The organism is Bacillus paranthracis (assembly GCF_001883995.1).
Taxonomy (GTDB): domain Bacteria; phylum Bacillota; class Bacilli; order Bacillales; family Bacillaceae_G; genus Bacillus_A; species Bacillus_A paranthracis.
In genome coordinates this window covers 634,387-803,208 of sequence record NZ_MACE01000049.1, presented here as the reverse complement: position 1 = coordinate 803,208, position 168,822 = coordinate 634,387, and the positions used below count along the sequence as shown (strand labels likewise).

Genomic DNA, 168,822 nt, shown 5'->3' with positions numbered 1-168,822 from the left:
ATCTCCAACAGCAGCAAATGCACTGCTTGCAGTTTTTGTTGCGATAACGGAAGCAGTATTTACTTGTGTAAAGGTTTTATTGGATTGAACTGTTCGGGAAACAGGCGGCTCATTTATATCAACAATAAAGTTATATTGAAGCGATGATTTGTTCGGAAGTGGATTCGGGTTTGGCAGCGTTGTAATGTTTACTTGAAAATTGAGTGTAATCGATGCATTTGCATTCAAGTTACCAATATTGATACCGTTTTGCGGATTTGCATTTGGGACGGTTACACCATTTATTTTAAAGCTATTTGGGACAAAGGTAGTACCATTTGGAATGGAATCTGTAAACACAATGTTGTTCGCAGTAGTATTTCCTGTGTTTGTAATAGATGAAGTGAATGTAATCGTATCACCAATTGTAGCGAAAGTTGTACTCGCATTTTTATTTAAAACTAAAGTAGCATCAATAATTGGAGTAACCGTCGTATTCGTAATTGTGCTATCAACAGCAGGTGATTGGTTTGGGTTCACGGTATACTCATAATTTACAAGAGCATTATTTGTTAATGTGCCACTAGGTGGTATCGCTAAAATTTGTGCTTGAAAAGTAATGAATACAGTATCTCCTGGGGGAATATCTGCTAAGTGAATACCAAGTGATGGATCTAAACCCGGCTGCGGAATATTATTGATAGTTACAGAGTTTTGGACAAATGAAGCGCCTGCGCCGAGTCCATCTGTTAAAACTGTAGCACTAGCAGGAATATTTCCTGTATTCGTAACGGCAATCGTATAAGTAACGATATCCCCAATTGCAGCTGTCGGTGTATTTACTGACTTCGTAGCGACGATTGTAGCGTTATTAATTTGAGTTGTTATTACATTACTTAACGCATTAGCGGATGCTGGAGGTAAGTTAGGATCTATGACATATTGGTACGCTGTATTGCTTTGGTTCGGGATTGGATTTGGACTAGGAATGGAATTTACTATTACTTGAAATGAGATTGTTGCACTTGTATTAGGGTTTATTGGATCAATTGCAATCCCACTTGCTGGATTTGTATTAGGGAGTGCATTTCCATTTACTGTTACACTATTAGGGATAAATGATGTTCCGTTTGGAAGTACATCTGTAAAAATTACATTTGATGCAAGTGTGTTCCCGTTATTCGTTAAAGTAGTCGTGTACGTAATCATATCATTTACGTTAGCAAACTGTTTATCTGCCGATTTTACAGCGGCAATTGTAGCATTATTAATAGTCGTCTGTACGGTGTTAGATGCCACCAGCTGCGTTACAATTGGTTTGGATGCGTCGTACATGTATTGGAATGTAGTGCTCGATTGATTCGTAATCGGATTTGGACTAGGAATAGTTGGTACAGAAACTTGGAATGAGACAGTACGTGATGAATTCGCTCCTATTGTACCAATTAAAATGCCATTAGCAGGGTTTGCATTAGCTATAGGAACCCCGTTAATCGTTACAGTGTTAGGAAGGAAGATGGTACCAGCTGGAATGATATCTGTAAACGTTACATTGGAGGCAGGGATATTGCCGTTATTCGTTAAAATCGTTGCATAAGTTATGACATCACCAACATCAGCGAAATTTGTACTTGTTAGTTTCGTAGCGACAATATTAGCAGTATTAATTTGTGTCGTTACTATATTACTAGTAGCATTTCTCACAACAGCAGGTAAATTTGGGTCAGCAATAAAGTTATATTGCAGTGCAGCACTGTTTTGAATTGGATTTTGTGTAGGCAAACTACTTGCGCTTATTTGAAAAACAATCGTTGTAAATCCGCCAGCAGTAATTGTCCCGACTTGAAGACCGGTACTTGGGTCTGCACCTAGCTGTAAAGCACCGCCTATAAAAGTACTATTTGGTACGAGAGTTGTGCCGGAAGGGAGTATATCGGTAACAACTACATTATTCGCTGGAGTATTTCCTGGATTAGCTAGGGCAATGGTATATGTGATTGGTTGCCCAACATCAGCAATAGTTAAATCTACCTGTTTAACAATAACTACATTTGCTACATTAATTTGTGTACTTACAGTATTACTTAAAGATGTTTCTATAGTTGGTGGATCGCCCGGATTTAAAATAAAACTATACTGTGTACTAGATGAATTTATTGTTGGATTTTGTGTTGGTAAAGAGGTGACAGTTACTTGATAAGAGACGGTAAGTGAACCGTTCGCAGGAATGGAAGGTAACGGAATACCGACATTTGGATCTGCGTTATTTTGGAGTACACCATTAATCAGGAAAGTGTTTTGGATAAAGGTAGTGCCGTCTGGATTTGTATCTACGAAAGTAGGACTATCAGCAGAAACACTTCCTGCATTCGTTAAAACGACGGTATAAGTTAATACATCCCCTACAGTAGCGAACCCTTTATCTACTGTTTTAGCTGAAATGACATTTGCATCGTTTACTTGCGTAAATGTAGTAGTTGAAGTAGTGTTCTTACTTACAGGCGAAGCGTTTGGATCAACAATAAAGTTATAAGAAATGGAGGCACTATTCGAAATAGGGTTTGGGTTTGGAATGCTAGTGATTAATACTTGGAATGAAGCTGTAATCGTAGTATTAGCATTGATGCTACCGATATTGATGCTAGCTGGTGTTGCGCCCGACTGATTAACGCCGTTAACGATAACACTGTTCGGTACAAAGGAAGTCCCGTTCGCTATTGAATCGGATAGTAATACATTGTTTGCCGTAACATTTCCGTTGTTTGTAAGAGCGAAGGTATAGGTTAATATATCTCCAACTTCTGCAAACGTTTTATCTACAGATTTAGTAGCTTGAAGGTTTGCTAGTCTAATTGTTGATGTAACAGAATTAGAATTTGCTGTTTTTGAATTTGGTGGCAGACTAGGATTTACAGTGTATAAATAAGAAGCGAAAGCATTGTTAATGATAGGATTTTGGGCGGTAATATTGATGACAGTTACTTGGAAAGAAAGTGTAAAAGTAGCTCCGCCGGGAATTGTGCCAATAGGCAAAGCAACGAGAGAATTTACATTTTGCAAAACACCGTTTAGTGTTACAGTACCTGGAGTCAATATTGTCCCATTTGGAAGTGGATCTGTTAGTTGTACGTTCGTTGCAGCTGTATTTCCACTGTTTGAGATAAGGATTGTATAACTGATTGTATCGCCGATTGTAGCAAATTGTTTATTTGTTGATTTTGTTAATGCTAAATTCGCATTGTTAATTTGAGTGGAAACGAGATTAGAAGAAATGTTTTTTGTAACGGGTGATTGGCTTGGATTGACAGTGTACTGATAAGAAGCGCTTGATCCATTAGATACGACATTTAGCGTGGGTATTGTATTTACAACTACTTGAAATGAAACATTTTTTGTTGTACCAGTTGGGATCGATCCAATGTTCACACCGTTAGCGGGATTTGCTCCCACTTGTGTTGTGCCATCTATTGTTAAACTGTTAAGGACAAAAGTGGTTCCAGTAGGAATGGCATCTGTAAACATAACATTGTTTGCACTTGTATTACCTGTACCTGTAAAGGAAACGGTGTACGTTAGTGTATCACCAATATCGGCAAAATTTTTATCTACCGCTTTTGTCATTGTTACAGTAGCATTATTCACTTGAGTGGAGACAATATTCGTCGTATCAGTCCCGCTTACTGCCGGTTGATTTGGTACAGGAATGTATTGATAAGTTGTAGTCCCGCTATTTAATATGGGGTTTGTTTGGGGGATAGATGGAACGGATACTTGGAATGAAATAGTAGTCGTAGAATTAGCAGCAATAGACCCAATTGATATACCATTTGCGGGATTCGCTCCAGCTTGCGTAATTCCGTTAACAGTTACACTTCCTGGAACGAAAGTAGTCCCGCTAGGAATCGGATCCGTATATATAACGTTCGTTGCAGCAATATTCCCTATATTAGCTAAGGCGATACTGTAAGTTAACGTTTCACCAATATCGGTAAAAAGTTTGTTAACTGATTTTGTGCCATTAATATCTGCGAGGTTAACTTGTGTTCCAGCAGAGTTGCTTGTTGCAAGACCGTTAAAAGTCGTTCCTCCAGCGATTGGTGTATATTGAAATGTAATATTAGCAGTGTTGGAGATAGGATTTTGATTTGGAAAAGAAACGACAGTAGCTTGGAAAGTTACTGTACGAGAAGCGCTGTTATTAATGGTTCCAAGAGATATACCAGCGGCCGGATTTGCATTCGTTTGCGGGACATTATCTACTGTTACAGTTCCAGGTATAAAGGAAGTACCGTTAGGAAGAATGTCTGTAAAAATAACGTTATTGGCGGGGAGAAGCCCTGTATTAGGGATAGTAACTGTATAAGTGAGAACGTCTCCAATTGCTGCAACACTTTTATTCACGCTTTTTGTTGCTTGTATGTTAGGTGAATTTATGTTGATTTGTAAACCGACTGTATTCAACATATATGCGTCTCCGTTAGTTGTTAAACGGATTGCGGCGGACACTTGAGAATTTGTTAAATAAGGAGAAATATCAATGGAAGTAATGTCCCAGCCCTGTCTTCCAGCGGAGATGTTTGTACCTGTAGAAGCACTTTGATTTCGCGTTCCAAATGTCCCGGTTGTATCTAAGTTTCCAGCGGCATTATTAATTTGAGAACCGAAGAAATTATTTACAGCATTGTTAGGTCCAGATAAGGCATTTAATGAACTGAAATTTGGCCCGAATAGAGCCTGATCCCCAATTAAATCAGCATCTCCTTCGGTAGAACTTAAAAACAATCTCCCGCTTACAGGCCCTCCTGAAGGTGTTAAAAATCCTGAAACAGATACATCGGCACTACCAGTTTCTGCAGAAACCCGGTTGCCTGCTACATAAATGGTTAAATTTCTTGCAGGTAATGTTCCATTTTGGTAAGCGACGATAAGCGTCCACCCAGCTGAATTAATTGTTCCGTTAGAAGCATCTATAGGATCTACAAGTCCAGGGACAGAGCCGGTTGTATAAGAGCCAGATCCTCCTGCTTGAATGAGGGATGTTACATCTGCAGAACGTGTATAGAATCCAAATGTGATAGATCCAGAAACGAATGTTTGATTGGAAGCTGTAACAGCCGATGGAGTAATCGAGTATGTTGAAACAGGTGTTGTAAAAGAAACAGGATTGCCTAATACGTTCGTAATGTTTTGATCACGAGATAAATAGTTTCCGCCCCAAACGAGTTCTGCGTAAAGAATCGTACTACCAGCAGGTATATTTAAAAGAGCGGTAGAACTATTTTGTGTATAGTTTAATGTTGTACCAGCAGGAAAAGAAGTTACTTGTAAAGCGGTATTGGTAGTTATAAATGCGCCAATTGCCCCGATTGTACCAGCACGGTTTTGATTACTGATTTTACTTAAACCGAGTGTGTTTCCTGTAATCGCAAGTGCGCCGTTAGTGGTGGTAGAAAATCGATTTGTAATGGGCATGTTGTCACCTCACTTACAATATAGTCTTGGTCAAAATAGGATATGTGTGTGACAAATAAAGGGTAACATGTACAAGTTGAATTGGGAAGATGGCTAGATAAGGGGTGGAGTATGATTGAATTGGAATTTAGCGTGGATCGTCTTAAGGAAGAACAAATAGGCGATATTGTAGCATTATCATCTTATATTGGTTGGGATTATAATAGGGAAGAAGTTGAAACAATTTTTAACTCAGGTATTGTATACGGCGTATGGAATGAGAGAAAGGAACTTATTGCTAGCGCAGCAATAATATTATATGGGGAGGCGTTGGCATCTATCGGAATGGTAATTGTACATCCAGATTATAAGGGAAGAGGAATTGGAAAGATGATTACAAATTCATGCATGAATAGCGTATCAGCTCAAACTCCATTTATGCTTATTGCTACGGATGAAGGAAAACCTTTATATGAAAAATTAGGATTTAGAGCAGTAAGTTATGTTTCTAAATACATATGTAACTCGTACAATGCGAATGATTATTGTGTAAGAAATGAAGATTATGTAATGAACTATGAAGAGGGTGAGTTAGAAAAAATAATAAAAATAGATGAATATGCGTTTGGAACAAATAGAAAAGAGTTTTTAAAGAAAAGAATTATGCAAAGTGAACAGTGCACTGTTGTAAGGGACAAGGAACAAAATGTATTAGGTTACGGTTTAAGCATACAAACACCAGAAAATAAAATAATAGGACCGGTTGTTGCTAAAAATGATGAGATGGCAATGAGAATTGTACATGATTTAGCAAAAGGGCATAATGGTAAATTAAGAATTGATGTACTAGAAGGAAAGAAAGATTTCATGAAAGTATTAGAGATTACTGGTTTTAAAAAGGTGAATACACCACCAATTATGATGAAAAATAGCGGTCAATTATTAAAAAGGAATAATGAGTTATATAGCATTGCAGCACAAATTTTTGGGTGAAAAAGAATCCTTCTGAACGAAGGGTTCTTTTTCGCTAATCACGATATTGATTATGAGTCGGCTGAAAGAGGTCTTCCTCGATATCCCTTACCATAGAAAAATGATCAACATTATAATGACCATGGAGAATTTTATTATGGTGAGAGATAATTTGTTCTGCAGTCAATACGTCAGAATCAGTTGTGGAATGACCGTTTTTAATTAATGTAACATCAAATCCTTGTACAGTTGCTGTTCGAACAGCGGTGTCGATACAATGTTCTGTTTTACATCCACCTATAACGATATGGTTAATTTTTTCTTCTTTTAACAGTTCAAGTAAAGAAGTACCATAGAATGAATTTGTTGCGGCTTTATTAATAAGGATTGCAGATTGAGGTACTTGAATTTGATTATGTACTTCAAAGCCTTCTCCGCTACCAGAAGCAACATCGATATCTCTTACGAAAACAATAAGGGCATTGGCATCTATTGCTTTCTGCACGGCTGTATTGAGTGTAGATAATAATTCGGTTTTACGAAAAACTTCACTTTCTTGTTCATTTCCATCCATTAATTCTTGCTGCGCATCGATAATTAATAGTGCTTGTTTCATCGTGTCTCCCCTTTAATATGAAATAAGTTCCACTGTACATATTCCTCCATATTATAAGGAAATCCTCCATTGCAAGTAGAGTATAGGCTGATTTACAAAGTTGTCAAAGAAATTTCATTCTCATGGCGTATAAAAACATGTATGATAGGAAGTGGAGAATTTTTGAGTAGGTGGGAATAACATGCAAACAGTAGAAGATTATCTTTCATTCTTACATACGAAAGGATTTAAATTATCAGAGGAAGCACAAGGATTTATTATGTTCGGACAAGGATATACGGGTGCATCTGATGGCATTGTAAACGCAGCAATAGAAGCGACAATTAAGCATCAATTGCAGTTTGATGGCAGTTATTTTGTTGCGTTATTAGAACGATTGAAAGAAGAAGAGATTACAGATAAAAAAAGCGCTAAGGCTTTTATGCGGAAGTTACAAGCGTAACTTCACGCAGCCTGCGCTTCTTTTTTTGTTTTAGAAGGTAATTCAACAAAAACCATGCCTAGGAAAATACAGAGGCATCCGATAATAGCGGAAATAGAAAGTTGTTCGTTTGCAACGAGAACGCCTGTTAAGGCAGCGAAAACGGGCTCCATTGCGAAAATAATTGCTACTCTCGTTGGAGACGTATGTTTTTGTGCTGATGTTTGAATGAAAAAAGCAATGGATGTCGCGAACAGAGAAGTTAGAAATAGAGCAAATAAAAAGGAAGAATTCGTCCATAGTGCTACTGAAAATAATTTTTCCCAATCTTCAAACAAAAAGGCGCAAATAGAAGAAAACATACCGACAGCTAATACTTGCGATGTGCTTAACAATAAAGGTGATATTTTTTTAGAGAAGAAGCCGTTAACGAGAATATGAGCAGCGAAAGCAACTGCACAACCGAGAACGAGTATATCTCCAATGTTTAATTGAAAAGAATCACCTGCTGTTAATAAATATAAACCCGCTGTTGCTACAACAATGCCAATTACGATAAAAATAGTAGCTTTTTGTTTTAAAAAGATAAAAGACAAGATTGGTACCATAACGATACTAAGCCCTGTTAAGAAACCAGCTTTTGAAGAAGTTGTATAAAGTAAGCCGAATGTTTGTAATACATAGCCGACGCATAAAAAGAATCCAACGGTTAATCCAGCGAGGCTACTCTGTTTTATATGTTGTTTTGAAGTTTTTTTTGAGAAAATCATTTGAACGAATAATAAAATGATTCCAGCGAATAAAAAACGTATACCATTAAAAGTAAATGGTCCAACGAAAGACATAGCATTTTGAACGACAACAAATGTAGCTCCCCAAATAAAAGACACAAATAATAAAGCAAGAGGAGCGATCCAATCTTTTTTCACACTCATACCCCCGTTAATTTTGTAAGATAGCTTTTCTAGCTAACTCATCAGCAACTTTATTTTGACTACTTGGAATCCACTTAATAAAAAAGAGATCGAAACTTTTTATGTACTGCAGTGCTTCCTCTAATAGTGGTGCAAACATTTTATTTTTTGCGTATTCTTTTTCGACAGCTCGCTCAACAAGTTGCGAATCTGTACGAAAAGAGACAATGTTATAATTATGCTCCGTGCAATATTTTAATGCCGCAAGTAAAGCGTGGTATTCCGCTTCATGATTGGACATTGTCCCAAGGGGCAATGATAATTGTACAGCGGGTTGAATCCCTTTAATAAATACGCCTGCACCAGAAGGACCAGGATTTCCTTTTGATGCACCATCAATATATACTTCAATCAAAATGAGAAACCTCCAAATGATAAGATGATCCCCTACCTATATGTTTCTTTGAAGTAGGGGATAGAGTAACTTAGCCGATTGTAATACTATAACGACATGTAAATGTTTCATTCGCTTGTAAAGATTGAATTCCTTTTTTTTCCTTGAAATCTTTTGCTGGATTTACTTCATCAGCAATTCCGTACCAAGGTTCAATACATAAGAAAGGTGCATTCTCGCCTGGTGTCCATACGCCGACAAATGGGAATCCGTCAAATTCTACTTTTACGAATTTATTATGTTTATGAGAACGGATGGAGATTTCATCTGTATTCATATTTTCAAAAATAAGTGCATCGTTTTTAAATAGGTCGTATGTAAGTGGCAACTCATTCGTACTTTCAGCAATTAGTTGCTTCTTATTTGAAAGGTAAGGTCCTTCTAATACGCTCGTTTCTAAACGCTCTGGACCATTAAAAGATAGATGGTAATCTGTAAATGACTCGCCCTCTAATAACGGGAAATTGAAACCAGGATGTGCTCCGATTGAGAAGAACATCTCTTTTGAAGCAGGGTTATTCACTTCGTATGTTACATGAACGGTTTGTCCGTCTAGTTCATAAGAAACGAGTAATTCGAATTCATATGGGTATTTTTTTAATGTTTCTTCATTACTAGTTACAATGTAGGTGATTTTCGTTTCACTTTGTTCTTCTACAGAGAATGTAAGATCACGAGCAAAGCCGTGTTGTGTTAAAGAATAAGGTTTACCATCTACGTAGTATGTATTATCTACTAATCGGCCGACGATTGGGAATAAAATTGGTGCACGGCGTCCCCAATAAGTAGCATCACCTTGCCATAAGTATTCTGTATTGTCTTCTTTTAAGAGAACGCTTTGTAATTCTGCACCTTTGTCAGAGATGGTAACGATCACTTTTTCATTTTGAATTGTTGCAGTCATGAAATAAAACCTCCTAAATCTTTCATATATTTCATTATACGTTGTCTAAAAGAAAAAGGGTAGTTCATGGTAGGAATCTATTGACGAAAGGGGGGCTAACGCGTAAAATATAATCTTGTTGCTTAAAAAACGAATAACGTGGTTCGAAACCATCCCACGTAAAAAAACTAAGGAGATTTTGTCATGAATATTAGAACTTTAGTCGGTAATGGTATTTTAGCGGCATTATATATTGCTGTTTCTATGCTTATTCAGCCATTTGGCTTTACGAATGTACAGTTTCGTATTTCAGAGATGTTTAATCATCTCGTTGTATTTAATAAGAAAGCAATTTACGGAATTGTATTAGGTGTATTTTTAACGAATCTCTTTTTCTCACCTATGATCGCTTACGATTTAGTATTTGGAGTGGGGCAATCTATTCTTGCATTAGTTGCAACGATTATTTCTATGCGATTTATTAAAGGTGTTTGGGCTCGTATGATTTTTAATACAGTCATTTTTACAATTACAATGTTTATGATTGCAATTGAACTTCATCTTGCATTTGATTTACCATTCATGTTGACTTGGTTAACATGTGCAATCGGTGAATTTGTTGTTATGGCGATTGGTATGCCTGTAATGTACTGGATTAATAAACGAGTACAATTTGAAAGATTTATGTAATAGATGAAAGAGCTATTCCTATAGGGATAGCTCTTTTTGCATGTGATAATATTGAATATAATTCTTTGACTCTTGATAAAATATAATAAAATAAAGTGAGGCTTTCATTAGCTGGATACATATAAGAAGTCTTACATAAGGGGAATCTAGTATGAAATATAAAATTCATTGGTTGTATAAAACAAAACGCGGTTTTCAGACGGAATTAACGACAGATTATATGAACATAGAAGAAGCACTTCAATTTGCGGAGGATTTCGAGAAAACAGGAAGAATGAAAGAATTATTATTTTACGATGAAATGGATGCAGAATGGTCATTAAAGGAAATGAAGAAGCTGAGCAAACAAGTGGAGGAAGAACCCCAAGAAATACTCGTTTATTTTGATGGCGGCTATGATGTACAGACGAAAGAAGCTGGTATAGGCATATGTGTATACTATAAAAAAGGAAATACAAAATACCGAATTCGCCGTAATGCATATATAGAAGGCATATATGATAATAATGAAGCGGAATATGCATCATTACTATATAGCATGAATATACTCGAGGAATTAGGGATTAAGTATGAAGCGGTCACGCTTCGCGGAGATTCTCAAGTTGTACTGCAGCAATTGGCTGGAGAATGGCCTTGTTATGATGAACATTTAAATCATTATTTAGACCAAATTGAGCAAAAAGCAAAGCAAATGAAATTAAAACTTGTATGTGAGCCTATATCAAGAAAACAAAATAAAGAAGCACATCAATTAGCTACGCAAGCATTAGAAGGAACAGTGATTGATAGTCATAAAGAAATAACCGAATAGAGAGGTGCAAAGGTGGATAAAAAGCAACTCATTACAGAGGTAAATGACTTATTAGAAACGTATTGTGAAGGATGTTTTTTGCGAGAACATAATCGAAAGACAAATAGTAAGTATTATGCTCATTCCTTTTGTATAAGACAATGTACAGTTGGAGAAACATTGAAAAAATATGGGGAACAGTTGTCATGAAAAAACATCCAGAGAAAACTCTCTGGATGTTTTTTAGTGCTTCGCTTCATTTAATTGATGCTCACACTCGCTTAATTTCTTTTCCTCATTTATTAAAAATGGCTCGTCTAAATCTGTTGCAACAGATTTCATAATTTCAAGCTGAGAGCGAGCTGCTTCTACAGCAGTAGTAGCATGCTCTAATGTATCTGGATCCATTGAAATTGTCGCTGATCCTACCATTTTTTGTGCTGTTTCTACACGGAATTTCACTTCTTCAAAATCATTTACTTCTGATCCCATTAATAATTCCTCCTTTGTATAGTGCGCATTTCACATAGTTTTTGCTCTGGAAAACGGAAATATACAAAGGAATAACAAAGGAGGTTACCAAGTAAGGTAACCTCCTGTCATATGTTGGATTAAAGTTTTACTACGTTAGCAGCTTGAGGTCCACGGTTTCCTTCAGTGATATCGAAAGATACTTCTTGACCTTCTTCTAAAGCTTTGTAGCCTTCGCCTTGAATAGCAGAGAAATGTACGAATACATCGTCAGCGCCTTCAATTTCGATAAATCCAAAACCTTTTTCGTTGTTAAACCATTTTACTTTTCCTTGCATGTTACAATTCCTCCTAAAAACATTTGCTTTTTTCATTTAGTGAAATTCATTTGAAAAGATAATATAAACTAAAAATGCTATAATCTTGAATATTCTGCTAAATGATTAATTTAAATATACACGAATTGGGAGAATTTAGTCAAGTAAGCGATTTTATTTTTTGTATTTTTAAATAATTTTTTAACCAAATTTTTAAATAGGTATAGGACAGGCCAAGTATGTAATAGTCTTAATTGAATGCTATACATAATGAGGTGAAAGAATGAATGAGTCTTATTTATTAGATAATGAAGGAATGAGAATGAGAAATGACATACCGAATTGGGTTGCAAAGGAATTTCAAAATTTTTCGAGTGTTGTGCTAGAACCAACTTTTCCGTGCTATTTTGGCTTAACAGCTTTAAAAAAGAATGAACTTCGTTATTCATTTCTCTCTCATAATGATTGGAGTCATTTGCCACATACAATGTTATCTTTTTTAGAGCTAATGAAAGAGCGTCCAATTGTAAGAAGAGGCTTTTTTCTTTTTGTAGAACCGGAATGTGAGGAGCAATCACTGGAATATTACCGTGATTACTTTTGGAAAGTACTACAATATTTACATGAAAACGATAAGGAAACATGGCCAAAGCAAATTCCTAAAGACCCAGACCATTACTTATGGGAATTTTCATTTGGCGGGGAACCGATATTCGCATTTGGAAACGCACCAGCCTATAAACAACGAAAAACTAGGCATTTAGGAAATTCTCTCGTTATTGGATTTCAGCCACGTACTATATTTGATGGATTAGAAGGGGATCGTCCTAAAGGAGCATATTCTAGGCAAACGGTCCGTGAGCGAGTTGAAAAGTGGGATCAGCTGCCGAAACATCCTAACATTAGTCATTATGGTGATCCGGATCATCGTGAATGGAAACAATACTTTATAGGAGACGATGTAGAACCGTTAAAAGGAAAATGTCCTTTTCTTCATAAGATAGAAAAGTAAGAGTCATCATCTGGATGGCTCTTTTGCATATTTTGGATAAAAAAGGGTATTTTAGTAGTAAATATTTTGAGGGAAGCTAGTCTATTTTTAATTATTATATCATTACTTAATAGTAAAGGAAGTAGAAAGGATAGAGTGATGTTTGGAGCGATTATACAACAAATTGTATTAGGTATTTCATTAGCTGCGCCAGTAGGTCCGATTAATATTGAAATGTTAAAACGAGGAATTGAACGAGGTTTTTGGCATGCGTGGGTTGTTGGAATTGGTGGAATGACAGCAGATATTTTGTTTATGCTTCTCATCTATTTCGGTTTATCTTCTCTGTTTATGTATACATATGTACAAGCTTTTATGTATTGCACAGGGTTTTTCTTATTATTTTATTTAGGATTTCAAAGTGTAAAACAAGGAATTTCTCAATCGAATATGGAATATAAAAAAGAAGAGGTAGGCGGTCTTAAACAATCGTTTATGGCAGGTTTTTTAATTGCGATATCCAATCCATTAAATCTTGTTTTTTGGTTTGGTATATACGGAAGTACACTTAGCTCATTGCTTACGAAGGTAACGAAACAAGAAGCCTTTTTGTATAGTCTTTGTATTATCGTTGGTATTATTTTATGGAATGTAAATATTGCTTTTTCTGTCCATTTTGGCAGAACTTTATTAAAGCAAAAAGCACTTGGCTATATAACAGCCGGAGCAGGTATTATTTTAGTAGGATATTCTATCCATTTTGCATACAAAGCTTTACAGTTGTTCACATAAGATTGAAGGGGAGATTTTTATGTATCGAACCACTATTGACGGAAAAGAAATCATTATTACGTTAGCACCAAAAATCAGAAAAGAAATTACTGATAGAAATCCACTATATGAAGCGGTATTTCAGAATGCAGCAAGATTACTACAAACAAAGCAACCAACGTTTGCTGTAAATCATGAAATATTTGGGCTTATCATTGGAGAGGTACAAAGAGGAGAAGTAACAGTGTTTGCGGTGGAACATATTATTCCGAAGCAAAATATATTTGGACCGAACAATTTTTTCTCGACAATAGAGCAACAGGCAAATTTGTAAAGCGTATAGAATAAGATATAGAAAAGAAATAGTCGTAACGATATGTTGCGACTGTTTTTTTTGAAAAGGGGGAAGGAAGATGAAGAGGGTGGGGAAAGAGTTCTTTTTACAACATGATATCGTTATTATGTATAGTATTTTATTTGTTTTTATCATTATTTTAAAAATGCAATTTTTCACATGGATCGGTTTGTTAGCTTGTTTGTTTGGTATTATTTTTTATACGCTAAACGAATATATGACACACCGTTTTTTATTTCACTTAAAACCACCTAAAAACGTATTTTTATTAAAAATGCTAAGAAGATTACATTATGACCATCACGTCTATCCAGATGATTTAAAACTGTTATTTTTACCTGTATGGTTTAGTATACCGAGTTTTACTATATATTTACTTATATCATATGCTATAACAAAAAGTGTTACTATTGCACTTTCGTTCGGAATTGGAATGATTATTATGCTTCTCGTTTATGAATGGAAACATTATATTGCACATAAGCCAATTCGTCCTGTTACTAAGTTTGGAAGATGGCTAAAAAAACAGCACATATTACACCATTATAAAAATGAAAAGTTTTGGTTTGGTGTTTCAAATCCAGTATTCGATTTCATATTTGGAACGCTTAAAGATGGAAAAGACGTTGAATTAAGCGAAACAGCTCGTAATTTAGAAAAGGAAAAAAAGAAAAAAGTAGTGCGTTAAGCACTGCTTTTGTTTTAATGAGGAAAAAATAAGTAAGGTGTCACTTTATTTTGAAAAAGTATATTAAAAACTTAGGGGAAAATGCCGAAAAATGTCTATCGAAAAATCTTTGCAGGAATGTATGGATTGTCTAAAATGAAAATAAGTTTCTGAATATTTATAAAATTTAGTCTTTAGGTATACAAGGGGGAATTGCATTTCTAGTAAGAGAGGGGATAAGAGAATGAAAAGAGATGATACGTCAGCACGTAAGTTACAAAATGAGGTGAATTATACAGAGGTTGTTCAGTCAGAAGAATTTCAATTGTTATTAAATAAGAAAAAGAAGTTTATCGTTCCAATGAGTATTTTCTTTTTAAGTTTTTTTATTGCGTTACCTATTTTAACATCGTATTCAAAGGTACTCAATACACCGGCATTTGGTGATGTTACGTGGGCGTGGGTATTTGCTTTTGCACAATTTATTATGACTTGGGCTTTATGTATGATTTATAGCAAAAAGGCGGAATCCTTTGATGAAATCTCGCAAAAAATTCTACAAAATATGCAAAAAGGGAGGGGCTGAACTTGAATACGACGGCATTTGCACTATTTTTAATTATTGTCCTTGGTACGCTCGTCATAACCTATTTTGCATCGAAAAAAACGAAAAATGCGAGTGAGTTTTATACAGCTGGAGGGGGATTAACTGGTTGGCAAAATGGTCTGGCCATTGCGGGAGATTATATGTCTGCTGCGTCTTTTCTTGGTATAGCTGGAGCGATCGCATTAACTGGGTTTGATGGTTTCTTTTATAGTATCGGCTTTTTAGTTGCTTATTTAGTTGTTCTATACCTTGTCGCAGAACCGCTAAGGAATTTAGGGAAGTACACGTTAGCGGATATGATTGCGGCGCGTTTTGACGCGAAAAAAGTTCGCGGAGTTGCAGCGCTTAATACGATGACGATTTCAATTTTTTATATGATTGCACAATTAGTTGGGGCGGGTGCACTTATTAAGTTATTATTAGGGATCGAATATACAACATCCGTTTTAATTGTTGGTACATTAATGACAGTGTACGTTATTTTTGGCGGAATGACCGCGACGAGCTGGGTGCAAATTGTTAAGGCTGTATTACTTATGGCCGGTACATTTATTATTTCTGTTATCGTTTTCGCAAAATTTAATTTTAGTGTGACGGAAATGTTTGCTCAAATGAAAACAGCAACTCCATTAAAAGATTCGTTTTTAAATCCAGGAGTAAAGTATAAAGATGGTCTTGATACACTATCTTTAAATTTAGGACTAGTTCTTGGTACGGCAGGATTACCACACATTCTTGTTCGCTTTTTTACAGTACGTGATGCAAAAACAGCACGTCAATCTGTCGTATACGCTACGTGGTTAATTGGCGCATTTTATATTATGACAATTTTCTTAGGATTTGGGGCAGCGGCGTTTGTAGGGAATGAGGCGATTATGAAAGCAAACCCTGCTGGTAATATGGCAGCACCTTTATTAGCGAAAGCATTGGGCGGAGATTTCTTATTTGCTTTCGTATCAGCAATTGCTTTTGCAACGATTTTAGCTGTAGTGGCAGGCCTTGTATTAACAGCAGCATCCGCATTCGCACATGATTTTTATAATGAAATTATCCGCAAGGGGAAATCAACGGAAAAAGAGCAAGTATCCATGGCTCGTTATGCGTCTATTGGAGTAGCGGTATTGTCTATTATACTAGCGTTATTTGCTCAAACATTGAACGTAGCATTTTTAGTTTCGTTAGCATTTGCAGTTGCAGCGAGTGCAAACTTGCCAGTTATATTATTTACAATATATTGGAAGCGCTTCAATACAACAGGTGCCATCTCTGGTATGATTGCTGGTCTTGTATCAGCTATTGTTCTTGTCGCGTTAAGCCCAAATGTATGGAACCCTGTAGCTGGAAAAGCTATATTTGTTGGGGAAGCGATATTCCCATATACGACACCTGGAATTATTTCGATTCCGCTTGGATTTCTTGCAGCGTATTTAGGAACTGTTTTATCTAGTAAGAAAGAAGATGCAGCGAAATTTGATGAAATTCTCGTAAAATCTAATACTGGGCATGGTATTAGTGACGCGTCTTCGCATTAAAAAAGAGGAGCTTTTCGATAGATAAGAAAAGCTCCTTTTTCTTTTGTCCTTTTCTTGTAAATAATACTGCTTTGTAAGTAGGATTTGTCTTAATTTTGTGGAATGAAAATAAGCAGGGAGAAATTTAAATCATCATGGTACCAGCGCAGCTTTTGTGAAAAATAAGTTGTTATGGAAGGTGGAAGAAATGATGAAAACGAAACAGACTGATGAATTATTAGCAAAAGATGAGCAATATGTTTGGCACGGAATGCGTCCCTTTAGTCCAAATAGTACAATGGTAGGGGCAAAAGCAGAAGGGTGCTGGGTTGAAGATATACAAGGAAAAAGATATTTAGATGGTATGAGTGGTCTTTGGTGTGTGAATAGTGGATATGGCAGAAAAGAGCTTGCAGAGGCGGCCTATAAGCAATTACAAACATTATCATACTTTCCGATGTCACAATCACATGAACCGGCTATAAAGCTTGCAGAAAAATTAAATGAATGGCTTGGAGGAGAGTATGTTATTTTCTTCTCTAATAGTGGTTCGGAAGCGAACGAAACAGCTTTTAAAATAGCAAGACAATACTATGCGCAAAAAGGTGAGCCACATCGTTATAAATTTATGTCACGTTACCGCGGCTATCATGGGAATACAATGGCAACGATGGCAGCGACAGGGCAAGCGCAGCGTAAATATCAATATGAGCCATTTGCTTCAGGATTTTTACATGTAACGCCGCCAGATTGTTATCGTATGCCTGGAATAGAAAGAGAGAACATTTATGATGTAGAATGTGTAAAAGAAGTAGATCGGGTCATGACATGGGAACTAAGTGAAACGATTGCAGCTTTTATTATGGAACCAATTATTACAGGCGGAGGCATTTTAATGCCGCCACAAGACTATATGCAAGCTGTTCATGAAACGTGTCAAAAACACGGTGCCTTGCTCATTAGCGATGAAGTGATTTGCGGTTTTGGGCGTACAGGAAAGGCATTTGGATTTATGAATTATGATGTGAAACCAGATATTATTACAATGGCAAAAGGGATTACAAGTGCATATTTACCATTATCAGCAACAGCTGTGAAAAAAGAAATATATGAAGAATTTAAAGGAAAGGGAGAATATGAATTCTTCCGTCATATTAATACATTTGGTGGAAATCCTGCAGCTTGTGCACTAGCACTTAAAAACTTAGAAATTATGGAGAATGAAAATTTAATTGAGCGCTCTGCACAAATGGGCTCGCTTTTATTAGAGCAATTAAAAGAAGAAATTGGAGAACATCCACTTGTAGGGGATATTAGAGGAAAAGGACTACTAGTTGGAATTGAACTAGTAAATGATAAAGAGACGAAAGAGCCAATTGATAACGACAAAATTGCAAGTGTTGTAAATGCTTGTAAAGAAAAAGGGTTAATTATAGGACGAAACGGTATGACAACAGCAGGATATAATAACGTTTTAACGCTAGCACCACCGCTTATTATTTCAAGTGAAGAAATTGCCTTTGTTGTTGGAACGTTGAAGACAGCGATGGAACGTATTTAATGAATGAAGCGAGCTGTAATATACAGCTCGCTTTTGTTTATGATGTGAAATATGATAAATTTTCAAAGAGAGGGGAATTTATTATGAAGAAATATGATTCTAGTCAACATTATCACATCGGATATTATGAAGACGGATATGATTTAGAAGTGACAGCGTACAAAAGAATACATGAACCAGTTTGGGATGCGTATATTCCACACTATGAGGTAGACGATTTTTATAAGAAAGTGGAGGAAATGAAGCTAGGTGAATATGTAGATGATTATGGCATTATGGTGTATTCATTTCGTAATGGTATTGATGATGATGAAGCACGAATTATTTTTGAAAAATGGTTAAAAACGAACGGGATTGTTTAAAGATAAAACGAAAAAGAAGCTTACTATCTTATAAGATAGTAAGCTTCTTTTTTATTAAACTTATTTACTTGCTTTCATTGCTTTATCTTTTGCACCAAAAGTGTATTTTAACATTGGTGGTGTAATCATTGTAGTTAAAATAACGACAATAACGATAGCTGTAAAGTAATCTTGTGCTAGTAGACCTGAAGAAAGTCCTGTTCCTGCGATGATAAGTGCAACTTCACCACGAGAAACCATTCCAGAACCGATAATTGCAGAAGACTTAGCATCAAATCCAGTCATTCGTGCACCTAAGCCACAACCGATTAGTTTCGTTAATACAGCGATTACTGTTAATGCTAGGATGAACCAAATTTGATCGCCAATACCGTCAAATGTAATATTCATACCGATACTTACGAAGAATACTGGAACGAACATAGCGTAAGCGATTGGCTCTACTTTCTTTTCTACTTCATGTTTGTAGTTCGTTTGAGAAATAGCGATACCAGCTGCGAAAGCACCGATAATACCAGCAATTCCTAATAGTTCGCCGAAATATGCGAATGAGAAACAGATGATAAGAGCCGCGCTCACGATAGACTCAGATACGCGTAGCGGTGATAACCAGCGCATAATCGCAGGAACACCTTTCCATCCGATTAAAATAATAGAAGCGAAGAATACAACTTTCTTCAAGATAATCATTGTTAAGTTAACATCGTCTGTACCTAGGAAACTCATTGCAAATGCTAATAAAATAACGACAAGAATGTCATCAAATACAGCTGCGCCCAGCATAGTTGTACTTTCACGTGTTTTCATCTTTCCTAAATCGCGAAGTGTTTGTACGGAAATACTAACACTTGTCGCACATAGAAGTAATCCTAAAAATACAGCATTTCCTTGTTCCATTCCCATAATAAGACCAGAAACGTAACCACCTACGAATGGAAGAATGATACCTCCAAGTGCAACAGCTAAAGAAGAATTACGATTTGCGTTTAATTCCTCTAAGTCTGTTTCAAGTCCTGCCATAAACATTAAAAGAATAACACCAACATTACTTAATTGTGTTAGAAGTTCTGAGTTTTCAATCCAACCTAATACAGCTGGACCGATAACGATACCGACAATTAATTTACCGAGTACAGAAGGTTGGCCTAATCTAACACTAAGATCACCAGCAAGCTTTGTACTTAATAAAATAAGTGCAATTTGAAAGAAAAATTCGAATTCCATCGGATCCTCTCCTTATCATTTTTATTTTTATCATACGATTTCTCGGAATTTGCCTAATGAAAATATGTAAAACCCATTAAACAAAGGGTCTGATTACAAGTTCTTTTGAACTCGTAATTTGAACCTGTAATTAATATATAATATATTTTGCAAAAAATCAATGAAAAAATGGGAGCTTTTTTAGAGAGAGACGGTGTTATTAGGGATATACATATAAGATTAGCGTGTGGATTTTATATGTATGAAATAGTATGAAGTCCTTTTTTATTACAAATAATAAAGCCTAAATGCTATTTCACGAATTATAAATGTGAAAGGGAGGACTTATCATTTGAAGTCATTAAAAAATAACTTGTCTATCGTTGCTTTAGGTGGAGTAAATGAAATAGGGAAAAATATGTACGCTATTCAATATGAAAATGATATTGTCGTTATTGATTGTGGATCTAAATTTCCAGATGAAAGTTTATTAGGAATTGATTTAATAATTCCAGACATCACATACTTACAAGAAAATAAAGAAAAAATTCGCGGGTTAGTCGTGACGCACGGACATGAAGACCATATTGGCGGAATACCATATTTTTTAAAACAACTAAACGTACCAATTTATGCGACGAAGTTAACGTTAGGTTTAATTGAAATTAAATTAAAAGAGCATAATCTTCAAAATGATACAGAATTAATCGTCATTCACGCAGAATCAGAAATTGATCTCGGTTCTATTAAGACGACATTTTTTAAAACGAATCATAGTATTCCAGATTGTCTCGGTATTGTGTTTCATACTCGAGAAGGTAATGTAGTACATACTGGGGATTTTAAATTTGATTTAACACCAGTAAATAACCAACATCCTGATATTCATAAAATGGCTAAAATAGGTAGTGAAGGTGTACTAGCTTTACTATCGGAAAGTACAAATGCAGAACGACCAGGTTTTACTCCATCAGAGAGATCGGTAGGAGAACGGATAGAGGAAATATTTATGAAAGCAAATAGAAAAGTAATTATTTCTACATTTGCTTCTAATGTGAATCGTGTTCAGCAAATAGTTGAAGCTTGTATAAAAACAAATCGAAAACTGGCTTTGCTCGGCAGAAGTATGGTAAATGTAGTAGAAGTTGCTCTAGAGAAAGGGTATCTAAATATTCCAGATGGTATGCTAATTGAAGCAAATGAGGTAAATCATTTAGATTCAAAGCAGGTCGCAATACTTTGTACAGGAAGTCAAGGAGAACCAATGGCAGCTTTAGCCCGTTTAGCTAGTGGAAACTATAGGCAAGTAGATGTTTTACCAGAAGATACAGTTATTATAGCTGCGACTCCTATTCCAGGAAATGAACGTAATGTTTCGCGAATTATCGATAACTTATTTGCATTAGGGGCAAGAGTGATTTACGGATCAGGCAGTTCTACTGGAGTCCATGTATCTGGCCATGCATATCAAGAAGAATTAAAGTTAATGCTCACATTAATGAAGCCAAAATATTTTATCCCAATTCATGGAGAGTTTAGAATGCTACATCACCATAGTTTGTTAGCAGAATCAATTGGTGTTGAAAAAGAGAATATCTTTATCGTTCGTAATGGAGATGTTGTAGATATAAGTAATGAAGTGGCCGTTCAATCGAGAAAAATACAAGCAGGAAATATATATGTAGATGGATTAGGAATTGGTGATGTTGGAAATGCATTATTACGTGATCGAAAACAACTTTCAGAAGATGGAATGCTCGTTATAGTTATTACTTTTAATAAAGTGGATGGAGAAATAATTTCAGGTCCTGATATTATTTCTCGTGGATTCGTCTATGTTCGTGATTCAGAAGAATTTTTGAAGGAATTAAATAAATTAGCTGTTATTACGATTAATAATGTAAAGAAAGAGAAAGTGAATAGCTGGGGTATTTTGAAAAGAGAAGTAAGAGAAGCTTTAGGGAAGTATATATATACGAGTACGAAAAGAAAACCGATGATTCTTCCTATAATTATAGAGGTGTAATAATGAATAAAAAGAATTCTCTTGTGGGAATTCTTTTTTGTTTTGAAGACAGAATGAACATATAATGAAATAAATAGAAATGGAAGGAAATAAAAGATGTTATTAAATAAACGCTTTACAATTGGAGAAATGGCAAAAATGCATAATATAGCGGAATCTACTTTACGCTATTATGATGAGAAGGGAATTTTTCATCCGTCCACTGTGGACCCGCAAACAAATTATCGTTATTATACAATCGATCAATTTTCACTATTAGATACGATTAAGTTTTTACGCCAATTAAACATTCCATTAAAGGAAATTAAGAAATATATTGATGAAAGAAATCCAGCATATGCACTCAATTTACTGGAAAAACAACAAGAGATGATGTTGAAAAAACAAAGAGAAATTGAGTATGCTTTGGCGAAAATGGAGCATAGAATTCATTTAATTAAGGAAGCAACAAAAGCAAAAGCTGAACAAGTGGTAATAAAAGAGATCCCGCAGCGAAAAATAACAGCTATTGCGGTTGCCCCGGATACGACGGATGATATGTTTGAGTACTACATTCATTCGTTGCAAAAAAATATGAGGCAAATGGATGATAGCTTATTTTCTGGAGATATCGGTGTAACAGTCGCGAAAAAAGGATTCATGCAAAATGAGTTTCAAGCATATAGCAGTGTTTTTATTCTTTTGGATTACATGCCTTTCCAAGTACAGAGTTCAGATGAGATTAAGGAAGGTTTATATGCTTGTTCTTATCATCATGGACCGTATGAAGAAACAGGTGCAACGTATAAGGAATTACTTGCATACATTGATCAAGAAGGATATGAGGTAAGTGGAGATGCGATTGAGATTGGATTAATCGATTGGTCTGTAACAGAAAATCCAGAGGAGCAAGTAACAGAAATTCAAATTCCTGTAGTAAAAAAATAAGATGAAAACCTTTGAATTGATTACAAATTTACATTCATTCATATAATTCAGTTACCTATTTTTCAAATTCTCTATTGACCTTCAAGTTACTTGAAGGTTTAAACTAAGAAAAGAGAGTTGAAAAAAAGGAGCAAAATAGTATGGAAGCAACAGAAAAGTTAAGAGAAAAACCGATAAAAAGTTTATTTATTTCTTATTTAATACCAGCCGTTCTTGGAATGGTATTAATGTCAGTGAATATTGTAATTGACGCGGTCATGATTAGTAGAGGAGTTGGGGCGAACGGTTTAGCAGGAGTAAACGTGGCTATTCCAGCGTTTTCAATTTTCTTCTCTATTTCATTATGGATTGGAATGGGCGGGGCAACGTTATATTCCATTGCATTAGGTGAAAATAAAATTGAAAGAGCAAGGGCTATTTTTACTCAATCCATGACGGTAGCAGTCATTATCGTAGGCGTTTTAGCAGCGATTTGCTTATGGAGAATAGAAGACTTAGCATACTTATTCGGTGCAAACGAAGTGATTTTACCGTATGCATTAGACTATTTACACGTATTATTAACATTTGGAATGATATACGTTTTAGAAAATATTTTAAGTACATTTATACGAAATGATGGAAATCCTAATTTAGCAATGGCAGGTTTAGTTGTAACAGCTGTATTAAATATAGTGTTTGACTATATCTTTATTTTCATCTTTAAATGGGGCGTAACAGGAGCTGCTTCAGCAACTATTCTTTCGGCAGCGATTGGTTTCCTTGTATTATTAACGCACTTCTTGAGAAAAAGTAGTATTTTAAAATGGACGAAATTCCATTTTGAATGGGATACAGTTAAACAAATTATGATAATAGGTTTTCCAAGTTTTACAGCCGAAAGTACAGTAGCGATTGTAACGATTGGTTTTAATATTGCATTCGTTCAATATGCAGGAGAAGTAGGAGTAGCTTCCTATGCGATGGTAAACAGCATTCATGCGATGACATTACTATTATTCTTCGGTGTAGGTGCTGCATTGCAACCAATTGCTAGTTTCCATTACGGTGCAAATTTATCAGAAAGATTACGTGAAGGATTACAGTTTGCTGTGAAAATTGCAGTTGTACTTGGAGGCGTTGCAATAATTGTCGGATTATTCTTTGGGAAATATATTATTGGTCTATTTGATGTCCAATCTCCAGAGTTATTGAAGTTAACATTAACGGGTATTAGCTTGTTCTTTATCCAATACGTATTTTTAGGTTATAACATTGTATATGGAGAGTACTTCCAATCAGTGCGACAAACGACAAAATCAGTACTTATTATAATGAGCCGAGGGTTACTATTTATTATTCCATTATTATGGATTATGCCGAAATTATTTGGGATAAACGGAATTTGGCTCGTTATGCCAGTAGCGGAAGTATTGACAGCGATTATCGTATTTACGATGAATCGTATGAAACATCCTGTTCCATTAAATATGGCGGGAAAGAAAGAAGCGATATAATGAAGAAAATCCCCTTAAGAAATGAAGGGGATTTTCTATTTTTTTAAACTAATAGCAAAAGATCCATCTGTTTCTTGAACAGACGCAAAGGCAACGTTTTTAATGTTTGTAATTCCTTTTTCTTTTAATTCTTTATATAACCACTTTTCGTCCTTATGAATTAACTTTAAGTTATCGTATTGAATTTGTGAATCGACGATAAGGGCAATTGGTAATCCAGCATACTTAACATCTATATTCAAATCTTTCGGAGTTAATGGTACAAGTTCACGCTTTGGTAAAATGCTAATGGCTCCATTCGCTTCTAAAATAGCGTATTCAATTTCATGAACACTCGGGTATCCTGCAACGCGAAGATTAGAAAGTAATTCAGCAATGGGATACCTACTTTTTTGTAAGTTCTCAAAAATAATATCACCATGTTTAATTAAAATAATCGGGTGCCCGAGAATAAAACGATTTAGTTTGTTGAATAGGCTTAATTTTGTAAGGATTAAATGTAAACATGTAATTACAACCATACCGAGAAAAGCTTGCAAAGCACCAGAGACTGGTATGGCTTGAAAAGCTAAATAAGATAAAAAGATAATCGCACCAAAATCATGAGGAGTTAGTTGTGCTAAAGCTGATTTACCGAGCATCTTAAGTGATAGTAAAAATAAAATAAAAAAGAACGATACGTTACATAAAAAGAGAAGCAATAGAGACACTCCTTCGTGCAAAGTTGTACTTACTGTTCCCGAAAGAAATATAAATATTACTTTCTAGAGGATAAATTAGGGTGATTTGGAATTTGTCTGTATACAAACAAATAAATGGATATTATCATGAAAGAAGCAAAGAACATAGGAGTATATAGATATGAGAAAGAAAAAAATAATGAAGTATATGATAGGAATTATAATGGTTTGCGCCGTTTATGTGGGATTTTTACAATATAACATTTATAAGCATGGGCACATGAATGCGACCTATGAAGCTGATTATATCATTGTATTAGGCTCGAAAGTAAACGGAACGAAACCATCGTACTCATTGCAATATCGTATTGATAAAGCAGCTGAGTATTTGAAAGCACATGAGAAAGCAATTGCTATTGTGTCTGGAGGAAAAGGAAAAGGGGAAGATATTTCAGAAGCATTAGCAATGAAAAATGGATTAATGAAACTAAAAATTGCAGAAGATCGCATTATCATGGAAGATAAGTCAACGAGTACAGATGAAAATATTAAATTCTCAAAACCTTTAATTCCGGACAATATGAAAAAAGGAATGATCGTAACAAACGATTTCCACATGTTTAGAGCGAAAAAAATAGCAGCTAAGCAAGGTTTACAATTAGAAGGTCTTCCGGCCGAAACACCGAAGCGAATTGTCATTCCATCGAATATACGTGAATATTTAGCCATTACGCAATATTGGTTTATGAATCGAATATAGTGGAAGTGATTCCGCCTAGCATTCTAGGCGGGATTTTTTGAGGGGAATCTTACAAATATGTCATCTTAATGAAAGGTAAAGCGATAGTTTCTAGAATGGATTCCTGACATAATGAAGATAACAAAAACTATTTAGAGGTGAATCGGATGAAAGGAAATAATATATTATCTTCACTATGTTACTTTAGTATCTTTTTTGCCCCATTTTTATTACCAATTATCGTGTACTTCGTTGCAGAGGATGAAGTGAAATATCACGCGAAAAAAGCATTTTGGTCACATATTTTCCCATATGCAATTTTATTCGGAGGGGTAGCGATATCAGGAATATACGGTTTAGGATTCAATCAATCTGATGGTGCTGGAATTGGGATCATGATCACATATGCAGTATTCATTCTTGTAGGGATTTATTACTTCATTTGGAATATCGTAAAAGGTATTAAAGTGTTGAAAACAGCGTAATAAGATAAGGAATAATTCGGAGTGAGTTTGTCGTTATTTGTCGGTAAGTCGATATTCTTTGTCGAATCGACGATATATTTGAAAAATCGTCGATATAGTGCAGGGAATCGTTGATATATTGAAAAAATCGACGATATAATTTCATTTACCGTATTAATAGATCTTTTAAAAAGAGCAATTCAAAAAGAATTGCTCTTTTTGTGCTTATAAGTTGTGAATATTGGAAAAGATATGTTAATTTTTCATTATGAAGAGAAAAAGGAGTGATTTTCATGAATGAGATGATACATAAAATGGAGCAACACGTTTCAGTTCGTAAATATAAAGAAGAATCTATTCCGAAAGATGTAGTAGAAAGAATGGTGCAAGCTGCGCAGCATGCTGCTTCCTCGCATTTTGTACAGGCTTACTCTGTTATATATGTAACCGATCAAGACTTAAAGGCGAAACTAGCAGAGTTATCCGGAAATCGTCATGTGAAAGATTGCGCAGCATTCTTTGTTTGTTGTGCAGATTTAAAACGACTTGAAATGGCATGTGAAAAACATGGTACCGAGATAAAGCATGAAGGAGTAGAAGACTTTATCGTTGCGACAGTAGATGCTTCACTTTTCGCACAAAACTTGGCGTTAGCAGCAGAATCGTTAGGATACGGTATTTGTTACATTGGTGGTATTCGTAATAACCCAAGAGAAGTGAGTGAATTGCTTCATTTACCAGATAAAGTATATCCTGTATTCGGAATGACAGTCGGTGTACCAGATGAAGATCACGGAGTGAAACCACGTTTACCGATAGCAGCAATCCTTCATGAAAATGGATATGATGAAAAGAAATATGATGAATTATTAAACGAATACGACGAAACGATGAGCGCGTATTATAAAGAAAGATCATCAAATCAAAAAAACGTAACATGGACGGAATCAATGAGTTCATTTATGTCTAAAGAAAAAAGAATGCATATGAAAGAGTTTTTAAGTGAAAAAGGATTTAACAAGAAGTGAGAAAAGAGGCAAACCTGAAGCGAAGGAGAACTTGCAATATTTTAAAAACGTAACAGAGACTTGTGATGAAACGTTAGTATAAGTGAATAATTTAATTGTTAATACCTAAGTTCAGAATGTAGATACTACTTTCTGAACTTAGGTATTTTGTTTGTTATCATATACATAGAAATAAAAATTAATAATTTTTTACAAAAGTGATAGAAAATGAGAATGAAATGCCAATAGTAAGTAAAGGCAGCTGCTAAAGGGGAATTGAGGAAGGAAGATGCTTATGATTTTCAATTCTGAAGAGGATTTAATTATAGCTATGAAAAAACGCGATCAAGATGCTTTGAAAGAAGTGATTGATCAATATGGAAAATTAATTTTGTACATTATTCATAAATCGTTAAGTACCCCTATGGAGAAACAATATGTGGATGATTGTTATAACGATGTATTTACTGTCATTTGGTTTCATATCGATCAATTTGATATAGACAAGGGGAACTTAAAATCTTGGATGATTGGTATTACTAAATTAAAGGCACTGGAATATAAAAAGAAAGTATATAAAGAGAATAAAATCGATAAAGACGTAGAGATAGATACAGGTGTCCATGATAGGTATGACATAGAACAAGAAGAAGAGATTATGGAAATAGTTCAAGATTTAAATAAGAAAGATCGATATATTTTTTTAAAGAGGTATATTGATGGATATTCCATTGATGATATTGCGAAAGAATTAAAAGTAACGGTGGATTACATATACAATCGAATTTCTCGTGGGAAGAAAAAAATTCAAAAACTATGGAAAGGGAGTGTGTAATATGGATAAAAGATTATTATCTATGTTAAATGAGCTCCAATATTCAGAGGAAGAGATTACACGTTTAGAGAAAGAAGCAAATGAGTCTATCAATATAGATAAGTATTATGTGAAAAACGGGGAGTTATTGAAGAAATTAACGATGCAAATGTTGGAAGAATCAGTTCGTAAAGAGTTACAAGAAGGAGAAGAAATTGAATGTGAAATATTAGTGGAAGAGGGGAGTCTTGTGAATTCTAAAGTTATCCCAAGTATAATAACTGCAGGTGCTACTTTTTATTATTACATTGTTTTAACAAATACAAGATTACGAATTAAATCGTTAGATTGTTATTTCAAAAAAATAAATGAGTACAATGTGTTAATAAACTCAATTCAAGCAGTTTCGCGACATAAAAAAATGAAGAATGTATATGGAATTACTATAGATAATAACTATATACAATTAGGAAGTACCGAGCATGAGCAAGAATTGAAAACTGTAATTGAGAAGCTAAAACAACGCGGGGTGAAAGAAGAGAGATATAAAGAGTTTGAAAAAAGTTGGCTGATTTTTTTCAATGTGTTTGTAATAGCGATGGGTGGGCTTCTAGTTTTAAAATATTTAATTTGAAAATAAAAAGCGGCATAATAGCCGCTTTTTATTGTTATCACGTTTAAAAATATTGAAAACTTATCCGCCGTTATGACACATACTAAAGCACCTTCTATAACGAATGCAAACTTTCAATAAGAAGATATATGCCCGTGCAACTTAAAAGGATGTACGTAAATATTTTAAAAATCCGTTGATTAAGCCATTTGAAAATAATTTGACCTATATACAAACCTAGAAATACGATTGGAATAGCGTAAAAACTTGATTCCCAAATTGTCTTGTTTGTGCCAGTAAAGAGTATTTGCGTTAGTAGGCTAATGAAATATATAAATAGATAAAAAGCTAAAGTAGTTGCTCTCAGCTTCTCTTTTTTTGTATCAGTTCCTGTAAAGTACAGTAACAGGGGTGGACCGGGCATACCGATACTTGTCGTTAAAAGACCGGATAATCCGCCAACTATGAAATCTCTAGATTTTGTTGATTGAATCTTAAAGTTACAGATTAGCATCAAAGTTAATAGTAAGAGTAGGATGCTAATTGCTAATTTAAATGTGTTGATGTTAATAGAAGTGAAAATGATAATACCAAAAGGAACACCAACTATACTGCCGAAAATTAATCTTTTCAGTAGAATACAATCAATGTCCATTCTTATTTTCCAAATGAGTGATATAGAAATAATGAATGATAAAATGATATTTATTTGTATAGCTTCTTGTGGTAGAAATAACATGAGTAAGAAAGGTGTTGCCATAATAGAAAAGCCAAAACCGGTACTTGTTTGTAAAATAGAAGCTACTAATATAATACAAATGAACATGAATATAGTATTCAAAAAAGCCCCCCTACATAATCAAATTTCATTAATATTTTAACATAAAGTAAAACTTTAATCAGTGAGGGCTTACTACCTAGCAAATCGCCGCTTGTTATGTTGCGGTTAATATTCCAATGATGATCTTGTAGCCTTAAAATATTTTTCTCGTGAAGGCGTCATTACTCGGATTGCTAATAAACAGGAAAGGAAAAGGATGAGTAACGAGCTACTTATTACAGTCATTTGAACGGAAAGAAATTGTGCGGATGCTCCAATTGCTAAAATGAAAAAGATTTGGATAAAACTTTTTATGGAATCAAATACGCTATCGATACGTCCTATCATATGAACTGGGATGTTATTTTGATAAAATGTAAAAAAGCCAGTACCAGCAAATGATGAAGAAATGCCAAGTAAAATGAAACCGCCTGCCGCGACGATAAATGAATTTGAAAAGGCGAAAATTACATAGCCTATTGCTGTGAAAATTGTCCCTAATCCGATACAATATTGAATTGGTAAACGTTTGGCAAAGAGAGAGACAAGAAATGAACCGGAAACGTAAGCAGCGCCAGTTATACTAACAAGCATACTGTATTCTATATCGGTTAAAAACAGTACTTGTCTTGTAAAAACAACTTCTTGTGAATCAAGTGCCATAGCGACAAGCATAGTCGCTTGAAATAAAACGAATATGAGAATAATGTACGTTTCAGTTCGAGCGAATGAAAAAACTTGTTTCCAATCACTTCGTAATGTTTGTACGAAAGTATTTGCAACTTCTTCGCTTTGCTTTGTTTGTAACGTAATATTAGGTAAGAAATAAATGAGAATAGTAGAAAGTAGAAAGGAAAGTGAGTTGCAGTAAATTACAAAGGATGCTGAGTGCGTGGTGAGAAGTATTCCAGCAAGAGCTGGACCGATAATAAAAGCCCCGCTTGTACAAAAGCTACTCCAAGCGTTGAATTGAGCGCGTTCTTCAGCAGGTATAAGCATTGTTTTATAAGAAAATGAAGCTGGATCGAAAAATGATGTAGCAATGCGAGTCAAAAAGATAAAAATATAAATGGCCCAAATAGAATCAAATAGTGGAACGCAGCCAATGAGAACTGCTCGAATGATATCTGTGATGAGCATAATGGACCGCTTGTTTAATCGATCTACTATGCTACCAGACCAAATTTTTGTAACAACGGTCGCAATTGGACCGACAATCCATAATCCTGCTACAGCAGCAGGGGAGTTTGTGCTATGTAAAACCATTACGTTTAGGGCGACGAGATACATAAAATCACCTAAACGAGAAATTCCTGTTCCCGACAATAATAATAATTTATTTTTCATGAGCAGCTGGACCTTTCTTTCATTGTTTTTTTATCCTGCAGGAAATAGCGTATTCCTCTTCAGAGTTTGATTGACGAGCGGTTTTGTTTTCCCAGCGTAATAAAACTTGTGTAACCTCCCAAGTAAGCTGTTGTAATTCCTCTGGAGTTAAAAATAAATGAGAAACAATATGACTACCTGTATTCGTTCCCTCTGTGCCGCTTTCTTCAATATAGAAATGAGCAGATTTTGCCTTGTAATATTTTTCAATAATCCCTCGTTTTTCCTTCGTGTCTACTAATTCAAGTAACCCTCCATCATATAAAATTTGAACGTGATAATGTACGCTACCAGTAGATTTGTTTAGTTTAGTAGCTACTTGTTTTGCAGTGAGTGCTTCGTCTTTTAAAAGGTGAAGAATTTGAATACGAGTTGCGTTGGAAATGAGCTTCTGCTGTTCAGCTGAAATAGTAAGTCTATCGTCAAACATTATGGCATCCCCTTTCTTATAATCTAAATTTATTGTACATTCTAAAAAATTAGAACGTAAGGAAAATAAATCGTCTTTTTCCTTTATATTTCGACATAAATAAAAATAGCATGTACATAAACATGCTATTAAGTAATAGTAGATTCTTCATTAAGTTTCCCGCGATAATACAAGAACAGCCATATAAAACTAACAAAAATACAACATGTAGCTAGAAAACTACCAATTATTTGAGGAGAAAGGATTTCTAATAGCCATCCTGTAATGAACATAGATAACTGTATGAGTGAACCATAAATTGAGTAATGAAAGGAAAAAACTTTACCAATCATATTTTCGTGCGTGTAAGTTTGAAGTAATGTCGTATCAAGTGGAACGATGATTCCTCCTGCTATGCGCATACAGAGTAATGTAATGATACCGAAAATAAGTTGATCGGATAGAATGAATCCAAGAAAGAAAAAGCCTTGTAGGAAGTAGGCCCAACCAAATGCTTTTTTCATTTTTTCTTTATTGCTGGATATGTAAAGATTAACGAGAAGGCTTCCTATCATAAGCCCAGCCCCTTGAACCGTATATAAAATCCCAATGTTCGTGTGGAAAATTTTTTCGGCATAGATTGTTAGAAGTAGCTGATAAGCACCTCCAATAAGCCCCCATGAAATGCCTACAAGAATTAATATTAAAATGATTTTTGTTTGTAATATGTATGTGTAACCATCTTTTATATCAGTAAAAAATGCTTTTTTCTTCTTACAAGTATCATAAGAGGGAACACTCATATGATAAATAAAATAGGCCGAAATAAAGTATGATAGGCTATTTACTAAAAAAGCGAACTCAATATGTAAAGATTGTGCGATAATCCCGCCTAAAGAAGCTCCCATAATAGACATAAAACCATTCATTGTACTAGAAAGAGAATTAGCAGTTACGAAATGATTTTCGTGTACGATGTTTTTTAAGGTTGCTTGTTTAGCTGGCTCAAATAAGCAAGAAAGTACAGATAAACATATATTAGCAATGAAAATAATTTCAATTTTATAGCTTGCGAGTATGTATGTAAGGACTAGAATTCCCCGTGTAATATCGGTAAAAATCATAATATTCTTTTTAGAAAAACGATCTACCACTCCGCCTATAAAAGGGCTAAGAAGTAGTTGTGGTAAACCTTTACTTATAAAAGTAAGTGCGATCATAAACGGTGATTCCGTTATGCTATAGACGAATGTTAATAAAGCTACTGTATGAAACCAATCTCCAAGCACACTTAATGTTTGCCCATAAAATAGTTTTTTGAAGTTAGTATTTGTTTTAAGAAGCGTGGAATAAGAAACTGACATAAAAGATTAATCCTTATGTAATAATGATGCTTGAACTTGTTTTTTCCACTCACTTAAATACACTTTCTCCCCTGTAGGAAGTCCAACAGGTAACTGTGCAATCAATTCTAAACTATTTCCGTCAGGATCGTTAAAGTATACGGCGGCATGTGCTAATTTTGGAAAAACAATCGGTTCAATTGGCTCCATTCCAAAGTCTTTTCGTGCTGAAATGCCTTTTTGGTTTAGCCAATGTATCGCATGTTCTAAATCATGTAAGCTTACTTGAAAGGCGATGTGTCGTAAAGAGGGATGATAATTTACTTTGTATTCTGTACCTTCCCAAAGACCGAGCCAGCTTTCATTTTCTTTAATCCAAAAGAAAGCAATATCATCTCCTCTTTTATATAATTTTAGTCCAAGTGATTCATAAAAAGATATTGATACTTCTAAGTTACGTACAGGTAAATGTGCTTCGTAAAGGCCTTTAATCATTGTAATCCTCCTAAGTAAAAATGCTTCTTAATTTCATAGTAAACATTTTTTTATGAGTTGAAATCAGAAAAAAGAGGGACATAATTTCATACGAAAGTATGAAAAAACAGCTCAAATATGAGCTGTTTTCTTATAGTTTTTCGTTCATTTGTTAAGGATAGGATATATTAGTATCCGTATCCGCCGCCACCCCAACAGCTACATCCGATGATGATTAGAAGGATGAATAGTACGATAAGCAAAGCAAATCCACCGCCGAAACCAGCGCAACTTCCACCATAACTCATATGTGTTCCTCCTTTTGAGTAAGTTAATCTATATAATTCATGGACTACTATATACAGTATGTTTTTTGTATAGAAAAGGAGCCAGTCTCTTTTGTAATTAGACAAACGCCTGTATGGTCATTCTCATTGTATATAGAGCTACGGATATGGGGATGAATCGTTATATATTTTGCGATTTGTTCATAAAAAAATATATAAATTGTAAAAAAAACCATTTTTATATTTTTTTATGAGAGAATTTGTACTATAATTTTACAAGTAATATTATGGGAAAAGGGAGTTTTAGTGAAGAGATGGAGATGGGACAATTAAAAAATAAAATAGAAAACAAAAAGAAAGAGCTAATTCAACTTGTTGCTAGACATGGATTGGATCATGATAAAGTTTTGTTATTTAGCCGAGATTTAGATATACTTATTAATAAGTTTATGAATGTAAAAGATAAAGTACATAAATAAAGAATTTGTAGTTTTTTATATTAAGATATTCAATAAAAAGGAGAGAGATGTATTTGGAACATTTACAAGAAGAGCTATATAAACAAATAAAAGAAGAAAAAGGTATTGTTACAATTTTTTTAAAGAGTGGTGTTAGAATAGTAGGAGAAGTTGTTGCAATAGACAAATTTACTGTTTTAATGTTAGTTGATGGAAAACAACAACTTATTTACAAGCAGGCTGTATCAACAATAATGAAATAAGACACTCGTACTGAGTGTCTTATTTCATTATTGTTTGCAGGCTTCAACGTCAATGCCGGCAGCTAATAATTTTTTTTCACCATCTTGCTCAATGATTTTTTGTAATTTAGATAGGAAAGAATCAAAGTTTGTATGCTTTGCTACTTGGAATGTCATTTTATGCTCAATTGGTAGCCACGTATCAATATCAGCTTCGTTATGCTGAATTTTTACCTCAAGCTTATCAAGTGCGTTAGCAACTTTTGCTTCGTACGTTTCTTTCGCTTCAAACTCCATCCATAAATCATATAATTCCTCGCCGAGAGAACCTTTTAATGTTCGTTTAATATTTGAAATTGCTTCTTGTTCATTTATTTGTTTTTGTAATTGTAATTCATGACTATTCATTGTATCAAAAGCAGGAATATCACCAGCTTCTGCTTCGACTAGATCGTGAATAATAACCATTTTAAGTAATTTTTCAATATTTACTTTCTGATCTAAATAAGGTTCAACTAAAATGGCCATTAGAGACATGCGCCACGTATGTTCAGCAACACTTTCTTGACGTCCGTTAGAAAGCCAGCTATGTCGCATTTCATATTTTAGTTTTTCTGCTAGTGCAATGACTTGTAAAATGTTATGTTCCATCGTGATCCTCCTCGTATTTCCATACTATAATTCTAATATGGAAATGAAATGTGTCAATTTTATGAGTATATTGCGATAAATAGATGATGGGCGTATAATAAGCATTATATGTGAAAACGCATTATTAAAATAAAAAAATGTTTTATAAAAATGAAAAGGAAAGGGCAGGAATATGGGAGACGAAAATCAAGGATTTGCTAGACCAGAAAGAAAAAAAAGGAAGTTTGATATTTCTAGCCCAGTGGGCATCATAGTAGGTTTTGCTATTGTAATAGCGGCAATTATGCTTGGCGGAGGCGGAATAAAAGCTTTTAAAAACTTTTTAGATGTTTCATCTATTTTAATTGTCATAGGGGGAACAACAGCAACAATTGTTGTGGCATATCGATTTGGAGAAATAAAAAAATATACGAAAAGTATTTTTACTGTTTTACATAGAAGAGAAGAAGATTTAGAACAGTTAACGGATTTGTTTGTTGATTTTTCGAAAAAATCTAAAAAACACGGCCTGCTTTCTTTAGAAGTTGATGGAGAGCAAGTAGACAACCCTTTTATTCAAAAAGGAATTCGATTAATGTTAAGTGGTTACGATGAAGAGGAATTAAAAGAAGTGTTAATGAAAGATGTCGAAACGGAAGTGTATGAGTTAAGAAAAGGAGCAGCATTATTAGATAAAATTGGTGATTTTGCCCCCGCTTGGGGTATGATAGGAACTTTAATTGGTCTTATCATTATGCTTCAAAACTTGCAAGACACATCGCAAATTGGTACCGGGATGGCAGTTGCGATGTTAACGACATTGTATGGATCCGTACTTGCAAATATGATTGCAATCCCACTTGCTGAAAAAGTGTATCGTGGTATTGAAGATTTATATACAGAGAAGAAGTTTGTTATTGAAGCAATTTCAGAATTGTATCGTGGACAAATTCCGTCTAAATTAAAGTTGAAACTGGATACGTATGTATACGAAACAAAGATAAAAAAAGTAAAACGAGCAGCCTAATATTGCAAGGAGTGGTATGGTGATGATGAAACGACCGCAAAAGGGATCGCCTCGTTGGATGACGACTTTTACAGATTTAACGATGTTATTATTAACTTTCTTTGTATTACTAGTTGCTACTTCAAAGCAGGATGCAGTAAAATTGTCAAAGATGCTTGAAAAGTTTAGTGATACGGAGCAAGTAGATGCAAAAGTAATGGAAAATACAATACCAGATATTTCGCATGAAAAAAATGATGAAAAAATGATTTCGAAAAAAAGAATGGATGAATTATATAAGAAGTTAAAAGCATATGTAGATAATAACGGTATTAGTCAAGTGAATGTATATCGAGAGGATACGGGAGTAAGCGTTGTTATAGTAGATAATTTAATATTTGATACGGGTGACGCGAACGTTAAACCAGAAGCGAAAGAGATAATAAGTCAATTAGTTGGGTTTTTCCAATCGGTACCAAATCCCATTGTTGTAGAAGGACATACAGACAGTAGACCTATTCATAACGACAAATTCCCTTCAAACTGGGAATTATCTTCCGCACGAGCAGCAAATATGATTCACCACTTAATCGAAGTGTATAATGTCGATGATAAAAGGCTAGCTGCGGTAGGATATGCAGACACAAAACCAGTTGTACCAAATGATTCACCGCAAAATTGGGAAAAAAACCGTCGCGTTGTCATTTATATAAAAGAATAGTATATTGTTATTTTGATAATAAATAATAAAAATACGAAAATTCTTTTAAAAAAATATTAAATTTTATCATTTTATTTTGTATAATGAGTGAGAATGATAAGGTGAAATATTAAGATATATTTATACATAGAAGGAGAGAATCAAAAAGAATGGCACATAAAATTTTAGTTGTAGACGATGCGATGTTCATGCGAACAATGATTAAAAACTTATTAAAAAGTAATTCTGAATTTGAAGTAATCGGAGAAGCGGAAAATGGAGTAGAGGCAATTCAAAAGTATAAAGAACTTCAGCCTGATATAGTTACATTAGATATTACTATGCCAGAAATGGACGGACTTGAAGCATTAAAAGAAATTATTAAAATTGATTCAAGTGCAAAAGTTGTTATTTGTTCTGCAATGGGACAACAAGGTATGGTATTAGATGCAATTAAAGGTGGGGCAAAAGACTTTATTGTAAAGCCATTCCAAGCAGATCGTGTAATCGAAGCTTTAACAAAAGTAGCAAACAGCTAATATAGAAGGGGTGCCACAAGGAATCTAAACATTGATAGCGGATATGCGTGTGGCCCCCTTTTTTCTCGTTTTAAAACACTAAATTGTTATACATGAATGAAATGTTTGTTAGACAGGTAGGGGATTAAAATGCAAACAGATCTATTAAATATATTTTTTGAGGAATCAGAAGAACATTTACAATCGCTAAATGAAAATGTGCTAACTTTAGAACAAAACCCCACTGATATGGATGTTGTGGGAGAAATATTCCGCTCAGCCCATACGTTTAAAGGTATGTCAGCGAGTATGGAATTTACGGAAATGGCGGATTTAACGCATAAAATGGAAAACGTTTTAGATGAAATTCGTCATGGGAATATAGTTGTAAATGCGGAGATTATTGATGTGATTTTTGAATGCATTGATAATTTAGAGAAGATGGTTGCAGATGTGCAGCAAGGTGGAATGGGCAATATTGATGTAATTGCAACGAAACAGAAATTAGAAGCATTATTGAACGGCAATATAGAAATTCCTAATGAACATATAGAACAAGAAACCATAAATAACGATGATGCAGCTTCACATGAAGTGCATATAACTGTTGAGCAACAAGCTATTTTAAAAGCAGTACGTGCCATTATGTGTATTGAAGCGCTACAAAATTTAGGTAATGTAAAAAAAACAGTTCCTAGTATTGAAGAAATTGAAGCAGACGCTTTCGGGTTTGAGTTCACAGTATTTATGGATACTGATCAAAGTGAAGAAGAATTAAAACAAGTAGTGCTTCATGTTTCTGAAATTGAGAAAGTAGAAGTGAAGCAAGGACATACATCAAAAGAAGTAGCTTCGGAAAAATTGGTTACACAAGAAGTCGTACAAGAAGTTATACAAGCGGCTACGCATGTGGAATCAACTAAAGAAGTATCTAAACAATCTGCTAATGCTACACCAGCTAAAAGTACTGCAAAAACGAAAAATGGTAAAGTGGAAAATCGTTCCATACGTGTTCAATTAGAAAAAATTGAAAGATTAATGAACATGTTTGAAGAAAGTGTAATTGAGCGTGGTCGTATAGATGAATTGGCACAAGCAATTCAAAACAAAGAATTAATTGAGCATTTAAATCGATTAGGCGATATTTCAAAAGATATTCAAAATGTACTTCTAAACATGCGTATGGTGCCGATTGAAACAGTCTTTAATCGTTTTCCGCGTATGGTACGTATGTTAGCGAAAGATTTAGGGAAAAAAATCGATTTACAAATTACAGGTGAAGATACTGAAGTCGATAAAATTGTTATTGATGAAATCGGTGATCCGCTTGTTCATTTAATTCGTAATGCAATTGATCATGGGGTTGAAACTGTTGAACAACGTCGTGATGCAGGGAAAAATGAGACAGGTACGATTAAATTAGAAGCGTTCCATAGTGGAAATCATGTCGTAATTCAAATTACGGATGATGGAAATGGAATTCATAAAGGGAAAGTATTAGAAAAAGCGATTAAAAATGGTGTTGTAACAGAATCTGAGGCAAATAAATTAACAGACCGTGAAATATTTGATTTGATTTTCCAACCAGGATTTAGTACAGCTGAAGTTGTATCAGACCTTTCTGGACGCGGGGTTGGATTAGATGTAGTGAAACATACAATCCATAGTTTAGGTGGACATTTAATTATTGATTCTGAAGAAGGCAAGGGAAGTACATTTAGAATTGAACTTCCATTAACGTTGTCTATTATACAATCTATGCTTGTTCAAACGAATGATAAACGGTATGCTTTACCTCTTGGTAATATTGTTGAAGCAATTCGAATTAAGAGAGAAGACATCCAATCCATACAAGGAAAAGATGTGTTAAATTACCGTAATCAAATTATTGAAGTGAAGCATTTAAGTACGGTATTTGGTGAGAAAACAGCAGATGAGGCGTTTGCGTCATATGATGGTCAAATGGTTCCTGTGTTAATTGTTCGTAATACACATCGCAGCTATGGACTTATTGTAAACACAATTATCGGTCAAAGAGAAATAGTCTTAAAGTCATTAGGTGACTTCTTTGCAGAGAGTTCTAATTATTTCTCTGGTGCGACAATTCTCGGTGATGGACGAGTGGTCCTCATTTTAAACCCAGAAGGTTTATAATAGGAATGAAGGAAAGCTCCCCACTTGTATACAATTGGGGAGCTTTTTGGTTAATCGTTACTAATCTGAAAATGGGAATAAATACATATTAACGTTTTATATAATAAGTTTGTTAAAATAAAATGAGAGTTTATATTATTTGATAGAAAAACAGAAATGAGGAGGCAGAGAAAATGCCTGAGCAACACACAAAAGGGGATACGAGCACAATTGTGCTAGAAAAAGAAAATGAGCATTTAACGCCTCAAGAATGCGATATTCTTGGCGAAATTGCAAATATATCATTTGGTTCAGCTTCGACTGTATTATCAACAATCTTAAATAGGCAAGTAAGCATTACTGCTCCTCGCATCGAATTGGTAGATTTATATGATTCAAGCGACGTCGAAGTTCCACACGTTGTACTAAATATTCATTTTACAAAAGGATTAGATATGGAAAACCTTCTTGTCCTTAAGCAAGATGTTGCATTATCCATTGCTGATTTAATGATGATGGGAACAGGTGAAGTGGAGGACGGAAAAGAACTTGGTGAATTAGAGCTAAGTGCTGTACAAGAAGCGATGAATCAAATGATGGGGTTCGCAGCTACATCTATGTCTGAATTCTTCCAAGATACAGTAGATATGTCTCCGCCGACAATTAAAGTTGTAAAGCTATCAGAAGAAATGGAGAAAATCTCGGAAATCGATGGAAATCAAACGATTGTTAAAGTATCGTTTGATTTAAAAATAGATAATCTTGTAAACTCTAAACTTGTGCAAATTGTTTCAGTTGAACATGCGAAACAAATGATAAATAAATTAATGCAATTATCTGGTGGAGTAGAAGAGCAAGACGAGCCAGCAGAAGTAGTGGAAACTGAGATTGTAGAAGAACAAGTTGAAAAAGAACATTTAACGCAAGAAGAGAAAGATGTCCTTGGTGAAATTGCAAATATTTCAATTGGTTCCGCTTCAACAGTATTGTCAACGCTTTTAAATCAGCCAGTTTCAATTAGTACACCGAATGTAGAAGCGATCAATGTTCGTCATTATGATGGAGTACCAGTCCCGTTTGTTATTTTAAATGTTGATTTTGTTGAAGGACTAAAGAATGAGAATGTATTCGTATTTACGAAAGATGTAGCTTTAACAATGGTAGATTTAATGATGATGGGGACAGGGGAAGTTGATTCTGAGAAAGAACTTAGTGAATTAGAACTGAGCGGTATTAAAGAAATCATGAACCAAATGATGGGGCATGCTGCAACGGCGATGTCAGAAATGTTTCAAGAAAAAATGGACATGACGCCACCAAATGTTAAATTTGTAACTTTAAAAGAAGAAATGGAATATTTGGGAGAGTCAATGGAAGTGGACGAACTCGTTCAAATTACGTTCAACCTTGAAATTGGCGACCTGCTTCAATCAAAAATGTATCAAATTTTACCGATTTCAGAAGCGAAAGAAATGGTAAGAAGACTTCTATATCCAATGGTGGAAGAAGAAGAGATTGTTACGGAAGAAATTGAAGAAGAAAAAGTTGTAGAACCTGTTGTGCAACCTATTGAATTTAAAGAAGTAAAACAGATGGAACCAGTATACATGGACACATCCATCTTACAAAATGTAGAAATGAACGTGAAATTTGTATTTGGAAGCACAGTGAAAACCATTCAAGATATTTTAAGTTTACAAGAGAATGAAGCGGTTGTACTAGATGAAGATATTGACGAACCAATTCGTATTTATGTAAATGATGTATTGGTGGCGTATGGTGAACTTGTAAATGTAGATGGATTTTTCGGAGTAAAAGTGACGAAATCGCTATAAGTCGTTGAAATAGGAGTTTGAGCTAGTAGATGAAAAACGTAAAGTTTTTTCTAATGAGCTGGTTATGCATACATGTGTGCTTGCTCTTCCCGCTACAAAGTAAGGCGGAAGAGCAAAATGTGCCAGAACAAAATATAAATGAAGTGAATGTGCAAGAAGAGAATAAGGAAGTTCAAGAACAGCTAGAACAAGTGGAAATGAAGCAAGATAAAGAGGAACAACAAGAAGTAAAGAATGAACAAGTAACCGAAAAGAAGATAGAGACGGATCAAGGGGTTATTACAGTAAATAAGCCGGAATTAAAAGTTGGCGAAGAAGTGCTGGTTACTATAGAGCCGAAAGAGAAAAATGTTCAAAGTATAAAAGGTATTTTGCGCTTGCCAAAAAACGGCGATCAGTATGAACAAGAAAGAATGCTATCGTTTAAGTATGAAGAGGAAACGAAGCGATGGATTGCTAACTACAAGGTCGAGACTTTTGATTTGCAAGGTGATTGGAACCTTCAGCTCATTCAAAGTTTAAAAGAAAATGAGAAAGAAGAGCTCTTAGAAAATGAAGTGAAAGTCCCTCTGATTCGTATAAATAATGAAGTACCAACACTAGATAAAGAGTTACCGAAGTTACATAAAGTTACGATTGATGAGACGAAGGGAAACGTAATTGAACGGAAACAAGGCGATTCTATACATGTACGAGTGAAGGCAACAGACGTAGAATCAGCCGTGAAAGAAGTTCGTGTTACATTAAAAGGAAAAGAAAATAAAGAGATTACATTTTTGTTAGATTACAATAAGCGCGATATGGAATGGCAAAAAGTATTTGAAATAACGGATGCGTTGCCAAGTGGGACATACGAACTACTTGTAGAGGTAGTAGATGCGGCTGGAAATAAACTGATTGAAGCAAGTGAGTATGTCGTTTCTGTTTTGGAGCAAAAAACAGAAGAGGATAAAAAGATAGAAGAACGAGAAGATAAATTAGAAGATAAGAAAGAAACAGAGAAGCAGGAAGACTCGAAAGTAGAAATCCCGCTTCAGGAAGAAAAACCGCCAGTTGTTCAAATTCCGAAAAAAGAAGAGAAAGTAAACGATCTTATAAATGAACCATTGAAAGAGAAAGAAAAAATTACTTATGTTATAAAGGAGCCTCTCACAGACAACAAGGAAGTAAATAAAGCGACGGCTCAAAAAGATAAAGATAATAAAAATAACAATCAAGTCATTTCGAAAAAGAAAGAGAAAAAAGAAGAGCCAGCAGACAAGAAAGAAGCTGAAAGTGACCAAGGAATACAAGCTTCTAGTGTATTTGCTATCATGTCAGGTTTATTCGTATTGTTTTTAGTGTTAAAGAGTAATAAAGAATGGGGCTAATAATTTCATAGTAGTGGAGGGTGCTTAGATGGAGATTAAACGTACGACAATTGAAAATAAGACGCTACAACCATTAAAACAGCCTGCAGCTATTTCAGAACATGAAATCCAGAAAGAACGAAAGCATAGTAATCTAGTGTTTACTGGTCAGTCTAAAATTATTTCGAAGAATAATGAAATAGGGATTTTACTTGCGAGTTTAGGCGATGGAAAGGTTATGAAGGAAATGCTTTCTAAAGAGATGGATACAGTATTACAACTCTTTAAGAAGTTACATACATTATCTGGAGAAGGAAAGCAAACAGAAAAAATATTTGAACAAGTAATGAAAAGCTTGCAAGGACTTGTGAAGCAGGCGCATATAAAAGAGCTTCCTTTGTTAGATGGGACGTATGATTTTGCTGAAGTACAACTATCATTTGGTAGAAAGGTACATATTCCGTTACTAGATGTAAGTGCACTCCTTTCTAGAGTGGAAAGTGATTCTTCAGAAGGAAATATAAATTTAATGGTAACGGTTATTACTGCTTATATAACGAAATTGTCTAACGAAACCATTTTAATTAGCGTTACAGATCGCACTGCTAAAGAGCGGGATGTAAGCGTATGGAGAGCACTTGCAGAAATGAATATGACACAATTATCACAGGCGTTAAAACAAACGATGCAAGAACATAAATGGTCTATGACGTTTCTTTTTCTCTTTGCATGGATTGTTGCTATTATTTTAATTCGAGTTATATAAAGAGGTCGTCACTTTACGTTGTGACGACCTCTTTTATATTTTTTCGTAGAAGAATGTATCGAAGCGCTGAAGATTATAACGTTCAGGTGTTAAAATTTGTTCAGTACTACCAACAAATAATACGCCGCCTTTTCGTAAAGCGCGACTAAACTTTTCATAAAGTTTTACCCTTGCTTCTTCAGTAAAGTATATCATTACGTTGCGACAAATGATTAAATCGTAATTTGTATCGAACGACTGCATTAATAGGTCATGCTGCTTGAACGTCACGTTTTGCTTAATGTTTTGATGTAATGAATATATATCATTTTCTTTTGTGAAATGACGCTCTTTCAAATCAGTAGGTAATTCTTTTAAAGAACGTTCTGTATATTGACCGCGTTTTGCAGTTTCTAAAATGTAAAAATCAAGATCTGTTGCTTGTATTTCAAAACGATATGGAGCTAGGTGCTTCGATAAAATTAAAGAGAGTGTATATGGTTCTTCACCGGCAGCACAAGCGGCGCTCCATACTTTTAATTTTCCGTTATTTTGTTCGAGTAATTTTGGTAGTGCTTTCGTCTCTAACGTTTGCCAACGTTCTTTATTTCTAAAAAACTCTGAAACGTTAATTGTAATATAGTCAATAAAACTTAAAAATAACTTTTGATCGGTACGTAAATTGCTTAGAAAACTAGTGTAGTTCTCAAAGCCCTTTCTCGAAATAAAAGCATCGATTCTACGACGCATTCTATCTTGTTTATATGAAGCGATATCCATATTGAATTGTTGTTTAAAACTCGCGATAAAATGATCATAATCTTGTTCAATTATCATATTTATAATAGGCACAATAACGATATTGTGCCTCCCCCTTTACATCATACGGATTTTTTGTTCAAAGTTTTTTTTCATCTGTTTTTCATGTAAACCTGGTAAATCATAAATAACAGCATCAATTCCTGCTTCTTTTGCAACGTCAACGGGAATGACAGATGTATGTTTGTCCCCATTATAAAAACAGAGAACTAAATCGGTATCTTCGATTATTTGTTTTACAAAAAACATATAATCTGATCGGTAAATGGAGTCGGAAGGATGATCAAAAGCGACATACTCGGCTCCGTGTTTTTTTAAGTAATCAACGACCTCTTGAAATTCATCTGTTAATGCTTGTAACGGCTGTAGCGTGTAAAGGCATAAATTTTGAGCGAGTCTTTCGTTTTCGATGAAAAAACGAAGAACCTCATTTTCAATAGATTTATAACATAATATGTAAATTTTATGTTTGTGAGCATAGTCAGTTAAAAATTTTTTTATTTCTTCCTGATCTAATGCTGTTAATTGATTTGAACCACAAAGAAAAATATTCATAGATTTGTGCCACCTCATGCTAAATTGTAACATATCTTTTATAAAAAATAACTGCAAAATATTAGTGTTCAGAGTATAATTATAAATAACTGGATTTTACGATTAAGTTTAGGAAGAAATAAAAAAATAAATAGGTGATATATATGCTGCGTTCGATCTCGCATAATCCAATTTTATCGCATATACCGCCTGCTACTCAAATGCCGAAAGAAGCAAATGTCAGGACAGGACTTGCATTTTCGGATAATTTGCATGCAGATCCGAAAAAAGATAAATTGTTAGAACAAATGGAAGCATTTGTCGATAACATTGGAGAAATTAAAGAGAAAATTGAAATGGAATTAACGCTTGATAATGTAATGGAATACAAAAATACAGTAAAATCATTTTTGAATTTTTACGTAGATAATGTATTGCAATATAAAGATGTCATGTCGCGTCATCCACGTTATGGCTATTCACAGAAAATGACGATTGTGAAACAGGCGGAAATGGGATTAAATGAGTTAGAAGATGTTATGAATTTAATTAATACGAAAACGGGACATTTAGAAATGTTAAATCAGATTGGAGAAATCCACGGTTTAATTGTAAATTTAGTCTTGTAAAAGGGAAGGAAACGATATGTACATACAATTATATGAAAAGCTCGTTATTATTCAAAAAGCATATGAAAACATTCAAACGCTTGGAGAACAAATATATGAGAATTTGAAACATAAAAATGTAAATGCAGTTCAAAAATTGCAAGTAGAGCAATTGCAGTACATAGATGGTTTAAAAGGATTATCAAGCTCGTTTGAAGAAATGGTTATTCAGTTTTGTAAAGAAAAGGGAATTGAACCGTTTCGCGTAAGTGCATTATTTTCGCATTTTTCTAACGAAGAAATTGAAAAAATGGAAGAATTACAAAAAAATGTAGCTGAATTAGAAGAGAATGTAAAAATGATTCTTTTGAAAAATCAATATTACTTAAACGTACTATTAAAAACTACAGAAAGTATTGTGGATTCTGTTTCTGAATATAATTTAGAGCGAAACAATAATTCACAAATCTTTATGAACGAACTATTGTAAAGGGGAAGTGAAAGATTATGAGATTATCTGATTATAATACGCCGCTATCGGGTTTGTTAGCGGCACAAATGGGATTACAAACGACGAAACAAAATTTATCTAACATTCATACGCCTGGTTATGTGCGTCAAATGGCGAATTACGGATCGGCTGGAGCAAGTCATGGCTATTCACCGGAACAAAAAATAGGTTATGGCGTACAAACGTTAGGTGTTGACCGTATTACAGATGAAGTGAAGACAAAACAGTTTAACGATCAATTATCTCAACTCTCTTACTATAACTACATGAATTCGACTTTATCACGTGTAGAATCTATGGCTGGAACGACAGGAAAGAATTCATTATCTAGTTTAATGGATGGCTTCTTTAATGCTTTTCGTGAAGTGGCAAAAAATCCAGAACAACCAAACTACTACGATACATTAATTTCTGAAACTGGAAAGTTTACAAGTCAAGTAAATCGTCTTGCGAAAAATTTAGATTCAGTGGAATTGCAGACGACTGAAGATATTGAAGCGCATGTTAATGAATTTAATCGTCTTGCTACTAATTTAGCGGAGGCAAATAAAAAAATTGGAGAAGCAGGTACACAAGTACCGAATCAACTTTTAGATGAACGTGACCGTATCATTACAGAAATGTCTAAGTATGCAAATATAGAAGTATCTTATGAATCTATGAATCCTAATATCGCGAGTGTTAGAATGAATGGTGCTTTAACGGTAAATGGGCAAGATGCATACCCTCTTCAATTAAATAAAGAAAAAGAACCAATGTCAGTTGAGATTTATGGTTCGGAAATTCCCTTAGCTAGTGGAGCAATCCAATCAGCGATCGATACGAAAGCGAAGATTGCTAGTTATAAGAAAAATCTTGAAGAATTAATGAGTTCTGTAAAGAATGAAGTGAACACAGTAATGGGGAAAGAGTTCTTCGTTGGAGATCAAGCGAAAGATATGAAATTAAACCCTGAATTTGCAAAAGATATTTCGAAAATGAAAATATCAGCTGAAACAGCAAATAAACTAGCAGCAATTACAGAAGGAGATTATAAAGAAGGGCTTTCATATAAACAAGCATTAGACCAATTCATAGTTGGTATTGCATCTGATAAAAGTGCAGTAAATGCTTATCAAAAAATTCATGGGGATTTATTAGAGGGGATTCAGCAAGAAAAGATGAGTGTGGAAGGCGTTAATATGGAAGAGGAAATGGTTAATTTAATGGCTTTTCAAAAATACTTCGTCGCAAACTCTAAAGCTATGACGACGATGAATGAAGTGTTTGATAGCCTGTTTTCAATTATTCGATAGGTGATAGTAATTGACTAGAAATATAAAAGGAGGAGATAGAAATGAGAGTATCTACATTTCAAAATGCAAGTTGGGCAAAGAATCAGTTAATGGATTTAAATGTGCAACAGCAGTACCACCGAAATCAAGTAACTTCAGGGAAGAAAAACCTTCTTATGAGTGAAGATCCACTTGCAGCAAGTAAATCATTTGCGATTCAACATTCATTGGCGAATATTGAACAGATGCAGAAAGATATAGCTGATTCGAAAAATGTATTAACACAAACTGAAAATACTTTACAAGGTGTTTTAAAATCTGTAACAAGAGCAGATCAATTAATGGTGCAGGCATTAAGTGAGCAAAATGGTGAAAAAGAATTAAAGGCTATCGGTGCAGAGATAGATCAAATTTTAAAACAGGTCGTATATTTAGCGAATACGAAAGAGCAAGGTCGTTATATTTTTGGTGGTGATAGTGCGGAAAAACCACCATTTACAGAAGATGGTACGTATCAAGGTGGACCAGATGATGTGAACTGGCAACTAAATGACGGTTATGAATTAAAAGCATTTCGTAACGGCGAAGCACTATTATCCCCTGTTATAAAAACGTTAAAACAGATGAGTGAAGCGATGCAAAAGGGTGACCAAAAAGCATTACAGCCGTTATTAGGAGAGAATAAGAAAAATTTAGACGGTATCATTAATCGTACAACTGAAGTTGGTTCGACAATGAATACAATGGAGACGTTTAAAACAATTTTAAGTGAACAAAATTTAGCGCTTCAAGAAAACCGTAAAGAAATTGAGGATGTTGACTTAGCGGTAGCAATTTCTGATTTAGCTTATATAAACGCAACGTATGAAGCGACGCTTAAAGCGGTTAGTACGATGAGTAAAACGAGTATTTTAGACTACATGTAATCTATAAGGAGTGAGAAATTATGGCAGGAACATTAACGGGTATCGGTGGTAGACAACAAATATGGAACCTCGGAAATAATATGATCGATACATCTAACTTTGTAGAATTAGAAATGCAAGCGTTAGAAATGAGAAAGACGCCCTATGCTAATGAAAAGAACCAACTTTCACAAGATAAACTATTATATACAAGTTTAAAATCAGAATTTAGCTCTTTTACGCAAAGTTTTAAAAACTTAGCGGCTTTTAAAGGAAATGAGAAAAAGGTAACAACATCACAAGACGGTTATATTAATGTAAAAGCTGATGGTGGCGCGATCGCTGGAACTTTTAATATGACGATTACACAGCTTGCGCAGCGTCATCAAATAGCTTCTAAAGAAATTGATGTAGATGCAAAGCTTAATAGAGATGAAACATTAAAACTAGGTGGTAAAGAATTAAAAGTAACATCTGATATGACATATAAAGATTTAATTAATAAAATTAATGATGGAGATTACGGCGTATCAGCTTATACACTTGGGAATAAAATTTTCATGACCTCAAAAAAAGAGGGAGAAGATGGAGTAATTAATTTTAAGGACAATACATCAACATTGTTTCAAGATATAGGGTTAGCTAGTAAGGATGGCGTAGCGGTTAATGTAATTAATGAAGCGCAAAATGCTGAATATACGATTAATGGTATTAAAGGTAAAAGTTCTACCAATACAGTTGAAGCTCTTCCAGGTGTGAAAATTGAATTATTGAAAGTAACTGAGCCGAAAGTAGAAGGAACACCAGATGCAGGTACAACAACAGAACCAAAAGCAAAAGGGATAGATCTAAAATTCACAGTAAGTGACTCAAACGTAACAGACGCAGCAAATGTTATTAAAAAAATGGTTGCGGATTATAATAAAGCTGTTTCTACAGTAGATATCTTTGCTGGAAAAGGCGGGGCGTTCCAAGGCCAAGCTATTATGCAAAGTGTGCGTCAAGCTATGAACAATGTTGTAACTTTTTCACAAGATGGTAATTACTTATTCTCATTTGGTATTCAATTAAAACAAGATGGAACGATGGAAGTTAATGATGAAGCATTAACGAAAGCGTTAAAAGAAAAACCGGATGCAGCGAAGCAATTTTTCTTTAGTTCTAACGGTTTAGGAAAAATGATGGAAGAGCCACTTGATAAGTTATTTGGTGATAAAGGTGTAGTCGGAGAGAGAGTAAAAAGCATTGACTCACGTGTAAGTGATTTAGATAAAAAGATTAAAGATATTGAGACGCAAAACTTGCAAAAACAAGATGAAATTGTGAAGAAGTATCAAAAACTAGAGAGTACATTAGCGGCGCTAGATAGCCAATTAAAAACAATTAAAGCAATGACAAAACAAAAAAGTGATGATTAATGAAAGGTAAGGAAGTGATTGTATGCAAGCATGGCAACGTTATATGCAAAATGATATTATGACGAGTAATCCGATTAAAAATACAATTTTTATTTATGAAAGATGTATTGTAGAGTTTCGTAATTTAGAAGAACTGTTACATGCTTTTAAACTACAAGAAGGAGATGCACTTCTTGAAAAGTTAGAACGTATTTTTGAAGAATTGAAGCTTCAATTAAATCCTGAAATTACGAAGGATTTATATGATAGTTTATATGGCTTATATGATTGGATTAGCACTCAAATTCAAACAATGAAAGTAACGCGTGAAGCAAAAGACATTGATGCGATTGTGAAAGTGTTACAAGATTTAATAGACGGTTACCGCGGAGCACTTGAAAATGAACAATGATATTTATCGGACGTTTGTCGGCTGTTTTAATGAAATCGGTGAATTGCAAGTGTCAGATGAAGAGTTTGCTGAGAAGAGTGAAATGTTAAATCGCTGGATGATGACATTGGATGAGGAAACGCGTGCGCAAGTTGCAGCAGAAGTAAGTCCATTCATTATTAAGGCGGCACAGCATATTCGAGATAAGCAAAAGATTTTGGAAGAAATGATTATGACAAATGATGGGCGCATGAAAGCTAATTCATTTTACGGTAAATTTTAGTGATAGAGTATAGAAACGGATTCCCCTTTTAAGAGGGGATCCATTCCTTTATTTAAATAAAGATTTCCGCTGATTGAGGTTTCATTTTATGACTGTAATGAAAAATAGTAGTAATCTAAATAATGTGAAAATGAACTTTAGTTTGTAAATCATAGATTGAAATGTTTCATAGATTATTGCGTGTATACAGTTTTTTTGTATTCTTTTTTATATTTTTGTATTTTTCTAAAGACAACAATGGAAAAATGGAATAAAATATGTAAGGGTACATGATTGTTAATATTTTAATAAACACATATAAGAAAATAAATAATGAAGTGAAACTTCCATCAGTGGATTATTAAGTTAAAAAAGAAAGGGTGTGGAATATGCCAGATTTAGTGAGTGATGTAAGCCATTATATGAATTATTTAGTGACGAAACGAAATACTGTTTCTAGTAATATTGCAAATGCGAATACACCCGGCTATAAAGCGCAGGATGTAACATTTGCTGAGCAAATGAATAAAAGTAGTGCATTATATAAGAACAATGCTGCAGACTTAAAGAGCAATCCAGATTTATATCAAACGAATGAAATGCACTTACCGACAGTAAATACGAAAAATACATATGCAAAGATTCAAACAAAATCAATGCAAACGAATAAAGATGGAAATAGTGTAGATGTAACGACAGAAATGCTCGATTTAATGAAAGCAAATCAGTTATATGGTATTTCAATTAACGCGATTAATACACAATATGCAATTAACCAAGCGGCACGCGGACGTTAAAAGTAGAAGGAGAGACAACGATGTTTCAGGCAATTAATGCAAGTGGCTCAGGACTAACGACAGCGAGAAAGTGGATGGAAGTTACTTCAAATAATATTGTAAATGCAAATACAACGGCGGCTCCGGGGGCAGATTTATATGAGCGTCGTAGTGTAGTGCTAGAATCAAACAATAGTTTTGCAAATATGTTAGATGGGTCTCCTACTAATGGGGTAAAAATAAAAAGTATTGAAGCAGATAAAACTGAAAACTTAGTGTATGACCCAACACATCCGCATGCAAATGAAGAAGGATATGTACGTTATCCAAATATTGATGTGACTGCTGAAATGACGAATGTAATGGTTGCCCAAAAAATGTACGAAGCAAATACAAGTGTATTAAATGCGAATAAAAAAATGCTTGATAAAGATTTAGAAATTGGCCGAGGATAAGGGGGAATATAGTAATATGAAAATCCAACCGATGTTAAATACGCAACCATTTGGTGTGGTTCAGCAAATTGGTGCACCAAAAACTTCTCAAACATCAGTAGTTGAGGGGAAAAAGTTTATCGATTTATTGGAAGATATGAATCAAACACAAAACAATGCGCAAACAGCAGTATATGATTTACTAACTAAAGGGGTAGGAGAAACGCATGACGTTTTAATTCAGCAGAAGAAGGCTGAGTCTCAAATGAAGACGGCTGCTCTCGTACGTGATAATCTTATTGAAAATTATAAGTCACTAATTAATATGCAAATTTAGGAAAGTGGACGGGTGTGTTTAAATGGAAAAGATGAAAAATGTTATCCAATCGTTAAAAACGTGGCATAAGTTAGTAATCGGTGCTGCGCTTTTAGCGATTGTAACAGGAGCACTTTTATACTTCACCTTGCCAGATAAATATGTTGTTGTATATCAAAATTTAAATGATGCAGATAAGCAAGAGATTACAGCAGAATTATCAAAGCTAGGTGTCGATTATCAGTTAGCGGCCGATGGATCGATTCGTGTGCAAAAAAATGATGCTCCATGGGTGCGAAAAGAAATGAATGGGATGGGCTTACCTTTTAATTCTAAAAGCGGTGAGGAAATTTTATTAGAAAGCTCGCTCGGTTCAAGTGAGCAAGATAAAAAAATAAAGCAAATTGTCGGTACGAAAAAGCAATTGGAGCAAGATATTGTAAGAAACTTTGCGACAGTTGAAACGGCGAATGTTCAAATTACATTACCTGAAAAAGAGACAATTTTTGATGAAGAAAAAGCAAAAGGAACAGCTGCGATTACTGTTGGGGTAAAACGTGGACAATTATTAACTGCTGATCAAGTTGCAGGTATACAGCAAATGATTAGTGCAGCAGTTCCTGGGGTGAAAGCAGAAGAAGTAAGTGTGATTGATAGTAAAAAAGGTGTCATCTCAAAAGGGGCAGATGAAGCGCATTCTACTAGTTCCTCTTCTTATGAAAAAGAAGTAGAGATGCAGCATCAAATTGAAGGTAAATTAAAGCAAGATATTGATGCAACGTTAATGACGATGTTTAAACCGAATGAATATAAAGTGAATACGAAAGTATCTGTAAACTATGATGAAGTTACACGTCAGTCAGAAAAGTATGGTGATAAAGGTGTACTTCGTAGTAAACAAGAGCAAGAAGAAAGCTCTACTGCACAAGAAGGTGCAGAGACGAAGCAAGGTGCTGGTATTACAGCGAACGGCGAAGTACCAAACTATGGTACGAACAATAATCAAAATGGTAAAATCGTCTACGATAATAAAAATGGTAACAAAATTGAAAACTATGAAATAGATAAAACAGTTGAAACAATTAAGAAACACCCAGAATTAACGAAAACAAATGTTGTAGTATGGGTAGACAACGATACGTTAGTAAAACGAAAAATAGATATGACTACTTTCAAAGAAGCAATCGGCACAGCTGCTGGGCTTCAAGCTGATCCGAATGGAAACTTTACAAACGGTCAAGTTAACGTTGTAACTGTTCAGTTTGATCAGCCGAAAGAAGAGAAGAAGAAAGAACCAGAAGAAAGCGGTATAAACTGGTGGTTATTCGGTGGAATTCCAGCTGGTTTATTAGCGATTGGTGGTCTAGTATGGTTCTTCTTAGCAAGACGTAAGAGAAAGAAAGAAGAAGAGGAATATGAAGAATACTTAGCAGAAGAGGAAATTGCTGCAAGTAATGAAAGTATTATGGAAATTCCTGAAGAGAAAATAGTACCAGAGCCAAAACTAGAACCAGAAGAACCGAAAGAACCGACGTTAGATGAACAAGTGCAGGATGCTACGAAAGAACATGTAGAAGGAACTGCAAAAGTAATTAAAAAATGGTTAAATGGACAGTAAGGGAGGAACAACGATGTTAGATGAAATCTCCTCCAAAGAAAAAGCTGCCATCCTTATTCGTACATTAGAAGAAGGGGTGGCAGCAAAAGTCATTGAATATATGACGGCTGAGGAAAAAGAAGTATTACTTCGTGAAATCGCGAAGTTTCGTGTATATAAACCGGAAACGTTAGAAAATGTACTAGGGGAGTTCTTGTATGAATTAAATGTAAAAGAATTAAACCTAGTGACTCCAGATAAAGAATATATTCGTCGCATATTTAAAAATATGCCAGAAGACGAACTAGAAAAATTATTAGAAGATCTTTGGTATAACAAAGATAATCCGTTTGAATTCTTAAATTCACTTACAGATTTAGAACCACTTCTTACTGTACTTAATGATGAATCGCCACAAACGATTGCGATTATCGCTTCTTATATTAAACCGCAGCTTGCTTCTCAATTAATTGAGAGATTACCAGATCATAAGCGAGTAGAAACGGTAATGGGGATTGCGAAGCTAGAGCAAGTTGATGGTGAATTAATAAATCAAATTGGGGATTTATTAAAATCAAAATTAAATAATATGGCATTTAATGCAATTAATAAAACAGATGGCTTGAAAACAATAGTAAACATTTTAAATAATGTTTCACGAGGTGTTGAAAAAACAGTCTTTCAAAAGCTGGATGAAATGGATTATGAGTTATCTGAGAAAATTAAAGAAAACATGTTTGTATTTGAAGACTTACTCGGACTTGAAGATCTTGCACTTCGTCGTGTGTTAGAGGAAATTACAGATAACGGTGTTATTGCGAAAGCACTTAAAATTGCAAAAGAAGAAATTAAAGAGAAATTATTTACATGTATGTCTTCAAACCGTAAAGAGATGATTCTAGAAGAATTAGATGGCTTAGGACCGCTTAAGATGACGGATGCTGAAAAGGCACAGCAAACGATTACAGGCACAGTGAAAAAGCTAGAGAAGGAAGGAAGAATTATCGTTCAAAGAGGTGAAGATGATGTCCTTATTTAAAAACAGAATTCCGAAGAATTCTGTTTCTTTTTCTGAAGAAACGTATGAATTACAATTTCCAAAACCGATACCAGTTCAAGTAGAAGAAGAAATACAGGTAGACCATGAAGAGCTTCTTGCACAGCAACAATCATTACATACTGAACTGAATCAACTAAGGCAAGAACAACAAATGTTAGAACGAGAGCGTCAACAGTTATTACATGATCAAGAACAATTTCAAATACATGTACAGCAGCAGATGAAAGAGATAGAATCCGCACGTATACAGTTTCAAAAAGAACAACAAGAAACAGCGTACGAATGGACGGAATTATTATGGGATCAATCTTTTCAACTAGCAGAAAAAATTGTGAATCAAGCAGTAGATGCTAGATTGCTTGATGTGTTGCCTATTTTAACTGGCATCGTGCAAACATTGCCTACTTCGTTTGAAAAACTAGTTATTACCGTACATCCAGAAACATTTGAACGTATTCAAGAAGAGAAGGAAAATACGAAAGAATATTGGTTACTACAATTAGTAGAATGGAAATATGATTTCTCCTTACAGTTCGGTGAATTTGTTCTTGAAGAAGAGAAAGAGTTCTTTGAATTTAAGTTTGCACCTATATTTGCGAAACTTCGCCAGAAATGGGAAGAAGAGAAGTTATTTGAGGAGCAAAACGTATGAATCGACTATTAATGAATGAAAACCAAAAATGGAATACGTTTATTGAAACACCGTTTTATACGAAAGTCGGTAAAGTTCATAGTGTACAAGAACAGTTTTTCGTAGCGAAAGGGCCAAAGGCGAAAATTGGAGATGTTTGTTTCGTTGGAGAACATAATGTTTTATGTGAAGTGATTGCGATTGAAAAAGAGAACAACATGTTACTCCCGTTTGAACAGACAGAAAAAGTATGTTACGGAGATTCAGTTACACTAATTGCAGAAGATGTTGTTATACCTCGTGGCAATCATTTACTCGGAAAAGTGTTAAGTGCAAATGGCGAAGTACTAAATGAGGATGCAGAGAATATTCCACTACAAAAAATAAAACTAGATGCCCCGCCTATTCATGCATTTGAACGTGAAGAAATTACCGATGTATTTGAAACGGGAATCAAATCTATTGATTCCATGCTAACAATTGGCATCGGTCAAAAGATTGGTATTTTTGCAGGTTCTGGTGTTGGTAAATCTACTTTACTCGGAATGATTGCGAAAAACGCAAAAGCTGACATTAATGTTATTAGTTTAGTAGGAGAACGTGGCCGAGAAGTAAAAGACTTTATTCGAAAAGAATTAGGTGAAGAAGGAATGCGAAAAAGCGTCGTTGTTGTAGCGACGTCAGATGAAAGTCACCTAATGCAACTTCGTGCAGCGAAGCTTGCGACATCTATTGCTGAATATTTCCGTGATCAAGGTAATAACGTACTACTTATGATGGACTCTGTTACTCGTTTTGCTGACGCGCGTAGAAGTGTTGATATTGCCGTTAAAGAGTTGCCGATTGGTGGTAAAACACTCTTAATGGAAAGTTATATGAAGAAGTTATTAGAGCGCTCTGGGAAAACACAAAAGGGATCCATAACAGGTATTTATACCGTACTCGTTGATGGGGATGATTTAAACGGACCTGTACCAGATTTAGCACGTGGTATTTTAGATGGACATATTGTATTAAAGCGTGAACTTGCAACGCTCAGTCATTACCCTGCTATTTCAGTGCTAGATTCAGTAAGTAGGATTATGGAAGAAATCGTGTCGCCAAATCACTGGCAACTTGCAAATGAAATGAGAAAAATCTTATCTGTTTATAAAGAAAATGAATTGTATTTTAAATTAGGGACGATTCAAGAAAATGCAGAAAATGCTTATATTTTTGAATGTAAAAACAAAGTAGAAGGTATAAATACGTTTTTAAAACAAGGTCGATCAGATCGTTTCCAATTTGATGATATTGTTGAAGCGATGCACCATATCGTATAAGACCTCTGCTCAAGAGGTCTTATTTTTTTGTTTTTTAATATTTCACAGATTTTTTTGGAAAAAAACTATATAATAGAAAAAGAGAGCGTTATAATAGGAAGGGGCTATTAAAACAGGTGGATAAGCAGCAGTATGACACGATAAAATTGCAAATAAATCAAGAAAAAGAACAGATTTTGAAAGAAGTGTATGAATTAACAGCTGAAAAAAGAAAAATAGAACAAAAAAAAGAATATGATTTATATGTAGTAAAATCGCGTAGTAAAGTCGTACAAACTGGGCAGCGTATAATGGCTGGTATGCTTTCCTCACATACGTTTTCACCTGAAAGAATAGAAGAATGGAATCGAAAAATAAAAAAAACAGAAGGTTTTATTCAAAAAAATGAAAGCCTTTTAGAGCAAGTAAAAGAAAAAGAACGTGTCATTGATGAGATGTATCAAGAAGATTGTAAGAAGCTTGCAAAAGTACGAGAAAAGCAGGAAGAAAAAATGCTTCTTGATTTGAAAATGTGTATGAATGGATGAGGTGAATGTAGTGATACAGTCTGTATTACCGGTGCAACAAAGTTTACCTCCGCAAAAAGAAAAAGGGCTAGAAGTACAATCAAAAAGTGAAGATTCTTCATTCGATCGTACGATGAGAATGGAAAATAAAAAGCAGCCGAAAACGGAGAAAATGAAACGAGAAGAAGCACCAAAAGAAGAAAAAAAAGAATATATTCTTTCTAAACAATCAGTAACGAAAGAAGAGCCAATTGTAAAGAAAGAAGAAAAAAAAGAGACAGAACAGTTGTTGTTAGCTGTATCTGAGCAAATGGTTGCAATTGAGCAATTACGTGTGCAGCCAGAATTGTTATATCAATACATACAAAAAATACAAGAGCTATATAAGGAATATGGAAATATAAAACTTAACGAATTACCTGCAGCTGAATTACAACAATTACAAGAGCTTCTTTCCAATATGAATATCAAAAATGCTATATGTTTAGAAGATACAATGCAAACGGTATTAGATAAAGTGACGATGCCAGAGCAAACGATGCAAGTATTGAAAGTGGTAGAAACAGAAACTTGTAATATTGCAAAGAAACAGGAAGAACCGAAAAACGCGGAATTTCTAAAAAAGGAAAATGATGAGGAGATATTAAAGAGAGCCTTAGATTTAGAAAAAAATTCAGCAAAGGATTCGGCTAAAGGTTCTGAAAAAGTTCAAGCAAAAGAATTAGTTCAAAACGAAGAAACGCTTATAGCGAATGACTCAGAGATACATGGAGCTGAATTATTTCAAAAAATAGTGGGGAGTGAACCAGTAGCAAAACAAAATGGAATGACTGAGAAAGTGACATTACCTGACTTAGGGAAGAAAATGGAAGCGCAAGTAGAAGCACTGCAAAAGTTTGTAGTGAAACAAGAGCGTGTTTTATTCCAGCTCAATCCAGAAAAACTTGGTACATTAACTGTGCTTATGAAAAAACATGGAGATCAAATTGATGTCCATGTAGAAATGGAAAAGCACGATGCGAAAAAACGTGTTGAAATGATTTTTGATGAATTGAGACTAAAGTTAAAAGAAAAAGAAATCAATATTCAAATTAGTTATTCAGATAAAGATGAAAATCGTAAAGAACAGCGAGAACAAGAGCAAAGGCACAAACAAAAATTAGCAAGTAAGAAACACGAGAAACAACATGCAAAAGAATTTGCGGGATTATTGGAGGGATAAAGCGTGCCAACAGTTGGATTGAATACAACGAGTACAAATCATATTCCGTTGCAAGCAGGAGCGCAAACAAAGAACGCGGCTGTTAACGGTGGTGTACAATCGCCAGTTCAAAAAGCGAACGGGGTATCAACGGGTACTCAAAACACACCTGGTATTATGAATAAAGATGATTTTTTAAAGCTGTTTTTAGCCAGTTTTCAACAGCAGGATCCGTTTAATGCGATGGATACAAACCAAATGATGAATCAAACGGCTCAACTGTCCCTTATGGAACAAGTACAGAATATGACAAAAGCTGTTGATAAGCTTCAAACAACGATGTATTCGACAGCCCTTGATGGAGGGATGAAGTTTTTAGGAAAGTATGTTAGAGGTGTTAACGACAAGGGAGAAAAAGTATTTGGTCAAGTGGAAACAGTACGACTTGCTGAAAATAATGATGTCCAACTTATTGTTGGTAACCAAGTTGTCTCAACCCGCTTCGTAGAAAGAGTATCAGATAAACCGATAACTGAAACAAATCCAGAAGATGAGAAAAAAGAAAATACAGAAACGGCTGGAGAAACTGAGGAAGTTAAAGAAAATAAATAAGGAGTGTACATAAGTTATGATTAAAGCGTTATATACAAGTATTACAGGAATGAGTGCAACACAAAATGCATTAAGTGTTACTTCAAATAATATTGCGAATGCGCAAACAGCAGGATATAAGAAGCAAAAAGCTATTTTTGATGATTTACTATATAATAATACAGTTGGTTCACGCGGTGATGGTTCTTATGCGGGTACGAATCCAAAGAGTGTTGGTAATGGTTTGAAATTTAGTGGTACAGCTACAGATTTTAGTGATGGTTCTATTACTTTAACCGGTGAGAAGATGGAAACAGCAATAGAAGGAAATGGTTTGTTTATAGTTGGGGATCGTAATGGAGGAAATATAGAGTATACTAGAAAAGGTTCTTTCGGTGCATCTGCTGACAATTTTATAACGGCTACAGGTGGACAGTATGTATTAGGCTATGGTGTAAAACCAGGTACACAAGAAATAGATTTTTCATCGCAACCAAGTGCAATAAAACTTCCTATTGGTTCGGCCATAGGAGGAAGTGTAACTGATAAGGCAACACTAGCTGGGAATTTATCTAGAAATCAATCAAATCTATCAACAGATTTTACAATTTATGATGATGAAGGAAATTCAATCACATTACGTTTAGATATTAAACAGGTTACAAGAAAAGAGCCTGTTGGAGATGGTAAAGGCGATGGAGATGGCGAAAAGACAGTTGATGTACCTGTTCCAGGAGAATATACATATACATTTTCTATGAGAAATGATTCTCAAAATGAAAAAGAATTTAAGCCTGTTAATGGGGAAGACGGTACACCTTTAACGAAAAATATTAAATTTGATAAAACTGGTAAATTAGAAAAGCTTGACGAAGATGTGCAACGTAATCCTAATACAGGAGAGGTTACACAAGGTGGGACTATAAAGATTCCATTTGCTAATAAAGACCTAGAGTTGAATTTAGGTGGTTTAACAAATTATCCAACAGGAAAAACACTTACAGCAACAAATGTAGCGGGACGCCCAGCAGCAATTGCAAATGATTATTCTATTTCAGACGGTGGTTTCGTTATGATGAGGTATTCAGATGGTAGTATGAAAGTTGTAGGACAATTAGCAGTGGCTACATTCCCGAACACAGGTGGGTTAATGAAATCAGGAAATGGTAATTACATTGCAACACCATCGTCAGGTATTCCAGCAATTGGAGTTGCAGGTGAGAATGGTGCCGGTAACGTACGTGGTGGAGCGAAGGAAAGTTCAAACGTTGACTTATCTGTAGAATTCGTTGACTTAATGTTGTATCAACGTGGATTCCAAGGAAATGCGAAAGTAATTAAAGTGTCAGATGAAGTATTAAATGAAGTAGTAAACTTAATTCGATAATATATAATACAGAAAAATTGTAATGTAGTAGAAAGGGTTTTTTATTCGTATGACAAGACAAGAGCGGATTTTACAATTGCCTTTTTTCGAAAATAAACGTGAACTTGCTGAGCAAGTGTTAAAAATGGAACGAGAAGAGCATGTATATTTACCTGATCAATTTGAAATTAAGCAAGTACCTCCATATTCATTTGGCGAAAAGCAATCAATCATTGGCCGTATTCATGAGTTTTATTTCGTAAGTGTTGGTAGTGAAGGAGAATGGAAGTATCAACTGTTTAAGGACGAGATGAAGTGCCGTGAGTTTTTTATTACATTATCAGGGATAACGGATCAGCAGATTGCATTTTGGTTCAATAACATCGAGTTGTTGAAAAGCTCTTAAAAAGATTTAAAAAGACCTTAAAAGCTCTTTTTAGGGTTGAAGAGAGGACCCAGCATTGTTTTGGAGCGGTTAGTGCCTAATAGGACCTCGACTGGTGTGTAAGGACAGAGGTATGGAGAGTTACTAGGGTAGTATAAGAAGAGGTAAGCGAAGTTTGGTGTGGATAAACAGTCATGATCCAGACGAGCTGCTAGTTGTAAGAATAGAGCTATGGAGGCGTTGGTTGGGGTGAGATAATCATTTCATAGTTGACCAGTGCCTTTTGGATAGTTTGTGACGATAGATTTTTATAAAAGGAGAGGTGAGGAGGATGGCGCAAAATAAGTATCGCGTTACATTCATTTCGCCAAGTGAGGTTGAGCAGCGGACTGTTATGGCGGCGAGTAGTTTGCCGGATTTAATTCGTAAAGTAGAGAGTATTATTGCAGATCCGAACGGTTATTTTGTAAATGATAAAAAAAATAATTGCTATTTTAAAGTGATTAAAGATAATGTTACGTTTATTCAATATGAGTTACTATTTTCGGATAAGGAAATTCATATTGAAAAATTAAAACATATAGCACCAGCTATATTGAAACAATTATTTAAAAAAATAAATGATCCAGAATTATATGCACTTGCGCTACTTGATGTTGATATAGCGACGAAAGAATATGTGCTAGAAGAAATGGATTCGGAGCTAAGAATAAGAGTAGAAACGGAGCTTTCGAAAAAGTGGGAAGCAATGCCGACAGAAATTGTAGGAGCACAAGAAGTGTTATTAGAGGCACTTGCTTCGTTTATACAAGATTAAGCGTCTTTTAAAATAAATCGTTCGACTACCTATATTTTTTATATAGGTAGTTGACTTTTTCTCTTTTATAAAGCTTAATAATTAGATATACGGAATTAATGAAAGGGGAGCGACACCTTTATGTCACAAGCACAAAGTATTTTATTAGAAAGCGGAACAAATGAATTAGAGATTGTTACATATACTGTTGGTGAAAACCTATTTAGTATTAACGTAATGAAAGTACGTGAAATCATTAATCCATTCCCTGTTACAACTGTGCCAGAATCTCATCATGCAGTTGAAGGTGTTGTTCAAGTACGTGGTGAAATTTTACCTGTTATTAACTTAGCGACAGCTCTTAATTTAAAATCGACAAAGCCACTTGATCAAACGAAATTTATTATCTCTGAATTAAACCAAATGAAAGTTATTTTCCGCGTGGATGAAGTGCATCGTATTCAACGTATTTCTTGGGAACAAATTGATGAACCAGCTTCATTATCTATGGGGCTAGAAGAAACGACATCTGGTATTGTAAAGCTAGATGGGCAAATTATTTTGCTATTAGATTATGAAAAAATTGTATGTGAAATTAGTGGTACTGGTTATGACAATAAATCACTTGCAGGGTTAGAACAGAAAACAGATCGAGCTGAAAAAGTGATTTATATTGCAGAAGATTCAGCGATGCTTCGCCAAATATTAGAAGAAACATTATCATCAGCTGGATATACGAAAATGAATTTCTTCAGCAATGGTGCAGAAGCGTTAGCACAAATTGAAAAATTAGCGAAAGAGCAAGGGGAAAAAATGTTTGAACATATTCACTTGCTAATTACTGATATTGAAATGCCGAAAATGGATGGACATCATTTAACGAAAGTAGTTAAGGATAGTGAAATAATGAATCGTTTACCGGTCATTATTTTCTCTTCCTTAATTACAAATGAATTATTCCATAAAGGCGAAGCTGTAGGAGCAAATGCTCAAGTAAGTAAGCCAGATATTCAAGAGTTAATTGGTTTAGTAGATAAGTTAGTGCTGTAAAAGAGATTTAAAAGCTTTTTTTAGCTGGAATAGAAACTCTAGCCATGCTTGGTGGCGGTCAGTGCCTAATAGAGCCCCATGCCATGTTAAGACCAGAGATATGTAGCGGTTTTTTAGGTAAGTGGAAGAAGTGGGACATTGAGAGTGGGGATGGCGGTTAGTGCTTAATAGAGCCACACGCGATGTGAGGTTTCAATTGAAGATTTATAGATTTCTACTTATAACTCTATTCTTTTAGTGGAGAAAAGGGAACTAACCGTGTGTAATATTGGTTAGTTCCTTTTTAGTGTTCTATACTCTGTATAGGTGGAAAGATGGAGCGTTTTTGGAGTATTTGTGATTGTATGTATGAAAAATCTTTATTTGAAGATTTTTTGTTTAAAAATATAAAAATGTATCTTTGGATTATTTTAGTAATTTTTCGTGATAACGCAAATTTTTTCGGTGAAATTACATTCTAAATACCATATAATATAATTAAAAGTGATTAATATGTAATTATGCATATTAATGAAAAATCTTTTTCTATTTCTATACTTTCTATACATTTTTGTATGTTTATTATTTGACAGATAATTTTGAAATGTTATAATATGGATATGTAAAAATTGCTATTTTCTGAGAAGACATGGGAGTCAGATGAGAATTGTGAAAGGATGAGGGGGAGTGACACAGATTATGTATCACCACACAGCAATCAATGTATTAAGTCTTTTACAAAACATGTCAAATAATAAAATGAACGATATGCAACTAGAAGCGGAATTAAAAAAAATAGAAAAACAATTCCAAGTAAAATATGAAGAACTAGTTGATTTATATAATAGAATGGTATTATTTCAAATAGATATAGAAAAACATGGCGGGATGCGAGCGTATGAAAAATCAGCGATTACATGGCTGAAGTCTGAGCTAGAGTTACTGTATGAAGTGTATCAATTTTCCCAACGTCACGGTTTAAACATTATTAATATTTCAAAATACGTTAGTAAAAAAGAACTAAATCTTTTTCCGAAAACAGAAAGTCAATTGCAAAATACGTATTACAAATTAAAAAAATGTGAAATACCGTTTGAAAATATTGAAAAACAAAAACCAGGACGAAAGCGAAAATATACGCCTGTAAAAAAAACAATTGTTGAGATGAAAAAGGAAAACAAGCAAGAGTTAAGAGAAGAAGTTCAAAATACAGAGAGTGAAAAAAGCCTTGTAACAGTTATATCTGGTATTGTTGATAATTTTGAAACGATTAGCCAGTGTAGTGAAAGAAAAGAGCATGAACTACATCAGTTTATGGAAGGAATCTATAAGCTTTCTAGCATGGCTGCAGAGCGTTCAAAAGATGAAAAGAACGCACGTGGTCTCGAAGGCGAATTGCATGTATTACGGGCTGAAAATGAAAAGCTAAAGCGAGAAAAGGAAGAACTTGTTCATGATATAAAAGAAATGACGCATCATTTAATTCATTTCATTACGAGTTCTGATATCGATCAAATTCGCACATTGCCTTTCTTCGTAAAAGAATGTAAACAAGATTTGCATAAATTAGGGTTATATAACGCACAAGACGGTAAAATGAAAATTATGGTTGATCGTAGTGGGCAGGTTATGACTGTAACGCAGTAATAAAATTTGGGTACAAAATAAAAGGGAGATACATAGTTTATATGTATTTCCCTTTTGTTTTGTATGGAATCGTTTCAAAGAAGGAAGATGATTTTTTTAAGATTGTAGTAACTTGGAAACCATTTGCGGAATTTGATTTGCTTGTGAAATCATACTAAGTGCAACTTCAGTTAACAATTTAAACTTTAAAAAATCGCTCATTTCCTGCGCCATATCCGCATCTTCAATTCGAGATGCAGCATCTGTTAGGGCCATACTTTGGCTATTTAAATTTTCAATATTAAACTGTAAACGATTTATCATAGCCCCAAGATCAGCACGATGAAGTGATACATTTTGTAAAGCCTCTTCAATTTTACGAATCGCCGTTCTTGCTTCTTGTTCTGTTGAAATGTTGATGTCATGTTGTGTAGGGGAAGGGGGAATGTGTTTCGTTATATTTACTGTATGACCAATATCATCTAACGTAACAGGACGTTTTTGGCCGTCGAACACGGATAAATCATTAAACTCAGTCGTCTCGCCAATATAGCCAATTTGTTCTGTTAAAGACTGAAACTCCTTATTTAGTGAATCACGGTTTTTATTTGAATTTGTACCATTAGCAGATTGAACAGCTAAATCACGCATACGCTGTAAAATATTCGTCACAGTTTGAAGAGAAGCTTCCACTGTCCGAAGCATCGATATCGCATCTTCATTATTACGAATCGCCACACGCATACCACTCGCTCGTGCATGCATACGAGTCACAATTGCAACATTAGCTGGATTATCAGACGCATGGTTTAACTTCTTACCAGTCGCCAAATGCTCCATCGCAACATTCATACGTTTTTCATTCTCATATAGCGATTGCCTAGCATTTATACTTAAAACATTTGTACCAATACGCATAATAGACACCCCTTATAGATTGATATAGTCAGTATCTTTTAATCTAATAAACAGTTATGGAAGGATAGAGGGGCTTATGCTTATTTACTGTTTGTGTTTGAACATAAGAGGGGATCAAGATAAGCACTAACCGCTTCTATGCACAGCAGATGCTCTCTTCCATCAAAAAAAGGAATTTTTTATAAAAATAAACCTCTCCGCAAGCAGAGAGGTTTATTCATGAAACTAACTCAAATGGCTTATTGTAATAATTTAGAAACCATTTGTGGAGTTTGGTTTGCTTGAGAAAGCATGCTGATACCAGCTTCGTTCAAGATTTTGAACTTAGTCATTTCAGACATTTCTTTCGCCATGTCAGCGTCTTCGATTTGAGAAGCAGCTGAAGCCATAGAAGAAGATTGGCTCTTCAGGTTGTTTACGTTAAAGTCAAGACGGTTTAATGTAGCACCTAAAGTTGCACGGTTAGATGCAATGCTTTCTAATGCAGCATCAATTGACGCAATTGCAGTAGAAGCATCTGATGTTTCTTTTGTATAAGTGCTATCTTTTTTAAATGCAGCTGTATCCGTTGTAAGTGCAGCACCAATTGCTTTTGCATTAACAAGCGTTTGACCACCAGGAGCATCAAAGTTTTCTAAAGCTTTTTCGATACCTTCGACTTCCTTAGAACCTAAGAATCCTTTTACTTTTTCAAATCCTGCTTTAAAGCTTGCTACGTTAGCGATAGCATCAGTTAAGTCTTTAGGAGCAACAGAATTTGTATCAATAGCAGCTAATTTACCAGCAGCAGCTTTTGTATCAGTATGTGCAGTACCAAGCGCAGTAATATCTGCATCTGTCATTTTAAGAGTTTCTGTAGAAGTGCCTTCAATATCTAATTTATTAAGTTTTAGTGCCTCTGTAGAAACGTTAGCTAATTGAATATTCATCTGTTTGTTTGTATCAGCGTTATCCAATGTTTGAATTGCGATAGTTCTATTTGAACCATCTAATAATTTTTTATCGTTGAATTCAGTATTTGTTGAGATATAATCAATTTGTTCTTTTAATGCATTGAATTCTTTATTTAAGGCTGCTTGGTTTTTATCTGTATTCGTACCATTTGCAGATTGGTTTGCAAGGTCACGCATACGAAGTAAGATGTTAGATACTGAGTTCATTGCTGAGTCAGCTGTACGGATTAATGACATACCGTCTTGTGTGTTGTTAGCAGCTACTCCTAAACCGTTTTCACGTGCACGCATACGAGTTGCGATTGCAAGACCTGCTGCATCGTCAGAAGCGTTGTTGATACGTTTACCGCTTGATAAACGGTCCATAGCGTTACTCATTTTAGCTTGGTTTTGGCGCATGTACTCTTGTGTACGCATGCTATTAATGTTTGTATTAATTCTCATGATTAAGAACCCCCATTTTTTTATATTGACTTTTCTGCAAATTGAAAAACGGTAATATGCGAAAAAATCAATTTCGAGATTTATTGTAATCCCTGTCATAGCGGGTGTCAACTAAAAATTCGAATTAATAAATATAAAAAAATAACAGTTTAACAATATATTCATTTTTTTATTACAATATTATTAAAAGGATTATTGCAAACTTTAAAAAAAAACTCTAATATTAGATTATCTTTGTTTACCGAAAAGGTGATATTATGATAGTTGGAAATATAGTAAAAGAAGTGCTTGCATATAAGAAAGGACAAATTCAGCAAAAGCTAAGTAGTCCACAGGCATTCGTTAGTAGTCGTTTTCAAGAGAAGTTGCAGAGTGAACCTGCGAAGGAGACGAAGGGTACTACGCAGCCGGCAAAGGTAGAGGATATGAGTCAGCCGGTACAATCTACAAAAATAGAAACGGTCGTAAATAAACCGGAACAATCTATTCATAAAGTAGAGGAAGCGAGTAAGCCGGAAGAAAAGGCTGAAACGAAGAACGTAGATGAAGTGCAAGTCGCACAAAAAGAGTTTGAACGACGTTTCCCAGAAACGAAAAATGAGGCTGCTGATACGTGGGGATTAACGAAGAAGTATAATATTCAAAAAATACGTTCTTCCAATGAAGGGAAGTATGAGGATATTATAGATCGTGTAAGTCATACATACGGAATTCCGAAAACGTTAATTCAAAAAATGATTGAAGTAGAATCTGATTTTAATCCGAAAACGGTGTCACATGCAGGTGCGAAGGGTCTTATGCAGCTTATGCCAGCGAATGTGAAAGAGATGGGTATAAAAAATCCATTTTCACCAGCTGAAAGTATTGAGGGCGGCGTGAAAGAGTTAAGCGGTTATTTAAAGAAAAATAACGGCGATCTCGTACTAGCGCTTGCATCTTATAATGCAGGTCCTGGTAATGTGAGAAAGTACGGAGGCGTACCACCATTTAAAGAAACGCAAGGATATATTAAAAAAATATTAAATATCGACGTTTCAAAATAAGAAGTTTCATATATAGAGAGAACATGAAATTTTCGTGAACATGATATGGGAGTTGGCTAGATTTGAAATTACAAGATGATATTCCGTTAACAATTTATTTTGAAATCGGAAATACGAAAAAGAAAATTGAAGATTTGCTTCATATTACGAAAGGTACATTGTATCGTCTTGAAAATTCAACGAAAAATACGGTACGTCTTATGCTTGAGAATGAAGAGATTGGAACCGGAAAGATTTTGACGAAAAACGGGAAGATGTACGTTGAAATCGTTGAATTGAAAAGGTAGGGAAGGGGATTGTCATGAGTGGCGAAAAATTAAGCCAAGAGCAAATTGATGCCCTGCTGAAGGCGGTTAATGAAGGCGAGGAAATGCCAGCTTTCGCACAAGAAGCAGGAAAGCAAGAGAAATTTCAAGAGTATGATTTTAATAGACCGGAGAAGTTCGGTGTTGAGCATTTACGTAGCTTGCAAGCAATTGCTTCTACATTTGGTAAACAGACGTCACAGACGTTGTCAGCGCGTATGCGTATTCCGATTGAGCTAGAGCCTTCAACGGTTGAGCAAGTTCCGTTTACGAGTGAGTATGTGGAGAAAATGCCGAAAGATTACTATTTATATTGCGTTATTGATCTTGGCCTTCCAGAGCTTGGGGAAATTGTTATTGAGATTGATTTAGCATTCGTTATTTATATTCATGAATGTTGGCTTGGCGGAGATAGTAAGCGTAACTTTACGATGCGCAGACCACTTACCGCATTTGAGTTTTTAACACTTGATAATATATTTACGCTTCTTTGTAAAAATTTAGAGCAATCATTTGAAAGCGTTGTTGCGATTGAACCGAAATTTGTAACGACAGAGACAGATCCGAATGCATTAAAGATTACGACAGCAAGTGATATTATTTCATTACTAAACGTAAATATGAAAACGGATTTTTGGAATACGACAGTGCGTATCGGAATTCCGTTCTTATCTGTTGAAGAAATTATGGATAAGTTAACATCTGAAAATATTGTCGAACATTCTTCAGATAAACGTAAGAAGTATACGTCTGAAGTGGAAGTGAAAGTAAATCAAGTGTACAAACCTGTTCACGTTGCGATTGGTGAGCAGAAGATGACGATGGGTGAGATTGAACAAATTGAAGAAGGCGATATTATTCCGCTCCGTACGAAAGTTTCAGATGAATTACTTGGTTATGTAGATGGAAAACATAAATTTAATTGTTTTATTGGTAAAGATGGAACGCGTAAGGCGCTCTTATTTAAAAGTTTTGTAGAGTAGGAGGATCCATATGAAGCATGAAGTATCTCCTGTGTCATTAATGGGATTAGAAGATTTTGCAGGAAAGCGAAATGAAGCAAGTAAAGCACATATTGATACTGTTTCAGATATTTCGATTGAACTTGGTGTAAAGCTTGGAAAGGCATCTATTACGCTCGGTGATGTGAAAGAGTTAAAAGTTGGCGATGTTCTGGAAGTAGAGAAAAACTTAGGACATAAAGTAGATGTGTATTTAAGTAATATGAAAGTTGGCATCGGGGAAGCGATCGTAATGGACGAGAAGTTCGGTATTATCATTTCTGAAATTGAAGCTGACAAGAAGCAAGCTGCGCTTATGAAAGCGCAAAGTCAAATGCAAGATAAAGAGTAGAGGAGGAGTCATATGTCGTATATGACGACCTTATTTCAAGTCGTTTTACTGTTTGGTGCGCTCGGCTACGGTGCCTATTATATGACGAAAAAGACGCGCAAACAGCAGTTTTTTAAACAAGGTGAAAATGGCCACATTCAAGTGAAAGACGGTGTGTATTTAAATCATCAAACGAGCGCCTTTTTATTTGAAGTAGACGGTAAACAAGTGTTCACTGTTATTAGTAATAACGGTGTTCAATCTGTGCAATTAACAGGAACAGGAAATCAGTTTCAACAAGCGCTAGAAGACGCGGTGAAGAGTGAAACGAAAAAAGTAGAGGATCCATCATGAGAATAAAGAAACAGTTATCGTTATTAGCCGTTATTTTCGTATTTTCTATCGTTTTTTCAATTATTTTTGTAAATCCAGCGTATGCAACCCAAAACGGTTTTATTAATTTCGAAAATGGAAAAGAGTTTACGAGTAACTCAAGTGTACAGTTATTTGCGCTCGTTACCCTTTTATCATTATCTTCATCTATCGTTCTATTATTTACACATTTTACTTATTTTATGATCGTTCTTGGGATTACACGTCAAGGACTCGGGGTAATGAATTTACCGCCGAACCAAGTGCTCGTTGGACTTGCCTTATTTTTATCACTCTTTACTATGCAGCCTGTTCTTGGGCAGCTAAAGAGCGATGTGTGGGATCCGATGACAAAAGAGAAAATAACAGTAAGTCAAGCTGCGGAAACGACAGCGCCGATTATGAAAGAGTATATGTCAAAGCATACGTATAAGCATGATTTAAAAATGATGCTGAAAGTGCGCGGAGAAGAGTTGCCGAAAGATTTAAAGGATCTATCCTTATTTACGCTCGTACCATCCTTTACGTTAACGCAAATTCAAAAGGGATTGTTAACAGGGATGTTCATTTATTTAGCGTTTGTATTTATAGATTTGATTATTAGTACACTGTTAATGTACCTCGGGATGATGATGGTACCGCCGATGATTTTAAGTTTACCGTTTAAAATACTCGTTTTCGTATATTTAGGTGGATATACAAAAATCGTCGACATTATGTTTAAAACGGTCGCCTGAAGCGTTTGATGCTATGTGATAGGAGTCATATAAATGAATACGTCACCAATTATAGATATTTTTCAAACCTTTTTTTATAAAGGGGTTATGATTTTAATGCCGGTTGCCGGTGTTAGTATGATTGTCGTTATTATCATCGCTGTCATTATGGCGATGATGCAAATTCAAGAACAAACGCTGACGTTTTTACCGAAAATGGCGAGTATTGTACTCGTTATTATCATTTTAGGTCCGTGGATGTTTCAAGAGTTAACGACGCTTATTTTAGATTTATTTGATAAAATTCCATCGCTATTGCGTTCGTACTAAGATAGGGGAACTGAAATGAATATGGAATTATGGGCGGCGACGTTTTTTGCGTTTTGCCGCATTACTTCATTTTTATATTTTTTACCGTTTTTCTCTGGACGTTCCATTCCAGCAATGGCGAAGGTTACATTTGGACTTGCTCTTTCGATTACTGTTGCCGATCAAGTTGATGTCTCTCACATAAAGACAACTTGGGACGTTGCAGCTTATGCTGGTACGCAAATTGTAATTGGATTATCACTTTCAAAAATTGTAGAAATGCTGTGGAACATTCCGAAAATGGCCGGGCATATTTTAGACTTTGATATCGGTTTATCACAAGCAAGTTTGTTTGATGTAAACGCAGGTTCACAGTCTACTTTACTATCAACCATTTTTGATATATTTTTTCTCATTATTTTTATTTCACTTGGCGGCATTAATTATTTCGTTGCCACGATTTTAAAGTCGTTTCAATATACAGAGGCGATTTCAAAATTGCTGACGACTAGTTTTTTAGATAGTCTACTCGCAACGTTATTATTTGCGATTACATCAGCGGTTGAAATTGCTCTTCCGCTCATGGGAAGCTTATTCATCATTAACTTTGTTTTAATTTTAATCGCAAAAAACGCTCCGCAATTAAACGTTTTTATGAATGCGTATGTTATTAAAATTACATGTGGTATTTTGTTTATTGCGATGAGTGTACCGATGCTCGGTTATGTGTTTAAAAATATGACGGATGTATTGCTTGAGGAATATACGAAACTATTTAACTTTTTCTTAACGAAGTAGGGGGACGCTCATGGCAAAGGATAATAAAACAGAAAAGGCCACCCCGCAGAAGCGTAAGAAATCGCGTGAAGAAGGGAATATTGCCCGGAGTAAAGATTTAAATAATTTATTTTCCATACTTGTGTTAGCAGTTGTCGTTTACTTTTTTGGAGATTGGCTAGGGTTTGAGATTGCCAATTCTGTATCGGTGCTGTTTGATCAAATTGGAAAAAATACAGATTCAACCGAGTATTTTTATATGATGGGGATTTTACTACTAAAAGTATCAGCTCCGATATTAATACTCGTATACGCTTTTCATTTATTCAATTATATGATTCAAGTCGGTTTCTTATTTTCTTCTAAAGTCATTAAGCCGAAAGCTTCGCGTATTAACCCGAAAAACTATTTTACGAGGTTGTTTAGTCGTAAAAGTTTAGTAGATATTTTGAAATCACTGTTTTATATGGGATTAATCGGTTACGTCGCTTATGTGCTATTTAAAAAGAATTTAGAGAAAATCGTGAGTATGATTGGATTTAATTGGACTGCGTCACTTACTGAAATTATAAGGCAAATTAAATTTATCTTTTTAGCTATTTTAATTATATTAATCGTTCTTTCTATTATTGATTTCATATATCAAAAATGGGAGTACGAACAAGATATTAAGATGAAAAAAGAAGAAGTAAAACAAGAGCATAAAGATAATGAAGGGGACCCGCAAGTAAAGGGAAAACGAAAAAACTTTATGCATGCCATATTGCAAGGAACAATTGCGAAGAAGATGGATGGCGCAACGTTTATTGTAAACAACCCGACCCATATTTCGGTCGTACTCAGGTACAATAAACACGTTGATGCAGCACCTATTGTCGTTGCAAAAGGGGAAGATGAACTCGCATTATATATACGAACACTTGCCCGTGAACAAGAAATACCAATGGTGGAAAACCGTCCGCTTGCTCGTTCTTTATATTATCAAGTCGAGGAAGATGAGACGATTCCAGAAGATTTATACGTAGCTGTAATTGAAGTTATGCGCTATTTAATTCAAACGAACGAACTTGAAGTATAATAGCGCGTTTGGAGGAGATCTCTTTGTTTAAGATAGATTCTGCAAGAACCTATTTTTCTATCTTTTTAGCAGCGTCATTCGTAGTGGCGCTCTTAATTCCACTTCCACCATTTATACTTGATATCATTATCGTTTTTCTACTAAGTATGTCAGTGCTTATTTATATGCGAGCGACAAGTATTAACGAGTGGGATGAATTAAAGTCATTTCCGACGATGTTGTTATTAATCGGGATTTTCCGCGTATCGATTAACGTATCGACGACGCGAGCGATTTTGACAAACGGAAATGCGGGTCATGTTATTGAAGAGTTCGGTCAATTCGTAATTGGCGGGAACTTATTAATTGGTATCGTTATTTTTACAGTACTAATCATATTCCAGTTTATCGTTGCAAACGGTGCATCTCGTACAGCTGAAGTAGCAGCACGTTTTACACTTGATTCTTTACCAGGGAAACAAATGTCGATCGATGCAGATTTAAACCAGCGTATTATTACAGAAAAAGATGCACAAGCAAAACGAAAAAAATTAAATATGGAAACAGAGTTTTACGGGGCGATGGATGGTGCCGGGAAGTTCATTAAAGGGGACGTTATTTTCGGGATTGTCATTTTATTCGTAAACATCATTTTCGGTTTAATTGTCGGAATGATGCAGCAAGGAATGAGCTTTGGTGAAGCTGCTCTTCATTACACACAGTTAACTGTCGGCGACGGAATTGTAAACCAGATTGGATCGCTCATGCTTGCGATTTCAACAGGTATTATTGTAACGCGTGTATTTGACGGTTCACCGGATACAGTAACGGAAGGTATCTTTAAAGAGTTATTAGCGCATGAAGTCGTTGTATATGCGCTTGGCGGTTTATTTATCGCAATGGGTATTTTTACTCCGCTACCATTTCTACCGTTCGCACTCGTTGGTGGAACAATTATCTTCTTAGGAATTCGAAATAAAAACCGAATGAAGAAAGAAAAAGAAGACGAGCTTCAAAAAGAATTAGAAATGATTCAAGGCGAAGATGAGCAATTGCAACAAGTGGAAGATTCATTTGGCGTATTTACAGATAAATATCCAATTATTGTAGAACTAGGTTTAGATTTAGCAGCACTTGTAAAGCAGAAAATTAACGGGGAAACAGCTCGTGATAAAGTTGTTCTTATGAGGAAATCGATTATTACCGACCTTGGTATTAACGTTCCTGGAATTAACTTTAAAGATAATACGAGTTTTAGACCACGTGGACGTTACATTATTCGTATTAAAGGTGCGAAGGCAGCTGAAGGTGTTTTAAAATCAGGGTACTTATTAGCACTGAAAACACCGAATGTAATGGCCGATTTAGATGCAGAACCAGCGAAAGATCCAATTTTTGGCGAGGATGGATATTGGATTTTAGAGCATATGGTACAAGATGCACAAATGAAAGGCTATCAAGTATTAGAGCCACTTAGCATATTAATTACGCATTTAGATGTTGTCGTTAGACGTAATCTTCATGAGTTAATTCAGCGTCAACATGTAAAAGACTTAATTAACTCGCTTGAAAATGATAACGGCGTTTTATTAGAAGAGATTAAGAAGAAAGAAATTGACTTATCACTTGTTCAAAATGTTATTAAGCAATTGCTAAAAGAAGGTATTTCTATTCGTGATTTACCAACCATTATTGAAGGTATTATTGACGGAAAAGAAATTTATCAAAATCATGTTGACGGTGTAACATCATTCGTCCGTGAATGTATTTCAAAAGTTATTTGTGAAAATGCGAAAAATCTTGACGGTAAAATATATGCGGCGCTCTTCTCAGATACAATTGAGTTAGACGCAGACGTTGTGAACAATTCTTATCAAGGTTATTTATTAAACTGGGATTTAGATCTAGAAACGCGAGTCGTTGAGCAAGTACAACGCGTATTTAAACAAGCGAGGTTAATGGGAAGAGAACCAGTATTATTAACGCGTAGAAAAGATTTCAGATTTGCGATTGTAAGACTTCTTGAGCGCTACCAAGTAGAAGCGCAAGTACTTTGTATTAGCGAATTAGCACCAGAAATTGTTGTAGATCAAATTGCCTATATTGAATAGTAGGGGGTGAAGTAATGGAAAGTACAGAAAAGAAAGAAGCGTTAATGCGAATAAAAGCAGCTTCGAAAAATGAATTGTATCGAAAGTTATTTGACCAATATGGTACAGATTATTATTACGTTGTCGATGAAAGTGTAAAACGAAATATCCCGTTTTTTTGGAAAAAGAATTATGAAATGTTAGTTGCTTTTCCTGAAGAAAAACAGGAAGAAGTGAACGAAGGTACAGCTCAATTTCATGAACAATTAATGGATGTTGTGAATGATCCTTCAGAACAAATCATGAAGGCGAACGGAATTCAATCGGTACTGCATAATTTAGAAAACGTGACGACTCCTATGTCATACGCGGCGATGCAAACAGGAAATAGTGAAGAATGGGCAAGAAAGAAAGAGAAACTATTAAAGCTGTTTGAAAAAGGAATCGTCGTTGTGAAACAGACGGAAGAAACGAAAGTAACGAAAAAGCAAAAAGCTGTGAAAAAAGTCGTTCCTGTCAAGAAAGAAGAAGTAGTTGTAAAAAAAGAAAAGCAAGAATCTGTACCATTTATTATTCAAAAAGTAATTCGCATGCTAGAGCAAAACGATGTAGAACAATACTTCATTCATGCATATGCTGAAAAGCTAAAAGTGAAGTTTGAGAATGCAACGATGATTACAGAAGAAGAAGTGATCGAATATATATTGGAAGATATGAGATCTCATTTCAACACAGAAAACGTATTTGAAAAAGAAGTACAAACAATTGCATTAATCGGTCCAACTGGTGTTGGAAAAACGACGACACTTGCGAAAATGGCGTGGCAGTTTCACGGTAAGAAAAAAACGGTTGGTTTCATTACGACCGACCATTCTCGCATTGGGACAGTTCAGCAACTGCAAGATTACGTAAAGACAATTGGATTTGAAGTAATCGCTGTACGTGATGAAGCTGCAATGACAAGAGCGCTTACGTATTTTAAAGAAGAAGCGCGCGTCGATTATATTTTAATTGATACAGCTGGAAAAAATTATCGTGCGTCAGAAACAGTGGAAGAAATGATTGAAACGATGGGACAAGTAGAGCCAGATTATATTTGTTTAACGTTATCAGCTTCGATGAAAAGTAAAGATATGATTGAAATCATTACGAACTTTAAAGATATTCATATTGATGGTATCGTATTTACGAAATTTGATGAAACAGCGAGTAGTGGTGAATTATTAAAAATTCCAGCAGTATCATCAGCTCCAATTGTATTAATGACAGACGGACAAGACGTGAAGCAACATATTCATATCGCTACAGCTGAACATTTAGCGAAACAAATGTTGCAAACATCATAGAAAAGAGGTGAAGGATAAGGCAACTGCCTTATTCAAACGAGTATGAACGGTCTTTATATAGGTTCTATGGGTATGATGAATTACATGCAGCGCATTAATGTTCATTCGAATAACGTTGCAAATGCTCAAACGACAGGATTTAAAGCAGAAAATATGACTTCTAAAGTATTTGATGTACAAGATACATACCGCCGCGGAGATGGGGCTGTAACAAATATCGGTTCGGTCGATTACGCTGTAGTACCAGCCGCAACGCATGTGAACTTAGTACAAGGAAATATACAAATGACAAATAGTGATACAGATTTCCTTTTAGATGACGGAACTGCTGGCACAGCTTCGTTTTTCGTTACATCTAAAAATAATGAAACGTTTTTAACGAGAGACGGTAGTTTTACATTAAATAGTGATCGTTATTTACAAACAACTTCAGGCGCTTTCGTAATGGGAGAGAATAATGAACGTATTCGTATTCCAGAAGGAGCAAAAGTAGCTGTACAAGCAGACGGTACGTTATATGATGCAGTAACACAAAACAATATTGCTCGCTTGCAAACAAAAACAGTAGGTGCAGAAGCGAATAATCGTCTAATCCAAAGAGAGAACAAAAGCTTTACTCTAGCAGAAGGGAACATTGCTGATTTACCGAACGGAGTAGGGACAGTAAAAAATTATATGCTAGAAAATTCAAATGTAGATATGACGAAAGAGATGGCTGATCTTATGACGGATCAAAGAATGATTTCAGCATCACAACGCGTTATGACTTCATTTGATAAAATTTATGAAAAAGAAGCGAATGAAATATTGAGATAGGAGACTCCTAATAAAGGAGTCTTTTATTAATTTTAAATTTCAGAATTATCAATTGACTTTACGGAGCTTCTTTTTTATATTAGTAGGTATAACTATAACTACTAAAGAGGTGAGAGTATGACAACGGCATTATATTTAGAAGATGCATACAAAACGAGTTGCGAAACAGAAGTGATAAAAGTAGAAGGGAATAAAGTATTTGTAAAAGAAACAGTTTTTTATCCAACTGGTGGAGGGCAGGAATGTGATACGGGTGTCATTGTACAAGACGGGTCTGTATTTGAAGTTGAAAAGGTAAAGAAGGAGCAGGGAGAAATAGTTCACTATATAAAAGATGGCGCTCAAGTAAAATTAGGTCCCGTTAAATTAGAGATTAATTGGGAAAGACGTCATAATTTAATGCGTCATCACTCTTTACTGCATCTTATCGGAGCTGTCGTTTATGAAAAATATGGAGCTCTATGCACTGGAAATCAAATTTATCCTGACAAAGCACGTATTGATTTTAATGAGTTACAAGAGTTATCGAGCGTGGAAGTAGAAGAAATTGTTAAGGAAGTGAATAAACTTATTGAACAAAATAAAGAAATTTCCACTCGTTATATGAGCCGCGAAGAAGCAGAAAATGCTGTAGGAATGATTAAAACAGCAATAAACCTCCTGCCAGCTACTATACAAGAAATCCGCATTGTTACAATTGAAAATTTAGACGAACAAGCTTGTGGAGGCACACATGTAAAAAACACAAGTGAAATAGGAACACTTGTTATTGATAAAGTAAAAAGTAAAGGGAAGCAAAATCGTCGTTTTGAAGTTAGAGCAATCTAGATTGCGAGGGGTTACCGATGGATGAAATTATAAAGGAATTACAAAAGTTAGGATTTTCCCAGTATGAATGTAAAGCGTATATTGGACTACTAAAACATTCCCCAGTAACAGGTTATGAAGTGAGTAAACAAACAGGAGTACCTCGTTCTATGATTTACGAGGTACTCGGTAAGTTAATGGATAAAGGAGCAGTACATATTGTACCTTCTGAACCAGTTAAATATGTACCAGTACCAGCTACTGAATTAATGAATCGAATGCGAAAAGACTTTGAAAAGTCCTTTGAATTTTTAGATGAGAAATTAAATGGTTTAGAACAAGAGCGACAAATAGATGTAATTTCGCATATTCGCTCAAATAATCGTGTTTTGAAGGAAATATGCAATATAATTAATAGAGCGAAGGAAGAGTTATGGATTTCTGTATGGGAAGATCAAGTGCATGAAATTGAACCATACATTCATCAAAAGGAAGAGGAAGGAGTACATATATTTTCAATCTTATTTGGCGCTCCAGAAACAAAAATAGGAGCGACGTTTCACCATAATTATATGACGCCTCACGTTGTTGAAAAGAGAATGGGTGGTCATTTAACTGTAATTGCGCGTGACGGAGAAGAAGTATTAATTGCGAACTTCTCAAATGATAGCACTTCATGGGCTGTTACAACGTATGACCCAGCTCTAGTTCTCGTTGCTACAGAGTATGTGCGGCACGATATTATGGTTGAAGAAATTACGAAGGAATTTGGAGCTGATAAGTTAGATACATTGTGGCGTGAAAATATAGATTTAGTTCATGTCGTAACAGGAAAACGAACTTTAGAAGGAATGGAGGATGATACGGATGAGTAAAGCTCAGGCACATGTAGCTTTGCAAAGCGATGATACATTTCAGCAAGGAGTAAAAGATTGTTTACCAACTGTATTTGGTTATTTAAGCATCGGTATAGCAGCCGGTGTAATTGCAAAAACAGCAGGCTTCTCCATTATTGAAATTGCGTTTATGTCCACTTTAATTTATGCAGGTTCTGCTCAGTTTATATTAGCTGGTATGTATGCAGCTGGTGCTCCTGCTTCCGCAATTATTTTTACCGTATTTTTTGTTAATTTGCGCCACCTTCTTATGAGTGCTGCGCTTGCGCCGTACTTTACGAAACTGCCTCTATTTAAAAACTTACTAATCGGTTCGCAAATTACAGATGAAACGTTCGGTGTTGCAGTGCAGCATGCAGCGCAAAAAGGATATTTAGGTGAAAGATGGATGATTGGTCTTAACGTAACAGCGTATTTAAATTGGATTCTTGCTACTATTATCGGCGGGCTATTTGGTGAGTGGATACCAGATCCGCATACATATGGCATGGATTATGCATTACCAGCAATGTTTATCGGGTTATTTGTACTTCAGCTCATAAGTAGTAAACCGAAACTGGCAATTCACCTTACTGTTGCAATTGTAGCGATTATAATTGCGTACGTTTCACACTTATTTATGCCAGATAGTATAGCGGTTATTATCGCAACATTACTAGCTGCGACGATTGGAGTGGTGATTGAAAAATGGAAATGAGACTAGACGTATTATTACTTTTATTAGCAGCGGGAGCTGTCACACTTGTGCCACGTATTTTACCTCTACTCGTATTTAGCAAACTACAAATTCCAGACTGGGGTTTAAAATGGTTAAATTACATACCAATCGCGATATTAGCAGCACTTTTAGCGCAAGTTTTATTTATGCATGACACGATGCAGTGGGATTACTTGATTGCAGCAATTCCAACATTTCTTGTAGCGATATATACTCGTAGTTTATTAGGTACAGTATTAACTGGTGTGATTGTGATTATTTTGTTACGTTTCTTTTTCTAAAAAGGATTACGCTCATATAATAGCGAAAAGTGTAATAACATGAAAAATATAGGGGTGGTGTTATGATACTTTTAACGATAGGAGCAATTTTGTTAACGTTGTTTATTTTCTTTATTATCGGCTTTATTACGTTTATGATGTTTGTTGATAAGGCGACACCTCAAATATATTATACACCTTGTGAATCAGTGACAGTGAAAGCTAAAGGTAAACATAAAAGGAAGAAAAGTTGAATGCTGGCTTTTCTTCCTTTTATTTTATCTGATTTTTCTGTATAATTTAAGTTAGTTATCCAACTAACTTAAAAGGGGGCATAGAAATGGCAAAACCGAATGTTGTTAATAAAGAGAAGTTACTAAAAGCAGCAAAAGAAATTATTGCAGAGCATGGGATGGAAAAGTTGACATTAAAAGCAGTTGCAGAGAGTGCTCAAGTTACTCAAGGTACCGTATATTATCATTTTAAAACGAAAGATCAATTATTACTTGAAGTAACTGAATCGTTTTGTAAAGCGTCGTGGGAACAAATAGGAAAGGATGTACAGTTAGAAAAGGCTTTGCAGTCTGCCGAAAGTAGATGTGTGAAAGATTCAATGTATCATCATTTGTTTTTTCAATTAGTAGCTAGTGGATTACAAAATGATGCGATGAAAAATAAAATTGGTGGATTGTTACATTATGAAAACCAACAATTAACAAGAGTGTTAAATAAAAAAATAGGAGATACAACGACATCTCAAATTTCAACTGAAACGTGGAGCATTTTATGTAATGCATTAATTGATGGATTGGCATTGCAAGCCTTATTCAATCCATCTTTTTCTAGCGACAAAGTATATGGTGAGTTGCACCTGTTATTGGAAAAGTTCATAGAGCTACAAAAGGGAGGTAATGGTAGTGAATAATAAACTTTGGCTCACTATTTTATTTTCTATCGGCGTTTGGTTTTTTGCCTCAGCGTTCTTCATTATTTTCGGTTCTTCTGTTTTATTAGAATACACTTCAAATAGATTTTTTTTACAATTGACGTTTCTTGAGTTAGGAACAGCGATAGCTTTATACTTTGTAATGTGGTTATACAAAAGACTAGATACTACAAAATATGCAGTTATTAAGTTAGGTATATGTGGTACAGCAATCGGTTTAACTTTAGATTCTTATATCTTGTATAATTCTTCTAACATATTCTCACAATTATCCTCACAGCAAATCATGTCATTTACAATTTGGATGGTGATTGCTTACGCTCTTTATTTAATAATTCCTTTCGTTATGGAACGAAAAAAACTGTTATAAAGAGGATTTTTATCCTCTTTATAACAGTCACATCCCCGAAAGAACTAACAACAATAACCCAAATAAAAAACTAATAAAGGAAAGAAAACCGATACATATGGAGAACACACGGTTGTTTCTCCATTCGCGCCAGAAAGTGATAAAACCTAATATACAAAGGAAAAACCAAATAGGAAGAAATAGGAACTCGCTAATTTTCTCGGGAAGTAACGCATAAAAAGTTGATAAATATAAAATCCAATTTGTAAAAAATAAAATGCAAATGATAATAGATTGTAAGTAGGGACGTTTGGAAAACTCCCCCTTTTTTACGGTTACAAAAATGATAGTTAGCGCTAAGAAAAAGGCAATGAGCATGAAAATCAGTAAGAGTAATGTAAGTGTCATTTACATCTCCTTTATAAGAGTGTTTTTTACAAGAAATGACTCTATTAAATTATATGCTTGATTTGTAGAGTGCCCGTTATATTTTTCAGTGTACGGATTTAGAAAACCATGTTCACCGTGTAGTTGGTGTGTTTCTAATAAAGGATTTTTTTGTTGCTGCAATGTTTGAATGAAAGAGGATACTGAAAAACTAGCTTCTTTTTCAGGGAATATAAGTAAGGTAGCACATGTTGGTTTCATATGAATATAGTCACGTATACGGGAACCGTAGCATCCGATAATAAAATCTATGTTCGGATTGTTACTACATAGCCATGAGATGGTAGCACCAACACTAAAGCCGATAAGTCCAATATGTGTGTAACGACTAGAAAGATGAGTAATGAATGTTTCAATTTGCTTTTTTCCATCTTCAAATCCAATATGATTCATAAAAAAATGATATGCTTTTTCTTCATCACTATAAGGAAATGCATGTTGTGATTGTAGCAGATTAGGACAGAATACATCTATATGAGATGAAGTGAAGTGGTCGGTAACATGATGCATATGATCGTTCACACCATATATTTCATGAACAGCAATGAGAGCTAATTTTTTCTTCATATCTACAAAGTACCTCTATGAAACTTAAATTCTTTCTCAACAAGGCAGATACGTAGGTGGAAGTTTTCGTACCATTGCTCACGACCTCTTTTTTTCGCTTCTTTATGTAAGACGTTCTGTTTCCAATTTTCAATTGCTTCAAGTGATTCCCAATAAGAAATTGTGATTCCAAGCCCTGAATGATCTCGCGCACTTTCTACATCTAGAAATCCAGGTTGCTGCTTTGCGAGTTCCTCCATTTTATCGGCAACTGTACTATAATTTGCTGTATCATTAGATAAATTGGAAGTGAATATAACTGCATAATAAGAATTGTTTTTTTCTACATTAGATGCCATTATTTTTCCCCCTTAATGTATAGTGTGAATAATTAATCCATAGTTTGTATTTTAGCAGGTCACAAAAAGAAAAGAAGTAGAAAATTCTTATTTTTTCAGCTTCTGTAAAATAGAAGATAGAGGAAATGTATAATAAGTAATCTAAAAAAAGAAAAATGCCACTTCAAAAAAATGAAGTGGCATTTCTTATATTTCCTCTAAGCTATTAACTGGAACTGTTAATTCGCGTCCTGGGTTTTTTACTTCATATATGCGGGCGGTTTCATTGCTCTCGTCGACGTGTTGAATCATAACAGGCATGCCTTGAAAACTAACATTCGCTTGCTCTGCTGACACAGAAAGCTCTTTTGCACGTTGAATATTCATTTATATTCCTCCCATCATTATTATCTTTGCTAAAAAAGAGGAATAATATACCATTTCGAGACATTCTTAAAGTTTTTGTATTATTTGTAATGTTTCTTTAATAAATGAAGAGAAGATCGAATCAGGATAGCTATCTATTGTTTGAACGGCTTCTTTTGCCTCTTTTAAGGCAGATTTTTTATCTTGAAGTTCTATATAGCAAAGGGCACGATAAGATCCAGCTGTTAATAACCACGATTGATCAAGTGGATGACTCATATAATCTGGTATGGTAGCGTGTTTTAATGCTTCCAAAGCTTCCTTATAACGTTTTAAACCATACAAAGATTTTCCTTTTTCAAGATAATACAGTCCGTCGTCTTGGAAAATTGGATCATTTTTTAGTTTTTCTCGAAATTGTTCTAGATGTTCTAATGCGATTGTATATTCATTCGTAACAGTGTTGTAGTAATAAGCTTTTAATATATCTATATTTGCAGCGGATAAAGTATCTTCTGTAAAAATGGCAAATTGCTCCGATTTTTTTATGTAATATAAATATTGTTCTTTATCAGTTGTGATGATTTTTTGATAAGATAAAATGCGATAAAATTCATCTGTTTTATAATACACTTGATGTTTTTTTGAAAATGCAAGTGCATCTAAAATGACTTTTTCACATTTTTCATAATTGCCGTATGCGAGTAAAATAATTGCTTCTTTTAAATATAATTGTATATGTGTAATAAGATCCATTTCTAAATTCTTCGTTTTATATTCGTCGCGAATTGTGGCGATCATCTGTAAACATTCTTTATATTTTTTCTGCTTGAAGAGCATATAGTAAAACAGTAGTTTCGTTTCAGTACTTTCGCGATACAAAGTATATTTTTCAAATATAGAAACAGCGGTTTCAACGTAATATTCAATATTATAATCGTTCATAACAGCTGCTCCAGTTATGAACTGTTTATATAAACGTGCTGTATTTAAAGTTGGAGGTAAATCTGTTTGAACGATAGGTAGTAAAGTTTTGTATACTTCATCGCCATTTGCCTTTATTAGTGGCTCCATTTTTTGAATGAGTTCTACAATTTTTCCTTCATCTTCTTCTAATAAAAAGCTCGGTTCACATTCAAGTTTTTCTGCAATATATTGTAATGTTTTCATCGAAGGTGTAGCTTTTCCATTTTCAATTTGACTAAGCATGCTTTTTGTCAGTTCCGAACCTGCTAGCTCTGTTTGTGTAAGTTTTTTTTCTTTTCGTAATGCTTTAATTTTTTCGCCGAGAGTTGCCATATTGTAGCTCCTTTATAATTAAAAAGTTAAATACAATTAAACTTTTTTGTTGTAATAATTGGAAAGTTGATTATATAATAAGTTTAACACAATTTAACTTTTAAAGGGAGAGTGTCAGAATGGAAGATGTAAGTATAGGTCAAACAGATTCAAGAATGAAGGTTGCAACGAGAAATATCATTTTAATGATGATTGGAAAAATGACGTCTTTATTAGGCGCAGGTATTTATACGTTCGCAATGGGGTTATACGTATTAAAGACAACTGGTTCAGGAATGGGGTTTGCTACTACGCTCGTTTGCGGGTCACTTCCACGGATGATTTGTGGACCAATTGCTGGTGCTGTAGCTGACCGTGTGAGTCGAAGATGGCTTGTCATCGGTACAGATTTATTAAGTAGTTTAACGATGCTTATTATGTTTATTCTTGCTACTATATTTGGACCATCACTTCTTTTTATTTATATTTCAGCAGCATTATTATCAATTTGTGCAAGTTTTTATTCTGTTGCATTAACTTCGTCTATTCCTAATTTAGTAGATGAGGGGCGTATTCAAAAAGCGAGTGCTTTAAATCAAACGGCAGCTTCTTTATCAAATATTTTAGGACCAATTATTGGCGGAGTAATATTTGGTTTCTTTTCAATTCAGTCGTTCTTTTTGTTAAATAGTATTACGTTCTTTTTAGCGGTTATTTTGCAATTATTTATTGTATTTGATTTATATAAAAAAGAAGTGGCTGAGAGTAAAGAGCATTTCTTGACGAGTATAAAAGAAGGTTTTTCATATGTAAAACGACAACATGAAATATATGGTTTAATGAAAATAGCATTGTGGGTAAACTTTTTTGCTTGTGGGCTAACCGTTGCACTGCCATACATTATCATACGTACATTGCATTTATCTTCAAAGCAACTCGGAACTGTAGAGGGAATGTTAGCAGTCGGGATGCTAATGGGTGCGATTGCTTTATCAGTGCGTAAAGAAGTGAATAATCCGTTTCGTTCTATTTACACTGGACTGTTTTTATTTGCAGGTTTAAGTTTATGTACAGTCTTTCCGTTGTTAGTTATTATTCCAAAAGTAGCGAGTTTTATTTACTATATTGCATTTATGATGTTAACGGGTATAGCAATTATGATTGTAAACATTCCGATGCAAGTACATATGCAAAAAACGACAGACCCGAGCTACTTAGGGCGTGTGTTTGGCCTACTTGAAACAATTGCGACTGCAATCGCACCGCTCGGTATGATTGTATATGGGTTATTATTAGATATGTTACCAACTAGCATTGTTATGATGACAATAGGCGGAGGTTTATTGTTAGTTGTATTAGTTGGAGTAAGGCAACATATGGCGAAAAAACAAGTGGATGTGTCGGCTTAAAAACAAGAAAATAATAAAAATGACCAAATTAGTATTTTAGTTTTTGAAACTCTTTTTCATGTATGTTACAGTATAGTGAGCAGGCAAAGAAAAGGAGACAACAGCATGAAAAAATTAAGTTTTGTTATGCTTTTTCTATTAGTTGTAATGGCTGGATGTAGTAATTATGACACATATATTGAAACAGGTATGCAATCATTGAAAGATGAAAAATATAGTGATGCAACAATGTGGTTTGAAAAAGCAGAAAAAGAGAAATCAGGAAATGAAGCGAAATCATATAAAGAAATGGCTGAGAAAATGGATCATGGAGCAACAGCATTAAAAGACGGTAAGTATTTAGAAGCGAAAGACATTGCAAATGAAGTGTTACAAATGAAAAAAGACGATGCACTTGAAACAGCTGTAACATCAAATGCAGAGAATATGCTTCAAAAAGCAAAAGATGTAGAAGAGAAAGTAAATGAAAGAGTAGCAAAGCGGAGAAAAGTAGAAGAAGAAGGAATTGATAAACTTATTAAAGCTGTCGATAGTATAGATGATGTGAAAGAAAAAGAGAAAAAAGTTTCAGAAGCATTAGATAAGGCTGAAGAGGCGCAAGCAAAAATTGAAGCGAAGAAAAATAAATAGAGTTATAGCTTAAAAGACTGTCGTGTAAAGCGACAGTCTTTTAATTTTTTGTTGCATAAGAAGTGATGTTATGTAGTAAAAAAGAAATAATTTTAGAATTCCACCTGTCCTCATGATGAATCGTATAAATGTTACGTTGAAATTCAAATTCAGGGATGGGTATGTAGCGTAGTTCATTTCGTTGTACTTCTTGTTCAATAGCAAGTTTAGAAATAAAGGCAACCCCATTACCGTATTTTAAAATTTGTTTCATCGTTTCTAATGAATCTAATTCAATTTCTGATTGGAATGTAATATTATGAGCTAACATCCATTTTGTAAGTAAATCTCTCGTTGTAGATGGATTACGATGTAGTAATATGCGTTCCTTTTCGATATCTTGTAATGATACATTTTCTTTTTTTGAAAAATGATGTTCTTTGGAGAAAGCAAGAACAAGTGTATCAGGCATTACATTCGTCTGTTTTAAAAGTGATTCATCAAACGGTGCTGCTGAAATTACACCGAGATCAATTTCATGATTTTGTAGCATCGTTCGAATTTCAGGAGCTGTTTTTACCATGAGTGTTATTTTTATATTTGGAAATTCACATTGAAATTGATGAACAATTTCTGGTAAAAGATAAGTCGCTGGTACATAACTAGCGCCAATTGTTATAGCTCCTTTATGAAAATCTTTAAACTCTTGCGTGACTCGCCTAGCTTCTTTCATAAGCGCATCTATTTTACAAGCATAATGATGCAATGCCTCACCAGCCTCTGTTAAGAAATATCTTCCAGAACGTAATTCAAATAAAGGTACACCGAGTTCCTCTTCTAAGCTTTTTATATGGAATGTAATAGTAGGTTGTTTAACTCCAAGCTGTTCTGCAACAATCGTGAGCTTTTTGTATTTCTTAATAAGCACTACAATTTCTAATTTTAAGAGATTCATGGCAAGTTGCCCCTTTTTCTTCTAACTATAGAAAAAATCTATAGAAATAAATAGTTTATTAGAAGTTTTTTAATTTAATCTTTACAGTACATTAACATTCAGTATAAATCTTCCATATAGAATGAAAGCAGGTTAAGAGTGAGGGGAGAGAGGTGAAACGATGGATATTAAAATTAGTGGATTAGAAAAATCATTTGGAAAAGTACAAGCGTTAAAGCCGTTACAAATTATGATGAAACAAGGTGAATTCACCACACTGTTAGGCCCTTCGGGATGCGGGAAAACGACATTACTCAGAATGATTGCAGGACTGGAAGAGCCAGATAAAGGTGAAATATATTTTGGAGATACGTGCATGTATTCTTCTTCTAAAAAAATAAAAACATCTCCTCATGAACGTAATATCGGTATGGTATTTCAAGATTTTGCTTTATGGCCACACATGACTGTATTTGAAAATGTTGCATTTGGGTTAAAAGCTACAAAGCAAACGAATCAATTACGGGAAAAAGTAGAAGAGGCAATAAAGCGAGTTCGCTTGCAAGGGATGGAGAAAAGATATCCGCATGAACTCTCTGGCGGACAGCAGCAACGTGTCGCATTTGCGAGAGCAATTGTAACGAAGCCACATTTCATTTTGTTTGATGAACCGCTCAGTGCACTCGATGCAATTTTGCGAGAAGAAATGCGGTTAGAGCTTATGGATATCGTTCATTCCATTGGTTTAACGGCATTGTATGTAACGCACGATCAAACAGAAGCTATGTCAATGTCAGACCAAATTATTGTCATGAAACAAGGAGAAGTATTACAAAAAGGAACACCAGAAGATATTTATGTGAAGCCATCTCATGAATTTGTTGCAAAATTTGTTGGTAAGGCAAATTGGCTTGTAGAGGGTAAACAAATGGTTCGTCCAGAGCATGTGAGCTGGACAAAAAATGAAGTGTGTGAAATGTATACAGGTGAAGTCCAGCACGTTACATATGTAGGAGAGCGTTATGAAGTGAAAGTAAATATGGGGACACTCGGAATATGGACAGCTTATCACAATAGTAAGATAAGCATCGGAAAGCCAGTATCGTTATATGTACCGAAAAAATGTATTCATCATATAGGGGGAGAATCGTATGAAGAAATTCAGTTCGCTTAAGTCGTTATTTGTATGTACTTTATTATTTTCTGCCGTAGTAACAGGATGTAGTTCAAAGACAGGTAATGCAGATGCAAAAAGTAAAACTACGAATGAAAAGAAGATTGTTGTATATAGTGCAGGACCAAAAGGATTAGCAGAAAAAATTCAAAAGGACTTTGAAAAGAAAACGGGTATAAAAGTGGAAATGTTTCAAGGAACAACAGGTAAAATTTTAGCGAGAATGGAAGCCGAAAAGAAAAATCCAGTCGTTGACGTAGTCGTACTTGCATCTTTACCAGCGATGGAAGGATTAAAAAAAGATGGACAAACGTTAGCTTATAAAGAAGCGAAACAAGCTGATAAGCTTCGTTCTGAATGGTCGGATGATAAAGGACATTATTTTGGATATAGTGCTTCAGCGTTAGGAATTGTGTATAACACAAAAAATGTGAAGACAGCGCCTGAAGATTGGAGCGATATAACAAAAGGAGAATGGAAAGGGAAAGTGAATCTTCCAGATCCAGCACTTTCAGGTTCAGCTTTAGACTTTGTGACAGGATATGTGAAAAAGAATGGAAAAGATGGATGGAATTTATTTGAACAGCTTAAGAAAAATGAAGTTACAGTAGCAGGGGCAAACCAAGAAGCGTTAGATCCAGTTGTAACAGGAGCAAAAGATATGGTCATTGCGGGTGTTGATTATATGACGTACAGTGCAAAAGCAAAGGGTGAACCAGTTGATATTGTTTATCCAAAAAGCGGAACAGTTATTAGCCCACGTGCAGCAGGTATTATGAAGGATAGTAAAAATGTAAAAGGTGCAAAAGAGTTTATTGATTATTTATTATCAGATGATGTACAAAAACAAATTTCTAAAGCGTATTTATTACCCGGTAGAACAGATATAAAAGCGGAAAATAGACCAAATGTGGAAGAGATTCCAGTATTACATATTGATTGGAAAACAGTTGAGAAAGAACAAGATGAAATAGGAAAACAATTTAAGAAAGTATTTCAATAAGATGGTGATTACATGGTAAATCGATTTGGATCAGTAAGGCAAGTTGGGATGACGGTAGCGTTGTTACTTGTGGCGATGTTAATCGTCATTCCGCTTTTTCTCATTTTACTTTCTAGTGTATATGAAAATAGTAGTTGGAATTTTTTAAAGCCGTTTGAAGTGATGCAGAGTGGTGGATTAGCTGGGATTTTTCTGAATTCGATGCTTCTAGGTGTACTCGTAGTAATAGGGGCAACTATCTTTGCATTTCCACTAGCTTTCATTATGAGCAAAACAGATGTTGGAAAGCATAGCAAGTTAGATATTGTTTTTATGATTCCATTTATGACACCGCCGTATATTGGATCGATGGGCTGGATTTTGTTCATGCAACCGAACGGATATTTTGAACAGTTTTTTCCGATGCTAAAGACGATTTCATCTTCGTTTTTTAGTTTAGGAGGTATGGTTTTAATTATGAGTCTGCATTTATTCCCATTTCTTTACTTCATGTTGAAGAATACATTACTTCAAATTGGGAGTAGTAAAGAAGAAGCGGCAGCAGTTCATGGTGGAAGCTTTTTCTATCGTTTAAGAAAAATAATATTACCGTTATTAGTATCAAGTTATGTAATGGGTGCTTTACTCATTTTCGTAAAGACGATTGCTGAATTTGGAACACCGGCTACATTTGGACGAAGAATCGGATTTCATGTGTTAACATCAGAGATTCATAAATTTATTTCGAGTTGGCCAATTGATTTTAGTAGTGCAACAGCATTATCTTCTTTATTACTTAGTGCATGTATGCTCATTTGGTATATGCAAAACGTATTAAATCGAAAGTATTCATATGCAATGGTTAGTGGAAAAGGTGTGAAATCTAAAAGGTACACTTTGTCTATATTTGTGCGCGTTGTAGCATGGGTTTATGTAATTGGTTTATTAATCGTATCAATTGGAATCCCGTATTTTTCTATACTGATTGCTTCTTTGTCAAAATTAAGAGGCGGAGGCTTACAGTTACATAACTTTACAACGAGTCATTATGAAGCATTATTTACAATCGGATCTCCAGGATTAGAAGCTCTATGGAACAGTTTTCTTTTTTCACTTATAACAGCGATTATTGCTGTTATGATTGGCGTCTTTTTAGCACTTATGATTCGAAAGGGGAAAAAGTCCTCTGAAAAATGGCTGGATATGTGCGGTATGTTACCGAACATGGTACCAGGAATCGTAATGGTTGTAGGGCTTATTTTATTTTGGAATTCCCCCTATATGCCCCTGTCCATTTACAATACACCAGTCATGGTAATCGTAACGTACGTTGTTCTTTTTTTACCTTATACAGTGCAGTATGTAAAAGCATCGCTCGGGCAAATTGATGATTCTCTCGTGCAGGCAGGAAGTATTTTTTCTGGGAATTATATGTATATTTTTAGAAAAATAATATTCCCTCTTATTATCCCGGGTATTCTTGCCGGATGGGCGATGACATTTACAATCTCGATAAGGGAGTTAGTAGCATCGCTTCTCGTACTACCTCCATCGGTAGAAACGTCAGCAACATTTATTTTTGCTCAATTTGAACAAGGAGAAGTATCTATTGGAATGGCGATGGCTGTCGTTTCAGTTGGACTTACAACACTATGTTTATTACTTCTGCAGCATATGGAGCACAAACGAAAAGGGGTAGCATGATGAGGGTAGAAGTATGGGGAGGAGCGGGAGAATACGGTCGCTCCTGCTACTTCGTAAAAAATAAAGAAACGAAAATAGTATTTGATTGTGGTATTAATCGATCATATGAGGATAGTTATCCAAAAATAGAGAAGGAAGTTGTACCGTTTTTAGATGCAGTATTTTTATCACATATTCATGAAGATCATACGATGGCGTTACCTTTATTAGCGAAGTATGGATATAAGAAAAAAATATGGACAACTCGTTATACGAAGGAACAACTTCCCGCTTATTATGAAAAATGGAGAAACTACAATGTGAAGCAAGGATGGCATGTACCTTATACCGACCAAAATATGAAAGATTTAAATTATGTATATGTTGATGAGATTAGTAATCCGAATGAATGGATACAGATTACTCCTTCATTGCGGTTTCAATGGGGGTATAGTGGGCATGTATTAGGAGCTGTTTGGTTTTTAGTGGATATGAGCCGTACATATGTATTTTATTCTGGCGATTATTCAGCAGAGTCTAACATACTACGAGCGAATTTACCTGAGAAATTACGTGGCGATATAAAAGTCGCAATTGTAGATGCCGCTTATCATACTGATGATGTTTCGCAACATGAACGAGTAAACGAACTATGTGCAGAAATTGAACGTGCTGCAAGGAATAAAGGGATAGCATTATTACCTTTGCCCCCCCTTGGTAGGGCGCAAGATATTGTATTGTATTTATATAAAAAATATAAAGAACTTCCCATTATAGTAGATCAAGAAATTTTGGATGGATTCCAACAGATGTTCGTATATAAAGATTGGATCAAAAATCATGAAGAACTTGAAGAGCTAATGGAGAGTTTAAAAAGAAACGTAATAGTTATGGATGATGACAGCGGTATGCAACATAGTTATGGAATAGTTGTAATGAGTGATGCGAATATGCAAACGAAACGAGCGCAGTTATATTATGAACAACTTCGGAATGAAGAACGAAATTCTATTATCTTTACTGGACATATTGCTAAAGGGAGCTTTGCAGAAAAAGTTTTGAAGGAACGTGTAGGTAAAGAATGTAGGGTGAAGCGAGTTCCATATAAAGTTCACCAAAGTATAAGAGATGTGAAAGAGATGTTAAATACATTATTACCAGAACATACGGTGTTAGTACATGCATTGAAAGAGGATACGGATCGATTACAGAAAAAGCTTAGTACGGAAGGGTATGAAAATGTATATTCACTTACTATGGAACGTATAGAAGTCATTTGAAATGTAAAGGGGATAGGTATATGAAAAAAGTATTTGTATGCGTAAGTATTTTCTTTTGTTGTTTCCTTTATAACGTTAAGGAAGGATTTGCTGCAAGTCCAATGACACCTAGTTTTGAAGTGAAGTTATTATTAAGGCCAGAACAAGTACTAGGTCCTAACAAAGAGATGAAGCAAGATGTACTAGAGCATTTTCAGACTGGTACAAATTATGAAAGAATACAAGTTCAGTTTTTAGATACGGCAAATAAAGATTTAAGTAATGAAGGCTGGTTTGCCAGAATTCGAAAGAAAGAATTTAGTAAAGATTTTGAGCTAACATATAAAAAAAGATACCCGATTCAAAACGGTGTAATTCAAGATGCACTAGTAGTAGCTAAAAAAGATGGATTTGATAGTAAAACTGATAATTATGAGGCAGAAATAGACTGGGGATTTGAGAAGAAAACGTTAAGTATTTCAAATAAGAAAAGCTACAGCGCGAAAGGATATGGAGTACTTGATTTACCAAATGAACGAGACGCCCAAAACATGTTAGTAGAAAAGTTACCAGGGAAAATGAACAAATGGTTGTATACGAATTGGGGAGAAGAGATGTTAAGGGATTCTCGTATTTACGGTCCTGTATTAATGAAAAGGTATACAGGTGAGTTTGAAAATAGTAAAACGAATATTGAAGTTTGGCCACTAAGTAATACAGGGAAAATAGAAGAGGATTTCGTAATAGAAGTGTCGTTTAAAACAAATGAGGAAAGTATAGCAAAAGAAAAAAGAGAATTATTAATGAAGAGTTTAGAACAAAAAGGATGGCTGTTACCGAAAGATAGTTTGAAGACAGAGCTTATTTTTCAGTAAAGAGTAAAAAGGAATCCATATGCCATGGATTCCTTTTTATATATGAGTATTACGCTAAATCAGCTGACACGAGCATATCATTATTTTGAAGGTTTTTAGAACGTAAACTATAAGCAACGACCTTCTTTTTATATTGCTTTACAACATCAACATGCTCTTCATGACTATAAATATAAAATGTAAAATCTTTTTTGCCACGTTTTGCATGAATAATTAAAGGAGTACCCTCATTATGTGGCGGTGCATAATAGCGATCTAAAAATAAACCTTCGTTAAAATCATGAATAATTTTGGATTTTTGTTCGCCTTCTACGTTATTTCCATTGATTGTAACAGTCGCATTCTCTTCTTCAAGTTTTGGATGTGTTTCGTACTTGCTAATAATGGATTCAATAACAGTGTTAGGAAGGCTCGAAACGATAATTTTAAATGCCCCAAATACAACTAACATAACAATAAACCAAGTCGTCATAGTATATCATCCCCTTTATTCTATTTAATAATATAACTCATATGGTAATAGTACATATGGTGAAGTTTTGTATAATTTGTGAAAAATTTTCCTGTTTTTGAACGTTTTTTAACAAATGGAGCTTTGTAAAGAATGAGAGGGAATATTTGGTATGATAAAAGTGTAGAAGCTTTCTATATATTATAAGGGGGTTATGAAATGGGGAAATTAGATGGTAAGGTTGCTTTTGTTACAGGAGCTGCGATGGGGAACGGAGCTGGAATTGCTCATGTATTTGCAGAGCTAGGGGCGAAAGTATTACTTGTTGATATTTCAGAGACAGTTCATGAGACAGCCAAAAATATTGTAAGTAAAGGGTTAGATGCTGCAAGTTATGTAGTCGATGTAGCTGATATGGATGCTGTAAAAGAAGTAGCGAAAGATGCATATGAGAAGTACGGAAAGATTGATGTGTTAGTAAATAACGCCGGTGTTATTCGACTTGCAAATTTTTTAGATATGTCAGATGAAATGCGTGATTTTCAATTTCAAGTAAATATTAATGGGGTATGGAATTTTTCTAAAGCGGTATTGCCATATATGGTTGAGAAAAATTACGGAAAGATTGTGAATATGTCTTCTGTAACAGGAACATTGGTTGCTGATGAAGGTGAAACTGCATATGCAACGACGAAAGCAGCAATTTGGGGATTTACAAAAGCGTTAGCACGAGAAGTTGCAAAACATCATATTACCGTAAATGCAATTTGTCCAGGTTACATTATGACACCAATGGCAGAGCAAATAGCAAATGAATCTGATCCAAATGAGCCGAGTAATGTAATCGATGGAATTGCTTCAGGTGTTCCTTTAGGACGTTTAGGGAAAATTGAAGAAGTAGGTCAGTTAGCAGGTTTTTTAGCATCCGATGAATCAAGCTACATAACAGGTACACACATTGTCATTGATGGTGGTAGTACATTGCCAGAAACGGTTTCAGTGGGTGTAAAGTAAAAGGATTATGAATGAGAGTTTTAGTTCTTTGAATGATAACGCTAGAAGAAATCTGAAAGAGATTTCTTCTAGCATTATCATGTTATGTAATATTATTATTAGAAAAATCAATTTTGTTACAAAAAGTTGAAATCGAAGTATTTTAAAAGAAAAAGGTTTATAATAAAAATATAACTAATAACCACATTACTAATTATAAGGAAGTGTAACTATGAGTACTGTAACAATCGTGTATGGTATTATTCTTTCCACAATTATCGTTTTATTTTTCGTTGGGGTTTCACGTTATATTCATAAATGGAAAGAAGGCGTTGCGAAATTAAATCACATTGAAGAAGAACTTAGTGATTTAATGTTACATCATGGTAAGTAAACATTTATTTTTTAACTAAACAATGTGAAGGATATCACAAAACATGCTCTCCTTATGAAGGCATGTTTTTTTGTTATGTGAATGATTAGGCACATTCATACATTTTTTCCATACGATACAGTGTGAAAGTAGAAATGTTCGGAGTGGAAAAGAGGGATAAAATGAGTAGTTCAGGCTATGTTCCAGATAATAAAAATTTAAAGAAAAGCTCAGGAACTCCAAACCTTTTCTTTGATTCGAGAAAAAATGTCTTTTTTAAAAGGGATGAGAAAAACGTTGCATATGAAGTTAGGTCCACGCAGTTACCAGCAATGATAGGTGGAGCGTTTGTTGATTTATTTATGACAAAAGGGCACATGCGAGAACCACATTGGCATCCGAATGCATGGGAATTGGATGTTGTTGTATCAGGAGCAGCAGTTACATCTATCTTAAATCCCGAAACGAATCAATTGCAAAATTATCATGTGAAAGCGGGGCAAACTGTATTTATTCCAATGGGATGGTGGCATTGGATCACAGCAGTAACAGAAGAAGTACAATTGCATTTGTTCTTCAATAACGATCAGTTTGAAACAGCAGAAGGATCAGACATACTTAGATTAACACCGCCAGAAGTATTTCAAGCTGCATATGGTGTAAGTGCAGAAAAATTAGAGAAGGACCTTTCGCCAATTAAGGAATCAGTTGTAATTGGTCCTCCTAACTCAAATCGACTAAAAGGTGTTAAAAAAAGTGACGAATCAAATATAGTCGTTACGTTAAATGGACAAATAACATCATGTGAAATAGAGTAACTCTTTCTTTTTAGGAAGAGTTACTCTGTTTTGTATAATTTTGTAATTCGGTTTGTTATAATTATGATATAGAAGGGAATGTATGAGAGGGGACATATTGTGAACATATTAAAGATTATAGGAATTGTTGCAGGAGTCATTATAGTAGCCGTTATAGCTTTCTTCGTTATTATGAATTACTATTTGTCAAAAGAAGATCCTGATTACGTATTAAAGTACATAAAAGAACATAAAGAAGATGAAACATGTTCATTACTTATTAAAAGAAATGGAGAAGTATTAACTTCTATAAATGAAAATAAAAAATTGCCATTAGCAAGTATGGCAAAAATCGTAATAGCAGTTGAATTTGCTAAGCAAGTGTCAGAAGGAAAAATAAGTCGTGATGAACAAATTTCATTGCACGAGCTAGAAAAATATTACGTTAAAGATACTGATGGTGGAGCACATCCTAACTGGTTAGAAGATGCCAAAGCGAGAGAATTAGTGAAAAATGGACAAATCGCTTTAGAAGAAGTCGCTAAAGGAATGATTCATTATAGTTCTAATGCAAATACAACATATTTGTTAGAAAAGCTTGGAATAGAAAGAGTAAATGAAAGTATAAAAGAGTTAGAGCTTACTAGTCATGATAAGTTCACTTCTTATACCGCTGCACTATATATGAGAGGATACGTAGAAAAAGAACTTCATATGCCAGAAAATCAGTCATTAAAAACGTTACGTGACATGTCAAAAGATGAATATAATAAACATGTGTTACAAATACAGGAATGGATGAAAGATGAGAAAGAATGGAAAAAGCGGGATATTCCATTAAAAGTAGATATGGAATTTCAGCGAATTTGGTCAGATCGATTAGTGGGTGCGAACGCTAAAGATTATATGAGTATAATGGAAAAGATAAATAGTAGAAATTATTTTCCAAAATCAATGCAAGAAGAGATCGAGAACATTTTTAAAGGAACAGTTAAAAATAGTAAGTTCGAATATGCTGGTCAAAAAGGTGGTTCTACCGCATTCGTATTGACAAAAAGCTTGTATACTACAGATAAGAAAGGGAATAAAGTAGAAGCTGTCATTATGTTTAACGGTATAGAAGATCAAATTGCATATCAAAAGTTGAGAAATAATGTAGACTATTTTATTCGAGATATTATAACAAGTGAGGAGTTTAGAAATAAATTATAATAGAATAATTTTATTATGTAAACAAGATGCTGTTAAAGGTAGGTGTTGAGATGAGGTTGAAGGAGTATATGCTTGCAACGTTTCCAAATTTAGAACTTAGACCACCTCTATTTTATAATGGGGATATGGGTATTCGCTTTAAATTAGGTGTGAACTATGATTGCACTAATATTTATGAAAACTGCCCATATTTAGAAGGCGTTTATAATAGAGCCATTACTTTATTTCAGTTTTTACATTCCAAAACAGATGATATGTATATTGTAGTGGATGTAAATGACTATGCAGACGGTGAAACTTTCAAACACAAATTGAATATCTTTTCTAGGTATGTAAAAGAGAAGTCTGATTTGTTTAAGTTACAGAAAAATACAATCCCTTATGTTTTTCCAGAAGATGATGAAGATGGATTGTATAAAACACATAGATTTACTTTGAAATGTAAAGTTTCAGACTTGAAATACATTCCTATGCTAAAAGCAATTTGTAATCAAGATATGGGAATCAAACCGAGTATTTTTCATAGGGTGTATTTCATAAATGTTAACAAGAATACTATATTTCACATTTATGATGATAGAGGTTGTGATGTATTAGCTACCTCTCCTAATACAATTAGGGATATGTATCATACATATAATGATTGGATATTAGATTACGATCGAAATAAAATCGATAAAGTATTTAATTGAATGTAGTCTATTTTAAATGAGGGAAACACCATATGGGGTGTTTCCCTTTTATTAATATGAAAATCAACATTTAAAATTGACAGCACTTATTATAAAGGTAAAGGGATTTGATGATAATGTATTGAATTTGGGTAGAAACGGAAAAAGGAGATGAATAAATGACAACAATATATTTCGTTCGCCATGCCCATTCTACCTATACAAAAGAAGAACGGGAGCGACCTTTATCTGAAAAAGGACAATTGGATGCAGAGAATGTAACACACTTATTAAAAGATAGACATATTGATGTAGTGATTTCTAGCCCGTACAAAAGAGCAATTCAAACTGTACAAGGAATTGCGAATACATATGATGTATCGATACAAATAGAAGAAGATTTACGAGAAAGGTTATTAAGTTCAGAGTCAGTAACAGATTTTAATGATGCAGTCCAAAAGGTGTGGGAAGATTGGGATTTTGCACACGAAGGCGGAGAATCGAATGATGTAGCGCAAAGGCGTGCTGTAATATGTATGCAAAATATATTAAAAAAATATAAAGATAAGAATATTGTAATAGGAACTCATGGGAATATTATGGTATTACTCATGAATTATTTTGATTCAAAATATGATTTTCGATTTTGGAAAACAATTCGTATGCCTGATATATTTAAGTTGAATTTTCATAATGAAGATTTAGTTTCTGCCGAAAGGATAGAGAATACGGGTCATCAGATAAATAATTTGTAAAAGTTTATCAAAAAAAGAGGAAAGAGAGATGTTATTGTAGAAGTATGACTTTGTAACATAAAAAATATATGTTAAAGGAGGCTGTTTACATGTTTGAGAAAGAGAAAGAAGGGCTTATTGAAGTTCACAACGTATATGAAATTGCACCAGCAGATGGAACAATTATAGGTATGGCAACGGAAGAAGAAATGGAAATTGCTGCTGAGCTAGAGCTGCAGTACTATGCCCATTCTCGTTTGTTAGAAACAAATATTCAGTTAGACGGTTCCTCCTACAAAGAGTTACTTCAGGAGTTCCAGGAGTACGAAAGAAAATCAATGAGCTTTTGGCGAGCAATACATAAGCGTTTAGCTGTGCCATGGGCATGGGTATTACGTATTGACGTTGCGAATGGTCCTATATATGTAAGTAATGGGAATGCGTATTACGAAGAAATCGATGATGAAGAAGATTATGAATAGATAAGTAAGGAAGCAACTTTAGTTGCTTCCTTTTTTTATTCGTACAGATTGAACAGCCTCAATAATAATATCTGGTCGATCATTTTCTATTCCGTGACCAGCATGTTCAGCAAGTATATATTGGCTGTTTATTGAGAGTTGTAATTGTTCATGAATCAGTTCTTGCCACATTGCTTCAAGTTGTGTCGCTTCCTCTTTTTGCATGCCGCCCTCAGTCAACTGAGTAATAGAATATTGAGGGTCTCTACCGATAACGATTAAAGGTACTTCTAATGTTTTATAGAGTTCTTTTATTGAGCGAGCACAATTTTTCCACGTAGATAGTTCAGAAGCTGTCGCTTTATATAATGTAGGAGAGGTAGAAAATTCAATGTACTGTCTTGATTGATTAGCGAGTATTGGCTTTAGTTCATTAGAAAGCATGTCTACATCCATTTTAGAGTATGTATTATATTTTTGAAGCCACATATCATCCGAATCAGTCTGATCAGAAATTGGTAAATGAAGTTCATCTAATCGGTGTAAGTTCATGGATGTAGAATCAACTAAAATAAGTGCTTGCAACTTATCTTCATGTAACATCGTAAAATGTTGTGCGCATAAGCCTCCGTAGGAATGACCAATTAGAATGATAGGCTCGTGAATAGCTAATTTCTGTAGTAACATATGTAATTCTTTTGTCACTTGCCTTATAGTACGCGAATCATTTCCTAGTTCACTTTTTCCGTAACCAGGGCGATGGTAGGAAACGACTGTAAAGTGCTGTGAAAGCTTTTCGATAATAGGAAGCCAATCATAAAATGAGCAAGTCATTCCGGTTTGAATGACTACCGTTTGTTTACTACTTCCTTTTATATATACTTCTATAGTTTGCCCTAATACCTCTACAAGTTTATAAATAATAAACCCTCCTAACTAAGCTTGAAATAATTTTTGACAAGCAAAAACGATACACCAAACGCTTATACCAAACAGGACAGATGTACTAAGTGAAAAAGAGTTTTTTAGACCAATATAGACGATAAATAATAGTAGTGCGGATGCAGGAAATCCATATAATACGCCTATAGCAAATTGACTTAATTCTTGTTTGTTCCCGCCTTCGAAAGAAATCCAAAACAGGCTCAGTAAACTAACGAGAGGAAGGGCAGCGATAAACCCGCCAATCGTACTATAATGTTTAGCTACTTCAGTAATAACACCGATAATAAGTGCCGAAACGATTACTTTAACGAGGAAATGCATACTTTGCCTCCTTCGCTAATAATGAAAAAGCTTTTTCAATTAATTGTTGTTCTTCTTTCGATAACTGCGATTCTAATATTTTTATCTTTTCTTTATCTAATAAAGTATGCTTTTCTAATACTTCAATGCCTTCTTTCGTTAAAGTAAGGTTCACAACTCTTTCATCTTGTTTGTTTCTTTCTTTCATGATATAGCCTTTTTGAATAAGGCGCTTTACGTGTTCAGAAGCTGTGTTATGAGAGAGAGTAAGCTCAGTAGCAACTTTTCCAATTGTTATTTCTTTCTCACGAGAAACGATTTGTAAAATACGAATAGCTTGGTGAGAAAGATTGTCTTCATATTCATATCGTAAGTGATAATAAATGTTCTCCCAATGCTGATTGATGTCTTTCATAATAATAAATCCTCCTGTTTTTATATCGTATATTAAGATATATTCGTTAGTGTAGAAATAAAATCCTTTTATTTGGATAAAAAATGTTGAAAAAGTTTATTTTTATTGAAATATAAGGTAATCTATGTGTAAAGGTATACATTTAGCAAGAGAGAGGATGATAGCTGTGAATACATTCAAATGGATGAGTCATGAACAGATGTATGTAGATGAAATACATGTTGAAAAATGTGGTCCTCTTTCAGTCGGCGTATATGGGGGAAATCAAGAGAGTGATGCATATGAACGAGGAGATGCGGTGCTTGCTTGGTGGGATCCTGAATTACAATTTGAATTTGTTATGATTTTTGATACACATCACAAAACAAAAAATATAGATTATATAGTAGAAGCAATTTCGGAAAGAAAAGAGAAACTAAAAGAGTTATTTTCCTACCCGATACATTTAGCTTTTCATCATACACATATGTATTTGTTAGCTTTATTTACAGATGAGCTGTTTATTGAAAAATGTGATCAAGATGATGAGGAACTCGCATGTTTAATATGTTTGCGAAAAGGCGAATTTTTATATTGGTTATCAGTTGGTAATTGTTTCGCATATTTATTCCATTCTGAGAAAACGAAGAATGGGAAAGGGCGATTAAATAAACGGAAGAATTACGAATATATCGGTAGGAAAAATATTTTTGCAGCAAATACACCTTGCTTTACGTCAGGTGTAAGAGGATTAGAAAAAGGAATGAATCACATCGTAATGGCAACGGACGGTATTTTAGAGTGTGATAAACGAAGGTTTGATGATGACCAATCTTTAATAGAAATATTACACGACGGAAGTTGCTTACAGATTGAGCCAGTATTAACAAATGTACTGCAGTGGAAAGGTAGAGATTGTGCCACAATTATTGGATGGTCCATTGACACTGAAAATAAACGATGTGCTAATTAATATAAAAGGAGTTCAAGGTTTTTATTCTTGAACTCCTTTTTGTTAAGCAATATGGATGTGATACGTTTTTAACCATTCATTTACTTGTAGCATGTATTCCATAGCGCTTCTTGCTTCGAAATTGTTAATTTCTTTATTACTCTGATCGGCAATAGCAAGTAATGTGGAATGATTAATAAGTGAGAAAATAGGATTGTTTTTATTACTGCACATGTCGAGTGATAAATGACGAATTGTTTGTAAATAATGTGGGTCTTGTGAAGTTGGATACGCACTTTTTCTTCTATTGCGTACATCGTCAGGTAAAGCAGGTTTCAGTGCTCTACGTAAAATGCCTTTTTCAATATTATCAATGCTTTTTATGTTGAAAGGAACGTTCCATAAATATTCAACTAATCGATAATCGCAAAACGGTACACGAACTTCAAATCCTACAGCCATACTCATACGGTCTTTACGGTCAAGTAAGAACGGAAGAAATCTCGTTAAAAATAAATAAAACATTTGACGTTGTTTCGCGGATTTTTTACTTTCACCTTCAAGAGTAGGTACTTCAAGTATCGCTTCTTGGAATCGTGTATCAATATAGTTTTCTAGATTACATTGGTTACTTACTTCATGTAGTAGAAGAGGAGATGTATTTTTCCAATTTGTTAGCCAAGGAAATTTATCTACATATAGTAATTCTTCTTGATGAAACCAAGGATATCCACCGAATACTTCATCAGCAGATTCTCCGGATAAAGCTACGGTCGCATCTTTTTTCATTTCGCAAAATAGTAAATATAGTGAAGTTTCCATTTCACCAGCACTCGGTAAATCTTTTGCACGGAGGGGAACGAATAAGTGATTAGCTAATTCTTCAGCATTCACAATAATATCATGATGAGATGTCCCTACATGTTCAGAAACGCGTTTTACCCAAGGAGCGTCTAAACCAGTGCGAGCAAATGTCAGCTCGAAATCTTTTGCGCTATTTACAAAGTCAACGGAATACGTATGAAGTGTTTTATTTTCAGCAGCAAATTCTTTTCCTGCTAGTGCAGTAATACCGCTAGAATCTAATCCTCCTGATAACATGCAAACGAGAGGAACATCGGCAATTAATTGTCTTTTTACTGTATCTTGTAAAATAGATAAAATATGTGATGATGTATCTTCTATAGAATCTGTATGGACCTTACTTTCTAAATTCCAATACTTCGTAACTACTTTTTTATCACGTGTAAACGTTATAGAATGTCCAGCACGCACTTCTTGAATATGTTTAAAGACGCCACATCCTGGAGTTCGAAATAACCCTAATCCAAATATTTCATTTATGCCATCCGTATCAATTTCAGCAGGGACAGATGGATGAGCTAATAATGCTTTAATTTCAGATCCGAAAATAATACTGTCATTTCTTTCTATATAAAAGAGTGGTTTTACGCCTAAATGATCACGTGCTAAAAACAGTTGTTGCTTCTGATCATCCCATAAGGCGAAAGCGAAAATGCCGTTTAAATGTTGTACGCAGTCCTCTTTCCATTCTAAATAAGCATGTAGTAACACTTCTGTATCTGAATGCGTTTCAAATGTATGACCACATTTCCTAAGTTGTTCTCTCAGCTCACGGAAATTATAAATTTCTCCATTATAAGTAAGAGCATACGTATAATCACCAGCACGAAATGTCTTCGGTTGTGTTCCGCCTTCTGGATCAATTACAATTAAACGCCGGTGTGCAAAGGCCGCGCGAGGTGAAAACCAAAATCCTTCAGCATCCGGACCACGATGCTGAATACGATTTGCCATCTTTTTTAAAATAACATGTTCATTAGAAAGATCCTTAGTCCAATTTACCCAACCTGTAATTCCACACATACACATCTCATCTCCTAATTTTAAATAGTAGGTTAACGAAATAAAATGTACACCAAGTTAAAGAATGACTATATAAATAGTGTACTACATGAATCAAATTGCAGACTTGAGAAAATTTTCTTTGAACGCATAGTTACGTGAGACAATGGCTAAGGGAAAGTATTCCATTACATATAAAAAATAATAAAAATATGAGAGAAAATATTTTTTTAGACGTTATATAGGGTGTAAAAGCTTTTACAAAAAAATAAGGGGAATCGCTACATGAAATCAAATGAGAAAAATTATATAAAAAGATTACAGCGACAAAAAGAAGATGCGCTAGAATTTGTTGTCGATACATACTTACCGCTCATAAAAGGAATAACCCACAAAGTTCTTCTTCCAGTTCAAAATGATGGACTCATAGAGGAATGTGTAAACGATATATTTCTTTCCATATGGAATAACGCAAATAAATTTCATGGAGAACCAAATGATTTTAAAAAATGGATTGCGGCAATTGCGAAATTTAAGGCGATTGATTATTACCGGAAGGCAACTAAAAAAGTAGAGATTATTTCGGATGAGTTTCATATGAGTACGGAAAAGTCAGCAGAAGATGAACTAATCGTTATGGAAGATAGGGAAGAGTTATTGAAGCTTATTAATCAATTAGAACCGTTAGATCAAAAGGTGTTCATTATGAAATATCTTCTTGGTATGAAGACAGAAGAAATAGGAGACAAGTTAGGGTTAACTCGGGCAGCGATAGATAATCGTGTGTATCGTGGAAAAAAGAAACTACAACAAAATGCTACGAAAATTAGTTTTGGAGGTAGTGTCATATGAAAGACATTTATGAACTATTAAATGATATTGATATAGATGAGAAAGAACTTGAGGAAATTGAGGCTTCTGAAATTGAAAAAGAAAAAGTAAAGCGCAATGTAAAACAATCGATGCGTACGAAGAAAAAGATGAAAAGTTGGAAAAAAGGCGTTGCTGCTGCATCTATTTTAGTCGGCGTATCGGTTGCCATGCTTGGCATCGGATTTCCGACATACGCTGGAGGATTACCAATAGTAGGTGACATATTCCGATTTTTAGATAATGGTAGAACAGGGTTATATGAAAATTATAAAGAGTTTTCGACTGAATTGAATATGACGAGGGAGAGTAATGGGGTTAAGGTTACCATTAATGATGCTGTGTTCGACGGTAGAACAATTACAATCACATATTCTATTGAGAGTGATAAAGATTTAGGAGAGAAGCCAAATATATTTGGATATCCGCAGGTGATGGGGTTTAATGGAGGGGGAGGAAGCTCTAAAGTAACAAAAGTTGGAGAGAAAAAGTACGTAGGTATGACTACAATGAGTGGTAATAGTAGTAAAAGGTTAGATGTTGCAAATGTTTGGTGGAATATGGAAGAGATTAAGTTGGATTATAAAGGTAATTCAATTAAGGGGAATTGGAACTTCGCACTTAGTTTAAAAGCAATGGAGGGTAAAGAAGTAAAGGTTAATGGGGTTTCTGAAAATGAATTAATAAAAGTAAATATAGACAAAATGGAAGTAACTCCGATGTCATTTATCGTTTTTTTCAATCAGGAAGAATCTAAAGTATTAAGAAGTATATGGGATAGCGCTGATGTAGAATTAGAAATAAAAGATGATTTAGGAAATAAATATGCTGGTGAAGGAAATGGCGGAACTAGTACAGTAGCAGAACCGCACAAAAGTAGTTGGAGTTCCACATTCCAAAAGTTAAATAAAAATGCAACAAAGCTTATCGTTACACCTCGTGTACACTTGCGAGTGCATACATCTGAAAATCATGGTGGAGTAGAGTATGTGAATGGAATCGAGAAGAAGATTGAAGTACCAAAAAAAGAAGCGAAGAGCAAAGATATTGTTCTAGATGATATCGTAATTGATTTAAAGAAATAGAAGAGAGACTGCCTAAAACTATTAGGCAGTCTTTTTTTCGTTAAGAACTAGTGACAAGTAGTGCATGCGGATGCTGCGTTTTATATTCCTCTTTCCAAGGAATATTTAGTTGTTCCCACGATTCGCCGCTATCATTGGATTGAAACACGCCATTGTTATTTAAAGTGTAAAATGTATGTGGTTCGGCTTCGTTTGTCGCAAACATCGAAATGACTGTACCGATTGCAGATGGTAGTCCTTGCTGTACTTGCTGGAACGGAGTGTCTTTCGTTTTACGATAAATATAAGATTCATAAGGAATACGGTGATGAGCGAGATCTGCACTCGGTGCGGCAGAAACGAGAATTGTATTACAATCAGCTGGATCGATAGCCATGCTATATAAGTAATGATGCTCAAGTCCGTCACTACATGAAATCCAGCTGTTTCCACTGTTATAACTTTCAAGGTATGCACGATCAGGTCCGCCCATAAATCCGTCACCACATGATGCATAAAGACGATTTGGGGCTTCAGGGTGCATAAGTAATTGATGAGCATCGATAGGAGCACCGAATTTTTTATCAATCCATGTATGGCCTTTATCGTTACTTTGAATAACAGCACCAGCTTCAATTGAAACGTGGATTGTATTTGGATTGTTTGGATCAACTGTAATCCAGCGTACGTGATGAGTAAAAGGTCTAGGCGGGAAAGCCCACGTATAAGAAGATAATAATGATTTCATATTTTTCAGTTCCGTCCATGTTTCACCACCATTTTCTGAACGGAATAAAGCACTCGGTTCTGTGCCGACATAAACGACGCCATATCCGTTAACTTGTTCATTCGGGCTTATCGTAATGGAAGTGATCGAAGAATGTAAAATACCATCTTCTTTTGGAAAATCAAAGTAACGATAAGAATCTCCAATTGGTCTCCATGAATCTCCGCTATCGTCACTTAACCAGAGACCTCGTCCAAAAGTGCCGCAATATACACGATTTTTTTGAAATGGATCAACAGCGATACAGGTAGGTTGCATATTTTGTAAGTGATACGCCGCTTCATAGTTACCATATCGTTCTTTCACTACAACAAGTTCACGTTCCATACAGAGAAATAAACGTTTCATTTTCGTAACCTCCTTAAAAATTCTTTCATTAGTAAACAATATGAAGCTGAAAAAGAAGTAGTCTTATTTTTTGTTGAGAAAAAGGACTTGTTTGAAATGTAGCGAAGTGTTGATACAGAGGAAGCGGGATAAAGATGGGGAGTTTGTTTCATACTAATGTACAGATATTATCCTTAAAGGAGCATTAGTATGGGGCATTCACATAATCATGGTAATTCTAATAATAAGAAAGCGTTATTACTTGCATTTTTACTAACAACAAGTTTTATGATTGCTGAAGTTATTGGGGGATTTGTAACAAATAGCTTAGCACTACTATCTGACGCGGGGCATATGCTAAGTGATGCAGTATCTTTAGCTTTAAGTTTACTTGCGTTTAAACTCGGAGAAAAAACAGCAACAACTGCGAAAACATATGGATATAAGCGAGTCGAGATGTTAGCGGCATTATGTAACGGTGTCGTCCTTATTGTCATTTCAATATACATTTTTATTGAAGCAATTCGCCGTTTTAAAGAGCCAGTTGAGATTGCTAGTAATGGAATGCTTATTATTGCTGTACTTGGTCTGCTTATTAATATTTTATCAGCTGGGATATTAATGAGAGGCGGAGATGTGAAAGGTAATTTAAATTTAAGAAGTGCTTTCTTACACGTATTAGGCGATTTATTAGGATCAGTCGGAGCGATAATTGCTGCGTTACTTATTAAATTTTTCGGATGGACTGCTGCAGATGCGATTGCTAGTATTCTTGTGTCTATTTTAGTCATTATTAGTGGATGGCGTGTAACACGTGATACGGTCCATATATTAATGGAAGGTGCACCGCAGAACATAAATGTTGAAGAGGTAAAAAGTACATTGTTAAATATTACGATTGTAAAAGAAGTTCATGATTTGCACATATGGTCTGTCACATCGGATTTTCAAGTATTAACTTGCCACTTGATTATTCAAGGAAATGAAACACAAAGTGTATTAAAAGAGGCTACGGAAGTATTAAAAGAGAAGTTTCATGTAGAACATGTCACCATTCAAGTAGAAATAGATGGTGAATTTCATCATAGTGAGACAACTTGCAAAGTATGAAAGAAAAAGGATAAGAAAAAGTGTCATAACATTTTTCGCGCGGCATACATATATATAATGTGGCCACAAATACTTTGTAAGGTAAATATTTCATGAAATTACTTTACTTATAAAGAGTCATCTTTTATAATCAAAAGTGGTAATTGATAAAGATTATCATTTTCAATAATCGTAGAAAGGAGTTTTTTTAAAAGATGAGTAGTCAACTCCGTTTTGCTGTTGAAAATCGTAAGAGGCATTTAATTGATGAGTTAATTGGAGCAGGGGTGTTTAAAATTCGCGATCGACAATTATACGAGCTGTCTTTAGAGGAATTGGAAAAAGAATACGAAGATATGGAAGATTATGCAAATATTCAGGCATAACTATATATAATAGTAAAAAGAGAGCTGGTTACGATTTTATGTAGCCAGCTCTCTTTCTATTTCGTAGAAATTATTTTTTGTATTTCTTTCATTGGACGGAGCCAGTTTTGAGTCATCATTTGTTCCATTTGTTTTTCATCCTGCTTCTGCAGTGCTTGAATGATAGCGTGATGTTCATCAATAGATTGACTTGCTGGAACAAAGTTTTGGAAAAATAAATATTCAAGGCGTAAAACGTGAAGTTGCATATTTTCTAGAAAGGGTTCAATATATTGATTTTTAGCAATAGAAGAAATTGCATTGTGAAATTGTATATCTAATTCTAAAGCTTGTTTTGCGTTTTTTTTCTCTATAGAATACTGAAAGTCATCATTTATTTCAGAAAGTAGCTTCAGATCAGCGTCTGTAATGTTTTGAAGTGCTTGCTTACCTATAATAGAGTGAAGACCAGCCATCGTTTCATAAATAGTAGGTATGTCGTCTAACTGAATAGGAGCAATTTTTGTTTTTTGCCCAGGTACCATTTCCACTAATCCAGAAAGCTCTAATATTTGAAGTGCTTCTCTTACAGGTGTTCTACTTACTCCTAGTGCTTCAGCCAGTTCCCCATCATTAATTTTTTCATCGGGCTTCAGTACACCTTCAATAATCCAATCTTGTAGTTGATTTAAAACGAGTGATTTTGCTGAAACTCTTCCTAGTTTTTTATTATTTTGAGGGATAGGCATAGTGAATTCAATCCTTTCATTGTATATTTTTCTTTTTCTGATGAACAAGCTTTAATTCGGGTTTCCCTTCATCCGGTTTTTGGCTTAAGATAAGCACCATTACAATGACACAAAGGGCCCCTAATAACTGAAAAGATTGAAATGGTACATGTAATATAAGTACAGAAGAAATAATAGCTGCGAGTGGTTCTGTACAACCGAATAATGTCGTTTCTTTCGGGGTTAAGTATCGTATGCTGTCTAAGTATAAATAAAAGGCAATAAGTGTCCCAAAAATGACGACAAATGTGATGAGCGGTAGAGTACTTAATTTTACATATTTCACAGTTGATAATAAAATAAATTCTTTCGTAGAAATAGAGTGTACAATCGTTACACCAATACCCCCAATAATCATGCCCCATCCAACGATAACTGAGGAAGACCATCTATCTAGTAATTCTTTTGAATATAAACTATAAAAAGCAAGAGATAATCCGGATAAAATCCCCCAAATAATAGCTGGTGTAGAAACAGCTAAGTTATGCACAGACCCGTTTGTTAGTAAGAGAAAAGTGCCTACTAATGAAAGGGCAATTGAAATAAAATCAATTTTTGATGGACGAACGTTCCATTTGAAAAGTAAGTATACAGTAATAAATATAGGAGCTAAATATTGCAATAATGTTGCAACGGCAGCATTTCCTTCTTTAATAGAAGCGAAGTACGTGTATTGTACAGCAAGCATACCGAATAGGCCAAACAATATCATTTTAGTAGCATCAGATCTTTGTTTCCATATGCTGAATATTTCTTTTTTTCTCGTTCCGAATGATGAAATAATGAGCAAGATAACGCCCGATATAAGCAATCGAATTGTAACTAACCATTCAGTAGAAATATTGTCATATTGAAAAAGTTGTTGTGCAGCTGTTCCGGACAAGCCCCATAAACAAGCACCGATGACAACCATAATGATTCCTTGTAAACGATTTGGATCCATCATGTAGAGAGTCCTCCTTCCAGAAAATATATTGTATACAATATGCAATATATCACGAAATGAATGAAAAATAAACTGAAATTTCTGTACTGTGAAGTAGGAATTATAGTATTTTCAGTTACGTTTACGATACAAGTGAGTAGGTTAAATAAAGAGAGATAAAATTATAAAATTAAATCATAATCAACAGGATAAAAAAATAAAGATAAGAGTAATTTGGTTTGTTAAAAATATGTGTAGAAGGAGATACGCGATGAACTGGGTTACTCATAAACCAACATTTGAATTTGATAATTTTAGTCCATTTATTCGTGCGAATACTGCGTGGCTTGGGCATTTGGAGTTCGCATACGATTTAGTAAGATTTGAAAAACCAGAAATATTAGTTGAGCTAGGTACACATCTAGGCGCTTCTTTTTTCAGTTTTTGTCAAGGGGTAAAGGATGGGGGATTATCTACAAAATGTTATGCTGTAGATACTTGGACTGGAGACGGGCATACAGGTCCATATGGAGAAGGTGTTTTCCAAATCGTAGATAAAGTGGTGAAAATGAGCTATCCCAATATAGGTAATTTAATTCGATCTACTTTTGATGAGGCTGTTGATCAATTTCAAGATGGAACGATAAACTTGTTGCATATTGATGGCTATCATACGTATGAAGCAGTTTCTCATGATTATAAAACATGGTTACCGAAACTTGCGAATAATGGTATTGTGTTATTTCATGATATTGAGGTGAAAGATCGAAACTTCGGCGTGTATAAGTTTTGGGATGAAGTCACAGCAAAGCACCCTCATTTTCAGTTCCAGCATTCATATGGACTCGGCGTATTATTTCCGAAAGGTTGTAGCGATAAGTTTGTGGAAATACTTAAAAATAAAGAAGAAATACAAAATATGTATAAATAAAAGTGGAGCATGCATCATTTGAATGATGCGTGCTTTTTTGTGTGGGGAATAATGATATTCCTTTAAACGGTGAGGATAATAGTAAAAAGTTTTATGTTGGCAAATATTAAAAAAGTTACTCTTTGATTGTTAAATATAAAAAATGTGACATTTTTTATATTTTCCATTGCGAAAAGTAGCATCTACTTTTACAATAGAAAAGGTGTCCAATATATTATACTGGAAAAATAAATCGAAATAATATGAAAATTTTGTTTTGTCTTCGCTAATTGTATATTACATACATGTAAGACGACACACGTCATGTTATCGACTTGTAAGGAGAGAAAAAAATGAAAAGTGTAAGATTACCATCGATGCTAGAAATCATAGTTCTTTTATTATTATTTCTTGCTGTTGTCTTTTCCTTCCAAACGATTTTTGATCTCCCAATTCAATTAGCGCTATTTATTTCATGGTTTTTAGTAATTGCGCTTGGATTAAGATTAGGATTTCGTTATCAAGAATTGCAAGATGCAATTACGAAAGGGATTTCTAACGGATTAGAAGCAATACTCATTTTAGTTGCAGTAGGTGCTTTAATTGGAACATGGATTGCTGGTGGGATAGTACCAACATTAATTTATTATGGATTAGAATTTATTCACCCTAGTATATTCCTATTAGCAACATTAATTATTTGTTCGATCACTTCTATCGCAACAGGAACATCTTGGGGAACGGTAGGAACAGCAGGTATTGCTATGATGGCGATTGGTGAAGGTCTTGGGTTACCATTACCACTTGTTGCTGGTGCAGTTCTTTCAGGTGCTTATTTCGGGGATAAATTATCGCCACTTTCTGATAGTACAGTACTTGCAGCATCTATGGCAAAAGTAGATGTTATTGCACACGTACGAGCTATGCTTGTATTAGACGTTCCAGCGTATATTATTACTAGCATTATGTTTACTGTAGCTGGTTGGATGTATGGCGGAGATAACGTAGATTTAAATCGAGTAGAATTTTTAAAGGAATCATTATTAAAACACTTTGATATTAAAATATGGATGTTAGTTCCGGCGATTATTGTCATTGTCCTATTAGCAATGAAGAAGCCTTCTATGCCTACAATTGCAATGGGAGCTTTACTTGGCGCAATTTGGGCAACTGTTTTCCAAGGAATGCACTTTGGAGACGCAATTGGAACAGCGTATAACGGATTCTCAATTCAATCAGGCGTTGAGTTTGTCGATAAGTTATTAAACCGTGGCGGAATTAACGGTATGCTCGGTTCAGTAGCCGTAATTATTTTCGGTTTAGGGTTTGGTGGATTACTTGAAAAATTAGGTGTTTTAAAAGTAATCGTATCAAAATTCGAAAAGAAATTAAATTCTGCTGGTAATGTAACATTATCTACATTAATCGTTGCATTTTTAGCGAACATATTTGGATGTGCGATGTACGTATCACTTATTTTAACACCGAAAATTATGCAAGAAAGTTATGATAAACTAAAAATCGACCGCCGCGTATTAGCGCGTAACTCAGAAGTAGGTGGAACATTAACTTCAGGTATGGTTCCATGGTCGGATAACGGTATTTTTATGGCTGGTATTTTAGGTGTTGCGACGATATCATACATTCCATTTATGTGGTTAAGCTTCGTATCGTTAATTTTAGCAGTTATTTACGGATATACAGGCAAGTTCATTTGGTATGTAGATGATGCTGAAAAAGGAAAAGAAGCGTCATAAATAAAAAATCACCTTCTACGTGTTGTAGAAGGTGATTTTTTATTATGAAAACATACTTTTTCATATTGAATTCCTCCAGTATTGTTATAGTAGGTTACAAAGGAAAGAATACAACCTAAACTTAAGTTTAGGTCAAGAGGAGTTTTTAAAATAAATATAAAATATCTATTTATATGAGTGAGAATTCTTATCATTTAAAGGGAAGTCTGTTATTATAAGAAATGTAGGTATTATATTTTCAAGGGGATGAAAACATGGAGTACAGAATTGAAAGAGATACATTAGGAGAAATTAAAGTTCCAGCTGATAAATTATGGGCAGCACAAACACAACGTAGTAAAGAAAACTTCCCGATTGGAACAGAGCAAATGCCGCTTGAAATTGTAAAAGCATTTGCCATTTTAAAGAAGAGTGCAGCACTTACTAATAAAAAATTAGGAAAGCTATCAGAAGAAAAAGCAGAAGCAATTGTGACAGCAGCTGACGAAGTGATAGCAGGGAAATGGAATGAACATTTTCCACTTGTCGTATGGCAAACAGGTAGTGGTACTCAGTCAAACATGAATGTGAATGAAGTAATTGCAAACCGAGGGATTCAAATTTTGAAAGAGAAAGGATTTGACGTACATATTCATCCGAATGATGATGTGAACATGTCTCAAAGTTCAAATGATACTTTCCCAACTGCGCTTCATGTAGCATGTGTACTCGCAGTAGAAAATCACGTGTTACCAGCAATTACGAAATTAAAAGAAACGTTAGCAGAAAAAGTAAAAGCATTTGAACATATTATAAAAATTGGTCGTACACATTTACAAGATGCGACACCGTTAACATTAGGACAAGAAATTAGTGGATGGCACCGTATGCTTGAAAAAACAGAGCGTATGATTGCAGAGAGCAATACATATATGAAAGAGCTTGCGATTGGTGGTACTGCAGTTGGAACAGGTATAAACGCCCATCCTAAATTTGGTGAGATGGTATCTGAGGAAATTAGCCAATTTACAGGTAAGCAATTTATTTCTGCACCAAATAAATTCCATGCATTAACGAGTCATGATGAAGTTGTATATACGCATGGGGCATTAAAAGCATTAGCAGCGGATTTAATGAAAATTGCTAACGATGTGCGCTGGCTGGCAAGTGGTCCACGTAGTGGGCTAGGAGAAATTATTATTCCAGCAAATGAGCCAGGAAGCTCTATTATGCCAGGTAAAGTAAATCCAACGCAAAGTGAAGCGTTAACGATGGTTGTAGCACAAGTGATGGGAAATGACGCAACAATCGGATTTGCAGCGAGCCAAGGCAATTTTGAGTTAAATGTATTTAAACCTGTTATTGCATATAACTTCTTACAATCTGCTCACTTATTAGCAGATGCAATTGTTTCATTTAATGATAATTGTGCAGTTGGTATTGAAGCAGATGAGGAAGTCATTAAAGAGAATGTGAATCGTTCATTAATGCTTGTTACAGCATTAAATCCGCATATCGGATATGAAAATGCAGCGAAAATTGCGAAGCATGCTCATAAAGAAGGGTTAACTTTAAAAGAAGCAGCATTGCAATCTGGATTACTAACAGAAGCACAATTTGATGAAATTGTCGATCCGAAAAAAATGATTGCTCCGAAAGAGTAATAAAAACGCCAAGATTCTTTGTTTAGAATCTTGGTTTTTTTATTACTGTAAATGCCAAAATATATTATTTGTTAGCAGACATATTCAATATTTTCATATGTGGGCAGTTTTCTTTTAAAAGTGCAATGAATTTTTCTTCTTCTTGTGGTACGAAAGTTGTCACAGAGTCGAATAAATTATAATGGATTTCTAATTGCTGTCTAGTCCATTTCTTTGAATGAAGTTTTTTACCAGAGTATTTAATGTGGCGAATATCTTCAAAGGGAATTTCAGTACGTAGTATGAAACCATGTTTTACGAAAAGAGATGATTCTGTTACGTTGTAGTGAGAGAAATAGAATGAAGAAAGATTCACGATATTTAGCAGCATCATGAGGGTGAAAAAAATAGAATTTTCATTTTGGAAAAATAGTGAAATGAAAAAAATCATGATAAATAATGTAATAAAAATGACGTGAAATGGATTTTTTTTCGCTTTAAATTTCAAGTTAGTCACCTCGGTATACGTGTACTTTAACTAAATTAAATCATAACATTGTAATAAAACGTGTGAATATGCATAATTGCATATTCACACGTTTTATTATTCATGTAAAATTTCTTGATGGGATACATTCAAAAGAAGTTTTGTAATAGTGGAGTGGCATGAAGTGACTTACAAGAATAGAAAGATAGTGTTAGTCATAATTAGTTGTATGATGATTATGGGGAGTTGTGCTAATACATTTGTTGAAGATAGAAACCGAAAGCATACATTTGTACAAGCAAGTAAGGTTTTAGTTGAGACTTTAAATAGAATATATAAAAAGTAAAAGGTGTTTTCTTATACGGAAACACCTTTTTTGTAGTTAAAATTGAATGTACTTTCTCCCAATCTCCATATTCACTAATTGCATATGTATTTTGGGCAATTTGTTTAACAGTAAACCAAGGGTCGTGCAGAATAGTCATGTTTTGTTTCACATCCTATCGTAATTTATTTATTAAATACATTCGCTTTTTATTGCTTCATGTCCTTTTTAAAGAATGTTTTATAGACATTTTTTATAAAGGTTTGAAAAATAGGTAAACGAAACATTGAAATGTTTATTTCGTTTATGTTAAGATGATGAAGTGATAATAAACGTTATTGAAATTTGTTTATTTTAAAACGGACATTTTAAAGGAGTGTTTAGTATGAGCGATGTTTCAGAGAAGTTTTGGGATGCGTCGGTAGAGGAATTGAAAAAAGGGTATGTGTTTGATGAGGAAACGGAAGAGTATATTTGTTTAGCTTGTGGAGAAACGTTTATTAAGGGTGTTATTTATCAAGATAATCAAGTTTTGTATGAAGCAGAGAAGTTTGTACAATTGCATGTGCAAAACGAACATACATCTATGTTTGACTATTTATTAAACATTGATAGGAAGTATACGGGTTTAACGGATTTGCAAAAGAAGATGGTTCAGTTTTTCCATATGGGGCTGAATGATAAAGAGATTGTGAAAGAGATGGATGGCGGAAGTACTTCAACCATCCGCAATCATCGGTTTACACTTCGAGAGAAAATGAAGCAAGCGAAAGTGTTTTTAGCGTTAATGGAACTGTCAGAAGAAAAATCAAAAGTACAAACGAAATTTGTACCCATTCATAGAACAGCAACGATGGTAGATGATCGTTACAATATTACAGAAGAAGAAAATGATGAAGTGTTAAAAACGCATTTTACAGAGGGATTAGATGGACCGCTTTCTAAATTTCCAAAAAAGCAAAAGCGTAAATTAATTATATTACGTCATTTAGTGACGAAGTTTGATAGTAATAAAAAGTACACTGAAAAAGAAGTAAATGCTATTATAGAAAGCGTATATCCGGATTTTGTAACTTTGAGAAGATATTTAATCGAATACGGGTTTTTAGATAGAACAGCTGATGGAAGCCAATATTGGGTGAAGTTATAATATAGGGACAAGAAAATGAATAGAAGCACATCGTTATAACAACTATACAAAGAGATAGAAGTTGAAAAACAGATTTTTAATAAAAGGAGAAATGAAATTTGAAACCACCTACAAATAACAATAAAGAAGGTGCGGAGTCACATAAGTTAGAAAGTGAGAGTAAACCGATTTGGAAATCGATGTCCATGTTTTTAGTACCGTTACTATTAAGTAATGTACTACAATCAGTTGGACAATTATTCGGTATGGTAGTAGTAGGAAGATGGCTTGGAGTGAATGATTTAGCGGCCATATCGGCATTCTTCCCATTATTTTTCTTACTTGTTTCATTCGTAATTGGTATTGGTTCAGGGAGTTCCATTTTAATTGGTCAGGCGTTTGGGGCAAAAAACGAAGATCGTTTAAAAGCGATTGTTGGTACGACGCTAACATTTACCTTTATTATTGGAGTTGTGTTAGCGATAGTAGGTAGTATTTTTGCGATGGATATTATGCGCCTTATGGGGACGCCAGAAAATATTATTGAAATAAGTGTACATTATGCACGTATTTTATTTATATCGATGCCAATCTTATTTTTATATTTCGCATACACAACGTTTATGAGAGGTACAGGAGATTCTAAAACGCCATTTTACTTTTTAATTGTAAGTACAGCACTAAATATGATCTTATTACCAATCCTTATTTTTGGATGGTTAGGTGCTCCAAAATTAGATGTGTATGGAGCAGCCTATGCTTCTGTTATATCTACAGTTATTACGTTTATTGTCATGTTAGTGTATTTAAAGAAAAAAAATCACCCACTACAATTAGATAGTACGGTAAGGAAATATCTTCGAATGGATTGGGGGTTATTAAAGCTTTTACTACGACTTGGTATTCCAGCGAGTATTAATATGATATTAGTTTCATTATCAGAAATTGCGGTAATCGCGTTTGTAAATCGTTACGGTTCGGATGCAACAGCAGCTTATGGCGTTGTGAACCAAGTTGCAAGTTATGTGCAAATGCCAGCAGTTAGTCTTGGTATTACAGTCTCCATTTTTGCTGCCCAATCAATTGGTGCGAATCAATTTGATCGATTGCAGAAAGTTGTGAAGGCCGGAATTATTATGAACTACGTCATCGGTGGTGTGCTAATATCTCTCATTTACTTGTTCTCAAGAGACATTCTATCACTATTTTTAACGAGTCAAACTACAATTGAAATTGCTCATAGCCTAGTTATGATTACATTATGGAGTTATTTAATTTTCGGGCATGCGCAAATTATTAGTGCGACAATGCGAGCGAGTGGTACAGTATTATGGCCAACTGTTATCGGCGTCGTATCAATATGGCTTGTAGAAGTACCTGTAGCGTATTACCTTTCTTACCATACAAGTCTTGGCATAGAAGGGATATGGATTGGGTACCCAGCAGCGTTTATTGTCAGTTTAATACTACAATATGCATATTATAAGCTTTCATGGCAGAAGAAACGAATTACACGATTAGTGAGTTAAATATTGAAAATGTCCCTAAGTTATTATACTTAGGGACATTTTTTGTAAGTGTAGGTTACAAATAGCTTTTTAAAGTAATATCAAAATGTTGTCTAATGAGTTTGTTATCACTCATATAAAACTCCCACGCTTTTTCTGGTTCACCGATAATTTCAAAAGATTCTTCTGTAATATATAAGGCACAATTATCCTCTAGTGCAATGCCTTCTATATTCCCTTGATGATTTTGTAAAAAGGAATGGAAGGCGTTCATTCTATTTAATTGATTATAATGTGGACAAAACCTTTTGTTCACAATTCCCCAGCCGTTGCTCTCTATATAACCGGAACCTTCATAATCTGAGCGGGTGCTAGATGTGAACCAGCACATAGCACCAGCGCTACACCCTGCAATGAGCGTTCCTTGCTGCAGAGCCGATAGTAATTTTTCATCGAGCTTATGTTCTTTCCATTCTGAAATCATTTGAATATAGTTTCCGCCACTGAGATAAATTAAATCAGCAGACTGAATCATTTCGTCTATTTCATATTTAGAAGGTGTATCGGCTATAATACGTAAAATTTGTACGTCACAGTGTAATTGTTTTTCGAATGTGTCTAAAAATAATTTTATATAGCTTTCATCATCATGACTAGCTGTAGGAATGAATAATACTTTCGGATACTGTTTATTTGTTAATTCTATAAGTCGCTCATTAATAGGCGAGTGATTTGAATCTTGTAAATCACCGCCACCAATGACAGCTAATTTCATAGTAAAGCACCACCTAATCATTTTCGTTATATAAAAATTCGATAGAAGAGAGTTACATTCCTTCTGCGATGTAATGATTAAGTAGAAAATATAGTTTGAATATATCGGAATAGTAAAGCAAAGGCTGGTTATATTGAGAAATGAATTAGAAACAATTTATTAATATATAATACTTCATACTATTGTTTCAAAATATGGAAACAATATGTTTAAATGGATATAAAGAAGCATGTATTCATATTGAATGAGTACTTATCCTTTAAAAAGGAATCGGAAATAATAGAGATTTTACAAATGAGTTTTTACTTTTAATAGGAACTTGTATTACAATATGGTAAAATTATTTCAATATATTTATTTAATATAAAAATACAAAGAGGGAGCGTGAGAAAAGTGGATTTTCGATTCGAATTTACAACGAAGGTGAAGGAATACTTGGATGATGAGAAGGATGAAAAAATAATAAAAGATGGACATAGAGATATCATTTTTCAGTATTTATATCCGCTAGAGAGTGAAATTGGTATTTATAAAAATCCTAACTTTACTTTTTTTGCATCAGGAAGACGCTCGCATATCGTATTAGAAAACATTGAATTTAAAACAGAGGTAAATGTAAAAAGTAACATCATTGAAATTACAAAAATAGTGGATAATGTCGTTATCCCGTTAGATACGATCGTAGCGAAAGATCGGGAATTGTTTGCACTTGGACGTAATGAGAAGTTTAGTGTACAAATATTAGAGCAGTATCTCTTTGATACATTTGGAGAAAAATTAGGTTTAAAATGAATGGAATTGCCTATGTATTTATAGGTAGTTCATTTTCGTATATATCATCTACGTTTGACCTTTCAATTAATTTATACTACAATTCGTAGTGTGAAAGGAGACGCATGATGTTTACTCAAAACTATAAGCTAAATGAGCAAGGGTTAAATCATTTCTTTGGACCGCTTGAAGCGAAAATTATGGAGATTGTTTGGTCTAGCGAGGGTATTACGATTAAAGAAGTACAGCAGAAATTAAGTGAAGAATCACCTGTGAATTTTAATACCGTTATGACAGTTATGAACAGGTTAGTAGAGAAATTACACTTAGAAAAGCAGACTGTGAAAAGAAGTGGCATATATCGTGCTGTACAAACAAAAGAAGAGTTCTTATCTAATCAAACGAAGAAAATGACGCAGGAATTAATGGGGGAATTTGGAGATTTAGTTGTAAATCATATGCTAGATGAGTTAGAGCAGGTTGATCCGACTTTAATAAAAAAGTTAGAAGATAGATTGAGTCAGTTAAAAAAAGAGGATTAATGAAATGAAATGGCAAATGCATAAAATCGTATTGTTAGCAATAATTGTTAGTACCGTCTTTTTCAGTATGTTAGTGTATTACGTTACATATCCATTTCTTTTTCAAAATAAGGCGTTCTTTCTTTCAAATTTTTGCTTGTTTCAGTTAGAAAAACATATGAAAGAATTATCGCTCATTCGTATTATAATCGCTGGATTTCTACTACTTACATTGTTTATCGTGTGCAAAAGAATGTGGCGACAATTTTTTGATACTAAAAGATTACAAAAAGTACTTATTCCTTTCGTTCGAAAAGGAAAACAAATATATATATTGCCGACTGCGGAAGTTGCGGCATTTACAATTGGATTATTTCGTCCGAAAGTTGTCGTGTCAGAAGGGATGCTTCAAACATTTTCAGATGAAGAAATGGATGCGATTATTTTTCATGAAGAATATCATCAAAACAATCGAGATCCGCTAAAATTATTTTGTTTTACGTTATTAGCAGAAGGAATGATGTACATACCGATATTAAAAGGATTGTTACAGCGGTATCACACGTATCAGGAGCTAGCTGCTGATAAATATGCGATGCAAAAAATGGAGTCTTCGTTTGAGTTAGGAAGCGCATTATTAAAATTAATTAAAATAAAGACAATGGAAAACCGATGTGTGACAGCTTCATTTGCAAAAACAGCAATAAATTTACGAATTGAGCAAGTGTTACATGAAAAAGTTGTTAAGCTTACTATTCCGTTACATACGAATTCGGTATATGTAACAGTAGGTTTATTCTGTATGTCGGTTGTACTGATTGTCGGAGAGTGCATATAGCCTCTTTTTTTAAGGATGAACACTACTCTATGTAGTGTGTATAGAGGTATTGTCATTTATATCATGATACTTTTTATCCCTATATATATTACAGGTGTTTTATTGTATACAAATCAAATGAAGAAAATTACAGCATTCTTTATTCGTCTATTCGGTGGATTTACAGGTTTTTAAAAATGAGGAGGAAGAAAAGTGAAGAAACTAATTGCTATTATACTAGCCGGAGCACTAATTTGGGCCGGAGTTAATTTTTATAATGCAAAGAAAGAAGAAAAAGAAAGAAAAGCGAAACAAGCGGAATTACAGAAAACAGAAGTATTACCACAAGTAGGATTTAAAGCACCAGACATAACATTAAAAGGATTAGACGGGAAGCTGTATTCGTTAAATGATGCAAAAGGTAAACCATATCTTATTAATTTTTGGGCATCATGGTGTGGTCCATGTGAAATGGAGGCACCTGACTTAGTTCGTATGTATGATAAATATAAAAAAGATGTTGAAATCTTTGCGGTAAATGCAACAATAGGAGATCCAGTGCAAGAAGCGAGCGCTTTTGCGGATCGTCACGGATTTAAGTTTCCTGTTTTACTAGATATGGACGGAGTAGCTGGATTAGACTATAAAGTATTTTCTTTACCAACGACGTTTTTTGTTAATAAAGATGGAATTATTGTAGAGCAAGTACGAGGCGTATTACCTCCAGATCAATTAGAAGAGAAATTTAAGAAATTAATTGAGAGTTAAAGAGGGGATTTTGTATTAATGGAGTGGATCGTGAGGATACAACCTGTAGCTCTTATAATTGGAAGTCTATTTGGATTTATATTGATGAAACGAAAGATGAAGAACGAAAGTGTAACATATGAAAAAATGATGGATGCAGTAACAAATGCTTTTCTAATCATTGTATTTGTATGGAAATTTGCACCGGCAATTATAAATCCAGTATGGGCTATTAGGTCGCCATTGCAAGCGATATTAGCTATAGGAAGTATGAAACACATTGTAGTAGGATGCATAATTGCAAGTGTATACATTGTTTGGAAAAGTAAAAAGGAGAAATTTTCGCTTCGTATTTTACTTGATGCATTGCCTATTGGGTTTTGTATGAGTATTATTTTTTATTTTCTATTCCACCACAAAATAGGTGTACAAACGACATTGCCTTGGGGTGTGAAAATATATGAATCTAAATTTTTATATCATCCTATATTCGTATATGAGATCATCCTGGCTCTTTGTATAGTGGGCTTGTTATGGATGAAAAATGAAAGGCTTGGAAATGGAAAGAATATAAGTGTTTTTCTAATTATTGAGGGGTTTGCTCATATTATTATTTCGCTTGTTAGTGAACAGAATTCAGTTCTATTTGGTTTATCGATGCAGCAAATACTAAGTTTTTGTGTTATGAGTTTAGGGATTTTGTTCGTGCCGAAAAGATAAAAATAGCCATGTACGGAGGAATCCGCACGTGGCTATTTTTATTACATCTATTAAAAAATCGGCGGAGTAACAGAAAATAAAACAATGGCATTTTTCTCGAATTGATTTACCCATTTATGTTTTAAATAAGCGGGTATTTTTACGCTATCACCCGTTTCTAATATGTACTCTTCTTCATTTAAATGTAATGTGATTTTCCCTTCTAATACATATGCTAATTCTTCACCTTTATGTTCTAGCACATTTTCTGACGAAGCTGTATTCGGCGGGATGGTCATAATTGCTGTTGCTAAATTTCCTGTGAAATCAGGTGATAGCATTTCATATGATAAATTATCGATAATCATTTTTTTTCGTTTATGAGAACGTACAATTAAATCGTCTGTATTTGTATCTTCAAGTAAAAAGCTAAATGTTGGAACATCAAGAGCTTTAGCGAGTACTTTTAATGTTTGGATAGAAGGGTTAGCAGATCCACGCTCAATTTGACTTAACATAGATGGTGTAATAGCAGCCATCTTTGCAAGTTCTTTACTCGTTAAACCTTTTTCTTTTCTTTGTTTTTCAATTTTTTTACCAATATCTATATTTTCCATAATGAAAATCTCCTTACTAATTATTAAATTATATTTAAATAAATTAAATTAAAATTAACTAAAGTGAAAAATTTATGTTAAACTATATTAAAATTAATTTAATTATAATTTATTAAATCGTAAGCTACAAGGTGATGAGGAGGAAGAGAATGAAGGGAATAGAGAAATTAAAAGAGGGATATCCACTCTTAAATAAATTAATCGCAACAGAAGAAGTGTTTTGGGTGAATCCGAACATGGAAAAGTATGAAACGGCAATAAAAGATTCGCCACTCAGTGAAGAGAATGTAAAAGATGCGGAGGAGAGGTTAAAGCGTTTTGCATCATACATTGCGAAAGTTTTTCCTGAAACGAAAGACACAGGCGGTATTATAGAATCACCTTTAGTGAAGATACCTTCTATGAAACAGTCTTTAGAGAAAAATTACGAGCAACCTATATTAGGAGAATTATTATTAAAATGTGATAGCCATCTCCCAATATCAGGATCAATTAAAGCTAGAGGCGGCATTTATGAAGTGTTGAAACATGCTGAACAATTAGCTTTGCAGCATGGTATGTTAACAGAAGAAGATGATTATTCCATTTTAGATAGTGATACATGTAGAGAGTTTTTTGCAAAATACTCAATTGCTGTAGGTTCTACAGGTAATTTAGGGCTAAGCATTGGGATTATGAGTGCGAAACTAGGTTTTAACGTAACGGTTCATATGTCAGCAGACGCGAAACGATGGAAAAAAGATTTATTAAGAAGTAAAGGTGTAAATGTTATTGAATATGAAGCTGATTATAGTAAAGCTGTAGAAGAAGGAAGAAGGCAAGCAGATGCTGATCCTAGCTGTTATTTTGTAGATGATGAAAACTCACATGATTTATTTTTAGGATACGCAGTAGCAGCATCGCGTTTACAAAAACAATTAGAAGAGTTAGAGATTGTAGTGGATGAAGAGCATCCTTTATTCGTTTATCTGCCATGCGGAGTAGGGGGCGGACCTGGCGGAGTCGCATTTGGTTTAAAGTTATTGTATAAAGACAACGTACACTGTTTCTTTGCAGAGCCAACACATTCTCCATGTATGTTAATCGGGTTAATGACAGGACTTCATGATAAAATCGCTGTTCAAGATATCGGAATTGATAATGTAACAGACGCAGACGGACTTGCGGTAGGAAGGCCATCTGGATTTGTTGGTAAAACGATGGAACCATTTTTGAGTGGGAATTACACAGTAAGCGATGAAGAGTTATATAGATTGTTAAAAGAACTAGCTGATACAGAGAATATTTATTTAGAGCCTTCTGCATTAGCAGGTATGATAGGACCAGTAAAAGTATGTAAAGAAGATGCATATTTACAAGAGCAACAGTTAATGAAGGAGATGAAAAAAGGTACTCATATTGTATGGGGAACTGGTGGTAGTATGGTTCCAGAAGATGTGATGGATGGGTATTATAAAACAGGTGAGGCATTAATGTATAAATAAAAATGAGGCTGTAAATAGCCTCATTTTTATTTATAGGGCATATCTAAAAAAGCATGAATGAATATGGGGAGGAGTAGATTATTATTACGAGTGTAAATAAAGGCATAAAGCAAATGTCCTGCAAGGCCAGCTCCTACCCAATCCCCAATTCCTTGAGAGGTGTCACCTAAAATAATCGGCATAAATGAATGGGCAACCCCGAAGCATGCACATGTAAGAAATGTACCCCAAAATTTACCTAGTAACACAACTAATCTTGGCCAAAGATATCCTCTAAATATAATTTCCTCTTCAAAACCGATATTAATTATATAGTAGTAAAAGAAATAAAACATTTCTAATTGAAATCCATTTATTTTTTCGTATTTATATACGTATATAAACAAAAGAAAAGCTCCGATTAAGAGAGAAGATTTCAATCCTTTTTTTCTAAAACCAATACTTGATAACGTTTGTTTCGATCTTTTAAGAATAATAAATAATAGAATTACGATAGGTATTTGGTGCAAAGTAATTCCTAAAACAGCATAAAGGCGCGGATGTGAGATTGGAAAGTATGAATTTTTCATTAATGGAGAATACCAAAAGTTCATTAAAAAATAAAAGTATGCTAAATAAATAGCGATAAAGAAAATGGCGATTAGGCCATCTTTTTTGTTTAAAAACTGAAATATTTCACCTTGGAATATACTTCTTTTTAAAGTAGATAATTTGCTAGAGAACATTTTTAATCGTTCCAATCCATTATAAAGTTATATAGATAGTTTAACATATACAACTTTACAGAGAGTGGTATTGTTTTGAAAAAATGTAAAAATTTAATCCAGATGATTGTAAAGTGTGTGAAAGGAAGACTTGTATTATTATAAATTCTTTGTTATTTTCGCATTAGTTCATTATAGTATAGATATAAAGAACTAATATCAAATAAATACAACAAAAAGCTTTATTTTACATAATAAGAGGATGTGTATACGATGTCATTACAGACTAAATATATAGCGGGTATTTCGCTTGGGGTTATGGGAGTAGGTTTTGCGGCTTCTATTCCATTTCAAGGAACGGTAGCAGGTGAGATTATACAAGGGGGATTTGAAGCTGGGTTAGTCGGCGGGCTCGCAGATTGGTTCGCAGTTACAGCATTATTCCGTCACCCGATGGGAATTCCAATTCCGCATACAGCTTTGTTACCGAAAAATCGTAAACGAGTAACGAAAGGGCTCATCAATACGTTAGAAAATGAGTGGCTAACGAAAGAAAGTATTACGAATAAAGTAAAAGAAATGCAATTAGCACAAATGGTGCTGCAAATTGCAGAGAGAGAAATGCAGTCTGATGCTGTGAAAAAAGGGATTGTAACGATTGCGGAGAAAGCGATTGTTTCAATAGATACTGAAAAATTAGCGGTTATTATTGAAAAAGAATTAAAAACGTATTTGCATACAATGAATACAAGTAACATTTTACAAGTGCTTGTTGATCAATTAGTTGTGCAAGAATATGATGAAAAGACACTTGATTACATATTAGTAAAAGTGAAAGGCTGGACAGCGCAAGATGAAGCGCGTTACCAACTCGGAAGCTTAGGTATGAAGGCGATGGAAAATATAAAAGTAGATGGATTCTTGCAGTTTACTTTGAAATCATTTATGAATATTGTAGATGAAGATAAAATTGGAGGTATTTTGCAGAAGTTTATTATTAGTAATATTAGCAGCTTACAAGATGCTGATAATAGCACGAGACAACTTATATTAGCGAAAATTCGTCAAGAAATAATAAATGTAAAAGAAAATGAAGCTTTACTACAAGAATTAGAAAATTGGAAAGAAAAATGGATTGCCAATTGGAACGCTACTGACAAAATTAAAGAGATGCTGGAACAAGTGCAGCAAAAAGCAGTTGTCTTTGTAAACAATGAAGAATTTGCGGATAAGTATGTTATTCCATTTTTACAAAAACAAATGAATAAAATAAAAGATGACGAAGTGACTGTTCAAAAAATAGAAGATTGGTTACAAAAACAAGTTGTGAAGCTTGTTGAGAATAACCATTCGAAAATCGGAAAGCTTGTGCAAGAAAATCTTGATAAGTTAGATGATAAAACGTTAATTGAAATGATTGAAAATAACGTCGGTAAAGATTTGCAATGGATCCGAGTAAACGGAGCTGTTTGCGGATTTATGATTGGCTTAGTGTTAGAGGGAATTAAAGCGATTATATGAGAAAAACCTTCCGCAATTGCGGAAGGTTTTTTTATTTTTCAATAACGCTCATATTTAAATTGTAAGCTTTCTCAATGTTTAATTTGTACGTTCCATTCCCGGTTTTAATCGAATTTTTATACCAATGTTCTTGCCCGTTTAATTCTGGATTTTCTTCTGAAGAATTATTTTCTTTTTTCGTTAAATCCTCTACTTGTTCCCAAGGTGTATTTCCGATAGCTTCTTTTTGGTTTGTTACTGCTGTTAGAGAAATGTCACTTTCTTTTATTAAATGAACAGATACACCTGAGCTTTCTTGTACAAACCAATTGTTTTGTAATTGACCTGGATAAAGAGAAAGATCGCGATTAGAAGCACGAATTTCTACATGTTTCGTTTGCGGTAGTACAAGTGTCGGCTTTACGCGTGGTTCATGACCAAACAGTCTTTGATGAAACGGTAACGACTTTAATGTTATATACATTGTTTCTCCGGTCGTTTGAACTGAAAGAAAATCTTCTTGTTTTAAATTTGGTTTTTCATTTCCTTTTGTTGTCATTTCGTATGTTCCAAGAAGGCTAACTTCATTTGAGTTTCTTCCGTCTATCGTTAGAGGATGGTTGTCTGTACCTGCATCTACGACAATTTTATTGATAGATTCAGGAATGCTAAGTTTGCTTTCTGGAATCGTGTTCGTTTGTCTAGTTGTATGAATGGCGTAGCGAACTTCTTCTAGCAATCCAGTTGATAATAAACAGTAAAAAGCAATGCCAACACTTCCTAAAACACCGATAAAGAAAATACTAAAAATATCATATTTAATAAATGATTGTTCCTTCTTAGAAAATAGTAGGTAAAGTAAAATTTCCACGCCAAGTATAATAAGTAAAACAGGCCACCATGCTGTTAAGGAATTTAATACCTCAGTACCTTTTATAACTGAAAATAGTAAGAAGCAACCTAATGCAATAATAGAAAGCCCCATTGAAAATGTTCCAACGCGCCATGTTCTCATTCTTTCGTACCACCTTTATTTTCTTTATTTCCAAGTAACAATTTAAAGCCGCCACCAATTAAGAGGAGTGCAACGATAGATGTTTGGAAATAGCGATAATACAGCTCGCTAAGATGAATGTTAAATATAGTTGCGAAGTAATCATTCAAAATAGGAAGGACTGTTTGATCTAATAAATAATAACCACCGAGTGTAATTAATCCAATACCGATCCACCTTTGATGATTGATAAAATAATCAATGATAGGTTCATCATTTACACGTTCTTTTCCATATTTTGCAGTTTGTTGTAAAGCGTCAAAAAAGCTATAGAACCAAATGATGGGTACTAAAAATAAAAACGCTGAAAGTCTTAATAAGTCGAGTAAATATATTGAAAGTAAAAAGGCTGCCATAAGCTGAAGACCACGGCGCTGTAAGCCTAAATACATATGTCCTGCTCCAGGAAACATCGCTAAAATAGAAGCGAATGTTTTACTTTTTTTTCCTTGTTCACGGTGCTCTTCAAAATCTTCGAAAATGGTACGATCAATTAATTGCTCACCACGTTCTTTTTTCTGGAGTTGCTGAACAACATCGAAGAAATTATAAATCCATAAAACAGGTAACGTCATGAGAAAGATAAGAAAACTTTCTTGAGATGTTAAAAGAGCAACGAAAATGATCATACTTCCGATTCCTGTACAAGCTACTAAAAATGTAAGGCCACGTTGCATAAGTCCTAATTGAAAATGACCAAGTCCAGGGATGATGGAAAGAAGAATGATATAAAATCGTTCGCTCTCTTTAGAGGACTCTGTCAATTCTCCGGTTGCTTGTTTTTTCGATTGGTTAATAATTGTGATAACTAAATCTAGTAAGTTGACCACCCATAACACGGCTAGTAAAAATAGAGAAAGAAAAGCAAGTTCGCGCGCTATTAATTCTACTACGCAAAAAACTGCAATGGAAAATAGTAATAAAGCTCCTCCACCATATAAAATAAACCGTCCAAACTTCTTTAAATATAAATGTCCAAGCCCAGGAATTAGCCCTAATACAAGTGCTAAAAAGGGATTTTTATTCATGCTTTGAACCTCCGTCCTTTTTTGATGTGTCTACCGATTTGTTTACAATTTGTTGTGAGATAGAAGACTCGTTATGTTTTGAAGATTTCTCGAAATTTGATGTCGCTGTGAAAATATATTGGAATAAACCACTTACCATAAAAATAATTGTAGCCGCAGTCGCAATTATGTAGTGAACGATGGTGCGCTTTAGTGAGTTTGTTTTTATATTTTCATTAGGTTGTAGCGTTTCAAAATTAATTTGCGTCATAACTTCGTTCGTAAATGAATCATCATTTATCATTGGAAGGTTTTCCTGTTGTTCATCAATACTTTCCATATAAAGTGCTAAACAATGATCACATTCATAAAGATGTTCTTCCATAGATTCACGTTCATTGCTTTCTATAACATTTAATGTATAATTGCGCCAATCTTCTTTTGAATAATGCATCATAGAAACTCTTCCTCCTTCCAATGTTTTTTAATCCACTTTCTTGCCCGATACAGTTTCATTTCGACTGTTTTCACTTCGATGTTTTCCTGTAAAGCAATTTCTTGATAGCTTTTTTCTTCTAAGTAATGTGCGAGAACGACGTCACGGTAATTATCGGGAAGTTCTCTCAGTTTTTGAGCAATGAGTAATTTCTGCTCTTTCGTCAATAATAAAGCCTCAATATTATGAGAGGATTTTATATTTTCCTCAGTTTCTTTACATAAAGAGAGTTCTTCGTTTTCTCTAGCTTTCTTTCTCTTATAATCAATAGCGTGATTGGTGGCAATACGCGCCATCCACGTTTTTAATCCGCGAAATTGATAATTTGGGAGAGAGGCGTGAATTTTTACGAATACTTCTTGTGTAACATCTTTCGCATCTTCTTCATGTCTTAAAATAGAAAAGATAACTTGAAAAATATAATGACGATATGTTTGCACAAGGATACGAAAAGCATGTTCGCTTCCTTGCTGTGCTTTTTCAATTAATTGTTTTTCCTCAATGGGTCTCTCCCTCCTTTTTGACGCATTCTATTATATAGACGTAAAGAACGATAAGTCACCCTACACATGTTGTAAAAAAAGAATAATATATTTTTAGGAAGGGGGCTAGATGAAAAAAGGTGTGAAAAAATGGTAAAGAGAAGTATATAATGAGCAAGTAAGAAATGTTACGGGAAGAAAGGATGTGAATGTTAGTAGGGGAAGATCCATACTAACAAACATGAAAATTAAAATATTAATAGCAGATGATAACTCTTTTATAAGAGAAGGCATGAAAATTATTTTAAATACATATGAAGAGTTCGAAGTAGTAGATACAGTAAATGATGGGAAAGAAGCAGTGGAATATTGCAAAAAGAACGACGTTGATATCGCTCTATTAGATGTTCGCATGCCAAATATGAACGGGGTAGAGGCGACGAAATTCATTTGTGAAGAGACGAAAACGAAGCCGCTTATTTTAACGACGTTTGATGACGATGAATATATTTTGGATGCAGTAAAAAACGGAGCAAAAGGTTATTTATTAAAAAATAATGATCCAGAGCGTATTCGAGATGCGATTAAAGGAGTATATAACGGTCAAACCGTTATGCAAGATGTAGTTCTCGATAAAATTAAGTCTAATTTAATGGAAAGTAAAGAGGAAGAATGTAAAATAGATAAAAGTCTTTTTACTGAAAGAGAGCTGAGTATTATCGCATTAATTGCAAAAGGCTTTTCGAATAAAGAAATCTCGAAGCAACTTTTCATATCAGAAGGAACAATTGCAAATTATATTACGTCAGTTTTAGGGAAAACTGGACTGGAACATCGTACACAAATCGCGATTTATTATTTAACAGGGAAAGTAGATTAAAGATATGGAATTTTGGTTAATTGTAAGTAAATTAATTGTCTTTATATATATTGTGTTTAGTTACATGTATTTAAATGTTGCGAACTTACCATGGATTATACTGACTTTGCTTTTATATCTTTCTGTAAACGTGCTAATTTCTATATGTAAAAAAGATACGTACAAAAACATATTAACTTCTGTATCGATTGGCTTAGTTATGTTATTTACATGGAAGATTCATTCGTTCTTTATATTGTTTTTACCACTGAACTTATATGAAGTTATATTCCGTTATATAGAGAAGAAATGGCAGCTATTTATCATTATGATGATTCCTATTATCTTTACAAATGAAAGTATTAGAATGACATATGGATTAATTGTTGCATTTTCCTTTCTCGTATTAACTATGGCAGAACGGTATATATCGCGCGTATTAAAGCTTGAATCACAAAATGATCAGATGCGAAAAGATATGCAGCGGCTGACGAAAAGCTTAAATGAAAATAAAGAGTATATAAGACAATCAGAGTACACATTTAAGTTAGAAGAGAGAAACCGGTTATCACAGGAAATTCATGATAAAATTGGCCACTCGATGACAGGGGCACTCATTCAAATGGAAGCAGCAAAGAGGTTAATGGAGATAGATAAAGAAAAATCAGCTGAGTTATTACAAAATGCAATACATATTTCAAAAGATGGTATTGAAAGCATTCGGATTACATTAAAAAATATGAAGCCACCAACTGAGCAAATTGGCATTCATCGTATGAAATTATTCATAGAGGAATTTGCCGGTAAGCATGATATAAATATTCCTTTCGTATATAAAGGGAATTTAGATATGATTTCACCGATTCAGTGGAAGATTATCGGTGAAAATGTTACGGAGGCATTAACAAATGCGATGAAATATGCTGATGCGACAGTCATTTCAATCGATATTCATGTACTTAACAAGATGGTGAAAGTGCAAGTGAAGGATAATGGAAAAGGTGCAGTACTTGTTAAAAAAGGTCTCGGGATTATGGGGATGGAGGAACGAACGGCGTCTGTAAATGGTAAAATTATTGTAGATGGAACAGGTGGTTTTTCAGTAACAATGTTGCTACCGATATGAGGATGAATCATCTCATATGAAAAAAGTGAATAATCTCATGTGAAAAGAATGAACTTCTGCACTGAGCAGGTTCATTCTTTTTGTTTATACTAAAAGCAGAGAAACGGAAATAGGGGTGAAACGATGAATACTTTAGAAATTAAAAATTTAACGAAAAAATTTGGTGATTTCATCGCAGTTGATAATATGTCTTTATCTATTAAAGAAGGAGAAATATTTGGCTTTTTAGGATCGAATGGTGCTGGTAAGAGTACGACAATCAACATGATTGCTGGTTTGTTAAGAAGTAATGAAGGTGAAATTAGCATACTAGGAAAAAATATAAAGAAACATAATCGATTTGCGAAGATGAATATCGGTATCGTTCCGCAAGATATTGCAATTTATGAAGAGTTAACAGCCTATGAAAATGTGAAATTCTTTGCTGGATTGTACGGATTACGAGGAGCTGAATTAAAAGCTAGGGTCGAGGAAGCTCTTCAATTTGTAGGACTTAGCGATAAACAGAAAAGCTATCCAAAGAACTTTTCAGGCGGGATGAAGCGAAGACTGAATATCGCTTGTGCAATTGCTCATAGACCGAAGTTAATTATTATGGATGAGCCGACAGTTGGAATTGATCCACAGTCAAGAAATTATATCCTGCAGTCTGTTCGGAAATTAAACGAAATGGGAAGTACGATTATTTATACGAGTCACTATATGGAAGAGGTAGAAGAGATTTGTACGAAAATAGCGATAGTAGATCACGGTAAAGTGATTGCAGAAGGAACGAAAGAGCAGTTAAAAGCGATTATTACTGATACGAAAGATATTTGGATTGAAGTGAAATCGGTAGAGAATTTAGATGTAGAAAAATTAAAAGTGATAAACGGTGTGAAAGCTGTTCAAATTGAAGAGAACGTAATTAAAGTAAATTCTGATGCAGGATTAAATAATTTAAATAAAATTGTTCAGCACTTCATCAATCATGACATTGAAATCCGTTCGTTAGAGGAGCAGGCTCCTAACTTAGAAACGGTATTCCTTACGTTAACTGGAAGAAACTTACGAGATAAATAAAGAGTAAATGAAGAAAAGGTAAAGGGAGGTTCATCAATTGAACATCTTCAATATTGCAATTATGCATATGAAAAGAGATTTCAGAGACGTAAGAACTTTAGTTTTTATGTTAGCTTTTCCGATTGTGCTTATGCTTGTGTTAGGTACAGCATTAAGTAATGCGTTTAATAGTGATAGTCATTCAATTAAAGATATACAGGTGCTATATAAAGATGAAGCGAGTAGCACGTTTTCTCAAGCATTTGAAGCATTTGCGAAAGAAGTTGATAAATCGGGGATTCATTTTAAAAAAGCTTCTGAAGGTATAGATGGGAAGGAAGCAGTGAAGCAAAATAAATATGCTGCTTATGTAGAATTAAATAAAGATGGTGCAAAAACTTACGGAAGTGACAAAAGTAGTATTGAGGGAAGTATTGTGGAAGGTATGCTTATAACATTTGTTGATAAGTACAATGTAGCAGCCGAAGTTGCAAAAGTTGATCCTAGTAAGGTGAGCGCAGTTATTTCAAATGGAAATCATAATGATTATATAAAAGAAACATCTTTACAAGCTGCGAATAAACCGGGTTCTATGGATTACTATGCGGTTGTAATGACGACGATGATTGCGCTGTATGCTGCGATGGGAGCAAGTTTTCTAATTCGAGGAGAACGAATACGTAAAACAGGAGATCGCCTTATTGCTGCACCTATAAGTAAGGCTGAAATTTTCATTGGGAAAGTGCTTGGTAGTCTAGTAGCAAATGCCCTGTGCATATTACTCGTTATGTTATTTAGTAAATTTGTCTTTCAAGCGAATTGGGGAGATCACCTTGGAATCATATTTCTTATTTTATTAACAGAAGTCTTTCTAGCAATTAGCTTCGGTTTAGGGATTGGATATATTACAAAAACACCTGAATCGTCTAGAGCAATTATTATGGTGGTAGTGCAACTAGCTTCTATTTTTGGCGGTGCATATTTCGTAATAGAAGAAAATTTCGTTACGAATTTATCACCATTAACGTGGGCAAATACAGCTGTTATGAAAATTATTTATGCGAATGATGTAGGGGCAGCACTACCAGTCATTTCTTTAAATATTGGAATATCAGCACTCTTTTTATTAATTGCAATTATTGCATTACGTAGACGGGAGGGGCTATAGTATGAAAGATATTTTATGGCTCATACAAAAAACGTTATCTGTACTTTTGAAAAATAAAAAAGGGTTATTGATTATTATTAGTTTGCCAATAATCGGGACGCTCATCTCTTTTTCGATATACGGAAATGCAGGGCAAGGAACGTTAAATATCGGGATTGTAAATAAAGAAAATGAGCCGATAGCAAACGATACGATAAAGTTTTTAGAAGGATTAAATCATGTGAATGTGAGTAAGGTTAAGGAGTCTGAAATAGAAGATAAACTCACTTCTAAAAAACTTGATGGAGTTATTACATTAGCTTCTGGTTTTTCAAAAAGCGTTCGAGAAGGGAAACCAGATCATATTGAAATTGCATCGATTAAAGGTGATCAAGTAACAGGATTTATAAAATCATATTTATACAATTATATTGATAATGTAGCAGCTATTAGTAAAGTAGCAGGAACAGATCAAAGTGCATTTGATAAGATGTACGCAGGATATCAAAAAAGTTCATTTAAAATGAAAACGGAGACGCTAGAAGATACTTCGAAAAATAAAGATATGACAAATCAAACGATGGGTTATCTTATTATGTTTATGCTGTTTTCAGCAGTGAACTTATCAGGATTTATTTTAAAAGAAAAAGAGAATAGAACGTATTTTAGATTATTATCAACACCAATTGACGGAAAGAAATTTATATTGTCCAATGTGGCAGTAAATATGATGATATTAACATTGCAAATTGTCATTGCAGTGCTATTTCTGACGAATGTTTTTCATACAAATATTAATATGCCTTTCATAGTAATGATTGGTGTGCTTATGATATTCGCTTTAATTGCAATTGGTTTATCATTAGTCATTGTGGCTTTTTCAAAAAGTTCAGCTGCTTCAAATGCAATGCAAAATTTAGTGATAGTACCAACATGTTTGCTTGCTGGATGTTATTTCCCGTACGACATTATGCCAAATGCAGTACAAAAAGTAGCTAATTTTCTTCCGCAGCGTTGGTTATTAGATACGATAGCAAAATTACAACAAGGAATTCCGTTCTCTGAGTTGTATTTAAACATATTAATTTTATTCGCTTTTGTGATTGCGTTCTTCTTAATTGCCATTTATAAATTTGGAAGAAATAATGATGCGAGAAACTTTGTTTAATACAAAAAGGGTGTGATGTAAAGTCACATCCTTTTTTGTATAAAGCATGAAATCTAAATTTGAATGACAAAATAGAAAGGAGGAAAGAAAACGAGCGGAAGGAAATTAAAATGATTAAAAAAATATTGCGAGTTACTTCTATTATTATTGCTATTTTCGTTTTTATTTTAATTTGGATGCATATTGACGTTACCTTAGGAAGGAAAATGGAAGCTGGCAAAAATATGCCGACAGATTATGCTCCTCACTATAGTGATTTTCAATTATATGTAGAAGGGAAGTCGTTTTATAAACAGCTATTTACTGACATAAGAGAAGCAAAGCAATCTATTTACACGTATTTTTTTATTTTGTCGGATGATAAAAGTAGCCATACTTTTTTAAATTTATTAAAAGAGAAGGCAAAAGAAGGAGTAAACGTCTATTTATCAGTGGATCGCATTAATGATTTATCATTTGAAAGAAAGATGATAAGTGAATTGCGGGAAAGTGGTGTACATTTTACATATAGTAGAAAGCCTGAATTACCATTCGGGTTTTATTCACTTCACCATCGTAATCATCGCCGTATTACGACAATTGATGGGGAGATTGGCTATACAGGTGGTTTTAATATAGGGGATGAGTACTTAGGTAAAGATAAACACTTTGGGTACTGGCGAGACTATCATGTACGGATAAAAGGAGAAGGCGCAAAAGATTTAGAAGAACAATTTGCTTTAGATTGGAAACGAGATACGAAAGAAGAGATAAAGAGGAGTACGAATAAAGCTAGTAAAGGGAATACATTACATACTATGACGAGTTACAATGGGCATTACGTTGCTGAAAAATATATTGAGCTCATTAAACAAGCTCAGCACTCCATTGTAATTGCAACGCCGTATTTTATAGCGAAAAATAAAGAATCAATGAATGCTTTAATTGCAGCACAAAAGCGTGGTGTTACAGTAAAAATACTTTGGTCATATAAACCAGATTTACCTCTTATAAAAGAAGCGGCGTATCCATATATACGTCAAGCTGTTAATAATGGGATTACTGTATATGGGTATAAAAAAGGAATGTTTCATGGGAAGTTAATGCTTATTGATAATGAATTAACCGTTATTGGCACAACAAACTTTACTTCGCGTAGCTTCAATATAAATGATGAAATGAACTTGTATATTCATGGTGGTTCAATTGTAGGACAAGTTAATGATGCGTTAACGGAGGATTTTCATGATTCAAAAGAAATGACGAAAGAATTTTTTGAGAAGTTATCATTTTGGGAGCGTTGTAAGGAGAAATTTGCGGGATGGATTGATTTTTATTTGTGATGATAAAGGAAGAAAGGGTGTCTAGAAAAGACGCCCTTTTTTGATGGGAAATAATTATTTTTCATGCACAAGCAATGAAGCATCATCATTAATCAACGTCCCCACATGTTCACCTAAGCAAATTCTTTTCATTACTCCAGGCTCATCAAAGTTAAAGACGTGTGCTGGTAAATTATAATCACGGGCAAGTAGTAAAGCGGCTTGATCCATTACTTGTATGTTTTGCCTAACTATATCGTTATAGTTTAGTTTTTTGTACATTTTTGCTGCTTTATTATGTTTTGGATCACTAGTAAAGACGCCATCTACTCCTTGTTTTGCGACTAATATTGCGTCACTATTCATTTCAATGGCCCTTTGAACACTTGGATAATCTGTCGTAACAAATGGTTGCCCGTTACCACCTCCAAAAATAACGATATACCCGTTATCTAAATGGTGGACTGCACGCAAGCGAATGTATGGTTCAGCTACAGCATTAAACGGGATGGAAGTCATAACGCGCACTTCTTTATTTGTTTTACTTGTTAAAACGCCGCGTAGCATTAAGCTGTTAATGATTGTACCTAACGTCCCGATATTGTCAGCTTCTACACGATCGATTCCCCATTCTTCAGCTAGATGACCTCTAAAAATGTTACCGCCACCGATGACGATGGATACTTCGATACCTAAATCAACAATGGATAAAATTTCGTTTGCGATATGTTCTAATCGTTTGGAGTTAAAGCTATTTCCAGTTTGATCGGCAAGTGCACCGCCGCTTAATTTAATTAAGACACGTTTATATGGTCTCATAACAATTCCCCCTATATAGATTGAAATAAAAAAGGAACAAAGGCGAATGCCTTTGTTCCTTTTTAAGAAAATGAAAAAGAAAAGAAGAAGATAGAACGAATTTTTGCACATAATTTTTCATATCATCCACTCCTTTTCATTTTGAGTTGTTTTAAGTATATATCTTTTTGATTATACGAAATAATCTGATTACTTATCAAGTTTATTTTATCGTTTTTTAACAAAATGGTGTCAATGAAAAAAAGAAGAAAAATATTTGAATTTTTTGTGACGAACTTGTAGGTTTTTGTATGATTTTGTAGGTTCGCTTATAAGATGTGTGAGTAGCTTTTATAAATTCAAATTGAAAGCGTTCGCATGAAGGGGATGAACATAAATGAAAAAATTCGGATTGGCAACACAAATTTTTGTCGCGCTTGTTTTAGGGATTGTAGTAGGGGCAGTCTTTTATGGCAATAAAACGGCGATTTCTTATATTACACCAATTGGGGATATATTTATTCACTTAATTAAAATGATTGTAGTACCGATTGTTATTTCAGCATTAATTGTTGCGGTAGCTGGTGTAGGCGATATGAAGAAGCTTGGGAAACTGGGCGGGAAGACCATTCTTTATTTCGAAATTATTACGACGATTGCTATTTTAATGGGATTACTTGCGGCAAATATATTCCAGCCGGGTACTGGCGTTGATATGAATAACTTACAGCAAAGTGATATTTCTTCTTATAAACAAACAGCAGATGCTACAGAGAAGCAAGGATTCGCTGAGACGATTGTTCATATCGTACCGAAAAACGTATTTGAATCGATTGCACAAGGTGACTTATTACCGATTATTTTCTTCTCAGTATTATTCGGTTTAGGAGTCGCAGCAATTGGGGAAAAAGGAAAGCCTGTTTTTAACTTCTTTGAAGGTGTACTCGAAGCGATGTTTTGGGTTACAAATCAAGTTATGAAATTTGCACCATTTGGTGTATTCGCATTAATTGCGGTTACGGTTGCAAAATTTGGTGTAGCAACACTACTTCCTTTAGGAAAACTAGTGCTAGCTGTATACGTAACTGTTATACTATTCGTTGTGATTGTATTAGGTATTAATGCAAGAATGGTTGGCGTAAACATTTTTACATTAATGAAAATTTTAAAAGAAGAACTTATTCTTTCATTTACGACAGCAAGTTCAGAAGCTGTTCTACCTAATATAATGAGAAAAATGGAAGAGTTCGGTTGTCCAAAGGCAGTTGCCTCTTTCGTAATTCCGACAGGTTATACATTTAACTTGACTGGATCGGCTATTTATCAAGCGTTAGCGGCATTATTTGTTGCACAAATGTACGGTGTGCACATGTCACTGACAGAGCAAATAACGTTATTATTCGTTCTCATGTTAACATCCAAAGGTATGGCGGGAGTTCCAGGTGCATCGTTCGTTGTTGTATTAGCAACGTTAGGTTCAATGGGGTTACCACTAGAAGGTATCGCATTAATTGCGGGAATTGACCGCATTTTAGATATGATTCGCTCATCTGTCAATGTATTAGGAAATGCATTAGCGGCCATTGTTATGTCGAAGTGGGAAGGCGAATTCGATAATGAGAAAGCAAAACAATATGTAGAAACAGTCAAAGAAACAAAAGCAGCATAAGAAATCGTTAAGGAGTGAATAATCATGGCAACATTAACTGAAGTTAAAAATGGTGTTCGAATTGAAAAAGACTTTTTAGGTGAAAAAGAAGTACCAAACTATGCATACTACGGCGTACAAACAATGCGTGCAGTTGAAAACTTCCCAATTACAGGATACAAAATCCATGAAGGTTTAATTAGAGCCTTCGCAGTTGTAAAAAAAGCTGCAGCGCTTGCCAATACAGATGTAGGAAGATTGGAATTGAACAAGGGCGGCGCGATCGCAGAAGCTGCTCAAGAAATTCTCGATGGAAAATGGCATGATCATTTTATCGTAGATCCAATCCAAGGCGGAGCAGGTACTTCAATGAACATGAATGCAAATGAAGTCATTGCCAATCGTGCTCTTGAATTATTAGGAATGGAAAAGGGAGACTATCATTATATTAGTCCAAATAGTCATGTAAACATGGCGCAATCAACAAACGATGCATTCCCAACGGCGATTCATATCGCAACATTAAACGCATTAGAAGGTTTATTACAAACGATGGGTTATATGCACGATGTATTTGAATTAAAAGCAGAACAGTTCGATCATGTGATTAAAATGGGGCGTACGCATTTGCAAGACGCTGTTCCAATTCGTCTTGGACAAGAATTTAAAGCGTACTCTCGCGTACTTGAACGTGATATGAAACGAATTCAGCAGTCACGTCAACACTTATATGAAGTGAATATGGGAGCAACTGCAGTTGGTACAGGCTTAAATGCAGATCCAGAATATATTCAAGCTGTTGTAAAACATTTAGCTGCAATTAGTGAACTACCACTAGTTGGTGCAGAAGACTTAGTAGATGCAACGCAAAATACAGATGCATACACAGAAGTATCTGCAGCACTGAAAGTATGTATGATGAATATGTCTAAAATTGCGAATGACCTTCGCTTAATGGCATCAGGTCCACGTGTTGGTTTAGCAGAAATTATGTTACCGGCTCGTCAACCAGGTTCATCTATTATGCCAGGGAAAGTAAACCCTGTTATGCCAGAAGTAATTAATCAAATTGCATTCCAAGTAATTGGTAACGACCATACAATTTGTCTTGCTTCAGAAGCAGGTCAATTAGAATTAAACGTGATGGAACCAGTACTTGTTTTCAACTTACTACAATCAATTAGCATTATGAATAACGGTTTCCGTGCCTTTACAGATAATTGCTTAAAAGGAATTGAAGCGAATGAAGATCGCTTAAAAGAGTATGTTGAGAAGAGTGTAGGAATTATTACAGCCGTGAACCCTCATATCGGTTATGAAGCAGCAGCTCGCGTTGCGAAAGAAGCAATCGCGACAGGGCAATCCGTTCGAGAACTTTGTGTGAAAAATGGTGTACTGTCACAAGAAGACTTAGAGTTAATTCTAGATCCATTCGAAATGACGCACCCAGGGATTGCAGGAGCAACTCTTTTAAAGAAAAACTAAAAGAAGAGGGGGGACAAGCCCCTCTTTTTTGTTTACAATATAGAAATGCTATATATGAATAGAGGTAGGGATGTTATGAGTAAGTTTACAGTAGCTTCTAATGGTTCATTAGAAACGACATTAAGAGGAGTAGAAGTATTATCAACACCACTTTTAAATAAAGGGGTTGCTTTCACGCAAGAAGAAAGAGAAGAATTAGGTTTAAAAGGGTTATTACCGCCAGCGGTTTTAACATTGGAAGAACAAGCGCGCCGAGCATACGAACAATTTTGTTCTCAGCCGGATGATTTATTAAAGAATGTATACTTAACAGCGTTACATGATCGAAATGAAGTATTATTTTATCGTATTTTAACAGATCATTTACGCGAAATGTTACCAATCGTATATACACCAACTGTCGGTGTAGCGATTCAAAGATATAGTCATGAATATCGTAAACCACGAGGTGTGTATTTATCAATTAACGATCCGTCAGGTATTGAGGAAGCATTCGCCAATATCGGTGCAACAGCAGAAAATATTGATTTAGTCGTTGTAACAGATGGAGAAGGTATATTAGGAATTGGTGATTGGGGCGTTGGTGGTATTAACATCGCGATTGGAAAATTAGCTGTTTATACAGCCGCAGTTGGAATCGATCCTAGCCGCGTATTACCGGTAATTTTAGATGTAGGTACAAATCGTGAAGAATTATTAGACAATCCATTTTATATTGGAAATCGTCACCCTCGTATAACAGGTGAAGCTTACGATGAATTTATTGATACATTTGTACAAGCGGTAAATAAGCAATTCCCGAAAGCACTTTTACATTGGGAAGACTTCAGTTCTCGAAATGCACGGAAAATTTTAGATAAATATCGTCATGATATTTGTACATTTAATGATGATATTCAAGGTACAGGTGCAGTTTCGCTTGCGGCTGTATTATCGGCAGTAAAAGCTTCTGGTGTACCGCTAAGTGAACACCGCGTTGTTGTGTTTGGTGCTGGTACGGCTGGAATCGGTATCGCAGATCAAGTTAGAGATGCGATGGTCCGCGCTGGCTTATCAGAAGAAGAATCATATAAGCGTTTCTGGTGTATTGATCGTAACGGGTTAGTTACAGATAATATGGAAGATCTTCTTGATTTCCAAATGCCGTATGCAAGAAAAGAAGCGGAAGTAAGTGAGTGGAAACAAAATGGTGTGATTGGACTTGCTGAAGTTGTGAAACATGTGAAACCGACAATTTTAATCGGTACATCAACCGTTGCTGGTGCATTTAAAGAAGAAATTATTAAAGAAATGGCTTCTCACGTAGAAAGACCAATCATTTTACCAATGTCGAACCCGACACCACTTGCTGAAGCAAAACCAGCCGATTTAATCAAGTGGACAGAAGGAAGAGCGTTAGTTGCAACAGGAAGTCCATTTGAACCAGTTACATACAACGGTGTAACGTATGTGATTGGACAATCAAATAATGCACTTATTTTCCCAGGACTTGGTCTTGGAACAATTGTCGTACGTGCAAGCGTTATGACGGACGGCATGTTCGCAGCAGCAGCTGAAGCAGTTGCAAGTATGGTTGATACAAGTCAGCCAGGAGCACCTATTTTGCCAGAAGTTGAAGAGTTACGTAATATCTCGGAAATGGTAGCAATTGAAGTAGCGAAAGTTGCCGTTGCGGAAGGCGTTGCGAGAGAGAACTTAAGTGATAACGATATTAAGATTGCAGTGAAAGAAGCAATCTGGGAGCCTGAGTATCGCCAAATAAAAGCGGTAGAAAAGGTTAGAATATAGAAATAAAGCCCGTTTATAATATAAGCGGGCTTTCACTTTTATTACTGAAAAAAGAGTATAGGAAGTGGCACCTTTGAATTGGAATCAATTATGGAAGAAAGATATATCTCTTTTAATTATATTAATGGTTGTTGTTCCGATTGCTGGAGAGCTTAATTTTCATCCTTTTAATGATACGTTTCGTGTTAGCTTTGGGACGCCGTTATTCTTCTTTTTATTACTATTTTTAAGAAGAATACCAGCAGCTGCTGCGGGTATTCTTGTCGGTATATGTGTAGTCTTATTCCGAGTATGCCTTGACTGGGTCATGCAAGGCTCATTTCATATGACAGAATCATTTTATTTGCGTTATCCTGTGTTCTTTTATTATTTTATTTATGGAAGTCTTTTTTCACTTTGTAGGGTGAATAAGTTTCATCAGAAGCCAATTGTTATTGGGTGCCTTGGAATTTCAATTGAAATTGTTGCAAGTATGTCGGAACTTGCGTTTTATCACATGTTAGTACTAGGTACAACAATAACAATTTCTGAAGTAAATAAACTCATCATTATTGCTATTTTCCGTAGCTTCTTTGCACTTGGCTTTTTAAATATGATGAATTTATATGAAACGAAATTAAAAGAATCACAAGTTCGAAAAGAAAATGAAAAAATGTTCATGCACCTTTCAAATTTATATGTAGAATCTGTTCATTTGAAAAAAACGTTACAAAATGCAGAATTAATTACACAAGAAGCGTATCAATTATATCGGAATTTACAAGCGAATGATGATTCCAGCAGTAAAACAGCATTGAAAATAGCAGGAGAAGTGCACGAAATAAAAAAGGATAATCAAAGGATTTTTGCAGGATTATCTAAACTGTTATTAGATAAAAATGTGGCTGAGTATGTAGAAGGTCATGAGCTTACAGAAATGATTGTAAGAATAAATGAAAAGTATGCTGAAATGTTAGAGAAAGATATACGTTTTTCTAAACATATAGAAGGTGAACACGCTGCATATCACGTGTATACAGTGCTATCAATTTTTAATAACTTAGTTGCGAATGCAGTTGAAGCAATTGAAGATAGAGGTCTCATTCGTATTAAGTTATATAAACGAGAAAAAAATGTAATCTTTGAAGTGATTGACGATGGCCCAGGTATCGCACAAAAGTATAAGAAATTAGTATTTAAGCCCGGGTTTACTTCAAAGTATGATCAAACAGGAACACCGTCCACAGGTATTGGACTTTCTTACATAGATGAAATGGTAACAGAGCTCGGCGGAGAAGTAAGGTTAGAAGACAATGAAAATGGGAACGGGTGTAAGTTTATCGTTTGTTTACCGGAGTGCAGTTTAAAGCGGGAAGGGGAATAGGTTTGTTTTATTATATTGTAGATGATGATGAAGTTTTCCGTTCGATGCTTTCGCAAATTATTGAGGATGGCGATCTTGGGGAAGTAATTGGAGAATCGGAAGATGGAGCGTTTATTGAAGCAGAACAGTTAAATTATAAAAAAGTGGACATTTTATTTATTGATTTACTAATGCCGATGAGAGACGGCATTGAAACAGTTCGCCATATAGCATCTTCATTTACTGGGAAAATTATTATGATTTCCCAAGTTGAATCGAAACAGCTCATTGGTGAGGCATATACACTTGGTGTGGAATATTATATTACAAAACCACTAAACAAAATAGAAGTAGTATCTGTTGTACGAAAAGTGATAGAACGTATTCGTTTGGAACGTTCTATATATGACATTCAAAAATCATTGAATAATGTGTTTCAGTGGGAAAAGCCGCAAATGCGTAGTGAAACAGTGCAAGAAGGGAAAAAGATATCAGATTCAGGACGCTTCTTACTATCAGAACTCGGTATTGCGGGAGAGAATGGAAGTAAAGATTTGCTTAGTATGCTGGAATATTTATATGGACAAGAAAAGGCGCAAACATTTGAGTTTGGATTTCCTGCTTTAAAAGATATCTTTCACCAAATAACAGTAAAAAAATTAGGGGAACTAGCTTCAGAAGCAGATATAGAGAAGGAGAAAAAAGCATCTGAACAACGTGTGAGAAGAGCAATTTATCAATCATTAAACCATTTAGCTTCTCTTGGACTAACAGACTTTTCAAATCCGAAATTTGAAAGTTATGCTCCGAAGTTTTTTGATTTCACTGTGGTTAGAAAACGGATGACAGAAATGACAAAGGATGGGGTAGCGACTTCTGGCCATATACGAATTAATACGAAAAAATTTATTCAAGTGTTGTATTTTGAGGCGAAACGACTGATGGAGATAGAGTGAAAAGGTGCTTATAAATAAGCATCTTTTTTTGTTAAATCAACATTTTATATTTTCTCGTGAAGCATGTAAAATGTTAAGTAAGAGAAAATGGTTTTACATTAAGGAAGTGTCAAAACAATGAGTTTTACATTAAATAAATCGATTATTAAAGAAGTATGTGGAGAAACCTCATATAAAAGAGGCGAAGCTTATTATAAATCAAATAAAGTAATCGTGAATTACTATGATGAAACGAAAGAAATTTGTGAGGCGACGGTAAAAGGGAACGAGGATTTTCATGTTACGGTAGAAAAAGCTAAGAAAGGTGATGTTGTTGCGAGATGTAGTTGTCCTTCGTTAGCGTCTTTCCAAACGTACTGTCAACATGTAGCAGCTGTATTGATACAAATAAATTATAATCAGCAAACGGGTGGAATGGGCTCTATTAGTAGCAGAAATGATCAATTAACAAACGGGATGTTTCAGTTGTTTGCAGATAAACCACTGAGGCCAAAAAGCAAACAACATCGGTTTGATACACGTGAAATATTAGATGTTGCGTTTATATGTTTACCAGTAGCGACGAAAAGCGGTGGGGCTCTTCTTGGAATTCAGTTAAAACTTGCCAAAACATATTTTATAAATCATATTAGAGAATTTCTTTCTAAAGTGGAGAAGAGAGAGACTTTTCATTGTTCCAATGAATTTACATATACGCCAGATGTACACAGTTTTAAACAAGAAACAGACGCGATTATACAACAACTCATTAAAATATATCATAATGAAAAAATGTATGAAGATGCACTAGAAGTACATGCGAAACAAGATGAAAGCATGATATTTATACCGCCAGCTTCGTGGAATGATATGCTCTCTGCACTTTCTAGAGCCGAGTATGTACAGCTGAAACAAAATGAGCAACTGTTTCAGGGATTACACATTTCAAAAGGGTTATTGCCATTACATTTTGAGTTTACGAAAGGGAATAATGGCGGGTTTACTCTTCATATAGACGGTCTAAATCGTGTTCGAGTTATGGAGATGTATAACAACGCTCTTTACGATGGGAAATTATATCATTTACCCATGGAAGATTGTATGCGACTTATTGAATTGCAAAAGATGATGAGTCGCTCAAATAGCAATCAGTTTTATATTCCTGAAAATAAGATGGAACATTTCGTAGCGAAAGTTGTGCCTGGATTAATGAAACTTGGAACAGTGCGCATTGATGAAGTCATATCCGATCGTGTTGAAACGCCATCGTTAAAAGCAAAGCTATATTTAGATCGTGTGAAAAATCGTTTGCTAGCAGGTCTTGAATTTCATTATGGAAACGTCGTGATTAATCCGCTAGAAGAAGACGGGCAACCTTCTGTTTTTAATCGTGATGAGAAAAAGGAAAAAGAGATTTTAGACATTATGAGTGAAAGTGCCTTTGCGAAAACAGAAGGCGGTTACTTTATGCATAATGAAGAAGCTGAGTATAACTTTTTATATCACATCGTTCCAACGTTAAAAGGTTTAGTTGATATTTACGCGACGACAGCAATTAAATTACGCATTCATAAAGGTGATACCGCACCTCTTATTAGAGTGAGAAGAAAAGAAAGAATTGATTGGTTATCATTTCGTTTTGATATAAAAGGAATACCAGAAGCTGAAATTAAAGGTGTATTAGCGGCTCTTGAGGAGAAACGTAAATATTACCGATTAGCGAATGGTTCTCTATTATCACTAGAGAGCAAAGAGTTTAATGAAATTAATCAGTTTGTAAAAGAATCAGGTATTCGAAAAGAATTTTTACATGGGGAAGAAGTGAATGTTCCGCTTATTCGGAGTGTAAAATGGATGAATGGACTACATGAAGGTAATGTTTTAAGTTTAGATGAGTCTGTTCAAGATTTAGTTGAAAGCATTCAAAATCCGAAAAAGTTAAAGTTTACAGTACCGCCAACTTTACATGCTGTAATGAGAGAGTATCAAGTATACGGGTTCGAATGGATGAAAACACTCGCCTATTACCGTTTTGGCGGTATTTTAGCAGACGATATGGGACTTGGAAAAACGCTGCAAAGTATTGCTTATATAGATTCTGTTTTGCCTGAAATTCGGGAGAAGAAGCTGCCTATATTAGTCGTTTCACCGTCCTCGCTCGTTTATAATTGGTTTAGTGAATTGAAAAAATTCGCCCCACATATTAGAGCGGTTATTGCAGATGGAAATCAAACAGAACGACGAAAAATCTTAAAAGACGTAGCGGAATTTGATGTCGTAATTACGTCATATCCATTACTAAGAAGAGATATAAGGTCGTATGCGAGGCCGTTTCATACGCTATTTCTTGATGAAGCACAGGCGTTTAAAAATCCGACAACGCAAACTGCAAGAGCAGTGAAAACAATTCAAGCTGAATATCGTTTCGGACTAACAGGAACGCCTGTAGAAAATTCATTAGAAGAGCTATGGTCTATTTTCCACGTTGTATTTCCAGAATTATTACCAGGAAGAAAAGAGTTCGGTGATTTAAGGCGTGAAGATATAGCGAAGCGCGTAAAACCTTTCGTATTAAGACGATTAAAAGAAGATGTATTACAGGAGCTGCCAGATAAAATAGAGCACTTACAGTCATCGGAGTTATTACCAGACCAAAAGAGACTATATGCTGCTTATTTAGCGAAATTAAGAGAAGAAACGTTAAAACATTTAGACAAAGACACGTTACGTAAAAATAAAATTAGAATTTTAGCTGGCTTAACGAGATTGAGACAAATTTGCTGTCATCCCGCTTTATTCGTTGATGATTATAAAGGGAGTTCAGCTAAATTTGAGCAACTGTTAGACATACTAGAGGAATGTAGAAGTACTGGTAAGAGAATTTTAATCTTTTCTCAATTTACAAAGATGCTATCCATTATTGGTCGTGAATTAAATCGTCAAGCGATTCCATACTTTTATTTAGACGGAAATACACCTTCGCAAGAACGTGTAGAGCTATGTAATCGATTTAACGAAGGGGAAGGGGACCTATTTCTCATTTCTTTAAAAGCTGGTGGTACGGGGCTTAACTTAACGGGTGCCGATACGGTTATATTATACGATTTATGGTGGAATCCAGCTGTTGAACAACAAGCAGCAGATCGGGCATATCGGATGGGACAGAAAAATACGGTACAAGTTATTAAGTTAGTGGCTCACGGAACAATCGAGGAAAAAATGCATGAACTGCAAGAGAGTAAGAAAAATTTAATTGCTGAAGTGATTGAGCCGGGAGAAGAGAAATTATCATCCATCACGGAAGAAGAAATTCGAGATATTTTAATGATCTAATAAAGAAAGCTATGCCTTCAAATATATGAGGGCATAGCTTTTTCATTGTAATAATTATATTTTGTTTTGTACAAAGTAAAGAAACTAAATGTTATTTCTTTGTACCTTTACTTTTGTATGGCTTTGCAGCTTTCTTCTTTTTTGCACTTGATTGCCAACGGTTCCACCCTTTACTTCCTGTACCTTGTCCTACACCTTTTTTCGGTTTTGCTTTCGTTTTACTCATATAATCACTCCGTTATATAAAAATCTAATTTGATAATAGTCAATGATTTAGAAAATACTCTTTATAAATGACTATGTTTGCTTTAAGGAAAACAAACTGCTTGAATGCTATAGTATATCATGAATTTGCAAGTAAACTGAAAGGAATTACAAAGAAAATGAAAATAATACGAAATACTGCGGATTCTATATTTCGAACGATTACATTAATCGTCGTATATACGTTAGTTTCAGTTAGTGAGACGTTTTTTAGAATATCTAGGCAAAAGAAGTAAAGAAGGTATATTGGAAACAATCAATAAAGCCGTAAAATAAAGAATTGAAAAATATTTTAAAACTTTTTGTTGACTTTCTTTATTTTTTGTATAGAATAATCATTAATAAAATGTTTCAGAGATGTGACAACAAAACGACTATGAAAGGACGAGTAGTAGTAGGACGTAGTCTAAGCGAGTCAGGGATGGTGTGAGCCTGATACGAAGCCTATTATGAAGAACCTCCTGGAGTTGCTAACCGAAATCCTTGATAGGAAAGTAGACTTAGCCGGGAACTTCGCCGTTACAAGAAGAACAGTATCGAGATATTTCATCTCCGTATTGTATAAGTGAGCAACCTCTGTTGCTAATTTGGGTGGTACCGCGGAACCAAAGCCTTTCGTCCCAGTTTTTTGGGAAAGAAGGGCTTTTTTTGTTGGCTTCTTTTCACAACATCCAAACATTTTAGGAGGAAACCACCATGTATCAATCATTAATGACAGTAAGAGAGACTCAAATCGCAATTAAGGAAGTTAAAACATTTTTCGAGGATCAATTAGCAAAACGACTTGAACTATTCCGCGTATCTGCACCATTATTCGTAACGAAAAAATCAGGATTAAACGATCACCTAAACGGTGTAGAACGTCCAATTGAATTTGATATGTTACACTCAGGAGAAGAATTAGAAATTGTGCACTCACTAGCGAAGTGGAAACGATTTGCACTCCATGAATATGGATATGAAGCTGGTGAAGGTTTATATACAAACATGAACGCGATCCGTCGTGATGAAGAACTTGATGCAACACATTCTATTTACGTTGACCAATGGGATTGGGAAAAAATTGTTCAAAAAGAATGGCGTACTGTAGATTACTTACAAAAAACAGTACTAACAATTTATGGAATATTCAAAGATTTAGAAGACCACTTATTTGAAAAGTATCCGTTCCTTGGGAAGTATTTACCAGAAGAAATTGTATTCGTTACTTCTCAAGAACTAGAAGATAAATATCCAGAATTAACACCGAAAGATCGTGAACATGCAATTGCAAAAGAACACGGTGCAGTCTTCATTATCGGAATTGGTGATGCACTTCGTTCAGGTGAAAAGCATGATGGACGCGCAGCTGATTATGATGATTGGAAATTAAACGGTGATATTTTATTCTGGCACCCAGTACTACAATCTTCATTCGAATTATCATCAATGGGAATTCGTGTTGATAGTAAATCACTTGATGAGCAGTTAACGAAAACAGGTGAAGACTATAAACGTGAGTATGATTTCCATAAAGGTATTTTAGAAGACATACTACCATTAACAATTGGCGGTGGTATCGGACAATCGAGAATGTGCATGTACTTCTTACGTAAAGCACATATTGGTGAAGTTCAATCTTCTGTATGGCCTGACGATTTACGTGAAGCTTGCAAGAAAGAAAACATTCATCTATTTTAATAGAAGAGAGAGAATAGCTTAAATATAGGGCTATTCTCTCTTTTTTTACTTTGTAAACGAATGGTTTACAGTGAGTTTTACTAATGGTTTCTTTCTTTTATATCTCTTTTTATGTAATAATTTGTTAAAGGAGGGGGATGTTATGAGCTTAGGAGAGCAGTTAAAAAAATTACGAGAGTCAAAGGGATTTTCACAAGAGGATGTTGCTAAAAAGATTGGTGTAACGAGGCAAGCGGTATATAAGTGGGAGAATGATAAAAGTTGTCCTGATATTGATAATTTAATTTTACTAAGCGAAATGTACAATGTTACGCTCGATGAGTTAATAAAAGGGAATCAAAACATGAAAGAAAAAATACATATTGATGAAGAAGATGAGGATTTTGAGAAAGAGAACGAGTTTGGTTTTTATATTGGATTTGGTTTACTAATTATGAGTGCGTTCATTGATTATGAAAAAATACAGGTGGTTGTATTAGGCGTTGCATTATTCATGATGGTATTTTACTCGGATGTGAAGAAAGTTATTTTGAATGAATATAGATCGTTTTTTCATAGAAAAGAGCGATAAGATATAAAATGAGAAGAGTCAGTTATATTTCCTAGGAAAAGGTAAAGCGAATAATTAAATTATTTCATAATGATTTTTGGATATTAGTGATATGTTAAAGAACTGTTTGGATAGAGTCTTGAAATCTATGTGTAAAATGAAAATATATTTTTAAAAACTCAAACAAGCATAACCACGTTCTGGAGTGAGGACGTGGTTAAAAATATAGTAGTTTCATTTATAATACATCACTTACTTGTTACCGAGTTCTTCCGCTAAACCGATTAAAACCCCTTCGGTTCCACGAATGTAGCAGAGACGGTAAGAGTTCTCGTATTGAACTACTTCACCAACGAGTTGAGCACCATGCTTAGTAGTAAGCCTAGATACCATTTCATCAATGTCTTCAACGGTGAACATGACGCGCAAATAACCGAGGGCATTGACAGGAGCTGTCCGGTGATCTCCTATAGCGGGCGGGGTAAGAAATCGCGAAAGTTCAATTCGGCTATGGCCATCTGGAGTCACCATCATAGCAATCTCTACGCACTGCGAACCGAGTCCGGTTACGCGACCAGCCCATTCCCCCTCTACAGTGGCGCGCCCTTCGAGTTTTAACCCAATCTCCTCGAAGAAAGAGATTGCATGATCAAGGGATTCTACAACGATGCTAACATTGTCCATTCTGAGTAATTTATTTTTTGACATTGTCTTTATCTCCTTATATGTAAAAGTGTATTATCTAATCATCATCTTCATTATACTATTAAAAAGTTACAAATTCCTTTCAAACAAAAACACCTTGTCACAGTTTAGGAAAATGTGACAAGGTGTTTTTAAGTATGTCATATAGTATCTTGTTAACAAACAATACCGAGACTTCCTTGCAAAAATATTTCTATCCTGTACGGCATTAAATGATCCGATTGTTGTATAGAATTAATTGTATTTTTTTAATGACACATAAATTTCTTGTCACTCTATATAATGCAAACAGCTTTCTATTTTTAATAGGAAGGAAATAGATTCATATAATTTGTTTTAAGTAATACCGCTGGAAATTAACTCATTTGTACTAAAGGCACAATTTTCGCCATAAATGATTGATGCAGTGCCTCAACACCTGTCACTAAATGAAGGCGGTCAATAACGACAGACACTTTAATTTCTGATGTACTTACCATTTTAATATGAATATTTTCTTCTTTTAAAGTAGTGAACATATTCGCAGCAACACCTGGATTAGAGACCATACCAGATCCTACAATTGATACTTTTGCTAAATGATTTTCATATTCTACTGCTTCATAGTGAAGTGCCTCTTGATTTTGTTCCAATACTTCTAATGTTTCTCTTAAATCATTAGAATGGATGGAGAAGGAGAGATGAACAGTTCCTTCATTAGTAATACTTTGAATGATGATATCTACATTAATATGTGCCGCTGCTAATGTAGAGAAAACAGTTGAAAGTGAACCTTGTTCTAATCCTTTCACTGTGATGCGTGTAATATTATCTTCAAATGCAATACCTTTAACGATTGATTGTTGTTCCATGTTACATTCTCCTTTTACAATTGTTCCGTTTTCTTGTTCCATACTTGAGCGAACTTCTAAAATGACATTATGATTTTTAGCAAACTCAACAGCACGCGGGTGTAATACACCAGCACCGAGGTTTGCAAGTTCTAACATTTCGTCATAAGAAATTTCATCTAATTTATAAGCATCGTTTACAACTCGTGGATCCGTCGTATATACGCCAGTTACATCTGTGTAAATATCACATTTTTTTGCGTTTAGTGCAGCAGCTAATGCGACAGCAGTTGTATCAGAACCACCTCGTCCAAGCGTTGTAATTTCAAAATCTTCACTGACTCCTTGGAAACCAGCTACAATAACAATCGTGCCTTTAGTAAGATAAGACTGAATTCGATCTGTATGAATGTCAGTAATCCGTGCACTACTATGTACAGATTCTGTCGTAATACCAGCTTGCCATCCTGTTAATGAAATCGCGTTATAGCCTTTTGCTTGCAGTGCCATCGTTAATAATGAAATAGTTACTTGCTCTCCTGTCGATAGAAGCATATCCATTTCGCGTTTACTTGGATTTTCTGTAATTGCGTTAGCAAGTGCTACAAGTTCATCTGTACTTTTTCCCATTGCTGAAACGACAGAGACGATACTATGTCCTCGTTCATATTCTTCAATAATTAAATTTGCTACATGTTGAATACGCTCAACACTTCCGACAGAAGTGCCACCAAATTTTTGTACAATCGTTTCCATTACGAATTCCTTCTTTCATCCATTTTTAAGAATAGATTAGGATATATACAAATCCCAATATTCCTGTAGTTACCAGAGAAAAACAAAAAACACCATCTCAAATAAGTGAGGATGGTGCTGTTACAGGAAAAGGGAAACAGAAAACGGAGCTAATAAAAAAAACCGCCAAAAAAGGAATACCATGAAAATGATATCTCTTTTTTGTAGATAGCTCTTCATACATACACGTCTGTACATATGACAGTTCTGTTTCTATTCGAAAACAGCCCCAATCGATACATACAGAGAAATATATCGATTTCGGCAATACTTCCTTTCATCTAATTTCATAGACATCTCTGTGTCTCCATTAGAATACTCATAAGTATCGCAACCTCTATCTCACGTTTTAGGCGAGAGTGTTTGATTTATGAAGTTGTTGGTAACATTTGTTTTATAATAATTTATATTTTTCGAGGAATCAAGTGTTTTGTATATATTTTAAAAATTCTTTCTTTTTGTTAGAAAGTTTGTGAAAAATGTAGCAAAATAAATATATTACATGTACATTAAAATTATAGTGCATTGTAGGTGGAGGAATGAAGGGGAAAAAGCCTATTTATGTTTCGGCAGAAATGAACACAACAATGGAGAAATTATGGAAATACACGCAAGAACCACATATACATACAGAATGGGATGCTCGCTTTACTGAAATTTCGTATGTAGAGAAAAAAGAAGGAGAACCACAGAAGTTTTTATATAAAACAAAAATCGGATTTGGACTTGAAATAGCTGGGGAAGGGGAATCGATAGGTGAAATAAGAAAAGAAACGGGTGAAAGAATTTCTTCTTTAAAGTTTTGGACGGATAATACATTATCTCTTATTCAAATAGGGCGTGGTTATTGGAAGTATACACCGTGTAAAGAACACATTCATTTTGAGACACAATATGATTATGATACGAGGTTTGGTCGTATAGGGAATGTAATAGATTTCTATATGTTTCGGCCGTTATTAGGCTGGGCGACTGCTTGGAGTTTTGATGCTTTAAAATTATGGTTAGAAAAGGGACTTTATCCTAGATAGCTCATTAGAAGAACAGTGACGTATTGGCTCGTATGTTTTTTATTTGCTTTCGTATGGATGTATCAAGGAATAGTACCGAAACTAGTGTTTACTCATTCAGAAGAAGTAAAAATGCTATCGGTGATGGTTGGTTCAACTGAACATAGTGTTTTTATACTTAAAATAATTGGATTACTAGAAATTATTTTTGGTGTCCTATGGCTGTTACCATTTCCAAAACGAAAAGTATTTGTCGTACATATTTTTATGTTAATAGCCTTAACGATAGCAGCAGGATTTACGAATATCGCAAGCTTTACAGAGCCGTTTAATCCAATTACGTTAAATCTACTTCTAATTGGATTATCGATTGTCGGTTATATAAATAGTACGAATTTGCCAAGTGCAAAAAATTGCAAGAGGAAGAGAAAGGGGTAATGTATGGCTAATATGTATGAAAGATTATTAGGGGATTCTTATAAAAAACTTCATCCGAAATTACAGAAACGTTATGAGATTACAGAAGAAAATAGCTTTATTGGAGAAGGGAAGATGGATGAAATTTACGGTGGTTCTTTTTTCGTAAAATTCATATTAAAAATTGCATCGAAGTTTCGAATGTTTTTCTCTGAGAGAGGTAAGGGAGTGCCATTTACAATACATAATACCGCTGAGCGTGATGAACATGGACATGAACTTGTGCGGTGGAATCGTACTTTTTACTTTCGTAATAAGAAAAGATATTTTAATGCGGTAATGAAACTTGATGAAAATGAAATTGTAGATTATTTTGGTGAACCACATTTACTCGTCTCTACATTGGATTTTTATATTGATGAGTTAGGGGCAATGCATATCTCTTCAAAGAAACAATGGTTTTATATGTTTGGAAGAAAAATCTCTTTACCGAAATTTTTATACGGAGAGGCAAACATTGTTGAAAGTTATGATGACGAATTACAATGTTTTCGAATTCATGTTCAAGTACAAAATCCGTTAATTGGTTCGCTATTTTCATATAAGGGAACATTTGTGGAGAGGAAATAAATGATATGAAAAATATAATAGTTGGGCTTGCTTGTTATATTATTTTTCTAATATGTGAGTGGTCAAATGTAAACCCAGTTGAAGCAATTATTTTATTATCTATTTTGTTATGTATACCGATGTCTTTTTGTATTATTGATAAAAGAGCACGAAATGGATCGTATTTATTATTTTATAAATCCGTATCGTTTTTATATCCGATAGCAGCGATTTGTGCAATGTTAGCTTTCGTAACAAATCAATATATCTTTGCGATAATTTGGTTTGTATATACGGGGATCGTTGCGTTATTTGGTATAAATAGATTACTAGAAAGAGGATGGACACCGTTAGAAGAGACAGCTATCGATAGTGCGTTTATTTATTTGTTTTTAGGTGGTTTTTGGTTTTTTGCTTCTGTAGCAAAGCTTTCCATTATGCACTTTAGTTCTGACATTGTTTTACTCACAGCTGCACACTTTCATTATTCGGCGTTTCTATTGCCGTTATCGGCTGGTTTAATTGGGAGAAAAAGAGAAAAGAGAAGTAAAGTATATGATGTTATTATGTTTGTCATCGTTATTTCACCTCTGACAGTCGCAGTAGGAATTACGTATTCAAGGGTATTTGAATTTTTTGCAGTGTTCCTATATTTATGCGTTATTTATGGTTATGGAATTTATGTTTGGCGTACGAAATTTAATGCTATCAACGCAAAGATTCTGCTGATCATATCGTCTAGTACACTTATGGTAACAATTATGTTTTCACTTATATACTCGTATGGGAATTTGAAACATGTAATGACGATTACAATTGCTCAAATGGTTTGGATTCACGGTGTTGTGAATGGAATTGGAGTAGCGTTACCGGCATTTGTCGGCTGGATGATTGAAAAGAGTGTTCCGAACTATAAATATTACGGGAAACCAATGAGCAGATTAAGAGGAAAGGCGACAGTTGGTGAAGCGTTTTTACATAACAGAAATGTAATAGATAGTAAGGAATACAACGGTTTAGTTGATAAAATGGATGATTTTCATAGTGAGGCATTTGACGTGACAAAGATACCTTTAAGCATTATTCGGTTTTATGAAAATACAAAAGAGTATGAGTTACAATCGCATATTAAATGGACTCGTTCGTTCCGCCTGTTAGCATTTTGTTATGAGAAAATGAGTAAGCGTGTAGGACAAATACATTTAGGAATGGGCGGCAAGTGGGAAACAATGCACGGCTCTATCATAGGGGTAATGGATGAGAAGGATGGAAGGGAGAATGTAAGAGCTTGGTTAAGAAAAAATGAAGCAGGAGCATCTATTTTTGTAGCTCTTTACTCAAAACATACGTATAAGAATGAGACATATATGAATATTGCATTACCTCTACCATATTCGAATATGACGGGGGTTTTAAAATTACGTAATGATAATAATAATTTAATTATTACTAGTAAGTTGAGAAGAAATGGTAAGGGAGATGAGGGGATTTATTTACATACTCGTTTCTTTACAGTACGGTTACCGTTAGCAGAGACGTTTATTATTAAAGAGGGCACCAATCAAATGTTAGAAGCTAACCATAAAATGTGGATATTTGGAGTTAAGTTTTTAGAAATTGATTATGAGATTAAGAAAATAGAGGAGAAGTAAGAAAAGCTTGGAGAGATTCCAAGCTTTTTTACGTATGGGTAATTGTCATAGCGACTTGTTTATCTAAGTCTTTGTCCCAAACACGTTGAATTTCAAACGTACCTTTTGCAAAAAATAATGGAAATCTTTCTTTAAACCAATTTTGCATAGGAAGATTTAGTGCTGTATCGATTGGTACCCATAATAATTTGCCTTCAGGAGGATTCGAAAGGAGTTCACCTTCAAATGAATCTGTCCAATAGTTAAATACCATATATCGAACATTTTCTTTCGGATTTACATATTCATCTAATCCCTTAAAGGTTAAAGTTGAAACAAGTAATCCAGTTTCTTCTTTTACTTCTCGTTTAGCAGCTTGAACGATACTTTCTGGAAAATCTACTTTTCCGCCGGGAGCGATGTAACCAGGAAAACCTCGATGATCGGGGCGTTTTATAAGTAAAACTTCATTATTGCGCTGCATCATACACATTGTATAGATGCGGTGTTCGATGTTATGTGAATTTGGCATAATGATGTATTCTCCTTTATATTTTTTGATAATTTTACCATGATATAATGATTTCTTATATAATTAAAAATAGAAGATTAGGAATTTTTAGTTGCTTCGTATAAATTCTATAGTTATTTGAAAAGAGGAGAGGGAAATGCAAGGGGGAATACAAAGAGAAAAGGGTTTAGGGTATGTTGGCAAATTATTATTGCCAGTTAAAGCGTCACCACATTTTAAATTTTTATGGATTGGGCAATTGCTTTCGACTTTAGGTAGTTCGATAACGATGGTTATTTTGCCAGTCGTTGTGTATTCATTAACTGGTTCAACAGTTGTAATGGGAATGACTATGGCAATGTACATGCTTCCTAATATTCTTGCGTTACCGTTTGCGGGATTAGTAGTAGATCGAATGGATCGGGTGAAAGTAATGTTATTTACAGATATAGTTCGCTGCATATTAATGCTATTACTTGCAACACTTATATTTATGGATGTATTAACAATTCCACTTCTATATGTCCTCGTAGCATTATATGGACTTATGGAAGGCATATTTCAGCCAGCGTATGCGGCTGTAAGAGCGAAAGTATTTGTACCAGAAATTCGAAATGCAGCTAATGCATTAACGCAAATGAGTAATCAAGGTATACGACTAATTGGACCGGCTCTTGGAGGATTAATCGTTTCAGTTGCATCTGCCGGAATAGGGTTTGGACTAGATGCAGTAACGTATTTGTTATCATTTTTTTGTTTATTATTTTTAAGAGAAATAAAGTTTAAAAAAGTAAAACCTATTGAAAAGAAAAAATTCGATTATAAACAAGAGTTTATGGAAGGTGTTTTTGTTTTAAAAAGTCATCCGTGGCTATGGATTACAATTTTAGTCTTTTCTTTCATCAATATTTGTTATGCAGGAATTATCGTCGTATTAATTCCATGGTTATTTAATGTTCATCATCATTTTGAAGCATATGTGTATGGATTAGGAATGGCATCCTCTGGTGTTGGAGCTGTAGTTGCTGCGCTAATATTTGGCGGGAGAGAACGGTGGTATAAGCGGGGAGTACTTGCCTATGGTGGTGTTTTAATAAGTGGTTGTGCGCTTTTAATAATGCCGTTCATTACTTGGGCACCTGTTTTAATTGTATTAATGGCAATTGAAGGGTTCGGTATGATGATATTTGGACTCATTTGGGAAACGAGTTTACAAGAGCTTGTGCCAGAAGAAGCATTTGGAAGAGTGGCAAGCCTTGATATGTTAGGTTCATTTGCTTTATTGCCACTAGGTTATGTAGCTGTAGGATGGTTAGCTACTGTCATAGGTGGCGAGATAACGATTATAACACTAGCTATTTTAGTACTTGTAACAATTGGAGTAGCATTATGTGTGCCGAGTATTCGAAGATTTGATTGATGATATAAGGGAAGGTGGGAACGACTTATATGCTTATAGAAAATTTGAACGATATAGTCGCAAAGGAATGGGACAACCAATATACTTTGCAGGAAAAGGTCTTTGAAGCAAAAAATTTCACAGTCTATATTGCTACCCATAGAGAAAATAAGCTAGCATATAATCAACTAGTATTAATAAAACATTTTTGTAACGAAAAGCCTTCCGTGCATATTTGGCATAAGAAAATTAGCACCGATGCAACAAAACTGGACATAACAAAAGAAGTGACAGAAGCCATTCAAACTGGTTTTGTAAATGAAGAGTAAGCCCTAATTAAATTAGGGCTTACTCTTCATTAAATACAAATGTTTGTTTCATTTTTTTACTTTCATTTACTGGATGGCCGTTGTAAGAAAAGTTCTTTTCTTCCCAAGTAATCACAACTTTAAAATTATGACTATTAAAGTCTAATGGGAATACCATGTAGTCAAAGCTTGTATGACTTTTAGAAATATTTTCATTAGGTGTAGTAGGTTTAAAGGTAGCTTTAGAGGTAGGATTGTTATCAAGTATTTCCACGGATACGTTTGATACATCATGACCGATGTTTTTTACGAGTAAACTATATGTATCAAATACACCTTGTTTTGGCTGGATTGCTTGCTTGTTTACGTTATGAGATTTATCAATTTCGATATACCATTGTTTAGACTTTGATGCAATTGGTAGTGATTGAAATGTGTATGCACTAGCTTGTATTGGTAGTGCTAAGCATATAAGCGTAAAGAGAGTTAATATTTTTCGTTTCATTTTTTGAGAGCTCCCATTCTTTAATGGATTTTTTGTTATTTTCTTCTCTTTTTGAGATAATATACCATACGGTTTAGGGGGAGGATATATTGAAAGAGCTCGTAAGTATGGGAAGCAGTATTTTTCTACAATTATTATTTTTGTATATATTTATTTCTGGTGTTTTATTAGAACTCAATCCATGGTATGCAGTAGTTGTTTATGTGACTATTGCTATAATAAGTCTTCTTCTGGGGGTATACTCGATGATTTTCTCTATGAAGAGAAGGCCGAATACTCTTTTTCTAACATTACCAGGTGGAATTATAATAACATTATTTTCAATGTTAATCATTGGATTTACAGTATTTGCTTATTTTTTACCAGAAGGAGGTATTCCGCCTGTCATTCGTTTGTAGTATGAGTGAATCGATGGAGTTTCTATTTTTATTTTTAGTCTTTCTAAGTAAGCGACATACATCTTAAAAAAGGAAACTGTGTAGAGATTTTTTTGCATAGTCTCCTTTTTTGTTTTTGTAATTAATAATAGGTGTGCTTAAAAATATATTGGTGAAGTTAATTTATCGATATAAAAAAAGTAGAGATTGTTTTTCGAAAAAAATTTTAATTTAAAAAAAATCCCAATGGATATGTTAAAATAACATTGTCATACAACAAGGGGGATTTGTTTTATGGAACATGGATATCTTGCTAAAGTAAATGTAACGAAAAGAATTGAATCGAAATCTAAGTACAATAAGAAACTTGAAAAATATCAAAGGCGCTTATTAGCGTTGCAGCAAATAGTAAAAGAAGAAAAAATCGCAGTTATGCTCGTTATGGAAGGCTGGGATGCGGCTGGAAAAGGCGGAGCGATTAAACGAGTGACAGAGCACCTTGATCCGCGTGGGTTTCAAGTAAATCCAATTGGAGCACCGGCACCTCATGAGAAACGGTACCATTACTTGCAACGTTTCTGGCGGAAACTACCTCAGTACGGGCAAATTACTATTTTCGATCGCTCGTGGTACGGCCGCGTGTTAGTTGAGCGTGTTGAAGGGTTTGCTACAAAGGAAGAGTGGACGAGAGCGTATGACGAGATTAATGATTTTGAAAAACTATTAACAGATGATCATTATATAATCGGGAAGTTTTTCTATCATATTAGTAAAGATGAACAGTTAAAGAGGTTTAAGGATAGAGAGAACAATCCTTTAAAAAGATGGAAAATTACAGATGAAGATTGGCGTAACCGTGAAAAATGGGACGAGTATGTTGAGGCAATGGAAGACATGTTTGAAAAAACAAATAAGCCTAATGCAAAATGGCAAATAATCGCGAGCAACGATAAATTATACGCACGTTTGAAAACGTTGAAAGTGATTATTTCGTTAATTGAGGATTATTTTGTAGAGCATGGTATAGAATTGCCTTCTTATTATTATGAAATGAAAGAAGGTAAGACGGAAGACTTTGAAACGAATCAAGATGTAGTTGTAAAATAGTACAAGGTTTACATATGAAATATAAAGTAGAGATACCCTGTAATTTTGAACAATAAAATTACAGGGTGTTTTTTATTTAGAAACATTTTACAAATAACAGAATAAGGTATATAATCAATAATCATATTAACATTGTTAATATGATTATTGATTATATACTATGTGGGGGTCTTATTTTGAAAGGAAGAGATGTTGTTTTAGGTTTATTAATGGGAAAAGAATTGTCTGGTTATGATATTAAAATTGTGTTTGAAGATGTATTTACTCATTTCTTTGATGGAAGTTTTGGGATGATCTACCCAACGTTACGTCAGTTGGAAAAAGAGGGGAAAATAAAAAAAGAAGTTGTTATGCAAGAAGGGAAACCGAATAAGAAAATGTACTTTATTACAGATGCAGGGCGTGAAGAGTTTTATCAATACATGCAAACGGATGTAGAGAAAGATGTTTTACGTTCAGATTTTTTAATGAGGATGTATTTCGGTAATTACAGCGATGGTCAGGCGATAAAAAAATGGATTAAGGACGAAATTGAAAGGAAAGAAGCATACATTGCGGATCTACGTCTGAAATATGAAAAGTGGAGAGAAGGTATTACTTTTGTTGAGGAAATTTCACTTGATGTAGGAATCGCATCGTATAGTGCTCAAGTAGAGACTTTGAAAAGAAAACTAGAGCAACTAGAAGCAAAAGAACACAATAAAATGGAAGACTGAAAAAACGTTCATAATAAATAAAGGGGTAGAAGAACATGGAACAATCAAAGGGTATTAAGATTGTCTTTTTAATGTGCTTAGGTATATTTCTTTGTATGATTGATACGACAATTATGAATATAGCTTTACCAGCGATACAAACGAGTGTAAATACTTCATTAGAAAAGATGTCTTGGGTATTAAATGTTTATACAATGACAATAGCTGTACTCGCTATTCCGCTAGGACGGATAGCTGATATTTTTGGGAAAGCAAAGATGTATATTGTTGGTTTGATAATTTTTGGTGGTGGATCAGTACTTTGTGCTTTTGCTAATACGGGCGATTTTCTTATCTTTTCTCGCTTTATACAAAGTGTAGGTGCAGCGATTTTATTTCCAACTAGTATGGTAATTGGCGTATCAGCTATGCCATTAGCAAAGAGGCATGTTGCACTTGCGATTTTGGGAGTAACACAGGGACTATCAGCTGCGATGGGTCCAGTAATAGGTGGAATTATTACACAAAATTTCGGTTGGAGATGGGTGTTCTTCGTAAATGTTCCAATTTGTATTCTTGGAATCATTTTATGCTGCATTATGTTACAAATAAAAAATGAAGAACGTATTATCTCAAAAATAGATTGGGTAGGACTACTATTAAGTAGCTTAGCAATTTTTTCTTTTACTCTCGTATTAGTAAAAGGAAATACATGGGGATGGCAAAGTAACATAGCCTTGTCTTGTTATGCAATTAGCACTATTTCTCTTATTCTATTTGTTCTAGTGGAACGAAAGGTTCATAATCCAATGGTGAATTTAAATTTATTTCAAGATCGAATGTTTGTTGGAGCATCTATCGTTGTTATATTAAGTAATGTATTTTTAATTGGAGTTACTGTATTGCTTCCGACGTTCTTGACGAAAATACAAGGTCGAACGGAAATTGAAGCAGCTTTTTTAGTGACACCTATTTCAGCAATGATATTTTTTGTCTCACCAGCTGCAGCAACTTTAATTAAAAAACTCGGAAAAGTAACTATTATTTTATCAGGCTTTCTTGTGATGGGCTTATCTTATTATTGGTTGCAAATGATTGATGTTAATTCAACAAATATAGAAATTATTATTCCATGTATGATACTAGGTGTTGGGTATGGTTTAGTAGTAGGTCCAATTACAGTTTTAAGTGCTTCTTCGTTTGAAGGGGAATTATTAACTGCTTCTCAAAGTGTCGTGTCAATGTTGCGGCAAGTAGGTATTGTTTTAGCGGTCGCAATATTTGTATCTAACTTAACTCACAACTTAACTGTAAATAAAGAGAATGTATATCGTTATGCAGAAGAAAAGGTGCGTAATATTCATGTAGGTAATACTCAGCAAGCGGAGATATTACAAATGACAAAAGAAAAAATAGAGAATCAAAGTATAGAAACGAATGTAGAAAAGCATCAAAATGAAAAATTTGTAGGGTTACATAAAGAGAAAAAAGACGAATTAATTCACCAAAAAGTAGATGAAGTGTTAAATGCTGTTCCAGTAGAATATAGAGATATAAAAAGAGAAGAAGTTATGAATCAAGTGACAAATGAAGTTGAAAAACAAGAGGAAAGTATAAAGAAAGAAGTACTCGCATTTTCGAATGATGTAAACCATTATGCTAAGAGTCAGATGGCGATGAGTTTTACAGATTTATATAAAGCGAGTGTGCCAATTATTTTAATTTGTGCTTTAGTAAGTTTGTTATTTTCGGAAAGAAAGGTTTTGAGTAAAAAGAAAAGTGGAAGAGTAGTAGAGGAAGTGTAAAGAAAACAGGCTAATAGCAGCCTGTTTTTTGTTTTTTGATTACATATTGTGAATGGTAGAATTTTTAATATAGCATGAGAGAAGTCGAGTTTGGTTAGAAAGTTTTTTAGAATGAAAGAGAAGAATGGAAAATGGCATTGAATATGTAACGTTAAACATAGTACATTAACAAGAGGGTTTAATTTGAAAGGGAGGATGAAGAATTGTTACATAAGGCGGGGGCTTTAATAAGTAATCGTATGTATACAGAAGAGGGACAACGAAAATTATACAAAAGAACGTTAATAATCGTAAGTATTTCACAAATGTTCGGCGGAGCTGGGTTAGCTGCTGGGATTACAGTAGGTGCACTTCTTGCGCAGCAAATGCTTGGGACAGATGCATTTGCAGGTTTACCGGCTGCTATGTTTACGATGGGATCTGCGATAGCGGCTTTCTTTGTTGGGAAGTTATCGCAAAAGTATGGTCGCCGCGTAGGGCTTGCAGCGGGTTTTATAGTAGGTGGACTAGGGGCTATTGGAGTTGTATTGGCAGCTTTAATAAATAGTATTATTCTTTTACTAGTTTCTTTACTCATATATGGCGCGGGTACAGCTACAAATTTACAAGCGCGTTATGCTGGAACGGATTTAGCGAATAAGAAGCAAAGAGCAACTGCCATTAGTATTACGATGGTAATGACGACTTTTGGTGCAGTCGCAGGTCCAAATTTAGTAGGTGTAATGGGAAGGTTTGCTCATTCAATTGGAATTCCTGAACTTGCTGGCCCATTCATATTATCAGCGGCGGCGTTTATACTGGCGGGTCTTGTCCTTTTTGTTATGCTACGTCCAGATCCGTTACTTATTGCTAATATGATAGAATCATATAAACAAGAACATACATATAAAGGGCAACCAGTAACAGAAGAAGCGAAAGAAAATAAAAGAGGCATTACGGTTGGAGCTATCGTAATGATACTTACACAAATCGTGATGGTTGCAATTATGACAATGACGCCAGTTCATATGGGGCACCATGGTCATGCTTTAAGTGCAGTAGGTCTTGTAATTGGTTTTCATGTAGGTGCAATGTATCTTCCATCTCTCGTTACAGGAATATTAATTGATAAAATTGGCAGAACTACGATGAGTATAGCTGGTGGAGTAATCTTATTAGCAGCAGGTGTCATAGCTGCGATAGCGCCGAGTGATTCTTTAATACTATTAATCGTTGCTTTGTCTTTACTTGGATTAGGGTGGAACCTCGGTTTAATAAGTGGTACTGCTCAAATTGTTGATGCAACTATACCTTCCACACGTGCAAAAACACAAGGGAAGATAGATGTGTTTATTGCGTTAGCTGGAGCTTCTGGTGGAGCGATGTCAGGAATGGTAGTAGCGAATTCAAGTTATGCGGCATTGTCATTAGCTGGAGGAGTGTTAGCTTTCATGCTTATTCCTGTTGTGATATGGTCTCGAAAAGGAGAAAGAAATTAAAGAAGAGGTTCTAGTTATTGACTAGAACCTCTTTTTCATGCATTTAACTTAAATCCCACTCCACAATAAGACCTAAATGTGTAAGACCACCACCAAATCCGTACAGTAAAAGTGTGTCTCCGTTATTTAATTTCCCTTCTTTTCTAGCTAAATCTAGAGCGAGTGGAATAGAGACAGAAGATGTATTCCCCATATATTCCACGCTCGTTAATGTTTTTTGTATTGGAATTTGAGATTTTTCACAAATAGATTCAATCATGCGTAAGTTAGCGCTATGAGGAATGAGCCAGTCTATATCATCTTTTTGCATATTTGCAGTATGTAATAGTTCTTTTATACCTGCTGGCACCGTACGTGTTGCCCATTTATATACTTCTCTTCCATTTTGAACGATTTTTTCATTTGTTTGCAGTTGTGTGCCATTCATAGTAGTAGATAAATTTGTTCTGTATAGGTGAATTCCGCCGTCACCGTTTGTGCCCATGTGATACGCGATAAAGCTTGGTTTGTTTTCATCTCTTTCTAATAAAATAGCGCCAGCACCATCGCCAAATAAAATGCAGGTCGTTCTATCGGTGTAATCAGTAACTTTTGATAATGTCTCGGTCGCTACGACAAGTACTTTTTTATGTGATCCAGAAGTAATCAAGCTATTACCGACGTGCAAGCCATATGTGAAACCAGCGCAAGTGGCATTTAAATCAAATGCCATTGTATGAGGTATGTTGAAGTATTGTTGTATTTGGCAAGCAACACTAGGGAAAACGTAATCAGCAGTAGTAGTAGCGACAATGATACAGTCGACATCTTCTAAGTTTTTCTTATATGTTGTACATAAATTTTCAACTGCTTTAATGGCTAAGTTTGAGGCGTATTCATCTTCGCTAGCGATTCTTCTTTCCTTCATTCCTGTTCTTTGTACAATCCATTCATCATTCGTATCGATCATTTTTTCTAAATCATGATTTGATAATATTTGTTCTGGAACATGAGTACCAATTGCAGTGATACGGGATTTAGAATTCATAGGAACAGCTCCTAACTTTATTTTATAACCTGATACTAATATCAGGTTATAAAAATGTCAATATAGATTTTTAGTGTATTGAACGACTTAGCTTACTATGGAGGAATTTAGCGAGTGTTGTAAAAATAATATACGAGAAGTTTCTAAAATTGATAATGAAGGGAGTTGGGCTCCTTGAAAAGAATTTTACGTATGTTGCCTTTTGTCATTATTTGTAGCTTTATTTTTATTATTTTTCCAGAGAAATCTTATGCTTGTGATTGTATTAACGTATCAGCAGAAGAGGCTTTTCAAAAAAACGATGTAGTGTTTGAGGGACAAGTAATTGAGGTTGGAAGGAAAGAAGGAGGTGGAATTGAAGTATTATTTGAAGTGAAGAAAATTTGGAAAGGGACAAATTCTTCGCAAATTATTGTATATACAAATGGTGGTGATTGTGTATTTCACTTTGTGGAAGGAGGAGAGTACTTAGTATATTCTTCTCAAAGAGGATTGGAAAAACAATTACACACAAATAGTTGTAGTAGAACGAAGAGATTAGGTGAGGCAGGGGCGGACAAAGTGGCTTTACGTCAAATTGCAAAAGAGTCTGTTCCAACGAAGAAAGTGGATTTAAAAGGGGAGATGGTGAGCGGTTTCAGTTGGTGGCAAGTTGCTATCATTTCCATTTGTCTATTATTAATCATTGTTTTTGTTGTGAGAAGAACTCGCAAAAAATGACGATTAAAGTAAATATATAAAGATTTTCTTTCTGTTTCTATAGGTGGTTTAATCTTGTGAAAGCGAATTACTTATGCTACACTTTATGTAACTTAAAATGAACGGAGGGGCTTCCTTTGATCTTAATCAGATTACGTCTCAATACTTTGTGCCAATAATTGAATAGCGCTCAAAGGCTCTGTCTGTGTGCAGAGTGAACGGGATTGGTCTGCCTATTTTAAAGGAACCCTTTATTAAGCTTATATGTGAAAAAGAGGGAGGGACGAATACGCCCTCTTTTTGTTTTGCCTTTATAAATAGAATGGGATTGTATAGGTGAACACTTATAGTGGATACGCATACGATCTTGGGACTTTTTAACTATGAGATAGGATGAAAGCACAACTTTCTTCTATTTCTTTGGTGAACCCTTATCCGTTTACGAAAACACAGGCAGCGACCTGTGTTTTTTATTTTACGTAATCGAAATGGAGGAATAAATATATGGAAGAATTATTACAAAGAGCAGTTTTAGTTGGAGTAAATTTAGGTAATGAGGATGATTTTGCATATTCGATGGAAGAGCTAACGAATCTTGCAGAAGCTTGTGATGTAGAGGTAATTGGACAAGTGACGCAAAATTTACAACGTGTAAATCCATCCCATTATATTGGAAAAGGAAAGATTGAAGAAGTAGCAGCCTATGTAAATGAAGTAGGTGCGAATATGGTCATCTTTAATGACGAATTATCGCCTTCTCAAATTCGAAATTTAGAAGCAGATTTAGATTGTAAAGTAATTGACCGTACCATATTAATTTTAGACATTTTTGCGCAACGTGCGAAAACGAAAGAAGCGCAGTTGCAAGTAGAAGTGGCCCACCTTCAGTATATGATGCCTCGTTTAATTGGTCTTCGTGAATCGTTAGGAAGACAGAGCGGCGGTGTTGGTACGAAAAATAAAGGTGTCGGTGAGAAGAAATTAGAGTTGGATCGTCGTAAAATTGAAGAACAAATTTCAGTTTTAAATAAAGATTTAGAAGCTCTTGTTGCGCAGCGTCAAACGCAGCGAAAACAACGTAAGAAAAATGAAATTCCTGTTGTAGCATTAGTAGGTTATACAAACGCGGGAAAATCAACGACGATGAATGCGATGCTTGAAATTTACAATGGTACAGAAGAAAAACAAGTATTTGAAAAGGATATGTTATTTGCAACGTTAGAAACATCGGTGCGAAATATTGAGTTACCAGATAACAAATCATTCTTATTAACAGATACAGTTGGATTTGTAAGTAAATTACCGCATCATCTTGTGAAAGCATTCCGGTCAACATTAGAAGAGGTAGCGGAAGCAGACCTACTTATTCATGTTGTAGATTACGCAAATCCAAATTATGAACAGTTAATTGATATTACAAATGAAACGTTAAAGAAAATTGGAGTAGAAAATATTCCAACAATTTATGCTTATAACAAATCAGATATGGTAGATGTTGAAATTCCGAAAGTACAAGAAGACCGCGTTTATTTATCAGCGAAGAAACACGTTGGAATTGAAGAACTTGTCGAAATGATTCGCTCACACATTTATAAAGAGTATACGAAGTGTGAAATGCTAATTCCGTATGATCAAGGACAGGTAGTTTCTTATTTCAATACTCATGCGCACGTTCTATCTACGAGTTATGAAAACGAAGGTACGAAACTAGAAGTAGAATGTAAGACGAGTGATTACGAAAAGTATAAGCGTTTTGCAATTTAATAAAGAAGGCGATCCTAATATGTTTTAGGATCGCCTTTTTCTTATTCCGTAATAGAGGCCCACTTATAAGAATAAATTCCTGCAAATGGACGAACAACAACACCTTTTACTGTTGGGCGTTCTAAATATACAAGTCCTGATTGGAAGATTGGAGCGATAGCTGCATCATCTTCAAGTAAGATTTTCTCTGCATCTTGGAACGCTTTCCAACGTGCTGGTAAGTCAGTTACTAAAGTAGAGCTCGTTTTCTCAATTAATTCGTCGTATTGTTTGTTTGAGTAACTCATCTTATTAAACGGTCCGTCTGTAACGAACATATTTAAAAATGTTGTAGGATCAGGATAATCTGGTCCCCATGTAGAAAGTGAAATGTCATAATCACCATTTCCTTCACGATCTAAAAATGCTTTTACTGGAAGTGGTTGTAATGTGATTTTTAATCCAGGTAAGTTTTTCTCCAGCTCACCTTTTAAAAACTCACTAATTTTTTTATCGTTAGACTCATCTGTTGTTATGATTGAAAGAGAAGCGTTTTGTAAATTTGTTTCTTTTTTCGCAGTTTCCCATAGTGTTTTAGCTTCTTTCACATTTGTTTCTACTTTTACATGACTTGTACTGCGAAAATCTTTATTGTCAGGTCCTTTTACGAATCCTTTTGGAACGAATGCATTCGCAGGTATAGAACCATTGTTTAAAATCGTTGTTGCGATTCCTTGTTTATCAAAAGCAAGCGAAATAGCTTTACGAGCATTTTTGTTTGCTAATAAAGGGTTCTTTTGACTAAATCGGAAAAACGTTACAGAAGGACGTTCCATCTTCTTTAAGCTCGGATCTTTTTGATATTTATCAACAAACTCTGAATTAATCGTAATTCGGTCTACTTGTTTACTTTCAAATAAATTAACAGCTGTTGAAGTATCTTTTACGATATTTACATTAATTTCATTTAATTTCACATTTTTATTATCCCAGTAGTTCGGGTTTTTTGTCATTTTATAACTTGTATCATGTTTCCATTCACTTAATTGGAAAGGTCCGTTATAAACTACATTTGCAGCTTCAAGTCCGTAATTTTTCCCTTGTGCTTCTACAACCTTTTTGTTTTGAGGATAAAATGTTGCAAATCCCATTAAACCTAAAAAGTATGGAACAGGGTGTTCTAACTGTACTTCAAGAGTTTTATTATCAATCGCCTTTACACCAAATGAATCAATTGGCAATTCTTTTTTATTTATTTTTTCAGCGTTTTTAATATCGAACATAATATGTGCGTATTCAGAAGCAGTTTCTGGATTAACGGCCCGTTTCCATGCATATTCAAAATCATGGGCAGTTACTGGATCGCCATTTGACCATTTTGAATCGTGTAATGTAAATGTATATGTTTTTCCGTCTTCGCTCAGTTTGTATGATTCAGCTGCTGCAGGAACAGGTTTATTGTCAGGACCAGGCATATATAATCCTTCCATTACGTTGTTTAATGCAGCGTAAGAAAACCCATCGGTTGCGATAGATGAATCAAGTGTAGAAATTTCCCCAGCTTCTACAATGTTTAATACTTGTTTCGAAGATTCTTTTTTCTTCTCTCCGGTAGTTGTTGCCTCTTGTTTTTGACCACATGCTGTTAAAAACATAGATAATGTGATTGAGAGTGCAACGATTCCCTTTGTTTTTTTCTTCATAGTTGTCATCCTTTCCTTCATCTCTGCCTTAGTATAAAAGAAAATATAGAAAATTCCTATAAATAAATCCGATAAAGCATATAGAAAAAATGTATTATTTAAAAGGTGATATTTCTGGAAAAAGAAATGAAACCAGTATAGAATAGAAATGTTTCAAAAGTCAGAATTTATTACACCTACTGTAATAAATATATATTTTGTACAGGAAGGAGAAATACACATATGCAGGCAGTTTCGCAAAAAAACAGAGTAGAAACACCGACAATATATCGAATATTATTTGCGATTAGTTTCGGTCATTTTTTAAATGATTCGATGCAAGCAGTTGTGCCCGCGTTGTTTCCTATTTTGGAAAAAACGATGAATTTATCCTATATGCAAGTAGGGTGGATTGCGTTTGCGTTAAATATGACATCATCGATTATGCAACCGGTTTTTGGTATGTATTCGGATAAGAAGCCGTCACCATTTTTATTACCGCTCGGTATGTTTTCGAGTATGCTTGGGATGATTGGACTCGCGTTTGCACCGAACTTTATTATTGTTATTATTTCTGTTTTATTTATCGGATTAGGTTCCGCAGTCTTTCATCCAGAAGGCGCCCGAGTTGCTTATATGGCAGCAGGGACGAAACGAGGTTTAGCGCAAGCGATTTATCAAGTGGGAGGAAATACAGGTAATTCTCTAGCTCCTATTTTTACAGCGTTAATTTTCGTTCCGCTTGGACAAATTGGTTCTTTAGGTTTTACGGCCTTTGCGGCGGTAGGAATTGTATTATTAATTTTCGTATCAAATTGGTATAGGAATGAATTAGCGACTGGCGCTGTGAGGAGAAAAAAGAGGGCTGCGCTTGAGGCGGAAAATGCGATTGTAAGTACACATATTAAATTTGTTATTTTACTTCTTGTTTTTCTTACTTTTGTACGATCTTGGTACGGTGCTGGTATTGGGAACTTTTATCAATTTTACTTAATTGAGCATTACGGTTTATCGATAAAAAATGCTCAGTATTTCGTATTCGCATTTATGATTGCTGGTGTGTTAGGAACCTTCTTTGGTGGTCCATTAGCAGATCGATTTGGAAAGAAAACAATTATTGTATTTTCAATGCTAGGTTCAGCCCCACTTGCACTTTTATTACCCCACGTTTCGCTCGTATGGGTCATACCGCTATTTTTATGTATCGGTTTTATTAGTTCAAGTAGTTTTAGTGTAATTGTTGTATATGCGCAAGAGCTTGTTCCTGGAAAAGTAGGAATGGTATCTGGATTAATTGTAGGGCTTGCGTTTGGACTCGGCGCTTTAGGCTCTGTAGTTCTTGGGAAATTGGCTGACATATATAGTCTACAATTCATTATGTTACTATGTAGTTGTCTACCATTAATTGGACTTACTTCTTGGTTATTACCAAGTGATAAGAAAACGATAGAATAGGGGATGCACTATGAA

180 protein-coding genes, 4 pseudogenes, 2 riboswitches and 1 other annotated feature (1 of these 187 only partly in view) are annotated in these 168,822 nt (G+C 34.6%); of the genes and pseudogenes, 133 read left to right on the top strand and 51 right to left on the bottom strand.

Features of this window, described 5'->3' with window-relative positions; translation table 11 throughout:
* A partial coding sequence (locus BAQ46_RS21165) for a beta strand repeat-containing protein (RefSeq protein ID WP_131801185.1) occupies window positions 1–5,451 on the bottom strand: 5,451 nt, incomplete at its 3' end.
* A 111-nt stretch (window positions 5,452–5,562) separates the two neighbouring features.
* On the opposite strand from BAQ46_RS21165, the gene BAQ46_RS21160 reads away from it, so the two are divergent.
* On the top strand, window positions 5,563–6,423 hold the full coding sequence (locus tag BAQ46_RS21160; protein WP_061129175.1) for a GNAT family N-acetyltransferase: 861 nt from the start codon (window positions 5,563–5,565) through the stop codon (window positions 6,421–6,423).
* 34 nt (window positions 6,424–6,457) lie between these two features.
* Here the strand turns inward: BAQ46_RS21160 and BAQ46_RS21155 are convergent, their stop codons facing one another.
* On the bottom strand, window positions 6,458–7,018 hold the full coding sequence (locus BAQ46_RS21155) for a cysteine hydrolase family protein (protein WP_000806354.1): 561 nt from the start codon (window positions 7,016–7,018) through the stop codon (window positions 6,458–6,460).
* A 181-nt stretch (window positions 7,019–7,199) separates the two neighbouring features.
* Here BAQ46_RS21155 and BAQ46_RS21150 point away from each other — a divergent pair, with 181 nt between their 5' ends.
* Window positions 7,200–7,460, top strand: coding sequence for a DUF6123 family protein (locus tag BAQ46_RS21150; RefSeq protein WP_001195212.1), 261 nt, complete (start codon window positions 7,200–7,202; stop codon window positions 7,458–7,460).
* Window positions 7,461–7,462: 2 nt separating this feature from the next.
* Here the strand turns inward: BAQ46_RS21150 and BAQ46_RS21145 are convergent, their stop codons facing one another.
* The 3 genes from BAQ46_RS21145 to BAQ46_RS21135 all read right to left on the bottom strand — a co-directional run bounded on the left by BAQ46_RS21145 (window position 7,463) and on the right by BAQ46_RS21135 (window position 9,711).
* Window positions 7,463–8,368: a DMT family transporter gene (locus BAQ46_RS21145; RefSeq protein ID WP_071742685.1), complete on the bottom strand. Its 906-nt coding sequence runs from the start codon at window positions 8,366–8,368 to the stop codon at window positions 7,463–7,465.
* Between the two features lie 13 nt (window positions 8,369–8,381).
* Window positions 8,382–8,768 (bottom strand): reverse transcriptase-like protein, encoded by a 387-nt coding sequence (locus tag BAQ46_RS21140; RefSeq protein WP_061131060.1) that lies wholly within the window; start codon window positions 8,766–8,768, stop codon window positions 8,382–8,384.
* Window positions 8,769–8,838: 70 nt separating this feature from the next.
* On the bottom strand, window positions 8,839–9,711 hold the full coding sequence (locus BAQ46_RS21135; protein ID WP_000127426.1) for an aldose 1-epimerase family protein: 873 nt from the start codon (window positions 9,709–9,711) through the stop codon (window positions 8,839–8,841).
* A gap of 132 nt (window positions 9,712–9,843) precedes the next feature.
* Window positions 9,844–9,888, top strand: a riboswitch (PreQ1 riboswitch).
* Window positions 9,889–9,894: 6 nt separating this feature from the next.
* On the opposite strand from BAQ46_RS21135, the gene BAQ46_RS21130 reads away from it, so the two are divergent.
* The 3 genes from BAQ46_RS21130 to BAQ46_RS21120 all read left to right on the top strand — a co-directional run bounded on the left by BAQ46_RS21130 (window position 9,895) and on the right by BAQ46_RS21120 (window position 11,380).
* Window positions 9,895–10,380: a QueT transporter family protein gene (locus BAQ46_RS21130; protein ID WP_001026467.1), complete on the top strand. Its 486-nt coding sequence runs from the start codon at window positions 9,895–9,897 to the stop codon at window positions 10,378–10,380.
* A 151-nt stretch (window positions 10,381–10,531) separates the two neighbouring features.
* Window positions 10,532–11,191, top strand: coding sequence for a ribonuclease H family protein (locus BAQ46_RS21125; RefSeq protein WP_000875516.1), 660 nt, complete (start codon window positions 10,532–10,534; stop codon window positions 11,189–11,191).
* 12 nt (window positions 11,192–11,203) lie between these two features.
* Window positions 11,204–11,380: a zinc-finger domain-containing protein gene (locus BAQ46_RS21120; protein WP_000358801.1), complete on the top strand. Its 177-nt coding sequence runs from the start codon at window positions 11,204–11,206 to the stop codon at window positions 11,378–11,380.
* 33 nt (window positions 11,381–11,413) lie between these two features.
* Here BAQ46_RS21120 and BAQ46_RS21115 read toward each other — a convergent pair whose 3' ends face one another.
* Both BAQ46_RS21115 and cspB read right to left on the bottom strand, forming a co-directional pair.
* Window positions 11,414–11,662 carry a DUF2564 family protein gene (locus BAQ46_RS21115; RefSeq protein WP_000534391.1) on the bottom strand — a complete coding sequence of 83 codons (249 nt, stop codon included), beginning with the start codon at window positions 11,660–11,662 and terminating at the stop codon, window positions 11,414–11,416.
* Between the two features lie 119 nt (window positions 11,663–11,781).
* Window positions 11,782–11,979 carry a cold shock-like protein CspB gene (gene cspB / locus BAQ46_RS21110; RefSeq protein ID WP_001161727.1) on the bottom strand — a complete coding sequence of 66 codons (198 nt, stop codon included), beginning with the start codon at window positions 11,977–11,979 and terminating at the stop codon, window positions 11,782–11,784.
* A gap of 262 nt (window positions 11,980–12,241) precedes the next feature.
* Here cspB and BAQ46_RS21105 point away from each other — a divergent pair, with 262 nt between their 5' ends.
* The 8 genes from BAQ46_RS21105 (at window position 12,242) to BAQ46_RS21070 (ending at window position 18,783) form a co-directional block, all read left to right on the top strand.
* A complete protein-coding gene (locus BAQ46_RS21105; protein ID WP_061131061.1) occupies window positions 12,242–12,970 on the top strand; it encodes a YqcI/YcgG family protein in 729 nt (242 codons plus the stop codon).
* 138 nt (window positions 12,971–13,108) lie between these two features.
* Complete coding sequence (locus BAQ46_RS21100; RefSeq protein WP_000466557.1) at window positions 13,109–13,741, top strand: LysE family transporter; 633 nt, start codon at window positions 13,109–13,111, stop codon at window positions 13,739–13,741.
* A gap of 19 nt (window positions 13,742–13,760) precedes the next feature.
* The gene (locus BAQ46_RS21095) at window positions 13,761–14,054 is read left to right on the top strand and encodes a hypothetical protein (protein ID WP_000286373.1); all 294 of its coding nucleotides are present in this window, start codon (window positions 13,761–13,763) and stop codon (window positions 14,052–14,054) included.
* A gap of 79 nt (window positions 14,055–14,133) precedes the next feature.
* Window positions 14,134–14,763 (top strand): sterol desaturase family protein, encoded by a 630-nt coding sequence (locus BAQ46_RS21090; RefSeq protein WP_000832150.1) that lies wholly within the window; start codon window positions 14,134–14,136, stop codon window positions 14,761–14,763.
* Window positions 14,764–14,986: 223 nt separating this feature from the next.
* Complete coding sequence (locus BAQ46_RS21085; protein ID WP_000817360.1) at window positions 14,987–15,328, top strand: DUF485 domain-containing protein; 342 nt, start codon at window positions 14,987–14,989, stop codon at window positions 15,326–15,328.
* Window positions 15,329–15,330: 2 nt separating this feature from the next.
* Window positions 15,331–16,881, top strand: a complete 1,551-nt coding sequence (locus BAQ46_RS21080; RefSeq protein ID WP_001098246.1) for a solute symporter family protein — start codon at window positions 15,331–15,333, stop codon at window positions 16,879–16,881.
* 190 nt (window positions 16,882–17,071) lie between these two features.
* Window positions 17,072–18,421 (top strand): aspartate aminotransferase family protein, encoded by a 1,350-nt coding sequence (locus tag BAQ46_RS21075; protein ID WP_071742683.1) that lies wholly within the window; start codon window positions 17,072–17,074, stop codon window positions 18,419–18,421.
* On the top strand, window positions 18,421–18,783 hold the full coding sequence (locus tag BAQ46_RS21070) for a DUF3986 family protein (protein WP_001001115.1): 363 nt from the start codon (window positions 18,421–18,423) through the stop codon (window positions 18,781–18,783). The genes BAQ46_RS21075 and BAQ46_RS21070 overlap by 1 nt, the downstream gene beginning before the upstream one ends.
* A gap of 60 nt (window positions 18,784–18,843) precedes the next feature.
* Here the strand turns inward: BAQ46_RS21070 and BAQ46_RS21065 are convergent, their stop codons facing one another.
* On the bottom strand, window positions 18,844–20,007 hold the full coding sequence (locus tag BAQ46_RS21065) for a cation:proton antiporter (protein ID WP_000393887.1): 1,164 nt from the start codon (window positions 20,005–20,007) through the stop codon (window positions 18,844–18,846).
* A 331-nt stretch (window positions 20,008–20,338) separates the two neighbouring features.
* Between BAQ46_RS21065 and BAQ46_RS21060 the strand changes: the two genes are divergently transcribed.
* The 3 genes from BAQ46_RS21060 to BAQ46_RS21050 all read left to right on the top strand — a co-directional run bounded on the left by BAQ46_RS21060 (window position 20,339) and on the right by BAQ46_RS21050 (window position 24,435).
* Entirely contained in the window at window positions 20,339–22,012 is a 1,674-nt protein-coding gene (locus BAQ46_RS21060; RefSeq protein ID WP_000838576.1) for a ribonuclease J, read from the top strand.
* Between the two features lie 96 nt (window positions 22,013–22,108).
* Window positions 22,109–22,939 (top strand): MerR family transcriptional regulator, encoded by an 831-nt coding sequence (locus tag BAQ46_RS21055; protein ID WP_061131064.1) that lies wholly within the window; start codon window positions 22,109–22,111, stop codon window positions 22,937–22,939.
* Window positions 22,940–23,079: 140 nt separating this feature from the next.
* On the top strand, window positions 23,080–24,435 hold the full coding sequence (locus BAQ46_RS21050; protein WP_071742681.1) for an MATE family efflux transporter: 1,356 nt from the start codon (window positions 23,080–23,082) through the stop codon (window positions 24,433–24,435).
* Between the two features lie 35 nt (window positions 24,436–24,470).
* Here BAQ46_RS21050 and BAQ46_RS21045 read toward each other — a convergent pair whose 3' ends face one another.
* Entirely contained in the window at window positions 24,471–25,136 is a 666-nt protein-coding gene (locus BAQ46_RS21045; RefSeq protein WP_000923932.1) for a DUF421 domain-containing protein, read from the bottom strand.
* A 187-nt stretch (window positions 25,137–25,323) separates the two neighbouring features.
* On the opposite strand from BAQ46_RS21045, the gene BAQ46_RS21040 reads away from it, so the two are divergent.
* The 6 genes and pseudogenes from BAQ46_RS21040 (at window position 25,324) to BAQ46_RS21020 (ending at window position 28,773) form a co-directional block, all read left to right on the top strand.
* Window positions 25,324–25,875 (top strand): YdcF family protein, encoded by a 552-nt coding sequence (locus BAQ46_RS21040; RefSeq protein WP_306447215.1) that lies wholly within the window; start codon window positions 25,324–25,326, stop codon window positions 25,873–25,875.
* A 146-nt stretch (window positions 25,876–26,021) separates the two neighbouring features.
* Complete coding sequence (locus tag BAQ46_RS21035; RefSeq protein WP_061131066.1) at window positions 26,022–26,339, top strand: magnetosome magnetite crystal formation protein family; 318 nt, start codon at window positions 26,022–26,024, stop codon at window positions 26,337–26,339.
* A 272-nt stretch (window positions 26,340–26,611) separates the two neighbouring features.
* Window positions 26,612–27,346, top strand: coding sequence for an oxygen-insensitive NADPH nitroreductase (gene nfsA / locus BAQ46_RS21030; RefSeq protein ID WP_061131067.1), 735 nt, complete (start codon window positions 26,612–26,614; stop codon window positions 27,344–27,346).
* Window positions 27,347–27,362: 16 nt separating this feature from the next.
* A pseudogene (locus tag BAQ46_RS29705) lies at window positions 27,363–27,428 on the top strand (glutamine amidotransferase); the annotation flags it as partial.
* A gap of 186 nt (window positions 27,429–27,614) precedes the next feature.
* On the top strand, window positions 27,615–28,160 hold the full coding sequence (locus BAQ46_RS21025) for a sigma-70 family RNA polymerase sigma factor (protein WP_061131068.1): 546 nt from the start codon (window positions 27,615–27,617) through the stop codon (window positions 28,158–28,160).
* Window position 28,161: 1 nt separating this feature from the next.
* Window positions 28,162–28,773: a flagellar motor switch protein FliG gene (locus tag BAQ46_RS21020; protein WP_071742679.1), complete on the top strand. Its 612-nt coding sequence runs from the start codon at window positions 28,162–28,164 to the stop codon at window positions 28,771–28,773.
* Window positions 28,774–28,867: 94 nt separating this feature from the next.
* On the opposite strand, the gene BAQ46_RS21015 is transcribed toward BAQ46_RS21020, so the two are convergent.
* The 6 genes from BAQ46_RS21015 to BAQ46_RS30160 all read right to left on the bottom strand — a co-directional run bounded on the left by BAQ46_RS21015 (window position 28,868) and on the right by BAQ46_RS30160 (window position 33,492).
* On the bottom strand, window positions 28,868–29,593 hold the full coding sequence (locus BAQ46_RS21015) for a sulfite exporter TauE/SafE family protein (protein WP_001092069.1): 726 nt from the start codon (window positions 29,591–29,593) through the stop codon (window positions 28,868–28,870).
* A 105-nt stretch (window positions 29,594–29,698) separates the two neighbouring features.
* Window positions 29,699–30,919 (bottom strand): MFS transporter, encoded by a 1,221-nt coding sequence (locus BAQ46_RS21010; RefSeq protein WP_071742677.1) that lies wholly within the window; start codon window positions 30,917–30,919, stop codon window positions 29,699–29,701.
* 19 nt (window positions 30,920–30,938) lie between these two features.
* Window positions 30,939–31,388 (bottom strand): ArsR/SmtB family transcription factor, encoded by a 450-nt coding sequence (locus BAQ46_RS21005; RefSeq protein WP_000459093.1) that lies wholly within the window; start codon window positions 31,386–31,388, stop codon window positions 30,939–30,941.
* A 128-nt stretch (window positions 31,389–31,516) separates the two neighbouring features.
* Window positions 31,517–32,731, bottom strand: a complete 1,215-nt coding sequence (locus BAQ46_RS21000) for an MFS transporter (RefSeq protein ID WP_061131071.1) — start codon at window positions 32,729–32,731, stop codon at window positions 31,517–31,519.
* 6 nt (window positions 32,732–32,737) lie between these two features.
* Window positions 32,738–33,205 carry a VOC family protein gene (locus BAQ46_RS20995; RefSeq protein WP_061131072.1) on the bottom strand — a complete coding sequence of 156 codons (468 nt, stop codon included), beginning with the start codon at window positions 33,203–33,205 and terminating at the stop codon, window positions 32,738–32,740.
* Window positions 33,206–33,372: 167 nt separating this feature from the next.
* Window positions 33,373–33,492, bottom strand: a complete 120-nt coding sequence (locus tag BAQ46_RS30160) for a YjcZ family sporulation protein (protein WP_000120179.1) — start codon at window positions 33,490–33,492, stop codon at window positions 33,373–33,375.
* A 239-nt stretch (window positions 33,493–33,731) separates the two neighbouring features.
* On the opposite strand from BAQ46_RS30160, the gene BAQ46_RS20985 reads away from it, so the two are divergent.
* Together BAQ46_RS20985 and hfq are read left to right on the top strand one after the other, a co-directional pair.
* A complete protein-coding gene (locus BAQ46_RS20985; RefSeq protein ID WP_002080856.1) occupies window positions 33,732–33,950 on the top strand; it encodes an aspartyl-phosphate phosphatase Spo0E family protein in 219 nt (72 codons plus the stop codon).
* A gap of 53 nt (window positions 33,951–34,003) precedes the next feature.
* Window positions 34,004–34,192 (top strand): RNA chaperone Hfq, encoded by a 189-nt coding sequence (gene hfq / locus BAQ46_RS20980; RefSeq protein ID WP_000400661.1) that lies wholly within the window; start codon window positions 34,004–34,006, stop codon window positions 34,190–34,192.
* A 27-nt stretch (window positions 34,193–34,219) separates the two neighbouring features.
* Here the strand turns inward: hfq and BAQ46_RS20975 are convergent, their stop codons facing one another.
* Entirely contained in the window at window positions 34,220–34,822 is a 603-nt protein-coding gene (locus BAQ46_RS20975) for an HD domain-containing protein (RefSeq protein ID WP_000400760.1), read from the bottom strand.
* Window positions 34,823–34,994: 172 nt separating this feature from the next.
* Between BAQ46_RS20975 and BAQ46_RS20970 the strand changes: the two genes are divergently transcribed.
* The 7 genes from BAQ46_RS20970 to BAQ46_RS20940 all read left to right on the top strand — a co-directional run bounded on the left by BAQ46_RS20970 (window position 34,995) and on the right by BAQ46_RS20940 (window position 43,108).
* Window positions 34,995–35,828, top strand: a complete 834-nt coding sequence (locus tag BAQ46_RS20970; protein WP_038414909.1) for a flagellar motor protein MotP — start codon at window positions 34,995–34,997, stop codon at window positions 35,826–35,828.
* A 22-nt stretch (window positions 35,829–35,850) separates the two neighbouring features.
* Window positions 35,851–36,528 carry an OmpA family protein gene (locus tag BAQ46_RS20965; protein ID WP_000977942.1) on the top strand — a complete coding sequence of 226 codons (678 nt, stop codon included), beginning with the start codon at window positions 35,851–35,853 and terminating at the stop codon, window positions 36,526–36,528.
* Between the two features lie 149 nt (window positions 36,529–36,677).
* Window positions 36,678–37,046 (top strand): response regulator, encoded by a 369-nt coding sequence (locus tag BAQ46_RS20960; protein WP_000940576.1) that lies wholly within the window; start codon window positions 36,678–36,680, stop codon window positions 37,044–37,046.
* A gap of 129 nt (window positions 37,047–37,175) precedes the next feature.
* Window positions 37,176–39,179 (top strand): chemotaxis protein CheA, encoded by a 2,004-nt coding sequence (locus BAQ46_RS20955; protein ID WP_061131073.1) that lies wholly within the window; start codon window positions 37,176–37,178, stop codon window positions 39,177–39,179.
* 173 nt (window positions 39,180–39,352) lie between these two features.
* The gene (locus tag BAQ46_RS20950) at window positions 39,353–40,993 is read left to right on the top strand and encodes a flagellar motor switch protein (protein ID WP_001115024.1); all 1,641 of its coding nucleotides are present in this window, start codon (window positions 39,353–39,355) and stop codon (window positions 40,991–40,993) included.
* A gap of 29 nt (window positions 40,994–41,022) precedes the next feature.
* Entirely contained in the window at window positions 41,023–42,363 is a 1,341-nt protein-coding gene (locus tag BAQ46_RS20945) for an Ig-like domain-containing protein (protein ID WP_061131074.1), read from the top strand.
* A gap of 28 nt (window positions 42,364–42,391) precedes the next feature.
* Window positions 42,392–43,108 (top strand): hypothetical protein, encoded by a 717-nt coding sequence (locus BAQ46_RS20940; RefSeq protein WP_000403979.1) that lies wholly within the window; start codon window positions 42,392–42,394, stop codon window positions 43,106–43,108.
* A 33-nt stretch (window positions 43,109–43,141) separates the two neighbouring features.
* Here BAQ46_RS20940 and cheR read toward each other — a convergent pair whose 3' ends face one another.
* Both cheR and BAQ46_RS20930 read right to left on the bottom strand, forming a co-directional pair.
* On the bottom strand, window positions 43,142–43,924 hold the full coding sequence (gene cheR / locus BAQ46_RS20935) for a protein-glutamate O-methyltransferase CheR (RefSeq protein WP_061131075.1): 783 nt from the start codon (window positions 43,922–43,924) through the stop codon (window positions 43,142–43,144).
* 39 nt (window positions 43,925–43,963) lie between these two features.
* On the bottom strand, window positions 43,964–44,461 hold the full coding sequence (locus BAQ46_RS20930) for a hypothetical protein (protein ID WP_001020098.1): 498 nt from the start codon (window positions 44,459–44,461) through the stop codon (window positions 43,964–43,966).
* Window positions 44,462–44,604: 143 nt separating this feature from the next.
* Between BAQ46_RS20930 and BAQ46_RS20925 the strand changes: the two genes are divergently transcribed.
* From BAQ46_RS20925 to BAQ46_RS20815, 22 genes are all read left to right on the top strand, one after another.
* Entirely contained in the window at window positions 44,605–45,069 is a 465-nt protein-coding gene (locus tag BAQ46_RS20925; RefSeq protein WP_000946323.1) for a YaaR family protein, read from the top strand.
* Between the two features lie 16 nt (window positions 45,070–45,085).
* Window positions 45,086–45,538, top strand: coding sequence for a hypothetical protein (locus BAQ46_RS20920; RefSeq protein ID WP_000275896.1), 453 nt, complete (start codon window positions 45,086–45,088; stop codon window positions 45,536–45,538).
* A 17-nt stretch (window positions 45,539–45,555) separates the two neighbouring features.
* Window positions 45,556–46,854, top strand: coding sequence for a flagellar hook-associated protein FlgK (gene flgK, locus BAQ46_RS20915; RefSeq protein WP_070172696.1), 1,299 nt, complete (start codon window positions 45,556–45,558; stop codon window positions 46,852–46,854).
* 41 nt (window positions 46,855–46,895) lie between these two features.
* Entirely contained in the window at window positions 46,896–47,759 is an 864-nt protein-coding gene (locus BAQ46_RS20910; protein ID WP_071742676.1) for a flagellar hook-associated protein 3, read from the top strand.
* 20 nt (window positions 47,760–47,779) lie between these two features.
* On the top strand, window positions 47,780–49,156 hold the full coding sequence (locus BAQ46_RS20905) for a flagellar hook-associated protein 2 (protein ID WP_071742674.1): 1,377 nt from the start codon (window positions 47,780–47,782) through the stop codon (window positions 49,154–49,156).
* Between the two features lie 22 nt (window positions 49,157–49,178).
* Window positions 49,179–49,547, top strand: a complete 369-nt coding sequence (locus BAQ46_RS20900) for a flagellar export chaperone FliS (RefSeq protein ID WP_071742673.1) — start codon at window positions 49,179–49,181, stop codon at window positions 49,545–49,547.
* Window positions 49,537–49,809 carry a hypothetical protein gene (locus BAQ46_RS20895; protein ID WP_001058076.1) on the top strand — a complete coding sequence of 91 codons (273 nt, stop codon included), beginning with the start codon at window positions 49,537–49,539 and terminating at the stop codon, window positions 49,807–49,809. Before BAQ46_RS20900 ends, BAQ46_RS20895 begins: the two co-directional genes overlap by 11 nt.
* A gap of 368 nt (window positions 49,810–50,177) precedes the next feature.
* Window positions 50,178–50,585: a flagellar basal body rod protein FlgB gene (gene flgB / locus BAQ46_RS20885; protein ID WP_001113108.1), complete on the top strand. Its 408-nt coding sequence runs from the start codon at window positions 50,178–50,180 to the stop codon at window positions 50,583–50,585.
* A gap of 20 nt (window positions 50,586–50,605) precedes the next feature.
* Window positions 50,606–51,019 carry a flagellar basal body rod protein FlgC gene (flgC, locus tag BAQ46_RS20880; protein WP_000484673.1) on the top strand — a complete coding sequence of 138 codons (414 nt, stop codon included), beginning with the start codon at window positions 50,606–50,608 and terminating at the stop codon, window positions 51,017–51,019.
* 16 nt (window positions 51,020–51,035) lie between these two features.
* On the top strand, window positions 51,036–51,335 hold the full coding sequence (gene fliE, locus BAQ46_RS20875; protein WP_000701688.1) for a flagellar hook-basal body complex protein FliE: 300 nt from the start codon (window positions 51,036–51,038) through the stop codon (window positions 51,333–51,335).
* 22 nt (window positions 51,336–51,357) lie between these two features.
* Complete coding sequence (locus BAQ46_RS20870; RefSeq protein ID WP_071742671.1) at window positions 51,358–52,932, top strand: flagellar M-ring protein FliF C-terminal domain-containing protein; 1,575 nt, start codon at window positions 51,358–51,360, stop codon at window positions 52,930–52,932.
* Window positions 52,933–52,945: 13 nt separating this feature from the next.
* Complete coding sequence (locus BAQ46_RS20865) at window positions 52,946–53,950, top strand: flagellar motor switch protein FliG (RefSeq protein ID WP_000883361.1); 1,005 nt, start codon at window positions 52,946–52,948, stop codon at window positions 53,948–53,950.
* Complete coding sequence (locus BAQ46_RS20860; RefSeq protein WP_000051722.1) at window positions 53,937–54,623, top strand: FliH/SctL family protein; 687 nt, start codon at window positions 53,937–53,939, stop codon at window positions 54,621–54,623. Before BAQ46_RS20865 ends, BAQ46_RS20860 begins: the two co-directional genes overlap by 14 nt.
* The gene (gene fliI, locus BAQ46_RS20855; RefSeq protein WP_001080946.1) at window positions 54,620–55,924 is read left to right on the top strand and encodes a flagellar protein export ATPase FliI; all 1,305 of its coding nucleotides are present in this window, start codon (window positions 54,620–54,622) and stop codon (window positions 55,922–55,924) included. The genes BAQ46_RS20860 and fliI overlap by 4 nt, the downstream gene beginning before the upstream one ends.
* A 116-nt stretch (window positions 55,925–56,040) precedes the next feature.
* Entirely contained in the window at window positions 56,041–56,451 is a 411-nt protein-coding gene (locus BAQ46_RS20850; protein ID WP_033692809.1) for a hypothetical protein, read from the top strand.
* Between the two features lie 10 nt (window positions 56,452–56,461).
* Window positions 56,462–57,652 (top strand): flagellar hook-length control protein FliK, encoded by a 1,191-nt coding sequence (gene fliK, locus BAQ46_RS20845; protein ID WP_071742702.1) that lies wholly within the window; start codon window positions 56,462–56,464, stop codon window positions 57,650–57,652.
* Between the two features lie 3 nt (window positions 57,653–57,655).
* Window positions 57,656–58,243: a flagellar hook assembly protein FlgD gene (locus BAQ46_RS20840; RefSeq protein ID WP_071742670.1), complete on the top strand. Its 588-nt coding sequence runs from the start codon at window positions 57,656–57,658 to the stop codon at window positions 58,241–58,243.
* A 16-nt stretch (window positions 58,244–58,259) separates the two neighbouring features.
* Window positions 58,260–59,609 (top strand): flagellar hook protein FlgE, encoded by a 1,350-nt coding sequence (flgE, locus tag BAQ46_RS20835; RefSeq protein ID WP_071742668.1) that lies wholly within the window; start codon window positions 58,260–58,262, stop codon window positions 59,607–59,609.
* A 49-nt stretch (window positions 59,610–59,658) separates the two neighbouring features.
* Window positions 59,659–59,994: a DUF3964 family protein gene (locus BAQ46_RS20830; RefSeq protein ID WP_071742666.1), complete on the top strand. Its 336-nt coding sequence runs from the start codon at window positions 59,659–59,661 to the stop codon at window positions 59,992–59,994.
* A gap of 310 nt (window positions 59,995–60,304) precedes the next feature.
* Window positions 60,305–60,790 carry a hypothetical protein gene (locus tag BAQ46_RS20825; RefSeq protein ID WP_000068312.1) on the top strand — a complete coding sequence of 162 codons (486 nt, stop codon included), beginning with the start codon at window positions 60,305–60,307 and terminating at the stop codon, window positions 60,788–60,790.
* A 120-nt stretch (window positions 60,791–60,910) separates the two neighbouring features.
* On the top strand, window positions 60,911–61,819 hold the full coding sequence (locus BAQ46_RS20820; protein WP_048566837.1) for a chemotaxis protein: 909 nt from the start codon (window positions 60,911–60,913) through the stop codon (window positions 61,817–61,819).
* Between the two features lie 678 nt (window positions 61,820–62,497).
* Window positions 62,498–63,445 (top strand): DNA-binding domain-containing protein, encoded by a 948-nt coding sequence (locus BAQ46_RS20815; protein ID WP_071742665.1) that lies wholly within the window; start codon window positions 62,498–62,500, stop codon window positions 63,443–63,445.
* Window positions 63,446–63,541: 96 nt separating this feature from the next.
* Here the strand turns inward: BAQ46_RS20815 and BAQ46_RS20810 are convergent, their stop codons facing one another.
* On the bottom strand, window positions 63,542–64,342 hold the full coding sequence (locus BAQ46_RS20810; protein ID WP_071742663.1) for a flagellin N-terminal helical domain-containing protein: 801 nt from the start codon (window positions 64,340–64,342) through the stop codon (window positions 63,542–63,544).
* 239 nt (window positions 64,343–64,581) lie between these two features.
* Complete coding sequence (locus tag BAQ46_RS20805) at window positions 64,582–65,739, bottom strand: flagellin N-terminal helical domain-containing protein (RefSeq protein ID WP_071742661.1); 1,158 nt, start codon at window positions 65,737–65,739, stop codon at window positions 64,582–64,584.
* A gap of 257 nt (window positions 65,740–65,996) precedes the next feature.
* Between BAQ46_RS20805 and BAQ46_RS20800 the strand changes: the two are divergent.
* From BAQ46_RS20800 to BAQ46_RS20710, 19 genes and pseudogenes are all read left to right on the top strand, one after another.
* Window positions 65,997–66,761: pseudogene (locus BAQ46_RS20800) on the top strand (lytic transglycosylase domain-containing protein); the annotation flags it as partial.
* Between the two features lie 83 nt (window positions 66,762–66,844).
* On the top strand, window positions 66,845–67,069 hold the full coding sequence (locus BAQ46_RS20795; RefSeq protein ID WP_000775712.1) for a flagellar motor switch protein FliN: 225 nt from the start codon (window positions 66,845–66,847) through the stop codon (window positions 67,067–67,069).
* A 14-nt stretch (window positions 67,070–67,083) separates the two neighbouring features.
* Window positions 67,084–68,070, top strand: coding sequence for a flagellar motor switch protein FliM (gene fliM, locus BAQ46_RS20790; protein WP_048551736.1), 987 nt, complete (start codon window positions 67,084–67,086; stop codon window positions 68,068–68,070).
* Between the two features lie 10 nt (window positions 68,071–68,080).
* Window positions 68,081–68,440 carry a flagellar motor switch protein FliN gene (locus BAQ46_RS20785; RefSeq protein ID WP_000680011.1) on the top strand — a complete coding sequence of 120 codons (360 nt, stop codon included), beginning with the start codon at window positions 68,081–68,083 and terminating at the stop codon, window positions 68,438–68,440.
* A 12-nt stretch (window positions 68,441–68,452) separates the two neighbouring features.
* Window positions 68,453–68,773 (top strand): hypothetical protein, encoded by a 321-nt coding sequence (locus tag BAQ46_RS20780; RefSeq protein ID WP_000121176.1) that lies wholly within the window; start codon window positions 68,453–68,455, stop codon window positions 68,771–68,773.
* Entirely contained in the window at window positions 68,770–69,528 is a 759-nt protein-coding gene (locus BAQ46_RS20775; protein WP_071742657.1) for a flagellar type III secretion system pore protein FliP, read from the top strand. Before BAQ46_RS20780 ends, BAQ46_RS20775 begins: the two co-directional genes overlap by 4 nt.
* A 33-nt stretch (window positions 69,529–69,561) precedes the next feature.
* Entirely contained in the window at window positions 69,562–69,837 is a 276-nt protein-coding gene (locus tag BAQ46_RS20770) for a flagellar biosynthetic protein FliQ (RefSeq protein ID WP_001098085.1), read from the top strand.
* Between the two features lie 15 nt (window positions 69,838–69,852).
* On the top strand, window positions 69,853–70,614 hold the full coding sequence (locus tag BAQ46_RS20765; RefSeq protein WP_001055694.1) for a flagellar biosynthetic protein FliR: 762 nt from the start codon (window positions 69,853–69,855) through the stop codon (window positions 70,612–70,614).
* A gap of 10 nt (window positions 70,615–70,624) precedes the next feature.
* Window positions 70,625–71,671: a flagellar type III secretion system protein FlhB gene (gene flhB / locus BAQ46_RS20760; RefSeq protein ID WP_001030104.1), complete on the top strand. Its 1,047-nt coding sequence runs from the start codon at window positions 70,625–70,627 to the stop codon at window positions 71,669–71,671.
* Between the two features lie 23 nt (window positions 71,672–71,694).
* Window positions 71,695–73,761: a flagellar biosynthesis protein FlhA gene (gene flhA, locus BAQ46_RS20755; protein ID WP_071742655.1), complete on the top strand. Its 2,067-nt coding sequence runs from the start codon at window positions 71,695–71,697 to the stop codon at window positions 73,759–73,761.
* A gap of 14 nt (window positions 73,762–73,775) precedes the next feature.
* Window positions 73,776–75,086: a flagellar biosynthesis GTPase FlhF gene (flhF, locus tag BAQ46_RS20750; RefSeq protein ID WP_000446210.1), complete on the top strand. Its 1,311-nt coding sequence runs from the start codon at window positions 73,776–73,778 to the stop codon at window positions 75,084–75,086.
* Window positions 75,087–75,128: 42 nt separating this feature from the next.
* Window positions 75,129–75,902: a flagellar basal-body rod protein FlgG gene (locus tag BAQ46_RS20745; RefSeq protein ID WP_001013955.1), complete on the top strand. Its 774-nt coding sequence runs from the start codon at window positions 75,129–75,131 to the stop codon at window positions 75,900–75,902.
* A 117-nt stretch (window positions 75,903–76,019) separates the two neighbouring features.
* A complete protein-coding gene (locus BAQ46_RS20740; protein ID WP_000205384.1) occupies window positions 76,020–76,730 on the top strand; it encodes an alanyl-tRNA editing protein in 711 nt (236 codons plus the stop codon).
* A gap of 17 nt (window positions 76,731–76,747) precedes the next feature.
* Entirely contained in the window at window positions 76,748–77,584 is an 837-nt protein-coding gene (locus BAQ46_RS20735; RefSeq protein ID WP_071742654.1) for a TrmB family transcriptional regulator, read from the top strand.
* Window positions 77,577–78,302, top strand: a complete 726-nt coding sequence (locus BAQ46_RS20730; protein ID WP_016717083.1) for an AzlC family ABC transporter permease — start codon at window positions 77,577–77,579, stop codon at window positions 78,300–78,302. The genes BAQ46_RS20735 and BAQ46_RS20730 overlap by 8 nt, the downstream gene beginning before the upstream one ends.
* Window positions 78,293–78,604 (top strand): AzlD domain-containing protein, encoded by a 312-nt coding sequence (locus BAQ46_RS20725; RefSeq protein WP_000425940.1) that lies wholly within the window; start codon window positions 78,293–78,295, stop codon window positions 78,602–78,604. The genes BAQ46_RS20730 and BAQ46_RS20725 overlap by 10 nt, the downstream gene beginning before the upstream one ends.
* 62 nt (window positions 78,605–78,666) lie before the next feature.
* Window positions 78,667–78,837 (top strand): DUF3951 domain-containing protein, encoded by a 171-nt coding sequence (locus BAQ46_RS20720; RefSeq protein WP_000602230.1) that lies wholly within the window; start codon window positions 78,667–78,669, stop codon window positions 78,835–78,837.
* An 86-nt stretch (window positions 78,838–78,923) separates the two neighbouring features.
* Window positions 78,924–79,508, top strand: a complete 585-nt coding sequence (locus tag BAQ46_RS20715; protein WP_071742652.1) for a TetR/AcrR family transcriptional regulator — start codon at window positions 78,924–78,926, stop codon at window positions 79,506–79,508.
* A complete protein-coding gene (locus tag BAQ46_RS20710) occupies window positions 79,501–79,899 on the top strand; it encodes a DUF5367 family protein (RefSeq protein WP_048551753.1) in 399 nt (132 codons plus the stop codon). Before BAQ46_RS20715 ends, BAQ46_RS20710 begins: the two co-directional genes overlap by 8 nt.
* A gap of 27 nt (window positions 79,900–79,926) precedes the next feature.
* On the opposite strand, the gene BAQ46_RS20705 is transcribed toward BAQ46_RS20710, so the two are convergent.
* The 5 genes from BAQ46_RS20705 to BAQ46_RS20685 all read right to left on the bottom strand — a co-directional run bounded on the left by BAQ46_RS20705 (window position 79,927) and on the right by BAQ46_RS20685 (window position 82,874).
* The gene (locus BAQ46_RS20705) at window positions 79,927–80,286 is read right to left on the bottom strand and encodes a hypothetical protein (protein ID WP_071742648.1); all 360 of its coding nucleotides are present in this window, start codon (window positions 80,284–80,286) and stop codon (window positions 79,927–79,929) included.
* A complete protein-coding gene (locus BAQ46_RS20700; RefSeq protein WP_071742646.1) occupies window positions 80,287–80,892 on the bottom strand; it encodes a dienelactone hydrolase family protein in 606 nt (201 codons plus the stop codon). It abuts the gene before it with no gap.
* A gap of 2 nt (window positions 80,893–80,894) precedes the next feature.
* Complete coding sequence (locus BAQ46_RS20695) at window positions 80,895–81,230, bottom strand: antibiotic biosynthesis monooxygenase family protein (RefSeq protein ID WP_071742644.1); 336 nt, start codon at window positions 81,228–81,230, stop codon at window positions 80,895–80,897.
* Between the two features lie 186 nt (window positions 81,231–81,416).
* A complete protein-coding gene (locus BAQ46_RS20690) occupies window positions 81,417–81,596 on the bottom strand; it encodes an H-type small acid-soluble spore protein (RefSeq protein ID WP_001025740.1) in 180 nt (59 codons plus the stop codon).
* A gap of 66 nt (window positions 81,597–81,662) precedes the next feature.
* A complete protein-coding gene (locus tag BAQ46_RS20685) occupies window positions 81,663–82,874 on the bottom strand; it encodes a helix-turn-helix domain-containing protein (RefSeq protein WP_071742642.1) in 1,212 nt (403 codons plus the stop codon).
* 119 nt (window positions 82,875–82,993) lie between these two features.
* Here BAQ46_RS20685 and BAQ46_RS20680 point away from each other — a divergent pair, with 119 nt between their 5' ends.
* Together BAQ46_RS20680 and BAQ46_RS20675 are read left to right on the top strand one after the other, a co-directional pair.
* Complete coding sequence (locus BAQ46_RS20680) at window positions 82,994–84,262, top strand: MFS transporter (protein WP_071742641.1); 1,269 nt, start codon at window positions 82,994–82,996, stop codon at window positions 84,260–84,262.
* 105 nt (window positions 84,263–84,367) lie between these two features.
* The gene (locus BAQ46_RS20675) at window positions 84,368–84,892 is read left to right on the top strand and encodes a DUF4398 domain-containing protein (RefSeq protein WP_000736430.1); all 525 of its coding nucleotides are present in this window, start codon (window positions 84,368–84,370) and stop codon (window positions 84,890–84,892) included.
* Window positions 84,893–84,932: 40 nt separating this feature from the next.
* Here the strand turns inward: BAQ46_RS20675 and BAQ46_RS20670 are convergent, their stop codons facing one another.
* Window positions 84,933–85,826, bottom strand: a complete 894-nt coding sequence (locus BAQ46_RS20670) for a LysR family transcriptional regulator (protein WP_001050629.1) — start codon at window positions 85,824–85,826, stop codon at window positions 84,933–84,935.
* A gap of 160 nt (window positions 85,827–85,986) precedes the next feature.
* On the opposite strand from BAQ46_RS20670, the gene BAQ46_RS20665 reads away from it, so the two are divergent.
* From BAQ46_RS20665 to BAQ46_RS20645, 5 genes are read left to right on the top strand one after another with little or no spacing between them, the layout of a single operon-like run.
* On the top strand, window positions 85,987–86,979 hold the full coding sequence (locus tag BAQ46_RS20665) for an ABC transporter ATP-binding protein (RefSeq protein WP_000351824.1): 993 nt from the start codon (window positions 85,987–85,989) through the stop codon (window positions 86,977–86,979).
* Window positions 86,957–87,982 carry an ABC transporter substrate-binding protein gene (locus BAQ46_RS20660; protein ID WP_000714696.1) on the top strand — a complete coding sequence of 342 codons (1,026 nt, stop codon included), beginning with the start codon at window positions 86,957–86,959 and terminating at the stop codon, window positions 87,980–87,982. Before BAQ46_RS20665 ends, BAQ46_RS20660 begins: the two co-directional genes overlap by 23 nt.
* A 12-nt stretch (window positions 87,983–87,994) precedes the next feature.
* Window positions 87,995–89,665, top strand: coding sequence for an ABC transporter permease (locus BAQ46_RS20655; protein WP_071742639.1), 1,671 nt, complete (start codon window positions 87,995–87,997; stop codon window positions 89,663–89,665).
* Window positions 89,662–90,924 carry an MBL fold metallo-hydrolase gene (locus tag BAQ46_RS20650; protein WP_071742637.1) on the top strand — a complete coding sequence of 421 codons (1,263 nt, stop codon included), beginning with the start codon at window positions 89,662–89,664 and terminating at the stop codon, window positions 90,922–90,924. Before BAQ46_RS20655 ends, BAQ46_RS20650 begins: the two co-directional genes overlap by 4 nt.
* 20 nt (window positions 90,925–90,944) lie before the next feature.
* Window positions 90,945–91,778 (top strand): hypothetical protein, encoded by an 834-nt coding sequence (locus BAQ46_RS20645; RefSeq protein WP_071742635.1) that lies wholly within the window; start codon window positions 90,945–90,947, stop codon window positions 91,776–91,778.
* Between the two features lie 49 nt (window positions 91,779–91,827).
* On the opposite strand, the gene BAQ46_RS20640 is transcribed toward BAQ46_RS20645, so the two are convergent.
* Window positions 91,828–92,250, bottom strand: a complete 423-nt coding sequence (locus BAQ46_RS20640; protein WP_071742633.1) for a YfmQ family protein — start codon at window positions 92,248–92,250, stop codon at window positions 91,828–91,830.
* A 198-nt stretch (window positions 92,251–92,448) separates the two neighbouring features.
* Here BAQ46_RS20640 and ucpA point away from each other — a divergent pair, with 198 nt between their 5' ends.
* The 7 genes from ucpA (at window position 92,449) to BAQ46_RS20605 (ending at window position 97,491) form a co-directional block, all read left to right on the top strand.
* Window positions 92,449–93,243, top strand: coding sequence for an SDR family oxidoreductase UcpA (gene ucpA, locus BAQ46_RS20635; protein WP_000517016.1), 795 nt, complete (start codon window positions 92,449–92,451; stop codon window positions 93,241–93,243).
* Window positions 93,244–93,454: 211 nt separating this feature from the next.
* Window positions 93,455–93,616, top strand: a complete 162-nt coding sequence (locus tag BAQ46_RS20630) for a hypothetical protein (protein ID WP_000109006.1) — start codon at window positions 93,455–93,457, stop codon at window positions 93,614–93,616.
* A gap of 161 nt (window positions 93,617–93,777) precedes the next feature.
* Entirely contained in the window at window positions 93,778–94,413 is a 636-nt protein-coding gene (locus tag BAQ46_RS20625; protein WP_071742632.1) for a cupin domain-containing protein, read from the top strand.
* A 99-nt stretch (window positions 94,414–94,512) separates the two neighbouring features.
* Window positions 94,513–95,604 (top strand): serine hydrolase, encoded by a 1,092-nt coding sequence (locus tag BAQ46_RS20620; protein ID WP_061131102.1) that lies wholly within the window; start codon window positions 94,513–94,515, stop codon window positions 95,602–95,604.
* A gap of 50 nt (window positions 95,605–95,654) precedes the next feature.
* Window positions 95,655–96,296: a DUF3885 domain-containing protein gene (locus BAQ46_RS20615; RefSeq protein ID WP_061131103.1), complete on the top strand. Its 642-nt coding sequence runs from the start codon at window positions 95,655–95,657 to the stop codon at window positions 96,294–96,296.
* 158 nt (window positions 96,297–96,454) lie between these two features.
* Complete coding sequence (locus BAQ46_RS20610; RefSeq protein ID WP_000208295.1) at window positions 96,455–97,030, top strand: histidine phosphatase family protein; 576 nt, start codon at window positions 96,455–96,457, stop codon at window positions 97,028–97,030.
* A gap of 89 nt (window positions 97,031–97,119) precedes the next feature.
* Window positions 97,120–97,491 (top strand): hypothetical protein, encoded by a 372-nt coding sequence (locus BAQ46_RS20605; protein WP_000461770.1) that lies wholly within the window; start codon window positions 97,120–97,122, stop codon window positions 97,489–97,491.
* A gap of 18 nt (window positions 97,492–97,509) precedes the next feature.
* Here BAQ46_RS20605 and BAQ46_RS20600 read toward each other — a convergent pair whose 3' ends face one another.
* Genes BAQ46_RS20600 through BAQ46_RS20590 form a run of 3 tightly spaced genes read right to left on the bottom strand, consistent with a single transcriptional unit; the run spans window position 97,510 to window position 99,130 of the window.
* Complete coding sequence (locus tag BAQ46_RS20600) at window positions 97,510–98,346, bottom strand: alpha/beta hydrolase (RefSeq protein WP_229132768.1); 837 nt, start codon at window positions 98,344–98,346, stop codon at window positions 97,510–97,512.
* Window positions 98,347–98,406: 60 nt separating this feature from the next.
* On the bottom strand, window positions 98,407–98,736 hold the full coding sequence (locus BAQ46_RS20595; RefSeq protein WP_000545633.1) for a DUF3147 family protein: 330 nt from the start codon (window positions 98,734–98,736) through the stop codon (window positions 98,407–98,409).
* Window positions 98,720–99,130 (bottom strand): MarR family winged helix-turn-helix transcriptional regulator, encoded by a 411-nt coding sequence (locus BAQ46_RS20590; RefSeq protein ID WP_000651919.1) that lies wholly within the window; start codon window positions 99,128–99,130, stop codon window positions 98,720–98,722. The genes BAQ46_RS20595 and BAQ46_RS20590 overlap by 17 nt, the downstream gene beginning before the upstream one ends.
* 124 nt (window positions 99,131–99,254) lie before the next feature.
* On the opposite strand from BAQ46_RS20590, the gene BAQ46_RS20585 reads away from it, so the two are divergent.
* Window positions 99,255–100,082, top strand: coding sequence for a PP2C family serine/threonine-protein phosphatase (locus BAQ46_RS20585; RefSeq protein WP_002163702.1), 828 nt, complete (start codon window positions 99,255–99,257; stop codon window positions 100,080–100,082).
* 42 nt (window positions 100,083–100,124) lie between these two features.
* On the opposite strand, the gene asnB is transcribed toward BAQ46_RS20585, so the two are convergent.
* Window positions 100,125–101,948, bottom strand: a complete 1,824-nt coding sequence (asnB, locus tag BAQ46_RS20580) for an asparagine synthase (glutamine-hydrolyzing) (RefSeq protein WP_071742628.1) — start codon at window positions 101,946–101,948, stop codon at window positions 100,125–100,127.
* 264 nt (window positions 101,949–102,212) lie between these two features.
* Here asnB and BAQ46_RS20575 point away from each other — a divergent pair, with 264 nt between their 5' ends.
* Both BAQ46_RS20575 and BAQ46_RS20570 read left to right on the top strand, forming a co-directional pair.
* Window positions 102,213–102,779, top strand: coding sequence for a sigma-70 family RNA polymerase sigma factor (locus BAQ46_RS20575; protein WP_000840044.1), 567 nt, complete (start codon window positions 102,213–102,215; stop codon window positions 102,777–102,779).
* The gene (locus BAQ46_RS20570; RefSeq protein WP_071742626.1) at window positions 102,776–103,882 is read left to right on the top strand and encodes a DUF4179 domain-containing protein; all 1,107 of its coding nucleotides are present in this window, start codon (window positions 102,776–102,778) and stop codon (window positions 103,880–103,882) included. The genes BAQ46_RS20575 and BAQ46_RS20570 overlap by 4 nt, the downstream gene beginning before the upstream one ends.
* A 40-nt stretch (window positions 103,883–103,922) precedes the next feature.
* Here the strand turns inward: BAQ46_RS20570 and BAQ46_RS20565 are convergent, their stop codons facing one another.
* On the bottom strand, window positions 103,923–104,996 hold the full coding sequence (locus BAQ46_RS20565) for a WD40/YVTN/BNR-like repeat-containing protein (protein WP_000825332.1): 1,074 nt from the start codon (window positions 104,994–104,996) through the stop codon (window positions 103,923–103,925).
* Window positions 104,997–105,185: 189 nt separating this feature from the next.
* On the opposite strand from BAQ46_RS20565, the gene BAQ46_RS20560 reads away from it, so the two are divergent.
* On the top strand, window positions 105,186–106,085 hold the full coding sequence (locus BAQ46_RS20560; protein WP_000510073.1) for a cation diffusion facilitator family transporter: 900 nt from the start codon (window positions 105,186–105,188) through the stop codon (window positions 106,083–106,085).
* Window positions 106,086–106,279: 194 nt separating this feature from the next.
* Window positions 106,280–106,450, top strand: a complete 171-nt coding sequence (gene fbpA, locus BAQ46_RS20555; RefSeq protein ID WP_000098302.1) for a Fur-regulated basic protein FbpA — start codon at window positions 106,280–106,282, stop codon at window positions 106,448–106,450.
* A gap of 56 nt (window positions 106,451–106,506) precedes the next feature.
* On the opposite strand, the gene BAQ46_RS20550 is transcribed toward fbpA, so the two are convergent.
* A complete protein-coding gene (locus BAQ46_RS20550) occupies window positions 106,507–107,178 on the bottom strand; it encodes a GntR family transcriptional regulator (RefSeq protein ID WP_002163700.1) in 672 nt (223 codons plus the stop codon).
* A 16-nt stretch (window positions 107,179–107,194) separates the two neighbouring features.
* Window positions 107,195–108,160: a DMT family transporter gene (locus tag BAQ46_RS20545; protein WP_071742700.1), complete on the bottom strand. Its 966-nt coding sequence runs from the start codon at window positions 108,158–108,160 to the stop codon at window positions 107,195–107,197.
* Between the two features lie 253 nt (window positions 108,161–108,413).
* Between BAQ46_RS20545 and BAQ46_RS20540 the strand changes: the two genes are divergently transcribed.
* From BAQ46_RS20540 to fumC, 3 genes are all read left to right on the top strand, one after another.
* Window positions 108,414–109,073 carry a class I SAM-dependent methyltransferase gene (locus BAQ46_RS20540; protein ID WP_001104685.1) on the top strand — a complete coding sequence of 220 codons (660 nt, stop codon included), beginning with the start codon at window positions 108,414–108,416 and terminating at the stop codon, window positions 109,071–109,073.
* A gap of 332 nt (window positions 109,074–109,405) precedes the next feature.
* Window positions 109,406–110,809 carry a Na+/H+ antiporter NhaC gene (gene nhaC, locus BAQ46_RS20535; RefSeq protein ID WP_000843974.1) on the top strand — a complete coding sequence of 468 codons (1,404 nt, stop codon included), beginning with the start codon at window positions 109,406–109,408 and terminating at the stop codon, window positions 110,807–110,809.
* A gap of 254 nt (window positions 110,810–111,063) precedes the next feature.
* Window positions 111,064–112,452, top strand: coding sequence for a class II fumarate hydratase (gene fumC / locus BAQ46_RS20530; RefSeq protein ID WP_061130787.1), 1,389 nt, complete (start codon window positions 111,064–111,066; stop codon window positions 112,450–112,452).
* 64 nt (window positions 112,453–112,516) lie between these two features.
* On the opposite strand, the gene BAQ46_RS20525 is transcribed toward fumC, so the two are convergent.
* Window positions 112,517–112,939 (bottom strand): PH domain-containing protein, encoded by a 423-nt coding sequence (locus tag BAQ46_RS20525; RefSeq protein WP_000669080.1) that lies wholly within the window; start codon window positions 112,937–112,939, stop codon window positions 112,517–112,519.
* 230 nt (window positions 112,940–113,169) lie between these two features.
* On the bottom strand, window positions 113,170–113,415 hold the full coding sequence (locus tag BAQ46_RS29695) for a hypothetical protein (protein WP_232788888.1): 246 nt from the start codon (window positions 113,413–113,415) through the stop codon (window positions 113,170–113,172).
* Between the two features lie 213 nt (window positions 113,416–113,628).
* On the opposite strand from BAQ46_RS29695, the gene BAQ46_RS20510 reads away from it, so the two are divergent.
* On the top strand, window positions 113,629–114,393 hold the full coding sequence (locus BAQ46_RS20510; protein ID WP_071742624.1) for a DUF2087 domain-containing protein: 765 nt from the start codon (window positions 113,629–113,631) through the stop codon (window positions 114,391–114,393).
* 98 nt (window positions 114,394–114,491) lie between these two features.
* Window positions 114,492–115,901, top strand: a complete 1,410-nt coding sequence (locus BAQ46_RS20505) for an MATE family efflux transporter (RefSeq protein ID WP_000804168.1) — start codon at window positions 114,492–114,494, stop codon at window positions 115,899–115,901.
* Window positions 115,902–115,956: 55 nt separating this feature from the next.
* On the opposite strand, the gene BAQ46_RS20500 is transcribed toward BAQ46_RS20505, so the two are convergent.
* On the bottom strand, window positions 115,957–116,655 hold the full coding sequence (locus BAQ46_RS20500) for a peptidase E (RefSeq protein WP_071742622.1): 699 nt from the start codon (window positions 116,653–116,655) through the stop codon (window positions 115,957–115,959).
* Between the two features lie 393 nt (window positions 116,656–117,048).
* Between BAQ46_RS20500 and BAQ46_RS20495 the strand changes: the two genes are divergently transcribed.
* The 6 genes and pseudogenes from BAQ46_RS20495 (at window position 117,049) to BAQ46_RS20475 (ending at window position 120,231) form a co-directional block, all read left to right on the top strand.
* Window positions 117,049–117,447, top strand: coding sequence for a DUF3942 family protein (locus BAQ46_RS20495; protein ID WP_001983153.1), 399 nt, complete (start codon window positions 117,049–117,051; stop codon window positions 117,445–117,447).
* 107 nt (window positions 117,448–117,554) lie between these two features.
* Window positions 117,555–117,968 carry a BlaI/MecI/CopY family transcriptional regulator gene (locus tag BAQ46_RS20490; protein WP_000495066.1) on the top strand — a complete coding sequence of 138 codons (414 nt, stop codon included), beginning with the start codon at window positions 117,555–117,557 and terminating at the stop codon, window positions 117,966–117,968.
* A 4-nt stretch (window positions 117,969–117,972) separates the two neighbouring features.
* Window positions 117,973–118,785, top strand: coding sequence for a M56 family metallopeptidase (locus BAQ46_RS20485; RefSeq protein ID WP_061130789.1), 813 nt, complete (start codon window positions 117,973–117,975; stop codon window positions 118,783–118,785).
* 87 nt (window positions 118,786–118,872) lie between these two features.
* Window positions 118,873–118,959 (top strand): annotated as a pseudogene (locus BAQ46_RS31720) (cytochrome c biogenesis protein CcdA); the annotation flags it as partial.
* An 18-nt stretch (window positions 118,960–118,977) separates the two neighbouring features.
* On the top strand, window positions 118,978–119,532 hold the full coding sequence (locus BAQ46_RS20480) for a TlpA family protein disulfide reductase (RefSeq protein WP_000733159.1): 555 nt from the start codon (window positions 118,978–118,980) through the stop codon (window positions 119,530–119,532).
* Between the two features lie 18 nt (window positions 119,533–119,550).
* Complete coding sequence (locus tag BAQ46_RS20475) at window positions 119,551–120,231, top strand: prolipoprotein diacylglyceryl transferase family protein (protein WP_071742620.1); 681 nt, start codon at window positions 119,551–119,553, stop codon at window positions 120,229–120,231.
* 50 nt (window positions 120,232–120,281) lie between these two features.
* Here BAQ46_RS20475 and BAQ46_RS20470 read toward each other — a convergent pair whose 3' ends face one another.
* Window positions 120,282–120,827: a helix-turn-helix domain-containing protein gene (locus tag BAQ46_RS20470; RefSeq protein WP_071742618.1), complete on the bottom strand. Its 546-nt coding sequence runs from the start codon at window positions 120,825–120,827 to the stop codon at window positions 120,282–120,284.
* Window positions 120,828–120,976: 149 nt separating this feature from the next.
* Between BAQ46_RS20470 and dsdA the strand changes: the two genes are divergently transcribed.
* A complete protein-coding gene (gene dsdA, locus BAQ46_RS20465; protein WP_071742616.1) occupies window positions 120,977–122,311 on the top strand; it encodes a D-serine ammonia-lyase in 1,335 nt (444 codons plus the stop codon).
* 26 nt (window positions 122,312–122,337) lie between these two features.
* On the opposite strand, the gene BAQ46_RS20460 is transcribed toward dsdA, so the two are convergent.
* Window positions 122,338–123,051: a CPBP family intramembrane glutamic endopeptidase gene (locus BAQ46_RS20460; protein WP_249024557.1), complete on the bottom strand. Its 714-nt coding sequence runs from the start codon at window positions 123,049–123,051 to the stop codon at window positions 122,338–122,340.
* Between the two features lie 237 nt (window positions 123,052–123,288).
* Here BAQ46_RS20460 and BAQ46_RS20455 point away from each other — a divergent pair, with 237 nt between their 5' ends.
* Window positions 123,289–124,536 (top strand): DUF445 domain-containing protein, encoded by a 1,248-nt coding sequence (locus BAQ46_RS20455; protein ID WP_071742612.1) that lies wholly within the window; start codon window positions 123,289–123,291, stop codon window positions 124,534–124,536.
* A gap of 31 nt (window positions 124,537–124,567) precedes the next feature.
* Here BAQ46_RS20455 and exsE read toward each other — a convergent pair whose 3' ends face one another.
* The 4 genes from exsE to BAQ46_RS20435 are packed head-to-tail and all read right to left on the bottom strand — an operon-like array spanning window position 124,568 to window position 127,512.
* Window positions 124,568–125,530 carry an exosporium protein ExsE gene (gene exsE, locus BAQ46_RS20450; protein ID WP_071742610.1) on the bottom strand — a complete coding sequence of 321 codons (963 nt, stop codon included), beginning with the start codon at window positions 125,528–125,530 and terminating at the stop codon, window positions 124,568–124,570.
* Entirely contained in the window at window positions 125,527–126,597 is a 1,071-nt protein-coding gene (locus tag BAQ46_RS20445) for a hypothetical protein (RefSeq protein ID WP_071742608.1), read from the bottom strand. Before BAQ46_RS20445 ends, exsE begins: the two co-directional genes overlap by 4 nt.
* Complete coding sequence (locus BAQ46_RS20440; protein ID WP_000972367.1) at window positions 126,590–127,033, bottom strand: hypothetical protein; 444 nt, start codon at window positions 127,031–127,033, stop codon at window positions 126,590–126,592. The genes BAQ46_RS20445 and BAQ46_RS20440 overlap by 8 nt, the downstream gene beginning before the upstream one ends.
* The gene (locus BAQ46_RS20435) at window positions 127,030–127,512 is read right to left on the bottom strand and encodes an RNA polymerase sigma factor (RefSeq protein WP_001195469.1); all 483 of its coding nucleotides are present in this window, start codon (window positions 127,510–127,512) and stop codon (window positions 127,030–127,032) included. Before BAQ46_RS20435 ends, BAQ46_RS20440 begins: the two co-directional genes overlap by 4 nt.
* A 283-nt stretch (window positions 127,513–127,795) precedes the next feature.
* Between BAQ46_RS20435 and BAQ46_RS20425 the strand changes: the two genes are divergently transcribed.
* The 6 genes from BAQ46_RS20425 (at window position 127,796) to cls (ending at window position 134,217) form a co-directional block, all read left to right on the top strand.
* Entirely contained in the window at window positions 127,796–128,434 is a 639-nt protein-coding gene (locus BAQ46_RS20425) for a response regulator transcription factor (protein ID WP_000694106.1), read from the top strand.
* Between the two features lie 4 nt (window positions 128,435–128,438).
* A complete protein-coding gene (locus tag BAQ46_RS20420) occupies window positions 128,439–129,539 on the top strand; it encodes a sensor histidine kinase (protein WP_046197745.1) in 1,101 nt (366 codons plus the stop codon).
* 123 nt (window positions 129,540–129,662) lie between these two features.
* Window positions 129,663–130,601: an ABC transporter ATP-binding protein gene (locus BAQ46_RS20415; protein WP_001093821.1), complete on the top strand. Its 939-nt coding sequence runs from the start codon at window positions 129,663–129,665 to the stop codon at window positions 130,599–130,601.
* Between the two features lie 37 nt (window positions 130,602–130,638).
* Window positions 130,639–131,748, top strand: a complete 1,110-nt coding sequence (locus BAQ46_RS20410) for an ABC transporter permease (protein ID WP_001020164.1) — start codon at window positions 130,639–130,641, stop codon at window positions 131,746–131,748.
* 1 nt (window position 131,749) lies between these two features.
* On the top strand, window positions 131,750–132,895 hold the full coding sequence (locus BAQ46_RS20405; protein ID WP_071742606.1) for an ABC transporter permease: 1,146 nt from the start codon (window positions 131,750–131,752) through the stop codon (window positions 132,893–132,895).
* A 110-nt stretch (window positions 132,896–133,005) separates the two neighbouring features.
* A complete protein-coding gene (cls, locus tag BAQ46_RS20400; RefSeq protein ID WP_061130791.1) occupies window positions 133,006–134,217 on the top strand; it encodes a cardiolipin synthase in 1,212 nt (403 codons plus the stop codon).
* 54 nt (window positions 134,218–134,271) lie between these two features.
* Here cls and pyrH read toward each other — a convergent pair whose 3' ends face one another.
* Window positions 134,272–135,015 (bottom strand): UMP kinase, encoded by a 744-nt coding sequence (pyrH, locus tag BAQ46_RS20395; RefSeq protein ID WP_001248049.1) that lies wholly within the window; start codon window positions 135,013–135,015, stop codon window positions 134,272–134,274.
* A gap of 376 nt (window positions 135,016–135,391) precedes the next feature.
* On the opposite strand from pyrH, the gene BAQ46_RS20390 reads away from it, so the two are divergent.
* From BAQ46_RS20390 to BAQ46_RS20365, 6 genes are all read left to right on the top strand, one after another.
* Entirely contained in the window at window positions 135,392–136,663 is a 1,272-nt protein-coding gene (locus tag BAQ46_RS20390; RefSeq protein ID WP_000713289.1) for a cation:dicarboxylate symporter family transporter, read from the top strand.
* A gap of 24 nt (window positions 136,664–136,687) precedes the next feature.
* Window positions 136,688–138,127 carry an aspartate ammonia-lyase gene (aspA, locus tag BAQ46_RS20385; RefSeq protein ID WP_000224208.1) on the top strand — a complete coding sequence of 480 codons (1,440 nt, stop codon included), beginning with the start codon at window positions 136,688–136,690 and terminating at the stop codon, window positions 138,125–138,127.
* Window positions 138,128–138,202: 75 nt separating this feature from the next.
* Window positions 138,203–139,915, top strand: coding sequence for an oxaloacetate-decarboxylating malate dehydrogenase (gene malS / locus BAQ46_RS20380; RefSeq protein ID WP_061130807.1), 1,713 nt, complete (start codon window positions 138,203–138,205; stop codon window positions 139,913–139,915).
* Window positions 139,916–139,979: 64 nt separating this feature from the next.
* Complete coding sequence (locus tag BAQ46_RS20375) at window positions 139,980–141,278, top strand: sensor histidine kinase (protein ID WP_074542897.1); 1,299 nt, start codon at window positions 139,980–139,982, stop codon at window positions 141,276–141,278.
* Window positions 141,279–141,280: 2 nt separating this feature from the next.
* Window positions 141,281–142,213: a response regulator gene (locus tag BAQ46_RS20370; protein WP_000500322.1), complete on the top strand. Its 933-nt coding sequence runs from the start codon at window positions 141,281–141,283 to the stop codon at window positions 142,211–142,213.
* 117 nt (window positions 142,214–142,330) lie between these two features.
* Window positions 142,331–145,525 (top strand): DEAD/DEAH box helicase, encoded by a 3,195-nt coding sequence (locus BAQ46_RS20365; protein ID WP_061130794.1) that lies wholly within the window; start codon window positions 142,331–142,333, stop codon window positions 145,523–145,525.
* Between the two features lie 91 nt (window positions 145,526–145,616).
* On the opposite strand, the gene BAQ46_RS20360 is transcribed toward BAQ46_RS20365, so the two are convergent.
* Window positions 145,617–145,751 carry a DUF3934 domain-containing protein gene (locus BAQ46_RS20360; RefSeq protein ID WP_000047591.1) on the bottom strand — a complete coding sequence of 45 codons (135 nt, stop codon included), beginning with the start codon at window positions 145,749–145,751 and terminating at the stop codon, window positions 145,617–145,619.
* 100 nt (window positions 145,752–145,851) lie between these two features.
* Between BAQ46_RS20360 and BAQ46_RS30750 the strand changes: the two genes are divergently transcribed.
* From BAQ46_RS30750 to BAQ46_RS20340, 3 genes are all read left to right on the top strand, one after another.
* Entirely contained in the window at window positions 145,852–146,025 is a 174-nt protein-coding gene (locus tag BAQ46_RS30750) for a hypothetical protein (RefSeq protein ID WP_033670848.1), read from the top strand.
* A 131-nt stretch (window positions 146,026–146,156) separates the two neighbouring features.
* Window positions 146,157–146,415 (top strand) — a binding site (T-box leader).
* 70 nt (window positions 146,416–146,485) lie between these two features.
* Window positions 146,486–147,469: an aspartate--ammonia ligase gene (gene asnA / locus BAQ46_RS20345; protein ID WP_000284909.1), complete on the top strand. Its 984-nt coding sequence runs from the start codon at window positions 146,486–146,488 to the stop codon at window positions 147,467–147,469.
* A gap of 142 nt (window positions 147,470–147,611) precedes the next feature.
* Window positions 147,612–148,040 (top strand): helix-turn-helix domain-containing protein, encoded by a 429-nt coding sequence (locus BAQ46_RS20340; protein ID WP_061130796.1) that lies wholly within the window; start codon window positions 147,612–147,614, stop codon window positions 148,038–148,040.
* 231 nt (window positions 148,041–148,271) lie between these two features.
* Here BAQ46_RS20340 and BAQ46_RS20335 read toward each other — a convergent pair whose 3' ends face one another.
* Together BAQ46_RS20335 and BAQ46_RS20330 are read right to left on the bottom strand one after the other, a co-directional pair.
* Window positions 148,272–148,727, bottom strand: a complete 456-nt coding sequence (locus tag BAQ46_RS20335; RefSeq protein WP_061130797.1) for a VOC family protein — start codon at window positions 148,725–148,727, stop codon at window positions 148,272–148,274.
* A 353-nt stretch (window positions 148,728–149,080) separates the two neighbouring features.
* On the bottom strand, window positions 149,081–150,310 hold the full coding sequence (locus BAQ46_RS20330) for an aspartate kinase (protein ID WP_061130798.1): 1,230 nt from the start codon (window positions 150,308–150,310) through the stop codon (window positions 149,081–149,083).
* A gap of 200 nt (window positions 150,311–150,510) precedes the next feature.
* A riboswitch (Lysine riboswitch) is annotated at window positions 150,511–150,697 on the bottom strand.
* 191 nt (window positions 150,698–150,888) lie between these two features.
* Here BAQ46_RS20330 and BAQ46_RS20320 point away from each other — a divergent pair.
* The 3 genes and pseudogenes from BAQ46_RS20320 (at window position 150,889) to BAQ46_RS20310 (ending at window position 154,037) form a co-directional block, all read left to right on the top strand.
* Window positions 150,889–151,797: pseudogene (locus BAQ46_RS20320) on the top strand (DoxX-like family protein).
* Window positions 151,798–151,800: 3 nt separating this feature from the next.
* Window positions 151,801–152,406: a DUF4166 domain-containing protein gene (locus BAQ46_RS20315; RefSeq protein WP_061130800.1), complete on the top strand. Its 606-nt coding sequence runs from the start codon at window positions 151,801–151,803 to the stop codon at window positions 152,404–152,406.
* 5 nt (window positions 152,407–152,411) lie between these two features.
* Complete coding sequence (locus BAQ46_RS20310) at window positions 152,412–154,037, top strand: YndJ family protein (RefSeq protein WP_071742605.1); 1,626 nt, start codon at window positions 152,412–152,414, stop codon at window positions 154,035–154,037.
* Between the two features lie 28 nt (window positions 154,038–154,065).
* On the opposite strand, the gene BAQ46_RS20305 is transcribed toward BAQ46_RS20310, so the two are convergent.
* Window positions 154,066–154,548, bottom strand: a complete 483-nt coding sequence (locus BAQ46_RS20305) for an 8-oxo-dGTP diphosphatase (RefSeq protein ID WP_061130802.1) — start codon at window positions 154,546–154,548, stop codon at window positions 154,066–154,068.
* Between the two features lie 136 nt (window positions 154,549–154,684).
* On the opposite strand from BAQ46_RS20305, the gene BAQ46_RS20300 reads away from it, so the two are divergent.
* Window positions 154,685–155,947: an MFS transporter gene (locus BAQ46_RS20300; RefSeq protein WP_061130803.1), complete on the top strand. Its 1,263-nt coding sequence runs from the start codon at window positions 154,685–154,687 to the stop codon at window positions 155,945–155,947.
* A gap of 29 nt (window positions 155,948–155,976) precedes the next feature.
* Complete coding sequence (locus BAQ46_RS20295; protein ID WP_016717143.1) at window positions 155,977–156,255, top strand: hypothetical protein; 279 nt, start codon at window positions 155,977–155,979, stop codon at window positions 156,253–156,255.
* 19 nt (window positions 156,256–156,274) lie between these two features.
* Here the strand turns inward: BAQ46_RS20295 and BAQ46_RS20290 are convergent, their stop codons facing one another.
* The gene (locus BAQ46_RS20290) at window positions 156,275–156,739 is read right to left on the bottom strand and encodes a hypothetical protein (protein WP_000823326.1); all 465 of its coding nucleotides are present in this window, start codon (window positions 156,737–156,739) and stop codon (window positions 156,275–156,277) included.
* An 89-nt stretch (window positions 156,740–156,828) separates the two neighbouring features.
* On the opposite strand from BAQ46_RS20290, the gene BAQ46_RS20285 reads away from it, so the two are divergent.
* From BAQ46_RS20285 to BAQ46_RS20265, 5 genes are all read left to right on the top strand, one after another.
* Window positions 156,829–157,137, top strand: a complete 309-nt coding sequence (locus tag BAQ46_RS20285) for a hypothetical protein (RefSeq protein ID WP_000661601.1) — start codon at window positions 156,829–156,831, stop codon at window positions 157,135–157,137.
* 273 nt (window positions 157,138–157,410) lie between these two features.
* The gene (locus BAQ46_RS20280) at window positions 157,411–158,223 is read left to right on the top strand and encodes a polyphosphate kinase 2 family protein (RefSeq protein ID WP_061130804.1); all 813 of its coding nucleotides are present in this window, start codon (window positions 157,411–157,413) and stop codon (window positions 158,221–158,223) included.
* 176 nt (window positions 158,224–158,399) lie between these two features.
* Entirely contained in the window at window positions 158,400–158,939 is a 540-nt protein-coding gene (locus tag BAQ46_RS20275) for a PadR family transcriptional regulator (protein ID WP_061131122.1), read from the top strand.
* A gap of 35 nt (window positions 158,940–158,974) precedes the next feature.
* Complete coding sequence (locus tag BAQ46_RS20270; RefSeq protein WP_061131123.1) at window positions 158,975–160,723, top strand: MFS transporter; 1,749 nt, start codon at window positions 158,975–158,977, stop codon at window positions 160,721–160,723.
* Between the two features lie 239 nt (window positions 160,724–160,962).
* A complete protein-coding gene (locus BAQ46_RS20265; RefSeq protein WP_372586863.1) occupies window positions 160,963–162,201 on the top strand; it encodes an MFS transporter in 1,239 nt (412 codons plus the stop codon).
* 43 nt (window positions 162,202–162,244) lie between these two features.
* Here the strand turns inward: BAQ46_RS20265 and BAQ46_RS20260 are convergent, their stop codons facing one another.
* The gene (locus BAQ46_RS20260) at window positions 162,245–163,228 is read right to left on the bottom strand and encodes a ketoacyl-ACP synthase III (protein ID WP_001086306.1); all 984 of its coding nucleotides are present in this window, start codon (window positions 163,226–163,228) and stop codon (window positions 162,245–162,247) included.
* 174 nt (window positions 163,229–163,402) lie between these two features.
* Here BAQ46_RS20260 and BAQ46_RS20255 point away from each other — a divergent pair, with 174 nt between their 5' ends.
* The gene (locus tag BAQ46_RS20255) at window positions 163,403–163,948 is read left to right on the top strand and encodes a cobalamin biosynthesis protein CbiN (protein ID WP_071742602.1); all 546 of its coding nucleotides are present in this window, start codon (window positions 163,403–163,405) and stop codon (window positions 163,946–163,948) included.
* A 483-nt stretch (window positions 163,949–164,431) separates the two neighbouring features.
* A complete protein-coding gene (hflX, locus tag BAQ46_RS20250; protein WP_061184703.1) occupies window positions 164,432–165,691 on the top strand; it encodes a GTPase HflX in 1,260 nt (419 codons plus the stop codon).
* A gap of 41 nt (window positions 165,692–165,732) precedes the next feature.
* On the opposite strand, the gene BAQ46_RS20245 is transcribed toward hflX, so the two are convergent.
* Window positions 165,733–167,373, bottom strand: a complete 1,641-nt coding sequence (locus tag BAQ46_RS20245) for a peptide ABC transporter substrate-binding protein (RefSeq protein WP_071742600.1) — start codon at window positions 167,371–167,373, stop codon at window positions 165,733–165,735.
* A 222-nt stretch (window positions 167,374–167,595) separates the two neighbouring features.
* On the opposite strand from BAQ46_RS20245, the gene BAQ46_RS20240 reads away from it, so the two are divergent.
* Window positions 167,596–168,807 (top strand): MFS transporter, encoded by a 1,212-nt coding sequence (locus BAQ46_RS20240; protein ID WP_001149408.1) that lies wholly within the window; start codon window positions 167,596–167,598, stop codon window positions 168,805–168,807.
* 10 nt (window positions 168,808–168,817) lie between these two features.
* A protein-coding gene (gene cysK, locus BAQ46_RS20235) for a cysteine synthase A (RefSeq protein ID WP_000762261.1) crosses the window boundary here: on the top strand, window positions 168,818–168,822 show its 5' portion. The gene runs 913 nt beyond the window's last position; the window shows 5 of its 918 coding nt (coding positions 1–5); the start codon lies at window positions 168,818–168,820; the stop codon falls past the right edge of the window.

Coding starts and splice junctions, on each gene's coding strand:
- BAQ46_RS20575 (WP_000840044.1), top strand. CDS start 102,213: ATGAAATCAAATGAGAAAAATTATATAAAAAGATTACAGCGACAAAAA.
- BAQ46_RS20860 (WP_000051722.1), top strand. CDS start 53,937: ATGTCCTTATTTAAAAACAGAATTCCGAAGAATTCTGTTTCTTTTTCT.
- nfsA (WP_061131067.1), top strand. CDS start 26,612: ATGAATGAGATGATACATAAAATGGAGCAACACGTTTCAGTTCGTAAA.
- BAQ46_RS20315 (WP_061130800.1), top strand. CDS start 151,801: ATGGCTAATATGTATGAAAGATTATTAGGGGATTCTTATAAAAAACTT.
- BAQ46_RS20595 (WP_000545633.1), bottom strand. CDS start 98,736: ATGCATTTCCTCGTTAAAGTAATCGTTTCGGCACTTATTATCGGTGTT.
- BAQ46_RS21005 (WP_000459093.1), bottom strand. CDS start 31,388: ATGTTTGACGATAGACTTACTATTTCAGCTGAACAGCAGAAGCTCATT.
- BAQ46_RS20330 (WP_061130798.1), bottom strand. CDS start 150,310: ATGGAAACGATTGTACAAAAATTTGGTGGCACTTCTGTCGGAAGTGTT.
- BAQ46_RS20740 (WP_000205384.1), top strand. CDS start 76,020: ATGACAACGGCATTATATTTAGAAGATGCATACAAAACGAGTTGCGAA.
- BAQ46_RS20300 (WP_061130803.1), top strand. CDS start 154,685: ATGCAAGGGGGAATACAAAGAGAAAAGGGTTTAGGGTATGTTGGCAAA.
- BAQ46_RS30160 (WP_000120179.1), bottom strand. CDS start 33,492: ATGAGTTATGGTGGAAGTTGCGCTGGTTTCGGCGGTGGATTTGCTTTG.
- BAQ46_RS20640 (WP_071742633.1), bottom strand. CDS start 92,250: ATGACGACTTGGTTTATTGTTATGTTAGTTGTATTTGGGGCATTTAAA.
- BAQ46_RS21115 (WP_000534391.1), bottom strand. CDS start 11,662: ATGGGATCAGAAGTAAATGATTTTGAAGAAGTGAAATTCCGTGTAGAA.
- BAQ46_RS20820 (WP_048566837.1), top strand. CDS start 60,911: ATGTCACAAGCACAAAGTATTTTATTAGAAAGCGGAACAAATGAATTA.
- BAQ46_RS20310 (WP_071742605.1), top strand. CDS start 152,412: ATGAAAAATATAATAGTTGGGCTTGCTTGTTATATTATTTTTCTAATA.
- BAQ46_RS21070 (WP_001001115.1), top strand. CDS start 18,421: ATGAATGAAGCGAGCTGTAATATACAGCTCGCTTTTGTTTATGATGTG.
- BAQ46_RS20655 (WP_071742639.1), top strand. CDS start 87,995: ATGGTAAATCGATTTGGATCAGTAAGGCAAGTTGGGATGACGGTAGCG.
- BAQ46_RS21150 (WP_001195212.1), top strand. CDS start 7,200: ATGCAAACAGTAGAAGATTATCTTTCATTCTTACATACGAAAGGATTT.
- BAQ46_RS20805 (WP_071742661.1), bottom strand. CDS start 65,739: ATGAGAATTAATACAAACATTAATAGCATGCGTACACAAGAGTACATG.
- flgC (WP_000484673.1), top strand. CDS start 50,606: ATGTTTCAGGCAATTAATGCAAGTGGCTCAGGACTAACGACAGCGAGA.
- BAQ46_RS21065 (WP_000393887.1), bottom strand. CDS start 20,007: ATGGAATTCGAATTTTTCTTTCAAATTGCACTTATTTTATTAAGTACA.
- BAQ46_RS20625 (WP_071742632.1), top strand. CDS start 93,778: ATGAGTAGTTCAGGCTATGTTCCAGATAATAAAAATTTAAAGAAAAGC.
- BAQ46_RS20630 (WP_000109006.1), top strand. CDS start 93,455: ATGAGTACTGTAACAATCGTGTATGGTATTATTCTTTCCACAATTATC.
- BAQ46_RS20240 (WP_001149408.1), top strand. CDS start 167,596: ATGCAGGCAGTTTCGCAAAAAAACAGAGTAGAAACACCGACAATATAT.
- BAQ46_RS20280 (WP_061130804.1), top strand. CDS start 157,411: ATGGAACATGGATATCTTGCTAAAGTAAATGTAACGAAAAGAATTGAA.
- BAQ46_RS20940 (WP_000403979.1), top strand. CDS start 42,392: ATGGAGATTAAACGTACGACAATTGAAAATAAGACGCTACAACCATTA.
- BAQ46_RS20360 (WP_000047591.1), bottom strand. CDS start 145,751: ATGAGTAAAACGAAAGCAAAACCGAAAAAAGGTGTAGGACAAGGTACA.
- BAQ46_RS21010 (WP_071742677.1), bottom strand. CDS start 30,919: ATGAAAAATAAATTATTATTATTGTCGGGAACAGGAATTTCTCGTTTA.
- BAQ46_RS20445 (WP_071742608.1), bottom strand. CDS start 126,597: ATGAATAAAAATCCCTTTTTAGCACTTGTATTAGGGCTAATTCCTGGG.
- BAQ46_RS21050 (WP_071742681.1), top strand. CDS start 23,080: ATGGAAGCAACAGAAAAGTTAAGAGAAAAACCGATAAAAAGTTTATTT.
- BAQ46_RS20425 (WP_000694106.1), top strand. CDS start 127,796: ATGAAAATTAAAATATTAATAGCAGATGATAACTCTTTTATAAGAGAA.
- BAQ46_RS21040 (WP_306447215.1), top strand. CDS start 25,324: ATGATAGGAATTATAATGGTTTGCGCCGTTTATGTGGGATTTTTACAA.
- BAQ46_RS20865 (WP_000883361.1), top strand. CDS start 52,946: ATGTTAGATGAAATCTCCTCCAAAGAAAAAGCTGCCATCCTTATTCGT.
- BAQ46_RS20995 (WP_061131072.1), bottom strand. CDS start 33,205: ATGATTAAAGGCCTTTACGAAGCACATTTACCTGTACGTAACTTAGAA.
- pyrH (WP_001248049.1), bottom strand. CDS start 135,015: ATGAGACCATATAAACGTGTCTTAATTAAATTAAGCGGCGGTGCACTT.
- BAQ46_RS20260 (WP_001086306.1), bottom strand. CDS start 163,228: ATGAATTCTAAATCCCGTATCACTGCAATTGGTACTCATGTTCCAGAA.
- fumC (WP_061130787.1), top strand. CDS start 111,064: ATGGAGTACAGAATTGAAAGAGATACATTAGGAGAAATTAAAGTTCCA.
- cspB (WP_001161727.1), bottom strand. CDS start 11,979: ATGCAAGGAAAAGTAAAATGGTTTAACAACGAAAAAGGTTTTGGATTT.
- fbpA (WP_000098302.1), top strand. CDS start 106,280: ATGAGTAGTCAACTCCGTTTTGCTGTTGAAAATCGTAAGAGGCATTTA.
- BAQ46_RS20920 (WP_000275896.1), top strand. CDS start 45,086: ATGTACATACAATTATATGAAAAGCTCGTTATTATTCAAAAAGCATAT.
- BAQ46_RS20830 (WP_071742666.1), top strand. CDS start 59,659: ATGACAAGACAAGAGCGGATTTTACAATTGCCTTTTTTCGAAAATAAA.
- BAQ46_RS20650 (WP_071742637.1), top strand. CDS start 89,662: ATGATGAGGGTAGAAGTATGGGGAGGAGCGGGAGAATACGGTCGCTCC.
- BAQ46_RS20925 (WP_000946323.1), top strand. CDS start 44,605: ATGCTGCGTTCGATCTCGCATAATCCAATTTTATCGCATATACCGCCT.
- BAQ46_RS20455 (WP_071742612.1), top strand. CDS start 123,289: ATGTCATTACAGACTAAATATATAGCGGGTATTTCGCTTGGGGTTATG.
- BAQ46_RS20690 (WP_001025740.1), bottom strand. CDS start 81,596: ATGAATATTCAACGTGCAAAAGAGCTTTCTGTGTCAGCAGAGCAAGCG.
- BAQ46_RS20665 (WP_000351824.1), top strand. CDS start 85,987: ATGGATATTAAAATTAGTGGATTAGAAAAATCATTTGGAAAAGTACAA.
- aspA (WP_000224208.1), top strand. CDS start 136,688: ATGGCAACATTAACTGAAGTTAAAAATGGTGTTCGAATTGAAAAAGAC.
- cls (WP_061130791.1), top strand. CDS start 133,006: ATGATTAAAAAAATATTGCGAGTTACTTCTATTATTATTGCTATTTTC.
- BAQ46_RS21085 (WP_000817360.1), top strand. CDS start 14,987: ATGAAAAGAGATGATACGTCAGCACGTAAGTTACAAAATGAGGTGAAT.
- malS (WP_061130807.1), top strand. CDS start 138,203: ATGAGTAAGTTTACAGTAGCTTCTAATGGTTCATTAGAAACGACATTA.
- BAQ46_RS20910 (WP_071742676.1), top strand. CDS start 46,896: ATGAGAGTATCTACATTTCAAAATGCAAGTTGGGCAAAGAATCAGTTA.
- fliM (WP_048551736.1), top strand. CDS start 67,084: ATGAGTGGCGAAAAATTAAGCCAAGAGCAAATTGATGCCCTGCTGAAG.
- BAQ46_RS21035 (WP_061131066.1), top strand. CDS start 26,022: ATGAAAGGAAATAATATATTATCTTCACTATGTTACTTTAGTATCTTT.
- BAQ46_RS20500 (WP_071742622.1), bottom strand. CDS start 116,655: ATGAAATTAGCTGTCATTGGTGGCGGTGATTTACAAGATTCAAATCAC.
- BAQ46_RS20565 (WP_000825332.1), bottom strand. CDS start 104,996: ATGAAACGTTTATTTCTCTGTATGGAACGTGAACTTGTTGTAGTGAAA.
- BAQ46_RS21125 (WP_000875516.1), top strand. CDS start 10,532: ATGAAATATAAAATTCATTGGTTGTATAAAACAAAACGCGGTTTTCAG.
- BAQ46_RS21155 (WP_000806354.1), bottom strand. CDS start 7,018: ATGAAACAAGCACTATTAATTATCGATGCGCAGCAAGAATTAATGGAT.
- BAQ46_RS20775 (WP_071742657.1), top strand. CDS start 68,770: ATGAGAATAAAGAAACAGTTATCGTTATTAGCCGTTATTTTCGTATTT.
- BAQ46_RS20440 (WP_000972367.1), bottom strand. CDS start 127,033: ATGATGCATTATTCAAAAGAAGATTGGCGCAATTATACATTAAATGTT.
- flhB (WP_001030104.1), top strand. CDS start 70,625: ATGGCAAAGGATAATAAAACAGAAAAGGCCACCCCGCAGAAGCGTAAG.
- hflX (WP_061184703.1), top strand. CDS start 164,432: ATGGAAGAATTATTACAAAGAGCAGTTTTAGTTGGAGTAAATTTAGGT.
- BAQ46_RS20550 (WP_002163700.1), bottom strand. CDS start 107,178: ATGCCTATCCCTCAAAATAATAAAAAACTAGGAAGAGTTTCAGCAAAA.
- BAQ46_RS20585 (WP_002163702.1), top strand. CDS start 99,255: ATGTGTAAAGGTATACATTTAGCAAGAGAGAGGATGATAGCTGTGAAT.
- BAQ46_RS20730 (WP_016717083.1), top strand. CDS start 77,577: ATGAGTAAAGCTCAGGCACATGTAGCTTTGCAAAGCGATGATACATTT.
- BAQ46_RS20685 (WP_071742642.1), bottom strand. CDS start 82,874: ATGGCAACTCTCGGCGAAAAAATTAAAGCATTACGAAAAGAAAAAAAA.
- BAQ46_RS20975 (WP_000400760.1), bottom strand. CDS start 34,822: ATGGAACATAACATTTTACAAGTCATTGCACTAGCAGAAAAACTAAAA.
- BAQ46_RS20950 (WP_001115024.1), top strand. CDS start 39,353: ATGCCTGAGCAACACACAAAAGGGGATACGAGCACAATTGTGCTAGAA.
- asnB (WP_071742628.1), bottom strand. CDS start 101,948: ATGTGTGGAATTACAGGTTGGGTAAATTGGACTAAGGATCTTTCTAAT.
- BAQ46_RS20970 (WP_038414909.1), top strand. CDS start 34,995: ATGGGAGACGAAAATCAAGGATTTGCTAGACCAGAAAGAAAAAAAAGG.
- BAQ46_RS20590 (WP_000651919.1), bottom strand. CDS start 99,130: ATGAAAGACATCAATCAGCATTGGGAGAACATTTATTATCACTTACGA.
- BAQ46_RS20745 (WP_001013955.1), top strand. CDS start 75,129: ATGAACGGTCTTTATATAGGTTCTATGGGTATGATGAATTACATGCAG.
- BAQ46_RS21105 (WP_061131061.1), top strand. CDS start 12,242: ATGAATGAGTCTTATTTATTAGATAATGAAGGAATGAGAATGAGAAAT.
- BAQ46_RS20785 (WP_000680011.1), top strand. CDS start 68,081: ATGAAGCATGAAGTATCTCCTGTGTCATTAATGGGATTAGAAGATTTT.
- nhaC (WP_000843974.1), top strand. CDS start 109,406: ATGAAAAGTGTAAGATTACCATCGATGCTAGAAATCATAGTTCTTTTA.
- BAQ46_RS20725 (WP_000425940.1), top strand. CDS start 78,293: ATGGAAATGAGACTAGACGTATTATTACTTTTATTAGCAGCGGGAGCT.
- BAQ46_RS20715 (WP_071742652.1), top strand. CDS start 78,924: ATGGCAAAACCGAATGTTGTTAATAAAGAGAAGTTACTAAAAGCAGCA.
- fliI (WP_001080946.1), top strand. CDS start 54,620: ATGAATCGACTATTAATGAATGAAAACCAAAAATGGAATACGTTTATT.
- dsdA (WP_071742616.1), top strand. CDS start 120,977: ATGAAGGGAATAGAGAAATTAAAAGAGGGATATCCACTCTTAAATAAA.
- BAQ46_RS20930 (WP_001020098.1), bottom strand. CDS start 44,461: ATGAATATTTTTCTTTGTGGTTCAAATCAATTAACAGCATTAGATCAG.
- BAQ46_RS20405 (WP_071742606.1), top strand. CDS start 131,750: ATGAAAGATATTTTATGGCTCATACAAAAAACGTTATCTGTACTTTTG.
- BAQ46_RS21130 (WP_001026467.1), top strand. CDS start 9,895: ATGAATATTAGAACTTTAGTCGGTAATGGTATTTTAGCGGCATTATAT.
- BAQ46_RS21055 (WP_061131064.1), top strand. CDS start 22,109: ATGTTATTAAATAAACGCTTTACAATTGGAGAAATGGCAAAAATGCAT.
- BAQ46_RS21090 (WP_000832150.1), top strand. CDS start 14,134: ATGAAGAGGGTGGGGAAAGAGTTCTTTTTACAACATGATATCGTTATT.
- BAQ46_RS20780 (WP_000121176.1), top strand. CDS start 68,453: ATGTCGTATATGACGACCTTATTTCAAGTCGTTTTACTGTTTGGTGCG.
- BAQ46_RS20705 (WP_071742648.1), bottom strand. CDS start 80,286: ATGACACTTACATTACTCTTACTGATTTTCATGCTCATTGCCTTTTTC.
- BAQ46_RS20570 (WP_071742626.1), top strand. CDS start 102,776: ATGAAAGACATTTATGAACTATTAAATGATATTGATATAGATGAGAAA.
- BAQ46_RS20475 (WP_071742620.1), top strand. CDS start 119,551: ATGGAGTGGATCGTGAGGATACAACCTGTAGCTCTTATAATTGGAAGT.
- exsE (WP_071742610.1), bottom strand. CDS start 125,530: ATGAGAACATGGCGCGTTGGAACATTTTCAATGGGGCTTTCTATTATT.
- BAQ46_RS21095 (WP_000286373.1), top strand. CDS start 13,761: ATGTATCGAACCACTATTGACGGAAAAGAAATCATTATTACGTTAGCA.
- BAQ46_RS20735 (WP_071742654.1), top strand. CDS start 76,748: ATGGATGAAATTATAAAGGAATTACAAAAGTTAGGATTTTCCCAGTAT.
- flgE (WP_071742668.1), top strand. CDS start 58,260: ATGATTAAAGCGTTATATACAAGTATTACAGGAATGAGTGCAACACAA.
- BAQ46_RS20670 (WP_001050629.1), bottom strand. CDS start 85,826: ATGAATCTCTTAAAATTAGAAATTGTAGTGCTTATTAAGAAATACAAA.
- BAQ46_RS20645 (WP_071742635.1), top strand. CDS start 90,945: ATGAAAAAAGTATTTGTATGCGTAAGTATTTTCTTTTGTTGTTTCCTT.
- BAQ46_RS20265 (WP_372586863.1), top strand. CDS start 160,963: ATGTATACAGAAGAGGGACAACGAAAATTATACAAAAGAACGTTAATA.
- BAQ46_RS21135 (WP_000127426.1), bottom strand. CDS start 9,711: ATGACTGCAACAATTCAAAATGAAAAAGTGATCGTTACCATCTCTGAC.
- BAQ46_RS20610 (WP_000208295.1), top strand. CDS start 96,455: ATGACAACAATATATTTCGTTCGCCATGCCCATTCTACCTATACAAAA.
- BAQ46_RS20765 (WP_001055694.1), top strand. CDS start 69,853: ATGAATATGGAATTATGGGCGGCGACGTTTTTTGCGTTTTGCCGCATT.
- BAQ46_RS20675 (WP_000736430.1), top strand. CDS start 84,368: ATGAAAAAATTAAGTTTTGTTATGCTTTTTCTATTAGTTGTAATGGCT.
- BAQ46_RS20870 (WP_071742671.1), top strand. CDS start 51,358: ATGGAAAAGATGAAAAATGTTATCCAATCGTTAAAAACGTGGCATAAG.
- BAQ46_RS20770 (WP_001098085.1), top strand. CDS start 69,562: ATGAATACGTCACCAATTATAGATATTTTTCAAACCTTTTTTTATAAA.
- BAQ46_RS20540 (WP_001104685.1), top strand. CDS start 108,414: ATGAACTGGGTTACTCATAAACCAACATTTGAATTTGATAATTTTAGT.
- BAQ46_RS20485 (WP_061130789.1), top strand. CDS start 117,973: ATGAAATGGCAAATGCATAAAATCGTATTGTTAGCAATAATTGTTAGT.
- BAQ46_RS20815 (WP_071742665.1), top strand. CDS start 62,498: ATGTATCACCACACAGCAATCAATGTATTAAGTCTTTTACAAAACATG.
- BAQ46_RS20695 (WP_071742644.1), bottom strand. CDS start 81,230: ATGGCATCTAATGTAGAAAAAAACAATTCTTATTATGCAGTTATATTC.
- BAQ46_RS20365 (WP_061130794.1), top strand. CDS start 142,331: ATGAGTTTTACATTAAATAAATCGATTATTAAAGAAGTATGTGGAGAA.
- BAQ46_RS20905 (WP_071742674.1), top strand. CDS start 47,780: ATGGCAGGAACATTAACGGGTATCGGTGGTAGACAACAAATATGGAAC.
- flhF (WP_000446210.1), top strand. CDS start 73,776: ATGGAAAGTACAGAAAAGAAAGAAGCGTTAATGCGAATAAAAGCAGCT.
- fliE (WP_000701688.1), top strand. CDS start 51,036: ATGAAAATCCAACCGATGTTAAATACGCAACCATTTGGTGTGGTTCAG.
- BAQ46_RS21025 (WP_061131068.1), top strand. CDS start 27,615: ATGCTTATGATTTTCAATTCTGAAGAGGATTTAATTATAGCTATGAAA.
- asnA (WP_000284909.1), top strand. CDS start 146,486: ATGTATCAATCATTAATGACAGTAAGAGAGACTCAAATCGCAATTAAG.
- BAQ46_RS20470 (WP_071742618.1), bottom strand. CDS start 120,827: ATGGAAAATATAGATATTGGTAAAAAAATTGAAAAACAAAGAAAAGAA.
- BAQ46_RS20955 (WP_061131073.1), top strand. CDS start 37,176: ATGCAAACAGATCTATTAAATATATTTTTTGAGGAATCAGAAGAACAT.
- BAQ46_RS20340 (WP_061130796.1), top strand. CDS start 147,612: ATGAGCTTAGGAGAGCAGTTAAAAAAATTACGAGAGTCAAAGGGATTT.
- BAQ46_RS20810 (WP_071742663.1), bottom strand. CDS start 64,342: ATGCGTATTGGTACAAATGTTTTAAGTATAAATGCTAGGCAATCGCTA.
- BAQ46_RS20335 (WP_061130797.1), bottom strand. CDS start 148,727: ATGTCAAAAAATAAATTACTCAGAATGGACAATGTTAGCATCGTTGTA.
- BAQ46_RS20390 (WP_000713289.1), top strand. CDS start 135,392: ATGAAAAAATTCGGATTGGCAACACAAATTTTTGTCGCGCTTGTTTTA.
- BAQ46_RS20700 (WP_071742646.1), bottom strand. CDS start 80,892: ATGAAGAAAAAATTAGCTCTCATTGCTGTTCATGAAATATATGGTGTG.
- BAQ46_RS20305 (WP_061130802.1), bottom strand. CDS start 154,548: ATGCCAAATTCACATAACATCGAACACCGCATCTATACAATGTGTATG.
- flgK (WP_070172696.1), top strand. CDS start 45,556: ATGAGATTATCTGATTATAATACGCCGCTATCGGGTTTGTTAGCGGCA.
- BAQ46_RS20945 (WP_061131074.1), top strand. CDS start 41,023: ATGAAAAACGTAAAGTTTTTTCTAATGAGCTGGTTATGCATACATGTG.
- BAQ46_RS20270 (WP_061131123.1), top strand. CDS start 158,975: ATGGAACAATCAAAGGGTATTAAGATTGTCTTTTTAATGTGCTTAGGT.
- BAQ46_RS20245 (WP_071742600.1), bottom strand. CDS start 167,373: ATGAAGAAAAAAACAAAGGGAATCGTTGCACTCTCAATCACATTATCT.
- BAQ46_RS20545 (WP_071742700.1), bottom strand. CDS start 108,160: ATGGATCCAAATCGTTTACAAGGAATCATTATGGTTGTCATCGGTGCT.
- BAQ46_RS20895 (WP_001058076.1), top strand. CDS start 49,537: ATGAACAATGATATTTATCGGACGTTTGTCGGCTGTTTTAATGAAATC.
- BAQ46_RS20415 (WP_001093821.1), top strand. CDS start 129,663: ATGAATACTTTAGAAATTAAAAATTTAACGAAAAAATTTGGTGATTTC.
- BAQ46_RS21075 (WP_071742683.1), top strand. CDS start 17,072: ATGAAAACGAAACAGACTGATGAATTATTAGCAAAAGATGAGCAATAT.
- BAQ46_RS20560 (WP_000510073.1), top strand. CDS start 105,186: ATGGGGCATTCACATAATCATGGTAATTCTAATAATAAGAAAGCGTTA.
- BAQ46_RS20900 (WP_071742673.1), top strand. CDS start 49,179: ATGCAAGCATGGCAACGTTATATGCAAAATGATATTATGACGAGTAAT.
- BAQ46_RS20960 (WP_000940576.1), top strand. CDS start 36,678: ATGGCACATAAAATTTTAGTTGTAGACGATGCGATGTTCATGCGAACA.
- BAQ46_RS20420 (WP_046197745.1), top strand. CDS start 128,439: ATGGAATTTTGGTTAATTGTAAGTAAATTAATTGTCTTTATATATATT.
- BAQ46_RS21160 (WP_061129175.1), top strand. CDS start 5,563: ATGATTGAATTGGAATTTAGCGTGGATCGTCTTAAGGAAGAACAAATA.
- BAQ46_RS21020 (WP_071742679.1), top strand. CDS start 28,162: ATGGATAAAAGATTATTATCTATGTTAAATGAGCTCCAATATTCAGAG.
- flgB (WP_001113108.1), top strand. CDS start 50,178: ATGCCAGATTTAGTGAGTGATGTAAGCCATTATATGAATTATTTAGTG.
- BAQ46_RS21100 (WP_000466557.1), top strand. CDS start 13,109: ATGTTTGGAGCGATTATACAACAAATTGTATTAGGTATTTCATTAGCT.
- BAQ46_RS20660 (WP_000714696.1), top strand. CDS start 86,957: ATGAAGAAATTCAGTTCGCTTAAGTCGTTATTTGTATGTACTTTATTA.
- BAQ46_RS20720 (WP_000602230.1), top strand. CDS start 78,667: ATGATACTTTTAACGATAGGAGCAATTTTGTTAACGTTGTTTATTTTC.
- ucpA (WP_000517016.1), top strand. CDS start 92,449: ATGGGGAAATTAGATGGTAAGGTTGCTTTTGTTACAGGAGCTGCGATG.
- BAQ46_RS20680 (WP_071742641.1), top strand. CDS start 82,994: ATGGAAGATGTAAGTATAGGTCAAACAGATTCAAGAATGAAGGTTGCA.
- BAQ46_RS20825 (WP_000068312.1), top strand. CDS start 60,305: ATGGCGCAAAATAAGTATCGCGTTACATTCATTTCGCCAAGTGAGGTT.
- BAQ46_RS20615 (WP_061131103.1), top strand. CDS start 95,655: ATGAGGTTGAAGGAGTATATGCTTGCAACGTTTCCAAATTTAGAACTT.
- BAQ46_RS20510 (WP_071742624.1), top strand. CDS start 113,629: ATGAGCGATGTTTCAGAGAAGTTTTGGGATGCGTCGGTAGAGGAATTG.
- BAQ46_RS21000 (WP_061131071.1), bottom strand. CDS start 32,731: ATGTCAGTTTCTTATTCCACGCTTCTTAAAACAAATACTAACTTCAAA.
- BAQ46_RS20290 (WP_000823326.1), bottom strand. CDS start 156,739: ATGAAACGAAAAATATTAACTCTCTTTACGCTTATATGCTTAGCACTA.
- BAQ46_RS20490 (WP_000495066.1), top strand. CDS start 117,555: ATGTTTACTCAAAACTATAAGCTAAATGAGCAAGGGTTAAATCATTTC.
- cheR (WP_061131075.1), bottom strand. CDS start 43,924: ATGATAATTGAACAAGATTATGATCATTTTATCGCGAGTTTTAAACAA.
- BAQ46_RS20605 (WP_000461770.1), top strand. CDS start 97,120: ATGTTTGAGAAAGAGAAAGAAGGGCTTATTGAAGTTCACAACGTATAT.
- BAQ46_RS20295 (WP_016717143.1), top strand. CDS start 155,977: ATGCTTATAGAAAATTTGAACGATATAGTCGCAAAGGAATGGGACAAC.
- BAQ46_RS20965 (WP_000977942.1), top strand. CDS start 35,851: ATGATGAAACGACCGCAAAAGGGATCGCCTCGTTGGATGACGACTTTT.